Consider the following 230,686-nt stretch of genomic DNA (forward strand, 5'->3'; position numbering starts at 1 on the left):
GTGGTTTTGAATGATGTGGAAGCGCGGGTAAAAGGTACTGTCTATTACCTCGCTGGCAACAATGTTTCTGGCCCCACCTCCCGCAAGTGGGCTTATCCAAGAGGCTTCTCGGCACTTTCCGTGCCTATGGTGAACCAAACGACAGGTCAAACCCATAACATCAAACTCCGTGCCCAACGTCAGACTTGGTGTGGCTGGGGTGAAATGAACAATGGCGTCTACTGTTCACCGGATGCAAGCAAAGGCGGCTTAAAAGTTTGGTTTGATGCCAACGACAACGCTGCTGCGCCTGCTGGCTTGTATCAAGCCGATTTCTCCCTCGCAGCAAAAGGCTGGCATGATCACAGCTACAACGCTGACATTGCGCTGAAAGCCAATATCCTTGTCGGCAGTGATTCAGCGTTGGAAGGCACCGTCACTGCATTTTCTGCTGCAACGACTATTCGCTATGACAGCACGGTCAACGGCTCGGTCTATTACTTGCCTGAAGGTAACGTTCAAAGTAATGTAAGCGGCAGGGTTTGGAGCGGACACTTCAACACCTGGACATCACTGGACGTACCTGCCATCAACAAAAACACCAAAGAATCGGCCACTGTTACACTGCGCGCATCCCGTTATGTTGGCTGTGGCTGGAGCGTGATGAACAATGGTGTTTATTGCTCCAATGGTGCAAATTACGGGCAGCTACGAGTCTCTTACCATCCAGAAGACAATGCCACTCTTCCTGTCGGTGATTATGAAACCTTGTTTAACATCCGCGCACGCGGTTGGCACTCTGACTTTAATAAGCTGCTGAGCTTCAAGCTTGATGTAGAGAAAGGTGCTCAGTGAAAACGTCACTGATTTTTCTGGCACTGGCTGGAATCCTGATTTTCTTCGCTATCAGGCTGCTTGAGCCTGCCGCGCCCGATGAAAGTGTCGCCATTGTCGTTGAAGATTCGGGGGCCTCTATCCCCGACTCTTCGCGTGTTTCGATACCAGCAGACAAAGCAGGGCCGACCATTTCTGCTGCTGTCTCTTCAACACAAAGCAATGAAGCAGCCAGCATTCACATTATGGCCCCGGAATCCGACTCCGTGGATGAATATTTGGCAGACGTTGCGACCCTTCCACCAGCGAGCAACAGCGACGAACCAGCGCCAAAAGAAGAAACCACCCCAGTGTTTTTTGATGCAGAGATAACCCTTTGGCAGCCTGTATCTTCTGCCAAGTCTGTGTTTGAAAACTATGGGGCAGTCGTGTCGCTCAGTGAAGAGCACTTTATCGAGTTTGATGAGTCCTTACTTGAAACACTGGAGGTTGGGCAGCGCTTTACCTTGCCCAAGTTGGGAGAAAGCCGTCAGCAGGTAATCGTCACGCAACAGGAATATTGGGAACATGGCGCCACCAACTGGGTATTCTTTGATAACAAAGGCCAACCTGCCGGCAGCCTGACAAAGACTCAAGATGGCGTTGAAGGTATTTTTCAAATGCCTGATGGTGTTTACCACCTTCTCACCCGAAACGGCGTAGGCTGGATCGCTGACGAAGCCACGCTTATCAGCGCGAGCGAGCAAGCTTTCACGCGATTGGATGCCAACTAATACCAATCACAGTAGGCAGCTGATCAGAAATAGCGCAGGAAAAATGCTCGGGAACAAGGCGAAAAATTTCGATAAGTAGTTACTCTACAATCAAATTTTTCAGCGCAGTTATCGAGCATTTTAACAAGCTAGTATGAGCAGACATTTACTACGATTTGTATAAAAACAAAAACGCCCCAGCACAAGCCGAGGCGTTTTTTCTTTCGGGCAAAGTTAGAACCAGCGTTCCAGCGAGGACTTATCTAGCTGTTTAAATGCGCGGTTCAGGGTTTGAGCCAGCTCTTTGTAGCGTGGGCGGCTTTTCATTGGCTGCACGGCCCCACCTTCGCTGACAATCTTCTCATGCAATTCGCGATACCAACCCGCCAGCGCAGGAGGCAGTTGTGTTTCGCGGCGTTTCCCCAACCACCACATACCTTGTAGCGGCAAACTCAGTGCAAACAAAGCCATGATCATGGCTTGCGGCAAACCTGAGTAGTTATTGAAGGCCATTTGCATCAAAACGCTGATGACGGCAACAGCAGGCATCACTTTAATCGCAAACTGGGTTGCACGGATTACTCGGTTTTCCGGGAACATCGGTGCCAGCTCTTTTCGAACCGGCCATTCCGTCATGTACTTCTGACCATCACGGAACGCGTTCCACATTGATTTATTACTCATATGGCGCATACCTCTCAAGCGATGTCTCTGTATCATCGGCTAAAAACTTGCTGCAATCTTTAAAACAAAGTTGATAAACATTAATTCAAATCAATTAATACTCAAAAATTTTTGTTATCTGGCGCAAGTATCGCTAGACTTAGCCGACCTAAATCAATTGTTGCTCGGATTTGATTATCTCGCAACCACTGAAACGCCAAATGGATGACCGGCAGCGCAACAAATCACCAAAGATGGTGGGCCTGTAGGACAATCTGTCTGGCGTTTTTCGTTGCGTACCCGGATATGTTGACCGGTGTGGCAAAAAACTGTTTCAAAAAATGAAGCAATCACACCATGAAGCTCAAACCATGTTGAGTCACAAGGTTCTATACGCGAAATCTTCACGAATCAGTCACTGATGTGACAGATAAGCGGCATAGCCAGTCATGTGACCAAACGTAGGTTGGGCGCGGCACAGTGGGTATCTATCAAAGGACTGATGAGCGATGTATCTATTCCGCGACAAATTTTGCTAAAAGTTTTTCTGGGACGGTTAGTGTGATGTTAATCAACTATCCTTCTCCGATTAGTAAACACCATCTACTTTACACGAATAGGTAGTCTCAAATGTCTAAGCTGGTTCTTGTTCTTAACTGCGGCAGCTCTTCGCTGAAATTCGCAATCATCGACGCACAATCAGGTGATGAGCACCTGTCAGGTCTGGCAGAATGTCTGCACCTGCCAGAAGCACGCATTAAGTGGAAATTGGACGGCAAACACGAAGCTCAACTGGGCGAAGGTGCTGCGCACAAAGAAGCACTGAGCTTCATCGTTGAAACCATTCTGGCTTCTAAACCAGAACTGGCTGAAAACCTTGGCGCAATCGGTCACCGTGTTGTTCACGGCGGCGAGCAGTTCACTAAGTCTGCACTGATCTGTGATTCAGTACTTAAAGGTATCGAAGACGCAGCAAGCTTCGCACCTCTGCACAACCCTGCGCATCTGGTAGGTATTGAAGCGGCGAAAGCAGCATTCCCTACCCTGAAAAACGTCGCGGTATTCGACACTGCGTTCCACCAGACCATGCCTGAAGAAGCGTTCCTGTACGCACTGCCATACAAGCTCTACAAAGAGCACGGTATCCGTCGTTACGGCATGCACGGTACTTCTCACTACTTCATCGCTCAAGAAGCAGCTGCACAGCTTGATAAGCCAGTTGAAGAACTGAACATCATCAACTGTCATCTGGGTAACGGCGCATCTGTGTGTGCAATCAAGAACGGTAAATCTGTAGATACCTCTATGGGTATGACTCCTCTTGAAGGTCTGGTAATGGGTACCCGCTCTGGTGACCTGGATCCAGCAATCATCTTCCACCTGCACGATGCACTGGGTTACAGCGTTGAGCAAATCAACAGCATGCTGACCAAAGAGTCTGGCCTGATGGGTCTGACCGAAGTGACTTCTGACTGCCGTTTCGTTGAAGACAACTACGGTGCGAAAGAAGAAGCAACTCGCGCAATGGACGTCTTCTGTCACCGTCTGGCGAAATACGTAGCTAGCTACACTGCATGCCTTGACGGCCGTCTGGACGCGATCGTGTTCACTGGCGGTATCGGCGAGAACTCTGGCCCAATCCGTGAGCTGGTTCTGAACCGTCTTGCTCTGCTGGGTGTTGAAGTTGACCAAGAGCGCAACCTGAAAGCTCGTTTTGGCGGCGAAGGCGTTATCACTACTGATAGCAGCCGTGTTCCAGCGATGGTTATCTCTACCAATGAAGAGCTGGTTATCGCACAAGACACTGCACGTCTGGCTGAAATCTAATCGCCATTTGATGCAAACATACGGCTGATCAATGTGGTCAGCCGTTTCAATTTGGCAAAATTATCTGACTATCTGCCAAACTGAATTATTAACAAAACCCGTGTATGTGGGTTTTGGTCCCTACATAGTAAAGAGGAATCAAGCGTGTCCCGTACTATTATGCTCATTCCAATCGGCACAGGTGTCGGTCTGACCAGCGTTAGCCTGGGTGTACTGCGTGCGATGGAACAAAAGGGCCTTCGCGTCTCATTTTTCAAGCCTATCGCTCAGCCTCGCCATGGCGATAACCAGCCTGACCTTACAACAACCATCATCGAAGCAAACAGCGACATGAAAGTGGCAGAGCCACTGACCATGGCAAACGCTGAAGCGCTGATCCGTACCGATCAGACTGACGTGCTGATGGAAGAAATCATCGCCCGCTTCAAAGAAGCGACTGCTGAAGCAGAAGTCGCGCTGATTGAAGGTCTGGTACCTACCCGTAACCATCCGTTTGCGAACCAGGTTAACTACGAAATCGCAAAAACGCTGGATGCGGAAATCGTGTTCATCACCACTCCAGGTACTGACAACCCTGCGCAACTGAAAGAGCGCATTGAAGTTGCAGTATCTAACTTCGGTGGTAGCAAGAACTCAAACATTGCAGGCGTTGTGATCAACAAACACGGCGCACCGGTTGATGAGCAAGGTCGTACCCGTCCTGATCTGTCTGACATCTTCGACGACAACAATGCGGCGAAAGGCAGCAATGTTGAAGTGATGGAGATCTTCAACTCCAGCCCAATCCGCGTTCTGGGTTGTGTGCCTTGGAGCATCGACCTGATTGCAACACGTGCTAGCGATCTGGCGAAGCACCTGAATGCTGAAATCATCAACGAAGGTGAAATTAACACTCGCCGCATCAAGGGCATCACTTTCTGTGCGCGTTCAATCCCTAACATGGTTGAACACTTCCGCGCAGGTTCTCTGCTGGTGACTTCTGCTGACCGTCCTGACGTTATCGTTGCAGCGTGTCTGGCAGCGATGAATGGCCTGGAAATCGGTGCTCTGCTGCTGACTGGCGGCTACAGCATCCCAGAACAACTGAACGGTCTGTGCGAACGCGCATTCCAAGCTGGCCTGCCAGTGTTCACCACTGCGGGTAACACCTGGCAGACGTCTCTGAACCTGCAAAGCTTCAGTCTCGAAGTTCCAGCTGACGATAAAGAGCGTGTAGAGTTCGTTCAAAACCACGTTGCTGCACACGTTGACGGCAACTGGATTGAGTCTCTGTCTGAAGGCGCTGCACGTGTACGTCGCCTTAGCCCACCAGCATTCCGTTACCAGCTGACTGAGCTGGCTCGTAAAGCGGCTAAGCGTATCGTTCTGCCAGAAGGTGACGAGCCACGCACCGTCAAAGCAGCGGCCATCTGTGCTGAGCGTAAAATTGCGGAATGTGTGCTGCTGGGTAACCCAGAAGAAATCAAGCGTGTTGCTGACCAACAAGGCGTGGTTCTGGGCTCTGGCGTCACCATCATCGACCCTGAAGCAGTGCGTGAGCAGTACGTTGCACGTCTGGTTGAACTGCGTAAGAGCAAAGGCATGACCGAAGTGGTTGCGCGTGAGCAACTGGAAGACACCGTAGTACTGGGTACTATGATGTTGGAAGCGAACGAAGTACACGGTCTGGTATCTGGTGCGGTTCACACAACCGCAAACACCATCCGTCCACCGCTGCAAATCATCAAGACTGCGCCAAGTGCGTCTCTGGTATCTTCTGTGTTCTTCATGCTGCTGCCTGACCAGGTGTTGGTATACGGTGACTGTGCGATCAACCCAGATCCAAATGCAGAGCAACTGGCTGAAATCGCTATCCAGTCTGCAGATTCTGCAGCGGCATTCGGCATTGAACCTCGCGTAGCAATGATCTCGTACTCTACCGGTACCTCTGGTCAGGGTGCAGACGTTGAGAAAGTACGCGAAGCAACACTGATTGCTCAGCAGAAACGTCCTGATCTGATGATCGACGGTCCTCTGCAGTACGACGCCGCTATCATGGAAAACGTGGCAGCTTCTAAAGCGCCAAACTCTCCAGTAGCAGGTAAAGCGACCGTATTCGTATTCCCAGACCTGAACACTGGTAACACCACTTACAAAGCGGTACAGCGTTCAGCGGATCTGGTTTCAATCGGTCCAATGCTTCAAGGTATGCGTAAGCCTGTTAACGACCTGTCTCGTGGCGCACTGGTAGACGACATCGTTTACACCGTTGCACTGACTGCGATTCAGGCAAAACAAGCGGAAGATGCAGAAGCCGTAGCTGAATAAGCTCTCTGACTTCTGGAAGAAAAGCCGACGCAATCGCGTCGGCTTTTTTATGTTCACTTGAGAGCAAACGGGGTTATCCGGTTTTCTTCTTCAGTGCCTTAAGATGCTCTTCTGCTGTCAGGAAGTCGAACTGATTGATTGACTCCTGCAGACGCTTGAACTCATCGAGCTGGTTGCACCAATGTGGAAGGTCTTTTGACAGCGAAGACATCTTATCCTGCACGCCTATATCAAACTCTTGTAGGCTTGTCTGTAAAGCATTTATTTGTTCAATCAGATACGCATCTAATGGCTTAATTTCTTCTTGGACGGCTGGCTCATCTTCCACTGACGCTGAGCTTAAAGCGATTTCATCAAATTTATCAATAGCAGCCGTGATCAGGTTTTTCAGTTCATTCACATCCGCTTCAGTGACAGCTTCGCCCGAGTTGTATTTGTCCTCAAGTCCGGAAGCTATCTTGGCGATTTCATCGGCACCAATATTACTTCCCGCCCCTTTACATGAATGGGCTAATATCGCTTTTTCGCTGTTGTCTGCATCAGACAGTAACTGCTCCATCGCCGTTTTCTGAGAGGTCAGGAAAAGCGACAAGATTTTAAGATATTTGGCTTTATTGCCGCCCAGTCGCTGTACCCCTTCGCCGAGATTAATACCTGGTACGTTATCGACCATAAGGTCAAACATTGTGTCATCGTATTCCATGTTGACTCTCCTTCGGGTCCGTTCAGCATCTGCAGATTCCTGCTCTGCATCTGACTCCCCTTTGGGTTCCAGTGGTTCGGCGGCGGTCTCTTCCCCTTCCGTCGTCGCATTGGTATTTGCATTTGCCTCTGCGTTTACTTCCGTGGTGTGCTGTGTTTTTTCTGGCTCTGGCTCTGGCTCTGGCTCTGGCTCTGGCTCTGGCTCTGGCTCTGGCTCTGGCTCTGGCTCTGGCTCTGGCTCTGGCTCTGGCTCTGGCTCTGGCTCTGGCTCTGGCTCTGCAAGTGATGAAACCACAACCTGTTCAGTCGGCGCCTCAGATTTCTTCTCTTCGTGTTCATCTTTTGTGAGCCATTCAATTAGCTTTGTGTGAAGCAATTCAAAGTTAATCGGTTTTGCTAGGTGCTCATTCATACCAGCCTCACGACAGGCAGCTACATCGTGGGCGTCGGTATTCGCCGTCATGGCAAGTATTGGCAAGGACTTCATGTCGAGTTCCTGACGAATAGTCCGGGTAGCCGTTACCCCATCCACTACTGGCATTTGCATGTCCATCAAGATGATATCGATATGATGCTCTTTCACCATGTCGATAGCTTCCGCGCCATTATCTGCAACCAACACGCTCACTGGCAGAGCTTCCATAGCGCCCAGCGCGACTTCCTGATTGATGAGGTTATCTTCAACCAGTAGCACCACCTTATCCATAATGGCGACTTCTTCTTCCGGGATGTCTTCCAGCTCTAGCTCTGGTAGTTCAGAACGCCCATTTTTAATGGGTTTGATCGTGCGCGCTTCTTCGGTTAAGGCACGCATGAATTTAGATGGGAGTACCGGCGTGGTGGTCCAATTGAAGGCAAAGTTTGGTCTGGTATCCGGGATATCCAGACAATGTTTTTTCCCGCACAGAAGCAGCACAGATTGCTCCCGCGACAGGCTGTTAAAAATGGTCGAAATACTGGACTTCATATCCGCCGTGACTGAATCCCAATCTACCACCACGTGCTCGTAGGCACCTCGTTCGATACTGTGTTTACTGTGTTCGATGTCAGCCACATCACGGCATTGACTGACATTCGCGCCTGCAAAAACCAAAGGCTCCTTGATGTTGTTTCGAAGGGTGGCATTTGGCGACACAATCAATACGCTCTTGGCGGTCAACGCCCTTGCCCAAGCGCCGCCAAGTCTCGACGTTTCACGAAGGCCTGACTGACACGGTAAGGTGAACGAGAAAACACTGCCGTCACCCAGCCTACTATCCGCCTGAAGCTCCCCCCCCATGAGCGAAACCAATTCGCGTGCAAGGGTTAGCCCAAGGCCTCGACCGCCATGCTCGCGCGACGTTGATGTATCTGACTGAGAAAAAGGCTGAAATAGCGAGTCCAGTTCTTTGCGGCGGATACCGATGCCGGTGTCACGGATGGTAAAGCGGATTTTTACGTCAGATTCACGGCAGGACTCTAGAGTAACAGAGAGCGTCACCTCTCCCTCCTCAGTGAACTTGACCGCATTGTCCCCAATCGCCATCAGTACTTGAGTCAAACGCACCGAATCGGCATCGATTATTTTGGGTATTGCCATATCGAGGTTGACGCAGAACAACACATCTTTTTCCTGTGCACGCTCGCCTAATGCATCGGCAACGGGCGTAAGAATAGTTTCCAGGTTGCACTCGACCCATTCGATATGGAGGTTTCCGGCTTTGACATTGGTGAAATCAAGTACGTCATTTACCGCATCAAGCAATGAATTCGCTGAGCTGATCACCCTTTTGATATAGCGCTGCTGCTTTCCTTCAAGACCGCTGTCCATCGCAAGTTGGGACATTCCTAGAATCGCATTCAGAGGCGTTCTGAGCTCATGGGACATGTTAGATAGGAAGTCTCTCTTAGCCTGATGTGCCACGCGCGCTGAACGTTTAGCAATAGAAAGATCTTTCTCTGTTTGCCGGATTAGCTGGCGTTGCTCTTTAATTTGCGCCTGAAGGCTTTTGATGGTGATAGCCCCACGGACCACAGCCACCAAGAGCATGAGGATAATGCCCGTAAGAAGGGGCAGTAGGCTGACGCCATCCCCTGCTGGTGGCAGAGAAGTTGAAGACAAGTAGCCATGCTCTTCCTCTGCCCTCAGTGATATTGGCAGCAGTGTTAAAACCGCCACAATGACGGCCCGGTATTGTGTTCTGCTCACCACATTGCCCGCCTTTGAGATAATTCCTGAGAAAAGCTTTCCGCTGAGCGTGTCTACGCCCAATAAACTGCTTTTGATCATAGGTTTTAGTCTGCTCGTATTTGGCGCGAAACAGGTGCTTTTACTTTCACACCTTCGCGCTCTGTAACTGCATGTCTCAATTAAAATAATGCGACTCACAATTGGAACATTATTAAGAGTAGACCTAGGATTGAATTAGTGGAAAGTGATTCAGGAACCCTTTAATGGTGTCACCGGAAAACAACTCAAAGAAGCGCGCAACCATATTGGTCGTCGATGATACTCCAGAGAACCTTGTATTCGTGAGTGAAATGCTCAAAGAGGATTACGAGGTAAAAGCGGCAACCAACGGTCAAACAGCCCTTGCCATCGTTGAAAAATTTCCCATCGACTTAATTTTGTTGGATGTCGTCATGCCGGGCATGGACGGCTACGAAGTGTGTCGTCAAATCAAGGGCAAGAAAGGCGGAAGTGATATTCCGGTTATCTTTCTGACTTCTAAGTCAAAAGCCGAAGATCAGGAATTTGGCTTTTCTGTTGGCGCGGCAGACTACATCAAAAAGCCTCTCAGCCCGCCCATCACTATGGCTCGCATACGCATCCATTTAGAGAACAAAGCGTCTAAAGATTTTTTGCATGATCAAAATGAATTTCTGGAAGCGGAAGTTCAGCGTCGGGTTAAAGAACTCAGTGTCATTCAGGATGTTACCATCAATGCACTCGCAAGCTTGGCGGAGACACGCGACCAGGAAACCGGTAACCACATTGTTCGTACCCAGTACTATGTAAAAATCCTTGCAGACCAGCTCTATCTACGTGGTAAATATCCTGACATAGTAACGCCCGAATACGTCACTATGGTGTTCAAAACAGCGCCACTTCATGACATCGGTAAAGTCGGTATCCCAGACGCAATCTTGCTGAAACCGGGCAAACTGACGGCCGATGAATTCGAGATCATGAAAACTCACGCCAAACTTGGCTACGACGCGATAGTGAAGGCGGAGGAAGAAGTAGACGCTCATTATCCATTCCTGAGCGCAGCGAAAGAAATCGCCTATGGTCACCATGAAAAGTGGGACGGCTCAGGCTATCCTCAGGGTTTGGCGGGCGAAGACATTCCGCTAAGTGCCCGATTAATGGCGGTTGCTGATGTGTTTGATGCTTTGGTTAGTAAGCGGATTTACAAATCAGCGATGACCAATGACCAGGCGTTTGACATTATCCGGGAAGGCAGAGGTTCGCATTTCGACCCTCTGTTGGTCGATATTATGTTTGAAATGCAATCAGACTTTATAAAGATCGCAGAGACTTACAGAGACTGATTGTTTAGGTTTTTCAGCCTACCGCCAACCAAACACCCACGCCCATCATCAATGAGCCCGCGATGCGGTTCATCATACGTACGTTACCGCTTTTTTGCAGGAAATGACGTAGTGTGCGACCACCCGACGCATAAAGTAACAGGCAACCAAACTCCGTCAGTAAGATGATTCCAATAAGCACTGATAGCTGAGGCGTTAAGGCGAGTGAAGGGTTAATAAACGGTGGTAACAGCGAAATCATAAACGCCCAGCCTTTCGGGTTGGCAACGGCGGTGACGAAGCCTTGCATCGCTAGCGTAAGCGGAGACGTTTCTGAGTTTGAATTGAAGTCCTGAGGAATCGCCATTTTCCCTTTAGATAGCCACATCTGAACGCCAAGGTAAAACAGATAAGCGCCACCCAAGTACTTCAGAATCGCAAAAAGCTCTGGGTAATTGAGCATGATCGCCGCCACGCCAGCAACGGATGCCAGCGAGACCAAGCCCACACCAATTAACTCACCCCACATCATATGCATGCTGCGGCGCACACCAATACTCATGCCCAAGGTCATTGCCAAAGTCATGCACATACCCGGCGTTACCGATACAAAAAAGAACGTGGGAATAAACACTGCCAACATGGCGATATCAACTGCAGATGCCACTTCATCTCCGGACAATACAAGCATAAAAAAGCGTAGTAGAAACTGGAGAGGTTACAGCGTCAAGCAAGAGTTATCTAATTAAGCCAAAAATCAACATGACTGAAGGAGCTAGAAGAGATAGACAGCTCCTGAGTTGGTGGCACTATTATCCGTGGGATCACCGTTGATGTCTAAGGCAGAAGAAGATTCAAGATCGGCACTAATCGCGATACGCGAGCCATCTTCACTCAAGGCGATAGATGCTCCGAAATTATCTTCATCATCTGTGGCGGTTCCTTTGAGGTAATGGCTGAAAGTCCACACTGAATTATCATAGCGATAGACGGCAGCCGAGCCGGTATTTGTGTTCGAGTTATCGGTTTGTTCCCCGTCTATACCAATAGCGTTTGAGTCATCCCCTGCCGATGCGATGACAAGCGTTCCCCCATCACCGCTTAACGCCACCGATTCTCCAAAACGGTCAAAACTGTCTGCGTTTTCCATTTTAATGAATGCTTCTTGCATCCAGCTTCCGGCACTATATCTAAACACGTAAGCAGCGCCGGAGTTACTTGATGCATTGTTGGACTGGTCTCCATTGACACCAGAACCATCAGAATCTTCATAAAACGATGTCGCAACCAGCACTGTTCCGTCTTGATTAAGATCGACTAAATTACCAAACCTGTCACCATTTCCGGTGTTAGACGCTTTAATATAAGATTCCTGCTGCCACCCTAATGCCAAGTCGTAACGAAAAACATAAACGGCTCCCGCGTTAACAGCATCGTTATTTGACTGGTCCCCATCAATGCCAATGGTGTCGGAGTCTTCTGACCATGCTCCTGATGCAAGGGTGTTTCCATCACCACTTATCGCTAAACCAAAACAAAAGGTGTCATTTGCCTCGGTATTAGACGCCTTGATGTAAGCGTCTTGAGCCCAATCACTGCCATCAAACCGAAAAACATAAACAGCTCCCGAATTTGAAGCCAAATTATTGGAGCCATCACCATCAATGCCTATCGCATTTGAGTCTTCATTTCTTGCACATACTGCCAACGTATTCCCATCCTCACTCAGTTGGCCAGCATTCCCAAACGCATCCCTCGAGCCTGAGTTGGATGGCTTGATGTAAGCTTGCTGGTTCCAAGTACCAGCTGAATACCGAAAGACATAAACTGCGCCATTGCCATCTCCACCATTGTCAGAAGCATCGCTGTTGATACTATTCGTTGAAGAATCTTCGCCTGGGGCGGTGACTGACAGGGTGTTTCCATCAGCGCTAAGCGAAACGCTCTTACCAAAGTTGTCTCCGCTATCCAGTATCGAGGGTTTGATATACGCTTGTTTTGACCAGACACCGCCTTGTCGTCGATAGACATACACAGCACCAGAACTGGCTGATGAGTTATCCGCTTCATCTCCATTGACGCCGGTTGCATTTGAGCTCTCATTGGCCGCACCGACCACGAGCGTATTGCCATCCTCACTCAGTGCAATTGATGACCCATACTCGTCCAGACTTTCTGCGTTTGATGCTTTGATGTAGCCAATAAGCTGATTTGCTACTGTGTTTACAATAGAAATTTCGTTCGAGTCTTTCTGTAATCCATCTCGGGAGGCTCTTATAAAATAATCACCTTGAACAGCGCTCAGGGCTCCACCAATATCGACATTCAGGCTCAGTGCATTGGTGACAGATGCAAGTTCCAAACATCCTTGGCTCTGAGAGGGATCTTTCTGACATATGGAGTAGGAAATGGGAGACTCGTTATTTTCTCCTGCAGCATCCCACTCAAATTCCACCCTACCAATGTAAGCAGTTGGGGAAGAAGAATTGGCTGGAGAAACCGAGATAATATTAAAGGCACTTAAAGATGATGAACTTACTTCATCCTTGGGCGTGCTTCTCTCTTGCCATAGCACTAATTCGGGACAACCCGTCAACACAGGTACAGCCATAAAAAAGACTATTTTAAGATAAATATACATATCACTCTCTGTTCTGATTCTTTTTCTCCAAGCGCAATATAGAGCTCCCTCATTGGTATTGGTGTAAAATACTTGTGCTCAAGAAGTATTTCTTTTTGCAATAGAATATCTTAGAAGAGGTAGACTGCTCCTGAGCCTGAAGCGCCATTAACACCAGCATTACCATTGATGTTTATTGACGTCGCATCTTCACCTTGAGCGCCCACTGCTATCGAAGAACCATCCTGACTGATTGATATCCCACTCGCACCAAATCCATCAAAATTTTCTGTATTCGTTGATTTAAGATAATGGACGTACTCCCAATTTGAATCACGATACTGGTATAGATGCACAGCCCCTGAGTTTTTTTGAGAACTATCAATAGCCTCACCGTTCATTCCAATGGAGCCAGAATCATCTTGAGAAAAGATAGCAAGCGTATTCCCGTCACCACTTACGTTTACATTGCTCAACTGGTCATTATTCGCCGGAGAATTCAATTTAATAAATGCCTCTTGAACCCAGGCACCTGAATCGAAGCGAAATAGATATACTGCACCAGTATTCGTAGACAGGTTATTTGATTGCGTTCCATTTACTCCTATACCATCAGAATCTTCCTTCGGTGCCGACACAGCCAACATATTTCCTGTATCGTCTAGCGATACAGCATGACCAAACTCATCAGTGTTACCTGAATTTGACGCTTTAATATAAGCTTGTTGGCTCCAACTTCCTGCACTGTAACGAAACACATAAGCTGCGCCATTGTCATTGCCACTGTCACCTTGCGAACCATCAATTCCCGTCGCATCAGAATCTTCAAACTTTGCCCCGGCGGCTATCGTGTTGCCATCACCACTCACAGAGACTGAGCTACAAAATCGATCTTCAGCCCCCGTATTTGATGCTTTTATGTAAGCATCTTGACTCCACCCACCATTGCTGAATCTGAAAACATGCATAGCACCAGAGTTTGTGCTGCCCGTGGCATTATCGTCACCATTGATACCCGTCGCGTTGGAATCATCCCCGAGGGAACATACAACCACCACGTTGCCGTCATTGCTCATAGAAACGCCACCCCCTAAGAAATACTGATACCTTGGGGCTGAAGCTTTGATATAGGCTTCCTGGACCCAGTAGCCAGAATCAAAGCGGAATATATACACAGCCCCGGATCGTGCCCTGGAATTATTAGTGTCATCACCATTTACGCCTGAAGCGTTTGAGTCTTCATTAGGCGCTGTGACCACCAAAGTATTGCCATCACTGCTAAGGGCAATAGCTCGACCAAACTCATCCTCATTGTTAACAACATTGGGTTTGATATAAGCTTCCTTTATCCAAGTACTGTTTGATTTTCGATACAAATAAACAGCACCTGAGTTAGAACTTGAGTTATTCGACTCATCTCCATTAATGCCTGACCAATTCGAATCTTCCTGCTTCGCACCGACGGCGAGTGTCCCCCCATCATCACTCAATGCAACCGCTACACCATAGATATCATTCTCCCCAGCATTTGAGGCCTTAAAGTACCCGATAAGCTGATTGATCACGTCACTTTCCAGTGAAAGCTCATTCGAAGCAAGGTATTCGCTCCCGGCTTGTGCGAGAACAAAGTAAACATTATCTGCGGCTTTAAGTGCACCACCTACATCAACATATGAACTGAATTCATTGTTGACACTAATCAGCGGTGAGCAATTCTGAGGTTGAGTTGTATCCTTTTGACATACGGTATAGGTCACGGAAGTACTGGTATCTTTCGTCGCAACTTCCCACAGAAAAAGGGCACGCCCAACATTCGCATCTGGTGATGAAGTATTACCCGAGGAGACTGACACGAGGTTGAATGCTTCCAGTACGCTGACATCTGAATCGCTAACGGCAGAATCGTCCGAATCCAATAAAACTAAAAAAGGACAACCCGTCAGCACAAATACTGTCAGCAGTGCCCCCACACGCAAAAGCATGAACAGAAAAGTAGCTAGAAAAAAGCGAGGGCGGATCAAAATGGTCAGACGCATTCCCAAAAACTAAAGAAACGATATTCAAGCTTATTACTCTAAATGTAGACCCAGCATAAAAACACATGACTCATATTTAAATCAAAAACCTCAAACTGAGATAGTAGTATGGGATACTCCATAGCTAAACTATGGTCTTGCTGATACACAGTAAAAAGCCTCCTTTGCAGGAGGCTTTCAGTTTTACGCAAACACCAAATCTTAGCCGTAAACCAAATCCGGTAACCAAGTCGCCAGTGACGGCCAGTAAGCCAACATCATCAATACCAGAATCTGGATGGCAATAAACGGCATCACACCGCGGTAGATATCCATGGTTGAAATGGAGTCCGGTGCCACACCCCGCAGATAGAACAGCGAGAAGCCAAACGGTGGTGTCAGGAATGACGTCTGTAGATTCAGCGCGATCATGATGCCAAGCCAAACCGGGTCAACACCCATGGTCAGAAGTATTGGCGCAACAATCGGGATGACAACAAAGGTAATTTCGATGAAATCAAGAAAGAAGCCCAGCAGGAACAACACCAGCATAACTAAAAGCATCGCGCCAAACACACCACCCGGCAGGCTGGTGAGGAAGTCGCGAACAATATCGTCACCGCCAAAACCACGGAATACCAGCGCAAACAGCGACGCGCCAATCAAGATCATAAAGACCATGGCAGTCACTTCTGTGGTGGTACGCATGACTTCCTTGAGGATAGCGATGTTAAACATGCGCTTGCTGGCCGCAAGGATGATTGCACCTACGGAACCCACAGAGGCCGCTTCTGTTGGTGTGGCAACCCCTGTCAGAATTGAGCCAAGAACCAATACAATCAGCAGTACAGGCGGGATCAGTACGGTCAAAACCTGAACAAGCAACTCTTTGCTTACCTTGCGTTCTTCAGCTGGGATCGGCGGAACACGATGCGGTTGGAAAATCGCAACACCAATCAGGTACACAATGTACAGTCCCACCAATACAAAGCCAGGGATCAGCGCACCGAGGAATAGGTCACCGACAGTAACACTCTCTGGAGAGTAAATACCCTGATCAAGCTGCGCCTGCTGGTACGCCGAAGATATCACATCCCCCAGCAGCACGAGCACGATGGATGGCGGAATGATCTGCCCTAGCGTACCTGAGGCACAAATCGTTCCCGTCGCGATACGTGGGCAATAACCACGCTTCATCATCGAAGGCAGAGACAGCAAGCCCATGGTTACCACGGTCGCGCCAACAATACCGGTACTCGCCGCCAGCAGCATCCCTACGATAGTTACTGAGATACCCAAACCACCCGCTAATCCGCCAAACACCTGCCCCATGGTATCGAGCAAATCTTCTGCGATTTTAGATTTCTCCAGCATCACACCCATAAAGATGAACAGCGGGATAGCAACTAACAATTCGTTAGATAAGGTGCCAGAGATCCGGTTAGGGATTGCCTCAAGGAAGGCTGGGTCAAAAGCATCGGTCACAGTGCCGATGAAAGCAAACAATAATGCCGAGCCACCCAGTGAAAACGCCACTGGATAACCTATCAGCAATACACCAAAGGTAAACAAGAAAAGGACCAGTGCGAGGAACTCGGTCATAGTGCGTGCTCCTCATCGTGGTCTTCTAATTGTTTGGCCAAGTCTTGGTGGCCTGTTAGTGTCAGTAAAGCTCTCAATGATTCTGCAATACCTTGAATAATCACCAACGCAGGCATCAACAAAATACTGGTTTTAAAGATATAGCGCGCATCAACACCACCTGCCTCCTGAGAACCTTCCATAATGGCCCACGAAGCAGAGACGTAATCCCACGCGATATAAAAGATAAACAAGCAGGTTGGGAGTAGTAAAAAGAGAAAACCAAAAAGGTCTACCAAGGCTTTTTTCTTTTCACTCATCGGGCGATAGAAAATATCCACGCGCACGTGAGCACCTTTCAGCAGCGCGTAAGCTGCCCCAAGCATAATCACGTAATTATGAAAATAGAGAACGGACTCCTGCATAAACACTGAGCCCGTGTTAAACACATAACGCATCACAACCACCACAAAGGTGATAAGCACAATTGCCAACACGAACCAGGAAACGAAGCGACCCGTCCAATCACTGAATCGATTGATCCCTTTGATCAGGGAAATCAGAAAAGGAGAAGCGGTTTCCATACAACAACTCTTACTTTTTGTTTTTATGAGGGTATTGAAAAAGGCAGCGCCCCGGGCGCTGCCTGTTCAACATTATTGCGGATTACGGGCGTTCAGCATGGCTTGCTCAGAAATGGCATGCCAGTCAATTGCCTGATCTCGGAATGATTTGTAAGAGTCGTAAACCTTCTTACTGATTTCATCCACTTCTGCCTGCTCAGCAACCACTTCATCAGCTACTGCTTGCAGTTGAGTCAGTACTTCTTGTGGGTAAGGACGAAGCTCTACTTTGTGCTCGTTCACCAAGCTTTCCAGCGCTGCGTTGTTGCGCGCAGTGAATTCAGCCAGCATGTCGGCATTCGCTACACGTGTTGCCGCCAGAACGATAGATTGCAGATCTTTAGGCAGCTTCTCAAATGCTTGCTTGTTGATCAGCGCTTCTAGCGTTGTACCTGGCTCGTGCCACCCAGGGTAGTAGTAGTATTTCGCCGCTTTGTGCAAACCAAATGCCAAATCGTTGTATGGACCTACCCACTCAGTCGCATCAATCGCGCCAGATTGCAGAGATGGGAAGATTTCGCCGCCCGGCAGCAGTACAGGCGTACCGCCTACACGCTTCAGCACTTCACCACCCAGACCAGGGATGCGCATTTTCAGACCCTCAAGGTCAGTGATTTGATTGATTTCTTTGTTGAACCAACCGCCCATTTGCACACCAGTGTTACCCGCTGGCATTGGGATGACACCAAACGGTTCATAAGCTTCCGCCCAGAGTTCCAGGCCGCCGCCATTGTAGATCCAGCCGTTCATTTCCTGCGCCGTCAGACCAAAAGGGACTGCTGCAAAAAACTGGCCTGCTGGTGCTTTACCTTTCCAGTAGTAGCCAGCGCCATGACCCATTTCGGCAGTACCACGAGATACTGCATCAAACACATCCAGTGCACCCACCAGTTCGCCGGCACCGTACACTTTCACTTCCAGGCGACCGTCACTCATTTCAGTGATCAGCTCTGCAAGGTTGTTTGCGCCCGTTCCCAAACCAGGGAAGTTCTTCGGCCAGGTGGTGACCATTTTCCAGGTTACTTTTTCTTGCGCAGCGGGTGCAGCTTCAGCTGCCGCTTCCTGCTTTTGCTCACCACAGCCGGCCATGAACACACTGAGTGCTACTGCGGCGGTGGCGAGGAACGAACGACGTTTCAACATGATTTCAGTCTCCTTGCTCGAAATGGCGGTAACAACAGGCAACGCGGAAAGTTGCAAAAGATAGGTGCAGGCTGCCTGTTCAATCCGTGGCAATCTCACTAACTATGCAGTTAATAAGATGTTGCAATAACTTTACTCATTATGCGCCTAGGCAAGTAGCTTCATCACAAGGTAGTTTGAAGTCGGTCAAACAATGATCAGGTTTTATTTAACCTTCTGATAGATAACTCCCTATGTAGCCTCCTAATTGCCTGCTAGCACTTACTGTTTCTGGGGATTTCACCTTGTTTAAAATGCACTAAAAAGCCCCTATTCTCAGGGGCTCAATTTTGTTAACTGAAAGCTTGTTTCAAACTCTGCACACGTCGGAAGATAAGCCAATCGATGCATAAAATTGCAACCACTGACAAGCCAGCGAGCGGAAACAACAGACAGATCGCAATCAGGGTTGTCGCTCCGACCACCCAAAAACCATTTCCTGCCGCAACGGGTGGCGCACCCAGTTTGCGTGAACCGTTCGGACGACGCTTCCACCACATGACACCACCTGTGATAGATATAGCGATAAAGACAAGACAGAAAAATACATTCAGCACTTTATTGATGATGCTGATATCCCCCTGATGTAACGCAATACCTGCTGCCATCGCTTTTGCCATCCAGTTGTAGTCTGCAAAGGTAATATCTGCCAGCACTTCACCACTGTATTGGTCTATATGCATGGTCCTGTCTTGCGTTGGGTCGGTAATATCCCCACTCATGGTGTTAGCCGACAAGGTGTAAACCCCAGTATCAGACTTCGGAAACTTCATCTTATAGTGGGTAAAACCCACTTCCTTTGCCTTGATTACAACTTGGTCGATGCTCACCGCCGCAGAGTACTTACGTTCCACACTTGGTTCAGATGCGCCATGGCCACCGTGATGGGAGGTTGGTACCGGCGTTTGCTCAAGATTCCAAGGCATTTCCTCTTCAGAGCCATGATTAAGCATCTTGTGGGTAATCACTGATTCTGGCGCGTTCTTAGAACGTTCCGCTGGGAAGCTTCCCCAAGGCTGAACAATTTTTCCGCCCCAGATACCTGCCCAGGCAAGACCAGACAATACAAACAGCAGTAATACTACAGAGAACACGCCACCTAGATTGGCATGCAAGTCCCGCATGAAAATGCGGGAACCGCTGTCGGTTCGAATCTTAAGAAAACCGGCTCGGCTTGCCGCGTCTTTCGGCCACCAGAGGTAAATCCCTGACACCAGAAGCAGAATCATAAAACTCGCTGCCGTCTCAATCAGCCGGTCACCTAAATCGCCAATCAACAAAGTGCCATGGATATCGTTCGCCAGCTCATACCAACTATCGCTGCGGTCGATTGTCCCCGTGACTTCTGCTGTATACGGGTTCACTAAGGCAAAACGGGTTTCACGGCTTGGCAATTGAATGGAAAAACGGCTGACAGTGTCTGCCGTGCGCGCTGGAATAAATTGCGTCACCGTTGCTTCTGGAAAGGCCTGATTAACCGCATTGAGCTGTTCAGAAGGTTGCATCACTTGACCGCTGGCCTGAACCGCTAGCAAATCTCCATAGCGGGCTGATTCAATCTCATCATCAAACAGCATGACAAGACCAGTAACGCTCAGCATCAACATAAAGGGAATAACGAAAAGTCCGGCATAGAAGTGCCATCGCCAAGCAGTGAAATATCGCGCTTTTTGGGCAGGCGCAGCCGCTGTTTTGCTCTCACTAACCATGGTTAGTTTTCCTTTCTCATAAGCAAACACACCGCAAAACACGCAGTGCATTTTTATAGATGACTTTACTCAGTGGGCTTAGCGCCCTATTTATTTTTGTTCTAGAACACTCCAGCTGTATGTGAGCTCGGAGATCATGAGAGTGAGAAAGGTGGGGCACGGGCTATGGGAGATTCAAACCTTACCCTTTGAGCCAATAAAGAGTAATGCTGATTCCCCACGAACTTGACGTGAGTATGCGTGTCTGTCGTGGTGAGTGTAAGGTGATGACTAAAAGAGAGATGGCTGAACGGACAAGGCTTTCCATGGTGCTTTCCTTCACCGCTGGTTTCTTCCCCTTCAACCTGAACCAGCTTAAAGCCATTAACAGTACAGAGTGTTTCCCAGACGCCAGCATTGCTGCCATGGGCATTTATCACAGGCATCAGTGAGACCAGCACCCAACTTAAGGCGCTTGCCAACAACATCATTCGTTTAAATGACGCCCTCACATACCCATCCCGTCTGTGAATACAAACGACGCAATATATATCACTAGGTGTATTGATGCAGTGAGCCAGTACAAAAAGGGAGCGATTGATGTGAGGTATGTTAAAAAACAGGTTACACGCCCGCAAAGATTGGGTATTCCTAGCAGCTCAAGCCACTCTCAAATCCCTTATCAATCGCTAAGCCGTTAAATACACGTTTAGACGTCTAGCCGTAAAAATATCTATTGACTTATTTTGAGACAATAAATAGCATCAAACACCAGATAGCCACAAAAACCCCATAAAAATCGCTATCTTTCTCACCTTTTATTAACACGATTTTTGTCCAGGAAGGCCTATGATCGAAATAAAACAGGTTAACAAGGAGTTCAAACAGGGTGATCTCACGATTCATGCCCTGCGCGATATTGACCTCCAGATTCCTCAGGGCAGAATTTTTGGTGTTATTGGTGCATCAGGTGCCGGTAAAAGTACACTGATCCGCATCGTCAACCTCCTGGAACGCCCAACCTCCGGGAAAGTCGTCGTCGACGGCGTTGAGCTCACCGCTCTGTCTCAATCAGAACTGACCCGCGAACGCCAGAAAATCGGCATGATTTTCCAGCACTTTAACCTTCTTTCCTCACGCACTGTCTTTGACAATGTGGCACTTCCTCTGGAATTAGCAGGTAAAGACAAACAACATATTCAACACAAAGTGACTGAGCTGCTGGATTTGGTCGGCCTAAATGATAAACACCAGAGCTATCCCTCTAACCTCAGCGGCGGTCAAAAGCAGCGCGTGGCTATTGCGCGCGCGTTGGCGAGCGATCCAAAAGTTCTACTGTGTGACGAAGCCACCAGCGCATTGGATCCGGCGACGACCCACTCCATCCTGAACCTATTGCAGACCATTAACCAGAAGCTGGGTTTGACCATTTTGTTGATCACCCACGAAATGGACGTAGTGAAGCGCATCTGTCACGAAGTGGCGATCATTGGTGGTGGTGAGTTGGTAGAAAAAGGCCCAGTAGGTAATATCTTCGCTCATCCTAAAACAGAGCTGGCGCGCACCTTTATCCGTGCAACGCTGGATCTTTCCATTCCACAGGATTACGAGGAGCGACTGCAACCTCAGAGTGATGGTCATTTACCGCCACTGGTTCGCCTTGAGTTTACTGGCGCCAGTGTCGATGCCCCGCTTATCAGCCAGGTATCGCGAAAGTTCAATATCGACATCAGCATCCTGAGTTCTGACATGGACTATGCAGGCGGCGTGAAATTTGGCCTTATGCTGGCTGAATTCTTTGGCGACGAAGAGAACGTCAACCACGCGTTGACTTACCTAAAAGATCACAACATCAACATCGAGGTGCTGGGCTATGTCGCTTAATATCGCAGCTGTTTCAAGCTGGTTTGCTGAAAACGAACGCCTTGTTGGCCTGTTGATTGATGCTTTGGGCCAGACCCTGACCATGGTCTTTGTCTCCGGTGCGATTGGTTTCCTGTTTGGTATTCCTTTAGGTGTGTTACTGCACCTCACCAAGCCCCGCGGCCTGTTGGAAAACGCGGCACTGAATAAATCCATTGGCATCATCGTCAATATTGGCCGCTCAATCCCCTTCATCATTTTGCTGGTAGCCATCATCCCATTCACTCGCTTCATCATGGGAACGTCCATCGGTACAGGTGCAGCGATTGTTCCCCTCACTGTCGGTGCGATTCCGTTTATCGCCCGTCTGGTTGAAGGTGCATTGCTGGAAGTGCCGTCAGGCTTGGTCGAGGCGGCTCAGGCGATGGGCGCAACACCACTACAAATTATCCGCAAAGTCCTACTGCCAGAAGCGCTGCCGGGCATATTGAACGGCGCAACCATTACCTTAGTAACGCTGGTGAGCTACTCCGCCATGGCAGGTGCCGTTGGCGGCGGCGGACTGGGTGATGTGGGTATCCGATACGGCTACCAACGATTTGACGGTACCGTCATGTTGATCACCGTGGTGATGCTGGTGATATTGGTACAAATGATTCAGTCAGCCGGCGACTATTTCGTGAAGCGGGTTGATCACAGATAAAAAAACGGATGGTGACATCATCCGGATAAATGGAAATTCTATTTTTAGGGAGATACATAATGACTTTTACACTCAAGAAAATTGCTGCAGCTGTTGGCCTTGCTTCTACTCTGGTTCTGACCGGTTGTGGTCAGGAAGAGACTGTTGATCTGACGAAAGTAAAAATCGGTGTTATCGCCGGTGCTGAAGAGCAAGTAGCAGAAGTCGCAGCAAAAGTAGCGAAAGAGAAATACGGCCTGGATGTTGAACTGGTGACTTTCTCTGACTACGTCACGCCAAACGCCGCGCTGGATGAAGGCTCTATCGATGCAAACGCATTCCAGCACAAGCCATACCTCGACCAGCAAATTTCTGACCGCGGTTACAAGTTCGAAATCGCCGGTAACACCCTGGTTTACCCAATCGCGGGTTACTCAACCAAAGTGACTTCCGTTGAGCAATTGGAAAACGGCGCGCAGATCGCTGTACCAAACGACCCAACCAACCTTGGCCGCTCACTGCTGCTGCTTGAGCAACAAGGTCTGATTGAAGTGAAAGACGAAGCGGGCCTGAAAGCAACGGTTCTGGATATCACGGCGAACCCTAAAAACCTGAAAATCGTAGAACTGGAAGCTGCTCAACTGCCACGCTCTCTGGAAGATGTTTCACTGGCAATCATCAACACCACCTTCGCTAGCGAAATCAACCTGTCACCAGAGAAAGACGGCATCTTCGTGGAAGACAAAGAGTCTCCATACGTGAACCTGATTGTTGCCCGTGCGAACAACGTGACTGCGCAAAACGTTCAGCAGTTCGTACAGTCTTACCAGACTGACGAAGTGTACAACGCAGCATCTGAAATCTTTGATGGCGGCGCAGTCAAAGGCTGGTAATCGCCGTTAGTTCGAGTAAAAATTGCTCCCCCATCAAGCCCGTGTTCATCACGGGCTTTTTTCTGTCTCGGACAACCTGATACACTGCGTTTCCACAACGGATGACTTTGAGCGAACATGGACTTTCTCTCTACCATTGGCCTTTTCATTGGCTCCTTGATTGCCAATACCCTCGCCTCTTTGGCTGGCGGCGGTGCAGGGCTTTTGCAACTTCCCCTATTGTTATTTCTTGGCCTCGGCTTTTCTGTTGCACTGGCAACCCACAAAGTGGCCTCTGTGGCGCTTGGGCTTGGCGCGGCGCTCAAGCATTGGCGTAGTGGCAACCTCAACCCTAAACTCACTCTTTACGTGACATTGGCTGGCGCTGCCGGGGTGATCGGTGGTGCCAATCTCATTCTTTTTGTTCCGGGTCCTTTAGCCGAAGGGTTGCTGGGTGGGTTCATCATCTTGCTGGGTGTTTACTCACGGATGCGCAAAACACTCGGGCAGGAAGCAGAGCCCAAACACCGCGATACGATGGGCATGGTTCTAGGTTGCTTAGGACTCAGCGCGATCGGCTTGCTGAACGGTTCCCTCACCGCGGGCACAGGTCTGTTCGTCACACTGTTTTTGGTTCGCTGGTTTGGCTTCGATTACAAGCAGGCTGTCGCACTGACTTTGGTGAGCGTAGGCATATTCTGGAACGGATTGGGTGCAGCAACACTGGCAATTGCCGGCGCGGAGATTTACTGGCCGTGGATCCCTGCACTCCTGGTGGGTTCTATTTTAGGTGGTTACCTCGGTGCGTACCTCGCCGACAAATACAGCAACAAGATGATAAAAATTGCGTTTGAGCTGCTGACCTTTGCAGTAGGTATCAAGCTTTTGTGGGGCGTGTTATGAACAAAGTCAATATCGAGATTTATTACTGCCGCCAGTGCAACTGGATGTTGCGCGCTACCTGGATGTCTCAGGAGTTGCTTTCCACCTTTAGCGAGGAAGTGGATAGTTTAACCCTGCACCCCGACACAGGTGGCAGGTTTGAAATTCACTGCAATGGCGAATTGATTTGGGAGCGCAAGCGAGACGGCGGTTTTCCTGAAGCCAAAGTGCTGAAACAACGCGTTCGAGATGTGTTCGATCCAGACCGAGATCTGGGGCACGTCGACCATTAACCTGCGCTTCTGACGGGTATGCCAGCTGACATTTTAGTCGGCCAGCATACCGTACATCACAATGCTGTTGTAGCTGACCACGCCCAGCACTTCACCACCGTCAATCACTGGCGCACGGCTGATACCAAATCGTTCAAACAGACGGGCACAGTATTTAACGTTCATGTCCGGTGCCACATGAAGAGCGGGCTTGGTCATGATTTCGTAGACGTTTACCCGCTCCGGCGAGCGATTTTGTGACAGCACTTTTTTGGCAATGTCATTCATCAATACCAGACCAAATTCATCGTCTTCATCGCGCTTTTTCACGATGAGTGCTTTCACTTCCTTATCACGCGCAATGCGGATCGCTTCGGCAACCGTCGTCAGCCCATCAATTAGCGCATAGTCGTCTTTCATAACATCGCAGACTCTTTTGGTCACTTTCATAACTCATCCTCAATCTTGCTGCTCAATTCCTGCACTTGATGCGCCACCCCAACGGCATCTTCTACGTCTAGCTGCACCGCAATGCCTGTCCCTGATGACGCATCAAACTCCCCCACCTCATTGATCGTTTCAAGAATGGAGCGAGCTAAATGTTCTTCTACCAAAAACAATAAGACATCCCGCTGAACATCGAGGGTTAATCCGAAGAAGGTTTTCTTTTTTGTTAATCCTTCCCCTCGCGCATTGTTAATCACTGTCGCACCTGTGGCTCCTGCCGTTCTGGCGGCGTCCAAAACCGCATCGGTTTTGGAGTCCTCAATGAAGGCTACAATCAGTTTGAATCGCATTATGATTCCCTCGTATTTTCTTCGGTGGTGCCGCGTTTCGCCGCCCACTCTGTTAACTGCGCGTATCCCATGACAGTGATCATCGGGAACAGACTGGCAAAGGCAATCAAGCCAAAACCATCAATTAAAGGGCTTCTGCCTGGAACCGTCGAAGCCAGTCCCAAGCCAAGTGCGGTAACCAAAGGCACAGTCACCGTCGACGTCGTCACACCGCCAGAGTCATAAGCCAGCGGCACAATAAATTTCGGGGCATAGAAGGTTTGAATCACCACCACCACGTATCCGGCAATGATGTAGTAATGAATCGGGTCGCCCGCGACAATGCGATAACAGCCAAGGGAAATGCCTATCGCTACCCCAATAGCCACAGAGAAACGTAAACCATTCACACTGATTGCCCCACCAGAGACCTGCTCCGCTTTGATAGCAACAGCAATCAATGAGGGCTCAGCAACTGTGGTACTAAAACCAATGGCTGCGGCAAAGATGTAAACCCAGTAATAGTGCTGCCAGGAGAAGTTCTCGGGAATGCTTTCCCCCTCTCCGAACAGGAAGGCGGGTGCCGTCAGCTGAACGGCCATCGATTCACCCAATGGGAAGAGTGCCATCTCCAACCCCATTAAGAACAACGATAAACCAAGAATGACGTAGATAAACCCAAAGATGATTTTCTTCAAATTCACAACCGGTTTTCGCAGCACGGCAAACTGAAAACCGAAAATGATGCAGACAATCGGAATCACATCCCGAATGGTCGAGAGTAAGGTGTCGATAAAGGTCGGAATGAGCGTAGACAATACATTCATGTCGCCACCATCCCGTACACCATGACGAAAATCATTGGCGAGAGCGACGCAAACGCTATCAGACCAAAGCCATCCACCATGGGGTTGCGTCCTTTAATCACAGTCGCAAGACCAATACCTAGTGCCGTTACCAAAGGCACAGTGATGGTCGATGTCGTCACGCCACCTGAGTCATAGGCAATGCCAATGATGTAGCGCGGCGCGAATGCCGTCATGATCACCACCAGAATGTAGCCACCGATGATGATGCGATGAATGGGCCAGCCTTTAAGAATACGTAGCACACCAAGCACAATGGCAAAGCCTACTGAGAGTGCGACCGTGATACGAAGTCCATTGGCATAGGAGGATTGCGCGTCTTCGGTCATCGCAATCATGCCGCCTTCCGCGGCAACTTCAGCCGCTTCAGCAGCCACTGCCGTCAAAGCGGGTTCGGCGATCGTGGTGCCAAACCCCAGCAAGAAAGCAAACACCACCAGCCAGAAAACACTACCTTTTCTCGCCAGTGAGTGCGCCATAGATTCGCCGATGGGGAACAACCCCATTTCCAGACCGAAAACAAAGAAAGTCAGCCCCATCACGACCAACACCAGTCCAATCAAGATAGAGAGTGAATCCGGCAAAGGCTGCTGTAGAACAATGATTTGAAAAAAGCCGATCACAAGAATGATAGGAAGCAGATCCTTCAAGCTTCCAAGCATTGAGGTCAGCAATGCGGTAAGTCCCTTCACACACTCTCCAGAGAAAACGTCCCGACCCAAAGGTCCGGCACGATAAAAGCGCCAATTGATAAAATTGCGGTAAGGAGTTATACCCAAACAACCCTGAGCCAGTGTATAGAAACTTACCAATCCACAATGTCTATAGGGTGATAAAGCTAACAAGGTTTTTGTGAATTTCAGCATCGTGATCGTCATCAGGCTGATCAATTAACCATTTGAATGCATACTCAATCTATAACTTTTGGTTCTGGAAAGAAGATTGCGCTTTATGAAAATTCTCATCACTGGCGGGACTGGCCTTATCGGGCGGGCGCTCATCGATAAACTGGAAGACCATGAAATCACCGTTTTAACGCGTTCTGCTCAAAAAGCAGCGTCACTGTTGCCTGGCCGTGTTCAATGCATCGAATCTCTTGATACGCTGGATAGCTTTGATGACATAGACGCCATTATCAACTTGGCAGGAGAGCCCATCGTCGATAAACGCTGGTCGGAAAAACAGAAAGGACTTATTTGCTCCAGTCGCTGGGGCATAACAGAACAAATCGTAAAGAAAATCCTTGAATCCGACTCTCCACCGCACACCTTTATCAGTGGTTCTGCTGTTGGCTATTACAGCGACCAGGGAGACAAAGAAATCGACGAGTCACTCATCGTCGACTCCAAGGATTTCGCTCACCTGGTTTGTTCAAACTGGGAAAAAATTGCCAGACGCGCATCAGCAACAGGCTCGACGCGAGTCTGTATTCTTCGAACTGGTGTCGTTCTTAGTCCAACAGGCGGAGCACTCAAAAAGATGTTGCTGCCTTATAAGTTGGGGCTCGGTGGTCCCATTGGAAAAGGGCAACAGTTCTTTCCATGGATTCATATCGACGACATGACTAACGGTATCGTGCATTTACTCAACATTGAAGATTTGAAAGGAGACTTCAACTTCACTGCACCGACACCGGTAGCCAATAAAGAATTCAGCTCGGCGTTGGCAGCCGCCCTTCAGCGCCCACACTTTCTTTTCACTCCAGAGATAGCCATAAAGCTGGCATTGGGCGAGGCATCTCAACTCTTGCTAGACAGCCAAAGAGTGATACCAGCAGCCCTCCAGGAAAGCGGGTTTAACTTCTCCTACCAAACACTACAACCTGCATTGGAGAATTTGGTGCAATAACGATGAAAAAAGAGCACGCATGAAGCGTGCTCTTTTCGGTCGCTAAAACCATCAACGCTTCAACGGTTCTAACAAACCACGAAGCATCCAGGCCACTGTCAGGAAGACCAGTCCGACAGCCAATGTCGGCAAGCTCAGCCAGACCTCTGGGTGCAAACGAACGGGCAGCTCAACACCCCACTTCAATAGGCCAGCCATCGCAAGCTCTGCACCGCCGACGGCCATACAACCGGACACCAATGCCATAATGCCATATTCCGCCCAAAGCGTGGTGTTGATACGTTTTTTACTCGCCCCCAGCGTCCGATACAGCATGATTTCACGCTGGCGCTCTGCAAGGGTAATTCGAAGCAGTGTCAGCAGGAGCAATAAACCACTGGCTACCGCCAACCCCGCCAATACTGACAGCGACAGGCTCACTTGTTTTAGGATCACCTGAATTCTTCCACTCATGGTGCGCAAATCCAGCAGTGTCACTGTCTGGTAGTCACGTCCAAGCTGATTGAGGATATCGCTCTGACTATCTTCAAGTCGGAAACTGACCAACCAGTTTGCAGGTAAGTTCTCCACTAAAGCAGGGTCAAAGATGAAGTAGAAATTGGGCTTCATGTTGCGCCATTCCACATCACGAATCGAGTTTACTTCCGCCGTAAATTCCTGACTGTTGACGTTAAACGTCAGCTCATCACCAAGGCGAAGTCCCAACCTTTCTGCAATGCCAGATTCAACTGAAACTCCACCATCGCTTGGCCATGAGCCTTCCAACACTTCATTATGGGTTGGCAAGGTGTCGCGCCAGGTGAAATTGAGCTCACGACGAAGCGCTTCATCCCGCTGTTCCCTATCTGGCGTCAGCTCAGCATAACGTTGCCCATTCAGACCAACCAAACGACCTCGGATAATCGGATAGGCTTCCGAACGTTCCAGATTGTTCGCGTCCAGCCTACCGACGTAATCATCCAGTTCACTTTTCGCGATATTCAACGCGAACACGTTTGGTGCATTTTGTGGCAAGGTTTGCTGCCAATCATCGAGTAAATCAGTACGAAGCAACCAGATAATCGAAAGCAGCATGAATGACGTTGCCAGCGCGCCAAGCTGCGCGCCACTTGATGCCGGATTTCGTGTTATTCGACTGAGCGCCAGTTTGAATGCAGGCTGTTTTACGCGTTTCTGCGCGACTTTCAGTACCATTACGCCAATCGCCGCCAGAAGGCTGAGCATCACCACTAAGGCCGCCAATACAAACCAAAGCAAGCGGTTATCGTATGACCATGCCACCAGCGCAAGGATGGGCACTACCGCTAGCAACCAGCTCCAGGGGTTCTTCCGAGCGCGCACTGCGCTTTGTTCCTGCAACACACTCATGGCAGGCGCTTCAATCAATCGAATCAGTGGAATACCCAATGCAGGAAGTGCCACTAACAAAGCCACCGTAGGGCCGAGTACCCAAGGCAGATAACCATAGCTCGGCAAGGGTGACGGCAGCACATCTGCCAGCGGCAACCGCAGCAGATATTCAAGCGCTGCACCGAATCCCAAGCCAAGCATAGTTGCCATCAACATCAGCATCAGAAGCTGTCTGCCGAGCCAACGTCTCACCCAACTACGCTGGGCACCAAGGCTTTTCACCATGGCAAGCGTCTGGGTACGGCTATCCACATAGTGCTGACAAGTCAGGAGTAAGGTCGCCGCTGCCATAATGATGACCAACACTACAGTCAAAGAGAGGTAGCCGCGACTCCTATCCAGCATATCGCCCGTGCGATCCCCGGTGTTTTCATCGATCCAACGTTGTCCGTCGATCGGTGTATAAGCGGTCTTTACTGCTTCAAGGTCACTGCTGTCACCGCGGAAGAAGTAACGGTAACCCACCCGGCTTCCCGGACGGACGACACCAGCTGCGGAGACGTCACTGTGGTGCATCATCGCCGCTGGCATTTGGCTGAACGGATTAAAGGACAGCTCAGGCTCAGAAATGATTTTACCGCTGACTGTCAGGGTTAAATCACCAACATCAACTTTGTCGCCCACGCCCACATCAAGTAGCGTGAACAGACGTTCTTCCAGCCAAAGTTCACCGGGTTTGACGCTGTCTTGCATCGCATCCGCACTTTCCAGTTCCAAAGCACCACGAAGCGGGTAGTTGCTCTCTACTGCTTTCACGCTGATGAGCTGCATTTCATTGTCACTGAATGCCATGGTGCCAAAACGTGTTTGGTCAGAACGCTCAACATCAATACTGTCAAAGTTTTGCAGGGTTTGCGGTGCCAGAGGCTGATTAGTTCTCAGCACCAAATCAGCAGCCAGCATGGAACGGCCTTGTTGGGTGAGAACAGATTCAATGCGACCTGCCAATGCAGACAATGCAAACACACAGGCTATGATCAGCGCTAATGCCGCAACGACAGGCCAAAGTTGTCCGTGGAACAATTCGCGCCAAGCCCAGCGCCAAACAAGACTTTTCCTCATGCTGCCCCCGCCAATTCGCCTGCGTTAAGGTGCAAAGTACGGTGGCATTTCTCTGCCAATGCCGGGTCATGAGTCACAAGGATCAGGGTGGTGCCGTGGTCACGGTTGAGTGAGAAAAGCAGGTCGATAACCGTTGCTGCGGTGTGCTGGTCGAGATTACCTGTCGGTTCATCTGCGAACAGAACATTTGGGCGGGTCATAAAGGCGCGGGCAATCGCTACGCGTTGTTGCTCACCACCAGAAAGCTGCGAAGGTAAGTGGGTTTCACGCCCTTTTAGTCCGACCGATGCAAGAAGCTCCAGCGCCCTTTCTTCATCTTCATCATCACCGCGAATGGTACAAGGAAGAAGCACATTCTCCAGCGCGGTCAGGGAGGGTACCAGCAGGAAACTTTGGAAAACGAAACCGATAGACTCGGCCCGAAGGGCTGCTCTCGCATCATCATCAAGCTGGCTTAAAGGCTTGCCCAGAAGCTCAATTTCGCCGGCCGACGGTGTATCTAATCCTGCAAGCAATGTCATAAGAGTAGATTTACCTGCGCCGGAAACCCCAACTAAAGCAATACTTTCGCCCTGCTCGACCTGAAGGGAAACATCCTGCAGAATGGTCAGAGACTGTGCATTCGTCGTCACTGTTTTAGAGACGTTACTGGCCCTGATCACTGGAGTTGTCATGATTCGCATCCTTTCTTTTTGTCTTTTGATTATCAGTCATAGCGCCGCGGCGCAGACGCTTCTTGTACTCGGCGATAGCCTGAGCGCTGGCTACCAGATGGCGATAGAGAAAAGCTGGCCTAGCCTGATTGAGCCTAAGCTGACGGAAACCAGCAAGATCACTTCCGTCGTTAATGCCAGCATTTCTGGCGATACTTCTGGGAACAGTCTCGACAGACTGCCAGCCCTGCTGGAACAGCATTCACCTGACTATGTGCTGATTGAACTGGGTGCTAACGATGGACTGCGAGGATTTCCACCTAAGCAGATACGCAATAACCTGTCCAAATTGATCAGTTTAAGCCAGGAAAATGGCGCGCAGGTGATGTTAATGCAGATCCAGATCCCACCTAACTATGGTCAAAGATACAGCAAGGCTTTTGCTGATATCTATCCGGAATTAAGTAAAGAAATGCAAATTCCACTCATTCCGTTCTTCATGGAGAAGGTGGTTTTGACCGAAGGCTGGATGATGTCAGATGGTCTGCACCCTAAAGACATCGCGCAGCCTTGGATTGCACAATTCATGGCAGAACAGATGCTGCCACACATCAAAGAGCAAGGATAAAACAAGAATGAAAAACGCAGTATTGATGACCGGATGTTCGACCGGCATCGGCTATGTCTGTGCCCACGCCCTCGCAAAGCAAGGGTTTGATGTGATTGCGTCATGCCGCAAATTAGAAGATGTTGAGCGCCTGAAAGAAGAAGGGCTTACCTGCATTCACCTTGACCTTGCCGACAACGACAGCATTCTCAATGCAGTGGAAAAAGTCAGGACAATGACTGACGGAAAGTTGATGGGGCTTTTTAACAATGGCGCGTATGGCCAACCTGGCGCATTGGAAGACTTGCCCACCGACGCATTGAGAAAGCAGTTTGAAACCAACTTCTTTGGCTGGCACACGCTAACCCAAGCTGTGATCCCTATGATGATGGCGAACGGTAAAGGCCGCATTGTTCAAAACAGCTCTGTGCTGGGTTTTGTCGCACTGAAATTCCGCGGGGCGTACAACGCCAGTAAATTTGCCGTTGAAGGTTGGACAGATACCCTACGTTTGGAACTCGCAGGCACACCAGTAAGAATCAGCTTAATCGAACCAGGCCCAATCGAAACAAGTTTCCGCGCCAATGCACTGGAAGCGTTTTACCGGTTCATTGATATCGAAAACAGCCGATTCAGAAGCGATTATCTCGCCCAGCAAGATCGCATGGAAAGCGAAAACTCGACTAACAAATACACCCTGCCGTCGGAGTCGATCATTGCGCCATTGATCCACGCGCTAACCGCGGAAGATCCTAAAGTCCGTTATCGTGTGACCAAGCCGACACATTACATGGCCTGGTGTAAGCGCCTACTTCCTTCAAAAGCTCTCGATAAAATTCTTGCAAAGGGCGTTTAACACCCCAAGTCATGCGGACACCACTCACAAAAAGTTACACACCGGGCATTTTCTGCCCGGTTACTCCAAGAAACGTGACATCAAAACTTTATTTTTGCATTCATCTTTCTGTCATAAACCTGCGTTAATCTCTCACCTGTACCGTGAAACACCTGCCCCCAACTTCCACTTCGATGTGATACGTGTCGGATCAGGCCGTGAACGGGGATACAAAAAAAGAACAAATACCCCAAAAGGAGCCGGACTATGTCCTTAAGTCAATTGAACTGGCTCTGTTTGAGTGTAACGCTGGCAATATTGCTTGTGTTTTAAGTCAGCGTTTCACATCGACGAGCGCAAAAGAATGAAGGCCACCGGGATTCCGGTGGCCTTTTTCGTTGCCATGTCAGGCAACGTCCAATCAGTGATTTGATCCAGCAATAATCAATATTTATCGGCGCTTTACCGGATAATGCCTTGAATTTTCATGTTGTCCCCCCCACCTTTACAGCAAAGAACTTATAACGCTCAGGCGACACTATGCAACCAAATTATATTGTTGAACTTAACGAGCAGAACTTTCAGCAAATCCTGGAAGGCTCCGTTGAAACTCCTGTCCTGATCCACTTCTGGGCTCAAATGAGTCCAGAGAGCACCGAGATTGTTCCTGCGCTGGAAAAACTGGCGCACGAATATGCAGGCGCATTTACGCTGGCATTGCTCAACTGCGAGCAACAGCAAATGCTGGCTTCACAGTTTGGCGTACGTGCTTTGCCAACTATCGCCCTTTTCAGCAACGGCCAGCCTGTTGACGGCATTGCCGGGCCACAGACTGAGGATACCGTGCGTGAAATGCTGGTTCGTCACCTGCCGAGCCAAGACGAAATGACTTTCAAACAGGCACTGGCGTTGATTGCAGAAGGCAATCACGCCGAGGCACTGCCGCTTTTGAAATCTGTGGAAGCCGCGCTGGGTGAAACTGGCGCTCATAAGCTGGCACTGGCAGAGTGTTATGTGGAAGCACAGCAATTCGACGAAGCAGAGGAGCTTCTCGGGAAAGTATTGATGCAAGATCAAGATGCACAATACAAAGCGCTGATGGCCAAAGTGGAACTACATAAACAAGCAGCAGACACACCAGAGATTCGTGAGCTGCAAGCGGCATTTGAAGCAGATCCGGACAACAAAGATCTGGCCTTTGAACTGGCTATCCAATTTAGTCAGGTTAATCGTCAGGAAGAGGCGCTTGAGCTTTTGCTGGGCATTCTTCGCAAGGACATGAACTTTGGCGACGCTAAGAAGACCATGATGGACATTCTGGCAGCGCTTGGTCAAGGCAACGAAATTGCCAGCCGTTACCGCCGACAGTTATATTCGCTACTCTACTGATTTCCCATTTTAAAAAGCGCTCCGGCGCTTTTTTATTTCCCATCAGCCGAGGACAAAGCTTCGATGATTGGACAACAGGCGCTGTCGTTACCCGGGCAGGTGCTCGCCAATGATTTCAATGACTTTTTCATGGCCTGAAGCTCTTTTATTTTGTCGTCTATCTCTGCGATTTTCTCCAACGCCTTTTGCTTTACATCCGCGCTTCGACGGTTAGGGTTTCGCGACATATCCAACAAGGTCTGGCACTCTTCCAAGCTAAATCCCACCAAGCGCGAACGGCGAATCATTTGCAACTCATTAATGTGCTTTTGACCATAGGCCCGATAACCATTCTCCAGACGTGCAGGCTCGCTGATGATCCCTTTTTGTTCGTAGAAACGAATCGTCTTTGGTGTCAGCCCTGTCGCCTTGGCAATTTCATTGATTTTCATGCCGCACTCCCCGTCTAAAACTCACGCTTGACCTTACAGTTGATGGAAGGTTTATTCTACGGAATTATGAACAGTCCATACCTGAGACTGCAAGTAAATTTATAGGTATCGATATGACAGATACAGAACTGAACACTCAAGAGGAAGGCAAAGAAGCCGCCACATTTATCACGCTCCCCTTGTCAGGACTTAACTGCATGGGTTGTGCACGTAAAGTGAAAAGTGCCGTTGAGTCTATCGAGGGCGTGTCTGCAGTAGAAGTAGACAAAACCTCCCTGACGATCAACGCAGATGCGCCTTTAAGTGCCGTCATCAGTGCAGTTGAATCACTGGGTTATCAGGCGGGAGAGACCACGGCACTTCCTTTGGCAGGGCTAAGCTGTGGACGCTGTGTTGCCAAACTGAAAGCCGCTTTTGAAGCTTCACCAAAGGTTTTTCTTGCTGATGTGAGTAAGACCGAAGCCACCATCAACAGCGCGCTGACACGGGAAGAATTGACAGCCATCGTTAATGCTACGGGTTATCAGGTCGCTAAAGCCCAGAGCAAAACCACACACGCACCAGAAATCACAGCAGCGCCAGAAGTTGCGCTCGATGATACTCCTTCCGAACCGCCGTTGAGTTCAAATTCAGCTTCCCTGCAATTTATTCTTTCCGGCATGACCTGCGCGAGCTGTGTGTCATCCGTAGAAGGCGCGATAAAAGGCGTAACCGGTGTAATGGCGGTCAACGTAAACTTGGCTGAGCGCACTGCGTTAGTGTCCGGAGAAGCCGACGCCGACGTCATCATCAAAGCGGTAGAAGCCGCAGGCTATGGCGCAGAAGTAAGCGAAAGCGAAGAGACTCGCCGTGAGCATCAGGCAGCCATGCATGCCGCACAACTTGCAGAACACAAACGCAACACTTGGTTATCTCTGGGCTTAGGTGCACCACTGATGGCATGGGGACTGCTCGGCGGTTCAATGACCATTGAAAGCACCACTAGCCAGATCGGCTGGGGCATCATCGGCCTTCTGACCTTCGCACTTCTGTGCACCGCGGGTAAACATTTCTTCGTGAATGCTGTGAAAGCGGCACGCCATCATCGCGCGACCATGGATACCCTAGTCGCCTTGGGTACGGGATCTGCCTGGCTTTACTCTGTTGCCGTGGTGTTTGCGCCAGACCTTTTCCCTGCACAAGCGCGTCATGTGTACTTCGAAGCTACAGCCATGATTCTGGGCTTGGTGACGCTCGGTCATGCTATTGAAGCCAAAGCGCGGGCCTCGACATCTAAAGCGCTGGATCACTTACTCGACCTACAACCACCAACCGCACTGGTCGTTGAAAACGGTCAGGAGCGAGAAGTTCCACTGGCAGCCGTGCAAGCAGGCATGATGCTCAGGGTGAAACCCGGCTCAAAAATTCCGGTTGATGGTGTGGTTGAAGACGGCGAAAGCTATGTCGATGAATCCATGCTGACTGGCGAGCCGCTTGCCGTACGCAAAACCTCAGGTGAAACGCTGCATGCCGGTACCGTGAACCAAAACGGTAGTCTGCTGTTTAAAGCCACCGGCATCGGTAGCGACACCATGCTGTCACGCATTATTCAGTTGGTGCGTCAGGCACAAAGCAGCAAACCGGCGCTGGCACGCATGGCGGATTCTATCTCGGCCATATTTGTTCCGACCGTTATGATCATTGCCATTCTGACAGCGCTTGGCTGGTACAACTTTGGCCCTGATCCGAAGCTCAGCTTTATGCTGGTCACCGCGACCAATGTGCTGATCATCGCCTGTCCTTGTGCGCTTGGTTTGGCAACGCCAATGTCTGTCACAACTGGCGTTGGTCGTGCAGCAGAACTTGGTGTGCTCATTCGTGATGCAGAGGCATTGCAACATGCAGCGTCGGTCGACACTGTGGTACTGGATAAAACCGGTACGCTGACCGAAGGTAAGCCGCAAGTGACGTCGATTATTAGCCTTACATTGCCAGAAGAGGAGTTGTTACGTATCGCGGCAAGCCTTGAACAGGGCTCTGAACACCCACTGGCAAAAGCTGTGCTGGATGCAGCAAAAGGTAAAGACATTGCCCTTGCATCAGTATCGAGCTTTGAAGGTATTCCAGGAAAAGGTCTGAGTGCCAACATTGATGGCGACACTTATTTTCTGGGTAACGCCCGCCTGATGGCTGAAAAAGGCATTGCGGTGGAAGACGGCCAGGCTGCAGCCAAGCAACAAGCAGAACGCGGGGAAACCGCTGTATATCTGGCAACACGCACTGAGCTTCTTGGTCTTATTGGTATCAGCGACCCATTGCGTTCAGATTCTGCCAGCGCAGTAAAACGTCTAAAGGCTTTGGGCTATGAGGTGGTGATGCTCACCGGTGATCACCCGGATACGGCCAAGGCCATTGCCAAACTGGCCGGGATTGAGAATGTGATTGCAGGGGTTTTGCCAGACGGTAAAGCGGATGTAGTCACTCGCCTGCAAAGCGAAGGCAAGAAAGTCGCCATGATTGGTGATGGCATCAATGATGCGCCAGCACTAGCTAAAGCCCAAGTTGGGATTGCCATAGGCAGTGGCAGTGATGTAGCCATTGAAAGCGCCCAGATGACGCTGATGCGTCACTCAATCGATGCCGCCACTGATGGGCTAACACTGTCCAAAGCAACCCTTCGCAATATGAAGGAAAATCTCTTTGGTGCATTTGTTTACAATTCTCTGGGTATTCCGATTGCTGCGGGTGTGTTATATCCCCTCACCGGCGCACTGCTGAGTCCAGTTGTTGCAGGCGCGGCCATGGCTTTATCGTCGATTACTGTCGTGAGTAATGCCAACCGACTGCGCTGGTTTAAACCACCTCAAGGAGGAAACCATGTTGGTTAATCTTGTTGGGTTTGGACTGATCGGAGCCATCATCTGGTGGTTCTGGCTGGCGGAAAAGAAAAATTAAACGCCGTCTAATTTTACGCTGTTTGCGACTACGCAACAGGCATTCGCCCCGGGTTGGTTTCATCGCCCGGGGATAACATCAAGGAGAAAATGATGAAATCTAAACTTGCTGCACTGTCGTTTGCGCTGCTATCCACCAGCGTGTTTGCTGCTTCTGGTATGACTTACAAATCTCCGTATTGTGGTTGCTGTAAAGAGTGGGTAAAGCACATGGAAGATAACGGCTTTGAAATGAAGTCCGAAGAACATGTGAACATGAACCCAATTAAGATGAAGCTTGGTATTAAGCCAGAGCTCGCTTCGTGCCACACCACTGTTATCGACGGTTACCTGTTTGAAGGGCACATCCCAGCAAGCGATGTAAAAGCCTTCCTGGAGCAAAAACCAAAGCTGGCCGGTCTTGCAGTACCAGGGATGCCAGTGGGTTCACCGGGCATGGAATATGGCGACCAGAAAGACCCATATGATGTCGTTGGCTTCTCGAAAAGCGGTATGACAGTCGTCTTTAACAGCCACAACAAAGACTGACAATTGATGGTGAAGCCTCCATACTGGAATTTCAACAGTATGGAGGCTTCATGTACCGCATTACTACCCTGCTTTTCTCGCTGCTTTTTAGCGCATTATCTTTTGCTGCCCCTCAAGTCTGGCAAGCGCAAAAAGGCGACCTTTCCTTTACTATCATGGGCTCTGTACACGCTGGCAAGCCGGAGTTCTACCCTCTTCCCGAGGTCATGATCAGTAGATTCGAATCTGCCGATGGTCTTATCGTAGAAGCCGATATCATCAACGATAAATCTATTTCCATTCCCAAAGGAAAGTCTTCAGCCTCGTACCTGACAAACGCCCAGAAAGAGACTCTCGAGCAAATTGCAGCAGAGACTGGTACACCATCAAACGTACTGCTTAACCTTCCTCCGTGGCAGGCAGCCATGGCGCTCCAGCTTTACCAAATCAATCAGTTGGAACTCCAACAACTGCTGGGCATTGACCTGTATTTCCTCTCTCGAAGCCAGAAGCATTCTGTACCAGTGATCCCACTGGAAACCGTACAACAGCAAGTCGACTTGCTGGCCAATGCAGATAAGGATGGTTTGGAGCTACTGACAGACACTCTGGATTACTGGGAACTCTCCAAAGAGTTTATGCCCTGTCTGATTGATGCCTGGCAGTATGGTGACGGTGCGAAAATGGAAGAAATGGTAACGGTCATGAGCGGCGCAGGAGAGTTCGAACGTCAACTGATTGATGAGCGTAACCACAACTGGCTGGAAGCCCTCACTGACAAATCGCGGTTTGAAAAAGGGAGTTACGTGATGGTTGTCGGTGCATTGCACCTTTATGGCAAAGAAGGTGTGCTGACACTGCTGGAAAAAGCCGGTTTCGACGTAAAACTCTTAACGCAGGGTGAAAAGGTTGATTGCGAAATCCCGGCGATTCCATGAGCGGCTAAATCAGCCGCTCACCAGTACCTGAGTCACAATCATTGAGACCAGAAACAACAGAATAAACCAGATGACAATAGATTTTCTCATACCCTTTTCCTTACTGCGGTAAAGCCAGAATCTCGGGGGGTAGTTTACCGCAAACTGGAGATGGTACAGAGTGCGGATAGGTGTTTGTTACAATTGCACCCCAACAAAGGGAAAATAGCCTTAGTTGCTACAACATTTCCTGGATGATTCAAAATGGTCAAAACGAAAAAGCCCCGCATTGCTGCGAGGCTTCGAAGAGTGGTCGGTGAAGAGGGATTCGAACCCCCGACCCTCTGGTCCCAAACCAGATGCGCTACCAAACTGCGCTATTCACCGAATATATGTTTTGTATCTTGAGATTCCCTTATTAGAGGGTGACCCTCTGGTCCTCTATTCTCAAGAGCCGGATGCGCCATCAAGATGCGCTATTCGCCGACAATATTGCTCAAGCTTATCGCTCGAGTCTTGAAAAGTGGTCGGTGAAGAGGGATTCGAACCCCCGACCCTCTGGTCCCAAACCAGATGCGCTACCAAACTGCGCTATTCACCGAACATATATTTTATATCTTGAGATTCCGTTGTTAGAGGGTGACCCTCTGGTCCGCTATTCTCAAGAGCCGGATGCGCCATCAAATTGCGCTATTTACCGACGATATTACTCAAGCGTGTTGCTCAAGATTTGAAAGAGTGGTCGGTGAAGAGGGATTCGAACCCCCGACCCTCTGGTCCCAAACCAGATGCGCTACCAAACTGCGCTATTCACCGACAATGCTGATTCGCTGTGCGTCTCAGAGGTTGGTTATATTACTCATCCACGCTTAAGACACAAGTGTTTTATCAGGATTTTTGCGTGGTACGAACCGTTCGCTCAAAGGATCACCAATCCAGAATAAATTGCGACAACACACACACTTGAATTGTCACGTGCCACTAACACGAGCTTCACTTGATCTGGATCATCGTTGATTCTTTCACCAATTGGCAACCTAGTCTTAACTTTCACAGACATAGGAAATACAAAAATGGAATTCTGGTTAGACCTACTTTTCGGCAACGCAATTGGCCTCTCCTCAATGATTGTCATTTTTGTTGCCTTGGGCATGATTAGCTTCATGGCAGGGTTCTTTGTCTACAAAGCGATGAAAGAGCCAGAAACACAATAATTCCCTTAAACCAGTTAAATGTAGACTTGGTTGCTTACGCCGAAGGCAGCAACGCACTTCGGCTTCTTTTTATTCATAACGCGAAGCAGCACTCGTTGCTTCGCGTTTTTATTGCTCAATGTTGGTCGACAAACACCAAACTAGCGATTTCATTCATCATAATAATCAGAGTATTAAATGCCACTAACACTTCCTACGAGACCTCCGAATTGTTTGCCGTTATACTCAAACCATGCTCCAACAACCCGTAACGACTATGAACGGCAACAACGAGTTCGACTTATTTCGGGAGATGATGGCAGATGTCGCGCCTATCAAGCACGATACGGTCGATAACTCCCAACAATCACATAAACCGACTGAAGCTCAGCTGGCACGTCAGCTTGCAGCTCAAAGCCTCTCTGAGGGTGATCCTGAGTATCTTTCCATTGATTACGCCAAGATGCTCAAGCCTGACGATATCGTGGCTTTCAAGCGCCCTGGTGTTCAGGATGGCGTATTTCGAAAACTCCGTCTGGGTAAATATGACATTCATGCCCGACTGGACCTGCACAAATACACCCTGAAAGATGCCAGAGATGAAATCCTGCGCTTTCTGAAACAATGCCAACGCATGGACATTCGCTCGGTGATCATTGTGCACGGAAAAGGCGAACGCTCTAACCCTCCCGCCATGATGAAAAGCTATGTCTGCCAGTGGCTGGAACAGATCACTGACGTGCAATGTTTCCACTCCGCCCAGCGTCATCAAGGTGGTACCGGCGCAGTCTATGTGATGATTAAAAAGAGTCAGGAAAAGAAACTGGAGACGCGGGAGCGACATCTTAACCGTCGGAGTTAATCTTCTATCTCATCAACGAAAACAGGAGCCGATGGCTCCTGTTTTTTGTCTCAACGATACCTATAGGGTGACAACGACCCGAACCGCAAGGCCTATCAACACGATGCCGCACAGGCGATCAATCAGCACGGCTTTTTGCTTCAGTTTTTCCAGCATACGTGGAGAAGAAAGCACCAATGTCACTATGGTGTACCAAAGGCCATCAATCACAAAAGGGGTCAGCACAATCACTGCACGGCTGAACGTATCAGTGCCAATCGCTACAAACTGACTGAACAATGCGAGAAAGAAAAGTGCTAGCTTCGGGTTAAGAACTGAAATCATGGCACCATCGCGCGCTGCTTCCCACAGAGTGGTTTTCTCGCCTTTTTCCAACTTGGCTGCCACACCACCTTTAGCACGCAGGGATTTAATACCTAGCCAAGCGAGATACGCGGCACCCGCATAGGCGATAGCAGTAAAAAGCGTTGGAGACTCTTTGAGGATAACAGCCAGACCAAGGAGGGTTAACAGGGCGTAGAAGCCAACACCTAATGCATGTGACCACGCAGCAACAATGCCATGTAAACGACCACCAGCCAGGCTGTGTCGCATCATCACCACGAGACTAGGCCCAGGGGAAACTGCCCCCAAAATACACACCAGTGCCAGACCCAGCCATACGGAAATTGTCACTTAGCGCCTCCTTTCACGCCCATCAGGCTATTTAAACGAATGATCTGTTCATTCGTCAGTTCAATCATACAGTTGAGGTATCCCTGCCCACTGCCAGAGCCGGAGGCATAACTTGCCTCTACCATTTTGCACTGGTTTTCGCGCCAGTACTGGAACCCTTCCATTGCGCTCGTGATCATAGGTAGCGCATCAGATGCCGATGATACTTCATCCAGCTTCGTAAAATGTGCTCTGAGCGCAGTTTCGGTTTTATTCAATGCATCCTGTGCCACCTTCCAGTGATTATCCAGGCAGGCAGTGACTTCAACGTTTGTCTCAGATGCTTTGTAGCATGCCATCAATGCAGAATGTTCTTTTCCAGCAAAGGCCGTCAGAGGTAAACCCAACATAATGAATACCCACCAACTCTTGCGCATGAACTACCCCTCCTTGCCGATCGCGGCAAATTTTCCTTGTGTCAGTGAGAGTAAATCTGAGGGAGAAAGTTCAATTTCAAGGCCGCGTTTGCCCGCGCTGACATAAATGGTTTCAAAGGCTTGAGCCGTATCATCCAAAAGCGTCGGTAAACACCTTTTTTGCCCAAGCGGGCTAATGCCACCGACCACATAACCTGTCGTCTTTTCTGCGATGGTTGGGTTCGCCATTTCGGCTTTCTTTGCGCCTGCCGCTTTCGCCGCTGCTTTTAAGTCCAACTGGCCGGAAACCGGCACAATCGCAACAGCCAGCTTTTTCGGGTCACCGTTCATTGCAAAAAGCAGGGTTTTAAAGACACGTGCCGGGTCTTGCCCCATCACACTTGCCGCTTCTAACCCGAAGTTGGTGTTGTTCGGATCATGATCGTAACTGTGAACATGAAAATGAATCCCCGATTTTTCCGCCAGTGTAATTGCCGGTGTCATATCCTTTCTCTCTGTGTTTGCTTAGACTGAAAACCTTGCTGAATTCAGGGCTACTATCCCGCTGATAATGACACAAAAAAAGGCACTGTCACCAGTGCCTTTTTATCTCTATCGCGAGTTTCCTCGCGAGGGAATAGTGTGATTACTTGTAAGTAATTTCGCCGTTTGGCACGTACTTGTTCACATCAATTGGCGAGTTTTTCTCCAGGTAATCCTTCAGTACTTCTGCATCCACAAAACCGGTGTTCACGTTGCCAGGATGGTCAGTCAGTTTCGGGTAACCATCACCGCCAGCTGCGTTGTAGCTAGGTACGGTAAAGCGGTAAGTTTTGTTTGCATCCAGCGGCTCACCGCCAATCACAACATCACTCACGCCATCAGGTGACACTGTCATTGAGATGCCGTAGAACTGCGCGTAAGCACCTGAGTCAACTGGCTTGGTTGCCACTTCCTTCAAATAATCAAGCACTTCTGCACCGCTCATGTCGGTGTAAGTCACCATGTTCGCAAATGGCTGAACGGTCAGCACATCTTTGTAGGTCACATCACCTTCTTCGATTGACGCACGCACACCACCGGAGTTCATTACCGAGAAATCAGCTTTCGCACGGTCTTTGTGCGCTGCTGCAATCAAACGACCCAGATTAGTTTGCTGGAAGCGAACCACGTTACGCTCACCTTGCAGATGACCATTGGTTTCTGCAATTTTCACGTTCAATTGTTCCTGACCTTTGTCCTGATAAGGTTTCAGGAAGTCATACAGCGCTTTGTCCTTAGGAATTTCGTTCTGGATGAAGACTCGTTTCTTCTCACCGTTAACCTTGATTTTCTTCTTCAGGTTCACTGGGATAAGGTCGTAAGACACCAGGTTCAGTTCACCGTTGCGGAATTCAAAGTCCGCTTTACCCACGTACTTGCCCCACTCATGCGCCTGAACAATCCAGGTGCCGTTTTGGTTGTCTGGCTTACACTCGTCGCCCGGCTTGAAAGACTTGTTGTACATGTTCGGGCCTTCCATACAAACAGGCTCTTGTGAGTGACCACCCACAATCATGTCCAGCGAGCCTTCATTCAGGTAGCGAGCCAGTGCCACATCACCGGGAGCATTGATACCACGCCGGCCATCTTCATAGTGGCCCATGTGCGTTGCAGCGATGATGACGTCAGGGTTCTCGGTTTCTTCCAGTTCAGCAATCAGCTTTTTCGCTTCTTCTTTCGGGTCACGGAAGTCCAACTCACCGATAAACTCTGGGTTGCCGATTTTCGCGGTGTCTTCTGTTGTCAGACCAATAACCGCAATACGCAAGCCGTTGCGCTCAAACATTTGGTAAGCCTGATATTTACGCTCGCCAGTAGCTTTGTCATAGATGTTTGCTGACAACATTGGGAAATCAGCCCACTCCATTTGCTGCTCAAGCACATCCAGCGGGTTATCGAATTCATGGTTACCCAAAGCCATCGCGTCATAACCGATCATGGTCATGCCTTTGAAGTCAGGTTCTGCATCTTGCAGATCAGACTCAGGAACACCGGTATTGATATCACCACCAGACAGAAGCAGCACTGCTGCACCTTGAGCTTCGGCTTCATCGCGTAAGTTGTCGATCAGCGTTTTACGCGCAGCCATGCCATACTCGCCGTGGCGGTTGTGCCAGAAGCGACCGTGGTTATCGTTAGTATGAAGAATGGTCACTTTATAAGTGGTATCTGGTTGCCAACCTGGTACAACTTCGGTTGTTTCAGTGGTGGTTGAACAGCCTGCCACTGAGGCAAGTAACGCAGTACTAATGGCTAGTTTTAAAGAGAGGCGTTCTTTCATTGTGATACCTATATTCGTTATTACTGCGAAGCGAAAGCCGCGCCGAATTGATGTCAGCGCAAACACAAAACCGCTTTTTTCACAGGGTAGTTTAAATAGTTCGTTTGGGTATCAAAGATAGGTGGAGGCAAAGTGACGCATGGATCACCGAATAACACCTCAACTGCAGACAAATCGACCACAATTGAGGTGTATAACGACTCAGAAACGTGTCTTAAGCTTTCTGCTTCGTAATATCGCGAATGCCGCCGATACGGCCAGTAAAAAGCAGTAATACGACTGACTCACAACACTCAATGGAGACAGCTCAAAAATAGAGCCAAGCAGCAACGCTTGCGCACCGTATGGCAAAACGCCCTGAACCACACAGGAAAAAATATCCAGTAAGCTAGCGCTGCGTTTTGGTTCAACATCATGCTGGGTAGCCAGCTCTTTTGCCACGCCACCCGCTACGATAATTGCAACGGTGTTGTTCGCGGTACAAAGGTTCGTCATGCTGACCAGCGCAGCAATACCCGCTTCACTTGCACGAGGAGAGCCTTTGTCAGTCTCTTTGTCCGCACGGGACAGGATCAGTTTGCTCAGTTTATCTGTTACAAACGCCAAGCCGCCCTGCTGACGCATCAGCTCGGCCAAACCACCAATCAGCAGCGATAGCAGAAAGATCTCCTGCATGTTGCCAAAGCCTTTGTAGATGTCCTGACTGAATGCCATCACGCTGTAATCTGCCGTCTGCGCCATACCAACAATACCCGCAAACAAGATACCGATGGTCAGAACAACAAACACATTCATGCCATAAACAGCCAACACAAGAATGGTCAGGTAAGGCAACACTGCCAGCCAATCGATTTCACCGGCAACCGGTGCTTGGGTCACTTCATTGGCAAAGAAGAAAATCACCAGCGCCACCAGAGCTGCAGGTACCGCAATTTTCACGTTCTCACGAAACTTGTCTTTCATGTGACAGCCCTGAGAGCGCGTCGCTGCGATTGTGGTATCTGAAATAATAGAAAGGTTGTCACCAAACATCGCACCGCTCAGCACTACACCTGCCATCAGAGCCGCATCGATACCTGTCGTATTAGCAATGCCTAAAGCCACAGGCGCGACCGCAGCGATGGTGCCCATTGAGGTACCCATTGCTGTTGCGATAAATGCAGAAATCAAAAACAGGCCCGGCAAAATAAAGCTGGAAGGAAGAATGGCCAGACCTAAATTGACGGTAGCATCCACACCGCCAGTTGCTTTTGCTACCGCAGAGAAAGCGCCAGCCAAAAGGTAAATCAGACACATCGCAGTAATATCGCGATGGGAGACGCCTTCAATAAATTGACCAATTGCGTTATTGAGCTTTTCTTTGCTCATCAGCACTGCCAGCATGATGGCTGGCAATACCGCAATCGGTGCCGGAAGTTGGTAAAAGGCGAATTCGATATTCTGGGTCGAAAAGTAAATGCCCGTACCTATAAACAGGCACAGGAAAAGCCCAAAGGGCAAAAGTGCTAACGCCGATGGCGCGATATTGATTTTCTTCTGTGTCATGTTGTGTTGCATATTTTTTGTGAAGTGAAACGCAGGGTAATCTTAAAGCGAAAGAGCGTCAACAAATAGACGTCTAAACGTCCAGGCTAATTTGTAACAGCTGAGATACCCTTTCCCTAGCCTTCACCGACAGCGCGATTATTCTAACCTTCTTAACCCTGTCATCACTGCTGAAGCAAGCTCACATTCTCTTAGCTTAAGACAGTAAAAAACTACGCATTTCCCCTAAAGCAACCTCTCGTCAGGCCGATACGGAATGTTGTGCGAAAAATAAAAAATCTCAGCACAACCCACCTCTATTTATCAAAGAGTTCGATGCAAGGAATGTAACATGACGCTGACTCTCAAGCAGAAGCTGATAGGCACCTGCCTCGTCGCCGTGGTGGCGATGGCAACTATCCTGTCTTTCTTGGCTGCTAACCAATTATCAACCCAAACTCATCAAGGCTTAGAAAACCGAGTAGAAAGCATGTCTCAAGTTGCTCGCGTAGGCTTTGCCAACTGGCTGGAAGCCCACGATGTAGCGATGCAAGGCTATGTGGAAACGCTGCCCCATAATGATGAAATTAATGCACTGGCGATGCTTCAGATTTCCGGTAACTTTTCGATGACTTTCTTCGCTCAGACCAACGGTTCACTGGCACTCGCAAACGGTGCCAGCGTTGATATCGATCCGCGACAGCGTCCTTGGTACATCGAAGCGATGCGTGAAAACAAAACAATCTTTACTGCCCCGTATCGCGACGCCCTGACCGGCGAAACCATGGTGACGCTGGCGACTCCTGTCTATCAAAACGGGAAACTCAAAGGCGTGCTAGGTGGCGATATCAGCCTCCAAAAGATTGTCGGCGACCTGTCTCAATTCAATTTTGGAAAAAATGCCTTCGGGATGCTGTTCGCAGCAGATGGCACCTTGATTGCTCATAACAATGCCTCACTGAACGGTAAACCGCTAACTCAGTATAACCCTGCACTGAACCAATCTGCCGTGCGCGAAGCTATGGTTGAGAGAAGCCTGCTCAATAGCCCTCTCAATGGTACGGAAAAGGCTTATTTCTTTACTGAGCTGCCGGAAGCCAATTGGATTATTGGTATTGAAGTGGATATGGACACGGAGCTTTCATCACATAACTCAGCAGTCATGACCCTGGTTCTGACAAGCTTTGCTGTCACACTCGCCGTACTGGCACTGTCAGCATGGCTGGTGAACGCACTTTTCCGCGACCTCATCCGTGTGTCAAAGGCCATGGAAGAGATTGCCAGCGGCGATGCAAACCTCACCCAGCGCCTGACACCACACAGCAACGATGAAGTCGGCCAACTGGCGCATAACTTCAACACCTTCGTTGCCAACATGCACACCATGGTGACGCACCTGAAGAGTGTCGGTGAATCGCTCTCTGAACAGGCAACCCACGCCGCCGAGCAAGCAAGTATCCGCAGCACCCGCATCCGCGGTCAGCAGGATGAGATCAATATGGTGGCAACGGCGATTAACCAAATGGCCGCGGCAACCCAAGAGATCGCAGGCAGCGCAGAAAACACCGCTGAGCTTTCCAAGCAAGCTGTAGGCTGCTCAGAGGAAGGCGCCACGCAGGTGAACCAAAGCCAGCAATCCATCGGTAACCTGTCTACGGAAGTGGAATCTGCCACCAGCGTGATAGCGGAGCTGGACTCCCACACTCAGAGCATCAACTCTATTCTTTCCACCATTCAGGATATTGCCGAGCAAACCAACCTGCTGGCGCTGAATGCGGCGATTGAAGCAGCACGTGCCGGTGAACAAGGCCGAGGCTTTGCCGTGGTTGCCGACGAAGTCCGCGTATTGAGCCAACGTACACACAACTCGACCCGCGAAATTCAGGCGACGATTGAAACGCTGCAAAACACTACTCAGTCAGCAGTGAAAATCATGGAAGACAGTCGTCATCTGGCGACGACCAGCGTGGAAGACGCTAACTTTGCGACCAACAGTTTATCGCAAATCACCACTTCGGTATCGACAATTAGCGACATGGCGACACAGATTGCTTCTGCTGCTGAAGAGCAATCTTTGGTGACCGCAGAAATCACACGCAACACGGAAGCGGTGCGCAATGCATCGGATGAGTTGGCTGACGAAGCCAATCATGCAACAGAACAGGCGACGGCGCTTTCGAGCCTGTCTCGTCAGCTCAATGACGAACTGGCCAGATTCAGGTTATAACGTTCGGACATCAAATCCCAGACACGAAAAAGCCGGAGCATGCGCCGGCTTTCTTTTATCTCTCTGACATTCAATCCTTAACGGATGTTCAGATCGTCGAAGCTTTTCACCAGATCGTCCAGTGCTTTCATTTGCTTCAGGAACGGCTCCAGTTTGTCCAAAGGCAGTGCTGACGGGCCATCACAACGTGCGTTGTCTGGATCCGGGTGCGCTTCAATGAACAGGCCCGCAATCTTGGTACCCAGACCAGCGCGCGCCAAATCAACGGTTTGCTCACGACGACCGCCAGATGCAGCGCCCAGAGGATCGCGGCATTGCAGTGAGTGAGTCACGTCAAAGATGATTGGGCTGCCATTGCTCGCCTTCTTCATCACGTCAAAGCCCAGCATGTCGACAACGAGGTTGTCATAACCCATGCATGAGCCACGCTCACAGAGGATGATGTTTTCGTTGCCACACTCAGCGAACTTATCAACGATGTTTCCTACCTGACCAGGGCTCATGAACTGAGGTTTTTTCACGTTGATCACTGCGCCGGTTTTCGCCATTGCTTCAACCAGATCGGTTTGGCGAGCAAGGAACGCAGGAAGCTGGATAACGTCAACCACTTCAGACACTGGCTGCGCCTGCGCTTCAGTATGAACGTCAGTGATAATTTTCACGCCAAAGGTGTCTTTCAGCTCATGGAAAATCTTCATGCCTTCTTCCAGACCTGGGCCACGGTAAGAATGCACAGAAGAGCGGTTTGCTTTGTCAAAAGACGCCTTAAACACGTATGGAATGCCCAGCTTCTGGGTCACTTCTACATAGTGCTCACAGATCTGCATCGCCAGATCGCGAGATTCCAACACATTCATCCCGGCAAAAAGAACAAATGGCTTGTCGTTAGCAACTTGAATATCGCCAATCTGAACCGTTTTTTGTGTTGTCATGGTGACTTCCTGATTAGTGGAAAATAGGAGCTTCTGCAGTCAACACTTTGACCTGCAGTTTCAGGAGCTCAGCCGCCGGATCATCCGGGCACTGAGCGATAAAGTATTCATAGTCTTCCGCGGCGACCCAGTCGCATTTCAATTGCTGGAAAATATAACCACGGTCGCGGATTTCATAAGGATCATCCGGACTAAATGTCAGCGCAAGTTCACTGCAGCGAAGTGCCATCGCGTAGTTTTCTTCACGAAGCAGTGCACTTTTGATCACCGCCAGCCAGCGGCCAATCAAAGTCGGGTTGTCCGAGACCTCAAGATGTTCTTCTTCAAGCTGAGCCGTTGGGCCTTCTTTGCCCACTAGCCAGCCGCGTAATACACGTTCAGACAGAAACTCGCCATCAAACGGGTTGATGTATTGCGGCTCGCGGTGTAACCAATCTACTTTCAAAACAAGTTGGGTCGGAAAGCCGACTGGCTCAACCGGTAAATCGAGGCGATCTGCGAAAAACACGAAGATTGCGCCCAGACTCACTGGAATGCCTTTGCGACGCTCCAGCACTTTATCTAAAAAAGCATTTTCAGACGAAAAGTACTGTTCGAAATCGCCTTTGAAGCCCCATTCTTTGTAGAACAGACGCAGCAGACCTTCCAGCCTCAATTCATCGTTAGCTTCTCCAGCCAACAGATGTTCAGCGTCCTTTGCCAGCCGTTCGAGCTCTGCCCGAACCCAATGCATGGATGTCGCCGGATCAATAGCAGCATTCAGTGCAAGCGCACCTTCTACCAAAGTAAGCTCGTCTAATTCCTGGTCAGTAAAACCGATCATTTTTACCCCAACAGCTGTGGTGTTTTGGTGATAGCCAAATTAGCGGCGGCAAATACCCAACCTAAAGCACCAAAGAAAGCAAAGAGTCGGAACATGGTTCCCTGACTGTATTTCATGGCAACAAAAGCAAGAGCGATGTATGCCAGAACACACGTCAGCTTTTCAGTCATCCACATCCCTTGAGGCGTGAATGGATAGAAACCGGTGACAAAAATCAGTGCCACACCGGTTCCCAGCAAAATGGTATCAATCACGTGAGGGACGACCTTCACCCATTTTTTCTCAAGCATTTTGCTGTCCATCATGCGCCATGCAAAACGGATGATAAACAGGATCACGCTCAGGGCGATAAACATCAGGTGAGTATGCTTCAATGCAACGTACATAATTCCGTAGGTCTCTCTTTTTGATTTATTGTTTTGGGTTTTAGCGAATAAAACGCCCTAAGGTAACACGATCCAGCCCAGCATAATCGTGCTGCGTCTCAACATCACTGAATCCTGCTTCAGAAAAAATCGTGCGAACCGCTTCGCCCTGATCGTAGCCATGCTCGATAAGCAGCCAGCCATTATCTGTCAGATACTCAGGGCTCTGCTGACAGATAACACGGATATCCGCTAAACCGTGGTCATCCGCAATCAATGCAGACTTCGGTTCAAAGCGAACGTCACCTTGTGAAAGGTGCGGGTCTTCCGGGTCAATATACGGAGGGTTGCTGACAATCATGGCAAAGCGATGCTCAGGTATATTGCCAAACCAGCTGCTTTGCATAAATTGGGCATTGGTGATGCCGTTTTCAACCTTGTTGCGCTCAGCCAGTGCAACCGCCTCATCACGAAGGTCAACACCGGTCACGGCCATGTCTTTGCGCTCACTGGCAATCGCCAACGCAATCGCGCCCGTACCTGTGCCCAAATCCAACACAGAGCCTTCACCTTGTGGCAAGCGCTCCAATGCCAGCTCTACCAAGCTTTCGGTATCCGGTCTTGGGATCAGAGTGCTGGGCTCCACGCTCAGACGTAGCGACCAGAAATCACGGTAGCCAATGATGTAAGCAACAGGCTCGCCGACTTTGCGACGCTCGAGCAGTGCGTTAAAAACAGTTTCCTCTTCGTCGCTCAGCGCTTTGTCTGACCAGGTGTAGAGATAACTGCTTGGCTTACCGAGGACATGACAGAGCAGCACAGAGGCATCAATACGCGGAGAAGGGCTTTGATGCTCTGCTAACAAAAGCGCTGCATCACGCAGCGCATTTTCAATGCTGATTGGCATTAGTGTTGCTCAGCCAGCGCCGCCAGTTGGTCTGCCTGGAACTCTTGGATGATTGGCTGGATCAGTGAATCCAGATCGCCTTCCATCACTTCGTCCAAACGGTAAACCGTCAGGTTGATACGGTGGTCAGACACTCGGCCTTGCGGGTAGTTGTAGGTACGGATACGGTCTGAACGGTCACCGGAACCCAGCAAGTTACGGCGGGTGCTCGCCTGTTCAGCTGCACGTTTTTCTTCTTCTGCTTTGATCAAACGTGCCGCCAAAACAGCCATCGCTTTGGCTTTGTTCTTGTGCTGTGAACGCTCGTCCTGACATTCCACCACGGTGCCCGTTGGCAAGTGGGTAATACGGATTGCCGAGTCAGTGGTGTTAACGTGCTGACCACCCGCTCCTGATGAACGGAAGGTATCGATTTTCAGATCAGCCGGATTAATTTCCGGGATTTCTGCTTCTGGAATTTCCGGCAAGATAGCAACAGTACACGCTGAGGTGTGAACACGGCCTTGAGATTCAGTAGCAGGAACACGCTGAACGCGGTGACCGCCTGACTCAAACTTCATCACACCGTAAGCACCTTCACCGCTGACTTTGGCAATCATTTCTTTGTAACCGCCATGCTCACCGTGGTTGGCGTTAACCACTTCAACACGCCAGCCTTTCTTCTCAGCAAAGCGGCTGTAGCTGCGGAACAAGTCACCGGCAAAAATTGCTGCTTCATCACCGCCCGCACCCGCGCGGATCTCAAGGAAGCAGTTACGCTCATCGTTAGGATCTTTTGGCAGCAACAGTACCTGAAGCTCATCGCTTAGGCGTTCAATTTCCGCCTTTGCTGCTTTTACTTCTTCCTGCGCCATTTCGCGCATTTCAGGATCGTCTTCGTTCGCCATTTCCCGCGCCGCTTCCAGATCTTCTTCCGCTTGTTTGTAGGAAGTGAAGCATTTGGTCACTTCTTCAAGCTGGCTGTACTCTTTCGACAGTGAACGGAAACGGTCCTGATCGGAGATAACTCCCGGATCGCCAAGCAAATGTTGCACTTCTTCATAGCGCTCACTGAGTGCTTCCAGTTTCGCGATGATCGATGATTTCATAGTGGGTCTTTAAACTATTTCAGGGGATCCAGACCTAAGCTCTGACGTAGCGTTTCCAGTGTACGCTCGTCGCCATTTCTGGCAGCTTCCTGCATGGCCTGAGTAGGGGCATGGATCAGTTTATTGGTTAATTTATTGCTCAGCTCGGCGACCACTTTCTGTGGGTCGGCGCCACTGGCGAGGGCTTGTAAGCTCTTGCTAAGCAATTCATCTTTCAGTGCTTCCGAATGAGCACGGTATTGTTTGATGCTGTCCACCGCTCCGCGGGAACGCATCCATGTCATAAAGCCTTCGCTTTCTTCATCAACAATCGCTTCAGCCTGAATCGCGGCCGCTTTTCGCTGCTCACGGTTGCGCTCAACAATAGAATGTAAATCGTCGACGGTGTAGAGGTAAGCATCGTTCAGCTCACCGACTTCTTCTTCAATATCACGCGGCACGGCAATATCAATAAACAGCATTGGCTGATGACGACGCGCTTTGATAGCTTTTTCCACCATGCCTTTACCGATGATTGGCAATGGCGCAGCAGTTGAGCTGATCACGATATCCGCTTTGTGCATGTGCTCTGGAATCTCTTCCAGAGAAATAATCTCCGCACCAAACGCCTCAGCGAACGGTTTGGCACGCTCGCGGGTGCGGTTGGCAACAATAATGTTTTTACAGTCGTGCTCGAAAAGATGCTTGGCAACCAATTCGATGGTTTCACCTGCTCCCACCAGCAATGCGGTAGAGGTTTCGAGTGACTCGAAAATCTGACGCGCCAGCGAACAGGCAGCAAAAGCCACTGATACCGCATTTCCGCCGATATCTGTTTCCGTGCGAACGCGCTTAGCCACGGTAAAGGTTTTGTGGAACAAACGCTCCAGCGAGCCGGTTACTGAATTTTGCTCAACAGATTCGGCGTAAGCCTGTTTAACCTGCCCCAAGATCTGAGGCTCACCCAATACCAGCGAATCAAGGCCACTCGCCACTCGCATTAAATGCTGCGCCGCCGCTTGGTCATGGTGGGTATAAAGACAGGGAAGCAAAGCTTCGCTGTCGAGTTGATGGAAGTCCTGAAGCCAGTCCACGACAACACCAGGGCTTGGCTGGTCAACTTCACAGTAGATTTCAGTGCGGTTGCAGGTAGACACAATCACCCCACTCTGCACTACCTGCTTTTCTTTCAGCTGGTGCAATGCATCGCGAAGTTGTTGCGGAGAAAAAGCGACTTTCTCACGCAGGTCGACCGCAGCGGTCTTGTGATTGATTCCGAGAACTAACAAGCTCATTAAGCAGGTTTACCGACAGCACCAGATGAAATCCGAGCCGTGGATTTTACTTTATGGGCCCGTCGAATAAAAGATAACATTAGTTCCCTCTTCTCGCTAACAAGCAGAAGTGTGACTTTTCCGCTTTCGTAACAACATATTCGTCCATTTTTTCAACAAGTAACAAATTGCATTATGTGGCTTTGTCCAAGTGGTGTGATATCTACATCGTATTGGAGAGATTTTTACCTCTGCCGCAGATATACCCAAACAACCTGAAGATGCAGGATTCAGCGAGATTGACTGGCGTTGTGATCGCGGCGTTCCTTTGCCGGTGTAGTCACCTCCATCAAAAAGGAACAACAAAGAGCACGGCGTCAGTCAACTCGCCCAAAGGGAGGCCCTCAATGCGCCCACTTCTTCGTTAAATTCCACGGAAATAGAACCACTATTCCTCGTAGAATTTACCTCGAATTGAACGCATTGATGATCTCTGAATGCGAGCATCTTCAGGTTGTTTGGGTATATAATCAGACCACTTCTTTCTCAACAGAGAAAACCGAAAACGGAGTTTGCCTATGTTCAGACGTCATCGCGTCTTGGTTGTATTTTTCCTCGCCCTATTGGGATTGACCGGATGTTCTACCCAACCTATTCCACAAACCGAGTGGCAAACTCATCAAAAAGCATTGGCAGAAATTACTGACTTCACGGCGAAAGGCAAAGTAGCGCTGATTAGTCCAGAACAGCGCGTTTCTGCCAATTTTGTTTGGGAGCAAAAAGATGACGAACTTTCACTCCGCCTGACCAACTTCCTCGGTACTACCCTGTTTAAACTGGATGCCACCCCCGATATTGCGGTTTTGGTCGATGGCGACGGTGAACGTTATGTCGGTAGAAACGCCGCAAGTCTTTTACAGCAACTGACAGGCATTGCCCTGCCCGTTGACGAGATGATGCAGTGGGTCAAAGGGCTGCCTGCAGAACAAAACGAGTATACGCTTGGCGCAGATAACCGTTTGGCATTCCTGAGTGAAGACAAAGCCGATACCAATCAGGCTGGCTGGCAGTTGGAATACACGGGCTACGATGCTGATACCAACAACCTACTGCCATCAAAAATCAAAATGAATCAGCACCAGCAAAAAGTGAATCTGGTGATTTCTGAATGGGTTTTACCTCAATGACACAAACCACTTCTGTTTGGCCAGCGCCGGCCAAACTAAACCTTTTCCTGTATATCACGGGTCAGCGCGATAATGGCTATCACGATCTGCAAACCCTTTTTCAGTTTCTAGATTACGGCGACACGCTTTCCATTACCCTCAATGACAGTGGCGAAGTCACCCTGTCACCGGAAATTGAAGGCGTCCCGGTTGAAGAAAATCTGATCTACCGCGCAGCGATGGCAATCAAAGAAAAAACCGGATGTACCTTGGGCGCGCACATTCACGTCGAAAAAGTGTTGCCAATGGGCGGTGGTTTAGGTGGTGGTTCCTCCAATGCTGCCACCACATTAGTCGCCCTCAATCACCTCTGGGAAACCGAGCTTTCTGTAAATGAATTGGCCGATATGGGGCTCGCACTGGGCGCGGACGTTCCTGTATTTGTGCGCGGTACCACAGCCTTTGCAGAAGGGGTTGGAGAATTGCTCCAACCTGCCGAAGCAGAAGAGAAGTGGTACCTGGTAGCCAAGCCTGAGGTGAGCATTGCCACCGCAAAAATTTTTGGTCACCCCTCACTGACTCGCAATACACCAAAGCGCACACTAAATGCGCTGTTGGCGGCAAATTACGAAAACGATTGCGAAAAGATAGTCAGAGAGTTGTTTCCAGAGGTTGATAAGGCTATTTCGTGGCTGCTAGAATACGCGCCGTCGAGACTGACCGGGACCGGCGCCTGCGTTTTCGCAGAATTCGAAAACGAAGAGGACGCGCGAGCCACCTTAAACAAATTGCCCGACTGGCTCACTGGCTTTGTCGCACGTAGTGTGAATACCTCACCACTGCTATCGACACTGAAAGTACAATGAGACAGACAACACTCAATGGATGCAACCCCGAGGTTTTCCACCGTGCCTGATATGAAGCTGTTTGCTGGTAATGCAACGCCTGTACTCGCCCAACGCATTGCGAATCGCCTATATATGTCACTAGGTGACGCTACTGTTAGTCGTTTTTCTGACGGTGAAGTGTGTGTACAAATCAATGAAAACGTACGGGGTAGCGACGTATTCGTTATCCAGTCGACTTGTGCGCCTACCAATGACAACCTGATGGAATTGGTTGTGATGATCGACGCACTGCGTCGCGCATCAGCTGGCCGAATCACTGCAGTTATCCCTTACTTCGGCTACGCTCGCCAAGACCGCCGTGTGCGTTCTGCGCGTGTGCCAATCACTGCAAAAGTTATCGCAGACTTCCTGTCTAACGTAGGTGTTGACCGCGTTCTGACTGTTGACCTGCACGCAGAGCAAATCCAAGGCTTCTTCGACGTACCAGTAGACAACATCTTCGGTACGCCGGTACTTCTGGAAGACATGCTGGCGAAGAAACTGGAAGATCCAGTCGTTGTTTCTCCAGACATCGGTGGCGTTGTACGTGCACGTGCAACTGCAAAACTGCTGGATGACACTGACATCGCGATCATCGACAAACGTCGCCCACGTGCGAACGTTTCTCAGGTTATGCACCTCATCGGTGACGTTGAAGGCCGTGACTGCATCATCGTTGACGACATGATCGACACCGGTGGTACTCTGTGTAAAGCAGCAGAAGCACTGAAAAACCGTGGCGCGAAGCGTGTCTTCGCTTACGCAACTCACGCAGTGTTCTCTGGCAACGCGCCTCAAAACATCAAAGAATCTGTGATTGACGAAGTGATCGTCACTGACTCAATCCCTCTGAGCGCAGAAATGCAAGCGACCGGTAAAGTTTCACAGCTGACTCTGTCAGGCATGTTGGCTGAAGCAATCCGCCGCATCAGCAATGAAGAATCTATCTCTGCAATGTTCGATTCTTAATCGCTCTCTTTTGCAGATGAAACGCCTCGCTTTCGCGGGGCGTTTTTGTATCAAAATATAATACTTGGAGAAGGCTCGAAGAATATAGATAACTAGAAACGACACCTTGTCAGCCTTGTATAAAATCCCATTGAAGTTTACATATGGAGATGTCAAACAATGATATACACAAGGAATGCGTTGGTTGCCCTACTTCCCATTTTTCTCGCTGCCTGTGGTGGCGGCGGCGGCGGAGATAACAATACCAATACTGGTACAGATATTGTCTCTCTGGCCCCTACCAGTAGCAGCACATATGCAACCTCTGGATATAACACCAAAGAACTCGAATTTAACTCCACCATTATCGTAGATAGCGAGACCGGTATTGTTGTTGGCGGCTCTAAAGTCTCAAGTTACTTCAATACAAGAAACTACATGGGTCTGAATGTCGACCAAGGCGATGAGGTGACCATCAAAGCAAGCGGTGAAAACATTAACTTGATGGAAAGTTGGGACAGTTACGACGGCTACCACTATCAATACATGCTACCCAACGATGCCAGCAGTTATGAATTTAGATTTACACGGGAAGGAACACTGGTTGCAGAAGCAACGTTAGGTTCTTTACCACATGAGATTGATGCAACTCCAACCGTCAATGGCGAAGATATTTTTATCGCTTTTTCTCGCTTGAGCGATCATAAGTATTTCAATCTAGGTGAATCTCTAGAATGTCGAGAATTCGGCAATGGCCAATATTCTGTACTTGATAACCCGGGTAAAGAAGAGGCCCTGACAGATGACTATCAAGGTTCAGTAACGGCACTGTTCAACGAAGACTTGGCAACACTGCAAACAAACTACGAGACCTGCAAGGTCGAGGTTACCCTTGCTGCTACCCCGAAAACCTTGAATCTGACAAAATCACATCGCAATATTTTCATCGAGGCTGCCAGTATCTTGTTTGTTGACGTCACACTGTTTTAATGTCTCATACCTACTGTTAACCGAGCCAACTGTGTTTTGCCGATTAGTTCGACTCCCCTTGAAACCTCATCTTCGTTTGAGTAGATAACCCTCTTGGTGATAGGATAAGCCGCTTTTGGCATCGGCGGTTTACCCTTGTGCATAAAACTGTCTACACAGAATAATGAGAATCTCACCGTGAGCGATAAAATTCGTCTTTTAGTGGGTCTGGCAAATCCAGGGCCGGAATATGCAAAAACCCGTCATAATGCGGGTGCCTGGGTGGTTGAAGAATTAGCGCGCATTCATAACGTGTCGCTGAAAGAAGACAAAAAATACTTCGGTTTGACTGCCAGAATCAGTGTGGGTGGCGAAGACCTGCGTCTACTCGTCCCAACCACATTTATGAATCTGTCAGGCAAGTCGGTCGCTGCACTGGCGAAATTCTTCCAAATTAAACCAGAAGAGATCATGGTGGCTCATGACGAGCTGGATTTGCCACCAGGTGTTGCCAAATTTAAGAAAGGTGGCGGTCACGGTGGCCATAATGGTCTTCGCGACATCATCAGCAAAATGGGCAACAACAAAGAATTCTATCGTCTTCGTATCGGGATCGGGCATCCTGGGCATAAAGACAAAGTGGCAGGTTTTGTGCTGACTAAAGCACCTGCCAACGAACAAAGCAAAATCGAGCAAGCCGTTGACGAAGCCGTTCGCTGCATCGACATTTTGCTGAAAGAAGATCTGGCCAAGGCGCAAAATCGCCTGCATACATTTAAGGCTCAGTAAGCGTCAGCTGACTGAGCTTTCACTGTTTATACAACGAAAGGTTACCATCTCATGGGTTTTAAATGCGGTATCGTTGGTCTGCCAAATGTCGGTAAATCAACTCTGTTCAACGCTCTGACCAAAGCAGGTATTGAAGCGGCTAACTTCCCGTTCTGTACCATCGAACCAAACACTGGCGTGGTACCAGTGCCAGATCTGCGCTTGGACGCACTGGCTAAAATCGTAAACCCACAACGTATCCTGCCAACCACCATGGAATTCGTAGACATCGCAGGTCTGGTTGCAGGTGCTTCTAAAGGTGAAGGTCTGGGTAACAAGTTCCTGGCTAACATCCGTGAAACCGACGCGATTGGCCACGTTGTTCGTTGTTTTGAAAATGACAACATCATCCACGTTGCGGGTAAAGTGAACCCAGCTGACGATATCGATGTTATCAACACCGAACTGGCACTGTCTGACATGGAAGCGTGTGAACGCGCTATCCAGCGCCAAGCGAAGAAAGCGAAAGGCGGTGACCGCGATGCGAAATTCGAAATCGCGGTACTGGAAAAGCTACTTCCAGTGTTGGAAGAAGGCAAAATGCTGCGCTCAGTTGAGCTGACCAAAGAAGAACACGCAGCGGTTGACTACCTGAACTTCCTGACCATGAAGCCAACTATGTACATCGCAAACGTGAATGATGATGGTTTCGAAAACAACCCTTACCTGGACATCGTTCGTGAGATCGCTGAAGCAGAAGGTGCAACCGTTGTTGCAGTTTGTGCAGAAATCGAAGGCGAACTGTCTGAGCTGGACGCTGACGAAGCGGCTGTGTTCCTGGAAGAAATGGGTCTTGAAGAACCTGGTCTGAACCGCGTGATCCGCGCAGGTTACGATCTACTGACGCTACAAACCTACTTCACCGCTGGCGTGAAAGAAGTACGCGCTTGGACTATTCCTGTCGGTGCAACTGCGCCACAAGCTGCGGGTAAGATCCACACTGACTTCGAAAAAGGCTTTATCCGTGCAGAAATCATCGGTTACGACGATTACATCGAAAACAACGGTGAAGCTGGCGCGAAAGTAGCGGGTAAATGGCGCTTGGAAGGTAAAGATTACATCGTTAAAGACGGCGATGTTATCCACTTCCGCTTTAACGTGTAATTAGAAACACAATCTCCTATTGAAAAAGCTGGCTTCTGCCAGCTTTTTTATTTTCCGAAGTTAAGGACTTGCAACGCTTTCAAGCTTGAGTTGTTAGAATTTCAACCTTCCTGCTCACTTTCACACCGAACTCACCAAATGGGTAAAAAAAGCCAAGAAAAAAGGTTGACGTTGTCAGCCCTTCTTCGCATAATGCGCCCCGCACTCAGGGGGAGACCCCAGAAAGTAAAGATGGCTACGTAGCTCAGTTGGTTAGAGCACATCACTCATAATGATGGGGTCACAGGTTCGAATCCCGTCGTAGCCACCACCTTCTTTTCAGTGCAAATATGCGATGGTGGCGGAATTGGTAGACGCGCTAGCTTCAGGTGTTAGTGTCCTTACGGACGTGAGAGTTCAAGTCTCTCCCTTCGCACCAAATCTTTGCTAAGGCAGAGTAACTGTTGGGGTATCGCCAAGCGGTAAGGCAGCGGCTTTTGATGCCGCCATTCCCTGGTTCGAATCCAGGTACCCCAGCCATATTTCAGGTTGGCTACGTAGCTCAGTTGGTTAGAGCACATCACTCATAATGATGGGGTCACAGGTTCGAATCCCGTCGTAGCCACCACTAATATTGAAGGTCTTGAGACTTTCAGCCAGATAAGAGAAACTACCGATTCTCAGAAAGCGAAGGCTTTCAGTCTGGGAAAACAAAATTTGCGATGGTGGCGGAATTGGTAGACGCGCTAGCTTCAGGTGTTAGTGTCCTTACGGACGTGAGAGTTCAAGTCTCTCCCTTCGCACCAAATACCTTGCTCGAAAGAGAGTCAGACAAGGCTAAAAACTGACAACAATTCGGATTGCGATGGTGGCGGAATTGGTAGACGCGCTAGCTTCAGGTGTTAGTGTCCTTACGGACGTGAGAGTTCAAGTCTCTCCCTTCGCACCAAACCTTTGCTGAAAAGCATAAAAACAATTGGGGTATCGCCAAGCGGTAAGGCAGCGGCTTTTGATGCCGCCATTCCCTGGTTCGAATCCAGGTACCCCAGCCATATTTAAAAGCTCGCTTCTAGCGGGCTTTTCTCGTTTTTAAACCTTAAGAATTTCTCCCCAAACCTTACGTGGTTGAAAGCCGCTGCAATCCCTGTACGCTTGAAGTATTCGGAACAAGGAATTAGCAGTCATGGCGTCGTTCGAAAATCCTATCAAGCATCAAGTCTATCTTTCATTACCGGAAGACATGTATTCCCCCCTCGCGCCACGCCGCGTGGAGTCGCCTTCTCTTTTAGCCCTTAACAAAGCGTTACTTGATGAATATGGCTTGTCGAGCAACTGGTTTGAGGATGCCAAAGGCATTCACTTTCTTGCAGGCAATGGCGACTATGACGATGAAAGCCCTGTTACGATGGCTTATGCGGGTCACCAATTTGGGCACTACTCGCCACTGCTTGGGGACGGCCGCGCGCATATGCTCGGGCAACTTCAAAACGCAGAAGGCGAATACGTTGATGTACAACTGAAAGGTTCCGGCAGAACCCCTTACTCGCGAGGTGGAGATGGAAGAGCAACAGTTGGCGCTGTAGTACGCGAATACCTCATCAGCGAAGCCATGGCAGGGCTTGGTATACCAACCACCCGCACCCTTGCCATTCTGGGTACTGGCGAATCCGTGATGCGCGATTACCAAATGGTGCCGGGCGGTATTCAGGTTCGCACAGGTACCAGTCACATTCGCGTAGGCTCTTTTCAATATGCTTATGCCACGATGGGTAAAGATGGCGTCCAAGCGCTTGCCGATCACCTTATCGAACATCACTTCGCGGAAGTGGCCAGTCGTGAAGATAAATACCCAGCCTTACTTGAAGCCGTTGCCGTTCGGCAAGCACAGCTGATTTCTCAATGGATGCTGGTTGGTTTTATCCATGGCGTCATGAACACCGACAATATGTCTTTGGTTGGCGAAACCATCGACTTTGGTCCTTGTGCCTTTATGGATGAATTCAAAGCCAAGAAAGTATTCAGCTCAATTGATCGCGATGGCCGATACGCTTGGGATCAGCAAGCCAATATCGGCTACTGGAACCTGTCACGCTTTGCCGAAACTTTATTGCCGCTGTTTGCTGACGACTCGGATGAGGCGGTGAAGATTGCGGAAGACAAACTTCAGACCTATATCGTCACCTTCCAGGAGCTGTTCCAAAAAGGATTAATGGCTAAGCTCGCGATCACCGCCAATTCAAAAGAGGCTGATGCCTTTGTTAATCAAGCACTGCCAACGCTGGAATCCGAGCGCATAGACTTCACACTGTTCTTTGATGCGCTGACACGTGTTGCCAATGGAGAGGAAGAAACTGAACTGCTTTCCCTGTTCGATAATCAGGAAAAAGGTCAGGTTTGGATAAGTGAATGGAATTCACTTAAAGATGATAGTGAATCAGCACTAAAGGCAATGCGAGAAGCCAACCCTGCATTAATTGCCCGAAACCATCAGGTGGAAAAAGCGATTGAAGGTGCAATGGAAAGGAACGACTTTGCGCTATTCCACCGATTGTCAGAAGCACTGAAAACACCCTACACCGTCAGCGAAGAAAACCGTGATTTACAAACGCCACCAGCACCGGAAGAACGTGTACTAAGGACTTTCTGCGGCACATAGTCTTAGCTCAACAAGTAGATTTAGCGACATGACTGACGCTGGACGCTAGACGCTAGATAAATGGCGATAGACAAGACAGTTTATCGCCATTCAGGTAATTCAAAGGCCCATAGCGTACTTGAGAACCTGTTGCTTAACCGGCCCACTGTTTTCTGCCAGCTTCAAACCCACATTGCGAAGTAGTTTAAGCGGCGCTATTTCGTTGCTGAACCCACCATAGAACACATCCATACCGGTTTGCATGATGAGGTTATCCGGTTTACGTTTGCGCTCGTAACCTGCCAATACGTCTTCATTCAGCCACTCTACACCTGCATCGGCGACTACATCCAGTAAAGCATCCACGTCTTTAAAGCCGAGGTTTACACCCTGCCCTGCGAGCGGATTGATAGTGTGGGCAGCGTCTCCCAATATCACCACATTCTTGTTGAAGTAGCGCTGGGCATGCCGACGCGTTAATGGAAAAGCGCCTTGTTGGATGACTTCAATATCACCCAGCTCTTGCGGGAAGTGCGCAAGGATCTCTTCCCTTAACGCCTCTGGAGACATGGTACACAAAGCTTTTATTCGTGATGGATTGTCATACCACACCAGTGAGCCTTGATGCCCGGGCAGCGGCAGGAAAGACCTTGGACCATCCGGGGTGAACCATTGCCAGGTAATATCTTGCTGTGGCAGCTCAGTTTTAACATTCACCAACATACAATGCTGACGGTAATCCCATGCAGTTACACCAATTTTGGCGTAATCACGTACACGGGAATTCGCCCCATCCGCACCGACCAGCCAACGGCCATGAAGCAAAGTGCCGTCTTCCAATTCAACGACGTGCCCTTCGGAGTCGGCAAGCATAGCGACAATATTGCCCGGGCAAAGTACTTCCAGATTCTCTTGCGCCAAGCAAGCATTCCAAAGCGCGAGTTGCAGGATACGGTTTTCCACAATGAAACCGAGCTCTGCTAAATCCATGCTATCTGCACTGAAGCGGATACGGCACTCAGGATGCTCCCAGGTTTCCAGACGTCGATAGGGGCAAAGACGCATGTCCAGCACGTCATCCCAAACTTTTAGGGATTTGAGCAAAGAGACAGAGGCAGGAGAAATCGCAGACACACGGAGATCCATCGGCTGCTCAGGAGAAAAGGCTTTTGGCTCGCTTCGCTCAACCATGGCCACACGTTTACCCTGCTTAGCAAGGCCCAATGCCGTGGCAGCACCGACCATGCCACCGCCAACGACGATAATATCGAATTGTTTCATAACACAATCTCTAAAATTCCTGCGCCCATTCTAGCGCCACCTCACTTAAATGCGACTCCTGCAGGCGCCGCTCATCCCTAAATCCACTAAAAAATTTGGGGAGAACGTGATCTGGTCACAGATTGACTAAAGCAGTACAATACGCGGCTTATCAACGGTTGGGGCTATTTTTCGTTGCCTCAAGCCGAACAAAGAACCATGATTTTCGGTTGGGATTTCCGCGGCGAACAGCCAGCGATGATTAAGTGATTCCCAGCCGGAACACGTAAAACATCAACATGAGCAATGAGTTACATGGCTAAGAAACTGCTGATCAAAACCTGGGGCTGCCAGATGAACGAATACGATTCATCAAAAATGGCGGATCTGCTCAATGCGGCCGGTGGCTACGAGCTGACCGAGGAGCCGGAAGAGGCAGATGTACTGCTTCTGAATACCTGTTCTATCCGTGAAAAGGCTCAGGAAAAAGTGTTCCACCAGCTGGGTCGCTGGAAAAACCTGAAAGATCAGAAGCCAGGTCTGGTGATCGGCGTAGGCGGCTGTGTAGCTACTCAGGAAGGTGATCACATTCGTGAACGCGCACCTTATGTTGACGTTATTTTTGGTCCGCAAACCCTGCACCGTCTACCTGAGATGATCAAAAAATCTCAGCAGGACGAAGCACCGGTCATGGATATCTCTTTCCCTGAGATTGAGAAATTCGACCGCTTGCCAGAGCCGCGTGCAGAAGGCCCAACGGCATTCGTTTCAATCATGGAAGGCTGCTCTAAGTACTGTACCTTCTGCGTGGTGCCTTACACCCGTGGTGAAGAAGTCAGCCGTCCACTGGACGACGTGCTTTACGAAATCGCACAGCTTGCTGAGCAAGGTGTTCGTGAAGTAAACCTGCTGGGTCAGAACGTTAACGCTTACCGTGGTGAAATGCACGATGGCGAAATCTGCTCATTTGCAGAACTGCTGCGTTATGTGGCGGCGATCGACGGTATCGACCGTATTCGCTACACCACCAGCCACCCAATTGAATTTACTGACGACATCATCGAAGTGTACGAAGACACCCCAGAAGTAGTGAGCTTCCTGCACCTGCCAGTTCAGAGCGGTTCAGACCGTATTCTGACCATGATGAAACGTCCGCATACAGCAATCGAGTACAAGTCGAAGATCCGTAAACTGCGTGCAGCGCGTCCAGGCATCGCAATCAGCTCTGACTTCATCGTAGGTTTCCCAGGTGAAACTGACGCTGATTTCGAAGCGACCATGAAGCTTATCCGTGACGTGAACTTCGACATGAGCTTTAGCTTTGTTTACTCACCTCGTCCAGGCACGCCTGCTGCAGACATGCCTGACGACACGCCAGAGCAAACCAAGAAAGAACGTCTGTATGAACTGCAACAGCAGATCAACGCACAGGCGATGATCTACTCTCGCCAGATGCTGGATTCTGAGCAGCGTATTCTGGTTGAAGGTCCATCGAAGAAGAATCTGATGGAGCTACGTGGCCGTACTGAAAACAACCGCGTGGTTAACTTCGAAGGTTCTGTCGATTTGATCGGTCAGTTCGTTGATGTAAAAATCACCGAAGTACTGCCAAACTCACTGCGCGGTGAGCTGGTTCGTACTGAAAAGGACATGAATCTGCGTATGGCGGTTTCGCCTGCAGAGATGATGGCAAAAACACGCAAAGAAGATGATCTTGGCGTAGGCGTGTATACTCCGTAAATATACGGAGGCCAATAAAGCCATCCCAAGCCTCGCAGAAGCGAGGGTAATCACCTGTTATCGGCGTCCTATACAGACGCCGATAACCATTGCGAGGAAGCATTGAACAAAGTCATTACTTTAGAAGTATCACTGGAACCAGCTGATAATTCGCGCCTGGCCAGCCTCTGCGGCCCTTACGATGACAACATCAAACAGCTCGAACGCCGTTTAGGTGTGGAAATCAATCACCGAAATCATCAATTCTCCGTGGTCGGCCAACCTCACACCGCCACTGCCGCTATCGATATCCTCAAACGACTTTACGTTGAAACCGCACCGGTAAAAGGCAATTTCGTTGACCTCGAGCCAGAGCAGGTACATCTGGCGATCAAAGAAAGTGGTGTGCTGGAACAAAACATCGAGTCGTCGATCCCTTACGGCAAAGAGATCAACATCAAAACCAAGAAAGGCGTGATCAAACCGCGTACACCTAATCAGGCGCAATATATTGCCAACATGGTGACGCATGACATCACCTTCGGTATTGGTCCTGCCGGTACAGGTAAAACTTACTTAGCGGTTGCTGCAGCAGTTGATGCGCTTGAGCGTCAGGAAATCCGTCGTATTTTGCTTACCCGCCCTGCGGTTGAAGCCGGTGAGAAACTGGGCTTCCTGCCAGGCGATCTGAGCCAGAAAGTCGATCCTTACCTGCGCCCGCTCTACGATGCCCTGTTTGAAATGCTGGGTTTTGAACGCGTAGAGAAGTTAATTGAACGCAACGTCATTGAAGTCGCGCCGTTAGCATACATGCGTGGCCGTACGCTCAATGACGCCTTCATCATTCTTGATGAGAGCCAGAACACCACCGTGGAGCAGATGAAGATGTTCCTGACACGTATCGGCTTTAACAGCCGTGCAGTGATCACCGGTGACGTGACGCAGATTGACCTGCCACGTAATGCGAAATCTGGCCTCCGTCATGCGATAGAAGTGTTAGCAGATGTGAACGAAATCAGCTTTAACTTCTTCCAAGCGGATGATGTGGTTCGTCACCCTGTCGTTGCACGTATCGTGCAAGCCTATGATGCATGGGAAGCGGAAGACGCCCGTGCCCGTAAACAAGCGGAAGAGCGACGTCGCCAGGAACGCGAAGCAGCATTAAATGCCGCACCGCCTTCAGAAGAGAAGCAACCGTAAATGCAATATTTTGTCGACCTTCAAATTGCGACACAAAACACCGAGAGTCTGCCCACTGAACAGCAGTTTCAGCATTGGTTTGAGCAAGCCGTCAAATCTTTCCAAGAGCAGGCGGAAGTGACTATCCGTCTTGTGGACGAGTTTGAGAGCCAGTCTCTTAACCGCGACTATCGCGGAAAAGACAAGCCGACCAATGTGCTGTCTTTCCCGTTCGAGGCGCCTCCGGGCGTGGAGTTGGATCTGCTGGGCGACCTGATTATCTGTCGTCAAGTCGTCGAAAAAGAAGCGGAAGAACAGAATAAAGACCTACTTGCCCACTGGGCGCACATGGTTGTACACGGCAGTCTCCATCTGCTAGGTTATGACCATATAGATGATGAAGAAGCCGAAGAGATGGAGTCTCTCGAGATTTCTATCATGAACGCACTGGGTTTCGACAACCCTTATGCGGCGGACTTCATCTAATATCAACGTTGTAAAAATAGAGACAATGAACGAAGACAACTCACAAAGCTCTGAAGGTCCGAGTAGAAAGACCTTCTTCGAACGTTTAGGACAGATCTTTCAGGGTGAGCCTAAAGATCGTCAGGAACTGGTAGATGTATTCCGTGATTCGGAACAGAACGATCTGATCGATCACGATACACGGGATATGCTCGAAGGCGTTATGCAGATTTCTGAAATGCGCATCCGAGACATCATGATTCCGCGTTCGCAGATGGTGACCATCGAGCGCTCACAACCTCTCGAAGAAATCATCACCATCATCAACGACGCCCAGCATTCACGCTACCCGGTGATCAGCGATGATAAAGACCACGTTGAAGGCATCCTGCTGGCAAAAGACTTGCTGCGTTACCTGATGCCGGACAGCGAACCGTTCGACATCGACAAAGTGATCCGCCCAGCCGTGGTTGTGCCGGAAAGCAAACGTGTTGACCGACTGCTGAAAGAATTCCAGGAAGAACGCTACCACATGTCGATTGTTGTCGACGAGTTTGGTGGTGTATCCGGCGTGGTGACCATCGAAGATATTCTTGAGGAGATCGTCGGCGACATCGAAGACGAATACGACGACGAAGAAGAGCAGGAAATCCGCCAGCTCAGCAAGCACACCTTCGCGGTGAAGGCACTGACCACACTGGAAGATTTCAATGAGAAGTTCGGTTCTCAGTTTAGCGATGACGACATCGACACCATCGGTGGCCTTGTGATGACCAGCTTTGGTCACCTGCCAGGACGTGGTGAAGAAGTGGACATTGAGAACTTCCACTTCAAGGTGACGGCAGCTGACAGTCGACGCATCATCCAATTGCAGGTTACTATTCCAGATACTACTGCAGAGGAAACGGCATAAACGTCAAATGCTAAACATCGAAACATTTAAGCGGCCCCAAGTATTCATGCGGATCTTCGGGGCCGCTTTTTCAGGTGCACTCGCCACCCTCGCCTTCGCGCCTTACTCCTTCTGGCCAGCCATGCTGGTCTCTCTGGTGGCACTTCTACTTCTTATTCATGGACAATCTCCGAAGCGTGCCGGCTACATCGGATTTTTCTGGGGTCTGGGTCAATTCGGCACCGGCGTCGGCTGGGTTTACGTCGTTATCGAGAAATTCGGTGGGCTGCCTACCGCAATTGGACTGGCCTTGATTGGTCTGTTGGTTGCTTACCTCGCACTGTTCCCTGCGCTTTTTTCCTATATCCTGCGCCGTGTTCAACTGCCGCTGGCACTTTCCTATTTGCTACTGGCACCATCTCTCTGGCTGTTGGTTGACTGGTTCCGTGGCTGGTTCCTGACGGGTTTCCCATGGCTTTGGCCGGGTTACAGTCAGATTGAAGGGCCATTAGCCTCCTTTGCGCCCATGTTCGGCGTGCAAGGTATTACGCTCGCACTGCTTATCATTTCAGGCTCAATCGCCATCACACTGATAAACCGAAAAGCGTCTGCGCTTCTTCCGGCATTGGTTGTTGGCGCAGTTGCAACCGGTGCCTCTTTTGTACCTTGGGTTCAGGAAACGGGAGAGAGTGTGGATGTGGCAATGGTTCAGGGTAATGTGCCCCAAGAGCTAAAGTGGCTGCCGAGCCAGCGTTGGCCTACCCTGCTGGCGTATCAGGACATGACACGCCAGAACTGGGATGCAGACATTGTGATTTGGCCGGAAGCGGCGATACCCGCTCTGGAGCGGGATTTACCGGATTTCCTCGCGCGTTTGGATGCCGCTGCCATCAATAATGACACAGCACTAGTCACAGGCGTTCTGGATATCAACTCAGACGGGCAGGCCTACAACAATGTCATTACCCTTGGTGACAACGGGGAAGGCGGTTACAGCTACCCCTCTTCACAACGTTACAGCAAACACCACCTGTTGGTGTTTGGTGAGTTTGTGCCGTTTGAAGATATCCTACGCCCTCTAGCGCCGCTGTTTAATCTCCCCATGTCATCTTTCAGTCGAGGTGATTACACTCAGTCAAACATTGACGCCAAAGGCTACCAGCTTGCACCCGCGATTTGCTATGAAATCGCCTTTAGCGATCAGGTTAGGCATAGCCTCACGGAAGAGTCGGATTTCATTCTAACTCTTTCCAATGACACCTGGTTTGGTACCTCAATCGGCCCCCATCAGCATTTAGAAATCGCCCGTATGCGCGCGCTGGAAAATGGCAAGCCGGTTCTGCGAGCGACCAATACCGGTCTGACCGCTGCTATTGGCTACAAAGGGGAAATTATCGACCAAATCCCGCAGTTCGAAAAGGTAGTGCTGAGAACTGATGTGCCGACGACGGCAGGCCAGACACCTTACACCCGCTTCGGAGACTGGCCTCTCTATGCATGGATTGTTCTGTCAGGGTTGGCACTGGTTCTGTTAAATCGAGGTCAAAAATCCGCAGTTAGGACCCAGTCGCAACAATAAGAGCGAACAAGCGCTATAAAATCATGTCTTAATCAGCCAGAGGGAATTATCTCTCTGGCTTTTTTAATGATTGATTTAGTTTGATATGGAGAGTCTTATGCGCGCCTTGGCCAGAATTGCGTCTTCCGTTGTTATCCTTTTAGCATCAGTCTTTGCTCCACTTTCCCATGCAGAGCCAGATGCCGAACTCTTTGCTGACACCCGTGCTGCATTGGCGAACTTTCATCGCTTCGAACAGGTAAAACCTTTCTTTGAAAAAGCTTATGGATACGCAGTATTTCCATCGGTAGGCAAAGGTGGCTTCTGGATTGGCGGCGCATATGGCAATGGACTGGTTTACCAAGGCAATCAAACGGTTGCCGAAGCCGAGTTGATTCAGGTGTCGGTAGGACTGACCTTCGGTGGGCAGGCATTCAGCGAGATACTTTTCTTTGAAGACAAAGAAACCTTCGACAGTTTTATGTCGGGCAGCTTTGAGCTCGGAGCGCAGGCTTCTGCCACCGCTTTAACTGAAGGCGCAGCAGCACATGTCGGCACGACAGGCACCTCAGCGAGTGCCGGAAGTGCCCAATCCAAAGCCTATTACATCAATGGCATTGCCATTTTCACCCAAGCTAAGGGCGGCTTAATGATCGAAGCTGCATTGGCCGGACAAAAATTCAATATCGAGCCGCTGGGGAATTAAGACAAATCGATCCTGGGTTCTAGGACCTAGGTCCTAAAAAATTTGAAGGGTAAACAAGCCAGTGTTCAAGCCTCTTTGCCCATCAGCTCTCAGCGTCAGAGTCGACTATGCAGGAAACGGCTTACGACTGAATTCTTTACTGCCACATTTAATGCATGGCGTCAGCACATCCACATGGGTGTGCTCAGTCTGATTGCCACATTTCTCACAAATTAAGATACCGAGCCCAACCACTTCACCGGCGTTATAAACACCATGATGCTGAATGTCCTGAAGCACCTCGCGCCACTCCAGTTGAGTTTTATCTGTGATTTCCGCAAGCTGTTCCCACAATGTGTTGGCAATCAGGTCACGAAACAGCTGACCATCATCTTTGTTCTCTTCCGGCTCGTTGTAACGCGCACCAAATTCCTGCACATCACGTTTGAAATAAGCTTCGATAAGGGCAAGCTCATCTTTGGTCATGTCTGACGCCGCTTTCACGTACTTTTCAGACAAATCCAGCCAACGTTGTAACTCTTCAGGGCTGTGCTTTAGTGCTTCGCTGATCCGTTCGACCAGCACCTTGTACTCCGCTTTTTGCTCTGACATAGGCCACCTCTGCATTCAACTGTTGTTGCGCCTTCTACCTTTAGTTATTCTATGTCGATTATTTTGGTTCATTTTATACCTATCTCACAAATTCCCGGATGTCATCGATGCAAGAACAATACCGTCCACAGGACATCGAGCCTAAAGTTCAGGCCGATTGGGACAAGAACAAAACCTTCGTAGTTCAAGAAGACCCAAGCAAAGAAAAGTTTTATTGCCTTTCCATGTTCCCGTACCCAAGCGGTCGACTACACATGGGTCACGTGCGTAACTACACCATCGGTGACGTCATCTCTCGCTACCAGCGTTTGCAAGGCAAGAATGTGATGCAACCTATCGGTTGGGACGCGTTCGGTCTGCCTGCAGAAAACGCGGCCGTGAAGAACAAGACTGCGCCAGCACCTTGGACATACGAAAATATTGAGTACATGAAGAACCAGCTAAAAATGCTGGGCTTCGGCTACGACTGGGAACGTGAATTCGCGACCTGTACGCCTGAATACTACCGTTGGGAGCAAGAGTTCTTCACCAAGCTTTACGAGAAAGGCTTGGTGTACAAGAAGATGTCTACGGTTAACTGGGACCCTGTAGACCAAACGGTTCTGGCAAACGAACAAGTTGTAGATGGACGCGGTTGGCGTTCAGGTGCAATCGTTGAGCAGAAAGAGATCCCGCAGTGGTTCATCAAAATCACTGAATATGCTCAAGAGCTAATCGACGATCTGGATAACCTGGATGGCTGGCCTGAAATGGTCAAAACCATGCAGCGTAACTGGATTGGTCGCTCTGAAGGTGTTGAACTTAAATTTGAAGTAAAAGGTCAAGCTGACCTTGAAGTTTACACAACACGTCCAGACACGCTAATGGGTGTGACTTATGTAGGTATCGCAGCAGGCCACCCTCTTGCGACAATCGCCGCTGAGACCAACCCAGAGCTTGCAGCATTCATCGAAGAGTGTAAGAACACCAAAGTAGCAGAAGCTGAACTGGCGACAATGGAGAAGAAAGGTATGGCTACTGGCCTTACTGCTATTCACCCATTGAACGGCCGCGAAGTACCTGTTTACGTAGCAAACTTCGTATTGATGGACTACGGTACAGGCGCTGTTATGGCAGTACCTGCACACGACCAGCGCGACTTCGAGTTTGCAACCAAGTACGGCTTGAACATTGAGCCAGTGATCCTGGCAGAAGATGGCAATGCACCAGACATTTCTGAAGCTGCACACACCGAGAAAGGCGCTTTGTTCAACTCGGGTGAGTTCGACGGTCTGAGCTTCGAGCAAGCGTTCGATGCGATTGCAGAGAAGCTGGAATCAGAAGGAAAAGGTCACAAGACAGTGAACTTCCGTCTGCGTGATTGGGGTGTATCTCGTCAACGTTACTGGGGTGCACCAATCCCAATGGTAACCACTGAAGACGGTGAAGTGCATCCAGTGCCAGCTGACCAACTGCCAGTCATCCTGCCAGAAGACGTGGTAATGGACGGCGTAACCAGCCCAATCAAAGCAGACAAGACGTGGGCAGAAACCACCTACAATGGTCAACCAGCACTTCGCGAAACCGACACCTTCGATACCTTTATGGAATCAAGCTGGTACTACGCGCGTTACTGTTCGCCAAAAGCAGACGAAATTCTCGACTCAGAAGCAGCAAACTACTGGCTACCTGTTGACCAGTACATTGGTGGTATCGAGCACGCAGTAATGCACCTGCTTTACTCTCGTTTCTTCCATAAACTGCTGCGCGATGCGGGCTACGTTACATCTGACGAGCCATTTAAGCGCCTGCTGTGTCAAGGCATGGTACTGGCTGATGCTTTCTCTTACGAAAACGAGAAAGGCGGCATTGAGTGGGTTTCTCCAACTGAAGTAACCGTTAGCCGTGACGAAAAGGGCCGCATCACTAAGGCTGTCGATAGCGAAGGCCACGACCTTGTTCACTCAGGCATGACCAAAATGTCTAAGTCGAAGAACAACGGTATCGACCCACAAGAGATGGTTGATAAGTACGGTGCTGACACCGTGCGTCTGTTCATGATGTTTGCATCACCAGCAGACATGACCCTTGAGTGGCAAGAGTCTGGCGTTGAAGGTGCTAACCGCTTCCTGAAACGTGTTTGGAAACTGGTATTCGAACACACTTCGAAAGGTGAAGTGGCTGCGCTGGATGCATCAGCACTGAACGCTGATCAGAAAGCACTGCGTCGTGAAGTTCACAAGACTATCGCGAAAGTGGGCGATGACATCGGCCGCCGTCAGACCTTCAACACCGCGATCGCTGCGATCATGGAACTGATGAACCGTCTGACCAAAGCACCTCAAGACACTGATGCTGACCGCGCTATTCTGGATGAAGCAGTGAAAGCGATTGTTGCGATGCTTTACCCAATCACTCCGCACATCAGCACTGAGCTGTGGGCTGCACTGGGTCAAACTGACATCGACAATACGGTATGGCCGGTTGCTGACCAAGACGCCATGGTGGAAGACGAGAAGCTGATCATCGTTCAGGTGAATGGCAAGCTTCGCGCGAAAATCACCGTTGCAGCAGACGCAGCTAAAGAATCAGTAGAATCGATGGCGCTAAACGACGAACACGTTGTGAAGCACACCGAGGGTAAAACCGTACGCAAAGTGATTTACGTACCGGGCAAACTGGTTAACATCGTTGCTAACTAACACAGGGAGTATTCGGTGAAATCGATCTTTCGCTCTCTCCGAACCCTGCTAGTCGTGGTGGCCGCTTTGGCCACCGCTTCTTGCGGATTCCATCTTCGTGGCAGCTACAACCTGCCAGACGAAATCCAGAAACTGTCAGTCACCAGTTTCGATAAATACGGCAAACTCACCCGTGAAATGAAGACTCAACTCCGTCTTCATGACATTGATGTCATCCCGCCAGCCCAAACCATTTCTAACCTGCACCTGAAAGGCGAAAGCTATGGTGAAAGCACCTTGTCGCTTTACCAGAACAGCCGCGTAGCGGAAAAGCAATTTGCTTATACCGTCAGCTACTCAGTGACAGTGCCGGAAAAAGGCAGCTACAACTTCTCGACATCTCTTAGCCGCACCTACCTTGATAACCCATTGACCGCCTTGGCGAAGTCAGTGGAAGAGGAAATGCTGGCGCAGGAAATGCGCGTTGAAGCAACCAAACAGATCATGCGACAGCTTGCCCGTCTGAATGCGCACATCGAAGCCTTCGAGCGCAAAGAAGCGGAAGAAAAAGCACTGCGTGAACTGTATCAGGGTGTGGACGAAGAAAAGTCCTCAATGACCATCGAAACCCGTTTCGATGGCAAAGATGACGAAACCCGCGGAAAGCCTCTGTCGAGCTTCACCACCAGCGGTGAAGAAAGCACAGAATGAGGATCTACCCAGAGCAACTGACACAGCGTCTTGATCAGGGGCTGTGTCAGACCTATCTCATCTTCGGCAACGAGCCGCTGCTGAAAGAAGAATCCAAGCAAAGCATCATTGATGTCGCCCAAAAACAGGGCTTCGATGAGAAGCATCGCTTCGTCATTGATAACCAGCTCAACTGGCAGGATGTTTATGACGTTTGTCAGGCACTGAGCCTGTTCGCCAGCCGACAAACCATCTTTCTGGCACTGCCTGAAAACCCGCTGACCACGGCTCAAGCCAATGCACTGAAAGAACTGCAGCCTATGCTGCATCAGGATTTGGTTTTGATCCTCGATGGCCCTCGCCTGAACAAAAAACAGGAATCAGCCAAGTGGTTCACCAGTTTCCAGGCAAACGGTTTGTATGTGCCATGCAACACACCTGATGGCAGACAGCTGCCACGATTCATAGAGAATCGCTGTCACAGTCTGGGACTGCATCCGGATCACGAGTCTGTGATGCTTCTGGCACAATGGCATGAAGGTAACCTTCTGGCACTGTCGCAAAGCCTGATGAAGCTTCAACTGCTCTATCCAGACGGTGAACTGACACTGCCAAGGCTTCAGGATGCCTTATCACGTCACAACCACTACACGCCATTCCAGCTCACCGACGCACTGATTGAAGGCAGAGCCAAGCGCGCTGTTCGTATCGTTCGTCAGCTTGAAGCAGAAGGCGTGGAAATCACCATTTTGCTGCGGGTTATCCAAAAAGAGTTAATCCAGCTATGTAAAATGCAGGAGTACGGCGCGTCTGGTATGGGTCTCAGCAAAATCTTTGACCATTTCCGGGTCTGGCAAACACGCCGCCCAGCCATGACTGCGGCGCTTCACCGTTTGACGTTGCCAACGCTGATGCACCTTCTGCAAAGCCTTGCAGCCATCGAAGTGATGGTAAAAACCGACTTCGACAGCCAACCTTGGCCAGCACTTTCAGCGTTTTGTCTTGAGATGTGTGGTCATCCGCTTCCGCTGTCACCTGTCAACTGACAGTCAAACCGCGACACCGCTGTATTCTATTCATCTCAGCCAGTGGTATAATTTTTAGATTCGTCTTAGGGGCTGTTGATCTTTGGTGATGGTTTTTGCAGCAGTTTGTGGGGATTTTATGCAAGGCAGAGGTTTCGATGTGTAGCTAGCCTGCATGAGAAGCCGATAACGCAGCAGAAATTCCCCACAAACGCTGCCCGAAGGGTTCGACTGCGCGTCCCGTACCCTAAGCGTTTTATGCTTTGTTGAGGTGTCTTTGCTTAGAATGACTAGGCGGCACACACCTCGCCGCGCCTAAAACGCTTAGGGCGAGAACAAAATTTAACCACCAAAGGTCAACAGACCCTATAAAAAGGACTGTCCTGCACTTTTTTGCAGAACACTGCACCAAACACCGATAAGGGGAAAACATTGCTTCCGGAACAACTTCAAGACTTTGTTGTCGATAAAGCAGATGATATGAAAGCCGCAGACATCGTGACGCTCGATGTCCGCGAAAAGAGCAGCATTACCGATTTCATGGTGCTATGCACCGGTAACTCAAAACGCCATGTCTCTTCCATTGCAGAGCACGTCGCTGATGAAGCGCGCGCAGCTAACGTTGATACCTTGGGTATGGAAGGTGAAAACGAAGGCGAATGGGTGGTACTGGATCTCGGTGATGTGATGCTTCATATCATGCAAGATGAACAACGTCAGTTGTACCAGCTAGAAAAGCTGTGGAACTGATGCAATGAAGTTACAACTGATTGCGGTCGGTACAAAGATGCCGAAATGGGTTGAGGAAGGCTACAAAGAATACAGTCGCCGCTTCCCAAAAGACATGCCACTGGAACTGGTAGAAATCCCAGCAGGTAAGCGCGGCAAAAATGCCGACATTCCGCGCATTCTGCAAAAAGAAGGGGAAGCCATGTTGGCCGCCGTTCCAAAGGGTAACCGCATCGTGACGCTGGATATTCCGGGCAAGCGCTGGGACACAGAACAACTGGCAGGTCAGCTGGAGAGCTGGAAGCTGGATGCTCGTGACGTGTCTATTCTGATTGGAGGCCCTGAAGGCCTGTCGCCGGCTTGTAAAGCGGCTGCTGACCAAAGCTGGTCATTGTCTCCGTTGACACTTCCTCACCCGCTGGTACGTGTGGTGATGGCTGAAAGTCTCTACCGCGCCTGGAGCATCACAGCAAATCACCCTTATCACCGGGAATAATTCATGAAGCACAAGCGTAGTCCTATACGCGATCATCAGGCCGAGTCTTCCCTCTTTTTCCGCCGGGCCGTTGTGGCTTTCGGTGGCATTCTCGTTCTCGTCGGCGTCCTGCTTCTTAACCTGTATAACATTCAGGTGGAAGATCATGATGATTACATCACCCGCTCCAATGACAACCGCATCAAAGTCGTTCCTGTTGCGCCAAACCGAGGGTTGGTTTACGACCGCAATGGCAAATTGCTCGCGGAAAACCGCCCTGTTTATGCATTGGAAATTACACCCGAGCAGGTGAAAGATATTCCCGGTACCATCGCCAGCTTGCAGGAATTACTCCCGATTTCTGAAAACGAAATCCGGGCATTTGAGCGTGACAAGAAACGCACCCGCCGTTTCAACGCCGTCACCCTGAAAAACCAGATGACGGAAGAGGAAGTGGCCATTTTCTCTGCCAATCAGCACAAGTTCCCCGGCGTAGAGATTAAGGGCTACCTCAAGCGTTACTACCCCTATGGTGACGCGTTAACCCATGTCTTGGGCTACGTGGCGAAAATCAACGATAAAGACATAAACCGTCTTGATCGTGAAGGAGTGCTAAACAACTACAAAGCGACCCGTGATATCGGCAAACTCGGCATTGAAAGATTTTATGAATCGGAGTTGCACGGCACCGCTGGGTATCAGGAAGTCGAAGTCAACAGCCGTGGACGTATTATCCGCACGCTGAAGTACGTGCCACCAGAGCCGGGGAAAGATCTGGTATTGAACCTGGATGTCGATCTGCAACTGTACATCCGATCTATACTCGGCGATCGCCGTGGCGCAGTTGTGGTGCTCGATCCGAAAGACTCTTCAGTGCTAGCGATGGTTTCCACGCCAAGTTATGACCCGAATCTGTTCGTTCACGGTATCTCCGGCAAAAATTACCGCAAATTGCTCAATGACAAAAACCGTCCGTTGGTGAATCGCGCCACCTTGGGTATCTATCCACCCGCATCGACGGTCAAGCCTTTCATTGCTGTTGCGGCACTGGAAGAAAAAGCCATCACGCTGAACACCACGCGAAACGACCCGGGTTACTGGCGCTTGCCGAACTCAACCTCACGTCCTTTCCGTGACTGGCTCGCATGGGGTCATGGTCGGGTGAATATCGTTCAATCGATTGAAGAGTCGGTGGATACTTTCTTCTATCAAATTGCCTATGACTTGGGCATCGATAAGCTATCTACTTGGATGAGCCGCTTTGGTTTCGGTGATTACACCGGTATCGACATCCATGAAGAAAGCAAAGCCAACATGCCAACCCGCGAATGGAAAATGGCACGTCATCGCCAGCCTTGGTACAAGGGTGACACCATTCCCGTCGGTATTGGCCAAGGTTATTGGACAGCGACCCCGATGCAAATAGCGAAAGCGACCTCAGTGTTGGTCAACCGTGGTGAAGTCAATCCGCCTCATTTGCTCCAGCGCATGGAGAACGAAGGCGTCATGGAAGTGGCACCATTTTCTCCGTACCCACCGATTGTTAACGTGGATGAGAAATACTGGGATGCAGCCTTAGAAGGCATGCGTCTAGTCAACCACGGCAAGAAAGGGACGGCTCGCCGCGCTTTTGCTAACGCTGAGTATGTGACTGGCGGTAAGTCAGGCACAGCGCAGGTCTTTGGTTTGGGTGAAGACGAAGAATACAATGCGGATGAAATCGCTGAACACCTTCGTGACCACGCGCTCTATACCGGCTTCGCACCATTTGATGATCCAGAAGTGATTGTCTCTATGGTGTTGGAAAACGCAGGTGGCGGTTCAAGTAACGGCGCTCCTATCGCCCGTCGTATCTTCGACCATATGCTGGTTGATGGCTACAAAGACAAAAAGAACGCAGATAAGAAGGAGGAGCAAGTCCAATGAGCTTGTTTGCATCAACTGGTCAGAAGAAGACTGTGTTTGAGCGGTTGCACATAGACTTGCCTCTTTTGCTCGGCATCCTTGCACTGATGGGATTTGGCCTGATGGTGATGTGGAGTGCCAGTGGCCAGAGCGTTGCTATGATGGAACGTCAGGTCTTCCGGATCTTTCTTTCGCTGGGCGTGATGTTTGTGCTCGCCCAAATCTCTCCCCGACATTACGAGTTTTGGGCTCCCTATCTGTATGTGACGGGGATTCTGATGCTCATTGCCGTGCTTTTGTTTGGTGAAACTGCCAAAGGCGCGCAGCGTTGGCTGGATTTAGGGGTTGTCACCTTCCAGCCATCAGAATTAATCAAACTTGCCGTACCATTAATGGTGGCACGCTTTATCGGTAAAGAGCCTCTACCACCGCGTTTTCAAACCCTGATTATTGGTTTGGTGATGGTCTTTGTTCCCACCATTCTCATTGCCAAACAGCCAGATTTAGGAACCTCAATCTTGATTGCGGCATCAGGTATTTTTGTTCTGTTTCTGTCCGGCATCAGTTGGCGAATCATCTTAGGAGCCGGTACTTTGGTAGCCGCGTTCATCCCAGTGCTTTGGTTCTTCCTGATGCGCGAATACCAACGTGTCCGCGTTCGCACCCTGTTTGATCCAGAATCCGACCCATTGGGCGCGGGTTACCACATCATTCAATCAAAAATTGCCATTGGTTCCGGGGGCATTGCCGGTAAAGGGTGGCTTCAAGGCACACAATCTCAGTTGGAGTTCCTGCCAGAGCGCCATACCGACTTTATCTTCGCCGTTATTGCTGAAGAATGGGGAATGATTGGTGTCGCATGCTTGCTGGCGCTTTACCTTTTCATCATCGGCCGTGGCCTGTTAATTGCCAGCCGCGCGCAAACAGCATTTGGGCGTATGATGGCAGGCAGTATTGTGCTTAGCTTCTTTGTATATGTTTTCGTTAACATCGGGATGGTAAGCGGGATCTTACCCGTTGTTGGTGTTCCCCTGCCCCTTGTCAGTTATGGCGGCACCTCAATGGTGACTTTGATGGCAGGTTTCGGCATCTTAATGTCTATCCATACTCATAGAAAAATGCTTTCTAAGGCTCTGTAATGAAAAAAATATTGGTGATTACTGCTCTCGTACTTTCCGGCTGTGCCACGCAAAGCGATGACCGCTACAGTCTGGAGCACGATAAAGCGCCGGAAGCGATTCCAACGCTGGATCATGTCGAGGATGCACAACCACGATACGAACCTTACAGCCGAGCCGGTAACAAGGACTACACCGTCCTTGGTGAGAGTTATAAGGTGATCAAAGACCCTGAGGATTACACTGGGGAGGGCATTGCATCTTGGTATGGCAAGAAGTTCCACGGCCATAAAACGTCAAATGGCGAGATTTACGACATGTTCTCCATGTCCGCTGCCCACAAAACGCTGCCACTGCCTAGCTATGTAGAAGTAGAAAACACCGCTAATGGCAAAAAAGCCATTGTCCGCGTCAATGACCGTGGTCCTTTCCATGAAGGGCGCATTATTGACCTGAGCTATGCAGCGGCATCCAAGCTGGACATTCTGAAAACCGGGACGGCACCTGTAAAAGTGACGCTACTCAAGGTTGATAAACCTCAAGACAATAATGAGTGGCAAGGTGCACGCCTAAACCGCTATTTTGTACAACTGGTCGCGATATCCAGTCAGGACAAAGCGAAGCAGGCTGCTGACACTTTCCAAAAGCAGTTTGAACTGCCAACGAATATCCACCAATCAGGCAGCGTTTATCGTGTGCGTTTAGGGCCATTTTACGACTACGACCAGACACAAAAAGCCGCATTGCTTGCCAGAGAACAGCAAATAAATGAGGCATTCGTCGTTGTTGAGCCAATTACCGATGAACCGGGCAAGAATTCGGGTGTCAGTAATTAGGGTCTGTTGGCCTGAAAGTTTCAATTTAGTAAGTTGTTGTAACCCTGTCTGACACTACACGGGCTATCTGTTATAGTGTGGACAAGTTTTTTGACTGAAGAAATACCAAGTAAGTACCTAAATCTATGAAAAAATCACCCTCATTGTTGCGCTCTTTAGTCTTATCGACTGCTGTCTTTTCTTCTGCTGCAGCCGTTGCAGCCCCAACCGTCGTCCCGGATGCGCCTCAAATCGCGGCAAAAGGGTACGTACTGATGGATTACAACTCGGGTAAGATTCTGGCGGAAAACAACGCCTACGAACGTCTTAACCCGGCCAGCCTGACCAAGATGATGACCAGCTATGTGATTGGTCAGGAAGTTGAACGCGGCAACATCAGCCTTGATGATGATGTCGTTATCAGCAAGAACGCCTGGGCGAAAAACTTCCCTGGCAGCTCGAAGATGTTCATTGAAGTCGGTACCACGGTAAAAGTGGAAGACCTGAATCGCGGCATCATCATCCAGTCTGGTAATGATGCTTGTGTGGCAATGGCTGAGCACATTGCAGGTTCTGAAGACTCGTTTGTCGATCTGATGAATGGCTGGGCGAAAACGCTGGGTATGAATGACACCCAGTTTTCGAACTCCCATGGCCTAGATGATGATGACCTCTACACAACGCCTTATGACATGGCGCTGTTGGGTCAGGCATTGATCCGAGACGTGCCGGACGAGTACCGCATTTACAACGAGAAGTCTTACACCTACAACGGCATTACCCAGTACAACCGTAATGGCCTGCTATGGGACAAGAGCATGAACGTGGACGGCATCAAAACCGGCCACACTGACAAAGCAGGCTACAGCCTGGTGAGTTCAGCAACCGAAGGTGACATGCGCCTGGTTGCGGTTGTTATGGGCACCAACAGTGCAAACGCACGTAAGGCTGAAAGCAAGAAACTGCTGAACTACGGCTTCCGTTTCTTTGAAACCGTCGCACCACACAAAGCGAACGAAACCTTTGTGACCGAGAAAGTGTGGATGGGCGACACCGACCAAGTTGCTCTGGGCGTTTCTGAAGACACCTACGTCACCCTGCCACGCGGTAAGGCAAAAGACTTAGAAGCAAGCTTTGTGCTTGAGAAAACACTGGAAGCACCAATCGCGAAAGGCGATGTTGTTGGTAAGCTTTACTACCAGGTTGACGGCGAAGACATCGCGGAATACCCATTGGTAGCATTGAATGATGTGCAGGAAGGTGGCTTGTTCAGCCGTCTGATGGACTACATCATCATGTTCTTCAAGAACTTGTTCTAAGACTCAAGTCATGTCTTTCAAGGGCAGCCAATGGCTGCCCTTTTTATTTCCCTTCTCGGCCCCATATATACTCAAGCGACCTGACGATGCTAGCTTAATCCGGCACCTTAAGGTTGTTTCGATACAAGAAAAAGCCACCAACTTGTTTTCTCAACACAGGACGATTACTATTCGTCTCCAACAAATTGCGTGATCATCTGCACATATATTTTGGGTAAACAGAGAAACTCTGTGACCAATTCTGGAGTTATAAATGCAAGAGCAACCAAAACTAAAAGACCTGCTGGAATTCCCGTGTAAGTTTACTTACAAGGTCATGGGATACGCGAAGCCAGAGCTGACAGATCTGGTTTTGGAAGTGATCCAGCGCCACGCACCGGGCGATTACAGCCCAAGCGTTAAGCCAAGCGGCAAAGGCACTTACAACGCAGTTTCAGTCACCATTACGGCCACTTCTATCGAACAAGTTGAAACGCTGTACAAGGAACTGGGTGACATTGAAATCGTGCGTATGGTTCTGTAATCCTCTATTAGACTAAAGAACCACAATACCCATACGATTAGGCGGCTGTTATTTCAGCCGTCTGTCATTATAATGTCGTGACTGAGACAGCTATCCCCATCATATTCAATTCCGGCAGGTATACATTGCAGCAGAACCGCCTCATTATCAGACAACTCGGATTGCGTCCTTACGAACCAACGTGGAAAGACATGCATGCTTTCACTGACGAACGTAACGCCGATACAACTGACGAAATCTGGCTGGTAGAGCACGAACCTGTGTTTACCCAAGGACAGGCGGGAAAAGCTGAACACTTGTTAGCAACGGGGGATATCCCGGTAGTTCAGAGTGATCGTGGTGGTCAGGTGACTTATCATGGCCTAGGCCAGCAGGTGGCTTACTTCCTGATCGATCTGAAACGCAAAAAGCTGGGTGTGCGAGAGCTGGTTACTTCGATTGAGAACATTGTGATCGACACGCTCGCTCATTACGGTATTGAATCCCGTGCGCGTCCTGATGCGCCGGGCGTGTATGTGGGTAACGACAAAATTTGCTCGCTGGGTCTTCGTATCCGCCGAGGCTGCTCTTTCCATGGGCTGGCGCTTAACGTCAATATGGACTTGTCACCTTTCCTTCGTATCAACCCGTGCGGTTATGAAGGCATGGCAATGACACAAACCGTCGATTTAGGGGGCCCGGCTTCACTGACCGAGCTATACCCTGTGTTAGTAGAGAAACTGACTTCGCATCTGGGCTATGATCAGGTCGAGTCCCTAACAGAAAGCAATCAACTATGAGCAAACCGATCCAGATGGAACGCGGTGTCAAGTACCGCGACGCAGACAAAATGGCGCTCATCCCGGTCAAGAACATGCCGACCGAACAAAAAGAGATGCTGCGCAAACCTGAGTGGATGAAGATCAAGCTGCCTGCGGACAGCAAGCGTATCCAAGACATTAAGTCTGCGCTTCGCAAGAACAATCTGCATTCGGTATGCGAAGAAGCCTCCTGCCCTAACCTGGCGGAATGTTTCAACCACGGCACCGCGACCTTCATGATTCTGGGTGCCATTTGTACCCGTCGCTGTCCGTTCTGCGATGTGGCACACGGCCGTCCAAACCAGCCTGATGAAAATGAGCCAGCGAAACTGGCAAAAACCATCAGCGACATGAAGCTGAAATACGTGGTTGTGACTTCAGTAGACCGCGATGATCTTCGTGATGGTGGTGCGAAACACTTTGCTGACTGTACCCGCGAAATCCGTGCGCTGAACCCAGAGATTCGTATCGAAACCCTGGTACCTGACTTCCGTGGACGCATGGACACTGCGCTGGAATTGCTGAAAGACAATCCACCAGATGTGTTTAACCACAATCTGGAAACCGCACCACGCCTTTACCGTAAAGCACGTCCGGGTGCGAACTACAAATGGTCTCTGGAACTGCTGAAGAAATTCGGCGAGATGCATCCAAACGTCCCAACCAAATCCGGTCTGATGATGGGTCTTGGCGAAACCAAAGAGGAGATCATCGAAGTGCTAAAAGATCTGCGTGCACACGGTGTGACCATGCTGACACTTGGCCAATATCTGGCACCAAGCCGTCACCACCTTCCGGTTGAGCGTTATGTGCCGCCTGAAGAGTTTGATGAGCTGAAAGAGATTGCGCTGGAGCTGGGCTTTACTCACGCAGCATGTGGTCCGTTCGTACGCTCTTCTTACCATGCTGACCTGCAAGCGCAGGGCGTGGAAATCAAGTAAGCGCTCACGCAAATTTAAAGACGAAAACGCCGAGCATTGCTCGGCGTTTTTTGTTTCTGGTCGTTAAAGTCTGTTTCTGTTCTGTAGAGGGATAGTGTTGTGGTGCTTTAAATGGATTTGGGGCAAGAGTGAATTTGCACCTTAGCTCGAAGTAATCTAATTCTGATAACCTTAGATTGGGGAAAGTGAAGTAGATGGGCTTGTTGTTCGAGAGCATTGGCTGCTAACGCAGCCGATGAATTGCTATTGCCAACGGCTCATATTGGCTATGTGTTTGACTCTAGATCGTTTTCCTGAAGTAACTCTTCAGAAGGTAAAGTCATTGGATTGTGATAATCCAACTCTAGGAGTTTGATATGAAAGTTCGAAAAACGCTGAAAATGAACAACCCAATCAGAAACTTTATACTTTCCGCTCCAAGAGTCCTCAAAGCAAGGATCGCCGATGTGAGCATGCCATAGCTGATACTTATTGGCTTTCTCGATTAATGCTTCTCGGTCTGGGTAATGTTCAGGAACTCGGTTTGAAGGAGATACTTTACCAACCCAGCCATGTAAGCCATTCTCTTCAACGTGGTCGATAAAATCATCAATTTTTTCTAGTGTGTTATCTGAGAAACGCTCAGAGTAATACTTTAAAAAAGTAGAACCAAAATCTACTGTACCTCTTTTCTTGTTGCTTTGGCCCACGCTCTACGCTGCTCCCTATCTAGTCCAGTTGGCACTCGGAAAGATTTTTCTTGAGCCAATACTACCAATTTATTGATTTTTTTACGATCAATAACTTGAGTAGTTTCTGCTACGTAGCTCGCTGTGGCTGCCATGACACTTGCCTCTCAACTAATAGGGTACTTAAAAGCCTATGACGTAATATTACTCTACAACCTTGCACTAATCAATTTCCGAGTATTTTTTGCGAACTTGGGTGCGCTATGTACACAGAATCGATGATCAACATAATTCGAGTGATACTGGAAATCCCAGCGTAACTCACGGTTCAAAATTAGGAAGTCCATCGAAGAATCTTGATCTGAGACTGATTGGCTTTTTATTTGCCAACATGAAATGGCGCATTTTCGAGTTATACAGAGTACAAAGTCGACGGCATCAATCTTTCTCCCTCCACCATTTCCCTTCAGTCCTTTGTAACACCGATTCCACACCACATGGATTTCCATTTTGGAAAAATATGCTTCTCGATTGTTCAATAGTGGAAAACCGGATTCGCGCTTAGAATAAACCCAAATTAAAGTAGGGTCTTTCCCATGAGCAAGCATCTGACTGAACTTCAAGAACGTTTCTACCAAATCATCAACAACCCAACCCTGTCGCCAAAGCAGAAAAATCAAGGGCTGGCGTTGGAAGCAGAAGCAAGCCTGCCTTACATGGATATCTCTGACGATATCGAGCAGGCGATGAAAGACGGCGTTATCTGTGACATGTTTGAAGGTCACGCACCATTCAAACCACGCTACGTACTGCCAGACTACGCAAAATTCCTGTCTCAGGGTTCTGAGTACCTGGAGCTGTCTCCAGCAGAGAACCTGGATGATGCGCTGAACATGCTGAACATCATCTACCACCACGTACCATCAGTGACCAATATTCCGGTTTACGTGGGTCAGTTGGATGACGTGCTGATGCCTTACGTGGGCGATCTGTCAGACGAAGAGATCTACCAAAAAATGAAGCGTTTCTGGATCATGCTGGACCGCACCCTGCCAGACGCATTCATGCACGCAAACATCGGCCCTGCAGACAACATTATCTGTCGCACTATCCTGCGCGTGGATGCTGAGCTGAAGCAAATCGCACCAAACCTGACGTTCATGTACGACCCTGCGGTGACTTCTGACGATCTGCTGAGTCAAGCGACCTCAAACATCGTTGAGTGCAGCAAGCCGCACATCGCGAACTATCCAATGCACGCTGCGGCATACGGTGACAAGCGTTTCGGTATCGTGAGCTGCTACAACTCGCTGCCACTGGCTGGCGGTTCTAACATCCTGGTACGTATGAACCTGAAGCACGCGGCTGAGAAAGCGGAAAGTGCTGAAGACTTCCTGAACGCAGTATTGCCAACCTATAGCAAGCTGATGATCGAACTGATGGATATTCGCAGCAGCTTCCTGCACGAGTCTTCAAACTACTTTAAACACTTCCTGGCAACAGAAGGTCTGATTGAAGAAGGCCGTTTTGCCCCAATGTTCGGTATTTACGGCATGGCGGAAGCCGTCAACATCCTGATGGAAAAAGACGGACAGTCACTGAAGTACGGTCACGATATCGCGGCAAACGAACTGGGCCACGCTATCTCTGCAAAACTGGCTGAGATTGTTGAAGCAAGCCCTGTGAAGTATGGCCTGAACGGTAAAGCGGTACTGCACTCACAAGGTGGTATCAGCATCGATAAAGACGTAACCCCGGGTGTTCGTATTCCTTACGGTACTGAACCAGACCCAGTGACTTACGTGCACGCAACCGCTGGTCACCATAAATACTACACCTCGGGTATCAGTGACATTCTGACCATCGACGAGACAGTAAAATCAAACCCAGAAGCCATGTTCAACCTGTGTAAGGGTGCAATCAACATGGGCTACCGCGAATTCACCGCGAACGTTGCATCAAACGATCTGGTACGCGTAACGGGTTACATGATCAAACTGTCTGACATCGCGAAATACGACGATGAAGGTTCGCGTAAGAACACCACGTGGCTAGGCGCAGAAGCGGCTTGCAACACAGGTATTCTTGACCGCGCACCTCGTGTGGTGAGCTTCGAGACCACGCCTGTTTACAAGTAATCCTAGGTAGCTAGCGAACTCACCGGAGAATGTCAGTGAAACCGAGTAAGACAAACGCATTGGTCAGCCGGATCCTGACATTCTCTTGCGTCGATGGACCGGGCAACCGCCTGGTCATTTTTTTGCAGGGCTGTAATTTCGACTGCATTACCTGCCACAACCCGCATACTATCAATCACTGCACCGATTGCGGCGATTGTGTCGCACCCTGCCCTGCTTCAGCCCTGTCATTCAGTGCTGAAGGCAAGGTGGTTTGGGATGATGAAAAGTGTACCCATTGCGATCTTTGCATCGACGTGTGCCCTCATAAATCCAATCCAAAAATTGTCAGCTACAGCTTGGACGATATGCTGGCCTTGGTTCGCCAACACCACTTTTTCCTGAACGGCATTACCGTGTCAGGCGGTGAAGCGACCCTGCAACTGCCGTTCATCATCGAGTTGTTCAAAGCCGTAAAAGCCGATCCTGCGTTGTCGCACCTGACATGTTTTATCGACAGCAACGGTTCATTATCCCGTGCAGGATGGGAACGTGTTGCTCCTTACCTTGATGGCGCAATGATTGATTTAAAATCTTGGCAATCCGAGACGCACCGCTGGCTCATTGGCCGCGATAAACACCGCGTGATTGATACTATCGACTTGCTGGCTGAAATGGGAAAACTGCACGAAGTGCGTTTGCTTCATATTCCGGGGAAAAGTGACTTGGATACGGAAGTGGATGCCGTCGGCGAATATCTCAATAAACTGCCAGAATCAGTTCAAATCCGCCTTAATGCGTTTCAGCACCATGGCGTAATGGGTCAGGCATTAGAGTGGGAAAAATGCAGCGAAGCGGAAATGGAACGCTTCCACGATTTGCTGTTCGCCCGCATTCAGCGACCGATGCTGAAACCGACCATTTATACTTAACTCTCGGCAATAAGATGGCTGTGCAGCCAACGACACGCAGGGTTATTCAGGCTCACTGTATTCCAAACAAGACTGTATGCCACCTGCCCGTAATCAAACGGCAGAGGTTTCGCCACCAGCCCTTTTGCCTGCAAAGCGGTTTCCGCCCAACGTTTAGAGCAGGTAAACAAATAGTTTGAGTGGTGACAGGTGGATGCTGCCGACCCAAAGTCCGCCACGCGCATGGCTATCTGGCGCGCACCATGGTGCTGAGTCAGGGTTTGTTCGAAATACGGCTCTGACAAATCTTTATCAATCACGTTGATATGGCGACAACTCAGGTAGCCATCAACGTCTAACTCCACACTTGCCAACGGATGGTTTGGGTTCATCAAACACACCATTTCATCCTCCAGAATCGTCTGCCAGACTAGGCTCTTGCTGAGCGTCGGTGGCTGACTGACATCGTGAGGAAGTACGAGAAAATCCAGTTTCCCACTCAGCAGCGCTTCGAAACTGAATTGCTCCTTGGTGGAGATACTTAGCTGCGCGCTGGCACCCAGTTTTTGGGAAATATCACATAGCGTGGGCGCGAAAAGCTCAAACGTACTTTCCCGCATGGCGAGTGACAGACTGCCGCCAAACCTCTCCGGTGCGAATTCACCCTGCTCAAAGATACCGCTGATATTGGAAAGCACATTATGGATAGCAGGACCAATGCTGAGCGCGTATTGCGTCGGCATCAGTTGGTTGCCGCGACGGAAAAAGAGTTCGTCATTCAGATCGGATTTGAGCTGCCCCAATGCCTTACTGACACTTGATGGCGTCACGCAAAGGATCTCTGCCGTTTGTGTCACGCTGTGCGTCATTAGAAGCACATGCATCACTGTGAGGTTTTTCATGCTGATGCGGGAGAGCGTGGTGTAATCCATGGCGGTCTTTTTCGATCGTAAAGGTTGGCGAGAGATTACCTTCAAAGAGATTGGCAGAAAAGAAAAAGGCACGCCTGAGCGTGCCTTTCAATATTCATTCGGTGCGCGGTTTAAGCGCGTGGCAGGTAGTCTGCTTTACCGACCCACTTGTAGGTGGTCAACTCTTCTAAGCCCATCGGGCCACGTGCGTGCAGTTTCTGAGTAGATACCGCAACCTCTGCACCCAGACCGAACTGTGCGCCGTCTGTGAAGCGCGTTGATGCATTCACGTATACCGCCGCAGAACCTGCGCCATTGATAAAGGCTTCTGCTGCGGCCAGATCGTTAGTCAGGATCGCATCTGAGTGGCTCGCATTGTGGTCACGCATGTGTTTGAGCGCTGCGTGCACATCGGCGACCACAGCCACGCCCAGCGTGTAACTCAGCCATTCGGTGTCGAAATCACCTTCCGTTACCTCCTGCAGATCTGCAACGCCGCCCAGTAATGGCAGCGATGCTTTATCAGCAACGATTTTCAGCTTGTTGTCATTGAACAGTGGCGTCAGTTTTTGCAGCACGTCAGCAGCAACCGCTTCGTGTACCAGTAAGGTATCCAGCGCATTACACGCAGAAGGACGTTGAACCTTGGAATTAATGATCACATCCAGCGAGCGCTCGAGATCCGCAGTTTTGTCTACGAACAGGTGACTGATGCCGAAGCCGCCAATGATCACAGGAATCGTGCTGTTTTCCTTACACATCTTATGAAGGCCAGCACCGCCTCTAGGGATGATCATATCAACATACTCATCCAGGCGAAGCAGCTCACCCACAAGCTCGCGATCTGGCTTTTCAATGTACTGCACAGAAGAGGCTGGCAAATCGGCTTTTTCCAGCGCCGTCTGAATCACTTTCACCAGCTCAACGTTTGAGTGGAAGGTTTCACGACCACCACGCAAAATACTTGCATTACCGGTTTTCAGACACAAAGAAGCGATATCAATGGTCACGTTCGGGCGCGCTTCATAGATCACGCCAATCACGCCAATGGGTTCACGGCGACGGCTTAGTGTCATGCCGTTTTCCAGCACTTTGCAGTCAATCTCGCTGCCGACGGGATCAGACAGCGAAATCACGTTGCGGACGTCAGCAGCAATACCCGCCAGACGCGCTTCGTTCAGCAAAAGACGATCCAGCATTGCGTCGGGCAATCCCGCTTCGCGTCCCGCGTCGATGTCTTTTGCATTCGCAGCAAGGATAGTTGCTGCGTTCGCTTCCAATTCGTCAGCAATGACTGCCAGCGCTTTGTTCTTTTGCGCTGTTGGTGCCGTTGCCAGTGCGTAAGCAGCGTCTTTCGCTGCACGTCCCATTTGTTGAAGACTCATTTCAGCCTCTATTGCTCTTCCTGAATAACCGCGGCTTCTGCCACAGTTTGATTAATCGATAACGACCAAGTCGTCGCAGTGTACCGCGACCGCGCCGTGAGCGTATCCCAGAATATCTTGAATATCCTGACTATGTCGACCCGCGATCGCGCTGAGATCTTTGCTTGAGTAGCGACAAATACCGCGCGCCAACTGCTTACCTTTCTGGTTACAGATGCGTGCTACTGAGCCTCGGTCAAAATGACCTTCTACGCCAGTAATGCCTTTTGATAACAGGCTACTGTGACGCTCAACCACTGCTTTCGCGGCGCCGTCGTCAATAATGATGTTACCCGCAGGAGGAGGCCCAGCCAGAATCCAGCGTTTGCGGCTTTCCAAAGGTGATTCCAATGGAAGGAAGCGCGTACCCGCTTCTTTGCCATCCACCAAATGTTGAATGACTTCCGGACGACTGCCTGCTGCGATCGTCACTTCAATACCGGCACGGCGAGCAACATCTGCTGCCTGCAGTTTGGTTGCCATACCACCTGTACCTAACCCACTGACACTGCCGCCAGCCAGCTTGTGCAGGGTTTCATCAATGGTATGCACTTCACGGATAAGCTCTGCATCAGGATTGCTGCGTGGATCAGCAGTGAATAGACCCGGTTGGTCAGTCAGCAACAAAAGCTTGTCTGCTTCAGCCAAAATCGCGACCAGCGCTGACAGGTTATCATTGTCGCCGACTTTGATTTCTGCCGTCGCAACCGCATCGTTTTCATTCACCACAGGCACAATGTTGTTCGCGAGTAGCGCTTGCAACATGTCGCGTGCATTGAGGTAACGCTCGCGGTCATCCAAATCAGCACGGGTCAGCAGCATTTGACCAATGTTAATGCCATAAATGGCAAACATGCTTTCCCATTCCTGAATAAGGCGGCTTTGACCTACCGCAGCCAGCATTTGCTTGTTGGCAATGGTCGACGCAAGTTCGGGATAATTAAGGTGTTCACGACCCGCTGCAATCGCACCAGAGGTGACAACAATGACTTTGTGTCCCTGACGGATAAGCATGGCGCATTGACGCACCAATTCAACCAGGTGTGCGCGGTCAATTTTCTTGGAGCCGCCGGTCAGTACACTGGTACCGAGTTTGACGACAATGGTCTGGCGATCAGAACTATCGCCAGCACCAGAATAGACAGATGAAACGTTTTCTTGGCCTGACATGACATTGACAACATAAAAGCGATTAAGCCCTTCTTTTATCAATCCCAGACCAAGATAACAAGTGATTAAAGCAACTCAATCACATAATTCATCAAAAGGAGAGGTTTAGGCTGCAGAACCCAGCTTAGGCTGCTTGAGTGAAGGCTTGGCAGTGATTTCCAATCCCAGTTCACCTTCGACAAATCCAGTTATTTTTGAATAAAACGCATCTAGCGATGCTTTCACTTCGGAAGAGGACTTGTTTGGTACATTCTCCTCTTTCCATTCGCCTTCACTATCGAACTTACCGAAGGTGTAGGCGTATTCAAAACCGCCGTCATTAGGTGAAATTTCCATCCACCAGCCCCAGAATTCTCTGCATTCTGGCGATTTTTTAGCATTGACACAGGCGGACAGACAGTCAAAGAAGTAGGTGTCCTCTGAGCATTTATTTTGGCGCAGGTAAGGCCCCAACTGAGCGAAACGCGTCAGCAGACGCCCATGAGAAAGCGTTTTGGTTTCATCGGTCATAGCAAGCTCCCATAATACGAGAAAAAGTCCGTTTCAACACGACTGCATATAGGCAAAAAGAGAGGCTGATTAGCGCGAAGCCCCTGTTTTTATTATGTGTATTTTCACCAGCAGTTCATGTCTGTATAACACGCTACGATCAATATATCGTCCCATCGAGCAATGCTTTGAGCATTTAATAAACGCCCCACGCCGTTAAGAAGATCTAGATCACAAGGTATCTCTAAACCATTTCACAGCCTCGGTCATAATTCTGTGATATCCGTCATGCAGTGGCTTATTGGGAAGTGTCTTAGCTTTACCACCGTAGCTGTAAAGCGCGGCCAGTTGATTGTCAGTATCTGGGCAGACAGGGTCTCCTTCAAGACTCATTGCCAGTACCGGCACCTTAGTTTTCCGCCCTGTCAGTAACCCCTGATTTTTCAGAGACAGCGCCTGAAGTTGGGTGAGAAAAGAGGCTGAAGCCTGTGATTTCCCCATACGCGAAGCAATGGTATCCAAATACATAGGAGGAATAGCCTTAAGACGCTGCATGTCACTCAACATCGAATGCAGAACACCACCGATTGAGACACAGGACTTAATGCGATTTTGCTCAACAAATGCCATACGAACCGCAGCGTTACCGCCAAAACGTACACCCATACAGCCAACACGATGATGATCAACCCAAGGTACTGAGGCGAGCTCACTCAGCATCGCCTGATGCAGTTTGCTGGTATCTTCGCTTAAAGACCAATGGCTGCTACGACCCACTGACGGCATGTCCAATGTCAGCATGGCGATATTCGCCGGAGCAAAGTAGGTTTCGAATAAGCGCCAAAGGTCTGTTTGCAGCGCATCTAAACCACCGCTGATGATCACGGTAGGCAAAGGTTCATTGGTATGGGGAAGGTACAGGAAGCCTTCGAGGGGTTTACCGTCAACGTTAGTGACAACGTTTTTGATTTTGTATGGGGACTTTTCAATCGCTGAATGAAATGCTTTGTTCGCTAGCACTTCTGCCTGCAAAGACAGATGATCGCCTTTTAAATGCGGATAGGCTGCAATACTAAAATGGGTGCAAGCACGTAGCCAATGCTCAGCCGCTTCAACTTTGTTTCCCTGCTCTTCACAGTCCTGCGCCAGCTTTTGGTGCTTCATACCCCCCTGTGTCCATTCATAAGACCAATTGCCGGGACGATAGCCAACAACGGTATCCAAAAAGGTCTCATTGCTTCGATTGTTATCAGAACCCGCAATACGCGCCAGAGTGGCTTCCATATCAATAGGGTCAACACCTTGCCAAGTCCACTGTGGACGACGGAGTGTGCGGTACCAGCTGTTATCGCTGTCTCCATCCAATGCATTGTGTACACCATTTGGCGACTGATTGACCGAGCCAACAATGGTCGATGTTTCTCTGGCGTGCTTATGCTGTTTGAAGAGTTTTACTGAAAGGTTTTCGGATTCGGTTTCGCTCACGGAACCTCTCCCTGTTTAGATATCTGAACTGACACTATTGTATACCCAAAAATGCTCAAAACCATGACCTCACCTGAATGATAGGCGCCTAAATTTGGTCATAAAAAAAGCCCCTTAAAGGGGCTTTTCAAGTTCTTTAGCAATTATCGCTTTGAGATTGGCTCAACGAAAGTTACGCCCATATCCCAAGGTTGCTCAATCCAGCAATCCTGAGGGATGTCTACCACGTAGTCGTCTACCAAGTGCTTACCTGCAGGCTTCGCACAAACAGTCACAAATTTCGCTTTAGGGTACATTTCACGAATCACTTCTGCAGTACCACCAGTATCAACCAGATCGTCCACTACCAGGAAGCCTTCACCGTCACCGTCTGCTTTCTTCAGAACACGCATATCACGCTGGTGATCGTGATCGTAGCTAGAAATGCAAACTGTATCCACATGACGAATACCCAGCTCACGCGCCAAAATCGCTGAAGGAACCAGACCACCGCGGCTGACCGCGATAATACCTTTCCACTGATCTGCCGGTAGCAGTTTTTCAGCTAGTTGACGGGTGTACATTTGCATGTTGTCCCAGGTAATAACAAACTTGTTGCTCATTTAGAAAACCTCAGGCGTTAGACGCCAATTTAACTCAGTAAAACGATTGCGGCGTATTGTGTCTTACATAACGAATTTCAGCAAGAACAGGGCAGCAAGAACCCAAATACTGATAGGCACATCACGTCCTTTACCGCTGAACGCTTTGATAGCACAGTAAGAGATAAAGCCCAGACCAATGCCGTGAGCAATTGAATAGGTCAACGGCATCAGCAAGCACACAACCACAACAGGTGCCGCTTCAGTCAGGTCACGCCAGTTAACGCTTACCAGACCTGACATCATAAGAATAGCAACGTAGAACAGCGCACCTGCTGTCGCATACGCCGGAACCATTCCAGCCAATGGCGAGAAGAACAGTGCCAGCAAGAACATGATACCTACTGTCACTGCTGTTAGACCGGTACGACCACCCGCTGCAACACCTGACACGCTTTCAATGTAAGACGTCGTATTCGATGTACCCAGTACGGCACCTACGGTAGTTGCCGTACTGTCAGCCAACAGCGCACGGTTTAGACGCGGCAGTTTGCCATCTTTATCCAAAAGCTCAGCTTTTTGCGCCACACCGACCAAAGTGCCTGCTGTATCAAACAGGTCAACAAATAGGAAAGCGAACACGATAGAAATAAGACCGACTTCCAGCGCACCAGCAAAATCTAGCTGCATGAAGGTTGGTGCAATGCTTGGTGGCGCAGACATGATGCCGCCGTATTGGATTTCACCAAACAGTACACCCAGTGCAGTCACAATAAGAATCGCGATCATTACCGCGCCTTTAACACCACGGTTAACCAGGCCAATGGTTAGGAAGAAACCCAACGCCGCCATCGCAGGACCAAATGAAGAAAGGTCCCCCATGGAAACCAGCGTGGCTGGATGGTCTACGACAATGCCTGAGTTTTGCAATGCAATCAGTGCCAGGAACATACCGATACCCGCTGAGATGCCGGTACGCAGCGACAGCGGAATAGAGTGGATAATCCACTCTCGCACCTTAAATAGGCTCAACGCGACAAAACACACGCCCGACAGGAATACCGCAGCCAGTGCAACCTGCCATGAGTAGCCCATTTGGAAAACAACGGTATAAGTGAAGAAGGCGTTAAGACCCATCCCTGGTGCCTGAGCGACAGGATAGTTTGCTACCAACCCCATAATGAAACAGCCAATCGCCGCCGCCAGACAGGTTGCAACGAAGACTGCACCACGATCCATGCCTGTTTCAGACAGAATCGCAGGGTTTACAAAAATGATGTAAGCCATTGTCAGGAATGTAGTCAGTCCTGCAATAACCTCGGTTTTGATATCTGTACCTTGCTCTTTCAGTTTAAAAAGACGCTCAAGCATGGCTTTCGGTTCCTTGGAAAGTAAGAATTTGGCAAAAGTTGACGCAAACGTTTTCCACAAACGTTTGCGTGAAAATTTGACGCGAATATTACCCGCCACATCACAAAATTTCCAGCGTGAATAACTGTTTAAAAATCTTGATTGCTGACGAATTAAACGACATTTCGCGTTAGTGACGACTCGCCACTCTTCGCTCATCATGTTAGAAGGAAATACAGCTTAATAAATGTACTGATTTGAAATCTGAGAGATATATAAAGAGGTGACTCAACAGAATGAGAGGTGCTCGATATTTCACCAGTGAGTAGATAAAAAAACGCCACTTTAAAAGTGGCGCCAGATAAAAATGAAGTTTCCAAACTGCGGAAACAAAGTATCTGTTAGAGCGGGGTATTACAGTAGAGGGCCTCAGCCCTCAGGGGGAACAAGCAAGCTTATTTGCGTTTGTATCCGAATGTCGCCGGATACCGAAAATTCGTGGTGTATACGGAACCACGGTTCCAGTATTGACACGCTGAACTACCTTTCATCAGCTTATTACCTCAAAAAAATTCGAAAAGAATGCAGCTTCGTTAAAAGCTCGGTTCCGTGGAGACGAATAAATTTCGGGCTTATCCATAAACAAATGAAAGCGCATGGCCATGTCCCGGGCGAAGAGCCCAATCCAAGGGACGGTGAGATAATAGACCTTTCGTAATTTTATTACAACTACAAAAGCGATATTGATCACGTTTTATTTATCAACCCCCCTAATGACGTAATTTTATTACACTTGATTTCAAGCGTTATTGAGAAAAGTGTTATGACATCCAGCTATTTAACCTCAACCGCTTGAATACAGCGAAGCTTGCTGAAAAAGTAGACACTACAACCAAAAATGAGACAACACAGAAAGGACTCGCTCTCAGGAAGTTGTTATCAGCTAGCCAGAGACGAATCGCTGAAGAACGGCACTTGCTGCTGTTGCACACTCAGCCATAACAATAGGAATGTACTTTGATGCTTGTTGACGCTATTCGTAATATCAAAATCCGCCACCGCGTTTTCATCCTCGTCGCTATAACACTTAGCGCCATGGTTATACCCATCTACCTTTTCGCCAGCCACAACTACCAAACGTTAATGGAATATAAAAAGGATGAAACCAAGGTTCTTGTAGACAGTGGACACTCTTTGATTCAACACCATTACAGTCGCTACAAAAATGGCGAGGTGACTGAGCAAGAAGCTAAGCAATCTGCGCTGGACGCCATTGCTGCGCTGCGATATGACCAGAACAACTATTTCTGGATCAATGACAGTAAACCCGCCATGGTCCTCCACCCTATCAAACCGCAGTTGAACGGAAAGGACCTCAGCCAGTTTGAAGACAAAGCGGGCAACCGTCTGTTTGTGGAAATGGCAACGACGGCAAAACGCTCTGGTGCGGGGTTCGTCGATTACTTTTGGAGTAAACCCGGCTCAGAGATACCAGTACAAAAAACGTCTTACGTAAAACTTTTCGAACCTTGGGGCTGGATTCTGGGAACAGGCATTTATGTCGACGATGTAAAGACCACTTTTATTGGCGAGCTTAAGTTCCTGGTCACCTGTGTTGCCGTTATTCTCGGAATCGTTCTGCTTATCAGCGCTGCTATCGGGCAATCTATCGTCGCACCGAGTGCCCAAACCGCCAAGGCTCTAAAAGACATCTCCAGCGGGGATGGAGATCTGTCGCATAGACTCTCATCTTCTGGTCGCGATGAGTTGAGTCAGATAGCTCGTTTCTTTAACCGCTTCATCGATCAAATTCGCGGCATTGTTGGAGAGATAAACCCTGTGTCTGACACACTGGCAAAATCCGCCGACGAAATGGCGCGCCTTTCGGAGAATTCTGAAAGATTAGCGAACCAGCAAAGCGCAGAAATCGATAGCATTTCGGCGGCGGTTAATGAACTGCTAGCCAGCAATCAAGAGATTGCATCTTCTGCTTCACATGCTGCAGAGGAAGCGAAACTGACGGCGGAAGAATGTCACCAAGGACAGAAGGTTGTAAACAATATGCATCATCAGATGCAGGGGATGGTTGATAGCCTACAAAGTGCAGCCAACGAAGCAAACATGCTGGCAGATGACTCCAAAAATGTCGGTCAGGTATTGGATGTGATTCGTGCCATCGCTGAACAAACCAATCTACTCGCGCTGAATGCGGCGATTGAAGCAGCAAGAGCTGGCGATCAAGGGCGGGGATTTGCAGTCGTTGCCGATGAGGTGAGAACGCTCGCTATTCGCACTCAACAAAGTACGGATGAAATCGAAAACATCATCACCTCTTTACAAAACCGCGCTTCATCCCTGAATACCGAGCTTGGTAAGACCCAGAACCTGTCTGAGGCCACCGCTGAGCACAACCAACTTACCTTACAAGCGCTAACGGCCATTGACGATAAGGTGGGAGACATCACAGGCGTAACACAGTCGATTGCCTCTGCATGTAGCCAAACAGCTGCTGCTACAGAGGAGATCAACGTTAATTTACACAACCTCGTTAGCAAAGGACGGGAAACCGTTGAGCAAAGCCGTGACCTGACCGAACAGAGTCTTGCTCTGTCAGCAGTCGGCGTTCAGCTGAAAAGTGCCATCGGTCAGTTCAAGATGTAAGCTATCGCTCGCCATTCAGAGATATGCTTTTAACAAAGCATACTTTTACGTTACAAATTCTGTTAATTTGACGGCATGCCCCAGTAGCATGCCGTTTTTTCATATGGAAATGGTATGTTATTTGAGTAGGGAAGCCATCTTGGCTTTGTGAAGCGCCTTTTTATTTCGAGTTTTCTGGAGAAAGCCTGTGTCAGAAATCAGCCAACTATCACCACAACCTGTGTGGCAATTTTTCGATAAGATCTGTTCTATCCCTCACCCATCCAAGCATGAAGAGCAACTGGCACAGTACATTGTTGACTGGGCGACCAGTGAAGGCCTTTCTGTCACCCGTGATGATATCGGCAACGTGATCATCAGAAAGCCAGCCACGGCGGGTATGGAAAACCGTAAAGGTGTGGTGCTACAAGCACATATCGACATGGTGCCGCAGAAAAACGAAAACACCGACCATGATTTCACGACCGATCCTATCCGTCCTTACATAGACGGGGAATGGGTTACCGCCGATGGCACCACTCTGGGCGCAGACAACGGCATGGGTATGGCGACATGTCTTGCAGTCCTTGCATCTAAAGACATTGAACATGGCCCACTGGAAGTTCTTCTGACCATTGATGAAGAAGCGGGTATGACCGGCGCGTTCGGTCTGAAGGCAGGTTGGTTGGAAGGTGAGATCCTCCTGAATACCGACTCTGAGCAAGAAGGCGAGATCTACATGGGTTGCGCAGGTGGCGTAGATGCTTCTTTGGCATTCTCTCTGGAGCGCGAAACCCTGGGCGGCGGCTACGTCGGTAAAAAGCTTCAGATTAAAGGACTAAAAGGTGGTCACTCCGGTGTTGATATTCACACCGGCCGTGCAAATGCCAACAAGCTGTTAGGCCGATTTCTCGCAGGTCACGCGAACGAATTGGGCCTTCGCCTGCTTTCAGTTCGCGGCGGTACACTTCGCAATGCCATCCCACGCGAAGCTTTTGCAGATGTTGCAGTCCCAGCTGCCAACGAAGAAAAGCTGGCGAACCTGTTCAGTCATTTTGAATCTCTGTTGAAGGAAGAACTGGGCGCTGTAGAGACCTCCATCGCACTATCAGTTCTTGATGCCGAGCTCTCCGAGCAAGCTCTGAAGCCTTCAGTACAAAACCGTATTATCGCCACCATCAATGCCTGTCCAAACGGTGTGATTCGCATGAGCGACGACATTCCTGGTGTGGTTGAAACCTCGCTTAACCTTGGCGTGATTACGACTGAAGACGATAAGATGACCCTACTCTGCCTGATCCGCTCATTGGCAGACAGTGGCCGAAGCTATGTAGAAAGCATGTTGAAATCCACCGGTGAACTGGCTGGGGCCAAAGTGGCTTTCTCTGGCGCGTACCCAGGTTGGAAGCCCGACCCAGAATCAGAAATCATGCATGTTTTCAGAAAAACCTATGAATATATCTATGGTCGTGCTCCTGACATCATGGTGATCCATGCGGGTCTTGAGTGTGGCTTGTTCAAGGAGCCGTATCCAAACATGGATATGATCTCCTTCGGCCCAACTATCAAGTTCCCGCACTCACCAGATGAGAAAGTGGAAATTGCAACAGTAGGGCTTTTCTGGGAGCAAATGTTGGCAATGCTAAAAGCCATCCCTGAAAAAGCTTAAACAAAAAAGAGCGCCAATCGGCGCTCTTTTCAATTCATTGCTCTTTCTAAACCATCACCACTCAAAGCTGAGTTGGGAAGGCTGATTTTTCTCTTCGGACTTCAACCCCACGGAAAGGCCAATAAGCCGAACTCCCCTTCCCTGCTGTCGCGACAACGCCTCGCGCAGCAACTCAGGAAACATTGCATTGTCATAACGCCACTGCCGATGCTCTACAGTAGTCTGCTGAAAGTCTGAGAACTTGAGCTTGATGCCCTGTCGGACAATTTCCATATTGGGGGAGACACGTTTAAGTCGGGTTTCCATCTCTTCAAAAAGAGAAGCCATGACGTCCAGACACTCTTCTTCAGTCTGAATATCCTGAGGCAAGGTCCGCTCAACGCCAACAGACTTTCTAACTCGCTCGGTCTCAACACTTCGTTCATCAATGCCATGACAACGCTTCCAGAGAGATAGTCCGAACTTACCAAAACGCTTAAGCAAAGCATTCTTATCAAACTGTTGAACGTCTTCGCCTTTATACAAACCCATCTCGTGAAGCTTCGCCAGCGTGACTTTGCCAACCCCCGGAATTTTCTCAAGCGCCAGAGACTTAACAAATACATCTACTTCATTGGGTGTCACAATATACATTCCATCAGGCTTGTTAAGATCGGACGCCACCTTAGCAACAAACTTCACAGGCGCTATCCCTGCTGAAGCAGTCAAGCCGAGTTCCTCGCGGATTGCACGACGGATATCATCAGCAATCATGGTCGCGGAGCCGCGGAAAAGTGAGCATTCACTGACATCCAGGTAGGCTTCATCTAGCGAGAGAGGTTCTATTTTGTCAGTATAGCGTTCGAAGATAGCGCGAATTTGGCGGGAAACACTTTTGTATTTATTCATGTCACCACGAATTACCGTCAGGTTTGGGCATAACTTCAAGGCATGTCCAGTTGCCATCGCGGAGCGAACGCCAAACTTCCGGGCGATATAGTTACAGGTCGATATCACTCCGCGGCGCTTTTCAGAGCCACCAATAGCAAGCGGTATGTCGCGTAGCGCGGGGTTATCACGCATTTCCACTGCAGCGTAAAAACAATCCATGTCGACGTGGATTATCTTTCTCATAAACTCATTCGCTCAAACCAAACACTGTTTATATACACAGTAATGTAGCCATATGTCAATCTAACAATTCACAATACCTATGATGGAAAAAAGAAGCCTTTGTTTTCAGAAGTCATAAAAAAACCGCCTCTCGGCGGTTTTTTTAATTTAGATGATTTGGTTCTTTTTCCATTCTTCAGTCTTCGCTGCCCGAGCTTCACGCTTCTTGCGCGCATCACATGGTTCAGGGCAATCACATTCTTTCTCTATACCCACTGCGCCCAAACCACCACAGCTTCCGCTGATCGTTTTGCGCTGAATAATGAAGCCAATAGACATACCAGTAATAACCAGAATGAATACCGCGAAGGTTATCAGATAAACAGACATCTTATTACCTTTAACGTGTTAGATATGGTTTGAACGCATCCGATGCGACTTCGTTAAATCCATTATCCGTCTTTACGATGAAAAATGCAGGAATATTTTCCTTGTTTGCTAAAGCAACGGCCGCATCTGGGCCCATCACCATAAAGGCAGTGGATAGGCCATCCGCCGTCATACAAGACTTATCAAGCACAGTTACCGACACCAGACGGTGGTTGATTGGCTTGGCAGTTGCCGGGTTGATCGTGTGCGAGTAGCGAACACCATTTTCTTCAAAGTAGTTTCGATAATCACCTGATGTGGCAATTGCCATGTCGCCCGGTGCAATGATTTCCTGTACGGTTTGCTGCTCTGATGTAGGCTTTTCAATCGCGATACGCCATGGTTGCCCTTCAGCGTTCTTACCTTTCAGTTGAAGCTCACCACCGATCTCAACTAAGTAGTTATCAATGCCCAGTGACGCCAGATAGTTTGCGACTACATCAACACCAAAACCTTTAGCAATCGATGACAAATCGACATACAGACCCGGGTTGGTTTTGATCAGGTTGTTACCATCAACAGAGAGGAACTCAATCCCTGTCATTGCGCGGCGTTCTGCAATCTGCTCGTCAGTTGGAACGCGGTCAGGACGACCTTCAGGACCAAAACCCCAAAGATTAACCAATGGACCAACCGTAACATCAAGAGCGCCATCAGACAGGGTGTTCAACCGAATCGCCTCTTCTACCACTTTTGCCGTATCTTTCGACACAGTAAATGGTTCGCTACCTGTTTGCTGGTTAAACAAACTCAGTTCAGAATCCTTGCGGTACGTAGACATCTGGTCGTTGACCAACTCAAGACGCGCATCAATCTCTGCCTGAATATCATTGGATGCAGGAGCATTACCATCAGCAAGGTATTTCACCGAGTAGTAGGTACCCATGGTCGAGCCAGTAAGGTGTGTTTGCTGAGGTGCTTGCTCGCAGCCGGACAAAACCAGTAACGCACTGATCATGAGACCGACTGACAACAGGAATTTTTTCATTACATCATCCAGTTGTTAAAAAGAAGGATCAGAAAGAATCACTTTTGACTATGGAGAGCTTGAAAAGCCTTTCAGATAACAATGATTCTGTCTGATTAGATGCAAAATGGCTGACCCAAAGGCCAGCCATTATCTCTTTCAGACTGTGTGGTGATTAACCACCGAAGTCATCCAGCAGGATGTTCTCGTCTTCAACACCCAGGTCTTTCAGCATGCCGATCACAGCAGCGTTCATCATTGGAGGACCACACATGTAGTACTCACAATCTTCTGGCGCTTCATGATCTTTCAGATAGTTCTCGAACAGCACGTTGTGGATGAAGCCAGTGTAGCCATCCCAGTTATCTTCTGGCATAGGATCAGACAGAGCGCAGTGCCAAACGAAGTTTTCGTTTTCTGCTGCCAATCCATCGAAATCTTCTACGTAGAACATTTCACGCTTAGAACGCGCACCGTACCAGAAAGACATCTTACGGCTAGACTTCAAACGCTTGAGCTGATCGAAGATGTGTGAACGCATTGGTGCCATACCTGCACCACCACCCACAAATACCATTTCTGCATCAGTGTCTTTCGCGAAGAACTCACCGAACGGACCAGAGATCGTACACTTATCGCCTTCTTTCAAAGACCAGATGTACGAAGACATGATGCCTGGTGGTACGTCTGGGTTGTTAGGTGGCGGCGTCGCAATACGCACGTTCAGCATGATGATGCCAAACTCTTCTGGGTAGTTAGCCATTGAGTATGCACGAATGGTTTCTTCGTTAACCTTGGACTCGTAACGGAACAGGTTAAACTTCTCCCAGTCTTCGCGATACTCTTCGGGAATATCGTAATCTGCGTACTTAACGTGGTGAGCAGGCGCTTCGATTTGGATGTAACCACCCGCACGGAACGGTACTGACTCGCCGTCTGGAATTTGTAGCTTCAGCTCTTTGATGAAGGTTGCTTTGTTATCGTTAGAGATAACAGAACATTCCCACTTCTTCACGCCGAAGATTTCTTCAGGGAGCTCGATGTCCATGTCAGTTTTCATTGCCACCTGACAGGCCAAACGCTCACCTTCACGTGCTTCACCCTTGCTAATGTGGTCAAGTTCAGTAGGCAGAATATCACCACCACCTGATTTCACTTTCACACGGCACTGGCCACATGAGCCACCACCACCACAAGCTGATGATACGAATACACCTGCACCCGCCAGCGCGCTCAGAAGCTTACCGCCCGGCTGCGTGGTGATTGCAAGGCTTGGATCGCCGTTTACAGCGATCGTGATGTCACCTGATGGTACCAGCTTGGACTTGGCGAAAAGAATCACCAGTACCAGTGCCAGTACGATTAGAGTAAACATCACTACACCAAGAATAATGTCCATTGACTATTCCTTAATTCGCGGTTTACCCGACTTACAGTTGAACACCGGAGAAAGACATAAAGCCTAACGCCATCAGACCTACAGTGATAAAGGTAATACCCAGACCACGAAGTGCAGGTGGTACGTCAGAGTACTTCATCTTTTCACGGATACCTGCCAGCGCAACAATCGCCAGCATCCAGCCCACACCTGAGCCGAAACCGTAAACTACGGACTCCATGAAGTTGTAGTCACGTTGAACCATGAAAGATACGCCACCGAAGATTGCACAGTTCACTGTGATCAGCGGTAGGAAGATACCCAGTGCGTTGTAAAGCGGCGGGAAGAAGCGGTCCAGAACCATTTCTAGGATCTGTACCAGTGCCGCGATAACGCCGATGAAAGTGATGAAGTTCAGGAAGCTAAGATCCACGCCTTCAACAATCGCACCGTTTTTCAGTACCAGGTTGTAAATCAGGTTGTTAACCGGAACGGCCACAGACAGTACTACGATTACCGCAACACCCAGACCGAAAGAGGTTTTAACTTTCTTGGATACTGCCAGGAAAGTACACATACCCAGGAAGAAAGACAGTGCTAGGTTTTCGATGAAAATCGAACGAACCAGCAGGCTAATGTAATGTTCCATTACGTCCTTACTCCTTCGCTTCTACTTGTTCAGGTTTGAAGTAACGCACAACCCAGATCAGGAAGCCGATCAGGAAGAACGCTGATGGGGCCAGAAGCATCAGACCGTTTGGCTGGTACCAACCGCCTTCTGAGGTCAGAGGCAGGATTGATACGCCGAACAGCTTGCCTGAGCCCAGCAGTTCGCGGAAGAAACCAACAGAGATCAGTACGAAACCATAACCCAGGCCGTTACCGATACCGTCGATGAATGATGGCAGTGGCGGCGACTTCATCGCGTAAGCTTCTGCACGACCCATAACGATACAGTTGGTGATGATCAGGCCGACGAATACAGACAACTGCTTAGAGATGTCGTAAACATATGCTTTCAGGATCTGGTCTACCACGATTACCAGCGATGCGATGATCGCCATCTGAACGATGATACGTACAGAGTTTGGAATGTGGTTGCGGATAAGCGAGACGAACAGGTTAGAGAATGCCGTTACGAATACTACCGCAATGGTCATTACAAACGCCGTTTCCAGCTTGGTGGTAACTGCCAGTGCAGAACACACACCCAGTACCTGAAGGGCAATTGGGTTGTTGTCTAGTACCGGAGACCAAAGATTCTTTTTCAGTTCTTTAGAATCAGCCATTGATCAGCTCTCCCTGTTGAACTTTCTTCAGGAATGGGCCAAAGCCGTTGTCACCAAACCAGAAGTCAAAGGTGTGCTGCACACCGTTTGAAGTCAGAGTTGCACCTGACAGACCGTCTACACCGTAAACGTCTCCAGGTTGAGCACCGCCTTTAACAACTTTCAGCGCCGGAATGCCTTTGTCGTCAAACAGCAGTTTGCCTTCGAACTGTGCACGCCAGCGAGGGTTTTCAACTTCGCCACCCAGACCCGGAGTTTCACCGTGCTGGTAGTAAGCGATGTCAGAAACGGTCTTGCCGTCTGTGCTCAGTGCAACGAAGGCATACATCATGCCCCACAGACCACTGCCATGTACTGGCACGATCAGACGCTCAGTTTGACCCGCATCGTCTTTCACCAAGTAAACCTTGGCGATGTCAGATAGACGGCCAATCTTGGCGATATCTTTGTCTGCGGTCAGTTTAACTGACTGAGATGGGTCGGACGCTGCAATGCGTTGGTCAAAAGCCTTCGCTTCTTCAACGGTACCAACAAGGTCGCCTGTCTTCAGGTCAACCAGACGTGGTTCGATGAACTTATCAAAGGTTCCAGTGATGTTGCCGTTCGCATCGATACCAGCAACAGAAAGGATGTTGCGCTGTACGTCCAGCACGGCATTTTTCTCTTGCAAAGGGCGCAGAGAAACAGCCGCGAAAGAAACCACAACTGAACACACCAGGCTCAGCGCGATAACTACGGTCAGCGTTTTTTTAATGCTATCGTTATTGCTTGACACGAGCCAGTCTCCGTTTGATGTTGCCCTGGATTACCAGGTTGTCGAACAGTGGCGCAAACAGATTCGCGAACAGGATAGCCAGCATCATACCTTCTGGGTACGCTGGGTTAACCACACGAATCATTACTGCCATCGCACCGATCAGGATGCCGTACCACCATTTTGCTTTGTTGGTGAACGACGCGGAAACCGGGTCAGTTGCCATGAACATCATACCGAACGCGAAACCACCCAGAACCAGATGCCAATGCCATGGCATGCTGAACATTGGGTTAGTGTCAGAACCGATGATGTTAAACAGCGTTGCTGTTGCTACCAGACCAATAAAGGTACCCAGAATGATGCGCCAGGATGCAATTCGCATCGCTACGATCATCGCACCACCAATGAAGATTGCCAGCGTTGACACTTCACCGATAGAGCCAGGGATGTTACCAATGAATGCATCCATCCAAGAGGTTGCTTGGCCAGTGATGTTATTTACCAGCGCGCCTTGACCGCCTTGAGCCCACTGGCTCAGCGCTGTCGCACCTGAGTAACCGTCAGCTGCAGTCCAAACCAGGTCACCTGATATCTGTGCAGGGTATGCAAAGAACAGGAACGCACGGCCAGCCAGAGCAGGGTTCAGGAAGTTACGACCAGTACCACCGAAGATTTCTTTTGCTACAACAACACCGAAGGTAATACCCAGTGCTGCTTGCCAAAGAGGAAGTGTAGGTGGAACAATCAAAGCAAACAGGATAGATGTTACGAAGAAGCCTTCGTTAACTTCATGTTTACGGACCATACAGAACAGTACTTCCCAGAAACCACCAACGATGAATACCGTTGCGTAGATTGGCAGGAAGTATGTCGCACCAAGCAGCATCATGCTGCCCCAGCCTGCTTCAGCAGAAAGCGTGCCGCCCAGCATTTCAGTTAGCCAGTAGTGCCAGTTGCCGTCGATAACTGCTGCCAGTTGCTCGCCGCTGTACATTGAGTTCAGCGCCATGATGGCTTGGTTACCAGCGTTGTACATACCAAAGAACATGGCAGGGAATACGGCCATCCACACCATGATCATGATACGTTTCAGGTCGATGCTGTCACGAACGTGTGCACCACGTTTGGTCACAAGGCCCGGGGTATAAAGAACAGTTGCTACTGCTTCGTACAGTGCGAACCATTTCTCATGTTTGCCACCCGGCTCGAAGTGATGCTCGATATCTTCAAGATAATTCTTCAGGCTCATTGCTTACCCTTCCTTCTCAATTTGATCCAGGCACTCGCGGAGCATAGGGCCAAAATCGTACTTGCCAGGGCAAACAAAAGTACACAGAGCAAGATCTTCAGGATCCAGTTCTAGTGCGCCCAGCTGAGACATGCTGTCCAGGTCACCTGCACAGATATCACGCAGCAGCAGAGTCGGCTCGATGTCCAGAGGCATCACACGCTCATAGTTGCCGATTGGCACCATCGAGCGCTCACTACCGTTTGTGGTAGTGGTCATGTTGAACAGCTGGCCTTTAAAGAACTGGCTTAAATATGCGCGGGTAACGGAGAACTTGTTCTTACCTGGAGTAATCCAGCCAAACAGTTCTTTTTCACGACCTTCACGAAGCGCACTCACCTGAAGGTGATAGCGACCGAGGTAACCGTGAACACCACCAGCGTTCGTACCACTTAGTACGGAGCCAGAAATGAGACGGATTTCACCAGGCATCAACTCATTGTCAGTGATGTCTGAAACTGAAGCACCGACTTGAGTGCGGATGAGACGAGGGTTGTTAACAACCGGCCCAGCCAGTGAAACGACGCGATCAGTATAAACTTCACCCGTTAGGAAAAGCTTACCGAAAGCGATAACGTCTTGATAGTTCAGGTGCCATACCTGCACGTCCATACCAACAGGGCGAAGGAAGTGAATGTGAGTACCAACCAGACCTGCTGGGTGAGGACCATTAAACACTTGCTCTTCTACATTGGATTGGTTACTGCGCGGCAGGCTGGATTCGCCTTTACACACAAACACCTTGCCGTCAGTCAGGCGTGAAACCACGTCCAGACCTGCTACAAACGCGTCTTGCTGCTCATTAATGACCAGCTCTGGGTTAGCAGCCAGAGGGTTTGAGTCCATTGCTGTTACAAATACAGCTGCTGGACTTGCGTCAACCGCTGGTGTTTTGCTGAATGGGCGGGTACGGAACGCGGTCCACATACCAGATTCAACAAGTTGGTCTACGACCACTTGACGATCCAGGCCTGCGATATCAGACGCTTCGTATTTGTTGAAAGTGACTTGCTCGTTGCCTTCTACTTCGATGACAACAGACTGAAGAACACGTTTTGCACCGCGGTTGACTTCAACCACAGTACCAGCTGCAGGAGCAGTAAATTTAACGCCTAAGTTCTTTTTGTCTTCAAAAAGAACCTGACCTTTTTTCACTACATCCCCAACACGAACATGCATCGTTGGACGCATGCCAACGTACTCTTCGCCAAGCAAGGCGACTTTTTTGATGGCTGGGCCATCATTTATCACCTGAGCTGGAGTCCCGGCAATTGGGATATCCAGACCCTTTTTTATTGTAATCATACGCACTTGCACTACATTAACGGGAAAAAAATTCTGTTATTGCGCAGTTTAATACACGACTTTCCACTGTCTAGCTGAGCGATTCATAAGCTCACCTTCGCAACTTCCTCATCACCAACCCGCAACAATTCAAGGCATGGGGTCAGTTTTCAAGCGGTGGATTCTATCATCAACCAAAGTCGCTATTCCACGGCAATCACCGTGATACACCCTGAATTTTCGGCAACTGAACAAACTATGCTCAATTGTAAGCGATAAGTATGAGCCGGTGCACAATTTGTGGCGCAAACGTGATGTGGATTAATTGTTCCAAAACCAACATCTCGCACATAGACCTGTCTTTATTCTGAACAGGTTAATACACCCATGTTTTTTAACATTTGCTCATGTTTCGGGACGATTTCTATCCTGACCTTGACACTTGGAATCCAGTAGTGGTTTTCATCGCCGCACTAAAAGGGCTGTTTGAAACAGCCCTTACTTGTTGGTCTATTCTGCGTCTAAAACCTAACCACCGTGACATGGCGGAGAGACGGGTGCTTGACCATTTAATTCGCGCCACTCTTCTTCAGTATAAGTATGAATTGCAAGTGCATGAATATCATTTTGCAATTCTTCACTCAGGGTCTGGTTTACCGCACGGTGCCTAGCGATAAGGCGTTGCCCTTCAAACTGTTCACTGACCACCGTCACTTTAAAGTGACTTTCTGAACCTTCAGGGACGTTGTGCATGTAACTTTCGTTTTTTACATCCAAATGCACCGGTGAAAATGCGGTGTTGAGCTTGTGCTCGATTTTTTGCTGAACTTTCATTCTTCCCTCTGACTTTAGACGCAAATTTCAAAATAGGTCGTGTCTACGAACTTTTTGTCTTCAAAAGTTAAAAATTTACGGGTATGTATACCCAAACGACCTGAAGATGCTCGCATTCAGGCTGTTTGGGTATATACAACAACCCAAAATTGCTTGGGTCTAGACCTATTCTCTCTCCATCCCAAGCCGTTTCGTTATATTATCTGCGACAATATACTCGATTATCTCTAGCTGATACACGCCATGAAAACCACGTTAGACATTGCTGGAAAGACGTTTGCACTCCACCGTTATCCTATTCAGAAGAATGAAACCCTGCAGGCATGGGATGCAGCAGATGAATACCTGATCGAGGAACTTGAGAACAGTGTGTTACCAGACAACGCACACATCTTGATTTTCAATGATGGTTTCGGGGTATTGAGCTGCTGGGCAATTCAGAAAGGATATCGTGTCACCATGGTGAGCGACTCCCATTTAGCCCAGTTAAGCGTCGAGCAGAACATCAAGAATAATAACCTTGAAGGCATCGATATCATTTCATCGTTGGCGCCCCTGCCGACGGATACCGATATCATCGTAATTAAGCTGCCAAAATATATCCGTTTTCTGGTTTGGCAACTCCAGCAGATTTCACATTCTGCGCGGATGAACGTTCAAGTATTAGCAGGTGCAAAAGCCAAAGACATTCACACATCAACACTCAAGCTGTTTGAAAAACACCTTGGTAGTACCCATACCTCACTGGCAAAGAAAAAAGCCCGATTGATTTTCTGTCATAAAGAAAAGCAGCTTGAGTCGGCGCCTGCTGAAACGACGTCTTTTGACGTTGCCGATTACAAAATGACACTGCAAAACCATGCCAATGTGTTTTCTTCAGAAAGTCTGGATATTGCTGCCTATTTGATGCTCGAGCACATACCAAGTGATGAAAGCATTAAGCACATCATCGATTTGGGTTGTGGAAATGGAGTCCTTTCTGTTGAGGCTGCGCGTCGTAACCCTCACGCAAAAGTGACAGCTGTGGACGAAAGTCACATGGCGGTGGCTTCAGCATCCGCAAACCTGCTTAATCATGGTATTACAGCAGAACGTATAGAATGTCGGGTAAATAACTGTCTGGAAGGTTTCCCTTCAAACAGTGCCGATATGGTGCTTTGCAACCCGCCATTCCATCAACTGAATACCGTGACAGACCACATTGCCTGGCAAATGTTTTGTGACGCCAGACAGGTTCTTGAACCCAAGGGACGTATTGTAGTGATTGGTAACCGTCACCTCGGCTATCATGCTAAATTGAAACGTCTTTTTGGCAATGCGCAAGTCATTGCTTCTAACCGTAAGTTTGTTATTGTCGAAGCTTATAAACAGCCTGACTCTAAAGGGATTCGTTAACTCATGAAAAAACTTCTGCTTGTTTCCGGACTGATACTGGGCCTGAGTGCTTGCTCGTCACCCCGCGAACCTCAGATGACGATTGCTCCTCAACCAGCCATCTCATCCGTGCCAGTTGCGCAAAGTAAACCTGTTACGGTGGAAAGCCGCGACCTGCGCACCGCACAATTTGTTGCTGTTGTTGACAATGGCCGTAAGAACGTTCAACCAATCCAAGCGACTTCTAACGTTCGCGTCGTATTGGAAGATGCCCTTATCCGCCAGCTGAATTCCCAGGGCTACAAAGTCGTTGCAGACAGTAAAGGCAAGCTGCGCATGGACCTGCTTGATGCTTTGGTGAAAGTAGAACACAGCGTTTTCTCTCACACGATGAACACCAATGTTCAAATTCAATTGGTTGCCGATAATGGCCAGAATAAGTTCGTAAAACGCTATACGGGTAAGTCGACCACAGAAGGTTCCACCAGCGCGTCGGTTGAAGACATGGAAATGGCACTGAATAGCCTACTAGAAGCCGTACTTCAGGACATTGCTCGTGACCAGCAGCTGATGACATTCATGAATGAGAACTTCTAATGAAAGCCGTATTTAAAACAGCATTAGTCGCTGCAACACTGTTTGCAGCCAACGCGATGGCAGCGAATCCCGTTGTCAGCGTTGAAACCAGCGTGGGTGACTTCAAACTTGAGCTTTACCCGGAAAAAGCCCCCAAAAGCGTTGAGAACTTCCTCAAGTACGTTGAGGATGGAAGCTATGTAGGCACCCAGTTCCACCGTGTCATTCCTGGTTTTGTTGCTCAGGGCGGTGGCTATGATGCTTCGTTTAAACCACGTCCAAACACTTATGGCGAAGTGGTGAACGAATCTAAGAATGGACTGGGTAACGAACGCGGAACGATTGCGATGGCAAGACGCCAGGCTCCGGATTCAGCAACCCGTCAGTTCTACATTAACCTTCAAAACAACAGTAATTTAGACGGAAACAGCTATAAATATGGTTACACCGTTTTCGGTAAAGTCATTGAAGGCTTTAATACTGTTGAGAAGATGGCAAAGGTTAAAACCGTCACAATCCCTGAAACTCGCATGCGTGATGTTCCTCAACAACCTATACTTATCGAGAAGATTCTCATTACCAATTAGTAACAGGTTGAAAGGGAATGCTAAAACTCGTTGCAGACAATCCCGAACAAAAAAATGATGAGCTCGCCGGAGAACATGTTCGACAACATGCTCCGGCGTTTGCTACAGACGTCATTCGCTACATTCTGCAGCAATCTCGTTATGAAGATCTTAAAGTATCCTGCCGCAACCAGTTTTTGGAATGGTGGCAACTATCTATATCCGGTGGTCCACCGGAAGACGATTATGAGTCCGTTTACTGGTATTTACTCTATCTGATCGAATCCCGCCGAGAAGATGAATTACGTGGCAACAGATTTGTGAACCAACGTCTCAAAGAATGCGCTTGTTATCTGATCAATAAGGGAAAATTGCCCCGATTTGCGCGTGGCATTCGTCCTTGAAGCACGGTAGCATGGACCTACCCTATGCACATTACAAGGACGTACATCCATGTCCCCATCTTCTCACCCAACCTGGCGAGAAACGCTAAACAGCTACCTTGACCGCAGGCTTCTTTGGGTTTTCATGTTGGGCTGCGCAAGTGGCTTTCCTTGGCTTCTTATTGGCTCAAACATGTCTGGCTGGCTCAAGGATGCAGGCCTTACCAGAACAGCCATCGGCTTATTCGGTTCTATTTTCGCGGTTTATGCAATCAACTGGATGTGGGCGCCACTAATTGACCGAGTGAAACTTCCTTTACTTCACCGCACTTTAGGTCAACGCCGAAGCTGGATTCTTCTGATGCAGGTCATCATGCTGATCTGTACACTTTTTATCGCCACCACTGACCCATCTTTCAACCTTTGGTTGACCTCAGTACTCGCCTTCACAATTGCGCTGGCTTCTGCCACTCAGGATATCGCTGTCGATGCATTTCGTATTGACAGCTTTGGTGAGCATGAAAAGTCCAAAATGCCTCAGGCGGCGGCAATGGCAGTCATTGGTTGGTGGACAGGCTACAGCCTCCCTGGCTATTTCGCTTTCATCAATGCCGATTCGATTGGCTGGAATGGCGTTTACTATGGCATGGCAGCCTTCATTGGGCTTCTCATCTTTTTCACCCTGCTCGTTGGTGAGCCAGACTCTCAACGTGATAAATTGCAAGCCGAAGCTGAATCCCGTTACGCCAAACGTTTGAACCAAGGCGAGAGCAGCATCCTGGTATGGTTTTCCGTAACCATCGTTGAGCCATTTGCAGAATTCTTCCGACGCAATGGCGTTAAAGTCGCACTCACTCTCCTCCTCTTTGTCTTCTTGTTCAAGATCGGTGAAGCCTTTCTAGGTCGCATGTCGATTGTGTTTTATAAAGAAGTCGGTTTCAGCAATGAACAAATTGGCCATTACTCTAAACTGATTGGGTGGGGAGCCACAGTCGTATTTACCTTGATTGGTAGTGCTATTAATGTGCGTTTCGGGGTTGTGAAAGGGCTTTTGATTGGTGGTATTGCTATGGCCGCCAGTAATCTGATGTTTGCCCTGATGGCGCACGTAGGAGCGAATGAAAACCTCTTCCTCGCGACCATCATCGTAGATAACTTTACCAGCGCGTTCGCAACGATTGCGTTTGTGTCTTTCCTAACATTCCTGACAGGGCGGGCCTTCTCTGCAACGCAGTATGCTTTGCTGGCTTCCCTAGGAAACCTGGGCAGGACAACCCTCTCATCATTCAGTGGTTCGCTTGTCGATTGGATTGAGCAGTTTGAATGGATTCACAACATTAGCTGGCTTGATCCTTGGTCCTTCTTCTTCATTCTCACCACTATCATGGTTATCCCAAGTCTTGCGATGATTGTGGGACTCAGACAACACTTTAAGAAACTACAAGACATGCAGAAAACCGCTTAATCTGCGTTTAATCCGCGACAAATGTCGCGGATTATCCTCTTCACTTCTGTTTAAACCGCTCATCCGGTCATCTTTTGAAACACCAATCTCAAATGTAATCCATTTCAACGGGATCTTAATCACATTTAGCAAACGATTGCGATTTCATTGCATTTTCTTTTTTGAGCTTTCCCATAGAATGGCGCCCGTTACGGCGGAGGTCCAACCAATAGGTGTCTTTGCCATATATTTTCTGACGGTGTAAAGAGAACAAAAGATGCGTAAATCAGTAGTAGCACTTAGCGTTCTGGCAGCAGCTGCGGCTGTTCCAGCTCAAGCGGAATACCTATACGGCTTTGGTGGCATGTACGCAGACTACCAAGTATGGAACCAAGGTTTTGGTAACGATAACGACAACTTTGGCGGTGACATTTCTGATCGTAACCAAGCAGTGATTGGTATTGAAGGCGGTGCAGGTTTCACTTGGGGTCAAATCTACGGCTTCTACGACTACGAAGGTGTTGATCGTGGTACCGGTGACCGTGGCGCATCAACTAAAGGTACTATCCACTACAACCTGACTGACTCTGGTGTAAGCCTTTATGCACAAGTGTACAACACTGACTCAGATGCAGGCTTCCACGAGCAAAACCGTGTGATCGGTCTAGGCTACACTGGTCTGAAAGGCGATGGTTGGGCATTTACTCCATTCATCGGTGTGCATGAAATAAACACTAATGGCATCAGTGGTGCCAACGGTGGCATGGCCGGTTGGGTTGGTTTCTACAATACCAACATCGGTAGCCAAAACTTCACTTTCTCTACTTGGGGTGAATACGAGTTTGGCCGTCAAGACGCATACGCAGCTGTTCAAGGTGACGACTGGGGTCTTAACGGTTCTGTAAACGCGATGTGGAACATCACTCAAAACTGGTCAACGGGTGTTCTTTACCGCTACACAGTGAACAAACTAGCACGCGAAGATTACCAAGATCTGATGATCTACCGCGTACAGTACAACTTCTAATTTAAAGAAGTAATACGAATTCAAAAGGCAGCCAATGGCTGCCTTTTTGCTTTTCAGCGTTCGGCTCTTTTATCAACAATGGTATGCTTTCATACAGTTAAACAATAAGGATGAAGCATGCGTTTTACGCTTGTCGGTGCCGGTGCGGTCGGCACGTTATGGGGATTAAAACTTCTTGAAGCTGGTCATCAGGTTCATTTTGTCACCCGCAAAGAAGAGTCTGACATAACACTGGGATTCGAACATCAGAGCCCACTGGTTTTTCCCTGCAACCAACCCATTCGAATTGAAGAAAGTGACTGTGTTCTGGTTTGCGTCAAAGCCTTCCAGGTGCTGGATGCCATCCATCTTATACAGCCTTATCTCCATCCAGATACCCCGGTAGTATTGATGCACAACGGCATGGGTACGGCTGATGCTGTTCTTCAAACACTGGACACAAACCCGCTCGTGCTTGCCACTACCTCCAATGGCGCTTTAAAACTTTCTCCATCGATATTACGACATACCGGCCTTGGAGAAACACGCCTGGGTGGTGCCAATGTCAGTGGAAAACAGTGTGACTTTCTTGCTGAGGTTTTCAACCATGCTCTACCCAGCACCCAATGGGAAAAGGATATTCAGGCAGCGCTTTGGCAGAAACTGGCCGTCAATTGTATGATCAATCCTATGACTGCACTGCGTCAGTGTCAGAATGGCGAGTTGCTTTCTGATAGCTTGCGAGAGCGCCTCAAGACGTTAAGCGAAGAGATCACTTTGGTCATGCAAGCCGAAGGATTAAACGTGACATCGGGTGACGTCTTACAACACGCGTTACAGGTCGCGAAAGCCACTGCAGAAAACCACTCTTCGATGAACCGGGACGTACATTTCAAACGCCGTTCCGAAATAGACTTTATTACTGGCTACTTGATCAGCCGAGCAGATTCATACGATATAGCGGTACCGGAAAACCGGGCGCTGTATCAAGCCATCAAGAATTTGGAGCAATCCTATGACCACGCCTAGCGTATTGGTGTGCCTTACCCAAGGCACAGAAGAAATGGAAGCCGTCACTGTGATTGACGTTATGGTACGTGCTGGATTTAACGTCACCACTGCAAGTGCTGCAGAAGATGGTGAGCTCACTTTGACTTGCTCACGTGGTGTAAAACTGACAGCAGACATTCCACTGGTCAAAGTTGCGGATGAAGAATTTGACTGCATTGTTGTGCCGGGCGGTGTTGAAGGCGCAAAAGCACTAGGTGAAAGTGCATTGGTTGTTGAAATGATTAAGCAGCAGCAATGTGACCAGAAATGGGTAGCAGCAATCTGTGCAGCACCTGCTTTGGTCATTGAGAAGAACCAGCTGTTCCCTGACGCCTATAAAACCTGCCACCCTGCATTTATCGACCGTATCCCGGCAGATAAGCAGAACAGCCGTCGAGTTTTCACTGACCACGACCACAAACTGCTCACCAGCCAAGGGCCGGGTACTGCGTTGGAGTTTGCTATTGAGATTGTGTACTTACTGGCAGGCAAAGACAAAGCCCGCGAGGTCGTAGAGCCAATGGTGATTATTCCCAACCTCCACTACGAAAAGAAATTCGCTTAATCCTGCATTGGGTATACCCCAAACAAAAAAACCGACCTCGAAAGGTCGGTTTTTTGTTTCTAAGTCTTGTCGCTGCGCTTTCTCAGATCAGCCTTACGGACGGTATACCTTCACGTTCGCGTAGCCATTTTCTTGCAGGTAGAGGGCCTGCAGTCGGCTCATCACGCCACGATCACAGTAGAGCAGATACGTTTTGCTCTGGTCCAGATCACCGAACTTGGTCGCCAGTCTGAAGAACGGAATGTGAACCACTTCCGCGCCATCAATTTCCAACGGCTTTTCATCTTCTTCTTCAGGGCTACGGATATCCAGCACCACGGCGCCGTTAGCAATTTCATCCACAAGCTCAACGTCTGGCGCTTTTTCTTTACTCAGCTTGCCGATATCACGGATATCAATGATTCGCGCGTCGTAAACCACTTTATCCAAAATGCTAAAATCGAAGCTTGCTTCTTCCGCTTCCAGCTTAGCTCTCTCGGCCTTGATGGTTGGATTGCGTGAAATCACACCACAGTACTCCGGCATGGTCTTGGCGAAATCTTCAGTACCAATCTCGCGAGCCAGATTAATGATGTCTTCTTTGTCCCAGTTGATCAAAGGACGCAGGACCAGTGTGTCAGACACATTGTCGATCATACGTAAGTTGGTCAGCGTCTGGCTCGATACTTGCCCTAAAGCTTCACCGGTCACCAATGCCTGGATGCCAAACTTTTCCGCTACCATGGAAGCCGCTCGCACAAACATGCGCTTAAGCACGACACCCATTTGGCCGTCATCAACTTTCTCAAGGATCTCCGCGACGACAGGTTCAAAATCAATGGAAATGAACTTCACTTTGGCAGAAGAACCAAACTTCTCCCACAAGTAGTGGGCGGTCTGTTGAACGCCAATCTCGTGTGCTGCGCCACCAAGATTAAAGAAGCAATAGTGAACTTTGCTACCACGCTTGATGTGCAGATAGCTGGAAACGCCGGAGTCGAAACCGCCAGATATCAGGCTTAACACATCTTCCTGTGTACCCAGTGGGAAGCCACCCTGTCCTTTAAAGCGCTCGCGAACCACATTGACGTTTTCTTTGTCTACTTCCAGATGCACAACCATGTCAGGTTTTTTCAGCTGAACACGGGCAGATTCAACATCTTGGTTCAAACCACCACCCACATAACGCTCTACATCGATAGACGTGAAGTCATGATTGCCACGACGCTTGGCACGCACGCAGAACGACTTGCCTTCCAACTGATGTGCTACCGTTGCTGATACAATTTCATAGATGTTATGCAGATCAGTAAACGGTGTTTGCTCAACTTCCAGCACATGGTGAATACCCGGCGTGTTGGTCAGCACACTGAGTGCAATATCGCGCTCAGCATCGTTTTTTAGCGAAACCTCGATATGGTCGCGACGGTTGAACACCGCCATAGCGTCTGACTTTCGCTTAAGAATATTTCGGATGTTAGTTTCCAGAATTTTCGTGAAGCGTTTCCGTACAGATTCACTTTTGACCATCACCTCAGGGTGAATTTTTACGATAAATTTCATAACAGGTTTCGCTACGGCTTTAACAAAGGCGCGGATTATACCTCAAGCATAACGTATTCGAAATAACCACACTGAAGTGAGTACAAAAACAAAAAAGGCAGCGTCAATATGCTGCCCTCTATAAAGACTTCCAACGATCAGTTTTCCTGAATAGGCTCAACCGGTGCACTCGTCGACAATTCGTCCGATTCGCGCGGTTTACCTTGCATGATGGCAATCTCAACACGGCGGTTTTGAGCACGACCTTCCGGTGTATCATTGGGCACGCGCGGTGAGGAACCCGCCAAACCTTCAACCCGCATTCTCATTGGGTCGAATCCGTCGACTTTTTCCATTTCCTGCGCGACTGATACCGCACGCTGAGCTGACAAATCCCAGTTAGAACGGTAAAGCTCAGAATCCAGAGGCGAATTGTCAGTATGGCCGGAAACACGAATCACACCAGGGACATCTTTCACCAAATCGGCTATCTGGCGAACCAAAGGACGAAACTTCGGCTGTAGGAAAGCAGAGCCAGCCGGGAACGCGCCGTTTTCACGAATGCGGATAATCAGTTGCTGGCCAAGATTTTCCACTTCAACCGCGCCTTCTTCCACTTCACGCTCAAGGGCCTGAACCACCATTTGGGCAGTACTCGACATCTGTTCGGTGTCTTGTTCCTGCTCCTGCATTGAGGCTTCGCTTGCCGTAGAGCCTCCATCCAGTTTCGCTGAATCACGCTGGGAGCCACCCGCACGGTCTGATTCTCCATCTTGAAAGTCGAGCGTGCGCTGCGTCATATCGATGGTTTGCTGCATGATAACTTCAATTGGCGTTGGTTCTGGACGGCCCGGACGGAACTCTTGTGCAATCACACTGGTACCTTTCGGGATGTCTTTTACCTCAAGCAGGTTTTGTACACCGAAAGCGAATTTCATCGAGCCAGCGATCTGCTTGAACTTCAGTACATCCATTTCCGAGAAGGACAACAGAAGTACGAAGAAACACATAAGCAGTGACATTAAGTCAGCGAAGGTCCCCATCCAAGCGGGTAGCCCGGGGGGGGGACATTTGCATTCATCATCCATACCCGACTCCTTATCCGTCTACGTCAACAGTGCGTTTCTTCTCGTTGAGGTAGTTTTTCAGGTAGCCGTCAATAACACGCGGGTTCTGACCATCCTGTATTGCCAATAAACCATCCATGATAAGACGGCGGTTCATCTTCTCCTGGTCTTTACGCAGGCGAAGCTTTGCAGCAATAGGAATCGCGATCATGTTGGCGAGCATCGCGCCGTAGAGTGTTGTCAAAAGTGCTACCGCCATCGCAGGACCGATCGCCTTTGGGTCATCCATGTTTGAAAGCATGGCTACCAGACCGATCAGTGTACCGATCATCCCCATGGCCGGGGCAACGTCAGCAAGTGCACTGTAGAACTGTGCCCCACTATCGTGTCGTTCATCGGTCATTACAATGTCTTTTTGGAGCGTCATTTTTACGACTTCAGCATCATGGCCATCTACCAGCATGTCGACGCCTTTTTTCATGAAGGAATTGGTCACTTCCATTTCTTCAAGTGCCAGAAAGCCGCCTTTACGAGCCGCATCCGCCATCTCTACGATTTTGGCAATCAGGTCTTCCGGATCATCGGCTTTGAACATGAAAGCCTTGCCTGCGATTTTAAATGCCCCGAAAAACTGACCCATGGTGTAGTTCATCAACACAACAAACAGACTGCCACCGAATACGATTAACGTTGAAGGAACGTCTACGAACATACTAATGGTGCCACCAAGCAACATCGCCATAACGATGAAGGCAAAGGCGCCCAAAATACCTAGAAGTGTCGCCAGATCCACGGAACGATCCCCTTAATTTTTACTAGCCAGAAAGAGTTGTGACGTATTCCCAAGCGACCTGAAATTACAGGTTATTAAATCGCTTGAGTATGACTGAATTCGCTGTCTGCCCTTCCGTTAACGGCAGATGTAGCGATAGATTTAGCGCATACCTTAAATTTTATACCCATCTCATCTCAAGATGCAGATTTTACTCTCAAGATTAAGCTCAATGTCTACTTCTGAATATAGGAAGTCGGACATACAATTGAGAGACAAATTTTTGCCGCTGATGAAAACACACGCAAAATTCAGGCCGTATTCGCGCTAAACCCCATAAAATCTCCCCGGCAGCGCAGATTTTCACTCAAGCGTTTGACCCCCAACAGACGCTGGGTTAACTTCTCCGCCATTCTGATACATCTGGATTTATCATGGCTGCTAAGAAACCTGAAAACATGACCTTTGAAGAAACCCTCAAAGAGTTGGACACGATTGTTAATGGCCTTGAAAGTGGTGATTTGCCACTGGATGCAGCATTGAAGCAATTTGAACGCGGGATCTCTCTGGCCCGTCAGGGACAAAAAACTCTCTCTGATGCAGAGCAACGTGTCGAGATCCTGCTCGCGCAAGACGACAACGCCCCTTTGGAAAAATTTGAAGACACGCGCGATGAGTGATACCGCTTTAACGTCCACCCTCATTCATTACCAAAATCGCAGCAACGCGCAGCTTACACATTGGCTTGATAGCCTGGGGCATGACGATCAGCCTTTGATTCAGGCGATGAAGCATGGCGCTTTGCTGGGTGGTAAACGCGTTCGTCCTTACCTGACATACGTGACAGGTAAGCTGTTTGGCGTCTCTGAAGAAGCGCTGGATACTCCCGCGGCCGCCATAGAGTGTATTCACGCTTATTCCCTTATCCACGACGATTTACCGGCAATGGATGATGACGCTTTACGTCGAGGTCAACCAACCTGTCACGTCGCCTTTGATGAGGCCAGCGCCATTCTTGCGGGCGACGCACTGCAAACATTGGCTTTTACCATTCTCGCAGAAGGTGATCTTTCGTCAGAAGGTGACGCGTACCGTATCCAGATGGTCAAAGAACTGGCAGCTGCATCCGGTGCAGCAGGCATGTGTCTTGGTCAGGCGCTGGATCTCGCAGCGGAAGGAAAGAAAGTCGATCTCGAAGTACTCGAAACGATTCACCGCAATAAAACAGGTGCTCTTATCCGTTGCGCGGTCCGCTTGGGTGCGTTGGCGGCAGGCGAAAAAGGTGTAACATACCTTTCACAACTGGACACATTTTCCAACGCCATTGGCCTTGCGTTTCAGGTGCAGGATGACATTCTAGACATCATCAGCGACACCGAAACCCTTGGAAAACCACAAGGTTCCGATCTCGAAGCGGAAAAAAGCACCTACCCGGCCTTGCTGGGACTGGAGGGCGCACAGCAGAAAGCTGAGCTTCTTTATAAAGAAGCACTACAAGCCCTGCAAGCGATCCCCTACAATACAGAGCAATTGGAACTGTTCGCCCGGTATATCATCGAGCGCAAGAATTAAAACAAATAGCGCCATAAAACGAATATATGACTCTCGATATTTCTAAATACCCAACGCTCGCGCTTGCAGAAACACCTGACGAGCTCAGAACGCTGCCACGTGACGTTCTGCCGAAGTTGTGCGACGAGCTCAGAACGTATCTGCTCAACTCCGTGAGCCATTCAAGCGGCCACTTTGCATCAGGTCTCGGTGCTGTTGAGCTGACCGTGGCGCTTCACTATGTCTACAATACCCCTTTTGATCACCTGATCTGGGATGTTGGTCATCAGGCATACCCACACAAGATTCTGACAGGTCGCCGTGAGCGCCTGACGACTATCCGCCAAAAAGACGGTTTACACCCTTTCCCATGGCGTGAAGAAAGCGAGTATGACGTGCTTTCTGTCGGCCATAGCTCTACCTCCATCAGTGCTGCTTTGGGGCTGGCCATTGCCGCCGCCAAAGAAGGTCGTGATCGCAAAGTAGTCTCCGTGATTGGTGACGGCGCAATCACCGCAGGTATGGCGTTTGAAGCCATGAACCATGCAGGTGACGTTCACGCAGACATGCTGGTGATTCTGAACGACAATGAAATGTCGATTTCAGAAAACGTCGGTGCGCTCAATAATCACCTGGCGCAACTGCTTTCGGGCAATTTCTACACCTCGATCCGTGAAGGCGGTAAGAAAGTGCTGTCCGGTGCACCACCAATTAAAGAGCTGGTTCGCCGCGCGGAAGAACATCTGAAAGGCATGGTTGTGCCAGGCACTCTGTTTGAAGAGCTGGGTTTCAACTACATAGGCCCAGTTGACGGTCACGATGTGGAAGAGCTGGTCAAAACCATCAAGAATATGCGAAACCTCAAAGGCCCGCAGTTCCTGCATGTAATGACTAAAAAAGGCAAAGGTTACGAGCCTGCGGAGAAAGATCCGATTGGCTATCACGCTGTGCCTAAGTTCAACCCGGCAGAAAATACCCTGCCGAAAGCCAAATCATCCGGCCCGACCTTCTCCAAGATCTTTGGCGACTGGCTGTGTGATATGGCGGCGGAAGACGAAAAGCTTCTGGCAATCACTCCCGCCATGCGCGAAGGCTCGGGCATGGTGCAATTCTCTAAAGAATTCCCAGACCGTTATTTCGATGTAGCGATCGCAGAGCAGCATGCGGTTACCCTTGGTACAGGTATGGCGATTGGTGGCTACAACCCTGTGGTTGCTATTTACTCTACCTTCCTACAGCGCGGCTATGACCAATTAATTCACGACGTGGCAATCATGGATTTGCCTGTCATGTTCGCTATCGATCGTGGTGGCCTGGTTGGCGCAGACGGCCAAACTCACCAAGGTGCGTTTGATCTTAGCTTCATGCGTTGTATTCCAAACATGGTGATCATGGCACCAAGTGACGAAAACGAGTGTCGTCAAATGCTTTACACGGGCCATACCCATAACGGCCCAAGTGCTGTTCGTTATCCTCGTGGCACAGGTTGCGGCGCGACCGTTGAAAAAGCCATGAGCGCATTGCCGATCGGTAAAGGTGTGGTTCGCCGTCAAGGTGAAAAGATTGCTATTCTGAACTTCGGCACCATGATGCCTTACGCCCTGCAAGCAGCAGAAAACCTGAATGCTACCGTTGCAGATATGCGTTTCGTGAAGCCATTGGATGAAGCCCTTATCGACGAGCTTGTTGCATCACATGATGTGCTGGTCACTGTCGAAGAGAATGCCATTTCCGGTGGTGCTGGATCAGGCGTCATCGAATATCTGATGAAGTCCCGCCAAATTACGCCAGTACTACAAATTGGCCTGCCGGATAAATTCATCCACCAAGGAACCCAGCAAGAGCTGCATGAGGAACTCGAGATCGACGGTAAAGGCATTGAAGCGCAGATCCGACGTTATCTGGGTGAGTAACTGTAAAAAGATATACTAAAAACGGCGCATTCAGCGCCGTTTTCTATTCCTTAAAGCCACAGATTAACTGAGCAAATACGTGTAACCCATCCAAAGTGTCACCATCGACATCAAGCCCGCCACAATATCATCAAGCATAATGCCAAATCCGCCATGGACTTGTTTATCGAGCCAACTGATAGGCCAAGGTTTTACCATGTCAAAAAACCGGAAAATGATAAATCCGGCCAAAACAACCTGCCAGTCAGTCACGGGGACGAGGAACATAGTGATCCAAAAACCAACAAATTCGTCCCAGACAATGCTGCCATGATCATGAACGCCCATGTCACCTGACGTTCGGCCACAAAGATAAACACCAATCAATGAACCCAACACAATGGCGACAGCCAGCACGATCGGAGAAAAGCTGACTAATAGATAATAAAAAGGTACCGCTGCCAGCGTTCCCATAGTGCCGGGTACAATGGGGGAAAGACCGGAGCCAAAACCTGTCGCCAGCAAATGAACAGGATTGGAAAGACGAATTTTACTAATTGGATTATCCATACATCACTCGGAGAAATGATCCCAACCACTCAGGGACCAATCGACAGGCTTACCATGCCATTGCACTGTTACGCCCTCACCATGGCGAATTTGACCAATACAGGTCACTGCGGTGTTGGTGTGTGCAAAAGCTGCATCCACCGCGCCACGGTGACTCTCGGGTACAGTAAAACAAAGCTCATACTCTTCGCCACTGGTTAGCGCAATTTTCGCTGCCGCTTCTTCGCCATCGGCAAATACAATCAACTCATCAGATACTGGCAAAGTGTCCGCATTGATAACAGCGGAGACATTGCTCGCTTTCAATATATGCTTAAGGTCAGCGACAAGACCATCAGAGATGTCCAGCGCGGAAGAGGCAATTTCACGAAGTGCCTGCCCCGCCAGTACCCGAGGCTCAGAGTAATAGTGACGATTCAGCAGGGTATTTTCTGTCTCATTCTTGGGGGCGTTACCATTCAAGATAAGATCCAATCCTGCAGCGCTGTCGCCAAGATTCCCCGTCACATATAGCCAATCCCCTGCTTTCGCAGTATCACGACGAATGGCTTTACCGGCTGGAACAAAGCCTTGAAGCGTAATGGTAATGCTCAATGAGCCTTTGGTCGTATCACCACCAACCAGTTGAACTTGATAGTACTCAGCAAGCTTGTAAAAGCCTTCACAGAACGCTGAAAGCCAAGTTTCATTTGGTTCAGGGAGTGTCAGAGCAAGAGAACACCATGCAGGCATAGCGCCCATGGCAGCAAGATCACTTAAGTTGGAAGCCAACGCTTTGTGCGCGACTTTTACAGGATCAGCATCGAGGAGAAAGTGGGTTCCTGCTACCAAAGTATCGGTCGTGACAACCAGTTGGCAGTTTTCCGGCACAGTGATGACGGCAGCATCATCCCCTATGCCCAAGTCCACATCGCGGCGCGTGACTGGCTGCGATTTAAAGTAACGGTTTATCAGGTCGAATTCGTTACCGGCCATTGTTCCATCCCTAAGAAAAAGGCCAGCGTGGCTGGCCTTTGAAGTCTTAACTCGATATTACTTTTTACGCAGCGTCGGTACCGCTTTATCCAGCACACCGTTCACGAATTTGTGGCTGTCTTCTGCGCCGAAACGCTTCGCCAGCTCAATCGCTTCGTTAATAACTACTTTGTAAGGAACGTCTTCGCGTTTGCACAGTTCATACATAGCCAGACGAAGAAGTGCGTGTTCCATTTCGTCCAGATCCTGGATTGGACGAGACAGGTAAGGACGCATTTTGCTATCCATTTCCTGGTAGTTCAGAACGACACCCGCCAGCAGATCACGGAAATAATCTACGTCAGTTTCTGGTTGGCGCAGACGTGGTTCTTCTGCTTGATGCTCTTCTTCTTCATAGTTGTCCGCTGCCAGGAATTGAGCTTCGATATCAGCTACGTTACCTTGCGTCAGTTGCCATGAGTAGATTGCTTGTAGTGCAAAATGGCGCGCGTTGCGCCGTGCGGCTGGTTTCACAGTAACCCCCGATTAGGATTCGATTTGGGACAGTAAGTTAACCATTTCAAGCGCGCTTAGTGCAGCCTCTGCCCCTTTATTACCAGCCTTGGTACCCGCGCGTTCGATGGCTTGTTCAATGGTGTCTACGGTCAGCACGCCGAATGCAACAGGAGTATCAAACTCCAGTGCTACCTGTGCCAGACCTTTGTTACATTCTCCGGCCACATAGTCAAAGTGTGGCGTACCGCCTCGGATCACTGATCCCAGCGCGATAATAGCGTCGTAACGACCGCTTTTTGCAACACGTTGTGCCACCAAGGGCAGCTCGTATGCGCCTGGGCAACGTACTACAGTAATATTGTCTTCACTTACTTGGCCCTGACGCTTCAGCGCATCAATAGCACCATCCAGCAGGCTTTCGTTAATAAAGCTGTTGAAACGGGAGATAACGATAGCAACTTGAGCATTTGGTGCTGCGAATGCACCTTCGATTACCTTCATGGGCCTTCCTATGACTTATTTATCCGGATTGAGAAACCGCGGGATTCTATCACACTTTTCTGCAAAGCCGCCAGCGCTTATGCCGCTTGGGAATTTGCATCGAATCCGGCCTGTTTCGGAATAAAAAAACGCAGCTTGAGCTGCGTTTTCTTTATCAGCGTCTTTTTAGATTAGTCGACGACGTACTCCACAACTTTAAGGCCAAAGCCTGAAAGTGCATGGTAGCGTTTATTGGTTGAAGACAACAAACGCATATCTGTCACGCCCAAGTCTGCCAAGATTTGCGAGCCTACACCAACACGACGGCTGGTGCCCTGCCACTTAGCGGCTGCCGGCTTCTCGCCTTTGTCCTGCGCTTCAAAGGTACGTACTTTGTTAATGATGGACTGGGAAGATTCTTCTTTGCCCAGAATCACCAATACACCGCCATCAGCATTGATACGTTTCATCGCATCACTCAATGACCAGCTACGCTCGGCTGAACGATCAGAATGCAGTAAATCGGTAAAGGTGTCTTGGAGGTGAACACGTACCAGCGTTGGCTGATTACTCACTTCCCCTTTACGCAGGGCATAATGCACCTGGCTGTCGATGGTGTCACGGTAAGTGATCAGATCAAACTCACCATATTCCGTCGGCAGTTTACACTCTGCGACCCGCTCAATGGTGGTTTCATTGTTGTTACGGTATTCGATCAGATCAGCGATAGTGCCGAGCTTGATACCATGCTTCTCGCCGAACGTTTCCAGATCCGGACGGCGCGCCATGGTGCCATCTTCATTAAGAATTTCAACAATCACACCTGCAGGAGAAAAACCAGCAAGACGCGCTAAATCACAGCCTGCTTCAGTGTGACCTGCCCGAGTCAGTACACCACCATCCTGAGCCATCAAAGGAAAGATATGTCCCGGCTGAACCAAATCTGCAGCAACTGCATTCGGTGCAACCGCCGCTTCGACAGTACGTGCTCGATCAGCAGCAGAAATACCCGTTGTCACGCCTTCTGCTGCTTCAATAGAAACGGTAAAGGCAGTCGAAAACTGAGCATTGTTGTCGCTGACCATCAATGGCAAACCAAGGCGTTGGCAACGATCTTTAGTCATGGTAAGACAAATCAGGCCACGGCCATACATCGCCATGAAGTTGATAGCTTCTGGCGTGATTTTTTCTGCTGCGATGATGAGGTCGCCTTCATTCTCTCGATCTTCATCGTCCATCAGGATAACCATTCTGCCCTGACGGATGTCTTCAATAATCTCTGCTGCGCTGCTGATTGGCATGGTTCTGTCCCTGTTCTTACCGGCAATCCGGTTCTGTTATCTCAAAAAACCCGACTCTGCGAGCTTTGCCATGGTCAAACCGCCTGCACCACTTTGCTGCGCTGCACGGTCGCCCATCATTAATCGTTCAAGGTAGCGGGCAATCACATCTACTTCGATGTTGACTTGGTATCCGACAGTGAAATCTTCGATCGTCGTTTCCAGAGCGGTATGAGGAACGATGGTGAGTTTGAATCGATTGCCATCCACCGCGTTGATCGTCAGACTGATACCATCAATCGTCACCGAGCCTTTCTCTGCCAAGTATTTGGCAAGCTCTGCGGGTGCTTCGAGCCAAAACTCAATCGCACGTCCTGTTTGAGTGCGTGAAACAACAGTTGCTATGCTGTCGACGTGGCCGGAAACCATATGACCGCCAAAACGCGTTGTTGGCAGCATAGCCTTTTCCAGATTCACTTTCTGACCCGCTTTGTAAGTTGCAAAAGCAGTACGGTTCAGTGTCTCACCCGATAGATCCGCAACATAACCGTTTCCAGTCATCGCGACCACGGTCAAACAAACACCGTTGGTAGCGATACTATCACCCAGTTTTACGTCCGATAAATCCAGCTTCCCACTTTCCACAGTCAGCGAAATGTCACCGCCTTTCGGGGTGATTTTCTGGATGTGACCGACCGCTTCGATAATTCCTGTAAACATATTCTTTCGCTTTAATTTCTATTCTGGCTGAGGCTTTTGCATGCGAAGACGCACGTCATTGCCGATGCAGGTCACGTCAGTCAGCTCAAAGGCAGGCACCTCACTCATACAGGTTATTCCCTGTAGGTTGACCAACCCACGGCTATCGTTGCCCATCAGTTTAGGCGCCTGATAAACAATCAGCTCGTCTACCAAGCCTGCATTCAACAAACTGCCCGCCAGCGTGGCACCCGCCTCAACCCAGATATGATTGATACCATTTGCCGTGAGAGCACGCATGGTGTTGTTAAGGTCAAGCTGTCCTGCCTCTTTGGCAACGGTGAGTACTTTTACAGCTTCAATTTCTGAGTCGGTTTGGGAAGCCGTGACAACGATAACTTCGCCTTCCAAGGAGAAAAGATGCGCCTCTTTCGCCACCTTTCTATGTGTATCAAGAATCACTCGGATCGGCTGACGCAGATTGTCTTGCGAATACTCTGCTTTTACAGCGGTAGGCAATTGCTCCCAGCGAACGTTAAGAGATGGATTGTCATCCAATACTGTCTGGCTGGTTGAAAGAATTGCACCTGCTTGAGCGCGGAAAACCTGCACATCGGCGCGAGCTTCATCCCCGGTGATCCATTTACTCTGACCATTTGCCAGTGCCGTGCGACCGTCAAGACTGGAGGCAAGCTTTAACTGTACAAACGGCAAACCGGTTTTCATCACTTTGATAAAACCTGGATTCAGCGCTTCAGCTTGCGCCTGCATTAAACCGACATCAACCTGAATACCTGCATCACGCATACGCTGTATACCGCGCCCTGCCACTTTTGGGTTTGGGTCTACCATGGCACAAACAACACGGCTAACGCCCGCAGCAATCAATGCATCAGCACAAGGAGGAGTACGTCCGTAATGGGAGCATGGCTCAAGGGTAACGTAGACGGTGGCACCTTTAGCTTTGTCACCCGCAATGCGCAACGCGTGCACTTCTGCGTGCGGCTCACCGGCACGAAAGTGAAAACCCTCGCCAGTAATATCATCACCCTGAGTGATCACACAGCCAACGTTAGGGTTAGGAGCGGTGGTGTAGATGCCACGTTTCGCCAGGTCGATGGCACGCAGCATCATTTGAGAGTCAAAAATTGAAAACATGTATCCGCTTATTTTTCCAGGCGAGCGATTTCTTCACCGAAGTCTCGGATATCTTCAAAGCTGTGATACACAGACGCAAAGCGAATGTAAGCGACTTTATCGAGTTCTTTCAGTGCATCCATCACCAAATTACCCACCAACGTCGAAGACACTTCACGTTCACCCGTTGCACGAATCGTTGATTTGATGGTGTTAATGGATTTTTCGATATCGTCTGTGCTCACCGGGCGCTTTTCGAGAGCTCGCTGAATACCGCCACGCAATTTATCTTCGTTAAATGGCTCTCTATTGCCATTGGTTTTGATGATACGCGGCATCACCAGCTCTGCAGTTTCAAACGTGGTATAACGTTCGTTACACGCCAAACACTGGCGACGACGACGCACCTGATGGCCGTCTGCGACCAGTCGTGAATCAATGACTTTGGTGTCATTCGCACCACAAAATGGACAGTGCATCTCGCCTCCTTAAACAATTGGTGAACAGTGTAACCGATTTGCAGACCTGAGAAAGCGTGAAAGTGGTGAAAACAGGCACAAAAAAAGCACCCGAAGGTGCTTTTTTCAATCAGATAGCGTCTTATGCGTAAACTGGCAGACGTTTACAGATTTCCAGTACCTTAGCTTTCGTTGCTTCGATAACTTCTGCATTGTCGATGTTATCCAGAACATCACACATCCAGTTTGCCAACTCTTTCGCATCATCCTGGGTGAAACCACGACGAGTGATTGCTGGCGTACCAACACGAATACCAGATGTCACAAACGGGCTACGTGGGTCATTTGGCACACTGTTTTTGTTCACAGTGATATTTGCTGCACCCAGCGCTGCGTCTGCGTCTTTACCTGTGATGTTCTTATCGATTAGGTCAACAAGGAGCAGGTGGTTTTCAGTGCTGTCAGAAACGATTTTGTAACCACGCTCCTGGAATTGGCCAACCATAGCTTTTGCGTTGTCTACAACGCGCTGCTGATAAGCTTTGAACTCAGGCTCCATGGCTTCTTTGAAAGCGACCGCTTTTGCCGCGATAACGTGCATTAAAGGACCACCCTGACCACCTGGGAATACTGCTGAGTTCAGCTTCTTGTACATATCTTCGCCTGCATTAGACAGGATCAGACCGCCACGAGGTCCCGCCAGCGTTTTGTGGGTAGTAGTGGTCACAACGTGTGCGTGTGGGATTGGCGTTGGGTATACACCTGCCGCAATCAGACCCGCTACGTGTGCCATATCTACGAACAGATAAGCGCCTACTTTGTCTGCGATTTCACGCATACGTGCCCAATCAACGATTTGGGAGTAAGCAGAGAAACCACCGATGATCATCTTAGGCTTGTGCTCAAGCGCCAGTGCTTCCATCTCGTCGTAGTTAATTTGGCCAGCCTCGTCGATACCGTAAGGGATGACGTTGTAGTGCTTACCAGAAAAGTTTACAGGAGAACCGTGAGTCAGGTGACCACCATGAGCCAGGCTCATGCCCAGAACCGTGTCGCCTGGGTTCAGCAGCGCCATGTACACTGCACTGTTTGCTTGAGAACCTGAGTGTGGCTGAACATTCGAGTACTCTGCACCGAACAGCTCACATGCGCGATCGATTGCTAACGCTTCTGCTTTGTCTACGTACTCACAGCCGCCGTAGTAGCGTTTGCCTGGGTAGCCTTCCGCGTATTTGTTAGTCAGTTGGGAACCTTGCGCTTCCATAACGCGAGGGCTGGTGTAGTTTTCTGACGCGATGAGCTCGATGTGCTCTTCCTGACGTGCAGTTTCTTCCTGGATCGCGGCAAACAGCTCCGCATCGTAATCAGCGATGTTCATGTCACGCTTTAGCATCTGTATCTCCTGACTCAGATAGTTCCCTGGGTACCAAGTTGACCGGATAACTCGCTTGAGCAAATCATCGGGTCAACCTGGTTTGGGTTGATTAACACCAAATTAAAAACGCCAGTATCCATGCGGACGCAAACGTTTTCGTCATTGCTTTCCTATTGGCTGCGATTCTACAAAATTTGTTGCGCAACAGGTAGTAGGAATCACATTTTTTTTGCCTGAGTGAACATGGTCTTTTCTCATTCCAATCATGAATTGAATTCACATTGACCAATGTCACAGTCTGTAAACCACAGATCTTTACACTCCGTAAGCCATTGCTGACACGAGCGCTTGCACGTGTTTACCCTGCCTCTTTCCTCCCTTATGCAATCTCATTAAGATGCCCTGCTTTTCGTCCATTTACTGTGAAAAGCGACACTGGGAAAGTTTCCAAAGAGAATCAAACATCCCAACTTTGTGTGAGTACATTCTTGCGTCGTGAATCCCTTCAAAAACGACACAATTTTAGGAGTTATTGCGTTGAGTTATCAGCCCAAACATTCACAGTTCGAAGATATGATTGCGGTCCTGTCCGGTGCGTTCATTGTGGCGCAAGGGGTGTATTTCCTTCAGCAGGCAGGTTTGCTTACTGGCGGTACGACAGGTTTGGCACTTTTGATCACCCAGTTTACAGACCTCTCTTTCGGCACCCTTTATTTTCTGATGAACGTGCCTTTCTACCTGATGGGATGGCAACGTTTTGGTACTCAGTTTGCTCTTCGAAGTGTCTTTGCCGGTGGAATGGTTTCATTAATCGTCGACCACATCTCTCACGTGTTTACCATTGGTTGGCTGCAGCCGCTTTACTGCGGATTAATCGGTGGCCTGTTGATGGGTGTGGGCATGCTGATGATCTTCCGCCATAACGCAAGCCTAGGTGGCTTCAATGTGCTGGCGCTTTACTGTCAGGACAAGTTCGGTATCCGTGCAGGCAATGTACAGATGGCGATTGATGTTGCCATCCTGCTGGCCTCGTTCTTCTTCGTTTCGCCGTGGCTACTTGCCTGCTCGGTCGTCGGTGCATTTGTTCTGAACTTAGTGCTGACCATGAACCACAGACCAGACCGCTACGTGGTTTGCTATTGAGTTCCCCCTAGCGGCGTAATGAAAACGAAAAAGCCTCCCAATTGGGAGGCTTTGAAACTTGTATGAGTGGCGATTAGATCGCTTCTTCGTCTTCTTCACCGGTACGGATACGCACAACGCGCTGAACGTCAGTGACGAATATTTTACCATCACCGATCTTGCCGGTCTGTGCCGTTTGCACGATGGTTTCAACGCACTGGTCTGCGGCATCATCCGCAACCACAATTTCCAGTTTTACTTTTGGCAGAAAGTCCACCATGTATTCCGCACCGCGGTACAGTTCTGTGTGGCCTTTCTGACGTCCAAAGCCTTTGACTTCAGATACGGTCATGCCCGTGATGCCTACTTCTGCAAGTGCTTCACGCACATCGTCAAGCTTGAACGGCTTGATAATCGCTTCAATTTTTTTCATCTCGCATTCCCTTAAATTCTGGATTAAGCAAACAGCTCAATACCTTAATTGTAACCTTACACCATCCTGTTGGCGCGGCTTTCCTTAACAAAATCCCGGATTAAACCAGAGACTTTTTCCATGTCGTGGTTTTAGTTTCTCCACAGGCAAACGGTGGCTCGTAGCCGGAATTGGTCAGCAGCGCCTGCATAGGTTTACGTCCGATCACCGCGCCGCAGTCCACTTTCAACTCGCAAGTGACGGTAGCGGCATAAGCTTCCAACGCATTCAATAGGTTTTTGCCAATGCCCTGAAGGCGGCTAGCCTGATCCACTTCAAGCAGTGTCAGCGTGGCGTCTTCTACCATGATGCCGTTATGGCGCTTTTCGTGTTGAAGCACGGCGACAGCAACAGGATCACCCTCTTTTTCTGCCACAAGCATAGGGATCTCTTGAGTGGATTGAGGATCGTTCAATTTTGCCAATGAGGGAAAACGGCGTTGCAGGGATTCCGGAACCTGTCCGGAAGGAATGAGCGTAAAGCTGATCGCACTGTCCATTGCATTTCTCTCCATAAAATTGCCGAAACACTTTACCCTTTAGCTAATACTGGATGCAATCGGATAAAAAAGCCGCTACCCGAAGGTAGCGGCTCGTGTCACAAGTTTGCTGTTTCAAACACGAGGTTTGATTAACCCAATTTGACGCGTGCGTTGCGGAACATACGCATCCAAGGGCTGTCCTCACCCCAGTTGTCTGGGTGCCATGAGTTAGCAACAGTGCGGAATACGCGTTCTGGGTGCGGCATCATAATGGTCACACGACCGTCACGAGTGGTGAGGCCAGTGATACCGTTAGGTGAACCATTCGGGTTCGCTGGGTAATCCTGAGTCACGTTGCCAAAGTTATCCAAGTAACGCAGTGCCACGGTACCTGATTGCTCAATCGCTGCAAGATGCTCTGCATCACGCACTTCCATACGGCCTTCGCCATGAGAAACCGCGATAGGCATGTGAGAGCCCGCCATACCACTCAGGAACAGAGATGGGTTCTCCTGAACCTGAACTAGGCTAAAGCGCGCTTCAAAACGCTCAGATTCGTTGCGAACGAAACGCGGCCACAAGTCTGCGCCCGGGATCAAATCGTGCAAGTTAGACAGCATCTGACAGCCGTTACACACGCCCAGTGCGAACGAGTCACCTCGGTGGAAGAAACGCTCGAACTGGTCACGCGCCTGATCATTGAACAGAATTGATTTCGCCCAACCTTCACCCGCGCCCAACACGTCACCGTATGAGAAGCCGCCACAAGCTACTAAACCGTTGAACTCTTCCAGCGAGATATTGCCTGCCAGCATGTCACTCATGTGAACGTCTTTAGCATCAAAGCCAGCGCGGTCAAACGCCGCTGCCATTTCAACGTGGGAGTTCACGCCCTGCTCACGCAAAATTGCCATTTGAGGACGCGCGCCCGTTGCGATAAACGGTGCCGCCACATCTTCCTGAACATCGAAAGTCAGGTTCGCTGACAGACCTGGGTCAGTAACGTCTTTCTTCGCATCAAACTCTTGCTGAGCACCGTTTGGATTATCACGCATTGCCTGCATTTGATAAGTGGTTTCCGCCCAAATGGTACGAAGCTCTGTGCGGTTCTGATCCAGCACCAGTTCGTTACCATTCCAGATACGGACAGCATCGTCTTCTGTCAGGGTACCAATCACATGGCTACAGGTTTCCAGACCGTGTGCAGAAAGCGTCGACAGCACTGAATCCAGATCTTCGGTGCGAACCTGAACCACAGCGCCCAGTTCTTCGTTGAACAGCGCTGCCAGCTCGTCGCTGCACTCGCCTTCAGCAGATAGGGTGTTGATATCCACCTCCACACCTACATGACCAGCAAACGCCATTTCCGCCAGTGTCACGTAAAGACCACCGTCACCACGATCGTGGTAAGCCAGCAGTTTCTCATCGCGAACCAGTGTTTGCATTGCGTTAAAGAAGCCTTTCAGCAGCTCTGGGCTGTCAACATCAGCAGGTTTGTCACCCAACTGCTTGTAAACCTGCGCCAGCGCAGTCGCACCCATGCGGTTTTGGCCTTGGCCAAGGTCGACCAGCACCAGTGCACTGTCGCCTTTGTCTGTGCGGAGTTGAGGCGTTACTGTCTTGCGTACGTCTTCAACACGGCCGAATGCGGTAATGATAAGAGACAGTGGCGAGGTGTTTTCTTTCTGCTCGCCATTCTCGTCCCATCGGGTCTTCATAGACATTGAGTCTTTACCCACAGGGATGGTCAAATCCAGCGTTGGACATAACTCTTCACCCACCGCTTTCACTGCTTCATAAAGGCCAGCATCTTCACCTGGGTGGCCTGCGGCAGCCATCCAGTTTGCAGACAGCTTTATGCGCTTCAGGTCACCGATGTCAGAACAAGCAATGTTAGTCAGGGATTCAGCGACTGCCAGACGCGCAGACGCAGCAAAGTCCAGCAGTGCAACTGGCGTGCGCTCACCCATCGACATGGCTTCACCGTGGTAAGTGTCGTAGCTTGCTGCCGTTACCGCACAGTTCGCCACAGGCACCTGCCAAGGGCCGACCATTTGGTCACGCGCAACCAAACCGGTTACTGTGCGGTCACCGATGGTGATAAGGAAAGTTTTCTCTGCCACTGAAGGCAAACGCAGCACACGCTGGGTGGCTTCTTCAATGTTGATGCTGTCACGGGCAATTGTCTGACCTTCCACTTTCAAAGAGGTCACGTCACGGTGCATTTTCGGTGGCTTGCCAAGCAGAATATCCATTGGCATGTCAATAGGTGTATTATCGAAGTGGCTGTCTTCCAGCGTCAGGTGACGCTCTTCAGTTGCCTCACCGACGACCGCATAAGGCGCACGTTCGCGTTTACAAATCGCATCAAACACGTCCATGTTTTCTGGCGCAACCGCCATCACATAGCGCTCTTGAGATTCGTTACACCAGATTGCCAATGGGCTCATGCCTGGTTCATCATTTGGTACATCGCGCAGTTGGAATTTACCGCCGCGCTCACCGTCATCCACCAGCTCAGGTAGGGCATTAGAAATGCCACCCGCGCCCACATCGTGAATAAACGCAATTGGGTTTTGCTCGCCAAGCTGCCAACAACGGTCAATCACTTCCTGACAACGGCGTTCCATTTCTGGGTTCTCACGTTGAACAGAAGCGAAATCCAGATCTTCGGTCGACTGGCCAGAGGCCATTGAAGACGCAGCACCACCACCCAGACCAATGTTCATAGCAGGACCGCCCAGAACAATCAGTTTCGCGCCAACTGGGATTTCTTTCTTCTGCACATGCTGATCACGGATGTTACCCATGCCGCCTGCAATCATGATTGGCTTGTGGTAACCACGCACTTCTTCACCGTTGTGTGAGGTCACCTTTTCCTCGTAAGTACGGAAGTAACCCAGCAGGTTCGGACGGCCGAATTCGTTGTTAAATGCGGCACCACCCAGAGGGCCTTCCAGCATGATATCCAGCGCGTTAACAATGCGGTTTGGCTTACCGAAGTCAGTTTCCCAAGGTTGTTCAAAACCAGGGATACGAAGGTTAGATACTGTAAAACCAACCAAGCCCGCTTTTGGCTTACCACCGATACCGGTAGCGCCCTCATCACGGATTTCGCCGCCAGAACCCGTTGATGCACCAGGCCATGGAGAAATAGCAGTTGGGTGGTTATGGGTTTCCACTTTCATCAGGATGTGCGCTTCTTCCTGATGGTAGTCATATTGGCGAGACTCAGGGTTCGGGAAGAATCGACCCACATTAGAGCCCGTCATAACAGCTGCGTTATCTTTATATGCAGACAACACATATTCACTGTTGTGCTCAAAGGTGTTCTTGATCATCTTGAACAAGCTCTTGTCCTGTTCAACACCATCGATGGTCCAGTCTGCGTTAAAAATCTTATGACGACAGTGCTCAGAGTTTGCCTGTGCAAACATCATCAGTTCGATATCGTTAGGGTTACGACCCAGTTTGGTAAAGCTTTCTACCAAATAGTCAATTTCGTCTTCCGCCAACGCCAGACCCAACTCAACGTTGGCTTTTTCCAGCGCTTCGCGTCCACCACCCAAGACATCGACCGCCGTCATTGGAGCAGGCGTTGCCGCTTGGAACAATGCAGAAGCTTCATCGAGTTGGCCAAATACCACTTCCATCATGCGATCGTGAAGCAGACCAGCCAGTACTTTTTGCTGCGCTTCAGATAGCTCGCCAGACAGCTCAACATAGTAAGCAGTGCCACGCTCAAGGCGTTTGACTTGAGCTAAGCCACAGTTACGGGCGATGTCAGTAGCTTTAGAAGACCAAGGGGAAATGGTGCCGGGGCGTGGTGTAACAAGGAAGAGGGTTCCTGTAGGTGCATGCTCTGCGATGGTTGGACCATAAGTGAGCAGGCGATCCAGTTTTTGCTTCTCGTCCTCACTTAAAGGCGCGCTGAGATCAGCAAAATGAATATACTCAGCATAGAGGCTGGTCACAGGCAAGTCGTTTGCTTCGCAGCTTTCCAGCAGTTTTTGGACTCGAAATTCGGACAGAGCGGGGGAACCACGCAAAATTTCCATGTGCGTACGTCTCTCGGTTAGCGGTGAATTAAAGTAATATTGACCTAACCCCATGATTTACATTGCGCAAATGAGATGGGAAAGCCATGTCGATACCACTTCTAAAGGCTTCGGGGCGGTATTATAGGGGAAAAAAGTGAGCGACGTAACACTTGACGCAACCGTTTGCGCAACTTTTTTTGACTGACGTTTATTGTCACTATTCTGAGGATTGCCCAAGTAACGGTTGCGGCTTAACTTTCCGCATACGGCCAGCTTTGATATAACAGTCGTCAAACTTTAGAGGTAGGTATAACTTTTTGAACTCGAATGCGGTAAAACGAACCTATCAACTACTCACTGGCTTTTTTCTGATGCTGTTCCTCGCAGGCTGCGAGTGGAAGTATGATGACAGAACAGCGCTGGAAAAAATTCGCGATCGCGGCGTATTGCGCGTTGGTACACTGAACAACCAGCTTTCTTATTACATCGGTCCCGACGGCCCAACCGGCCTCGACTATGAACTTGCCGCTCAATTTGCACAAAGCCTAGGCGTTAAACTTGAGATGCAACCAGCTTACACACTGTCTGGTCTGTTTCCTGCTGTTGAACGTGGCGATGTCGACATCATTGCTGCGGGCTTAACCATCACCAAGGACCGTCTAGAGCATTTTCGTCCTGGGCCCGCTTATTACTATGTCAGTCAGCAGTTGGTATATAAGAACGGTCACTGGCGTCCACGTAATCTGACAGAACTGAATAAAGATGGCGCACGCGTTGCGGTGGTTGAAGGCTCCAGCCATGCTCTTACCCTTCAGGCAATTCAACGCGAATACCCAGAGCTTATCTGGGAGAGCGTAAAAGACACCGACGACGATGAGCTCCTAAAACAAGTGGCTGACGGCAAGCTGGATTTCACTATCGCAGACTCGGTGGATATTGCGCTGGTTCAGCGCACCCACCCAACCATCACGGTTGCACTAGAGCTGACCGAGGATGAACCTGTTGCCTGGTTTATGAAGAAGACACAGGATGACAGCGTTTATGCCCTGATGATCGAGTTCTTCGGCAAGAAGACCCAAAGTGGTGAATTAGCAGCACTCGAAGAGAAATATTTTGGCCATGTCGGCAGCTTCGACTTTGTCGATACACGCGCCTTCCTGCGTGCAATCGAATCCAAATTGCCTGAATGGGAGCCATTATTTAAGAAATACGCCGATGAGTTTGACTGGCGTTTACTGGCTGCCCTTTCTTATCAAGAGTCTCATTGGAATCCCCGCGCCGTTTCACCGACCGGTGTGCGTGGCATGATGATGCTGACACTACCAACAGCAAAATCAGTCGGCGTGAAGAACCGATTGGATCCTGAGCAAAGCATCCGCGGTGGTGCTGAATACTTGCGTAAGATGCTGCATCGCGTGCCTGATAGTGTCAACGAGCACGAGAAAATCTGGTTCGCGCTGGCCTCTTACAACATTGGCTTTGGTCACATGATGGATGCTCGACGCCTGACCAAGGCGCAAGGTGGAAACCCCGATTCTTGGGCTGATGTGAAACAGCGTTTGCCACTCCTAGCTAAGCGTCAGTACTACAAGCAAACCCGTTATGGTTATGCGCGAGGTTATGAAGCGCTAAGCTACGTAGAAAATATACGTCGTTACTACCAGAGTATTGTCGGCTATGAGCAGGATAAAGCAGAGGCTATAACCAGTGATGTCGCTGACGACCTTGAGGGCTTGCAAACTATCAAAGTAGAAGACGTGCCAGGCGAAGGGGTCAGTGAAGTGATTGATACCTTAGAAGCCATACCTGTGGCCGATGATGCTGAGAACAAAGACAAAGCACTAGAAACTCAAGAAGAAGATAGTGAGAAAAACTAGTTTGAATCTGTCATCCTGCTTTCATAAAGGACGACTATAAATACAAATAAGCGCAGCCGGGCTGCGCTTATTTTTTCAAAAGGAATAACGATGTTTGCAAAAAAACGAAAGGTACAGGCTAACTTTGCCCGTAACTCCAGTGCGGCGTCGAACCGTCGCAAGCGTCAACGTAATGTGGCACTGAAGAAGGTGCTATGGCGCCAACGCACTTTCGCTATTCGCGAATTCGCTATGATGGACGAGAGTTTCTAATTATCTTCAGAAGGGTTTTGCGCTGCTTTACGCGCTTCTTTTTCCGCTTTCTTCTCTGAGCGACGACGGCGGAAAAATGCCTGTAACTGCTCGCGACACTCCTCTTCTAACACGCCTCCCTGATACTGGACACGATGGTTAACACCTTCATAGCTCAGCAAATTCATGACACTTCCCGCCGCACCGGTCTTATAATCCGGTGCCCCAAATACTACCCTGCCAATCCTACTGTGCACCATGGCGGACGCACACATTGGACAAGGCTCCAAAGTGACATAAAGCACTGCATCTAATAGGCGGTAGTTTTGCAATACTTTACCTGCCTGGCGCAGTGCCATCATCTCCGCATGTGCCGTGGCATCATGCTGGCCGATCAAGCGGTTCCAGCCTTCTCCAATGACGACACCATCATGCACGACAACTGCACCGACGGGAACTTCGCCTTCGGATTCTGCTTTGCCTGCCAGCTCCATCGCCCGGCGCATAAACTGCTGATCTAATTCACTCTCTGTCACTTTGTGCCTTTACTTCAATCTTGCTCTGCGGCGGAGTATATCACTCCATGCCACCTAATCCTTAGCCTGATTCGCCAGCTTTGCCGCCAGAAAATCCACCAACAATTTAACGCGAAGGGGCTGCAAACGACGGTGGGGGAACAGCGCCCAAATCCCCTCTTCCAAATCCTCATAAGCATTGAGCACCTTGACTACCTCACCGCTTTCAAGCGCTTCCTGCAGATAATAGTCAGGGAGCTGAATCAAACCATTGCCTCGAATAGCTGCGTCCAATAATGCTATGCCGCTATTACACCGCAAGTTACCGCGAATACGGACAGATCGCTCCTTGCCCTCCTCTCTAAAACGCCAATAGTCATGTTGCCCACGCAGGCAGTTGTGTTGTGCCAGTTCAGAAAGGGTATGAGGGGTGCCAAATTTGGAAAGGTAATCCGGAGAACCACAGACAATAAGACGACGTGTGGCAAGACGCTTGCATACCATGGATGAGTCCACTAAGCGTCCTAGCCTTAACGCCACATCACAGGAAGAATCAACCAGATCTAACGTCGCGTTAGTCAGATCTATCTCTACCTGGATCTCTGGGTACACGTCCATAAAATCCAGGATCAACGGCATCACCACTTTTTCCCCATAAGTCACAGGCGCTGTCAGCTTAATGTGTCCATTCGGCGTCTCGTGCAACTGCGTTACTGCACTCTCCGCCTCTTTCAAGCCATCAGCCAGCAGCCGACAATGCTGATAGTAAATATCACCCTCTTCTGTCGTAGAAACCTTCCGCGTGGTTCGAAATAGAAGGCGGGTATTGAGTCGTTCCTCAAGCAATGCCACCTGACGGCTCACATGCGCCGTTGATGCCCCCAACCGCTTTGATGCTTTGGTAAAGCTGGCTGTTTCAACCACTGCCAAAAACTCTGAAACCCCTTGCCAGTCTGACATTATTTCTCACCAGTAAAAGTTAATTGCAATCCAAGTGGATTATCACACGAATAGAAATAAATAGACTATCACTCAAATTCAGCGTGTCACAAAAGTGAACTCGCTCCACCAAGATATATCGCCTAGGGTTAGACGTTAAGGGGCTAACCCTTTACTAATGAGGATGCTTTCAATGGCAGAACAATTTATCAAATCACGCGCAGCAATTGCCTGGGAAGCTGGCAAACCACTTAGCATTGAAGAAGTGGATGTCATGCTGCCAAAAGCGGGCGAAGTGTTGGTACGTATTATCGCTACCGGTGTATGTCATACTGACGCATTTACCCTTTCAGGTGATGATCCAGAAGGCATATTCCCAGCAATTCTGGGCCATGAAGGTGGCGGTATTGTTGAACAAGTGGGTGAAGGTGTCACCAGCGTAGCGGTTGGCGACCATGTTATTCCTCTCTACACCCCAGAATGTGGCGAATGTAAGTTCTGTAAATCAGGTAAAACCAACCTGTGTCAGAAAATCCGTGAGACTCAAGGCAAAGGCCTGATGCCAGACGGCACCACCCGCTTTTACAAAGATGGTCAGCCAATCTACCACTACATGGGCTGCTCAACTTTCTCCGAGTACACAGTGTTGCCTGAGATTTCTCTGGCCAAAGTGAACAAAGATGCGCCGCTCGAGGAAGTATGTCTTCTCGGCTGTGGTGTGACCACCGGTATGGGCGCAGTGCTCAACACCGCTAAGGTCCAAAAAGGCGACACTGTGGCTGTGTTTGGTCTGGGTGGCATCGGTCTTTCAGCCATCATTGGTGCAGCAATGGCAGGTGCAAGCCGCATCATTGGTGTCGACATCAATGAGAGCAAGTTCGAGCTGGCTCAAAAGCTGGGTGCGACTGAGTGCATCAACCCAAGCAAGTACGACAAACCGATTCAGGATGTCATTGTTGAACTGACCGACGGCGGTGTGGATTATTCATTCGAATGTATCGGTAACGTCAACGTCATGCGTTCAGCGCTCGAGTGCTGCCACAAAGGCTGGGGTGAGTCTGTCATCATCGGTGTTGCCGGTGCTGGTCAGGAAATCTCTACTCGTCCATTCCAACTGGTTACCGGTCGCGTATGGCGCGGTTCGGCATTCGGTGGTGTTAAAGGCCGCTCAGAGCTACCAGAGATCGTAGAGCGTTACATGGCAGGTGAATTCGCTTTGGATGACTTCATCACCCACACCATGGGTCTTGAAGGCATCAACGAAGCATTTGACCTCATGCACGAAGGTAAAAGCATCCGTACTGTTATTCACTACGACAAGTAAGCGTAGTTAAGTTAAAACCCCACGCAGGCGGCAGCGTAACCGCCTGCTTTGGAGTCCTAAATGAGTCTTGAAAATATCAGCAGCAACCGCAGTTTTGGCGGCTGGCATAAGCAGTACACTCACACCTCGCGAACTGTTCATAGCAATATGCGTTTCGCCATTTTCTTGCCACCTCAAGCGTCAGAATCAAATCGTGTGCCGGTACTCTACTGGTTGTCAGGACTGACCTGCAGTGACGAAAACTTTATGCAGAAAGCCGGCGCACATCGCGTCGCTGCTGAGCTGGGTATTGCTATCGTTGCCCCTGACACCAGCCCACGTGGCGACAACATTCCTGACGACCCGGAAGGTGCCTACGATTTTGGTATCGGTGCAGGCTTCTATCTGAATGCTACCGAAGCACCATGGAACCGTTTCTACCATATGTACGATTACGTGGTGAAAGAACTCCCTGCCGTTATTGAAGCACACTTTCCAGTCAGCGATGTGAAGGCCATTTCCGGCCATAGCATGGGTGGTCACGGTGCACTGACCATTGCGTTGAAAAACAGTGATGACTACCGTTCAGTCTCTGCCTTCAGCCCAATAGTAAATCCCGCTGCTGTGCCTTGGGGCGAGAAAGCTTTTAGTAATTATTTAGGTGAAGATCGCAAGACCTGGCTGGAATACGACAGCTGCGCGTTAATCAAAAAAGCCGAGAAACACTTACCGATGCTGATTGATCAAGGTGATGGCGACCAGTTCCTGCATGAGCAACTGAAACCCGGTAACCTGCTTCAAGCTGCAGAAGAAGCGGGTTATCCGCTGGAGCTTCGTATGCAGGAAGGCTATGACCACAGCTACTACTTCATCTCGAGCTTTATTGAAGATCACCTACGGTTTCATGGAGAGCATTTGAAGTAACGCTTCAAACAACAAAAAACCCGGCCGAAGCCGGGTTTTTCTATTCTTACTGCGCCTGATCAGAAGCCCAGAGGAATGTTGAAACTGAAGAACACAATCAGCAAGGTTGTCCATACGGTCAGGAACGCTGCTGAGTATGGCACCATCATCGCAATCACGTCGCCAAACGTCAGATCAGATTTGTACTTACGCATGAAGGCCAGAATAACACCTGCATAGGTCATCATTGGCGTGATGATGTTAGTCGACGAATCTGCTACGCGGTATGCGGCCGCCACCAGATCAGGTGTCATATTCGGGTTAACCTGATACAGCATAGGAACGAAAATAGGTCCCAGCAGCATCCACTTCGACGTCAAACCACCGACGAACAGGTTGATCAGTGCAGTCGTAAGAATGAAGCCGATGATGAGCAGGATTGGGAAGTTTTCCAGACCCAGTGAAGACAAGGTGGTCGCACCTAGGTAAGTGATGTAAACACCCAAGCCTGAGTAGCTCAGTACCGCCAGGAAGTTATGGCTGAAGAAAGTCAGAACCAAAACATAACCAAAGGTGTTCATCTGCTTCACCATGGCATTCACTACGTCTTGTAGAGACTTGAACTTGCCCGTGCTGTAACCAAAGCAAATACCCGTTACCGCAAACACCATCGCAATCAATAGGATCACGTTGTTCATGTAAGGAGTGACTGTGCGGCCAGCCTCATTGGTGTATGGCGCAAGTGGACCCATTGCCAGCGCAACAATCGCAGCCAGAGAGGCAATCAGGCCGAGACCTGCAGCGCGCAGACCCTTTTGCTCGCTTTCGCTGACAGAGAAGTCGCTTTGGTCCAGATCTTCCGGTAGCGTGTACTCCATCTTTTCCAGGCGAGGTGCGACAAAACGCTTTGTGACCCAAGCCCCCAGGATCGCCAGCAAGAAGGTAGAAACAAAGATGAAGAAATAGTGCATGGTCGCAGGGTTCAGCACTTCACCTGCTGAGGTCTCGAAAGGTACACCTTGAGATTCTGCAAACACGCGTGCATTCAGACCAATAATAACGTCAACTGGGGTTGCAGGAATCAGGTTTGCACTGAAGCCCGCCGAAACACCTGCAAACGCAGCAGCCATACCGATCAGTGGATTTTTACCCACACCTGCATACAACATGCCCGCCAAAGGGATCAGCACCAGGTAACCAGCGTCGGTTGCGATCGAGCTCATGATACCCAGGAATACCAGCAGCATCGGCAGCCACTTCTCATTCAGGCGAAGGCCAACACGCTTAATCACTGCACCCAGAAGGCCAGAGTTCTCAGCAATGCCGACACCTAGCATCACCACAAGGATCACACCCAGTACGCCATGACCGAACGATAGCCAGTTTTTCAGGATCGCATTGTCAAACATCCAGCGAACGTTTTCTGTTGCCAGCATGCTCTTCACAGTGTGGCTGACAGGATTACCATCTGCCCCTGTGGTTTGGAATTCCATTCCGCCGATCAAACCTGTAATGGCCAATACCGCCACAAAAAGGAACATAAAAATGATCACAGGATCGGGGATTTTTTTACCTACGCGTTCAATAAACGCAATCGCGCCATTCTGTTGCAGCGCTCCTTGTGAAGCTTGACTCATTTCATACCACCTTTTCGATGAGTTCTAACCTTGATTGACCATTCGCCAAAACGGGCATGTGATGAAATCAGGTATATCTGTTACTTTTGCCGCAAGAACTTAGCAGATGCCACTTTTAGAGTAAAATTCCAATAAATAAGATATAAAAGGCAAAAATACCAAATAAATATTGAAAATCAAGATTTATGACAGATTTAAGACAGCACTGCAGATAATAGTGTGAGATAACGCAAACATCCCAGAAGATACATCTTTTATACAAAATCTCAAAAATCCACTAATGTATAGATGCATGTTTTGATAATGTTGCATTAATGTAGCATGTATTATTAGAGAAGAATTCAAACGCAAGAAAAAGCCCTGCACTGTGACAGGGCTTGGATAACAACGGTTTGCTGTTACATCTGGTAGGTGTAAGGCGCTTGGATGCCCAGTGGGATGCCCAGAGCCCAGTAAGCCAGAAGGAAGATCGACCAACCGATCAGCATCGCAATAGAGTAAGGCATCATCATGGACGCCAATGTACCTATACCAGTGCCCTTCACATAACGTTGGCAGTAAACCACGACCAGTGGGAAGAACACCATCAGTGGAGAAATGATGTTAGATACCGAGTCACCCACGCGGTAAGCCGCCTGAGACAGCTCAGGAGAAATCCCCAGCGCCATCAGCATTGGTACTAGGATTGGACCAATCAGCGCCCATTTCGCCGACGCTGAACCGATCAGCAGGTTCACACACGCAGTTAACAGAATCATACCGATGATGGTCAACTGACCCGGCATGTTCAGCGCTTTCAGGAATGCCGCGCCTTCCAATGCCAGCAAAGTGCCGATGTTCGACTGGCTGAATGCTGCCAGGAACTGCGCGCAGAAGAATGACATCACCAAATATGCGCCCATGGTCGCCATGGTATCGCTCATTGCTTTAATGATATCGCCTTGCGTTTTGAAGGTACCTGCAACGCGACCATAAACCACACCTGGAATCACAAATAGGATAAAGATCAGCGGTACGATAGATTTCATCAGCGGCGCAGAGAACGCAGTCAGTTCACCTTCAGGTGAACGCAGTGCTGACGTTTCAGGGATAAGCGCAACCACCAGCAGCACGATACCTGCCAGCATTGCAAAACATGCGCGGTTGAACGCTTTACTTTCAATAGCGGTGAAGCTGCCCAGATCCGGTGCTTTTTCTGCATCTTCATCAATGGGCAATTTGTTCAGGCGCGGTTCGATGATTTTCTCAGTCACATACCAGCCGATAGCCACAATCAGGAATGAAGAGAGGCCTGTGAAATAGAGGTTCGCCAGTGGGTTCACCACGTAGTCTTTATCCAGAACCTGAGCAGCAGATTGGGTAAAGCCTGCCAACAGTGGGTCAATACCCGCTGGAATGAAGTTGGCAGAGAAACCGCCCGACACACCGGCAAACGCCGCAGCTATACCCACCAGCGGGTGACGACCAGCAGCATGGAAGATAATACCGCCCAAAGGAATAACCAGAACATAACCCGCATCAGCTGCAGTGTGCGACACAATCGCTACCAGAATCAGCGCTGGCGTCAGCAGCTTCTTAGGTGTCACGTTCAGCATTTTTTTCAGGCCAGTGGTGATAAAGCCAGATGCATCCGCGACGCCCACACCCAGCATTGCCACCAGCACAATCCCCATAGGTGCAAAGCTGGTGAAAGTAGTCACCATGTTCGCTAGGAAGCTTGCAAGTGCTTCGCCAGTAAGAAGGTTATTAATTTCTACAGCCTGGCCGGTAACAGGGTGAGTCAGGCCGAAATCAACCTGAGAAAGAACGGCGGACAGGCCCCATACAGTCAAAAGTCCATAAAAGAACAGAAGCGCAGGATCAGGAATTTTGTTACCTGCCCTTTCAATCCAGTTCAGGAACTTTTCCATACCGCCGCTTGGCGCGTCCGGAGTATTGCTCATGGCATGATTACTCATTTAAAGCTCCGAGTTTTTGCAGTGTGTGTTTGCATCGTAAGGAGCGGATTCTTTGATGAATTCGCAACGACGTCATCATTATTCAACAGCACAAAATACACATACAAAGCCAAATTAATAGTGACTAATCTCAATTAAAATTACGGTTTAAGCACATAAATTCAATTTGCACACAAGCAATATACACAAAGCAAACAAAGACAATCCAAATGAACAACAACCACAATAAAATGGCTACGTTTGGCGTGAAATGGTGAGTATCAGCCACCCAGAAGATGAGTGACGTATCGCTGATGAGAGAGCACGAAAAACGAAGACAATTAAAACCGCAAGTACGATTTATACCGGCTAAGCAAAGCGCGTAGCCATCAACTTTCATATGGCCACTCGGTCGAGTGAATTAACAAGCGAAAAAATCAGGAAACCAAATACGTATAAACCGGTTAATTTCTGGTACTAATTATTGATATTCGCATTAATCGAGCATAACCCTGAATCACTTGGGAAAAATCAACAGAAAAAGTAATTACGATAAAAAGGCATGGCGCAAGAACCAACGAAAATACCAAAATTGCTCGGCACAGACTTAATTAGTGGCCTAATGATCGCTTTTTAAGTTCTGGTTGTTGCCACTCCACTAAATTGGTTTTAGAGCCATTGCCAGCTAGTGAAAGATCCGTGTGGGTAAACGGTGCAACCACGTTTCAGCAACGCTGAGCCAAATAATGAGAAATAGAACTCAGTTGGTAGTGAAAGCACGGAGTGTCGATTCAGGCACTAAAAAGGACGTTAATTCCAACGCTAACCGCTCGAATTAACGCTTCCTAACAACACACAGATTTTTAGGTGGCATTTATGAAACTATGGAATACCTTAGCTTTAGGCTGTCTCTTGTTACTTCCAATGTTAGCCAACTCGCAACTCCCAGAGGACAACTTTGGCGGGAGGGACTGGTATACACCCAGTACAATCGTAACAAATGGTGAAGTTGGTGCCTGTACTAACGAAAGCGGCCAACTTTATATGTGGGGAAATACGAACAAAGGTTCTGTATCTCTCTCACCTGTTCCTGGTAATGAAGCAAGAAACAATAGCCATAACTACCCGTACGCGTTAAGTCTGTGGAATAAGATCAGTTATATCGATCTAAGCCAGCGTTTGGGCGCTTTTATAGATGAAAGTGGGGATGCTTATTTTTGGTCCTCTGATGGCTACGGCTATTACAGAGGGCAACCTTTTGTAGACAACCCAACATTTGTTTTGTCCAACGTTTCCCACTTGAGTGTTGGTAAAGAGCACATTGTCTTCGTAAAAAATGACGGTACCGTATGGAGTGTCGGATTCAATAAATTTGGCAATTTTGGTACTGGCTCGACTAACTCGCAATTCTCCGCAATCCCAGTAAAAATGAAAGGTATCAATAATGTTGTCAGGGCCGCAGCATTCGGCAGTATTGTTGGAGCCGATAACAATTATAATCTGTTGAGTCGCCTCGGTACCTTACTGTTGAAAAGTGACGGAACAGTCTGGGTTTCTGGCGCTGGCGGTACACTAGTCCCCAATCACTTCAACTATTCCCCCACCCAAATCGAGACACTAACAAATATCGTATCTATCCAAACGACACGCTATGGCGCTTATTCCCTTGATGCTCATGGTGATGTATATGCATGGGGAGCCAAATACTATGGCAGCCTGGGATTAGGTATCTACCAAGCAGAGACAGGTTATATCCACAAACCACGAAAAATCACTTTCCCAGAAGAAGCAACGGACGTTGTTGCCATCGAATCAAACCCATCCGATACCAATGCCTATGCTATCGATTCAGACAAAAACCTGTGGGCGTGGGGCTATCACAGATTTGCTCACGCATTTGGTGTCGCCGAGACAGATACTGCCATGACACCTATCATTTCTGCTAAACATGTTGATGATGTCATCGCGGGAAATAATGGTAGAAGCTTCCTAATCAGGAGTAATAGTTATCCCTCTGACTCCAGGTTATGGTGGACAGGATATAACTTCACTCGTTCGCTGGTATTGAGCAAAGATATTTCTCCACTCTATATCGCAGGCAAGACCCCTTCTACTCCAAATCAACCGGTATCTTCTGGTGTATGGGCGGTTAGTCGAGAAAATGTGTGTAACTTGTATTTCAGACATAGTGGCTTCAACCCTGCCAATGTGTATTAAACACACTACGTCACATTGAGAAATGATATCGAAGACTGGGTACTGCTTAAATCAGGGGGCAGATAATCCATGATGCGAAGTTTTTTCTCCTCTATTTCGAGGATAGAGGCTTAAATTGCTTACTGAAGTTTGCTCCATGTTGAAGTTGATTTAAATTCATATTGAAAAGCCCTGATGGTCATATCAGACACATCAGGGCTTTTAAAAAGAGGGTTAAACCTCAGAGTTTACCTTAACTCATTCCCACTCGATGGTTGCAGGTGGCTTACCAGATACGTCGTAAACCACGCGGCTGATACCATCTACTTCGTTAATGATACGGTTTGAAACGCGACCCAGGAAGTCATATGGCAGGTGTGCCCAGTGTGCGGTCATGAAGTCGATGGTTTCTACTGCACGCAGTGAGACAACCCAATCGTATTTACGTCCGTCACCCATTACGCCGACAGAGCGTACTGGCAGGAACACAGTAAATGCCTGAGAAACCTTGTTGTAAAGGTCTGCTTTGTGCAGCTCTTCGATGAAGATAGCATCCGCACGGCGCAGCAGATCACAGTACTCTTTCTTCACTTCGCCAAGTACACGTACACCCAGACCTGGACCTGGGAACGGGTGGCGGTAAAGCATGTTATACGGCAGACCCAGCTCAAGGCCAATCTTACGCACTTCGTCTTTGAACAGCTCTTTCAGCGGCTCAACCAGACCCATTTCCATGTCATCCGGCAGACCACCTACGTTGTGGTGAGATTTGATAACGTGCGCTTTACCGGTCTTAGAGGCAGCAGACTCGATCACATCAGGATAGATAGTGCCTTGCGCCAGCCATTTCGCGTTCTTCAGTTTCTTCGATTCTTCATCGAATACGTCTACGAACACGTGACCAATCTTCTTACGTTTTGCTTCTGGATCAGCAATGCCTTCCAGCGCAGACAGGAAGCGCTCTTCCGCATCAACATGAACAATGTTCAAGCCGAAGTGATCACCGAACATTTCCATAACCTGCTCAGCTTCGTTCAAGCGCAGCAGACCGTTGTCTACGAATACACAGGTCAGCTTGTCACCGATCGCGCGGTGGATAAGCATAGCAACAACAGAAGAGTCCACGCCGCCTGACAGGCCAAGAATCACTTCGTCATTACCCACTTGTTCTTTGATGCGTGCAATCGCATCTTCGATGATAGATGCTGGCGTCCATAGCTTCTCACAGCCACAGATATCCATCACGAAACGCTCAAGCATGCGGTGACCCCGACGGGTGTGAGTCACTTCAGGGTGGAACTGAACGCCATAGAAGCGCTTCTCTTCGTTTGCCATTGCTGCGAATGGACAAGTGTCAGTCGATGCGACTTTCACAAAGTCAGCCGGAATTTCTACCACTTTGTCGCCGTGGCTCATCCATACATCCAGAACGCCTTTGCCCGCTTCGTTAATGGCATCTTCGATACCTTCAAATAGGCTACCTGGGTTATCCAGCGTCACTTTCGCGTAACCAAACTCTCGCTCGTTTGAGCCTGAAACTTTACCGCCAAGCTGCTCAGACATGGTTTGCATGCCGTAGCACACGCCCAGTACTGGAACGCCCGCGTTAAACACATATTCAGGCGCACGTGGTGAACCGTCTTCGGTCACGCTCTCCGGGCCACCAGAAAGAATGATGCCATTCGGGTTGAAGTCACGGATATCCTGCTCTTCAACATCCCAGCCCCAAAGCTCACAGTAAACACCGATTTCACGGATACGACGTGCAATCAACTGGGTGTACTGAGATCCAAAGTCGAGGATCAGAATACGTTGGTCATGAATATTTTGGGTCATTTCAGCTTGTCTCAAAAAGTCATCAATACAGGGGACTTTCGCCCCCATGCTATAAATTTCGGCTTTAAATTACGGGCACGAATTACTGGCCAGTACGATAGTTTGGTGCTTCTTTAGTGATGGTCACATCGTGTGCATGCGATTCAGTGATACCAGCACCTGTGATGCGAACGAACTCTGCTTTGGTGCGCAGGTCTTCAACAGTCGCTGAGCCAGTCAGACCCATGCACGAGCGCAGGCCACCCATTTGCTGGTGAATGATTTCTTTCAGACGACCTTTATATGCCACGCGACCTTCAATACCTTCAGGTACCAGTTTGTCTGCTGCGTTATCGCTCTGGAAGTAACGGTCAGAAGAACCTTTAGACATCGCACCCAGCGAGCCCATACCACGGTAAGATTTGTAAGCTCGGCCTTGGTATAGCTCTACTTCACCTGGAGATTCTTCTGTACCTGCCAGCATAGAACCAACCATCACACAAGATGCGCCTGCAACCAGTGCTTTACACAAGTCACCAGAGAAGCGGATACCGCCATCAGCGATACATGGCACGCCATACTGCTCTGCCACTTCTACTGCATCTGAAATCGCAGTGATTTGCGGAACACCCACACCGGTAACAATACGGGTTGTACAGATTGAGCCTGGGCCAATACCCACTTTCACTGCATCTACACCCGCTTCAATCAGGGCTTTTGCACCTGCGCCAGTCGCGACGTTACCGCCAATGATTTGTAATTCAGGGAATTTTTCACGGGTTTCACGGATGCGTTGAAGTACGCCTTCAGAGTGACCGTGAGAAGAGTCGATAAGCAGTACGTCAACGCCTGCTTCAACCAGTGCAGCAACACGTTCTTCGTTACCTGCACCTGCGCCAACCGCAGCACCAACACGCAGACGGCCTTGCTCGTCTTTACATGCGTTTGGTTTACGCTCAGCTTTTTGGAAATCTTTTGCAGTGATCATGCCCGCGATATGGTGGTCGTCATTCACCACCAGGATTTTTTCTACGCGGTGCTTTTGCATCAGCTTTTGAACTTCTTCAGGGCTTGCGCCCTCTTTCACTGTCGCCAGACGCTCTTTCGGTGTCATAGCTTCTGACACTTTCAGGCTCAGGTCAGTCACGAAACGAACATCGCGACCAGTGATGATACCTACCAGCTCATTGGCTTCAGTAACAACTGGGAAACCGGCAAAGCCGTGAGTATCAGTCAGTGCTTTTACATCAGCAATGGTTTGATCAGGCGTCACAGTGACAGGATTTGAAACCACACCGGCTTCAAAGATCTTCACCAAACGAACTTGTTCCGCCTGTTGCTCAATAGACATGTTTTTGTGGATAAAACCGATGCCACCTTCCTGAGCAAGCGCAATTGCGAGGCGCGCTTCGGTCACTGTGTCCATCGCCGCTGAGATCAGTGGGATGTTCAGAGAGATTTTTTTCGTCAGTTGAGTGCGCAAGTCGGCAGTGTTCGGAAGAACTGTGGAGTGTGCTGGAACTAGCAGTACATCGTCAAAAGTAAGGGCTTCTTTAGCTATTCGTAACATTGCAATATCTCACGCCAAAATAATATGAGGGAGTTCAAAATATTGCCGCCGCATTATACTGACGGCGCAAACGTTTGGCTACAGATTTTTACGAAAACGTTTGGCTTTCAGATTTCGCCTCTTTAACATGGCTTCATCTTGCTGAAAACAAAGACGCATTCCGCTATGAATCTCACCAACAACAATATCTATACCGTCTCCAGATTAAACGCTGAAGTGCGTTTGCTGCTCGAAAACGAAATGGGGATTGTTTGGCTGGTTGGCGAGATTTCAAATCTCACCATGGCAACATCTGGTCACTGGTATTTCACCCTGAAAGACCGTCAGGCTCAGGTGAAATGCGCCATGTTCAAAGGCAATAACCGACGTGTGACTTTTAAACCAGCCAACGGTAATCAGGTGTTGGTGCGTGCAAGGCTTTCTCTGTATGAGCCCCGCGGTGACTACCAAATCATTGTCGAAAGCATGCAGCCTGAAGGTGACGGCCTGCTTCAACAGCAATTTGAAAAATTGAAAATGCAGCTTTCTGCAGAAGGTCTGTTTGCTGCCAGTCTGAAAAAAACACTCCCAGAACAACCCAAGCGGGTTGGCGTGATCACTTCCAGCACTGGCGCGGCGCTGCATGATATTTTGCATGTCCTGAAACGCCGCGATCCCAGCTTGCCTGTGGTGATTTATCCCACCCAAGTTCAGGGCAAAGATGCTGCGATTCAAATCGCACAGACTATTGGGCGTGCCAACAGCCGTAATGAATGTGATGTGCTGATCATCGGTCGTGGCGGTGGTTCGTTAGAAGACTTATGGTGCTTCAACGAAGAAATTGTTGCCCGTACCATTGCCGCCAGCTCCATCCCGATCGTCAGTGCAGTTGGCCATGAAGTTGATGTTACCATCGCGGATTTCGTAGCTGATGTCCGCGCCCCTACCCCGTCAGCTGCAGCAGAGCTTGTCAGCCGTGATACCTCTGTACGTGATCAACAACTCTTGCAGCGTACTGATCGCCTAGCACACGCATTCAGCCGTCATTTGAGCCGCTCTCAGGAATGGCTGACTCGCTTGCAACATCGATTGGCGATGCAACACCCCAAAGCGCAGCTTCAGCAACAATCACAGCAGTTTGATGAGCTTGAAAGGCGTCTTCACCAATCCATGCGCTATACACTCCAAACGGAAGCGCAGCGCCTGGATAGAGCTTCGCAAAAGCTTGAGCGTTACTCACCCGCGAACCAAATTCCAGGCCAGAAAGCACAACTAGGCTATGTGGAGCAGCGTCTTATCGAGGCCATGCGCCGCCAACTCCGACAACATCAGCATGCACTGGCACTGCAGATGGAAACATTGGATGCGGTGAGCCCGCTGGCAACACTTGCACGCGGTTATTCAATCACCCGGAACGATAAAGGCGAAGTCATTCGTTCAGCATCGTCGCTTAAGTCTGGCGATCAGATCAGGTCAACATTTGGAGATGGAGAGATTCAATCTACCGTGAACTAGAAAGGATCGTTAACCAAAAAGGTGAAACGGTATCTCAGGACACCGTTTTTTGTTCTTCAAAAACGATTCTCGCGCTCGATTTCGATTTCAGCTCGTTGCAGCTATTGCAGAAATAGCTGGTCGCTCCACAAGCCTGAAGCTTTTCCAGCAGCTCGTCGCAAGTGGCACAAAAAGCCTGTTTTACAAAACTTTTCTCACAGGATTCACAACGGTAAGTGCCGTTGTCCCACACCAAGTCACGTTCGCAATCAGGGCAATGATTTCCCATTAAGGTTTCCTTCGCTTTTCACTTCGCAGTTTTTTGGTCAAAGGATGCACAATGATCCTTTTGCCGTTATTCTAATCCTTAGATGCTGGCAAAACGAGCAGCCTAGCGCTGGATCCTATAAAGATCGTCAGATCGCAGCGATTATGGGATCCGATCAGCGATCACCCCCTAAAAAAATATTTATCAATACAACCCCCGAAAGCATAAGTTACATGTTCTGTATATGGATTTATGAAAGGATAAAATCTCGCAGAATCATTTAAAAACTATTAGTTTCGATATTTTATAAATTATAGATGCCATAGTAGCCGCGTAATAATTCGCCTTTCCTTCCTAGAACGATATCTCACGCCTAATTGCTTAATTTTTGTGACAAAGATCATCAAAACTCTGCCCTTCGACGGTCAGATCAGACTGATTTAGCGCTCAATCAGCCCCAGTTGATAGCTCTTATTAAGGCCAAGAGTTCAAATTACAGGCAGGAAATACGGAAAGATGACACTTTTGTCTAAATTACATGAGCTGTCATTCAATCTTCATGTATCCGGGTAAAATCCGTTTATTACGGGCGTAAAAAAGCCGACCTGCAGGTCGGCTCTTGGTATTCAGTAGAAAATTACTTCTTGCCGCGAGTTTTCACCATGTCCATCAGACGCTTACGTTGACGTGCCTGAGAAATGGTTAGCTTCTCTTTCTTACCTTCAAACGGGTTCTCGCTGTTCTGGAACTGAATACGGATAGGTGTACCCATGATTTCCAGAGACTTACGGTAGTAGTTCATCAGGTAACGCTTGTACGAATCAGGCAGCTCTTTTACTAGGTTTCCGTGAATCACGAAAATTGGTGGATTGTAACCACCTGCGTGTGCATATTTCAGTTTCACACGACGGCCACGGATCATCGGTGGTTGGTGATCATCCTGAGCCATGCCCATGATGCGGGTAAGCATCGCGGTGCTGACTCGCTTGGTCGCAGACTCATACGCTTCCTGAATCGACTCAAATAGATGACCCACACCTGTACCGTGCAATGCAGAGATAAAGTGAATACGGGCAAAATCAACAAAGCCAAGACGACGGTCAAGCTCTGACTTCACACGTTCTTTCACGTCGCTGTCCAGACCGTCCCACTTATTTACAGCAATGACGATCGAGCGACCTGCATTCAACGCGAAACCCAGCAGACTCAAATCCTGATCCGAAATGTTCTCACGCGCATCAATCACAAGCAGCACAACGTTCGAATCTTCAATTGCCTTCAGAGTCTGGATAACGGAGAACTTCTCTACTTTCTCGTTAACACGCTTACGGCGACGAACACCTGCGGTATCAATAATCACGTATTCACGACCATCACGTTCCATTGGAATATAGATGGAGTCACGCGTTGTACCCGGCATGTCGTAAACCACGACGCGGTCTTCGCCAAGGATACGGTTAGTCAGGGTCGATTTACCGACATTTGGACGACCGATGATACCGAATTTGATTGGCAAGTTACGCAGGCGCTCCAATGCAGATTCTGCATCTTCTTCGGTCAGATCTTTATCTTCGTCTTCGGCATCTTGTTCGCCAGTCAGATCGACCAAACCTTCTTGGTCTTCACCTTCTTCGCTCGCCAGCTCTTCTGCGAACGGCTTCAGTGCGCGGTCGATCAAGCCAAGTACACCACGACCATGTGCGGCTGCAATCTGGTACATGTCTGGCATGCCTAACTGCCAAAACTCCGCACTTGCTGCGTCTGCATCAATGCCATCAACTTTGTTGACGACAAGGAAGGTTTTCTTTTCACGGCTGCGCAGGTGATGCGCAATCGCTTCATCAGCAACGGTCAGACCCGCACGGCCATCAACCATAAACAGCACAACATCGGCTTCTTCAATCGCTGCCAGTGACTGCTCAGCCATCTTGGTTTCTACACCTTCTTCGGTACCGTCGATACCACCGGTGTCTACCACGATGAACTCATGCTCACCCAGCATAGCTTTTCCGTACTTACGATCCCTGGTCAAACCCGGAAAATCGGCAACGAGCGCATCGCGCGTCCTTGTTAGCCGGTTAAAGAGTGTCGACTTCCCCACATTAGGACGCCCCACCAGGGCTACTACAGGAATCATACTGACCTCTTAAAATCTCAAATTCATTAATAACAGCGGCTCCTGACCGGTCAAGATCAGGAGCCGAATAATTGATAAGCAACTGTATTTACAATATTTGCTTTTTACTTATTGTGCCGTCACGGGTAATGACGATATAGCCTTCATCAACATTCAATGGGCTCACCGCAAATCCGCTATCGTCTAGCTGTTGTTGCGCCACGAACTCACCGGAGTTCGGGTCCATCCAATGCAGATAGCCCTCTGCATCGCCAACGACAACATAGCCGGAGATAGCAACCGGTGCCGTCAACTGACGGTATTCCAAATCGCGATTCTGCCAAAGCTCTGTACCACTGCGCGCATCAACTGCCACAACGTGATCTTGGTCGGTGATAAGGAACAGGTAACTGCCCACGACCAAAAAGTCAGTCGATGAACTGTACGTGCGTTTCCAAGCTGGGCGACCTGAACGCAGGTCAATCGCAACCAGTTGGCCATTATAACCCACAGCATAGAGCAGCGCGCCGTCAATCACAGGCGTCGCATCGACATCCACCAAACGGTCGATTTCTGTCGCCCCTTTCGGGCTCGCAATCGGCTGTTGCCAGATAATATTGCCGTTCTCAACGAATGCAGCGCCCAGACGGCCGTTTGCCATCCCCCAGAACACACCACCAGATGTTGATACCGGCGAACTATCACCACGCAACGTCAGGTTTGGTACATCACTGGAAGTACGCCAGCGCTCTTCACCGGTTTCAGCATCAAATGCAGCCAGTTCACCGCGACTGGTATTAACGATCACCAGACTTTCGTCAGCCAGTGGCTTGGAAAGGATCTCGCCACCCGCGTTGGCGCGCCAAACCGTTTCACCGGTTTCTTCATCCAGCGCAATCAACACACCGGTTTCTGTACCCAAATACACCTTACTGTAAGATGCCGTCAAGCCACCTGAAATCAGTGCCGGTGCATCTTCACCAAGATCAACACTCCAAAGGGTTGAACCGGTTTCGGTATCCATGGCTTTAACCACGCCTTCGCGGTCAGCTGCAAACACTTTGCCATAGGCCTGCACAGGAACCAGATTGCTGAAATAATTTCCAACACCGTTTCCAACACTCGACTTCCAAACCTGAGTTGGAGTGAATTCGCTCTCAACCACTGGCACGGGTGCCATCTGGATGGAATCTTCCTCACCAGCACAACCAATCAGCAATGTTCCCAATAAGGCTACTGCACCAACACGTTTCCATCCCATACGCATCATACTCAGACCTTATTGAGACAGGTTGTCCAGTTTCATCTGAACAACTGGGTTGGTCGCTGCTGCAATGGAAGCGGCATAAGCAGAACGCGCTGCGGCTGTATCGCCTTTACGCAGCTGGATATCGCCGCGAAGCTCTTCAACCTGTGCTTTCCAGCTTTCTGCTGTCACGCTGTTAAGTTGTGACAGAGCAGCATCAACATTGCCAAGCTCTGCTTCAACACGTGCCAAACGAACTGTCGCCAGTGTTTTTAGCGTTTCGTCTTTTGAGGACTGCACTTTACGCAGTTGCTCTGCCGCTTTGGTCAGATCGCCTGCATCAACAAACGACTTCGCCAATTGCAGCTCAAGCAAGGTGGCGTAAGAGCCTTCATTATCACCGATGAAAGCTGTCGCTTTCTCTTCCGCCTGCGCATCACCTGCAACCAGTGCGCTTACTACTTGTGTATACGCTTCTGATGCCTGCTCACGGCTGGTTTCCATTTCCGATTGGTAATAACGCCATCCATAAAGGCCGCCCAAACCGATTACTGCGCCGAGGACAACGGCTTTGCCGTTATCCCGCCACCACTTTTTAATCGCTTCGACTTGTTGTTCTTCTGTGGTGTAGACGTCCACGTTTTGTCCTCTCTTAAACTCGTTGAGCCAGTTTATCGGCTACTTCATCCTGAGAAATGGTCAGCTGTTCGCCGCCTTTAAGATCTTTGAAGGTTACTTGGTTGTTAGCGACTTCATCTTCGCCAAGTACCAGAGCCACCGACGCACCCACTTTGTCAGCACGTTTGAATTGCTTCTTAAAGTTACCGCCGCCAAAGTGGGTCATCACGCGCAGACCGGGAACCTGCTCACGCAGTTTCTCAGCCAGTTGCATGCCCGCTACCAGCGTGCCTTCGCCTGCAGTGACCATGTATACGTCAACCGCAGCTCGGGTGTCATCAAGTTCCAGCGTTTCCATCAGAAGCACCAGACGCTCAACGCCCATTGCAAAACCGACTGCCGGGGTAGCTTTACCGCCCAGTTGCTCAACCAGACCGTCGTAACGGCCACCGCCACAAACTGTACCTTGAGAGCCTAGGCTTTCAGTGATCCACTCGAAAACGGTACGGTTGTAATAGTCCAAGCCACGAACCAATTTCTCGTTTACCGTGTATTGGATGCCTGCTGCGTCCAACAGTTCACAAAGACCTGCAAAATGTTGTTTTGATTCTTCATCCAGATACTCCGAAAGCTTCGGTGCATCGGTCAATACCGCTTGGATATCTGCATTCTTGGTATCCAGAACTCGCAGTGGATTGGTATGCATGCGGCGTTTGCAATCTTCATCCAAGATCGCTTCATGCTGCATCAAGAATTCCACTAGCGCTTCACGATAATTCGCACGTGCTTCCAACGAACCGATCGAGTTCAGTTCCAAACGAACATGCTCGTGAATACCCAGCTTACGCCAAAGGCGTGCGGTCATCATGATAAGTTCTGCGTCTACGTCAGGACCATTCAGGCCAAACACTTCCACACCAAACTGGTGGAACTGACGGTAACGGCCTTTCTGTGGGCGCTCGTGACGGAACATAGGACCAACATACCACAGGCGTTGCTCCTGATTGTACAGCAGACCGTTTTCGATACCGGCGCGAACACAGCCCGCCGTGCCTTCAGGACGCAAAGTCAGACTGTCACCGTTGCGGTCCTCGAAGGTGTACATTTCTTTCTCAACCACATCGGTCACTTCACCAATCGCGCGGCTGAACAGATGAGTCATTTCCACGATCGGCATGCGCACTTCGCTGTAACCGTATGCGCTGATAACGTCTTTAACAGTGCCTTCCACTTTTTGCCAAAGTGGAGACTGTGTTGGTAGGCAGTCGTTCATGCCTCTGATTGCTTGAATAGTTTTTGCCACGTTAACTCTCGTAACCGATCTGTTTGTTCTCGCTAAGTGAGCGCGCTGCGCTTACTCTTGTGTGTTCACGTCAATGCGGTTGTTTTCATCCAGCATTGCCGCTTTCGCCCGGATCTTCGCTTCCAGCTGATCGATCAGGTTGTCGTTCTCAAAACGTTCTTTCTGGCGTTTGCCATCATCGTAATATGCGCTGCGCTTGTTACCACCAGCAACGCCAATATGCGAAACTTCAGCTTCACCTGGGCCGTTAACCACACAGCCAATCACTGATACATCCATAGGGACAACAACGTCTTCCAGACGCTGTTCCAGTGCGTTTACCGTGCCAATCACATCAAACTCCTGACGGGAGCAGGTAGGACAGGCAATAAAATTCACGCCGCGTGAACGGATACGCAGCGATTTTAAAATATCGAAACCGACTTTGATTTCTTCTACTGGATCAGCTGCCAATGAGATACGCAGGGTATCACCAATGCCTTCGCTTAGCAGCATGCCAAGGCCAACTGCAGATTTCACTGAACCTGCACGTGCACCACCAGCCTCGGTAATGCCAAGGTGCAAAGGTTGATCAATGCGTTTTGCCAGTTGCCGGTAAGATTCAACGGCCAGGAATACATCAGACGCCTTCACACTCACTTTGAACTGATCAAAGTTGAGGCGATCCAGAATATCAACATGGCGCATCGCCGACTCCACCAGTGCTTCCGGTGTTGGCTCGCCATATTTTTCCTGAAGATCACGCTCCAGCGAACCGCCGTTTACGCCAATGCGGATTGGAATGTTCTTGTCACGCGCCGCGTCAACCACAGAGCGGATACGTTGTTCGTTACCAATGTTGCCTGGGTTGATACGAAGGCAATCAACGCCGTATTCAGCCACCTTGAGGGCAATACGGTAGTCAAAGTGAATATCAGCAACCAGTGGGATGGAGCTCTGCTGCTTGATCAGCTTGAACGCTTCAGCGGCATCCATAGTCGGCACAGAAACACGCACAATGTCTGCACCGACTTTTTCCAGTGCTTTGATCTGCGCAACCGTCGCTTCCACGTCGGTTGTGCGGGTATTCGTCATTGATTGAACTGCGATCGGAGCGCCATCGCCGATTGGCACATCGCCCACATAAATACGCGTAGATGGACGACGTTTAATAGGAGATTCGGTATGCATTAGGTGTACTCTGGATTACTTCGGAAGGCTCAAACGCGCTACCCGTCCTGATGGGTAGCCACTCAGATCAACGTTCTCGCCATTAAAGGCAAGACTCACAGCGGCTGGCGCACCTAGTACCAACTTGAAAGGTGCATCACCGGATAATTCAACGGTTTCACCCGCTGATTTTATCCCCGTTAACAAGCGTTTACCACTGGCATCGCGAATATCTACCCAGCAATCGCCACTGAATGACATAGATAGTGTAGGTGTGGTAACAACAGGTGTCGATACCGTTTCTTCAGCCTGCTCAGGCACATCAACCGCCGGAGCAGTCTCAGCCACTTCCTGTGATTCCTGCGATGCCGTTTGTTGCTCGACATCTTGATTTTCAGAGACTTCTGGCGAAGTCTCTATCACAGCAGCTTCTTCTGCTGGGCTATTCGTTTCTTCCATATCAGCCAGTAATGGCGCGATACTTTCTGTCACGTCCTGAACTTGCTGACTTTCGCTGCCTTCGCTGAGGTTGTTGGCTGCTGGCGTTTCTTCTGTCATTGATGCAAGCAGACTACTACCTTCGGGTAACGAGAGTAATGGATCGTTTTGTTGGTTTTGCCACCACCAAAACGCGGTCAATCCGACCGCAACAGCCAGAATGACCCAGGTCAGACCCATTACACGGCTGTCATGTTTGTCACGGCGGGTTTTGCGAGAGAAGCTCTGCATCTTCTGCACATTGTCTTCCGCTTCAGGTGCGGGTTTAAACGTATGCAAGAGTTCGTCAGCATTTACGCCGACCAGCTTAGCGTAAGAACGAATATAACCACGTGTAAACGTGGTTATCTGTTCTTCATCACAGCAATTTTCTTCTAAATCTTGAATGACGGAAACACGAAGTCTCAGGCGGTCAGCCACATCCTGATCGGACAGCCCCATCGCCTCTCGGGCCTGTCGCAATACCGTTCCCGGATGTGTCGACTCAACCTCAAACAGCTGTTCTTCGTTTTGTTCAGTATTCATTCGTTATGTACTGTCTATATTCTTTTGATTCGGGAAACTTGTTGGCCAAAAGGTTTTCGTAACGTTCCGCTTCCTTTGCCCTTCCAGCTTTGTTTTCCAGGTCAGTCATTATTAACAGCGTTGCTGGCTTATAGCCATAGCGTTTGTGAAAATGGAAAAGACGTATCCTCGCTTCATTCAGCTCGTCGTCTTCCACTTCTATACGGGCGAGTTTGATAGAAGATAAAGGCCTGTTCGGCTCATGGTCAATGGCTTTGGCGAACCATACCTTAGCGTTATCCCTCTCACCTTCTTTCAATGCGCAGAGTGCGGCATTTTCATAACTGCCGGATAACTTGTAATAATATGGCTGCTCGATCGCCCTCGCAAACGCCCGTTGAGCTTCGTCATAACGTTCCTGTCGACATAAAAAGACGCCGTAGTTGTTCTGAACGTCACCATTTTCTGGTGAATGACGTAACGCTGTCTTGTATTGCTGTTCCGCTTGGTCATATTCGCCAACTTCCTGAAGGTAGTAGGCGAACGTAATAAGAGAGCGATAGTAAGTCGGCGCAAATTGCACCGCAGTTTCAAGATTTTGTCTAGCTCGCTGCCATTGTCCGGCCTTTAAATAGGCAAGACCAAGCGAAATTCTGGATTCAGCTGCGTCAATGCTATCAAACTTCGCAGAATTTTGCTTCTCCGTTACTGTGACACAACCAGCTAATAATCCCATCAATAACAGAGCGCTAAGCGTCCTTGCCATTATCCCATCCTAATCAGTCTGACAAATCAGACTGATTTAACTGGGATTTGCTCCTCAACGTTCAGTCTGCTTTGCGTGCGTTTGGTGCGGTCGATAACATCACCGACAAGCTGACCACAAGCCGCATCAATATCATCACCACGGGTTTTACGAACGATAACCGTGTAGTCATATTGCATCAGTGTTTTCTGGAAACGGTCAATGCGAGAGTTACTCGGTTTTTTATATGGTGACCCAGGATAAGGGTTAAAAGGAATCAGGTTTATCTTAGCAGGCGTATCTTTTAACAGCTCTGCGAGTTGACGCGCATGCTCCATATCATCGTTAACGTGGTCCAGAAGAATATATTCTACGGTGACACGTCCACGGTTCGCATTTGAAGAAGCGATATAGCGGCGCACAGAAGCCAAAAACGTTTCAATATCATAACGATCATTTATCGGCATGATCTGGCTGCGAAGATCATCTGTCGGCGCATGAAGAGAGATTGCCAGCGCAACATCAATCTTGCCTGCCATCTGATCCAGACCAGAAACCACACCTGAGGTAGATACGGTTACACGACGCTTTGACAGGCCATATGCCAAGTCATCTAGCATCAGATTAAGTGCAGGGATCAAGTTTTTCATGTTCAGAAGTGGCTCACCCATTCCCATCATGACCACATTGGTAATTGGGCGGCGGCCAGTTTCTTTTTCCACACCAATTTCTTTCGCCGCACGCCAAACCTGTCCGATAATCTCAGACACTTTCAGGTTGCGGTTAAAGCCTTGCTGGGCAGTAGAGCAGAATTTACAGTCGAGCGCACAGCCGACCTGTGAAGACACACACAAGGTCGCGCGATCGTCTTCTGGAATATATACGGTTTCAACGTCCTGATTGCCAACACGCATGGCCCACTTGATGGTGCCATCAGAAGAATATTGAGCCGTACTGACTACTGGTGCGCGGATTTCACAACGCGCGTTGAGTTTTTCACGAAGCTTTTTGTTGATGTTGTTCATCTGATCAAAATCATCAACACCAAAATGATACATCCACTTCATGATCTGATCGGCACGGAATGCCTTTTCGCCTAATTCTTCGGCGAAAAACGCGCGTAGCGCCTGTCGATCGAAATCCAGCAGATTGATTTTCTCTGTTGCCATCAGATTGCCTCGTGAACAAATAAAAACAGGTATAGCCTTAAATCAAGGCGCGAAATTGTACAGCCTTTGTGATCGGGATTCCACCTGTTACTTATAAGCTTATTCTAGTGTGTAAACGTGCCAGAAACGAAAAAGGAGAGCATTAGCTCTCCTTTTGTCTTATCTATGAACCGATTACAGAGTACGGGAACAAATCTCATCACCGGCGAAAAAGTAAGCAATTTCTCGCTCTGCTGAAGCCGTGCTGTCAGAACCGTGCACTGAGTTAAAACGCATGCTCTCAGCAAAGTCCGCACGCAACGTGCCACACGCAGCTTCTTCTGGGTTTGTTTTACCCATCAGTTCGCGGTATCGCGTAATTGCATTTTCGCCTTCCAGAACCTGAACAGTGACTGGGCCAGAAGTCATGAACTCGACCAAGCCATCGTAAAATGGCTTGCCTTCGTGCTCGGCGTAAAATCCTTGCGCCTGCTCCTTGGTCAGGTGAAGCATTTTTGCTGCGACAATTTGCAGACCAGCCGCTTCAATACGCTGATAGATCGCGCCAATCAGATTGCGTTTTACTGCGTCGGGCTTAACGATTGAAAAAGTGCGCTCAATAGTCATTCTATCTTCCTTTTATATTTCTTCAGATATCAGATTTAAGCTCTGTTATCTGTTTGTATTTACAAAAGTAGCCTAACAGAGCGCAATGCAAGACCCCACCCTTGCATTGCGGAAGCGTTAACTGTGTTGTTAAAACACTTATATTTTGTAGTCTTTATTCGGCAGATTCGTTCATCAGAATGCGCGCAAGGGTTTTTACGCCCATACCTGTCGCGCCTACAGACCACTTGTCACTTGGTGTTTTACGGTAAGTGCCAGAGCAATCAAGGTGGACCCAGCCTTCTTTGTAATTGTCGACGAAGTAAGACAGGAATGCCGCTGCCGTACTTGCACCTGGTGAATACTGACCGCCACCCACGTTTGCTAAATCTGCAAAGTTGGAAGGCAGCATCTGACGGTGGAATTCAGCCAGTGGTAGTTGCCACATGCCTTCGTTTTCCGCTTCTGCTGCTGACAAACAGCGTTGAGAGAGCGCCCTGTCAAAACTAAACAGCGCATGATAGTCATTACCTAACGCAGCTTTGGCTGCACCGGTCAAAGTAGCGCAATCAATGGTCAAAGTAGGATTGAACTTATTCGCATAAAGCAGGCCATCTGCCATCACTAATCGGCCTTCTGCGTCTGAGTTCAGTACTTCAACAGTCACACCGTTTTTGTACGTGATAATGTCGCCCAGTTTATAGGCGTTGCTGGAAATCATGTTCTCCGCGCAGCAAAGAATCAGCTTCACACGCTTATTTAATCCCTGCGCAACCGCCAGACCCAAGCCCCCTGTGGCCATCGCTGCACCGCCCATGTCGGCCTTCATTGAATCCATGAATGCCGACTGTTTGATGCTGTAGCCACCTGAGTCGAAGGTAATACCTTTACCGATAATACAGGCGAACACTTCTGCGTCTTTGTCACCGGTTGGGTTGTAATCGAGCTGCAGCATTGCAGGTTTTCGGGCTGAACCACGGCCTACGGTGTGAGTCCCCACCCAACCTTGTTCAAGTAGGTCTGCACCGGAAACAATTTTGTAGCTCACATGCTCTGGGTTTGGCGCTTGGGATTTAATGAACTCACCGGCTCGTACTGCCAGTTGTTGAGGGCCTACTTCTTCGGCGGTTTCATTGATAATCTGGCGAACCCAATCAGTGGCCGCCATGCGGTCATTCAGCACTTTCTGATCAGCATCTTTCAACTCTACATCAAAAGCAAAACCTGGCTTAGGACCACGCAGGCCTTGGTAAAATGACCATGCAGTTTCCAAATCCCAGCGGTCACCAACCAGAGATACTTTGCGAATACCCTGCATATCCAGCTTACGAGCGGCTTGCTGAACGGGCGTGAGTTTGTCTTCACCTGAGGCGTGAACAACTGCACCCTCCTGATTGAAAGAAACCAGTGCGTTCGCACCCCATGCCTCATTGGCGGCTTCGTGTGATAGCGTGATACGCATTTTGTCAGTCATGCTGAACTCCTTTTTCCTTTCGCCGCGCGCATCGTTGCGGAGCGTAAAATTAGGGCTGATTTTTTCTTTTAGAATACGCCATATTTATGACGTTTTATCAGATAAAACAAAGCGGGCCTCATGCCCGCTCGATTAGTCTCAATCTGCCTGCTTTACTGGCGTAAAACAAGGTCTTTAATCCATTTCTTCCATCCAGCACAGGATGATTGCCTCTAGGATCTTCTCATTAGAGCGGTTTGGGTCGTCTGAGAAGTCTTCAAGCTCCGTCACCCAACGATGCAGGTCAGTAAAACGCACCGTTTTCGGATCAGTATCAGGGAATTGTTCTACCAGCTCAATCGCGATATCACGCGAATCGGTCCATGTCAGGCTCATAGTTTTTGCTCCCTTATCAGATTAGTGATTTTCTGCAGCGTGGTTAAGGGTATAACGTGGAATTTCTACCACCAGATCTTCATCAGTCACTTTTGCCTGACAGCCCAGGCGTGATTCAGGCTCCAAACCCCATGCTTTATCAAGCATGTCGTCTTCCAGCTCATCGCTTTCATCCAGAGAATCAAATCCTTCCCGGATCACAACGTGGCAGGTCGTACAAGCGCACGACTTTTCACAGGCATGTTCAATCGCAATACCGTTACGCAGTGCAACATCAAGCACGGTGTCACCAGTTTTTGCTTCCAACACCGCGCCTTCTGGGCAGAGGTCCTGGTGTGGTAGAACAACAATCTTTGGCATGTTTAAACCTCGTCAATGGAATGGCCAGCCAGTGCTTCACGGATGGATTTGTCCATACGACGTGACGCAAATTCCTGGCTCGCTTTATCTGTATCTTTGATTCCTTGCTCAATGGCAGCGGCATCATCACCGTTACGCAACGCAATCAGCGCTTCAATCGCTTTCACCAGCGTTTGCTGCTCTTCGTCAGACAGCAGCGCTTCGCCGTCTGCTTGCATCGCAACCAGCAGGCCTTCAATCACGCGGTCTGCTTCAACGCGTTGCTCCGCCAGATAACGGGCATCTTTGTCGTCCTGCGCATGGGTAAACGACGATTTGATCATATCGGCAATTTCGGTGTCACTCAGTCCGTAAGACGGCTTCACCTGGATTGACGCCTGCACTTCGGTGCTCTTTTCCATTGCAGTCACGGATAGCAGGCCATCGGCATCAACCTGATAGGTCACGCGAATGTGCGCCGCACCTGCAGCCATTGGTGGAATGCCTTTCAGGGTGAAATCCGCCAGTGAACGGCAGTCATCCACCATTTCGCGCTCGCCCTGAACCACGTGCACTTTCATGCCCGTTTGGCCATCTTTAAATGTGGTGAACTCTTGTGCGCGCGCGACAGGGATAGTGGTATTGCGAGGAATGATTTTCTCTACCAGACCGCCCATGGTTTCAATACCCAAAGACAGTGGGATCACGTCCAGCAGCAGCATTTCACCATCTGGCTTATTACCTACCAGAATGTCTGCCTGAGTGGCAGCACCAATGGCAACCACTTTATCTGGGTCAATATCGGTCAGTGGCGTACGGCCGAAGAATTCCCCAACTTTTTCGCGAACCAGTGGTACACGGGTAGAACCACCTACCATCACTACTTCCAGAACTTCTTCAGCAGAAACACCAGCATCTTTCAGTGCGCGGCGACAAGACAATAGAGTTTTCTTTACTAGAGCGCCAATCAGATCGTCGAACTGTTCGCGGCTCAGTGTGCCTTTCCAGCCAAGCACATCGATATCTGCGGCATCGCTTGCGCTCAAAGCAACTTTTGCGCTGTTAGCGGCATTCATCAAGCGCGCACGGTCATCACCGGAAAGCGCACCAAATACCGCCTGCTCGGAGATCCAATCCGCTACCAGATGGTCAAAATCATCACCGCCCAGCGCTGAATCACCGCCCGTAGACAGCACTTCGAACACGCCTTTTGAGAGACGAAGAATAGAGATATCAAACGTACCGCCGCCAAGATCGTAAACAGCGATAACACCTTCCTGCCCGGAGTCCAAACCATAAGCAATCGCTGCTGCAGTTGGTTCATTCAAGAGACGAAGTACCTTCAGGCCAGCAAATTTAGCGGCATCTTTGGTCCCTGCACGCTGAGCATCGTCAAAGTAAGCAGGAACCGTGATAACCACCCCTTCCAACTCGCCACCCAGCGCTTCTTCTGCACGTGCATTGACGGCTCGAAGGATATCCGCAGAAACTTCAATGGGGTTTTTCTTGCCTGCACGGGTGTTGATCAGTGGTAAACCATTGTCAGATGCAGAAAGTTCATAAGGAAGGTTGGGATAGCGCGATTGAACGTCCGCCAATGAGCGGCCCATCATACGTTTGACGGAAGAAACCGTGTTTGCGCTGTCGGTTTCTGACATCGCTTTTGCTGCATACCCCACCGTTACGTCATCACCGTAGTGAACCACAGAAGGGATCAGCGCTCGACCATCAAGGTCATTAAGGGTGCTCGCGGTGCCGCTTCGGACTGAAGCCACGAGGGTGTTGGTAGTCCCTAGGTCAATACCCACCGCAAGTTTGTGTTCATGCGGTGCAGCACTCTGACCAGGTTCTGCAATTTGTAACAGTGCCATGTTGGTTCCTGTAGCCTGATCAGCGCGCTGTATTAACCCAGCAGCCGATCTTCGATTCGTTCGATTTCTTGCTTGAGTTTGACCAAGAACTTCAGCTTGCGGACACTTGTTGCCGCATCCTGCCATTGCCCGCCATTTAGTTGTTCTTTCAATTCGGCCAGCAAAGCTATATGAAGTTTCTCAACGCCTTGTTCAAAGTCAAACAACAATACATCCGGCTCATCGCTGTCTGCAATCTCTTCCAGCTCTTCGCGCAGTTCCATTTGCTGCATCAAGAACTCAGGATCTTGCATGGTCTGCTGCTCATCGCGCAGTTCTGCGCCATTGAGAGAGAGAAGGTATTCCGCACGGCGCACCGGGTCGATTAGCGTTTGATAAGCATCGTTGATTTGCGCAGCTTTCTGCACGGCAAGCAGGCGATCCTGCTCAGATGCAGTGGCAAATTTATCCGGATGGAAACGTCGTTGGAGTTCGCGAAACTGCGAAGAAAGAGAGCCACCATCCAGATCGAACTGCGATGATAGCCCAAATAGTTCGAAATGATTCATATCATCTCACGAGTTAAACGTTAAAGCTTTCGCCACAACCACACTCGCTGCTTACGTTAGGGTTATTAAACTGGAAGCCCTCGTTGAGGCCTTCCTTAGTGAAATCAAGCTCGGTGCCATCTAAGTACAGAAGACTTTTACTGTCAACGATCACTTTGACGCCATATTGCTCAAAGTCGAACACTTGATCTTCTTCGTTGAGTTCGTCAACGAATTCCAGTACATAAGCCATTCCTGAACAGCCTGACGTACGAACACCCAAGCGAAGGCCGATACCTTTTCCGCGGTTTTCCAAGAAGGTGCGGACGCGTAATGCCGCCGCGTCAGTCATAGTAATGGCCATATGTACAACAACCCTTTAAATCGTATTAAGCTTCGTGTTTTTTCTTATAGTCGCTTACTGCTGCTTTGATAGCATCTTCCGCGAGAATTGAGCAGTGAACCTTCACAGGAGGAAGCTCAAGCTCTTCTGCAATTTCAGCATTTTTGATTGCAGCAGCTTCGTCCAGAGATTTGCCTTTTACCCACTCAGTAACCAGTGAGCTTGATGCAATCGCTGAACCGCAGCCGTAGGTTTTGAACTTCGCATCTTCTATGATGCCTTGTTCATTTACCTTGATTTGTAGCTTCATCACGTCACCACACGCTGGTGCGCCAACCATGCCGCTACCTATGTTTGGATCGTTTTTGTCAAAAGCACCCACGTTACGTGGATTTTCATAATGATCGATTACTTTTTCGCTGTAAGCCATGATCTTATCCTCAAAACCCTGAGACCGCTTAGTGGTGTGCCCACTCAACAGTGCTTAAATCAATACCTTCTTTGTACATGTCCCACAGTGGTGACATTTCACGCAGCTTGGTAACCGCTTTACGTACTTGCTCAACCGCATAGTCGACTTCTTCTTCAGTAGTGAAGCGGCCGAACGAGAAACGGATAGAGCTGTGTGCCAGTTCGTCATCAAGACCCAGTGCACGAAGTACATACGAAGGTTCCAGACTTGCAGATGTACATGCAGAGCCAGAAGAAACCGCCAGATCTTTCAGCGCCATCAGCAAAGATTCACCTTCAACGAAAGCAAAGCTGACGTTCAGGTTTGCTGCAACACGCTGCTCAAGGTCGCCGTTTACATAAACCGCTTCCAGATCTTTAACGCCTTCATAGAATCGGTCACGCAATGCCAGAGAATGCGCCGTGTCCTTCTCAAGTTCTTCTTTCGCGATACGGAAAGCTTCACCCATACCCACGATTTGGTGAGTTGGCAATGTACCAGAGCGGAAACCGCGCTCATGACCGCCACCGTGCATTTGTGCTTCAAGGCGGATACGTGGCTTACGACGAACGTACAGAGCACCTATACCTTTCGGGCCGTACGCTTTGTGCGCGCTCATTGAAATCAGATCAACTTTGATTTCTTGAGTGTCCAGCGGCAGTTTACCGACAGATTGAGCCGCATCAACATGGAAGACCACCTTGCGTTCACGACACAATTCGCCGATTGCTGCGATGTCTTGGACCACGCCGATTTCGTTATTTACGTGCATGATAGAAACAAGGATGGTGTCTTCGCGGATGGCGTCAGCCAACTTGTTCATATCGATAATGCCGTTAGACTCTGGCTCAAGGTAAGTCACCTCAAAACCTTCACGCTCCAGCTGTCGGCATGGATCCAGTACAGCTTTGTGCTCAGTTTTGCAGGTGATGATGTGCTTGCCTTTCTTACCATAGAAATGCGCAACACCTTTGATTGCCAGGTTGTCAGATTCCGTCGCACCGGAAGTGAACACGATCTCGCGTGGGTCAGCGTTCAAGTAGTTGGCAATATTTTCGCGGGCAGTGTCGACTGCTTCTTCCGCCTGCCAGCCAAAACGGTGTGAACGGGATGCAGGGTTACCAAAACAACCATCAAGGGTCAAGTACTGCATCATTTTCTCGGCAACACGCGGATCCACTGGGCATGTCGCTGAATAATCAAAATAGATTGGCAATTTCATTTGTGTCTCCAAGTACTCCGGCACTACTAATTACGAGCGAAAATTCACACCCAAAGTGGTGGCTGGCTTTTCACTGCCACTGGAGTTTAAACCATGTCTAACAATTGTTGAGGACTCAAGTGAGGAGTCCTGACGATCCGCGACATGCTTGACTTCGTTGTCTTGCATCAGTTCGCCGAGCGTAATGTCATTCAAAAAGCTGCTGATACGGGAGCTAAGGTCACGCCATAGCGTGTGCGTCAGGCAGCGTGTTCCGCCTTGGCAGTCGCCTTTGCCCTGACACTTGGTCGCATCGACCGATTCATCAACAGCGGCAATCACCATGCCGACTGCAATTTCATTTGCATTCACGCCGAGTCGATAGCCGCCACCTGGACCACGTACACTGGACACTAGGCCTGCTTTACGAAGGCGAGAGAAAAGTTGCTCCAGATATGACAGAGAGATCCCTTGACGCTCTGAAATATCAGCTAGAGGCACAGGCCCCATCTCGGAGTGCAGCGCGACATCGAGCATCGCTGTAACGGCATATCTGCCTTTCGAAGTCAGTCTCATAACATCCTACCTGTGAGCGAGTAATGCACTGAGTCTGACATACCCGACTAAAAGGGTCAAGTATTTAACCTACTAATTTAGTCAGGCTTTTAGCCGCACTTTTAAAATGGTTATTCTTGCTTATCTTTATGGTGTTTTTCAATCGAAGAGAGCACACCACGAAGAATATTAAGCTCCTGACTTTCCGGTCTTGCACGGTTAAACAAACGACGCAGTTTTGTCATGACCATGCCCGGATGAGATTTATTGATAAAACCAGTAATACCCAGAACCTGTTCAAGATGAGCGTAAAAACGTTCCAAGTCTTCAGCCAGCGGGTAAGGCTGCTCTTTCACTTCCCCTTGATATGCCTGACTGTCAAGCCAAGCCATTCGCGCTTCGTAGCAAAGAGTTTGCACCGCCATAGCTAGGTTCAGCGAGCTATATTCCGGGTTAGCAGGAATAGCGACGTGAAAATGACACGCCTGCAATTCTTCATTTGTCAGACCCGTACGCTCACGGCCAAACACGAATGCCACAGGATATTGGGCCGCTTCTTCAATGGCTTTCACGCCGCATTCGCGGGAATCCAGCATTGGCCATTCCAGTGAACGGTTACGGGCACTGGTTCCAATCACCAGGCCACAATCAGCAACGGCTTCTTCCACGGTATCAACGATACGCGCGTTGTTAGCAATATCACTGGCACCGGCAGCAAGCGCTATCGCCTGCCCGTCGACCTGACAATCAGGCGCGACCAACACCATATGTTTCAGCCCCATCACTTTCATTGCCCGAGCAGCAGAACCGATGTTGCCTGAATGCGTGGTGCCTACCAGCACAATTCGAATATTTTCTAACATTTCGCTATCACTGATTTACTTTGAGGAAGAAAAGCGGCCGGATTCTAACACAGCAGCTTTTGTTTTACCCTTTTTACAGCCAGTCATAGGAGACGAGTGAACAAAAAATAACCGCTTCCCTTTTGGTTCAGCTCTGATATACTCGCCGCCGCTTTCCGTTCTTTAACATCCGTTGGGAAATTCGTATGCATCCTATGCTAAATATTGCCATTCGCGCAGCGCGAAAGGCAGGCGACTTTATCGCTAAATCTGCTGAGAACTCTGATAACGTTGAAACGACTCAGAAAGGTTCTAATGACTTTGTCACCAACATCGACAAAGCCGCTGAGCAAATCATTATCGACGTAATCAAGAAGTCTTACCCTGAACACAACATCGTGACTGAAGAAGCCGGTGTGGTTGCAGGTAAAGACACTGATTACCAATGGATCATCGACCCACTGGATGGCACCACTAACTTCGTTAAAAACTTCCCGCACTTCTCTGTGTCTATTGCTCTGCGCATTAAAGGCCGTACTGAAGTGGCGTGTGTTTACGATCCAATCCGTAACGAGCTTTTCTCTGCTCAGCGTGGCGCAGGTGCGCAGCTGAACAGCAAGCGTATCCGTGTAGGCGTTGCAAAAGATCTGAACGGTACCGTTCTGGCAACTGGCTTCCCGTTCAAAGCAAAGCAACACTCAGAAGGCTTCATCAAAGTTGTTAGCGCACTGTTTGTAGACTGTGCCGACTTCCGCCGCACTGGTTCTGCTGCTCTTGACCTGTGTTATGTAGCCGCTGGCCGCGTAGATGGTTTCTTCGAACTGGGCCTGAAACCTTGGGATATCGCTGCCGGTGAACTGATTGCCCGTGAAGCTGGTGCCATTTGTACTGACTTCGCTGGCGGTACTGACTACGTTCAGTCAGGCAACATCGTGACCGCAAACCCGAAAGTACTGAAAGGTATTTTGGCGAAAATTCGCGACAACGCGAACGAAGCGATGAAAAAATAAGATTCGTTAGAATCAATAAAACGGCGTCCCTTGGGACGCCGTTTTTGTTTGTTGACTGCGCAGTTTAAGCTGTTAGAACCATATATCTAGTGGTATTGCTCTTCCTAGGATCTGCTTTTCCTAGGCCCTAGGACTTTTAATAAAAAAACGGAGCCAATCGGCTCCGTTTTTCGTTAAGGCATACTGTCGAATTCTTCGCCTTCTTTTTCCACCGGTGGTGGTGGAAGCAGGTGCTCGCGGGTAATACCCAATTTGAGCGCCATCGCAGAAGCGACGTAGATAGACGAGTAAGTACCGATAGTGATACCAATCAGCAATGCAGTCGCAAAGCCGTGGATCATGGCACCGCCTTGAAGGAACAGCGCGATAACTACAAACAACGTCGTACCAGATGTTATCAATGTACGGCTAAGAGTCTGGGACACTGAAGCATTAACGACCTCATCCGCATCACCTTTACGCATCTTGCGGAAGTTCTCACGAATACGGTCGTATACAACGATGGTATCGTTGAGTGAGTAACCGACAACGGTCAACAATGCTGCGACGATGGTCAGGTCGACTTCAATCTGCAGGAACGAAAAGATACCCAGCGTGATAATCACGTCGTGTGCGAGAGAAACAACCGCACCCGCAGCCAGGCGCCATTCGAATCGCAAAGAAACATACAACAGAATACAGATCAGCGATACCAGTATCGCCAGACCACCTGCTTCTGTCAGTTCGTCACCCACGTTCGGGCCAACGAACTCGATACGGCGCATTTCTACTGCCTGACCCGTACCTTCTTTAATGGCATCCAGAATCTGGTTACCCAGTAATTCACCCTGCGCATCTTCGCGTGGGCGAAGGCGAACCATCACGTCACGTGCAGTACCAAAGTTCTGAACGACCGCATCACCAAAGCCTTTTGATGCCAGTGACTCACGAATCAGCGGCAAGTTTGCTGGTTGCTCAAAACCCACTTCAATCAGCGTACCGCCGGTGAAGTCCAAACCCCAGTTCAGCCATTTAGTAGACAGGCTGAAAATAGAAGCAGCAATCATGACAACCGACAAGAAAAATGCCGGCTTCGACCAACGCATGAAGTCGATACTAAAGTCAGGCCTTAATAGTTGAAACATCTTAATGCCTCCTTAAATCGACAGCTTGTTAATGCGCTTACCGCCGTAAACCAGGTTAACCAGGCAACGGGTACCGATAATTGCAGTAAACATTGAAGTCAGAATACCGATCGACAGTGTCACAGCGAAGCCTTTCACCGCGCCTGTACCCACAGCAAACAGAATGATTGCCGTGATTAGAGTGGTGATGTTCGCATCGGCAATGGTGCTGAATGCATTCGCATAACCTTGGTGGATCGCTTGTTGAGGGTTGCGCCCCTCATTGAGTTCTTCCCGGATTCGTTCAAAGATAAGTACGTTGGCGTCAACCGCCATACCCACTGTCAGTACGATACCTGCGATACCCGGCAAGGTCATTGTCGCCCCTGGAATCATCGACATCACACCAATAATCAGGATGATGTTCACCGCCAGCGCACAGTTCGCAAAAAGACCGAATCGACGGTAGTAAACCAGCGTAAACAACATCACCGCCAGCAGACCCCAGATACAGGCTTTAATACCCATATCAATGTTCTGTTGACCCATTGATGGACCAATGGTGCGCTCTTCAACGATAGAGATTGGTGCAATCAGAGCACCTGCGCGTAGCAGCAGTGCGAGGTTATGTGCTTCAGCTTGAGAGTCGATACCCGTGATACGGAAGTTACGGCCAAGCGCAGTCTGAATCGTCGCTTGGTTGATCACTTCCTCATGTTTGGAAAGGATAATCTTGCCGTTTTCATCACGCTTACCGCTATCTTTATATTCCGCAAATACCGTCGCCATCAGCTTGCCAACATTGTTCTTACTGAACGCTGCCATTTTGCTGCCGCCGTCGCTATCGAGCGAGATGTTCACCTGCGGACGGCTGTATTCGTCGAAGCTCGAGCTCGCATCAGTGATGCTTGAACCGCCCAGAATCACACGTTTTTTAAGCACAACCGGACGACCGTCACGGGTGTATTTGATTTCGCTGCCCGGAGGAACACGGCCAGCAGCCGCAGCAACCGGATCGGCGCTGTCATCAACTTCACGGAATTCCAGGGTTGCTGTTGCACCCAGGATTTCTTTTGCACGTGCAGTGTCTTGAACACCCGGTAACTCAACTACGATACGGCTTGCGCCCTGACGTTGTACCAGTGGTTCTGCAACACCCAGTTCATTCACACGGTTACGCAGGATTGTAATGTTCTGCTCAACGGCGTAGTTACGGATTTCCTGAAGACGTTCCTCAGTGAATTTCGCAGAAACAGCAAAACGGGCACTATCGGTGCTGAACACCATATCTGGGTGCAGTCTTGCGAGTTCACTTTCTGCAGCGTCCATGTCCGCTTCGTTACGCAGCATGACTTCGATATTCTCATCACCACCGACGCGGATACCACGATAGCGGATTTTGGCTTCACGAAGTTCAGTACGGAAGGTGTCTTCCTGCTGGGTGAGGAGTTTTTCCATTGCCGCGTCCATGTCCACTTCCATAAGGAAATGCACACCACCACGGAGGTCCAGACCCAGTTTCATTGGGTTAGCACCAATTGCTTCCAGCCAATCAGGCGTTGCAGGAGCAAGGTTAAGCGCAACAATCAGACCATCATCTTTAAGTTCGCCGTTTAAGACGTCACGAGCTTCAATCTGATTATCAGTGTCGGAGAAACGAACCAGTACAGTGCCGTTTTCTAGCGCAATGGATTTATAAGAGATTTTATCTTTTTCGAGGGAAGATTTGACGGTGTCCAGTGTGGAGAGATCAACCGAGGCGCCACGCGCCCCGGTGATTTGAACCGCTGGATCTTCACCGTAGATATTGGGAAGTGCATAGAGGGCGCCGACAAAAATGACCAACACCACCATAATGTACTTCCACAAAGGATAACGGTTTAGCACTGCTAGGATCCTTTATGGCTATGGGGTTACAGCGACTGAATGGTGCCTTTTGGCAAAACTGCAGTCACAAAATCCTTTTTGATGGTCACTTCGTTGTTGTCACTCAGTGCGATAACGATGAAGTCGTTGTCATCAGCAATCTTAGTAATTTTACCCACCAGGCCGCCACCGGTCAGAACTTCATCGCCCTTGCCCATTGATGCCATCAGGTTCTTGTGCTCTTTCACACGTTTCGCCTGTGGACGGTAAATCATGAAGTAGAAAATAACGGCAAACAGGCCAAGCATGATAAATAGCTGCATACCGCCGCCTTGTGGTGCGCCTTCTGCTGCTGCATGAGCTTGAGAAATAAACATTCAGTAACGTCCTCGTATCAATATGAACATTTTCTAGATTTTCGCCTCACCAAAAGCACTCTTTTGGCGAGGCGAGAATTCTTAGTCTTCTTTCAGCGGTGGCACTTCACGGCCACGGCGTTCGTAGAATTCCTTAACAAAGGTCTCTAATCTACCTTCGTCAATAGCGTTACGCAAACTCTCCATCAGGCGCTGGTAGTAACGCAGGTTGTGGATGGTGTTGAGACGTGCGCCCAGAATTTCGTTACAGCGATCAAGATGATGCAGATATGCCTTGCTGTAGTTGCGGCAAGTGTAACAGTCGCACTCTGGATCCAGTGCAGTTGTGTCACTTTTATGCTTCGCATTACGGATCTTGATCACACCGCCGGTCACAAACAGGTGCCCATTACGCGCGTTACGCGTTGGCATGACACAGTCAAACATGTCGATACCACGGCGAACACCTTCCACCAAATCTTCCGGTTTACCTACACCCATCAGGTAACGTGGCTTATCTTCCGGCAGTTTTGGACAGGTATGTTCCAGAACGCGATGCATGTCTTCTTTTGGCTCACCCACCGCCAGACCACCGACCGCATAACCATCAAAACCAATGTTGGTCAGACCTTCTACTGACACATCACGCAGGTCTTCATAGACAGACCCTTGAACGATGCCAAATAGTGCATTTTTGTTGCCCATTTTGTCGAAATGATTACGGCTACGTTGTGCCCAACGCAGGCTCATTTCCATCGATTTCTTCGCTTCTTCGTGTGTCGCCGGGTAAGGCGTACACTCGTCGAAGATCATTACGATGTCAGAACCCAGATCGTATTGGATTTCCATCGACTTCTCTGCGTCCATGAAAATTTTGTCGCCGTTGACAGGGTTGCGGAAATGAACACCTTCTTCGGTGATTTTACGCATTGCACCCAGGCTGAATACCTGGAAACCGCCTGAATCGGTCAGGATAGGACCCTGCCAGTTCATGAAATCGTGCAAGTCACCGTGGGCACGCATGATTTCCTGACCAGGGCGCAGCCATAGGTGGAAGGTGTTACCCAGAAGAATTTGTGCGCCGGTATCAGCCACTTCTTCCGGTGTCATCCCTTTTACGGTGCCGTAAGTACCCACTGGCATAAATGCCGGGGTTTCTACAGTGCCGCGTTCAAAAACCAGACGACCACGACGCGCGCGGCCTTCTTTCTTAATCAGTTCGTATTTCACGATACCTCCGAAATGCCAGAGAAACAGTCTGGCGCTAATGTGCCTGTCGCACAGAGACAAAACTGGCTGTCGCAAATCTGCTGACAGCCAGTTGAATTTGGAGTCACCTCATCCCCAAAGGCGATGCGGTGTAAAAGCCAGCGTCTGATTATACCTCAGTCTGGCGGGTGACAAACATCGCATCTCCGTAACTGAAGAAACGATATTCATTGTTCACGGCTTCTTGATAGGCATTCATCACATGCTCATAACCTGCAAAAGAAGACACCAGCATGATCAAAGTCGATTCCGGCAAGTGGAAGTTAGTCACCAATGCGTCCACCAGCTGCCATTCGTAACCCGGATAGATGAAAATCTGGGTGTCGTTGAAGAAAGGCTTCAGTTCAGTGCCTTCATTCTTTGAATACTGAGCCGCACTTTCCAGTGAACGGACCGATGTTGTACCAACTGCAATCACGCGGTTTCCGCGCGCTTTGGTTGCCAGAACTGCATCCACCACTTCTTGCGGCACTTCAGCATATTCGGAATGCATCACGTGATCATTGATGTCATCAACACGCACTGGCTGGAAAGTACCCGCGCCAACGTGAAGGGTCACAAATGCCGTTTCTACGCCTTTCTTCTTGAGTGCAGCGAGGATGTTTTCGTCAAAGTGCAGACCTGCTGTCGGCGCAGCGACTGCACCCGGCTTTTCGTTATAAACCGTTTGGTAACGCTCTTTGTCCGACTCTTCATCAGGACGATCGATGTAAGGCGGCAACGGCATGTGACCAACCTGATTTAAGATATCAAGTACAGCTTGCTCGCCGCTGAAGTGAATTTCAAAAAGCGCATCATGACGGGCAACCATTTCTGCTTCAAACTCGTCATTTTCACCCAGGAACAACTGTGTCCCCGGCTTAGGCGGCTTGGAAGCACGAACATGTGCAAGGATCGACTTTTCATCCAGCATACGCTCCACCAGCACCTCAATCTTGCCACCGGACGCTTTGCGGCCATAAACGCGCGCAGGGATTACCCGGGTATTGTTGAACACCATCAGGTCACCTGGCTCAACAAGATCAAGGATGTCAGTAAATTGCTTATGACTCAGCTCGCCGGAATTGCCGTTCAGTTGCAGCAAACGACTCGCAGTACGATCAGCCTGCGGATAACGCGCGATCAGCGAGTCTGGAAGGTCAAAATGAAAATCGGATACTTGCATCGAAAAAGCCCCATTCTACAGCAGCCCGCTAGTATAGGCCGCTGTGCTACAATATCAAGCAGGATGGGGCTTGCCCGCTACAATCCAAGCGGGCAAATTGTGAAGAGTTATGACAGTCGGCGGCGGAAAATCAGAAGCCCCAATGAGAGCAGTGATAGCCAAGCGAAAGAGCCGCCTCCACCACTGCCACTTATTGGTGGGGTTGGAGGCGGGGTTACATCTTCTTCACCACCGTCAGAATCTTCTCCACTTCCCGGATAAACAGGAACAATTGGTGGGTTACCAACAGGATTATAGTTGACGCTTTGATCAAAAATGTCTTGCGTGAACGTCGGGGTGGGTTCAGTGTAGCCACCATCCATGTTCTGGTTTATCCAGTCGTAGTAAGTACTGATCTGTGAAAAACCATCTTCTGCTGATGGGCTGCCACAACCAAAAAACGCACTCGAAAAACTCACGATACCTACCGCACGATACCCCATGTCAGCATCGCCAGCATTATTCTTGTTTTGCCACACTAGAGGGCCACCAGAGTCTCCAGAACAAATACCGGTAGTGAAAGTCTCATTAGCACAGACATAAGCATCAGCTAAGTTTTGATCATAACCAAACTGATTCACCCAGCTGCATGAAAGGTCTCTCACACCATTCAAGTACGTTTTCCGTAAATACTGACTAGCATCACCGTTAGTACTGGTCGACCCCCAACCTGAAACATAAAGATTCTGACTAGCCGCACCATTAAACTCTGTGTCCATTTCCGATTGCTCTGTCGGCGAAAGAAGTCTTATTGGTTTAACGGTAGAAGGTAAAGCTGAGGCTAACTTTACAAGGGCTATATCAGCAGTAAACTGGAAGTCTTCGTAGTCTGGGTGCATTGTGACGGCAGAGGCCGAGATACCAACGCCAGAATATTCTCTACTTTCAAAGCCTGCAAAAATCTTAATGTCACCTGCCCTGAAACCATCAACACAATGCGCAGCGGTTAATACATAGTTGTCGGAAATAATGATACCACCGCAGGAATAAGATCCTTGGAACCGATTTCCAATAGTAAGGAATGCTTGCCAAGGCGTTGCTTCAATTGATGCGTAGTCGCCATTGATAATCCTCGGTGCTTTAGATTCTGCGAGCACGGAAGCTGAATAAGCAGATAAACTACAAAATGATACAACACCAGCCAACATCAGTCGTTTCATAAACAACCTCATCCATGAGTGATTTCTTATGAAATTGAGGTTATCGGGAAAAGAATGAAAGACAATAACTGCGGTGAAATCTTCAACAATTGCTCGGACTTTTACAAAAAAATCTCAGCAAAGAAACAAAATATAGCCTGTGTCATTATTGAACACGGTGATAATGCCCAAATATCAAGCGTGACAAAACCAGCGATAAGATAAACAGAATCCCCAGAGAACCACCTCCCCCGTTACTTTCCATAACTACGGAAGACTGGCTCGCACAGCTTCCACTCTGACAATCAGAAACCCAATCTGTATAGCTGGCAACCTGGGTAAAAACGTCTGGAACCGTCGGGGACGCACACTGCGAAGCCACACCGAAGCTCACTAAGCCTATTAGGGTTGCGCCGCCATCAGCATCGCCAGCGCGTGAGGGGTCATACCAAATCAGTGGGCCTCCGGAGTCACCGTTACAGGCGCCAACACCACTTGCCTGAGCACAAAAATATTTGGATTGATAGTCAGAGACATTGGTTAGCGTTGTCCCCCATTGTGATGCACAGGTGGCATCACTCAATGCAGAAAGCGTCGCTTTCTGAAGTGTATTGGTCGATTGGCTCCGCCCCGTGTCGGTGTAACCCCAGCCAGTTAGCTGCATATCATTGTTATTGAGGTTCCCCGTCGCATCGACGGCAGCTTGTACCGTGTCATTGGGCAACACCACGGTTGAAGCATTAGGATGGACATCGGAGGAAAGTTTTACCAAGGCAATATCGTTTTGCAGCGTATCTTTGTTGTAACTGCTGTTGGTATAAATAGAGTCGACGGAAGATTGAAAGCTGGAAAAATTTGCCCCGTTAATTTCCGCTGTTCCCGTGTAGACCGAGACAGAGTTGGCTGATGCCAGAGAAAAAGGGTCATCGTCATCGGCAGTGTCAAGGCAATGTGCCGCAGTCAAAATCCAGCGGGAAGAAATCACCACCCCACCACAAAAGTTACTCCCTATTCTCAGAAATGCCTGCCAGGGGGCATCATTGATGGAAGCATCACTCCCCCCCACCACATTAGGAGACGGCTCTGCAGCGAGCCCCTGAAAAGAGAAAAAAAGTAATAATATCGCTATGAGTTTCATGCGCATTATTATCGCCCCTATAAACAAAAAAGTGTTGTTTGGCGCTGTTGCGCCACGGTGCGTTGCTACTGCTTGAAACAACCTTGGCGTCATTCAGAATTTCCGGATGGAAGTTTGAATGTCGTCACCTAAAATCCCTGCCTTTCTAGCTACATCCGGAGTATAGCCTTACTTTTATTATGTCTTTCTGGAGGCAGAATGTTTACCGTAAATGACATGATGAGTTCGACCCCATCACCCTCTCTTCTAAGGATAAGATATCTGACGCAAAGTGCCTGATGGATTCTCTCCGTATTCGCCACGTTCCTATTGTCAGTGCTTCCGGAAAGCTTGAAGGTCTGGTGACACAGCGTGATGTCCTTGCCGCCCAGACATCCAGCCTGGAAAAAGCGGTAGGTGAAAACGAGCCGATGCAAGCGCCTCTGTCCCGATTTCTCAAGCGTTCTTTATATACGGTCTCACCATGTGCTGGGCTCAAAGAGGCTGCATTATATATGCAGAAACGAAAGATCGGCTGCTTGCCTGTCGTTGAGGACGACAGACTGGTCGGTATTATCACAGATAGCGACAAACACGTGCCACTTAAGATAGGCTAAGCCTTCCGTTTGAAGGAAAGATCCAGAGGGCGCGTGAATTATCTGGCGCATTTACACATTGCCAAACATTGCAACAGCCAGTTGATGGGAAACCTGATGGCAGATTTTGTTCGCGGGAAGCCCGACGGAAAGTTTCTGCCAGAAACCACTAAAGCCATCTATCTTCACAGGTTTGTGGATCGCTTCATCGACAGTCATGAGGCTATCAAGCCCTGCCGTGCGCTATTTCCCAAACACCTTTACCGCTTCAGTGCCATCGCCCTCGATATGTTCTGGGATCATGCACTCGTCCATCATTGGGATGCCTTCAATGACGTCCGCTTCGATGAGTTTGTCGCCCGCGCCGAAACAGACTGCCGCACAGCGACTCAGCAAGAACCCAATCCGCTGCCGGAAAGGTATCTTTTTCTCTCAGATAAAATGTGGCGGGAAGGCTGGATCCCTTCTTACGAGGACATCAACACCCTACCCTTTGCTTTAAAGCGAATGTCAGCCAGAAGCCCTCGGATGGGACCGCTGGCTGAAACTGCAGAGACCTTAGTCGCTCATCGACAAGTATTGTTGGATGCCTTTCCCTCTGTATATAGAGATGTGCTCAGCGCTGCTCGCGATTTTCACCACCAGACTTAACCGCGCCCCGCCAGTAAGTTCAATTCCGATACACAAAAAAAGCGACCCGAAGGTCGCTCAAAGCGTGGATATTGGAGCTCTGACGGCTCTTGAACAGCTAGGTTTATTGCATGTTATAAAGGCAATCGGGCCGATAGATATGGCTGGTTTATCAGCCCGATTGGGATAACGCTTTAGAACTGGTCTTCTTCGGTAGAACCTGTCAGAGCTGTTACAGAAGAGTTACCGCCTTGGATAGTGTTGGTCATCTTATCGAAGTAACCGGTACCCACTTCCTGCTGGTGAGCAACGAAGGTGTAGCCACGCTCAGCTGCTTCAAACTCAGGACGCTGTACTTTCTCCACGTAGTGGCGCATGCCTTCACCTTGCGCATAAGCATGCGCCAGATCGAACATGTTGTACCACATGTTGTGGATACCCGCGAGAGTGATGAACTGGTACTTGTAGCCCATGTCTGACAGCGCCTGCTGGAACTTCGCAATGGTTGGCGCATCCAGGTTTTTCTCCCAGTTGAACGATGGCGAACAGTTGTAAGCCAGCAGTTGATCTGGGTACTGAGCATGAATAGCTTCAGCAAACTGACGCGCTTCTTCCAGATCAGGCGTTGCCGTTTCACACCAGATAAGGTCAGCATAGGGTGCGTAAGCCAGACCACGAGAAATCGCCTGATCGATACCTGCACGAACCTTGTAGAAACCTTCTGAAGTACGCTCGCCTTCGATGAAGTCTTTATCGTAAGGGTCACAATCAGATGTCAGCAGGTCTGCAGCGTTCGCATCAGTACGCGCAATCACAAGGGTGGTGGTGCCTGCAACGTCGGCAGCAAGACGTGCTGCAACCAGTTTTTGAACGGCTTCTTGGGTAGGAACCAGCACCTTACCACCCATGTGACCACATTTCTTCACAGATGCCAGCTGGTCTTCAAAGTGAACACCCGCTGCACCCGCTTCAATCATAGAACGCATCAGCTCGTAAGCATTCAGAACACCACCGAAGCCTGCTTCTGCATCAGCAACGATTGGCAGGAAGTAATCGGTACCTTCTTCCGGTGTGCCACCTTTAGACCACTGGATTTGGTCAGCACGACGGAAAGAGTTGTTAATACGCTTAACCACTGCAGGTACAGAATCTACCGGGTACAGTGATTGGTCAGGGTACATAGAAGATGCGGTGTTGTTATCCGCAGCCACCTGCCAACCAGACAGATAAATCGCCTCAATACCCGCTTTTGCTTGCTGGACCGCCTGACCACCGGTCAGTGCACCAAGACAGTTCACGTAGCCTTTCTTCGCGCTGCCGTTAACCAGTTCCCATAGCTTGTCAGCACCGCGCTGGGCAATGGTCTGCTCCGGTACGAATGAACCACGCAGGGCAACCACTTCTTCCGCCGTGTAAGTACGTTTCACGTTCTTCCAACGCGGATTTTCAGCCCAGTCTTTTTCCAATGCTTCAATTTGCTGCTGTCTTGTCAGAGTCATTGTGCTTCCCTCTCTCAATGTTCAAGTTTGTAAAATCAGTGGTTAGTCCAGCAATTCGTATCCAGATAACGTCAAGAAATCTGCCAGCTCATCACTGGTGGTCAGCTGCTCCATCAAACTGGCCGCCTGCTGGTATTTCCCGCCGTTGAATACGGTTTCCCCTAGTTCCTGCTTCAGCACCACCATCTCTTCAGCCAAACAGGCGCGGAAGAAATCGGCGGTTACGGTCTTGCCGTTACTGAGCGGTTTTTCATGTTTAATCCATTGCCAAATAGAAGCGCGGGAGATTTCCGCCGTCGCCGCATCTTCCATCAGGCCATAGATAGGCACACATCCATTCCCCGAAATCCAAGCTTCGATGTATTGCACCGCCACGCGAATGTTGTGTCGCATGCCTTCCTCGGTGCGGTCACCTTCACACGGCTCTGTGAGCTCTTTAGCTGTGATAGGTGCGTCTTGCTCGCGCATGACATCGAGTTGGTTTTTGCGCTCGCCGAGCGCTGCATCGAATACCGCTTTCGCCGTGTCTGCCAGACCAGGGTGAGCCACCCAGGTACCATCGTGACCGTTATTGGCTTCCAGCGATTTGTCTGCATTGATCTTGTCCAGAACCCAAGCGTTCTTTTCTGGGTCTTTTGACGGAATGAACGCCGCCATGCCACCCATTGCCATCGCACCACGGTGGTGACAGGTTTTAACCAGAAGACGCGAATAGGCGTTCAGGAAGGGTTTTTCCATCGTCACCACCTGTCGATCCGGCAATACGCGGTCTGGGTGATTACGGAATGTTTTGATATAGCTGAAGATATAGTCCCAACGGCCGCAGTTCAGCGCCACAATATGGTCTTTCAGCGCGTGCAGGATTTCATCCATCTCGAACACAGCTGGCAGCGTTTCGATAAGCACGGTTGCCTTAATGGTGCCGCGGGAAAGATTGAACTCATCTTCCGCAAAGCAGAACACGTCGTTCCACCATGCAGCTTCTTGATGCGCTTGCAGTTTTGGCAGGTAGAAATATGGGCCAGAGCCGTTTTCCAGCAAGGTTTTATGATTGCGGAAGAAATACAGACCAAAGTCCAACAGCGCACCTGGAATGGGCGTACCGTTCAGTAGCACGTGCTTTTCTTTCAGGTGAAGACCACGAACACGGCAAATCAGCACTGATGGGTCATCGCCGAGGGCGTAGTGTTTGCCTGTCGCCGGGTTGTTGTAAGAAATGGTGCGATTAATCGCGTCGGTCAGGTTGCGCTGACCTTGCAGTACAGGGCCCCAAACTGGCGAGAATGAATCTTCAAAGTCCGCCATGAACACTTTTACGTTTGCATTCAGGGCATTAATTACCATTTTTCGCTCTGGCGGGCCGGTAATTTCCAGGCGGCGGTCTTGCAGATCTTCAGGAATACCGCGAATGCGCCAATCACCGTTTCGGATTTCCGCCGTGTCAGGCAGAAAGTCAGGAGTGGCACCCGCATCGAATTGCGCCTGACGTGCTTCTCGGGCTTCCAGTAGTTCTGGTACACGGTGCGCAAAGCGGGTGGCGAGTTTTAGGATGAACGAGAGCGCTTCATCAGTTAGTACATCAGATTCCATCTCAGTGATCGGCGGAACAAACGACAATTCCTTTAAAGCTTGTTGTGCTTGTGGTTCCATAAAACGCCCTCCATTTCCATTTGTAACTAAATCACAACAATATCAATTAATCCCTTACTGCTTCGATTGCTTTCTTATCGCCGAAACACCCTTCTAAACTGGCGTATTTATTTTCGCCCGTCAACATTAACGAAGGGTGTAGACTTAAGTCTTAAATCATTTAAATACATTAAAATCAACCATTTATGAAATATAGAGTTTTAACTCAAAACACTAAATTAAAACGATTCTCAGATTGTTCTTCCGTTTGTGACTTTCTCATCCCTTAGTGCGATTTTTGTAATCACTTACGAAATTAAATTACTTTTAGAGTCAACCTGTTGAATATTGAACCCACCTGTTTTAAACGTAGCAGTCAATATTGGTTTTTGCAGAAATTCTTTCTATAACAAAAGGTTAACATTAAGTTCTTTTTAAACCTGCTAACAGTCGTTCAACTTAAGTGCTTAATAATTGACGAAAAATATGTAGGGATACCGACAGAATTTAATTTCAGAAATGCAGGGGAGTTACTAAAGTGTAAATGGAGTATAATTCCGCTAACAATTTAAAAATCAGCACAATTCACCAAAGTTATTTCAAAACCTAATGAGAGCTAAAGAATCTTGAAAAACTAGAGGAAATTTCATCGTTTTATGCACTGATGCACATATGTTAACAATGGAACTTCCCCGGATTTGAGTACCAAAACGGTGCTTAAAGGAGAGTTTCAACCAGATCAGCAAGCGCTTCAAAGGTGGGTTTGCGGCTCGAAGTAGGACGCCAGACCAGCCCAATTTCACGGTAAGCCTCCCGCCCTGGTGGTTCCATCACCACCAAATCGAGATTCTCAATGAGCCCATGATTAATCGCCATTTGAGGAATGAACGTCGTGCCGAGGCCATTCGCTACCATCTGCACCAGAGTATGAAGACTAGTGGCGGTAAAAGGGTTAATTTTTTCAGTGCTTGTCAGCTGACAGGCCGAGACTGCGTGGTCCGTCAGGCAATGCTCACGCTCCAACAGAAATACCGATTCATCCGGCAAGTCAGAATAGTGGATAGGAACAGGGATCCCTTGCGCCTGGGCACTGTTTAGCACCATCTTAAACGAGTCTTTCCCCACGATACGGCTTTGCATGCCGCCGATCTCGACAGGTAGAGCCAGAATCAGCACATCCATCTCGCCGCTTTTCAGCGCCATGAGAAGATTTGCAGTGGTGTCTTCACGAAGCAGCAAATCAAGCTCGGGAAAACGCTGGTTCACTGCCTGCACCAAGTCACAGAGAAGGAAAGGAGCGATAGTAGGAATGCAGCCCACACGCAACTTGCCCTGCATCGGGCTTTCACTCACTTGTGTCAGCTCCATTAAATCTTGACTACGTGCCAAGATTTCCCGACTTCGAGACACAACATCTTCACCAATCGCCGAAAATACCAGAGTTTTGTTATCGCGCTCAATAAGCTGAGAACCAATCAGATCTTCAAGGTTTTGAATACCGGAACTTAGTGTAGACTGACTGACGAAACACTGTTTGGCCGCCTCACCGAAATGGCGCGTCTCATACAGTGTGACCAAGTAGTGGAGTTGTTTGAGAGAAGGGAATTTAGTCATCGATTTTTCCGATTACGTTAATCTATTTAATTCACTTTTTTCAATCTAGCAGTTCCATTATAGTTTGTCCCGTTCATAGATGAATCAAGGCATCAATGCCTGAAAATTAGACATTTTAGGAGCTGAGAAATGGTACTAGTAGGCCGTCAAGCCCCAGACTTCACTGCAGCAGCAGTACTGGGCAATGGTGAAATCGTAGAAAACTTCAACCTGAAAGAATTCACCAAAGGTAAGAAAGCGGTTCTTTTCTTCTACCCACTGGACTTCACTTTCGTATGTCCTTCTGAGCTGATCGCTTTCGACAAGCGTCACGCTGACTTCCAAGAGAAAGGCGTTGAAGTAATCGGCGTTTCTATCGACTCTCAGTTTTCTCACAACGCATGGCGTAACACTGCTGTTGAAGACGGCGGTATCGGCCAGGTTAAATACCCACTGGTTGCAGACGTTAAGCACGAAATCTGTAAAGCATACGACGTAGAGCACCCAGAAGCAGGCGTTGCTTTCCGTGGTTCTTTCCTGATCGACGAAGACGGTCTGGTACGTCACCAAGTTGTTAACGACCTGCCACTGGGCCGTAACATCGACGAAATGCTGCGCATGGTTGACGCACTGAACTTCCACCAGAAGAACGGTGAAGTTTGCCCAGCACAATGGGAAGAAGGCAAAGCAGGTATGGACGCATCTCCTAAAGGTGTTGCTGCGTTCCTGTCTGAGCACTCTGACGACCTGTAATATTTGGCTAACTGCTCGCGCAGTGTCCCCCTAACGCGCAAGCGTAAAGCCAAAGTCAGCGATACAAATAAAATGAGGCCCGGACCACCGGGCCCTTTTTGTATTTGAGCCCCGGCAAATCTCGGATTTATTCGCCTCTTGGTTAAGCCCGCACTTCAGCATTCCAAAGGGACTATTTAGGTCCTAGATCCTAGGGAACAAGGTCCCAGGAAATGCGAACTTAATAGGTCCTGGATCCTAGGAGACAAAGTCCTAGGTACAGCGGACTCTCGGTCATTAAATTGATTTCCGGACACGCCCAAACACAGCGCATTTTCTCGCATTACTCTAATCTATATCTTTGCTTTCCTACTTTTTCTTTTATCTCAAATCTCATCTCTGCACTTTCTAGCTCTTGCTCTTCCTAGGACCTAGGATCCTAGGCCCTGCTCTTCCTGCTCTTCCCTTTCTCTTCCCAACTTTTACCAAACTTTTACACGCCCCCATCTTCTATTCCGAAAGCAACTCATTGATGATGAAAGCTCAAATTCCAAGGAGTGTTGTATGTCTGTTTTGGTTGAAGTGTGCATTGATAGTATTGAATCTCTTCCTATCGCAGAGCGTGCGGGCGCAAAGCGTATTGAGCTATGCAGTTCGCTGGCAACAGGTGGCCTGACCGCCAGTGCGGGTTACATGAAAGCGGCGGCGCGTGTGGCGGGTATTCCGGTTTACGGCATTATTCGTCCCCGTGAAGGCGACTTCCTTTATTCGGGCGAAGATGTAGAAATCATGCTTGAAGACATTCACACCGCGAAACAGGCAGGCCTTAACGGCGTGGTGATCGGTGCGCTGCAGGCTGACGGAAAAATCGATGAGACGATTGTCGGCGACATGATCAAAGCGGCCTCGGGCATGGGCATTACTTTCCACCGTGCGATTGACCACTGCTCAGCCCCGTTTGATGCACTGGAATTTCTGATGGCGCACAAGGTAGAACGCATCCTCACCTCCGGCCTTGCCAAACGCGCGGAAGACGGCATTGAAATGCTGAAAGAGATGGCTGCCCTTACCCAAGGTCGCCTATCTATCATGCCAGGTGCAGGCGTTTCGCCAGATAATGCCAAGCGCATTGTCGATGCCACAGGCGTTACCGAAATTCACCTTTCCGGCAAAACCACCCGCCAATCTCATATGGCCTTTAAAAACGAAAACGCCACCATGGGCAACGGTGATGACTTTGCCATCACAGTCACCAATCCTGAGACAATCAAAGCCACACTCGCAGCGCTAACTCGCTAAACTCGCACTTTTCCGAACGGGGGATTGAAATGATCCTCCTTTCTTTTTTAGGGTGGCAGGACAACCCGAGGAAAAGGACGTGGCAAATGGCGAGCGAAGAACAAGACAAGCCAACGAAAAAGAAGAAAGGGAAACTCAGCAACGAAGCCTATGAGAACAAACTCGCTGAGCTACAGACGGAACTCGTCAAACTTCAGGAATGGGTCAAACTCAAAGGCCTGAAAGTGGTCGTCGTCTTCGAAGGGCGTGATGCTGCCGGTAAAGGCGGTGTAATAAAGCGCATTACCGAAAAGCTTAACCCACGTGTTTGCCGCATTGTCGCGCTGGATAAACCCACCGAGCGCGAACGCACCCAATGGTATTTCCAACGCTACGTTTCGCATCTCCCTGCTGCGGGCGAAATCGTCCTGTTTGACCGAAGCTGGTACAACCGCGCAGGTGTTGAACGCGTGATGGGCTTTTGTAGCGACGAGCAATACGACGAGTTCATGCGCACCTGCCCCGAGTTCGAGCGTATGCTGCAACGCTCCGGCATTATCCTGCTGAAATACTGGTTCTCAGTTTCCGATGAAGTGCAGGAAAAGCGTTTCAGTGAACGTATCAACACCCCGATGAAGCGCTGGAAGTTCAGCCCGATGGATTTGGAATCCCGAAGCCGCTGGAAAGAATACAGTGAAGCGAAAGACAAGATGTTCGCCTACACAGACACCAAAGAATCTCCATGGTGGGTGGTGGAAGCCGACAACAAAAAGCGGGCGCGCCTGAACTGCATTTCCCACCTGCTTTCCAGCATTCCGTATGAAGCCATCAGCTATGACACCATCGATCTGCCGGAGATCAACAAAGAAGGCTATGTGCGTGTGCCGCTGGAAAGCCAAAGCTTTGTACCGGATGTCACCGAAGAGCGATAAGCCGATCACCACACCCAAAAAGCGCAGCTGATAAAAGCTGCGCTTTTTGTCTTGAAAATACACCTTAAAGACTACCTTTCCAGACAGCGTCAAAACTTCGTAAGCCACTGTAATTACGCCATAAAAATGTCACTACTGTGCATTTACTGCCAGTTCACGATTCTGAATTGAGGGACTGCTTCAAATATCAGATTTTCTCGCTCACTCACCCGGTATTTCCCTCTATATATTCCGCCCCAAATCACAACCATCAAAAAGAATAAAGACGATGAACAAGAAACAGCTAGCCTGCCTTATCCCGGCATTGCTCGCTGGGGCAAGCAGCTCAACAGCTTTCGCCAGCACAACAAGCTCTCAAACGGTTTACTTCAACCAGAAATCCTTGCCTTCAGATACCCAAGGCTCGCTGGCTGCCAGCGTCAGCATGGCGCAGAGCGTGATCATGCCAACCATCCACGGCATTGAAGGTGATCGCCAACCGCATCTGGTCGCACTGCGTAAAGCACTGGTGATCGTAGAACCTCATGCCACTAACGAACTTAGAAACACCGAGATCGCCGTGGTGGTTAAAAACAGCCAAGGCGAAGAAGTGCACCGCACGCCCCTACTGCCGCCTTCTGCACAGCCAAAGCCTGCGGGCCAGATTGATATCGACCTCGATATTGTCGTGCCAGAAACCTACGCGCACCGCATCTCGTCACAACAGGCGATTGATGCCATCGCTTATGAATCCGGCAAGGAGGCTTTCAAAGCACTGCTGACCGAGCATGACACCCTAGAAATCGCCACCAGCAACGGTAACTTTGCCTACGACTTTATGCTGCCGGAAGGCGCAGAGCTCGACGGCAAGATCGTCACCTTCTCCTCACAGGCCGGATACAACTCACGCATTCACTACACCCACGGCTCAGACACGCTTTCTTCCGGTAACCGCTTTACCTACAACAATGTTGGCGGAAAATGGTTTGCCCAGTCTGACGCCGATTACGGCAAGCTCGCCTACAGCGACAACGCCTACACAGCTGTTTTGCCCGCAGAAGTGATTGAGCCGGGCTTCAGCATGACACTCAGCAATGGCCATCAAGAAGGTGTGGTCGAAGGCATCAAAGTTGGCGCTAACACTACACTGATTCTTAACGCCGTCGATGTAGGTCTGCTGACGCCACCCCGCGGTGAATTCCGCTTTATGGCCGATGAGAACCTGCACCGCGACTACTTCCAGTCTGTGCAGATCAGCAAGCTTATCGTGAACCCATATGCGCCCATCCATCTAGAAGAAATCATGCTGCCGGATGGCCGCCTGCTGGTCGACGTAGACCCAAGCAAAGCCGATGCTTACGGCAGTGATTCCCACTACCGCATAGCCCGTGAACTGATTTCCGCTGGCATCAACAGCGCCAACTACGGCGTGAACAGCTATGACGTGATGAATGGTTCGCAATGGAACATCAGCGCGCCTTACCACGCGGCCCAAGTGACAGTGAACAACTCAAGGGGCAACTACAGTGATGGCATTATCAATCACGGTTTGCTTGGCTCTTATGCCGGTGTGGCGTCTGTCGTCAGCTCGACTGGCAATGAATTCAGCCACGAAGTCGGCCATGAGTTCGGTGCAGGCACTCATGCAGAAGCTCACTATCTGGGCGGATTCAAAGGCTCGGTGCATAACAGCTCCACCAAGGTCAACTCCACCTGGGGCTGGGATCTGTTTAAAAACCGCTTCCTGCCGAACCTCAGTAAAGCGCGAACCAATGGCTCGTCCTGCTACGAAGGCGAATGCGCAGAACCATTCAACGGACACAGTTTCGGCTGGGGCACCATGGCAGGTGGCTGGCCGCTTCACCCGGCACGCAATGAATACACACTGCACACCCCTTACGAGCTGAACGTGTTCCAACATTTTATGGAAGGCAAAGCGAGCTTTGACCCAGCCTCCCCAACCGGATTCAGCAAATGGGATGCAGAAAGCCAGATCATGCAGCCATGGGACAACAGCATGAAGGACGATCTCGCTTTTAACGTTGTCACCATCAGCGACAACAACACCCTGAACGAGTTTGGCGCGGAAAGCCGCAAATTCCACGAACTGTTTGAGAACGCAGACGCCGTTCGCATCAACACAGGAAACGGCTACTGGGCGCGTAATTTTTACCTGCCGACAGACCAAAGCTTCGAGGGCAAAGTGGTGGTGTTCCGCTCATCAGCAGGCTACAACTCCCACATCCACTTTAACGGTGGCTCCCAGCTTCTGGTAAACGGCACTAAATACGCCTACCGCTTTGAAGCGGGTCAGTGGGGAGAAGTTGAAAAAGACATCATCGACAAAACCGTGCCGCGCATTCCTGAAAAACAGGGCGTAGCCGTGACCACACTGTTGGGTTACTACGACCCAAGCAATACGCTGCCAAGTTACATCTACCCTGCCCTGCATGGTGCGCATGGCGCCGTGTATGCCGATAACTTCACCGCCTCGTCGTGCCAGTTGGACGTGCTCACCCAACAAGGCGGCACCCAACGCTTCAACCTGCACAACCGACGCTTTAAAGAAGGCTTGATGAACCGCTTCCACGTGAATGTGGAAACCGCACTCAACCCATACCGCGCCGAGCTTTACTGCAACGACAAACTGCTTGCCGATATCGCAATTGCCGCACCGACGGTGGAGCTTAAAGCTGGCATCGTCACCACAGAGCTTGGCGAAGCGCCGACCCTGTCTGGTGTGACAGACGTGACCCTGCAACAGGGTGATAACTTTGATGCACTACAGGGCGTGAGCGCGTTTGATAAAGAAGATGGCGACATCACCGCGAACATCCACGTTTCCGGTGATGTTGATACCCAAACACCGGGCGATTACCTGCTCACCTACAAAGTTACCGACAGCGAAGGCCAGACAGCGTCAGCCACCCGCACCATCACGGTCGAAGCCAGCGCCACATGTATTGCCAGCTGGGAGAAAAACCGCGTGTATGTGGGCGGCGATAAAGTCTCGCACCACGGCGTGGTATGGTTGGCCGCCTGGTGGACGAAAGGCGAAGAGCCGGGCAACACGGGCGAATGGGGCGTTTGGAAACAAACCGACGACGAGAGCTGTGGCAGCACTAACCCAGAACCAAACCCAGAGCCAACACCCGATCCGGATCCAGAAGTGACACCGCCGCCACCGGGGGAATACCCAAGCTACAAACCGGGCGCGGCCTATCAGGAAGGTGACATTGTAAAAGGTCAGGACGGCAAGCTTTACCAATGCAAGCCATGGCCAAACTCAGGCTGGTGTTCCAACCCAAGCTACGCGCCGGGTAAAACGTCGTTCTGGCAAGATGCCTGGAACCTTCTGAAGTAAGTCTGCACGGTCTTAATTTACACAAAAAAGCGGTGGCCAATGACCACCGCTTTTCTCTTTGTTCTTATCTATATTCTTATCCGCATTCTTCTTCACCTTCTTATACGAAAGCGAAGCGCAGATTCACTCGCCTTTGCGCAGCGGATTTACCTTACCACCTGTGACCGGGTCAGATTTCCCTTCCGCTTTCATCCGCTCTGCGCGGCGGCGGCGAATTTCTTTCGGGTCAGCCACCAACGGGCGGTAGATTTCAATGCGGTCGCCGTCATGCACAGTCGCATCAAGTTTCACCAGACGACTGAACACACCGACTTTGTTCTTCTTCAGGTCGATTTCAGGGTAGGCATCCAAAATACCTGAGTGGCTGATAATTTCTTCCACCGGCGTATCTGGCGTCACAATCGCCTTAAACACGCGCTGCTCATCCGGCAACGCATACATCACTTCAATATGCAGCAACTTACCGTCACTCATAAATGTCTCTCGCCCTGTCGGTGAAAGCTTTCACCATGTTCATCGCCAACTCGTTAAAGACTTTTCCGAACGCCATTTCCACCAAACCGTTGGTGAACTCAAAATCCAGATTCAACTCGATTTTGCACGCATCTGCATCCAAAGACGTAAAATGCCAGCCACCCACCAGTTTTCGGAAAGGGCCATCAACCAGTTCCATTTTGATTTGCTGACCGTTTACCAGCAGATTGCGCGTAGTAAAGGTTTTACGGATACCGGCTTTCGACACATCTACCGATGCGGTCATCGCACTGTCATTGGCTTCCAGCACACGCGAACCGGCACACCCCGGCAAAAACGAAGGGTAAGCTTCAACATCATTAACAAGTTCAAACATCTGCTCTGCACTATACGGCACCAACGCAGAACGGGTAATACGCGGCATAGCGTCTCCTCTCAGGTCGATTCCGGCATCATATCACCAGACCGTATTTTTCCCCAAATTCCTTCAACGTGCCTCCAAACCGTACAAACGGCAACGAACAGGGACACCCAGAAACACCGCCATCGACGGTTTATGGGGCCGTGCGCCTGAAAATCCGATAAAAACTTGTTTCGCCCACCATAACCACTACGTATAATGCCGCCATTATGGTAAAGAAAAACGCAAAGAATAAGGCGGGCAGCAACACGATTGCTCAGAACCGCCAGGCTCGCCACGAATACTTCATCGAAGACGATATTGAGGTAGGACTAGAGCTACAAGGCTGGGAAGTGAAATCACTCCGTGCAGGCAAAGCCAACATCAGCGAGAGCTACGTGTTCTTCCGCAATGGTGAAGCTTTCATGTCTGGCGCGACCATCACTCCGCTGAACGTTGCTTCTACACACGTAGTGGCAGACCCAACACGCGTGCGAAAACTGCTGCTCAAGCGTCGTGAACTCGACAACTTGATCGGCAAAGTGAACCGCGAAGGTTACACGGTTATCGCGCTTTCCATGTACTGGAAACAGTCGTGGGCTAAACTTAAGATTGGTCTGGCGAAAGGTAAAAAACTTCATGACAAACGTGATGCTTCCAAAGATCGCGATTGGCAGCGCGACAAAGCGCGAATCATGAAGCACTCAACCAGATAATCGTTGACGCAGCAGCATGTTATGCTAGTATCTGCGTCCACATTCCGGGGCTGATTCAGGATTCGACAGGATCAAGAAGGCTCGTGGAGCATGCCGAGGGGCGGTTGGCCTCGTAAAAAGCCGCAAAAAAATAGTCGCAAACGACGAAAACTACGCACTAGCAGCTTAATAACCTGCTCAGAGCCTGCCCTCCCTAGCCTCCGCCTGTAGGACGGGGAATCAGGGCAGTCAAACCCAATCAGGATAGCGAGGGAAGCTTTGACCGAAGAGCTGAACCGCGAAATAGAATTTCGGTATGTCTTTTTGTAGCGTGTCTATTCGCAGCACACTGACGAGATTAAAGATAGACTAAGCATGTAGCGCCATTAGTTAGACTGATTTTGGACGCGGGTTCAACTCCCGCCAGCTCCACCAAACGTTTGGGAAAGCGCCAACTCGAAAGGGTTGGCGCTTTTTTTTGCGTCGCCCTCAACGAATTACAATCTGCTCAGTTTTATAGGCACTTCAAAATATTGATGTATGTAAAGTGTTCATTAACTCAATAGTGGTAAGCTCTTACCCAATTCGCTTCCAGAAGAACCAAATCAAATGAGTACTTATTGCGAAACCTCACAAAGAAGCACGGCTACAAGGATTGTTGATGCTGCACCTTATGCATCATCTTTAATAGAGGGCCATAGAGACTTTGGATACAATCTCAAAACGGCTCTAGCTGACATAATAGATAACTCCATATCAGCTGGCGCTTCGACGATAAAAGTTGAAGTAGACACTGTATCTGATAGTCCCTATGTAGCTATATCTGATGATGGTTGTGGAATGTCATCCGAAGAACTGTATGAAGCTATGCGTCTTGGAACCAAAAACCCAACTCATGAAAGAGCACCGAAACAACTGGGACGATTTGGGCTTGGTTTAAAAAGTGCTAGTTTTTCTCAATGTCGTTCATTAACAGTGTTAAGTAGAAAGAACGGCTTAACATCGTGCGCTCGATGGGATTTAGACCTAGTAGCGGAAAAAAATTCATGGGCCTTACAGCTAATAGATAACCCTAAGGAAGTTGTCGGATATGAACTGCTACCTAGCTCTGGTACTGTTGTTATATGGAACAAGCTAGATCGCCTTAGTGGAAATACAGAATTAGCAGCCAAAAGAACCGAGTATCTTAATGCGGAATTCTCAAAAGCAGAATATCACCTAAGACTTGTATTCCATCGTTTTTTGGAGGGGGATTTAAAAATAACGCTCAACGGACGTACAATTAAGTCTCTTGACCCCATGGCAAAAAACCACCCATCAACACAAAAAGATCCTGTTGATTCAATAGAAATTGATAATGAAATTGTTGTTATCCAAAGCTTTACGATCCCACATTATAAAAACTTGTCCCAACTAGAATGGGACGAATTAGGTGGGCCTGATGGTCATATTAAGTCTCAAGGACTATATATATACAGGGAAAACCGTTTGATAATTGCAGGCGGTTGGCAAGGGCTAGCTAAACAAACAGAACTCACAAAATTAAGCCGTATTGCAATTGATATACCAAACTCTATTGATTCTCAATGGAAAATTGATGTAAAAAAAAGTTCTGCTCAATTACCTCCTCTCGTTAGAGAAAGGCTTTCTCGATTAATAGAGAGGTTCGTTGGAACTTCAAAAAGAACTTATAAACGTCGAGGGCAAAAGCTAGTAGATGTCACAATGTATCCTTTTTGGAATAGAGTCATTACTGATGGAAATATTTATTTTAAACCAAATTTAAATCATCCTGTGATTGAGTCATATTCGGAATCTCTTCCTGCTGAGTTTAAAGAAGGTTTTGAGCGCTGTATTAGACTTATAGGCGCAGGGTTACCAATTGATGCGCTCCATGCTGAATTAGTAGGTGGTTCGGAGTCTGTATCATCTATTGATATTATAGAAAAAGATCTCAAAGAAACCATTTTTAGAATATCAAATGTATTGTTAGAAAATAATACACCTCTAGATAAGATAAAAGAGACACTACAAAGTCAACCCTTATTTCAAGAGAGTTGGGAAAGTTCTGAAATAATTATTGATAAGTACTTAAAGGAAAAAGGTTTATGAGTACAAAGATCCAAGTTTTAAATATGGTAGAGTCAGCTCTTTTTGTTTCACCTCGTAAATCTGAAGAAGAACTTAGAAAGTTTGTAACTGCAATAGCAATGGCAACTGATCCAAACCTGACTCAACAAGATATTGAGGATATTTCTCGAGAAATTGAATATAAGCAGGGAATTAAGATTGGATTAGGTGCCGTTGTAGATGGAGCTGAGTTTAAACCATGGTTAGATGATGCCAAATCAAATATTAATCCATTTTACTGGAAAAGATACGAAAAACTACTTATTAACAATGGATTACCAAGAGATGTAGTAACAGCAACTGACACCGTTACTGACAAGATACTTAGCAGATTAGGTAACCCAAATGAGCATACGCCTTGGGACCGAAGGGGTATGGTTGTCGGTCATGTACAAAGCGGAAAAACTGCAAATTATACAGGGCTAATTTGTAAAGCCGCTGATGCAGGTTATCGTCTAATCATTGTTATCGCCGGCATACATAATAATTTACGAAATCAAACTCAAGCACGAATTGATGAAGGATTTATTGGTAGAGATACAGGTAAAAATTCAGACAAAAATGGTAATGGCTCTAGGCATATTATTGGTGTTGGAAATTTTGACCAGAACAATACTCCAGTTAGTCTAACGAATACTTTAAGAGACTTTAATAAAGATACTGCATCCACTAATACTAGCGAAATTGATTCCTATCGAGTACCAGTTGTACTTGTTATCAAAAAAAATCATAGGACCCTTAAAAACCTTCTCGAGTGGCTAAAGGATAATAGTGCTCGTGGTGACAAAGAAATGATTGACCAGCCTATGTTGCTTATCGATGATGAGGCTGACAACGCATCAATTAATACACAATATAGTAATAGCTTAGTAACTACAATAAATGGACAAATAAGGGATCTATTGAAAATGTTCCATCGTAGCTGCTATGTTGGTTATACTGCCACTCCCTTTGCTAATATATTCATTGATCCTGATGAAGAGCATGAGGTTCATAAAGAAGACCTATTCCCTAAAAATTTCATCATTGGTTTAGATGCACCAACCAATTATTTTGGCCCTAAAAAGATATTCATCGATGGCTTACCTGACGATGGAGAAGCAAAATGGCTACGTTCAATAGATGACAATGAACCATTACTTCCAATAAAACATAAAATTGATCATGATATTAGTGATTTACCCTCTTCTTTATTGACGGCTATTCGATCATTTTTATTATCTAGAACAATAAGAAATTTAAGAGGACATTCTTCTTCTCATTGCTCGATGCTGGTAAATGCTAGCAGATATACCTCAATACAGGGAAAAATCAGGAATAGAATACATGAAGCGTTAGAAAGAATTCAAAATTCACTTAGATTAAATTCAAATGATGTTATAAGAGCATCTAAAGATCCCGAGATAAGCGCTCTTTACAATACATGGGTAAGTGAATACAAAGATACTGAGTTTGATTGGAGTGATATCCTAGATACTATTTTTGACTCCATTGCTTCTGCAAAAGTAGTCGAAGTAAATAGTAAAGCTAATGATCTAGACTACTCGAACTCAGGAGAAAGGGGCCAAACTGTTATAGCTGTCGGCGGGTTCTCACTTTCGAGGGGCCTGACACTCGAAGGCCTTACTATTACTTGGTTTCTCCGCAATACAATGATGTATGACACATTGATGCAAATGGGAAGATGGTTTGGGTATCGAAATGGTTATGAAGACCTCTGTAGAATATGGATGCCAGACGAAGCGATTGGATGGTACTCATTCATAGCTAACGCTTCAGAAGAGCTCCTTATTGAACTAAAAACAATGGAGCAAGCGAAATCCACACCAGAAGACTTTGGATTGTCGGTAAGAAGCCACCCTGCATCCCTTTTAGTAACCGCAAAAAATAAAATGGGCTCTGGGAAAGAAGTGGTGACATTAGTGGGCCTCTCAAACGAATTCATAGAAACATCGAGAGTACATACTAACAATGATGTAATACAATCAAACCTCGATATTGGAAAAAATCTCATAACAAGGCTGAAATCCGAAGGCTTTACAAAAAATCATACTAAATGGGGGCCTCTTTTCACCAATATACCAGTTGAGTTAGTCGACGAGTTTTTAGCTGCATGGATAAATGCGCCTGAAAGCGTTTTAACAGAAACATCACCAGTTAGAGCTTATATTGAATTACACAAGAAAGATGAACTCAAGTATTGGGACATCTTAATCCCTAGCCTCAATAAAGGTGTCAGCAATAATACTTTAGGTATAGAAATAAATCCGGTAAATCGCTCAGTTGGCCTCGATGAACTTTCTTCTGGATATATGTCATTTAGTGGAAAAAAAATGAGAATTGCTTCTCGAGGAATTGAGAAAGCTGGAGTATCAACGAGTAAATCATTATCTGCTGAAAGGAAATACGAACTAGATAATAAAAGTTCAAATTTTCCAGATAAAATCTATCGAGCAGAAAGAGATAGAGCTTTATTAATAATTCATTTTGTTAAAGCCAAAGCTCCTAAGGGAAAAGAAGATCACCAAAACTCTCATTTAATACCTGAAGATCCAGTTTTAGCTTGGGGCATAAGTCTACCAAGATCTAAAAAACCAACGGAAAAGGTAAAGTATATTGTCAACTCTCAAAGATATACCGAACTGTTCGGAAGTGATGATATTGATGAAGAAATGGAAGATACTTTAAATGAATAATACACCATGGAAGAATTTAGGGACAGGAGAAGCCAGAAGGGTTAACACTGCTAGTGACTTTGATTTTTTCTGGGTAGTACTAGAAAATAGTATGCCAGGACTGATATTGAAACTAAACTCAGAGCCTAAAAATAAGCCTACGCTACCTGAACTAAAAAACTTGTCTGTTAGCTTCAGAGTTAACTCTGGTCAATGGTCATTTGTTTTAGCATTAAAAGAGAGCGATCATATAGAATTATTTGAGATACTATGTAGAGATATTGTATCGTATTCTGAGCAGTCTGAAAGTATAAATGAAGCACTCCACAAGGCTAACCTACGAGCTAGAAGATGGCATTACCTATTACGGGTTGGTCACTCAGGTAGACTAAGTTTAGAGGAACAACAAGGTCTAGTTTGTGAATTAGCTTTTTTAAGAGCTCTTGTAGAGCACTTAGGTCCAGAGCTCGCTATTGATTCATGGAAAGGTCCTCTCGGATCATCAAAAGACTTTGAGTTCACAGGATGCTGCATTGAAGTAAAATCTCGAAAAGTAGCAGGTAAAAATGTCATATTAATATCCTCTGAAGATCAGTTATCTGACATGGAGGGAGGACAAGTATTTCTTAGCGTTTTTTCTGTTGAGTCTGCAATAGGCATAGATGGGATGACGATTCATGATCATGTAGCCACAACACAAAAACTTTTTGAAAGCTCAATAGGCTCTCTTTTAAAATGGGAGAGCTTGATTCTTTCAACTGGCTATGACGTTAACAAGGAATATGAAAATAGATGCTGGAATATTAGGTCACATCGTAGCTTTGAGGTATCGGAGCACTTCCCTCGCTTATGCCCTCCATTACCAAATGGTGTCCATAGATTAAAATATTCAATCGACTTGGAAGCTTGCTCCGATTTCGAGATAAAAGAAAGCATATATAAGATTATTAAAGAGCATTATAAAAAGTGAATGAATTGATAGATTTTCATCATCAGCTAATAGCAGACATACAGGGCGATGCCGATGCTTTAGGGCTGGTTACAGTGGAAGCATTTTTTGAAAAAGTTGGTGATTTTCTAAGCGAAGCGGGTGAAATAGACTCGGCTCATAGAGCTTTCCACAGCAGTATTTATGCAAAAGGTACGGCCCAGATTGACGGTTACGCAGGTGACCCAAGAGAAAGTGATGGGGTACTTAGCTTGATTCTGTGTGATTTTTCATTGGATCGGGAAATTCGGGCGCTAAACAAGTCTCACATTGTCAGATTATCTCAGCAGCTATCTAGATTTCTCAAAGCCAGCTTAGACCCTAATTTTAGAAATAAGTTGGAAGAAACAAGTCAAGGTTTCGCAGTCGCAGATTTAATAAGCACTACTTGGAAAAGTATAGCAAAAGTTAAGCTTATTATTATTACTAATGCTGATTGTAGAGCACGAATAGATGCTCTAAATGTAGAGGAGCTTGATGACAAGCATATCACTCTAAGCATATGGGACTTGAAACGGTTAAAGAAATTTGTAGAGCAAGGACAAGTTAGAGCTGACGCCGTAATCGACTTTAAAGAAGATTTTGGTGGTGGAATTCCTTTGTTAAAAGCGTCGGGTTCAATGCAGTCTCTCGAAAGCTATCTAGCTGTTATACCGGGTAAACAACTAGCCGAAATATATGATAGATGGGGCTCAAGATTGTTAGAGTCTAATGTCAGAAGCTTTTTACAAGTTAGGGGAAATGTGAATAAAGGGATTCGAGACACGATCCGTGACACCCCCCATATGTTTTTCTCCTACAACAATGGCATTAGTGCTACAGCTGACAATATCGAGGTTGATACAACAACTCACGGTTTGATTCTTACGAAGGCTGAAAACCTACAAATTGTAAACGGAGGGCAAACTACAGCTTCATTGCATGCCGCATATAAAAGTTATAGGGAGCAATTAGATGAAGTTTATGTTCAAATCAAATTAACTATAACTCCTAGAGATATATCTGAAGAAGTAGTACCGAAGATTTCCGAGTATGCAAATAGTCAAAACAAAGTAAATGCAGCAGATTTTTTCTCTAATCATCCTTTTCATATTAGAGTTGAGGAATTATCTCGACGTATTTTGGCACCATCTGGAGATAGTAGTTACAGAGAAACCAAATGGTTTTATGAACGAGCAAGAGGACAGTTCGCAGATGAAAGGAGCAAGAGAAGTCACTCTGAACGTAGAAAATTTGATTTGGAATTTCCACGTAAGCAATTTTTCACAAAGACTGATTTAGCTAAGTATCAAAACACTTGGAGTGGACTTCCTAACATTGTTAGTTTAGGTGCACAAAAAAACTTCTCTGAGTTCGCTAAACGCATTGGTACTAAATGGGGAAAATCAAACTTAGAGTTCAATGATGTTTGGTTTAAAAGACTCGTTGCGAAAGCTATAATTTTTCGAGAGACAGAAAAAATAGTTTCTGCCGCTGACTGGTATGAAGGTGGCTATAGAGCGAACATAGTAACTTACACAATTTCAAAGCTGGTAAAAGAAGCACAAAATATAGATATGGTGATAGACCTCGATAAGGTTTGGAAAAGTCAAACAATTTCATCTGACTTTAGAGAGGTTCTTTCTATTACCGGAGAATTAGCTCAAAAGGTAATTACTTCGCCTCCTGAAGGTATTCGCAATTATAGTGAGTGGGCAAAAAAACCTTTATGTTGGCAGAGGCTAGATGAATTAGAACTACCTAAACACAATTCCTTCTTCAGAATAATAAAAGGTAAAGAACTAGCTGAAGAAGAAGCAAAAGAAGGCAAGGCAAACTACTTATTAGATAGTACTTTGAACGATGAACTAGAAGTGGTTAAGCTAGGTTGTGAGTTCTGGAGAGCGGCTAGAAATTGGGCAAAAGAACATGGTTTTCTTACTCCAAGAGAGATAAGTGTATTGGAAGTATGTGCTGCAATGCCGTTAAAAATCCCCTCTTCAAAACAATGTAATATAGCTTTAAGCGCGTTAAAAAAGCTTCAAGATGAAGGTTTTTTCACAAAATGATGGCAGTGTATTGTTGGATTATTTCCAACAATACACATATTTTCAACGTAACAATTTTACTACTATGTCGCCAATCTTATGTGCTAGAAATGGAGGTACAGCATTTCCTACCTGAACATATTGCTGAGTTCGGTTTCCCTCAAAAATATAATTATCAGGAAATGTCTGAAGCCTTGCTGCTTCACGTACAGTCAAGCTCCTACATTGGCTAGGATCGTAGTGAATAAAGTAATGGCCGTCTTTAGATATATGACTAGTTACAGTCGTTGCGCACTTATCAGCCGCCTGAGTTCTAAATCGGTCTGCATGTGAACCCGATTTCCAATTGTCATGGTTAGGCGCTAACTCTTCTGGGAAATCTCTTGCTTTAGGCGAGGTTCCACCACTTAATTCTGTATATCCAGCGCTAAATGCATATCTCAAAAGATCACTATCCATATGACCACGGGTTTCGTGATTAAGAACTGCAGATGCTGCATTATTTGAGTACCAACGTTTCAACTCTTCAGGCAAGCTTAAGCTTATCCCAGACTTAGTCGACGTTTTTCTCTTGAGAGCCTTCTGCGGCTTTAACATTAAGAGTAAATCCGCTGGTTTTTCTATGTTGAACTTGGCTGCAAGTAAACGAGAAACAAGTTTACTGTTACTTTCAACTTCCACTTCCCATTCAAACGCATCATCTTTTCTTTTTGAGAATCCGCTTCTTAGAGGCGGTAGGTCGCCGATAGCCTGTTCTACAGTCACATTTTCGTCAGCTGGCCTCAATACATCTGGGACACGATCAACATCCTCTCTAATACCAAGGAGAATGACTCTATGCCTTGCCTGAGGCACGCCATAGTTTTCAGCTTTAATGAGAAAAGCTCTAGAGTCTTTATAAATAGGGTCTGATGGGTCTGTTGCTGGCTCTACGAGGGAATATATTCGATAACCTTGAATACCTGATTTATCAGTTACTTTTCCTGGCTCTCTTAAGTCTGCTAGGATTTTGGGAAACATCAACTCACCAGCAACTTTGGCTGACAATATTCCCCTAACGTTCTCCATCACGAACACTTCAGGTTGAGCTATCGAAATAACTTCTAGGTATTCTTTGTACAGGAAATTCCGGGTATCGTTTTCTGCTTTATAGTCTTTGATGCCTGCATTGCGAGAACGGCCAGCTAGCGAATAAGCCTGACAAGGAGGGCCACCTATGACGACTCTAGGCCCTTTATGCTTCTCGCAAAGCTCCTTGATTCGAGCGTGAATGCGTTCATTATCATCACCTAACGCTCTAGGTGCTTGAAGTGTTTCGAATTGTGCTTCTTCAGCAGCTTGTGGGTAAGCATCAAATAGATCAGAACGGCTAATTTTACCTTCAAGATACCGATGATAATCTGCAAGGGAGTCAGGGTTATCTTTCAGCTTTCTATAAAACGCTCTTGTCGTCAGTGTCTTATGCGCTGAAGCTTCTTTCTCAACGGATACCCCGATTTGAAAAGGAAAATTCCCGTTATCGTCTTTGCACGATGAGATACCCTCGCCCAAACCGCCCGGTCCAGCGAACAAATCTATAACTAAAATTTCACCTTGGTTCATTATTCAGCGCTTACTTATCTTCAATGCTGGCAATAATACCAGGCTTCATCTTGTGCACAATCACTTTAGCTTTAAGCTGTTCTTAATGGTCACACAATGAGCAAGACACAATTACAATGTGACTCATAGTCCGTGGCCTATCCCCTTCATATCAATCATCATTTCCCAATGTTTCATTCAATGGGAATCCAGCTATGAGCTGCAAGGCAGAAACAGAGGAAGTCTACAAAGGCTTCACTATCTACATCGACGAAAACCCAGATTTTTACAGAGGTGGCTTTGAGTTCTGTATTTCGACTGGAACCGAAATTGTGTCACAAGGGCTAACAGCAGATCCTGAATCAGCCCTTTCAACTGCACAAAAGTGGATAGATGAGTACCTTGTGAATACATACTTCAGTTAACGGAACTCATACACTTCCCTTCTGTATTTTTGTGTAAGGTATCAATACGCCTCACACCGAAATGCAGGGTTATGGAAGAACTGTCCGAGGCCCGCAAGCGGAACATGCGGGCGATTAAAGCCAGAGACACAAAACCGGAATTGTTGATCCGCCAAGGGCTGCATTCCAGAGGCTTTCGCTATCGTATCGCTCCCAAAGCTCTTCCCGGCAAACCCGATATCTGGCTGCCTAAGTACAACACGGCAATATTTATCAACGGTTGCTTCTGGCATCTTCACCGTTGCCACTTATCCCACATCCCTAATACCCGAAAACAGTTCTGGAACGATAAGCTCACTGGCAATGCCGCCAGAGACAAAAGGAACATGTCTGCCCTTCTGAAAGACGGGAAAAGAGTACTAGTGGTTTGGGAGTGCGCCCTCAAAGGTAAAGAACGGTTACCTGAGCCATCTGTTTTTATGCTGATTTCAACCTGGATAAAGTCCGGTGCAGTGTTTGGGGAACTCAGCGGGAAAGGATTAAAAGCCGTGAATGAGCGCGCTCAGGCGTTATGGAAGCTAAAAGCAGATTAGCCTCATCTCTCCCCCACCAGCTAGGAGTTCTCAACTCCCGCCTCCAAACTGATACAAACCAACGAATTAGCTGTGCGCAAAAACACAGATCACGGCAACGCGCTCAAAGATAAGCTAGCTTTCACAAAGTGGTAATGACAGGGATGATGTCGATGAAAGTGCTTTTTGGAAAAACCGTGTGTAAGCCGTTTTGGGTGTTTGGCTTATTTTGCTCCTCTATACTTGTTGGCTGTCAGTCAACGGGAAGCGCTAACACCCCGAAAGAGAGTGCCCCCAAAGCATATGCTCCCTCCACGCCTGCCAGTGCAGAACAAGGCTATAACGATGCGCTGAATGCTATGGTTAATCGGTTTATCCGACGCTATTACAAGTCATCACTCGATACGCTCACTCCCCTGGCTAACAACCGCGAAAGTGTTGGGCAGGCTTTTTCTCGGCTTCTCTTCAATCTGGACCCTATCGGTGTGGTGTTAACGGATGAAGAGAAAAAGGCGTTTGAGGATCGCTATCGCGATCTGTTCGTTTATCCCCTAAACCTTTCCACCAAACAGGCTCAGGACTTTTACACCGACTATCGGGAAAAGGAAAACCTCGCCATTAGCGAGATGAAAAACTGGCTGGCCGAAAACGGGGCTGAGGTTTTGAAAAATGCACCAGACAATGCGCTCAGCCTCATTTCAGCGGATAACGGCGATCTGATCGACGACAGAAGGGCAGCGTTCCTGACGTATAAGCTGGTCGCTATCAATGGGTTTACTGACAACCCGGTAGAGACGCTGCGCATTATTGAACGGCAATTGGACTACCATCAGTCGAAAACTGACCGCGTCGATTTTTCCAACATCGGGCTGTTTATTGGCGCCCTGCTTCCTCATTCAGTGACAGGTGTTCGCTATATTTCTGAAAAAGAGTATGAACAAACGACGCTTCCTCCCGTTCCGCACATTGGTGCAACGTTGGCACAAAAACCTGCGTGTTACTCCGTCACGGGGATTACCAACACATCCACCCTTAATGCGGGTTTAATGCCGCTGGACTGTATTGTCGGTGTGACGAGATCCGGGGAGTTTTCAGCACTGGGAGACAGCAACAATGCCAAGCTCCAAGAGCTTGTCACTGGAATGCGCGGTGAAATGGTCACGCTCCATGTTCTGCGCAATAACGGGAGAAACATTACCTTCCTTGATATTCCTGTCCCGTTACAGTTGGACACACTGGCGGATTTCACCTCCAGTGAAAATGGCATCCACACGCAGGGCGTTGATTTCTCCTTAATGAACGTCGACGGCAGACGTGTCGCTTACATTTGGATGGCTTACTTTTACGAAGGTATCGCTGAGGCAACCGGAGAGTTTTTAGAAGCCAATAACCCAGAGCTTGTTGTGTTTGATCTAAGAGGAAACCAAGGAGGCGCTTTGCCAGAGATGGCAGGTTTAGCGGGCCTGTTTCTTGGGGATGAAGGTTTCGGAGTCTATTACGATGCCTTTGGCAGAAGTAAGCGCGTTTCTTCCGAGACCAGCAAGGTATTCGACGGGAAAGTGTTGGTGCTAACCGATGCACAGACAAATTCCGGCGGGGAAATATTGGCGGCTGGGATTCAAAGTTCACCTGATTCGACGGTGATTGGCAAGCCAACTGCAGGTTCTCCCTTGGTGATTCAGTTCCGTTCACTTCACCATATCTATGACTTGTATGATGAGAAATTTGGATACATCAGTTATCCCGTTATGGAGTTTCGTCGGTTAGACGGCTCAAGGTTGAATGAGGGCATATTGCCTGATATTTCGTGGGAGTCTGAGTTACTTAAACAGAGCCCTTACACGCTGCCATACAGAAACAAAGCGGATTTGGAGAAAGAGCTCCGTGAAGTCATCCGTATCAGTGGTCTCTTCCAATGAATATCGGTTAAAAGGTATTTAAGGGATCGCGACCTGCTATCCCTTACCACGGATAAACTTGCTGTTATACCCACTATGGGATAAAAAAACGCTTCCTCCCCCACACAAAAATGTTTTGGTCGATGGGATCTGGACATCTCTCCTTCCAACTGGAAACCTTACCCACTGATTGTCATTATTAATCTTATGCCGTCGTCATAGTGCCGACGTTTCTGACTGGGCCATGGAGAGCCAAATGCGAATTCTTATCTGGGGACTGATGCTGTCACTGCTGTCTTTACCTGCTCTGGCAAAATGGAATGACCCTGAGTATGTCAAAAGGGCATTTAAAATCATTGCCCTCAGCAATGAGTATGACAATCAGCAGCATCCTGTCCGCAAGTGGCAAAAACCGATACGTATCTATATTGACCATCGCGTTGGTGACAAAGAGCTTCATAGCATGCTGGCCAATACCCAGATTGAAGATTTGGTGCGGGCAACAGGGCATGACATCAAGGTGGTAAATTCGCCGGAAAACGCCAACCTGCGCATGGTCTTTACCCGTCAGAGCCGCTGGCAGAACGAGACCCGCGAACTGTGGCCGACACAGGAAGATTTTCCGTTCCGCGGTGCTATCTGCATGGCGCATTTTTCTTCTTCATCTCAGGCAGAAATCAAAGAAGCACTGATTGTAATCCCGGTCGACCTCGCCCGCGAACGCGGCAAGCTGTTCGCCTGCGTGGTCGAGGAACTGACGCAGGCGATGGGCCTACCCAATGATTCTGACAAGGTCTTCCCATCCATCTTTAACGATGGCTCTAAAAACAATGTGATGACAACGCTGGATATCACCTTGCTCCGATTACTCTATTCGTCAGGTGTTAATGCAGGCATGAAGGAACAGCAAGTGATGCCGCTTTTAGATAGCTGGTTTAAGCAAAATCCGAACTGGCTGAAGCAATCGACGGATATGTACCTCAAGAGCAAATTCGTGTCTGAGTTTGGGTTGAATTAGTCCCTCTCCTAGCCGCTTCATGCCAAGAAATTGAGCAAGAAATTGCCCCTGTTTGATCTGCCTTTCGGTTTTGGTTTCGCTTCGTTGTACTGCTCTCGTTTGTTCGGTATTTAACCAAACACAAAAGCAAATCAGGGAAGAGTCAGTGGCGTATAGGGTTATAAAAATGACCGAACTTGCATCGTACGAGTTCGGCAAAGTCGAAGGTGGATTTTCGACACTGGGTGAGCGAGCATTGGAAGCCGTGTTGCCTCAAGGTGTCTCCATACAAAAGTTCCAATCCCAGCTCGCATCGGGCGAATATGTGTTACTGAGTGACGCGCCTGTCACGCCAGCTCTGAGATCCACAACCAACTCGATGGGCGATAAGATTTGGCAGGTCAACCCTGATGCTGAATCCAGCTTTTCCCCTGAAGCCAAATCTGCGCTGACTTCCCGAACAAAAGCCAAAGGTTTTACCTCTCGCTCGGGTTCTGAATCTCAAGCGCCTGCAGAAGCGCCTTACACCCCAGAACCTAAAGTGGAAGAAAAACAGGAAAAGCCTGCTCAGGATTACGAGTATCTGTTTGAAGTAGCCTGTTCCGAAGAGGTACTTGCCAGTGAAGTGGGGTGTCAGTTTGCACTGGGTAAAACACCGACGGAAGGAAGCATTGTCAGCTGGGAAACCAAACTCTCGGATACGGGCACTATTTTCTCTGCCAAAGCCACAGATGACAAACCCCGCAAGCTTATCGCTAAAGTTGCGAGTGCAGAAAAAGGCGTGAGTAACCAGCCTCCTGTAAAGCTGAAACCCAAAGGCACAGACGCCGTTCGGGAAGCGTTTATTCCGGTGATCCCAGCCCTTCAACTTGGCGACCGTTTAGGCTTTCCAACTGAAGGTTACTTCTATCATTTCCACGAAAAGAAGCTGATTCAGGAATACAAAATTCTCGGTGAAGGACGCTGGGCATTTCAGGCTACACGTTCAACATCATTTAGCCTGAACAATGAGCAAGGGCTGAATAAATACCAGGGCGCGATTCTGCTCTACTGGAAAATTGACAGCAAAGTCGTTATCGACCAGCATCTTATTTATCTCGACAGCCCGATAACGATTGAGCAACTGGGTAATGTGAATGACCAATGGCTGAGCGAGCATGGCGTGATGATAGACGTCCCGAGCCTGCTTGATGCCAAGAAGGTATCGACACCCGCTAAGAAGCCTTACAAACCGAAAACCTACAATGCGCCTGTTGACGTTGTCTACGACCACAAAGAACGTCTGTTAAACGGCTCAACACTCAAAGCCATCAACAATGAACGATTAGTAGAGAGTGGGTTGCCGGTGGTTAACCTTAAGAAGTTACCAAACAATAAGCTCACCATCGGGGTGTTCTTTGATGGGACGGGGAATAATCTAGAGAACGACAAGTACAAGGAAGGAAGAGGCAATGCTTCCCGCACCAATGTAGCAAGACTGTTTGAAGCTTATCCTGAAAAGGAAGGTGAAATCGCCAAAATCTATGTTTCAGGGGTAGGTACCCTAGACTTTGACTCTCTTGAAGAAGCGATCAAAGCGATAGACAATGACGAAGATATGGAGCTTACAGGCATGGCCACCGGATCTTGGGATTTCTTTGGTGACTCAGATGCTTTTGATAAGTGGACATCTCTCATTGGAGCATTAAGGAGTATCACAAAGTCTCTCGAAGAAATTGGACACTATGGAAATATCAATCACATAGAATTTGATGTTTTCGGGTTTAGTCGTGGAGCTGCGTTGGCTCGTCATTTCGTCAATGCTGCAAATGTCGGATTCCCTGATTACAACTCTCCTGTACCTCCCCCCAAGCCCAGTCACGGACCACGTCATCATCCTCATCGTCGTCAAAAGCAGGATCAATTTAGTGTCGATGTTGTCCCTCACCTTTTGAGCAGCGAGCACACAAGAGCAGGTAGACGGTGCCACTACTATATCGACAAATCGAGAAGTGTCAGCGTTCGTTTTGTTGGCCTATTCGATACAGTTGGGTCCTTCGGTATCCCTGGAGACAATGATGAAGATGGTTTTAATTTAGTCCTTTCACCTTCTAGTGCTGAAACTGTTTATCACATAACAGCTCACCATGAATACAGAGAGAACTTCCCATTAACCTCATTGAAGATTGATGGTGAATTGGCCGAAAACTTCTTCGAAGAGGTATATCCGGGAGCTCATGCAGATGTTGGTGGCGGTTACCCTTCTATGTCCCAATATGGAAAAAAAGGGCTACCAGAGCACCTAGATTTCCCTATTAATGATACTTACAACAGAGAATTGTTAAAAACAGCCAAGCATATCGGGTTGCAACCTAGAGATATGTATATGCTAGCCAGCCGTGAAGAAAAATTTTGGGATAAAGAAGTGCAAAAAAACTTCAAAAATCCAACGCAATATGGCCGTGTTAAAAATGTTGGAAATACCCTGTATTACTACAGGCTTCAACCAATCAACAATGGACTTCAAGGCTTGGCACAGGAAAGAATGAGGCAACAAGGTGCAATTGCTGGCATCCAATGGCAAATGAGCAACTATGAAATGCCTCAAGACTTCAATAAACATGCCGAATTCTCCTCACTTAATGCAAAACTATTGGCAATAGAGCCTGGGCAAGTCAATGCAAGCCACTGGGAAAGTGAAATAGCGCCAAATAAGCTTCTTTGGATACACAGGCCTCATGACCCTTTAATAAACCCCGGTTTCTCAAATATCAGAGCTGCACTTGCAAACGACGTTAACCGAGATTCGAAAGGGAATATGTACAGGGAGATTTTTGATAATGAGTAGAATCTTAATCAGTCTGACAATGCTTTTGGCATTAATCCCTTTTGCAGGTTGCACGGATGACAGCGTCCCTAGAGCTAAGTTTGGAAATGCAGGAAGCACAGACGGCCCCTACGGCATTAAAGAAATGGTTGTTTCTGATACATCGGGTGGATTTTCAGATTTTGCTTATGGTTCTGTAAGTAGCTATCCTGGCGCTTACGCAACCATTTCAGGTTTAGGCATACCAACTCACGTCAAGGGTTACTGGAGCAAGGACCCTGAATCAACAACAGACTCCCCAATCTATTATCGAATTGATAGTGTAATAGACAGCAAACTGGCTCTTAGAAAAATAAAAACGCTCAAGAACGCTTATAAAAACTTTGAGCATTCAGGGGCATCTGTACAAGTTGTAGTAGACAATGCTCATCTAAAAATTTTATATACTTTCAACTGCTTCAACTCTTCTGATGACTGCTCCAAAATTGAAGGGAGCGATCCAAACGGATGGATAGTGAGAAGCCCGAAAGATATTACTGATGTCGTTGTGCTCTTCTCTGGTAATGGAGAGACTTCACTTAAACCCTTCCCAAAATCCCCTTATGACAGCCGCATAATAAGAGCCGTCAACGTAGGCGAAACAGTTGTCAGCGAAGCCACTCTTCAGGATATCGATTTAGCAAACCACGAAGTCAACGACCAGATTGTATTACCTGCTACATTCTCCGTAATTTGGCGGAAGAAGCTGAATCCAGACGCTGAATATTCCCAATGGCAATTCGATAACTACAAACTCACTGGCAACCTTTCTGCACTGGATACTATGGAAGAAAGTATTCAAGCCTATCGCAACGCCATGAGCGGTTATGTCAAAACCAGCACATTTGATATCTTTGCTGAAAATGAAAATCTCTTTATCACTTATAGTGCGGCTTGCTTAACTGATACCGCCGGAGAGCGCTGCAAAGTCGCCGAAGACCCACAAAACCGCTGGCGCTACTTTGACGAACTTGGTCGTTATGCCGTTGTATTGTTTGAAGGGACAGGTGAGTCTATTAAAACTAAGTAGTTTAAATAGAGCTCCTCATAGGTAAAATGGCGGCCCTTTGAGGGCCTCGCAAGAAAAGTGCGCCTTAAATCATCCCCTTCAACCACTTCACAAAGCTCTCCGTACTCTCATCCTGCACATTGCTGATCAGGTAATACCCTGCGTTGGCTTTGATGGGCGAAAACGGTGACACCAACCTTCCCGTTTCCAGCTCATTGTCGATAAGCGCCATCCGTGCCATGGCAATGCCTACGCCCGCTTCGGCGGCAGACATGGCCATATCAGTCCGGTTGAAGAAGTGGCCGCGGTCGGTGGGTACCGAAAGCTGCATTGCCTTGGCCCAGTTTCTCCACTCCAAATCTTTCTCCGCTTTTTCCCATGGCATGGCATCGTGCAGCAAGGTGACTCCCTGCCAATGTTCGGATTTACCAGCATCGTTTTGCAGCCACTGATGACGCTCCAGGTATCTTGGGTTCATCACCGGCAGCAGGTATTCGTCCAGCAGAAGTTCGGCATTCGGGTGTTTGAAAGGATGCGGGCGATAGTCGATGGCAAGGTCAAAGTCCCGCGTGTCCGCGTTTACCAGTGCGCCTTCAGCGAAAATTTGCACCTGAATGTCCGGGTTAACGTCGTGGAAGCTTTCGAGTTTCGGTACCAGCCATTTAAACGCAAAAGAGGGCGTGAGCTTGAGGCGGATTTCCTGTTTCTTTCCGGTGTTACGCTGCAAGCTGGCGATTTCTGCATCAATTTCTGCTAAATGGAAACTCACATTTTGATGAAGCTGTTTACCCTTTTCGGTCAGACGAATACCACGGGAGTGACGTTCAAGCAGAGTGAAGCCCAGTTGCTGCTCCAGTTGCAGCAACTGTTGGCTCACCGCCCCGGTAGTCAAGTGCATGGCTTTAGCGGCACTGGTTAATGTGTTGTGCCTCCCAACTTCCGAAAAAGTATAAAGGGCACCGAGATGTTGGCTTTTGAGTGTTTGCATCTTTGCTTTTAGAAATTCTATACACAGAGATTAATTTAAATCGATTGTTAGGGTTGTGTAAACACCGCAAACTCGCCCTGTCTGATTGGGGAGAATAATTATGAAAGCATTGGTATTGGGAAGTGGCGTTGTTGGTTTGATGAGCGCCTGGTATTTACAGCAGGCAGGCTACAAAGTCACTGTTGTTGATCGCCAATCTAAAGCGGGCGAAGAAACCAGTTTCGCCAATGCAGGGCAAATTTCCTATGGTTACTCTTCCCCTTGGGCGGCCCCCGGTATTCCGCAAAAAGCCATTCGCTGGCTGATGGAAGAACACGCAGCGCTGAAGGTCAAGCCGACGCTGGATCCTCAGTTGATCAAGTGGGCGACACAAGTGCTGTCGAACTGTCAGCTTGATCGTTATCAGGTGAACAAATCCCGCATGTTGGGCATTGCTAACCACAGCCGTGAGTGTCTGCTCGCGCTTCGTGACAAGCACAACATCGAATATCAGGGCCGTCAGAAAGGCACACTGCAAATCTTCCGTAATCAGAAGCAACTCGATGCGGTAGAAAAAGACATCGCCCTTCTGGAGCAAAGCGGCACCCGCTATCAACGTATGACGGTCGAAGATTGCATCAAGCAAGAGCCGGGATTGGCGTCTGTGAGCCACAAGCTGACTGGCGGTCTCTACCTGCCGGATGACGAAACGGGCGATTGCTACCTGTTCTGCCAACAAATGACCGAGCTTGCCAAAGCGCACGGCGTGGAGTTTATGTTCGACACCGAAGTGAAGAATGTGAAACGTGAAGGCACCCGCATTGTCAGCGTGGTAACGGACAAAGGCGAGCTGGAAGCAGACGCTTATGTGGTCGCGATGGGCAGCTACTCGACCAAGTTTATGGCAGGTCTTGGTCTGAGTATTCCTGTGTACCCGGTGAAAGGTTACTCGCTCACCGTGCCAATCACTGATGAAATGCAGGCACCGACATCAACCGTGATGGACGAAACCTACAAAGTCGCCCTGACCCGCTTTGACGATCGTATCCGTGTCGCAGGCACCGCTGAGTTGGCAGGCTTCGATCCTTCTATTCCGGAAAAGCGCAAAGCGACGATTTCTATGGTGGTGAAAGATCTGTTCCCACACAGCGGCGATTTCGACAAAGCCGAGTTCTGGACAGGTTTCCGCCCGATGACGCCAGACGGCACGCCGCTGATTGGTAAAACGCCGTTCGACAATCTGTTCACCAATACCGGTCACGGAACGCTGGGCTGGACCATGGCATGTGGCTCTGGTCATCTGCTGGCGCAAATCATCTCCAAAGAGATCACCAGTAATGTCGAGGGTCTGGATTACTTCCGCTACGCGGGATAACACACCTGACTAAGAGAAGGAGCCACAAGGCTCCTTCTTTGCTTTCTTCTCCCGAGAACTATCTTTCCCTCTTTCCCCTTCCCGCTTTGTATCAAGAATAACGCGCGCGCTTTTTCCCCCCACATCTAGGCTCAATGCATCTCTTTTCAATGAGGGTTTATCATGTCAGTCATTCAACAGTTCAGCCTTGATGGTCAGGTCGCCATTGTGACCGGCGCAGCCGCGGGAATTGGTCGCCGGATAGCAGAAGTGTTTGCTGATGCAGGCGCAGAGGTGGTGGTGAGCGATTTGGATTTGGATGCTGCTAACGAAGTCGCCTGCAATATCAATACGACGGGCAGACATGCTATCGCCGCAGCCTGTAACGTCACCAAAGAAGAAGACAGAGCTGCACTGGTTGAACGTGCTGTCACGACGTTTGGCAAGGTAACTATCCTTGCCAACAATGCTGGCGGTGGCGGCCCCAAACCCTTCGACATGCCCATGGCAGATTTTGAGTGGGCGTATCAACTCAATGTATTTGCACCGTTCAGGCTGATGCAGCTTTGCGCGCCGGAGATGGAAAAAGCCGGCGGAGGCGCGGTGCTTAATATCAGTTCGATGGCTGGCGAAAACAAGAACTGGATGATGGCCTCTTATGGCTCTTCGAAAGCCGCCATCAATCATCTCACACGCAACACCGCTTTTGATTTAGGTACCAGGGGCATTCGCGTGAATGCCATTGCGCCAGGGGCTATCCGCACAGCGGCGCTGGAGAAAGTGCTCACCCCGGATAATGAAAAAGCCATGCTGAAACACACGCCCCTCGGAAGGCTCGGGAAAACCGATGATATTGCGCTCGCCGCACTGTTTCTGTGCTCACCCGCGGCAGCTTGGGTGAGTGGTCAAGTGCTGACTGTCAGCGGCGGTGGTTCACAGGAATTGAGCTGAAGAAGACGGAGATAACCCCTCCTCGCATCTCCCCTAAAAAGGGTGAGCCAAGACCGGTTGTGTCCTTCCCTTTAAAAGGGAGAAACAAGGATGGGGTTAAATAGGAGAAATCTTACTTTTCCATCTCTGCTTTCAGGTTGTCCAAACCCGCTTTATAGAGGCTGGTGATGGCTGAAATGGCTGTTGCGTCGTTGAGGTTTTCAGGCGGATCGTTGTTCGGATAGCCACGGTAGAATCCCGCCTTCCACGTCACGATACTTTTATCACCTTCTGCTTTCACTTTGATGGTGGACTGGTAATTGGTGACAGGAAGCAAGGCAGTGTTTTCTTTGGTGATCTTGTATTTGAGCATCATGGCGTCAGGGTTGTAGCGTTTGATCTCTTCCGTCACGCTCTGGTCACCCACATACACCACGCGAACCGCCCCTTTCTCGGTCGGGTTTCCTGATTCCATGACCACTTTGGTGACAGGTGGCAACCAGGAAAGGCTGTCGAATGCTCCCGCGGTTTTCCAAACTTTGTCAGCCGGCGCATTGATGGTGACAGACTCAGAGACTTTGAGCCTTGATGGGCCATGAGCATTGGCCATGGAAACGCCGACAATCCCTGCCAGCATCACAATGAAGGGAAGTAGTTTTCGTAACATCCGCTGTTCCTTCTCAAACCGTTTCGTTTCTTTATAACGACGATCAGGAAAGAACAGAATCACGCCAGTGGCAAAAGTGTTTTCTGTTTTAAGTGAATATCCTTGTATTGCCTACCCACACTGGAGCCCAAACGTAAAGGTGAGGTCCTTATCTATGAACCGCTTCCTATGAACCGCTTCGACCGCTTTATCAAACTTTGAAAACGCCACAAAAAACCAAAAAGAAAAAACTTGCATTTTATTTCTATAATTCGTCATAAATCATAAAGAAAACAGTTTGAACTTCATCGCAAACAGATTCATGAGCCACTTTAGAAATCAACTGGGTCATTCATTTAATTTAAAACTAAGAGGTGTCAATCAATTAAAGTTAAACACAGGAAATAAATTAAAAAACATAAACTTAAAACAACAATAAAAGGGCGGAAGCAAAAAAATAAAACAAACAACTAAATTAGAGTTAAATGAACTTTAAAAATATGAAATAAAAATCGAAATATATTGTCACGTTGGGAATTTAGGTTCACCCAGAAAAATCAATCAAAGGGTATATCTCAAATGAAAAAATGGGCTTTATTATTATCTTTTTTAACAACAACAAACGTACTTGCTGGTAGCGATGTCTACCTAACAAACAACTCTAGCCAGACTCTCACTATCAATATTGATCATTCCGGCTCTGACTTACTTGAACATGGAGATGAATGGTTCCAACATACTCAAACATTGGGGCCTTGGGAGACTCAACCCGTGTTGACTTTCAATCGATGGGAGGGGGTTAAAGCAGGTAAAGAATATCGCTTCACCACTGTAGTCACCAATGAATCTGGTCAGCAATCTATGTTGCACCAAGTCATGAAAGGTCATTGGAGTCACTCTTCTATTTCCTATGGTGTCAGCGCAGATGATGTGCCTTTACACATGAAGAATGACCGGAATATTCACCGTTTCCATACCTCATTGTTTCTGGACCGTCCTACAGAGCTGGCCATGAAGTCTGTTGCCACCGCCAGGTATGACGATCTTTATTACACCATCACTCCTGAGAAAATAGACGAGCCTGAAGCCCCATCTGAAGATACGTTAAAAGTCATGACGTATAACATTTGGGCTTTACCATTGATTGCCTCTCATATCGGAGACCGGTTCAATATCATCCCTGAATACGTGAAAGGCTATGATGTTGTTGCGCTGCAAGAAGTCTTTGCTAATGGGAGAGGCAGCTTCCTCCGCAAACTGGCCGCTGAATATCCTTATCAAACCCGAATGCTGAGTCAGAATAGTTCAAATATATATGATGGTGGTGTGATCATTGTCAGCCGCTACCCTATCGTGAATGAAACACAATTTGTCTTCCCTGATTGCTCGGGTACAGATTGCTTCGCAGATAAAGGGGTAAATTACGCGGAGATCATCAAAGGCGGAAAGGCCTATCATGTCTTTGCCACACATACGGCTTCTTTTGATACCGACACCGCAAGAGAATACAGGCAGCGACAGTTCCAACAAATTCGGGCTCTCGCAAATTCACTCGATATTTCTGCAAATGATACCGTCATCTACAGCGGAGACTTCAACGTGAACAAACTTAAGTTTCCCGGTGACTATCAACAGATGATCGAGAACCTCGCTGCTATCGAACCCACCTACTCGGGCTACACCGAATCAACATTTGATCCACGTATCAACAATTTTGCCGGTGAAGCGCTATCCGGTGGAGAGCACATAGAATATCTCGACTACGTCATGATCAGCAGGGAGTATGGCTCAACTACCGCGACCAATGACAACCGCGTCGATGTTCCCAGAACAACAGACGCGAGACTATGGAAACACTGGAATCTGTCTGATCACTTTCCTGTCACCGCGGTGATTCAGCAATGAAAAAAGTCGTTTTCGGCTTGGTGCCTGTCTTACTGACAGGCATCTTCATTGGGTTAGGAAGTGGCGCTGATACACCTAATGTGGCTGTCATACCGACAAAAGCTGATGTCACCAATACGCATCAAACTGAGCCTGAAATCTCTTTAACGTTGCTCGCTAAAGATAAGGTTTCCGCCTCAACAAACCTTGAGGTGAACAGTTCATTGTTCAGCGATGATTTACTCTTAGGGGATCTTAAACGCTTAAAAGGCGAGCCTCTGCAACGATCTTTACAGGCATTTTGGACTCACTGCTCTGGGAAAGAAAATTGCGACGAGCGCTTGTTACAGCTTCAACAGCATCTCTCCGCAGTTAATTATGATCTGCTCGCCACTTTCCCTATGCGAAGTGAAATTTGGAAAACAGTCCAATCCACCGTCCCACTCACCAATGACAATACGACTGAAGAAAACATCGCTATCTTCAAACACTACGGAGAGGAGACTTGGGGTGAGCACACCAATGTGATGTTGGCAGATGCATTCACTATGCTGGATTTTAAGCAGCAAACACAACAGCTAAACCATGTCCCAGCCGATACCTTTTTGTCGGAGTATCAATCTCTCCTCGATCACTGGCGTGAAGATTTAAAGGTACTGGCGCTTGAATCAGGGGTAAATCAGTATGAGCAGGGCCTTGCTCTCATTCCTATCAGTTTTACCGACGAGCAACGCAGTATGATCCAAAGTCAACTCGCAAGTTATTACCTCAAACCTAAGGAAGCAGAGCAGGTAATGGCCCGTGAGCGAGTGGTAGTAGCACAATCAGAAAAAGTAGCGCGTTATCAGGCAGCCCTTTCCTCTCTTGAAGCATCATTGGAATCAGCACGCCTTTCTACGCACTCTCATCTCGACAATGAACGTTGGGAAGAATACAAAGCAGGAGAAATCAGCGTTTTTCGGCGCAAGTTCTTTTCAACAGGCACTAATTAGAAACAATGGGGCTCCCCATTTTCTTGAGAGCCCCACATACAATATACTTCAATAGCTGAGACCCGTTACGCTCAGTAAATCCGATATCTTCAACTATTAAGCGTGTTTTTTAATAAACCCTTTGATCTTCGGCGCTATTGCCTCGCGGTAACGGCGGCCATTGAAAATACCGTAATGGCCGACGCCTTTTTGTTCGTAATGCATTTTCTTAGATTTAGGGATTTTGGGGCAGATGTCGAGCGCGGCAGCTGTTTGACCTCGGCCGGTAATGTCATCCAATTCCCCTTCAATGGTCAGAAGTGCTGTCTTTTTGATGGCAGCAAGATCGATAGGTTTGCCACGATATGTCATGGTGCCATTTGGTAGGTCATGTTCCAAAAACACCTTACGGATGGTGTCGAGGTAGTAATGGGCAGGCAAGTCCATCACGGCCAGATATTCGTTATAGAACTTGCGGTGCGCTTCTGCGTTATCGCCGTCACCTTTGACCAGATCGCCAAAAAACTTAAAGTGCTTTTGCACATGGGTATCAAGGTTCATCGACATAAAACCGGAAAGCTGAACAAACCCCGGATACACCACTTGTCCAGCACCTTCGTATTGCTCGGGCACAGTACATATCACATTGGACTCAAACCACTCTAAATCCTTGCCGCTGGCGTAGTCGTTCACTTCAGTGGGATTGATGCGGGTGTCGATAGGTCCGCCCATCAAAGTCACGGTTGCAGGCGCGGCGGGGTTCTTCTCGGCAGACATCAGCGCTGTCGCTACCATCAAGGGCACACTTGGCTGGCATACTGCAATGGCATGAGTGTCTGGCCCCAGAAGCTCTAAGAACTCGACCAAATAATCCACATAATCATCAAAATGAAACTCTCCTTCCATGAGCGGCACATCGCGGGCGTTGCGCCAGTCTGTCACGTAGACATCATGATCCGGCAGGAAGGCATCAATGGTGCCGCGCAATAGCGTTGCAAAATGGCCGGAAAGCGGCGCGACAAACAACACTTTAGGTTGATTGGGTTGCGCTTTGCTGCGGCGGAAATGCAGCAGATTACAGAAAGGCTTATTGGCAATCACATTGTATTGAATCGCGAGTTTCTCACCGTTGATGACGGTGGTATCCAACCCCCAAGCAGGTTCGTCGTAGCAATCTGTCAGACGCTCCACCAGCTCCATAGAGGCATCAAGCGTTCGGGTTACCGGCGAGGTTTTCATTGGGTTCCAGGGCGCGGCATTCACATCCCTGACAAATTTGACCCAACTGTTCAAAGGCTTGATGGCATCCATATAGGTTGCGTTGAATTGGTAAAGCATAAACCGCCCCTTAATTCTGGCTAACTACAAAGGTGATTTCATTTTTATTAGCGATAGGTTGCCGCTTATTGATCCACCACACAAATAACATACTAGCCCAGATCGAGGCGTTAACGCTTTGGCAAACTTCTATACAGACATTGGTGCAAAAATAACCCCGAAGTCACATAATCACTCACACACATATCACCAAGTCACTCTCAATACATATCGGAATATATAACTTTAAAATTGACACAATAAAAAATAATTCGTCATTTTTACCATTAAAAAATTATTAATATCTTACTAAAGCATCTAATCACAGGTTAGACCTCCATCACGAAAAAGTGGTTTTCAAACCGCTACATTGCCACCTGTATAGACAACTTATTAGCTGTATAAGCATGGTGGTATGTATGCTTTCAACCTTACTCTCCGAGCACCGCATCGCGGTGGTAGATTCCGTCTCTGACTGGAAAGACGCCATTCATCAGGTGTGCGCACCTTTGGTGAAATCTGGCGATATCGAGCCTGATTACCAGTCCGCCATTATCGACACCACAGAGTCGCTTGGCCCTTATTACGTGCTGGCACCAATGATTGCCATGCCGCATGCCCGCCCGGAACAGGGCGTGAACAATAACGCGCTTTCCCTGCTCGTCGTCCGAAATGGCGTCGAGTTCCACAGTGAAGAAAACGACCCGGTGAAACTGCTGCTTCTGTTGGCTGTAAAAGACAGCGATCAGCATATCGAGCGTTTGATGAGCTTTGGCAACATGCCAGTGTCTTTTGAGCAAACCCATATCCCAGTCGCGGTTTGCGATGGCTTTGAATTCAACCAGATTGAACACTCAAAATACGGCTACATGGAGCAGATGACAGGCAAGAAAGTACTGACCCGCGAACAAGATATTTCCGCCTTTAATCTGCGGGATTCAGAGCTGGCAGAGCTTCTCAATGTTGATGAAGGACAGGCCATGATCGAGCTTCGCGAAGTGGTCTCTTTTGATGATGGCACGCCCTTCGAATATACCATCGCCACGATTAACAGTGATTTATTTAATATTCATCAAGTTACCCTCCGTTAGCGCTTACTTTCCCACCAGCCCTTCCTGGGGGCGGGTTTACCGCACTACGTTCATTGCATTCCCACTGGAAAAACACCTGTCTCATTCCTAATCTTTCATGAGACACAAAAGTCTTATTCAGGCGGGGAAAACAATGAGATACATCTTCACACTTACCGCGTTGTTGATGTTATTGAATGGCTGCGACAGCCGTGAGCTCTCTGAAAGTGAAAAGTTGGGGGAAACACAAACACTGGCCTTAAATCTCGCTGTCTCTGGCCATGAAGGCAGTGCTAGCTCTGAAGCGGCGCTTTACTTTGCCTCCCTGATTAAGGAAAGAACGAAAGGTCAGATAACGGTTTCAACAGCCAGTAAAGCCCCCCATACCAGTGAAAGAGAACTTGTTGCCTCTGTACAAAAAGGTGAAGTAGATTTTGCGGTGATCACCAGCTCAAAGCTGTCGTATCTCTCCCCTGCGCTTGAGCTGTTTGATTTACCTTTTTTCTTCACAGAACATGACCAAATTAGGCAGGTTTACAAGAGCCCCGCAGGTCGACAGTTACTCAATAACCTTAATAAGAATGATATTGTCGGGTTGGCGTTTTGGGATGGCGGATTTAAGCACCTTGTCACTACATTCCCATTGGATAACGCATCACAATTTAAAAAGCGCCGATTTCGCGTCACTGAAAGTGCCACGATTCGTCAGCAATTCTCCGCCTGGGGCAGCCTCGCCATTCCCGTATCGGAAGAGATGGTCACATTGGCTTTCTCAAATGGAGATCTAGATGGTGAGGAACTGACACTCGGCCAACTTTCTGCAAGGCGAATCACTGGGCAAAGCCTTTATCTGACGCGACATGGTCACCAAACCCAATTGTTGATCATGTCTGAACACACCAAAAAGAAGCTATCACCTGCCCATCTTGACCTGATTGAAAGCGCCGCCAACGTTGCCACTGCCTTCCAATATGAAATCGCGCTGCGGAAAGACAGCATAGCACTGGCTAATTTGAATGAAGAAAGCATTACGCAGAGTCCCCCTAGTTCTTTGCTCGCTTGGATGAAGCAAACCTCTTCAGGTGTTTTAGAGAAAAGTCGAATGCATATCGGCACGTCTTATATCGAGCAAGTACTTCAAGGAAAGGAGAACTGGAAGCAGCCCCACCCAGATAAACTCATTGTTGGATTAGACGCTGATATGATCGGAAGTGCTGCTATTTCAGGGCTATCCATTCGCCGCGGTATCGAACTGGCTCTGGATGAAATCAACCGAAAAGGTGGGATCTTAGGCAAAGAGGTAAAATTGATCGTCCGGAACAACTCCATGGTGCCTTCCAGGGGGTTGGATAACATTGAAGTTTTTTCAAAGTTGCCGAACCTGATTGCCGTATTCGGTGGTATTAGCAGTCCAGTGGTTCTGGCAGAGCTTGATTTGCTCCATGAGCGGAAGATCTTGATGCTCGCCCCTTGGGCTGCGGCCACTCCCATAGTCAACAACGGTAACGACCCAAATTTTGTCTTTCGGGTCTCAGTCAGGGATGAGTATGCCGCTCAGTTTCTGCTTGAAGGCGCTCTGGATGTTACTGACAACATTGGGTTACTGCTCGTAAATAACGGCTGGGGAAGAAGTAACTTCGAAGGCTTAACGAAACAGATGGAGCAGCGTTCACTCGTCCCCGCTCACATTGAATGGTTTGATTGGGGCGAGAAAAACATGGAAAACAAGGTCCGTAACCTCATAGAGAAAGGCGCTGAAGCTGTCATTTTTGTCGGTAACGCGGTAGAGGGTGAAAAATTCGTCACTCACTTAGCCACACACCCTACACCACCCGTTGTTTTTTCTCATTGGGGCATTACAGGTTCAGAATTCGCCAAGCGCTCTGAGGAAGCACTGAAAGCTGTTGACCTACGTGTACTTCAAACTTTCACCTTCATAGAAAACAGTACACCTGCTGCCAGAGCCTTGGTTCAACGCTATCACCAACGCTATGGCACCAACCATGAGTCTGATATTCAAGCACCATCTGGCACGGCGCATGCCTACGACCTAATGCATATGTTGGCAATTGCCGCAGAGAAAGCGGGCACTGCCGACATGTCAGCAATTCAAAAAGAGCTGACCAAGCTGGAGCATTACGATGGACTGATGAAACCATACCGCTCTCCTTTCAGTGATGGAAAGCAAGATGCACTGACTGCAAAAGATTACCTTTTCTCATTTTATAAGGATGGGGCCCTTTACCCCCTGGAGCATGACCAGTGATGGCCAAGAAAACCAGTATTGCCAATCGTTTCTCCAGGCGACTACTGCTTCTGCTGGTTTCTTTCTTGTTCGTGCTTGTCGGCGCCACACTCGTCATGGAGATGCTCCGTGTAGAACGCCAGTTACAAAACAAACTTCACGCAGAAGCCTTTAATACGTTAAGCCTGCTCGACCTTGAACTCAAAACACAACAGCGGGCAGTTTCACGCACTGCGCAAAGCCAGCTCTCCATTAACAGCCTGATAAATATCGGTAGCGGGCAATACTATTTCCACCACGCATTAGAGGATTTGACGCTCTATACCGCCATTGAAGACGCGCTATTATTTGATTATGCCGGAAACGCACTTGATGAAAGAGAAGAAGACGTCAGATGGTACAGCCCAAGCTTGGTGACCGACACCTTAGCTTCTGGCCGTGGTTATCTGATATTTCTCAATGGCAGCTTTTATATTATTGAACCTATTAGTTATTACTATGCAGTTCAGGGTGGCATCATCGCCAAAATTAATTTGGATAACCTCACCCAAACGGCACTGGAAAACCTGGGTCACAGTTATCATCTCAATGTGCACCAAAAATGGGGATTTACCGAAGGCAACATCGACGCCCCAGGTATCAAAGTGTCCAGAAAGCCTTCTCCAAACATGCTCATCAGCGACTTTGACATTTCGATTACACTTAATGAACCCTATATTTCCATGCTTGGCGTAATCACTCCCTGGCTCACCAACTTCAGTATTCTCGCCTTGATCGCCATGCTTCCTCTTGTGCTCATTACCCGCCACTTTGGACAAAAAATGGCCACGCCCATTGTCGAACTTGCCAACGAAGTGAAAGCCGGTAAATACCCTGTAAAAACGTCGGCATCTGACGAAGAGCTCACCACGCTCGCGGAATCATTCAATCAGGCAACCCTCGAAATCAATCGAATTAACGAGCTCAATCTACAGGAAGAGCGTCAGTCGGGACAAAGTCAGTTGTTGGCGATCGTCGACACCGTGATGGATGCCATTATCACCATTGATTCGAAGGGCTATGTTGCCACCTTTAACCCAGCCGCAGAAGGATTATTTGGTTACAGAGCAAATGACGTCATAGGCAATAAAATCAACATGTTAATGCCAGAAAACTTTTCGAGAGAGCATGATACTTACTTGAGTGATTACTTATCAGGGAAGCAGGCAAAAATCATCGGTGTTGGTCGCGAAGTGGTCGCTAAGCGCAAGAATGGCACCACTTTTGCGGCAGAGCTATCAGTCAGTGAAATGCGAGTATCTGGAAGGCGAATGTTTACAGGCATCATTCGTGACATTACTTCTAGGAAAAAAGCCGATGCAATGAAAAGCGAATTTGTTGCTACCGTTAGCCATGAACTTCGCACACCTCTTACTTCTATAAGAGGCGCGCTTGGGTTAATCCTCGGTAAGTTCTCGGATGAATTACCCGCCAAAACACAGAAGATGTTGTCACTAGCTCTGAGGAATTGTGAGCGACTCACCCTGCTAATCAATGACATTTTAGACATAGAAAAGCTCGAATCCGGTCAAATGACGTACAACTTTCATCGCAACAACCTTTACAGCATCATCACACGATCAGTTGAAGACAATTTGGATTACGCTCGCCAGCACAAAGTAGGGATATCATTCCAAACCGACACAGAAAGCGCCTACATCAATGCAGACTCCACACGATTACAGCAAGTTATGGCAAATTTGCTTTCTAATGCTATTAAGTATTCCAACGTTGGTGATACTGTTGAGGTCTCTTTGAGCGTTCAAAAAGACACGTACAAAGTTGAAATCACAGATACTGGATCTGGCATCCCCAGCGAGTTCCATGAAAAAATATTCCAGCGTTTTTCTCAAGCAGATAGCTCTGATACCCGACGTGTTGGCGGTACAGGCCTTGGGTTGGCCATATCCAAATCCATCATTGATGCACATCAGGGCGAAATAAACTTCTTCTCGACACAAAATGAAGGCTCAACATTTTTCTTCACCTTACCCTTTGATACAAGTTCATTGCAGTCAAAAGACCAACAGAACGCTTTACCACTGGCTGCATTCCAAATTTTATATGTTGGAGCGAAAACCAGCTTACTGAAAGATCTTCGAAATCAGTTTTACCCCTCCTGCGAGATCTCCGGAGCAGATACGGTATCGAGAGCAAACCTAGCTTTAGGCCAGCAACCATTTGACTTAGTCATGGTTGAATATCCCCTTTCTGAGTCGCTAGACAAGCTGATGGATCAGCTTAGCCGCCGAAAAATTCCAACAGTATTTCTCACTAGAGGGTCTCAGGATATTCCTCTGTCTGAAGTGGTAATTGCCAGCCATAACATTCACGCCTTGAATATCGACAGTCTTAAATCTGAACTGCGTCTTATACTTAAGAAAACATTTCCTAGAGAGGCGATGTAATGGGTAAGCCAATTACTGTGCTTTACGTTGAAGATGATGAGGACATTCGTGATGTGGCGGAACTCGCATTAGAAGGTGACGACTTTATCCTTCTGACATGCGAATGTGGCGATGTCGCTTTGGAAAAGGCCGCGTTATCAAGCCCAGATCTTCTTTTGTTAGATGTCATGATGCCCGATATGGATGGCCCTACGACGCTCAGACATCTCAGGGAACTGCCACATTTGGAGAGGACACCAGCCATTTTTATGACCGCTAAAGTTCAACCCTCGGAAATCAAGTCCTATCACGAGTGTGGAGCTATAGGCGTTATCAGTAAACCGTTTGACCCAATGCTACTTGCAGACGAAATCAAAAAAATAATGGAAAGGCGCAGTGTATGAGACCTTCTCAAGTCAAAAAGTTTCAGGAGCAACAAACCAAGTTCGCCAAAAGCGTCTCTAAACGCACGAAGCGCATTAAAACGCTGTGGAATAAAATCCAAACGCAGAAAACCTCTGATTTTTGCGAACTGGAAGAATTGGTAATGGAAGCGCATAAACTTGCCGGCACCGCCACTACGCTGGGCTTTGTCGATCTTGGAGAATGCGGCCGTGACATTGAAGTATTACTGAAACCCCACATTGAGAACCAAACGCTGCCCATCGGTCATGAAGATATAGACCGCCTAATTTTAGGCATCGACGATATCGCCAAAATCGAACCCAAAAGCCCTGATGATTTAACATACGGTGAAGTCACACTACTTCACGAGCAAGATCGTACCAAACAACTGATATATGTGGTTGCAGAACAACCTGACGATGCCACCGAAATGGTCGAACAGCTCCAGTATATCGATTACGAAGTGGCAATGTTCGAAACAGCCACCGAACTTAAAGTCGCACTCGATCAAGAAGCACCTTCGGTACTGATTGTTGACCTCATCGACTTTGAACTCCTTGATGACATCACTAAAGTCTGGCGTAAAAACAGCGGGATACCTTTAGTTGTACTGAGCACAACAGAATGCTGGGAAAGTCGCCTGCGTGCTGCCAAAGCTGGTGCGTTTACCTTCTTCCATAAGCCTGTTGAGTATGATGATATCCTCGGTTTGCTAGATTCCCTCTGGGAGACCAACAATGCCCAATACCGGGTATTGATTGTCGAAGATGACCGAACACTTGCCGAGCACTACTCCATTGTGCTTCAAGGCGCAGGAATGAAAACCTGCATAGTAGACAGCCCAGATCATTTGCTCGATGAACTGGGTGAATTTCACCCTGATCTAGTGCTGATGGATCTGTATATGCCGAAGTGCTCAGGTGTTGAAGCGGCCAGCGTGATACGCCAACATGTTGCGCACACCAATGTGCCTATCGTCTACCTTTCCGGTGAAACCGATCTTAAGCTTCAAATGAAAGCGCTACAGGTCGGCGCGGATGATTTTCTGACTAAGCCCATTAACGACTTACACCTGACACAGGCCGTCTCCATTCGTGCCCGCCGTTTTCGTGCGCTAAGCGCCATGATGGACAGAGACAGCCTAACCGGATTACTCAATCACTCTAACCTGAAAATGGCGCTGGAACGTGAGCTTTCGCGCGCCAGACGCCATAAGTCTCCCGTCAGTTTTGTGATGATTGATATCGACCACTTCAAATCCATCAACGACAAGTACGGTCACCCTGTCGGTGACAAGGTCATCAAAGGTGTCGCGCGCTTACTCAATTACCGCTTCCGCAAAACTGATACCAGCGCCCGCTATGGTGGTGAAGAATTCGCATTGATCCTGCCCGATACGCCCGCAGATATCGCGCTTAGGCTGATTGATGAATTCCGCAGTACGTTCGCCAAAACGCCGTTTTCAAACGGCCCCGAAACATTCACTGCCACCTTGAGTGCAGGCATCGCGACATTTCCCGAGTTTGATTCTATTGAGGGTCTTATCGAAGTGGCCGACTCGTCACTCTATCTGGCAAAAGAGCGGGGAAGAAACCGTGTAGTGACCCATGTTGAGCTAGGGAACAGTGATGACTCTCAGGAAAAAAACACCGCATAACAACCTGATAGTATCTCATTAGGGTCTGTTGACCTTTGCAAGAATTTTGAGAGAAATTCGCGAAGGCTTCGCCATTTTTTCGCGCCATGCTTTGAAGAATTCAACGCACAGGGAGCGAAAAATGAAAACCTTACTTCTCAGCATGGCAATGGGCGCAGCATTCACCGCGCAGGCCGCCAACGTCGATGTTAAAATCACCAATGCCACCGATGGCATTTATTTCACCCCACTGATCGTTGCTGCTCACAGCCCGGATGCTTATCTGTTCCGCACCGGCGAAGCAGCATCTGCAGATGTCGAAGCCATGGCAGAAGGTGGCGATATTTCTGGCCTTGTTACACTGGCTGAAGGCGTTGGCGCTGCTGTAGAGGCAAACCCGGCAGAAGGCATTCTGGACCCAGGCGCATCCACTTCCACCACGCTTTATGCAAATCATGGCGATGTGCTTTCTATCGCCGCGATGTTGCTACCTTCTAACGATGCGTTTATCGGTGTAGACAGCTGGAAAATTCCAAAGAAAAAAGGCACCTATGTCATCAGAGCTAATGGTTATGACGCGGGCACAGAAGCAAATGATGAGCTGGCAGGCAGTGTTCCGACGCCCCCTTTCATCACTTTTGGTGAAGGCGGCACAGGTGTCGATACTGAAGTCGCCAATGAAACCGTTCACATTCATCCGGGTAATCTGGGAGATACTGATGCGACGGGTGGCCTGAGCGACTTCGACAGCACCAAACACCGTTGGCTCAACCCAGTTGCCATCATCACCGTCACCGTTTATTAAGGAGGGCGTGGTATGTATCGCTTTGCTCTCATTGGCGCAGCAGCGCTGGCACTGGCTGGGTGTCCCCTGCAAAAGGAATACACGGTCACCGTAGAAAACCTGACGGATGCGCAACCTATGTCTCCGGTCACGCTGCTAACCCACAGCAAAACCAACACGCTGTTTGAGGTTGGCCAACCGGTTTCTGTCGCGCTGGAAAAACTGGCGGAAGGTGGTGATAACAGCGATGTTCTTGCTTATGAAGAACTTCGCCACGTGGAAGATGCCCTCTCTGGTGCATCGCCGCTACCTCCAGGCGCATCAGAAAGCTTCAATTTGCAGCTGAATCGCAAGAAGACACGTTACCTTTCGATAGCATCTATGCTGGTCAATACCAACGATGCGATCGTCGCAGAGTCTGATATCGACCTTCGTAAACTGCGTCCGGGTCAAAGCATCACCATCACATTGCCAGTATGGGATGCCGGCACTGAAGCTAACTCTGAAAGCCAAGGTACAATTCCTGGTCCAGCAGCAGGAGGGGAAGGCTTTAACGCTGCGCGTGATGATGTAGACCGCCTTCGCATTCACCCTGGCGTGCTATCTGCTGATGACGGATTGGATGACTCAGCACTGAATTATCGACACCGCTTCCTCAACCCAGGCGCGAAAGTCACCATCAAACGCGTTTGGTAGTGCGTCACCAAAAAAGAACAAACGGGCACTGTTGAAAGTGCCCGTTTTACTTTCCGGTCTCGTAGTTATGATAAGCTGATTGGAAAGACGATATATGCGGGAGATCCAGTGCTGAGTTTTATCGAATCACAGGAAAGTGTTGTCCGTCTGCTCACTTTTTTTTCCATTTTCGGGGTGATGGCAGCTGCGGAATGGCTATTTCCCAAAAGAGTGCTGACGGTCAGTAAAGCGAAACGCTGGCTGAACAATATCGCCCTGATGATGCTCAACACCGCGGTGCTCCGTGCTATTTTTCCTCTCGCAGCGGCCGGTTTCGCAGCTTGGTGTTCCCGCCAGGGGATCGGTTTGTTCAATGTGTTTGATGCACCACTTTGGCTTTCAGTGATCCTGAGCATTGTGATGCTTGATGGCATCATCTGGTTCCAGCATAAACTCTTTCACACCGTTCCTATTCTCTGGCGTTTGCATGCGGTTCACCACGCAGACATAGATTTAGATGTTACCTCAGGTGCCCGTTTCCATCCGGTTGAGATCCTTCTTTCCATGCTGATCAAATTCGCGGCTATCGCGCTTTTGGGCGTACCTGTGGTGGCCGTCATTTTGTTTGAAGTCATCCTCAGCGGTATGGCATTGTTTAATCACAGTAACGTTGCCATTCCCTTGCCGATTGACCGCTGGCTGCGAAAAATCGTGGTGACACCGGACATGCACCGTGTGCATCACTCTGTTCACCGCAACGAAAGCGATTCGAACTTCGGTTTTAATCTTGCTATCTGGGACAGGCTGTTCAACACTTACCGCGCGCACCCCGATGAAGGCCATTACGGCATGACTATTGGTATAAAAAGCCAGCGGGAAGAAAGACACGTCGTCTGGCTAACAGGCCTTCTTGCCTTGCCATTTCGATTGTTCAAACGTGCCCCTGAGAAAAAACAACAAAATAACTCTCTCTGATTCAGGACTGGATACCCATGACCAAAGTGATTGTCACTTCGCTTAACCCTGCCAAAATTGCGGCTGTGGAAGCTGCCTTCAAAGAAGTATTTCCTAACAATGACATGACGTTTGAAGGTGTGTCTGTCTCCAGCGGTGTCGCAGATCAGCCAATGACCAGTGAGGAGACGTTGGCAGGTGCCAGAAACCGCGTCCATAACGCCAAAAAGATGGTTGATGGCAATTTCTACGTGGGTGTCGAAGCTGGGCTGGATGCACCCTATACTTTCGCCTGGATGGTCGTGGAATCCGCAGACCGCATTGGTGAATCACGCTCTGCATCCGTGCCTTTGCCACCCGCCGCACTCCAAATGTTAGAAGAAGGCAAAGAGCTGGGAGACGTGATGGATGAAATGTTCAATGAGCAGAACGTGAAGCAAAAAGGTGGGGCGATAGGCATGCTCACAGGGCACCTGCTGACGAGAAGCTCGGTCTACCATCAGGCGCTGATCCTCGCCTTAATTCCGTTTATAAATCCGGAGTTGTTTCCGACGGAAGATAACTAAAGAGAGCCTAGGTCCTGCAGACGACATTGAATAAAAAAGCGGCACTGCTAAGAGGCAGTCGCCGCACATTTTTTCCCTAGAACCTGTTTTTCCTAGGATCTTCTCTTCCTGATCTTTACTTGTCCAAAAGTTCTAGCAACCACTGCTTTTGCGCATCATCCAGTTGCTTCAATTCGTTAGAGCCACGGGTGATGGTTGCAATGCCTACGCCAAGCATCTGACTGAGTTGTCGCTGGCTCACCTCACCTTTCAACAACTCGTTGAGAATGTTGACCCGGGCAATCAGTGCGCTGCGCTCGTCAGGCGTCAGCAACATCTTTAACAGTTTAGCTTCGTCCCCGTTGTCACTTGCTCTGTGGATCAAATCCAGCACATCTTGCCAGTCAGAATACTCCGGCGTCGCTTTCATGGTCACCTCGTAGAAATCGGTACTAATAACGCCGACATTATACTCCAAGTCTCTCTGTTTCTTAGGATCTGTTGACTCAATAGCGACGATTAGACTCACTTTCTGTCAGGAACTGTAGGGGCTGACCGAGCAACTTACGGTAGTAAATGTCATACATCAGCACGTTCTGCACGTAACCACGGGTCTCACGGAACGGAATGGCTTCAATAAACGCTATCGCATCTAGGTTCCCATCAGACTTCGCCAGCCAGCGGGTGGCGCGGTGGGGGCCTGCGTTGTATCCGGCAAACGCGAGAATGCGGTTTTCATCAAACTGATCCAGCAACATGCGAAGATAGCCACTACCCAGCCGGATATTGATTCCCGGATCGTTCAGCGTGCTTTTACCCAGATAACGGAAACCCAGCTTCTTTGAGGTTTCTTTGGCGGTGGCAGGCATTAACTGCATCAAACCGCGTGCGCCAACAGGCGATACTGCGCGAGTGTAGAAGGCGCTCTCCTGGCGCGATAGGGCGAGCAGAGTCGTCAGTGGGAGCTCACGCTCTTTACTGAAGAACTCAAACCACCAGCGGTGCGCTACTGGGAAGCGGTATTCCAGATGCCCCCATAGCTTTCCGGCGATCGTTGCCTGCACAGACAGGTGATACCATTTTTGGTCAGATGCGTACGCAGCGAGGTTGGCTTTCTGATCCCTGTCTGCATTGAGGAGCATGAATTGCCATTCGCGTTTCGCAGCGGTGATTTTATCCAGCGCCAGCAGCTCATCGACGCGCTTCAAGGCTTTGTTGAAAGGTGCTAATGCTCCCGGGTTAAGCGGCGTGGTTTGATAAGGAATATCAATCGGCTTACCCAATTCGTCTGCGGCAGCAACACTGTAGAAGTTACGCTCCCCAATCATGGATTCAAATATCGCGTTGGCTTCCGCCGCTTTACCAGCTTCTTTCAGCACACGGGCTCGCCAGTATTTCCACTTCAGCGAGTCACGCTCTTTTTCAGACATGATATCAATCCAGCGGCCAACGTCTTTCCAATCCGCTTCCACTAGACTCATACGCACACGGCGTTCCAGCAGCGACTGATTCACTGTTTGCTTGAGCTGTTTGTCACGCCATGTTGCAAGGGACGCATCTTCGGTCGACATCAAACGACCAGCAAGGTAATCCGCCATCGCCTGACGTTCATGTTTGTCGTAATGCTGACCTTCAACCGTTCGTTTGAACTGTTTCACTGCTTCTTCAGAATTGCTGCGCGCA

204 protein-coding genes, 10 tRNA genes, 1 other RNA gene and 1 pseudogene (2 of these 216 only partly in view) are annotated in these 230,686 nt (G+C 48.8%); 106 read left to right on the top strand and 110 right to left on the bottom strand.

The window, feature by feature from the left end:
• Together K6Q96_RS12780 and K6Q96_RS12785 are read left to right on the top strand one after the other, a co-directional pair.
• Positions 1-834 carry the final stretch of a trypsin-like peptidase domain-containing protein gene (locus K6Q96_RS12780; RefSeq protein WP_251876241.1) on the top strand. 912 nt of this gene lie to the left of the window's left edge, so only the last 834 of its 1,746 coding nucleotides appear in the window; the start codon falls outside the window, past its left edge; it ends in the stop codon at positions 832-834.
• The gene (locus K6Q96_RS12785) at positions 831-1,586 is read left to right on the top strand and encodes a protease inhibitor BamI-like protein (RefSeq protein ID WP_251876243.1); all 756 of its coding nucleotides are present in this window, start codon (positions 831-833) and stop codon (positions 1,584-1,586) included. The genes K6Q96_RS12780 and K6Q96_RS12785 overlap by 4 nt, the downstream gene beginning before the upstream one ends.
• 213 nt (positions 1,587-1,799) lie before the next feature.
• Here the strand turns inward: K6Q96_RS12785 and yfbV are convergent, their stop codons facing one another.
• Complete coding sequence (gene yfbV, locus K6Q96_RS12790) at positions 1,800-2,249, bottom strand: terminus macrodomain insulation protein YfbV (protein WP_039850371.1); 450 nt, start codon at positions 2,247-2,249, stop codon at positions 1,800-1,802.
• 609 nt (positions 2,250-2,858) lie between these two features.
• On the opposite strand from yfbV, the gene K6Q96_RS12795 reads away from it, so the two are divergent.
• Both K6Q96_RS12795 and pta read left to right on the top strand, forming a co-directional pair.
• The gene (locus tag K6Q96_RS12795; RefSeq protein ID WP_165014979.1) at positions 2,859-4,055 is read left to right on the top strand and encodes an acetate kinase; all 1,197 of its coding nucleotides are present in this window, start codon (positions 2,859-2,861) and stop codon (positions 4,053-4,055) included.
• 159 nt (positions 4,056-4,214) lie between these two features.
• Positions 4,215-6,362, top strand: coding sequence for a phosphate acetyltransferase (gene pta, locus K6Q96_RS12800; protein WP_251879644.1), 2,148 nt, complete (start codon positions 4,215-4,217; stop codon positions 6,360-6,362).
• 73 nt (positions 6,363-6,435) lie between these two features.
• Here the strand turns inward: pta and K6Q96_RS12805 are convergent, their stop codons facing one another.
• Positions 6,436-9,333, bottom strand: a complete 2,898-nt coding sequence (locus K6Q96_RS12805) for an ATP-binding protein (protein WP_251876245.1) — start codon at positions 9,331-9,333, stop codon at positions 6,436-6,438.
• 164 nt (positions 9,334-9,497) lie between these two features.
• Between K6Q96_RS12805 and K6Q96_RS12810 the strand changes: the two genes are divergently transcribed.
• On the top strand, positions 9,498-10,598 hold the full coding sequence (locus tag K6Q96_RS12810) for a response regulator (RefSeq protein WP_251876247.1): 1,101 nt from the start codon (positions 9,498-9,500) through the stop codon (positions 10,596-10,598).
• A 13-nt stretch (positions 10,599-10,611) separates the two neighbouring features.
• Here the strand turns inward: K6Q96_RS12810 and K6Q96_RS12815 are convergent, their stop codons facing one another.
• The 8 genes from K6Q96_RS12815 to K6Q96_RS12850 form a co-directional block, all read right to left on the bottom strand.
• Positions 10,612-11,268 (bottom strand): LysE family translocator, encoded by a 657-nt coding sequence (locus K6Q96_RS12815; protein WP_434802146.1) that lies wholly within the window; start codon positions 11,266-11,268, stop codon positions 10,612-10,614.
• 84 nt (positions 11,269-11,352) lie between these two features.
• The gene (locus tag K6Q96_RS12820) at positions 11,353-13,218 is read right to left on the bottom strand and encodes an FG-GAP repeat protein (protein WP_251876249.1); all 1,866 of its coding nucleotides are present in this window, start codon (positions 13,216-13,218) and stop codon (positions 11,353-11,355) included.
• A 110-nt stretch (positions 13,219-13,328) separates the two neighbouring features.
• Positions 13,329-15,233 (bottom strand): FG-GAP repeat protein, encoded by a 1,905-nt coding sequence (locus tag K6Q96_RS12825; protein WP_251876251.1) that lies wholly within the window; start codon positions 15,231-15,233, stop codon positions 13,329-13,331.
• Positions 15,234-15,434: 201 nt separating this feature from the next.
• Positions 15,435-16,814 carry a TRAP transporter large permease gene (locus K6Q96_RS12830; protein WP_251876253.1) on the bottom strand — a complete coding sequence of 460 codons (1,380 nt, stop codon included), beginning with the start codon at positions 16,812-16,814 and terminating at the stop codon, positions 15,435-15,437.
• Complete coding sequence (locus K6Q96_RS12835; protein ID WP_251876255.1) at positions 16,811-17,377, bottom strand: TRAP transporter small permease subunit; 567 nt, start codon at positions 17,375-17,377, stop codon at positions 16,811-16,813. Before K6Q96_RS12835 ends, K6Q96_RS12830 begins: the two co-directional genes overlap by 4 nt.
• 72 nt (positions 17,378-17,449) lie before the next feature.
• A complete protein-coding gene (locus K6Q96_RS12840; protein ID WP_251876257.1) occupies positions 17,450-18,559 on the bottom strand; it encodes a TRAP transporter substrate-binding protein in 1,110 nt (369 codons plus the stop codon).
• A gap of 332 nt (positions 18,560-18,891) precedes the next feature.
• A complete protein-coding gene (locus K6Q96_RS12845) occupies positions 18,892-20,307 on the bottom strand; it encodes a PepSY-associated TM helix domain-containing protein (protein ID WP_251876259.1) in 1,416 nt (471 codons plus the stop codon).
• Positions 20,308-20,441: 134 nt separating this feature from the next.
• On the bottom strand, positions 20,442-20,777 hold the full coding sequence (locus K6Q96_RS12850; RefSeq protein WP_251876260.1) for a hypothetical protein: 336 nt from the start codon (positions 20,775-20,777) through the stop codon (positions 20,442-20,444).
• A 358-nt stretch (positions 20,778-21,135) separates the two neighbouring features.
• Between K6Q96_RS12850 and metN the strand changes: the two genes are divergently transcribed.
• The 5 genes from metN (at position 21,136) to K6Q96_RS12875 (ending at position 24,878) form a co-directional block, all read left to right on the top strand.
• Entirely contained in the window at positions 21,136-22,170 is a 1,035-nt protein-coding gene (gene metN / locus K6Q96_RS12855; RefSeq protein ID WP_251876261.1) for a methionine ABC transporter ATP-binding protein MetN, read from the top strand.
• Positions 22,160-22,852, top strand: coding sequence for a methionine ABC transporter permease (locus K6Q96_RS12860; protein ID WP_251876262.1), 693 nt, complete (start codon positions 22,160-22,162; stop codon positions 22,850-22,852). Before metN ends, K6Q96_RS12860 begins: the two co-directional genes overlap by 11 nt.
• A gap of 59 nt (positions 22,853-22,911) precedes the next feature.
• Entirely contained in the window at positions 22,912-23,724 is an 813-nt protein-coding gene (locus K6Q96_RS12865; protein ID WP_251876263.1) for a MetQ/NlpA family lipoprotein, read from the top strand.
• A gap of 117 nt (positions 23,725-23,841) precedes the next feature.
• Positions 23,842-24,606: a sulfite exporter TauE/SafE family protein gene (locus K6Q96_RS12870; RefSeq protein WP_251876264.1), complete on the top strand. Its 765-nt coding sequence runs from the start codon at positions 23,842-23,844 to the stop codon at positions 24,604-24,606.
• Positions 24,603-24,878 carry an Rdx family protein gene (locus K6Q96_RS12875; protein WP_251876265.1) on the top strand — a complete coding sequence of 92 codons (276 nt, stop codon included), beginning with the start codon at positions 24,603-24,605 and terminating at the stop codon, positions 24,876-24,878. Before K6Q96_RS12870 ends, K6Q96_RS12875 begins: the two co-directional genes overlap by 4 nt.
• Positions 24,879-24,911: 33 nt before the next feature.
• On the opposite strand, the gene K6Q96_RS12880 is transcribed toward K6Q96_RS12875, so the two are convergent.
• From K6Q96_RS12880 to K6Q96_RS12895, 4 genes are read right to left on the bottom strand one after another with little or no spacing between them, the layout of a single operon-like run.
• A complete protein-coding gene (locus K6Q96_RS12880; protein WP_039850410.1) occupies positions 24,912-25,307 on the bottom strand; it encodes a CBS domain-containing protein in 396 nt (131 codons plus the stop codon).
• Positions 25,304-25,654: a P-II family nitrogen regulator gene (locus tag K6Q96_RS12885; RefSeq protein ID WP_002541305.1), complete on the bottom strand. Its 351-nt coding sequence runs from the start codon at positions 25,652-25,654 to the stop codon at positions 25,304-25,306. The genes K6Q96_RS12880 and K6Q96_RS12885 overlap by 4 nt, the downstream gene beginning before the upstream one ends.
• A complete protein-coding gene (locus K6Q96_RS12890) occupies positions 25,654-26,460 on the bottom strand; it encodes a DUF1538 domain-containing protein (protein WP_251876266.1) in 807 nt (268 codons plus the stop codon). The genes K6Q96_RS12885 and K6Q96_RS12890 overlap by 1 nt, the downstream gene beginning before the upstream one ends.
• On the bottom strand, positions 26,457-27,191 hold the full coding sequence (locus K6Q96_RS12895; RefSeq protein ID WP_251876267.1) for a DUF1538 domain-containing protein: 735 nt from the start codon (positions 27,189-27,191) through the stop codon (positions 26,457-26,459). The genes K6Q96_RS12890 and K6Q96_RS12895 overlap by 4 nt, the downstream gene beginning before the upstream one ends.
• A 259-nt stretch (positions 27,192-27,450) precedes the next feature.
• Here K6Q96_RS12895 and K6Q96_RS12900 point away from each other — a divergent pair, with 259 nt between their 5' ends.
• Positions 27,451-28,347 carry a TIGR01777 family oxidoreductase gene (locus K6Q96_RS12900; protein WP_251876268.1) on the top strand — a complete coding sequence of 299 codons (897 nt, stop codon included), beginning with the start codon at positions 27,451-27,453 and terminating at the stop codon, positions 28,345-28,347.
• A gap of 51 nt (positions 28,348-28,398) precedes the next feature.
• Here K6Q96_RS12900 and K6Q96_RS12905 read toward each other — a convergent pair whose 3' ends face one another.
• Together K6Q96_RS12905 and K6Q96_RS12910 are read right to left on the bottom strand one after the other, a co-directional pair.
• On the bottom strand, positions 28,399-30,819 hold the full coding sequence (locus K6Q96_RS12905) for an ABC transporter permease (protein ID WP_251876270.1): 2,421 nt from the start codon (positions 30,817-30,819) through the stop codon (positions 28,399-28,401).
• Positions 30,816-31,391: pseudogene (locus tag K6Q96_RS12910) on the bottom strand (ABC transporter ATP-binding protein); the annotation flags it as partial. The pseudogene K6Q96_RS12910 and the gene K6Q96_RS12905, both read right to left, overlap by 4 nt.
• Before the next feature lie 100 nt (positions 31,392-31,491).
• Here K6Q96_RS12910 and tesA point away from each other — a divergent pair.
• The 3 genes from tesA (at position 31,492) to K6Q96_RS12925 (ending at position 34,303) form a co-directional block, all read left to right on the top strand.
• A complete protein-coding gene (tesA, locus tag K6Q96_RS12915; RefSeq protein ID WP_251876271.1) occupies positions 31,492-32,100 on the top strand; it encodes a multifunctional acyl-CoA thioesterase I/protease I/lysophospholipase L1 in 609 nt (202 codons plus the stop codon).
• Positions 32,101-32,107: 7 nt separating this feature from the next.
• On the top strand, positions 32,108-32,935 hold the full coding sequence (locus K6Q96_RS12920) for an SDR family oxidoreductase (RefSeq protein ID WP_251876272.1): 828 nt from the start codon (positions 32,108-32,110) through the stop codon (positions 32,933-32,935).
• 519 nt (positions 32,936-33,454) lie between these two features.
• Entirely contained in the window at positions 33,455-34,303 is an 849-nt protein-coding gene (locus tag K6Q96_RS12925) for a thioredoxin family protein (RefSeq protein WP_046307247.1), read from the top strand.
• Positions 34,304-34,335: 32 nt separating this feature from the next.
• On the opposite strand, the gene cueR is transcribed toward K6Q96_RS12925, so the two are convergent.
• Positions 34,336-34,734 (bottom strand): Cu(I)-responsive transcriptional regulator, encoded by a 399-nt coding sequence (gene cueR, locus K6Q96_RS12930; RefSeq protein WP_002541295.1) that lies wholly within the window; start codon positions 34,732-34,734, stop codon positions 34,336-34,338.
• 113 nt (positions 34,735-34,847) lie between these two features.
• Here cueR and K6Q96_RS12935 point away from each other — a divergent pair, with 113 nt between their 5' ends.
• From K6Q96_RS12935 to K6Q96_RS12945, 3 genes are all read left to right on the top strand, one after another.
• Positions 34,848-37,601: a cation transporter gene (locus tag K6Q96_RS12935; protein WP_251876273.1), complete on the top strand. Its 2,754-nt coding sequence runs from the start codon at positions 34,848-34,850 to the stop codon at positions 37,599-37,601.
• 159 nt (positions 37,602-37,760) lie between these two features.
• Entirely contained in the window at positions 37,761-38,195 is a 435-nt protein-coding gene (locus tag K6Q96_RS12940; protein WP_251879646.1) for a DUF411 domain-containing protein, read from the top strand.
• 50 nt (positions 38,196-38,245) lie between these two features.
• Positions 38,246-39,112 (top strand): TraB/GumN family protein, encoded by an 867-nt coding sequence (locus K6Q96_RS12945; RefSeq protein ID WP_251876274.1) that lies wholly within the window; start codon positions 38,246-38,248, stop codon positions 39,110-39,112.
• Positions 39,113-39,401: 289 nt separating this feature from the next.
• Here the strand turns inward: K6Q96_RS12945 and K6Q96_RS12950 are convergent.
• From K6Q96_RS12950 to K6Q96_RS12960, 3 genes are all read right to left on the bottom strand, one after another.
• Positions 39,402-39,478 (bottom strand) — tRNA-Pro (locus tag K6Q96_RS12950).
• A gap of 137 nt (positions 39,479-39,615) precedes the next feature.
• Positions 39,616-39,692 (bottom strand) — tRNA-Pro (locus K6Q96_RS12955).
• Positions 39,693-39,830: 138 nt separating this feature from the next.
• Positions 39,831-39,907 (bottom strand) — tRNA-Pro (locus tag K6Q96_RS12960).
• A 257-nt stretch (positions 39,908-40,164) separates the two neighbouring features.
• Here K6Q96_RS12960 and K6Q96_RS12965 point away from each other — a divergent pair.
• Positions 40,165-40,305: a DUF3149 domain-containing protein gene (locus tag K6Q96_RS12965; protein ID WP_251876275.1), complete on the top strand. Its 141-nt coding sequence runs from the start codon at positions 40,165-40,167 to the stop codon at positions 40,303-40,305.
• Positions 40,306-40,561: 256 nt separating this feature from the next.
• Entirely contained in the window at positions 40,562-41,146 is a 585-nt protein-coding gene (smrA, locus tag K6Q96_RS12970) for a DNA endonuclease SmrA (RefSeq protein WP_251879647.1), read from the top strand.
• A gap of 60 nt (positions 41,147-41,206) precedes the next feature.
• Here the strand turns inward: smrA and K6Q96_RS12975 are convergent, their stop codons facing one another.
• From K6Q96_RS12975 to K6Q96_RS12995, 5 genes are all read right to left on the bottom strand, one after another.
• Positions 41,207-41,821 (bottom strand): LysE family translocator, encoded by a 615-nt coding sequence (locus tag K6Q96_RS12975; RefSeq protein ID WP_002542392.1) that lies wholly within the window; start codon positions 41,819-41,821, stop codon positions 41,207-41,209.
• Positions 41,818-42,237 (bottom strand): lysozyme inhibitor LprI family protein, encoded by a 420-nt coding sequence (locus K6Q96_RS12980; protein WP_251876276.1) that lies wholly within the window; start codon positions 42,235-42,237, stop codon positions 41,818-41,820. The genes K6Q96_RS12975 and K6Q96_RS12980 overlap by 4 nt, the downstream gene beginning before the upstream one ends.
• 3 nt (positions 42,238-42,240) lie before the next feature.
• A complete protein-coding gene (gene ybaK, locus K6Q96_RS12985; protein ID WP_251876277.1) occupies positions 42,241-42,720 on the bottom strand; it encodes a Cys-tRNA(Pro) deacylase in 480 nt (159 codons plus the stop codon).
• Positions 42,721-42,862: 142 nt separating this feature from the next.
• Positions 42,863-44,539, bottom strand: coding sequence for a bifunctional UDP-sugar hydrolase/5'-nucleotidase UshA (gene ushA, locus K6Q96_RS12990; protein WP_251876278.1), 1,677 nt, complete (start codon positions 44,537-44,539; stop codon positions 42,863-42,865).
• A gap of 201 nt (positions 44,540-44,740) precedes the next feature.
• Entirely contained in the window at positions 44,741-46,096 is a 1,356-nt protein-coding gene (locus tag K6Q96_RS12995; protein WP_434802147.1) for a Na+/H+ antiporter NhaC family protein, read from the bottom strand.
• A gap of 319 nt (positions 46,097-46,415) precedes the next feature.
• Here K6Q96_RS12995 and K6Q96_RS13000 point away from each other — a divergent pair, with 319 nt between their 5' ends.
• Positions 46,416-48,290, top strand: coding sequence for a methyl-accepting chemotaxis protein (locus K6Q96_RS13000; protein WP_251876280.1), 1,875 nt, complete (start codon positions 46,416-46,418; stop codon positions 48,288-48,290).
• 77 nt (positions 48,291-48,367) lie between these two features.
• Here the strand turns inward: K6Q96_RS13000 and kdsA are convergent, their stop codons facing one another.
• Genes kdsA through hemA form a run of 6 tightly spaced genes read right to left on the bottom strand, consistent with a single transcriptional unit; the run spans position 48,368 to position 53,679 of the window.
• Positions 48,368-49,222 (bottom strand): 3-deoxy-8-phosphooctulonate synthase, encoded by an 855-nt coding sequence (gene kdsA / locus K6Q96_RS13005; RefSeq protein WP_251876281.1) that lies wholly within the window; start codon positions 49,220-49,222, stop codon positions 48,368-48,370.
• 13 nt (positions 49,223-49,235) lie between these two features.
• The gene (locus tag K6Q96_RS13010; RefSeq protein ID WP_251876282.1) at positions 49,236-50,045 is read right to left on the bottom strand and encodes a SirB1 family protein; all 810 of its coding nucleotides are present in this window, start codon (positions 50,043-50,045) and stop codon (positions 49,236-49,238) included.
• A 2-nt stretch (positions 50,046-50,047) separates the two neighbouring features.
• Complete coding sequence (locus K6Q96_RS13015; protein WP_251876283.1) at positions 50,048-50,431, bottom strand: SirB2 family protein; 384 nt, start codon at positions 50,429-50,431, stop codon at positions 50,048-50,050.
• A gap of 40 nt (positions 50,432-50,471) precedes the next feature.
• On the bottom strand, positions 50,472-51,317 hold the full coding sequence (prmC, locus tag K6Q96_RS13020; RefSeq protein ID WP_251876285.1) for a peptide chain release factor N(5)-glutamine methyltransferase: 846 nt from the start codon (positions 51,315-51,317) through the stop codon (positions 50,472-50,474).
• Entirely contained in the window at positions 51,317-52,405 is a 1,089-nt protein-coding gene (prfA, locus tag K6Q96_RS13025; protein ID WP_251876287.1) for a peptide chain release factor 1, read from the bottom strand. The genes prmC and prfA overlap by 1 nt, the downstream gene beginning before the upstream one ends.
• A 14-nt stretch (positions 52,406-52,419) precedes the next feature.
• Positions 52,420-53,679 (bottom strand): glutamyl-tRNA reductase, encoded by a 1,260-nt coding sequence (gene hemA / locus K6Q96_RS13030; RefSeq protein WP_251876289.1) that lies wholly within the window; start codon positions 53,677-53,679, stop codon positions 52,420-52,422.
• 557 nt (positions 53,680-54,236) lie between these two features.
• Between hemA and lolB the strand changes: the two genes are divergently transcribed.
• From lolB to K6Q96_RS13100, 14 genes are all read left to right on the top strand, one after another.
• Positions 54,237-54,845, top strand: coding sequence for a lipoprotein insertase outer membrane protein LolB (gene lolB, locus K6Q96_RS13035; protein WP_251876291.1), 609 nt, complete (start codon positions 54,237-54,239; stop codon positions 54,843-54,845).
• Positions 54,842-55,690 (top strand): 4-(cytidine 5'-diphospho)-2-C-methyl-D-erythritol kinase, encoded by an 849-nt coding sequence (gene ispE, locus K6Q96_RS13040; RefSeq protein ID WP_251876294.1) that lies wholly within the window; start codon positions 54,842-54,844, stop codon positions 55,688-55,690. The genes lolB and ispE overlap by 4 nt, the downstream gene beginning before the upstream one ends.
• Before the next feature lie 42 nt (positions 55,691-55,732).
• Positions 55,733-56,680, top strand: coding sequence for a ribose-phosphate pyrophosphokinase (locus tag K6Q96_RS13045; protein ID WP_002542407.1), 948 nt, complete (start codon positions 55,733-55,735; stop codon positions 56,678-56,680).
• 159 nt (positions 56,681-56,839) lie between these two features.
• On the top strand, positions 56,840-57,649 hold the full coding sequence (locus tag K6Q96_RS13050) for a hypothetical protein (protein WP_251876296.1): 810 nt from the start codon (positions 56,840-56,842) through the stop codon (positions 57,647-57,649).
• A 177-nt stretch (positions 57,650-57,826) separates the two neighbouring features.
• The gene (gene pth, locus K6Q96_RS13055; protein WP_251876298.1) at positions 57,827-58,417 is read left to right on the top strand and encodes an aminoacyl-tRNA hydrolase; all 591 of its coding nucleotides are present in this window, start codon (positions 57,827-57,829) and stop codon (positions 58,415-58,417) included.
• Positions 58,418-58,468: 51 nt separating this feature from the next.
• Complete coding sequence (ychF, locus tag K6Q96_RS13060; RefSeq protein WP_002542409.1) at positions 58,469-59,560, top strand: redox-regulated ATPase YchF; 1,092 nt, start codon at positions 58,469-58,471, stop codon at positions 59,558-59,560.
• Positions 59,561-59,793: 233 nt separating this feature from the next.
• Positions 59,794-59,870, top strand: a tRNA-Met gene (locus K6Q96_RS13065).
• Positions 59,871-59,891: 21 nt separating this feature from the next.
• Positions 59,892-59,978 (top strand) — tRNA-Leu (locus tag K6Q96_RS13070).
• A 26-nt stretch (positions 59,979-60,004) separates the two neighbouring features.
• Positions 60,005-60,079 (top strand) — tRNA-Gln (locus tag K6Q96_RS13075).
• An 11-nt stretch (positions 60,080-60,090) separates the two neighbouring features.
• A tRNA-Met gene (locus K6Q96_RS13080) sits at positions 60,091-60,167 on the top strand.
• Between the two features lie 91 nt (positions 60,168-60,258).
• Positions 60,259-60,345 (top strand) — tRNA-Leu (locus tag K6Q96_RS13085).
• Between the two features lie 56 nt (positions 60,346-60,401).
• A tRNA-Leu gene (locus K6Q96_RS13090) sits at positions 60,402-60,488 on the top strand.
• Positions 60,489-60,516: 28 nt separating this feature from the next.
• Positions 60,517-60,591 (top strand) — tRNA-Gln (locus K6Q96_RS13095).
• Between the two features lie 131 nt (positions 60,592-60,722).
• The gene (locus K6Q96_RS13100; protein WP_251876300.1) at positions 60,723-62,195 is read left to right on the top strand and encodes a protein adenylyltransferase SelO; all 1,473 of its coding nucleotides are present in this window, start codon (positions 60,723-60,725) and stop codon (positions 62,193-62,195) included.
• A 99-nt stretch (positions 62,196-62,294) separates the two neighbouring features.
• On the opposite strand, the gene K6Q96_RS13105 is transcribed toward K6Q96_RS13100, so the two are convergent.
• The gene (locus K6Q96_RS13105; protein WP_251876302.1) at positions 62,295-63,455 is read right to left on the bottom strand and encodes a 2-octaprenyl-3-methyl-6-methoxy-1,4-benzoquinol hydroxylase; all 1,161 of its coding nucleotides are present in this window, start codon (positions 63,453-63,455) and stop codon (positions 62,295-62,297) included.
• 294 nt (positions 63,456-63,749) lie between these two features.
• On the opposite strand from K6Q96_RS13105, the gene miaB reads away from it, so the two are divergent.
• The 6 genes from miaB (at position 63,750) to K6Q96_RS13135 (ending at position 69,953) form a co-directional block, all read left to right on the top strand.
• Entirely contained in the window at positions 63,750-65,174 is a 1,425-nt protein-coding gene (miaB, locus tag K6Q96_RS13110; RefSeq protein ID WP_251876304.1) for a tRNA (N6-isopentenyl adenosine(37)-C2)-methylthiotransferase MiaB, read from the top strand.
• Positions 65,175-65,276: 102 nt separating this feature from the next.
• The gene (locus K6Q96_RS13115) at positions 65,277-66,353 is read left to right on the top strand and encodes a PhoH family protein (protein WP_062660656.1); all 1,077 of its coding nucleotides are present in this window, start codon (positions 65,277-65,279) and stop codon (positions 66,351-66,353) included.
• Positions 66,354-66,818, top strand: a complete 465-nt coding sequence (gene ybeY / locus K6Q96_RS13120) for an rRNA maturation RNase YbeY (protein WP_251876306.1) — start codon at positions 66,354-66,356, stop codon at positions 66,816-66,818.
• Between the two features lie 25 nt (positions 66,819-66,843).
• On the top strand, positions 66,844-67,710 hold the full coding sequence (gene corC / locus K6Q96_RS13125) for a CNNM family magnesium/cobalt transport protein CorC (protein WP_046307981.1): 867 nt from the start codon (positions 66,844-66,846) through the stop codon (positions 67,708-67,710).
• 7 nt (positions 67,711-67,717) lie between these two features.
• Positions 67,718-69,268: an apolipoprotein N-acyltransferase gene (gene lnt, locus K6Q96_RS13130; protein ID WP_434802148.1), complete on the top strand. Its 1,551-nt coding sequence runs from the start codon at positions 67,718-67,720 to the stop codon at positions 69,266-69,268.
• A gap of 97 nt (positions 69,269-69,365) precedes the next feature.
• Positions 69,366-69,953 (top strand): lipid-binding SYLF domain-containing protein, encoded by a 588-nt coding sequence (locus tag K6Q96_RS13135; RefSeq protein WP_251876310.1) that lies wholly within the window; start codon positions 69,366-69,368, stop codon positions 69,951-69,953.
• 105 nt (positions 69,954-70,058) lie between these two features.
• Here K6Q96_RS13135 and K6Q96_RS13140 read toward each other — a convergent pair whose 3' ends face one another.
• The gene (locus K6Q96_RS13140; RefSeq protein ID WP_062660652.1) at positions 70,059-70,544 is read right to left on the bottom strand and encodes a zinc ribbon-containing protein; all 486 of its coding nucleotides are present in this window, start codon (positions 70,542-70,544) and stop codon (positions 70,059-70,061) included.
• 107 nt (positions 70,545-70,651) lie between these two features.
• Between K6Q96_RS13140 and leuS the strand changes: the two genes are divergently transcribed.
• From leuS to lipA, 12 genes are all read left to right on the top strand, one after another.
• Entirely contained in the window at positions 70,652-73,225 is a 2,574-nt protein-coding gene (leuS, locus tag K6Q96_RS13145) for a leucine--tRNA ligase (RefSeq protein WP_251876312.1), read from the top strand.
• 15 nt (positions 73,226-73,240) lie between these two features.
• Positions 73,241-73,915: an LPS-assembly lipoprotein LptE gene (locus K6Q96_RS13150; protein WP_251876314.1), complete on the top strand. Its 675-nt coding sequence runs from the start codon at positions 73,241-73,243 to the stop codon at positions 73,913-73,915.
• Positions 73,912-74,940, top strand: a complete 1,029-nt coding sequence (holA, locus tag K6Q96_RS13155; RefSeq protein WP_251876316.1) for a DNA polymerase III subunit delta — start codon at positions 73,912-73,914, stop codon at positions 74,938-74,940. Before K6Q96_RS13150 ends, holA begins: the two co-directional genes overlap by 4 nt.
• Before the next feature lie 411 nt (positions 74,941-75,351).
• The gene (gene rsfS / locus K6Q96_RS13160; RefSeq protein ID WP_062712797.1) at positions 75,352-75,669 is read left to right on the top strand and encodes a ribosome silencing factor; all 318 of its coding nucleotides are present in this window, start codon (positions 75,352-75,354) and stop codon (positions 75,667-75,669) included.
• A 4-nt stretch (positions 75,670-75,673) separates the two neighbouring features.
• Positions 75,674-76,144, top strand: coding sequence for a 23S rRNA (pseudouridine(1915)-N(3))-methyltransferase RlmH (rlmH, locus tag K6Q96_RS13165; protein ID WP_251876318.1), 471 nt, complete (start codon positions 75,674-75,676; stop codon positions 76,142-76,144).
• 3 nt (positions 76,145-76,147) lie between these two features.
• On the top strand, positions 76,148-78,049 hold the full coding sequence (gene mrdA, locus K6Q96_RS13170) for a penicillin-binding protein 2 (protein WP_251876320.1): 1,902 nt from the start codon (positions 76,148-76,150) through the stop codon (positions 78,047-78,049).
• Positions 78,046-79,167, top strand: coding sequence for a peptidoglycan glycosyltransferase MrdB (gene mrdB / locus K6Q96_RS13175; protein WP_251876322.1), 1,122 nt, complete (start codon positions 78,046-78,048; stop codon positions 79,165-79,167). Before mrdA ends, mrdB begins: the two co-directional genes overlap by 4 nt.
• Positions 79,167-79,982: a septal ring lytic transglycosylase RlpA family protein gene (locus tag K6Q96_RS13180; protein WP_251876324.1), complete on the top strand. Its 816-nt coding sequence runs from the start codon at positions 79,167-79,169 to the stop codon at positions 79,980-79,982. Before mrdB ends, K6Q96_RS13180 begins: the two co-directional genes overlap by 1 nt.
• A gap of 125 nt (positions 79,983-80,107) precedes the next feature.
• Positions 80,108-81,280 carry a serine hydrolase gene (locus K6Q96_RS13185; RefSeq protein ID WP_251876326.1) on the top strand — a complete coding sequence of 391 codons (1,173 nt, stop codon included), beginning with the start codon at positions 80,108-80,110 and terminating at the stop codon, positions 81,278-81,280.
• Between the two features lie 253 nt (positions 81,281-81,533).
• Positions 81,534-81,803 carry a DUF493 family protein YbeD gene (ybeD, locus tag K6Q96_RS13190; protein WP_002542316.1) on the top strand — a complete coding sequence of 90 codons (270 nt, stop codon included), beginning with the start codon at positions 81,534-81,536 and terminating at the stop codon, positions 81,801-81,803.
• Positions 81,804-81,928: 125 nt separating this feature from the next.
• Positions 81,929-82,582 carry a lipoyl(octanoyl) transferase LipB gene (gene lipB, locus K6Q96_RS13195; RefSeq protein ID WP_251876328.1) on the top strand — a complete coding sequence of 218 codons (654 nt, stop codon included), beginning with the start codon at positions 81,929-81,931 and terminating at the stop codon, positions 82,580-82,582.
• On the top strand, positions 82,579-83,544 hold the full coding sequence (lipA, locus tag K6Q96_RS13200; protein WP_046307631.1) for a lipoyl synthase: 966 nt from the start codon (positions 82,579-82,581) through the stop codon (positions 83,542-83,544). Before lipB ends, lipA begins: the two co-directional genes overlap by 4 nt.
• A 266-nt stretch (positions 83,545-83,810) precedes the next feature.
• Here lipA and K6Q96_RS13205 read toward each other — a convergent pair whose 3' ends face one another.
• Complete coding sequence (locus K6Q96_RS13205) at positions 83,811-84,233, bottom strand: hypothetical protein (RefSeq protein WP_251876330.1); 423 nt, start codon at positions 84,231-84,233, stop codon at positions 83,811-83,813.
• 575 nt (positions 84,234-84,808) lie between these two features.
• Here K6Q96_RS13205 and K6Q96_RS13210 point away from each other — a divergent pair.
• Positions 84,809-86,350, top strand: coding sequence for a YjjI family glycine radical enzyme (locus K6Q96_RS13210; RefSeq protein ID WP_251876332.1), 1,542 nt, complete (start codon positions 84,809-84,811; stop codon positions 86,348-86,350).
• Positions 86,351-86,379: 29 nt separating this feature from the next.
• Positions 86,380-87,261, top strand: coding sequence for a YjjW family glycine radical enzyme activase (locus tag K6Q96_RS13215; RefSeq protein ID WP_251876334.1), 882 nt, complete (start codon positions 86,380-86,382; stop codon positions 87,259-87,261).
• On the opposite strand, the gene K6Q96_RS13220 is transcribed toward K6Q96_RS13215, so the two are convergent.
• The 7 genes from K6Q96_RS13220 to K6Q96_RS13250 form a co-directional block, all read right to left on the bottom strand.
• The gene (locus tag K6Q96_RS13220; protein WP_251876336.1) at positions 87,258-88,172 is read right to left on the bottom strand and encodes a LysR family transcriptional regulator; all 915 of its coding nucleotides are present in this window, start codon (positions 88,170-88,172) and stop codon (positions 87,258-87,260) included. The genes K6Q96_RS13215 and K6Q96_RS13220 overlap by 4 nt on opposite strands.
• 110 nt (positions 88,173-88,282) lie before the next feature.
• Positions 88,283-89,536: a glutamate-5-semialdehyde dehydrogenase gene (locus tag K6Q96_RS13225; protein WP_251876338.1), complete on the bottom strand. Its 1,254-nt coding sequence runs from the start codon at positions 89,534-89,536 to the stop codon at positions 88,283-88,285.
• Positions 89,537-89,587: 51 nt separating this feature from the next.
• Positions 89,588-90,745 (bottom strand): glutamate 5-kinase, encoded by a 1,158-nt coding sequence (gene proB / locus K6Q96_RS13230; RefSeq protein ID WP_251876340.1) that lies wholly within the window; start codon positions 90,743-90,745, stop codon positions 89,588-89,590.
• Between the two features lie 105 nt (positions 90,746-90,850).
• On the bottom strand, positions 90,851-91,255 hold the full coding sequence (crl, locus tag K6Q96_RS13235; RefSeq protein WP_251876342.1) for a sigma factor-binding protein Crl: 405 nt from the start codon (positions 91,253-91,255) through the stop codon (positions 90,851-90,853).
• A gap of 210 nt (positions 91,256-91,465) precedes the next feature.
• Entirely contained in the window at positions 91,466-92,719 is a 1,254-nt protein-coding gene (gene frsA / locus K6Q96_RS13240; protein WP_251876344.1) for an esterase FrsA, read from the bottom strand.
• Positions 92,720-92,862: 143 nt separating this feature from the next.
• Positions 92,863-93,321 (bottom strand): xanthine phosphoribosyltransferase, encoded by a 459-nt coding sequence (gene gpt / locus K6Q96_RS13245; RefSeq protein WP_002542331.1) that lies wholly within the window; start codon positions 93,319-93,321, stop codon positions 92,863-92,865.
• Positions 93,322-93,384: 63 nt separating this feature from the next.
• Positions 93,385-94,671 (bottom strand): NCS2 family permease, encoded by a 1,287-nt coding sequence (locus K6Q96_RS13250; RefSeq protein WP_251876346.1) that lies wholly within the window; start codon positions 94,669-94,671, stop codon positions 93,385-93,387.
• 999 nt (positions 94,672-95,670) lie between these two features.
• Here K6Q96_RS13250 and K6Q96_RS13255 point away from each other — a divergent pair.
• Together K6Q96_RS13255 and K6Q96_RS13260 are read left to right on the top strand one after the other, a co-directional pair.
• On the top strand, positions 95,671-97,311 hold the full coding sequence (locus tag K6Q96_RS13255) for a methyl-accepting chemotaxis protein (protein WP_251876348.1): 1,641 nt from the start codon (positions 95,671-95,673) through the stop codon (positions 97,309-97,311).
• A 187-nt stretch (positions 97,312-97,498) separates the two neighbouring features.
• Entirely contained in the window at positions 97,499-98,959 is a 1,461-nt protein-coding gene (locus tag K6Q96_RS13260) for an aminoacyl-histidine dipeptidase (RefSeq protein WP_251876350.1), read from the top strand.
• Positions 98,960-99,013: 54 nt separating this feature from the next.
• On the opposite strand, the gene dinB is transcribed toward K6Q96_RS13260, so the two are convergent.
• The 10 genes from dinB to bolA all read right to left on the bottom strand — a co-directional run bounded on the left by dinB (position 99,014) and on the right by bolA (position 108,277).
• Positions 99,014-100,072 (bottom strand): DNA polymerase IV, encoded by a 1,059-nt coding sequence (dinB, locus tag K6Q96_RS13265; protein ID WP_251876352.1) that lies wholly within the window; start codon positions 100,070-100,072, stop codon positions 99,014-99,016.
• A gap of 147 nt (positions 100,073-100,219) precedes the next feature.
• Entirely contained in the window at positions 100,220-100,441 is a 222-nt protein-coding gene (gene nqrM, locus K6Q96_RS13270) for a (Na+)-NQR maturation NqrM (RefSeq protein WP_002537052.1), read from the bottom strand.
• Positions 100,442-100,451: 10 nt separating this feature from the next.
• Positions 100,452-101,468, bottom strand: a complete 1,017-nt coding sequence (locus K6Q96_RS13275; protein WP_251876354.1) for an FAD:protein FMN transferase — start codon at positions 101,466-101,468, stop codon at positions 100,452-100,454.
• A 154-nt stretch (positions 101,469-101,622) separates the two neighbouring features.
• Positions 101,623-102,846: an NADH:ubiquinone reductase (Na(+)-transporting) subunit F gene (nqrF, locus tag K6Q96_RS13280; RefSeq protein ID WP_002537048.1), complete on the bottom strand. Its 1,224-nt coding sequence runs from the start codon at positions 102,844-102,846 to the stop codon at positions 101,623-101,625.
• A gap of 31 nt (positions 102,847-102,877) precedes the next feature.
• Positions 102,878-103,474, bottom strand: coding sequence for an NADH:ubiquinone reductase (Na(+)-transporting) subunit E (nqrE, locus tag K6Q96_RS13285; RefSeq protein WP_002537045.1), 597 nt, complete (start codon positions 103,472-103,474; stop codon positions 102,878-102,880).
• Between the two features lie 7 nt (positions 103,475-103,481).
• Positions 103,482-104,114 carry an NADH:ubiquinone reductase (Na(+)-transporting) subunit D gene (locus K6Q96_RS13290; protein WP_062660629.1) on the bottom strand — a complete coding sequence of 211 codons (633 nt, stop codon included), beginning with the start codon at positions 104,112-104,114 and terminating at the stop codon, positions 103,482-103,484.
• A complete protein-coding gene (locus tag K6Q96_RS13295) occupies positions 104,107-104,889 on the bottom strand; it encodes a Na(+)-translocating NADH-quinone reductase subunit C (protein WP_251876357.1) in 783 nt (260 codons plus the stop codon). The genes K6Q96_RS13290 and K6Q96_RS13295 overlap by 8 nt, the downstream gene beginning before the upstream one ends.
• Positions 104,876-106,120 (bottom strand): NADH:ubiquinone reductase (Na(+)-transporting) subunit B, encoded by a 1,245-nt coding sequence (locus K6Q96_RS13300; RefSeq protein ID WP_251876359.1) that lies wholly within the window; start codon positions 106,118-106,120, stop codon positions 104,876-104,878. The genes K6Q96_RS13295 and K6Q96_RS13300 overlap by 14 nt, the downstream gene beginning before the upstream one ends.
• 3 nt (positions 106,121-106,123) lie before the next feature.
• Complete coding sequence (locus K6Q96_RS13305; RefSeq protein ID WP_251876361.1) at positions 106,124-107,464, bottom strand: Na(+)-translocating NADH-quinone reductase subunit A; 1,341 nt, start codon at positions 107,462-107,464, stop codon at positions 106,124-106,126.
• Between the two features lie 507 nt (positions 107,465-107,971).
• Positions 107,972-108,277, bottom strand: coding sequence for a transcriptional regulator BolA (gene bolA / locus K6Q96_RS13310; protein WP_251876363.1), 306 nt, complete (start codon positions 108,275-108,277; stop codon positions 107,972-107,974).
• Between the two features lie 243 nt (positions 108,278-108,520).
• Here bolA and K6Q96_RS13315 point away from each other — a divergent pair, with 243 nt between their 5' ends.
• The 8 genes from K6Q96_RS13315 (at position 108,521) to K6Q96_RS13350 (ending at position 115,241) form a co-directional block, all read left to right on the top strand.
• Positions 108,521-109,672, top strand: coding sequence for a methyltransferase (locus K6Q96_RS13315; RefSeq protein WP_251876365.1), 1,152 nt, complete (start codon positions 108,521-108,523; stop codon positions 109,670-109,672).
• Positions 109,673-109,675: 3 nt separating this feature from the next.
• The gene (locus K6Q96_RS13320; RefSeq protein WP_251876367.1) at positions 109,676-110,248 is read left to right on the top strand and encodes a YajG family lipoprotein; all 573 of its coding nucleotides are present in this window, start codon (positions 109,676-109,678) and stop codon (positions 110,246-110,248) included.
• Complete coding sequence (locus K6Q96_RS13325) at positions 110,248-110,814, top strand: peptidylprolyl isomerase (protein WP_251876369.1); 567 nt, start codon at positions 110,248-110,250, stop codon at positions 110,812-110,814. The genes K6Q96_RS13320 and K6Q96_RS13325 overlap by 1 nt, the downstream gene beginning before the upstream one ends.
• Positions 110,815-110,831: 17 nt before the next feature.
• A complete protein-coding gene (locus K6Q96_RS13330) occupies positions 110,832-111,197 on the top strand; it encodes a hypothetical protein (protein ID WP_251876371.1) in 366 nt (121 codons plus the stop codon).
• A gap of 49 nt (positions 111,198-111,246) precedes the next feature.
• Positions 111,247-112,641, top strand: a complete 1,395-nt coding sequence (locus K6Q96_RS13335) for an AmpG family muropeptide MFS transporter (protein WP_251876373.1) — start codon at positions 111,247-111,249, stop codon at positions 112,639-112,641.
• A 256-nt stretch (positions 112,642-112,897) separates the two neighbouring features.
• The gene (locus tag K6Q96_RS13340) at positions 112,898-113,647 is read left to right on the top strand and encodes an outer membrane protein OmpK (RefSeq protein ID WP_251876375.1); all 750 of its coding nucleotides are present in this window, start codon (positions 112,898-112,900) and stop codon (positions 113,645-113,647) included.
• Positions 113,648-113,764: 117 nt separating this feature from the next.
• Entirely contained in the window at positions 113,765-114,655 is an 891-nt protein-coding gene (locus tag K6Q96_RS13345) for a 2-dehydropantoate 2-reductase (RefSeq protein ID WP_251876377.1), read from the top strand.
• Complete coding sequence (locus K6Q96_RS13350) at positions 114,642-115,241, top strand: DJ-1 family glyoxalase III (RefSeq protein ID WP_251876379.1); 600 nt, start codon at positions 114,642-114,644, stop codon at positions 115,239-115,241. Before K6Q96_RS13345 ends, K6Q96_RS13350 begins: the two co-directional genes overlap by 14 nt.
• A 93-nt stretch (positions 115,242-115,334) precedes the next feature.
• On the opposite strand, the gene thiI is transcribed toward K6Q96_RS13350, so the two are convergent.
• The 3 genes from thiI to pomA all read right to left on the bottom strand — a co-directional run bounded on the left by thiI (position 115,335) and on the right by pomA (position 118,622).
• Positions 115,335-116,783 carry a tRNA uracil 4-sulfurtransferase ThiI gene (thiI, locus tag K6Q96_RS13355; protein ID WP_251876382.1) on the bottom strand — a complete coding sequence of 483 codons (1,449 nt, stop codon included), beginning with the start codon at positions 116,781-116,783 and terminating at the stop codon, positions 115,335-115,337.
• Positions 116,784-116,920: 137 nt separating this feature from the next.
• Positions 116,921-117,850, bottom strand: coding sequence for a flagellar motor protein MotB (locus K6Q96_RS13360; protein ID WP_062660612.1), 930 nt, complete (start codon positions 117,848-117,850; stop codon positions 116,921-116,923).
• A 10-nt stretch (positions 117,851-117,860) separates the two neighbouring features.
• Positions 117,861-118,622, bottom strand: a complete 762-nt coding sequence (gene pomA / locus K6Q96_RS13365) for a flagellar motor protein PomA (protein ID WP_002537012.1) — start codon at positions 118,620-118,622, stop codon at positions 117,861-117,863.
• A gap of 413 nt (positions 118,623-119,035) precedes the next feature.
• Between pomA and xseB the strand changes: the two genes are divergently transcribed.
• Genes xseB through dxs form a run of 3 tightly spaced genes read left to right on the top strand, consistent with a single transcriptional unit; the run spans position 119,036 to position 122,065 of the window.
• The gene (gene xseB / locus K6Q96_RS13370; protein WP_251876384.1) at positions 119,036-119,281 is read left to right on the top strand and encodes an exodeoxyribonuclease VII small subunit; all 246 of its coding nucleotides are present in this window, start codon (positions 119,036-119,038) and stop codon (positions 119,279-119,281) included.
• Complete coding sequence (gene ispA / locus K6Q96_RS13375) at positions 119,274-120,173, top strand: (2E,6E)-farnesyl diphosphate synthase (protein ID WP_251876386.1); 900 nt, start codon at positions 119,274-119,276, stop codon at positions 120,171-120,173. The genes xseB and ispA overlap by 8 nt, the downstream gene beginning before the upstream one ends.
• A 26-nt stretch (positions 120,174-120,199) precedes the next feature.
• Complete coding sequence (gene dxs, locus K6Q96_RS13380) at positions 120,200-122,065, top strand: 1-deoxy-D-xylulose-5-phosphate synthase (protein ID WP_251876388.1); 1,866 nt, start codon at positions 120,200-120,202, stop codon at positions 122,063-122,065.
• 63 nt (positions 122,066-122,128) lie between these two features.
• Here dxs and pgpA read toward each other — a convergent pair whose 3' ends face one another.
• The 9 genes from pgpA to glyA form a co-directional block, all read right to left on the bottom strand.
• A complete protein-coding gene (pgpA, locus tag K6Q96_RS13385) occupies positions 122,129-122,614 on the bottom strand; it encodes a phosphatidylglycerophosphatase A (RefSeq protein ID WP_251876390.1) in 486 nt (161 codons plus the stop codon).
• A 3-nt stretch (positions 122,615-122,617) separates the two neighbouring features.
• A complete protein-coding gene (thiL, locus tag K6Q96_RS13390) occupies positions 122,618-123,589 on the bottom strand; it encodes a thiamine-phosphate kinase (protein ID WP_251876392.1) in 972 nt (323 codons plus the stop codon).
• A 57-nt stretch (positions 123,590-123,646) separates the two neighbouring features.
• Positions 123,647-124,102, bottom strand: a complete 456-nt coding sequence (gene nusB, locus K6Q96_RS13395) for a transcription antitermination factor NusB (protein ID WP_002537000.1) — start codon at positions 124,100-124,102, stop codon at positions 123,647-123,649.
• 12 nt (positions 124,103-124,114) lie between these two features.
• Positions 124,115-124,585 (bottom strand): 6,7-dimethyl-8-ribityllumazine synthase, encoded by a 471-nt coding sequence (ribH, locus tag K6Q96_RS13400; protein ID WP_251876394.1) that lies wholly within the window; start codon positions 124,583-124,585, stop codon positions 124,115-124,117.
• A 170-nt stretch (positions 124,586-124,755) separates the two neighbouring features.
• Complete coding sequence (gene ribBA / locus K6Q96_RS13405) at positions 124,756-125,865, bottom strand: bifunctional 3,4-dihydroxy-2-butanone-4-phosphate synthase/GTP cyclohydrolase II (protein WP_251876396.1); 1,110 nt, start codon at positions 125,863-125,865, stop codon at positions 124,756-124,758.
• Between the two features lie 36 nt (positions 125,866-125,901).
• Positions 125,902-126,564 carry a riboflavin synthase gene (locus tag K6Q96_RS13410; protein WP_251876398.1) on the bottom strand — a complete coding sequence of 221 codons (663 nt, stop codon included), beginning with the start codon at positions 126,562-126,564 and terminating at the stop codon, positions 125,902-125,904.
• An 18-nt stretch (positions 126,565-126,582) separates the two neighbouring features.
• Positions 126,583-127,701: a bifunctional diaminohydroxyphosphoribosylaminopyrimidine deaminase/5-amino-6-(5-phosphoribosylamino)uracil reductase RibD gene (gene ribD / locus K6Q96_RS13415; RefSeq protein WP_251876400.1), complete on the bottom strand. Its 1,119-nt coding sequence runs from the start codon at positions 127,699-127,701 to the stop codon at positions 126,583-126,585.
• Positions 127,702-127,709: 8 nt separating this feature from the next.
• Positions 127,710-128,159 (bottom strand): transcriptional regulator NrdR, encoded by a 450-nt coding sequence (nrdR, locus tag K6Q96_RS13420; RefSeq protein WP_002536993.1) that lies wholly within the window; start codon positions 128,157-128,159, stop codon positions 127,710-127,712.
• 121 nt (positions 128,160-128,280) lie between these two features.
• On the bottom strand, positions 128,281-129,531 hold the full coding sequence (gene glyA, locus K6Q96_RS13425) for a serine hydroxymethyltransferase (RefSeq protein ID WP_251876402.1): 1,251 nt from the start codon (positions 129,529-129,531) through the stop codon (positions 128,281-128,283).
• A 555-nt stretch (positions 129,532-130,086) separates the two neighbouring features.
• Here glyA and K6Q96_RS13430 point away from each other — a divergent pair.
• Complete coding sequence (locus K6Q96_RS13430) at positions 130,087-130,656, top strand: DUF6198 family protein (protein ID WP_434802169.1); 570 nt, start codon at positions 130,087-130,089, stop codon at positions 130,654-130,656.
• 73 nt (positions 130,657-130,729) lie between these two features.
• On the opposite strand, the gene glnB is transcribed toward K6Q96_RS13430, so the two are convergent.
• The 3 genes from glnB to purL form a co-directional block, all read right to left on the bottom strand.
• On the bottom strand, positions 130,730-131,068 hold the full coding sequence (gene glnB, locus K6Q96_RS13435) for a nitrogen regulatory protein P-II (RefSeq protein ID WP_062660603.1): 339 nt from the start codon (positions 131,066-131,068) through the stop codon (positions 130,730-130,732).
• 100 nt (positions 131,069-131,168) lie between these two features.
• Positions 131,169-131,606 (bottom strand): GNAT family N-acetyltransferase, encoded by a 438-nt coding sequence (locus tag K6Q96_RS13440; protein ID WP_251876406.1) that lies wholly within the window; start codon positions 131,604-131,606, stop codon positions 131,169-131,171.
• A 131-nt stretch (positions 131,607-131,737) separates the two neighbouring features.
• Positions 131,738-135,646 carry a phosphoribosylformylglycinamidine synthase gene (gene purL / locus K6Q96_RS13445; protein WP_251876408.1) on the bottom strand — a complete coding sequence of 1,303 codons (3,909 nt, stop codon included), beginning with the start codon at positions 135,644-135,646 and terminating at the stop codon, positions 131,738-131,740.
• A 353-nt stretch (positions 135,647-135,999) separates the two neighbouring features.
• Between purL and mltF the strand changes: the two genes are divergently transcribed.
• Together mltF and K6Q96_RS13455 are read left to right on the top strand one after the other, a co-directional pair.
• The gene (mltF, locus tag K6Q96_RS13450) at positions 136,000-137,505 is read left to right on the top strand and encodes a membrane-bound lytic murein transglycosylase MltF (protein WP_251879648.1); all 1,506 of its coding nucleotides are present in this window, start codon (positions 136,000-136,002) and stop codon (positions 137,503-137,505) included.
• A gap of 90 nt (positions 137,506-137,595) precedes the next feature.
• On the top strand, positions 137,596-137,757 hold the full coding sequence (locus tag K6Q96_RS13455; protein WP_197475308.1) for a hypothetical protein: 162 nt from the start codon (positions 137,596-137,598) through the stop codon (positions 137,755-137,757).
• Here K6Q96_RS13455 and tadA read toward each other — a convergent pair.
• Positions 137,754-138,272: a tRNA adenosine(34) deaminase TadA gene (gene tadA / locus K6Q96_RS13460; RefSeq protein ID WP_251876410.1), complete on the bottom strand. Its 519-nt coding sequence runs from the start codon at positions 138,270-138,272 to the stop codon at positions 137,754-137,756. The genes K6Q96_RS13455 and tadA overlap by 4 nt on opposite strands.
• 54 nt (positions 138,273-138,326) lie before the next feature.
• On the bottom strand, positions 138,327-139,211 hold the full coding sequence (locus K6Q96_RS13465) for a LysR family transcriptional regulator (protein WP_251876412.1): 885 nt from the start codon (positions 139,209-139,211) through the stop codon (positions 138,327-138,329).
• A gap of 172 nt (positions 139,212-139,383) precedes the next feature.
• On the opposite strand from K6Q96_RS13465, the gene K6Q96_RS13470 reads away from it, so the two are divergent.
• Together K6Q96_RS13470 and fghA are read left to right on the top strand one after the other, a co-directional pair.
• Positions 139,384-140,514 carry an S-(hydroxymethyl)glutathione dehydrogenase/class III alcohol dehydrogenase gene (locus tag K6Q96_RS13470; RefSeq protein WP_251876414.1) on the top strand — a complete coding sequence of 377 codons (1,131 nt, stop codon included), beginning with the start codon at positions 139,384-139,386 and terminating at the stop codon, positions 140,512-140,514.
• 60 nt (positions 140,515-140,574) lie between these two features.
• Positions 140,575-141,417 carry an S-formylglutathione hydrolase gene (gene fghA, locus K6Q96_RS13475; protein WP_251876416.1) on the top strand — a complete coding sequence of 281 codons (843 nt, stop codon included), beginning with the start codon at positions 140,575-140,577 and terminating at the stop codon, positions 141,415-141,417.
• 59 nt (positions 141,418-141,476) lie between these two features.
• Here fghA and K6Q96_RS13480 read toward each other — a convergent pair whose 3' ends face one another.
• Complete coding sequence (locus K6Q96_RS13480; protein WP_251876418.1) at positions 141,477-143,033, bottom strand: AbgT family transporter; 1,557 nt, start codon at positions 143,031-143,033, stop codon at positions 141,477-141,479.
• A gap of 398 nt (positions 143,034-143,431) precedes the next feature.
• Positions 143,432-144,991 (bottom strand): AbgT family transporter, encoded by a 1,560-nt coding sequence (locus tag K6Q96_RS13485; protein WP_251876420.1) that lies wholly within the window; start codon positions 144,989-144,991, stop codon positions 143,432-143,434.
• Between the two features lie 855 nt (positions 144,992-145,846).
• On the opposite strand from K6Q96_RS13485, the gene K6Q96_RS13490 reads away from it, so the two are divergent.
• Positions 145,847-147,187, top strand: coding sequence for an RCC1 domain-containing protein (locus K6Q96_RS13490; protein WP_251876422.1), 1,341 nt, complete (start codon positions 145,847-145,849; stop codon positions 147,185-147,187).
• A 237-nt stretch (positions 147,188-147,424) separates the two neighbouring features.
• Here K6Q96_RS13490 and guaA read toward each other — a convergent pair whose 3' ends face one another.
• Together guaA and guaB are read right to left on the bottom strand one after the other, a co-directional pair.
• Positions 147,425-149,002: a glutamine-hydrolyzing GMP synthase gene (gene guaA, locus K6Q96_RS13495; protein WP_251876424.1), complete on the bottom strand. Its 1,578-nt coding sequence runs from the start codon at positions 149,000-149,002 to the stop codon at positions 147,425-147,427.
• Positions 149,003-149,084: 82 nt separating this feature from the next.
• Entirely contained in the window at positions 149,085-150,551 is a 1,467-nt protein-coding gene (gene guaB, locus K6Q96_RS13500; RefSeq protein WP_251876425.1) for an IMP dehydrogenase, read from the bottom strand.
• 165 nt (positions 150,552-150,716) lie between these two features.
• On the opposite strand from guaB, the gene xseA reads away from it, so the two are divergent.
• On the top strand, positions 150,717-152,045 hold the full coding sequence (xseA, locus tag K6Q96_RS13505) for an exodeoxyribonuclease VII large subunit (RefSeq protein ID WP_251876426.1): 1,329 nt from the start codon (positions 150,717-150,719) through the stop codon (positions 152,043-152,045).
• A gap of 34 nt (positions 152,046-152,079) precedes the next feature.
• Here the strand turns inward: xseA and K6Q96_RS13510 are convergent, their stop codons facing one another.
• The 20 genes from K6Q96_RS13510 to trmJ form a co-directional block, all read right to left on the bottom strand.
• Entirely contained in the window at positions 152,080-152,313 is a 234-nt protein-coding gene (locus K6Q96_RS13510) for a zinc ribbon domain-containing protein (RefSeq protein WP_251876427.1), read from the bottom strand.
• Positions 152,314-152,929: 616 nt separating this feature from the next.
• On the bottom strand, positions 152,930-154,429 hold the full coding sequence (gene der / locus K6Q96_RS13515; RefSeq protein WP_251876428.1) for a ribosome biogenesis GTPase Der: 1,500 nt from the start codon (positions 154,427-154,429) through the stop codon (positions 152,930-152,932).
• A gap of 88 nt (positions 154,430-154,517) precedes the next feature.
• Entirely contained in the window at positions 154,518-155,678 is a 1,161-nt protein-coding gene (bamB, locus tag K6Q96_RS13520) for an outer membrane protein assembly factor BamB (protein ID WP_251876429.1), read from the bottom strand.
• 9 nt (positions 155,679-155,687) lie between these two features.
• Positions 155,688-156,293, bottom strand: coding sequence for a YfgM family protein (locus tag K6Q96_RS13525; RefSeq protein WP_251876430.1), 606 nt, complete (start codon positions 156,291-156,293; stop codon positions 155,688-155,690).
• A gap of 13 nt (positions 156,294-156,306) precedes the next feature.
• Positions 156,307-157,575 carry a histidine--tRNA ligase gene (hisS, locus tag K6Q96_RS13530; protein ID WP_039849686.1) on the bottom strand — a complete coding sequence of 423 codons (1,269 nt, stop codon included), beginning with the start codon at positions 157,573-157,575 and terminating at the stop codon, positions 156,307-156,309.
• A 51-nt stretch (positions 157,576-157,626) separates the two neighbouring features.
• Positions 157,627-158,745 (bottom strand): flavodoxin-dependent (E)-4-hydroxy-3-methylbut-2-enyl-diphosphate synthase, encoded by a 1,119-nt coding sequence (gene ispG, locus K6Q96_RS13535; RefSeq protein ID WP_062660588.1) that lies wholly within the window; start codon positions 158,743-158,745, stop codon positions 157,627-157,629.
• A gap of 15 nt (positions 158,746-158,760) precedes the next feature.
• Complete coding sequence (gene rodZ, locus K6Q96_RS13540) at positions 158,761-159,747, bottom strand: cytoskeleton protein RodZ (protein WP_251876431.1); 987 nt, start codon at positions 159,745-159,747, stop codon at positions 158,761-158,763.
• Positions 159,737-160,492 (bottom strand): type IV pilus biogenesis/stability protein PilW, encoded by a 756-nt coding sequence (gene pilW, locus K6Q96_RS13545; protein ID WP_251876432.1) that lies wholly within the window; start codon positions 160,490-160,492, stop codon positions 159,737-159,739. The genes rodZ and pilW overlap by 11 nt, the downstream gene beginning before the upstream one ends.
• A gap of 26 nt (positions 160,493-160,518) precedes the next feature.
• Entirely contained in the window at positions 160,519-161,640 is a 1,122-nt protein-coding gene (gene rlmN / locus K6Q96_RS13550) for a dual-specificity RNA methyltransferase RlmN (protein ID WP_251876433.1), read from the bottom strand.
• A 174-nt stretch (positions 161,641-161,814) separates the two neighbouring features.
• Positions 161,815-162,246 carry a nucleoside-diphosphate kinase gene (ndk, locus tag K6Q96_RS13555; RefSeq protein ID WP_251876434.1) on the bottom strand — a complete coding sequence of 144 codons (432 nt, stop codon included), beginning with the start codon at positions 162,244-162,246 and terminating at the stop codon, positions 161,815-161,817.
• A gap of 154 nt (positions 162,247-162,400) precedes the next feature.
• The gene (pepB, locus tag K6Q96_RS13560; RefSeq protein ID WP_251876435.1) at positions 162,401-163,699 is read right to left on the bottom strand and encodes an aminopeptidase PepB; all 1,299 of its coding nucleotides are present in this window, start codon (positions 163,697-163,699) and stop codon (positions 162,401-162,403) included.
• 174 nt (positions 163,700-163,873) lie between these two features.
• Positions 163,874-164,068 carry a Fe-S cluster assembly protein IscX gene (gene iscX / locus K6Q96_RS13565; protein ID WP_192815495.1) on the bottom strand — a complete coding sequence of 65 codons (195 nt, stop codon included), beginning with the start codon at positions 164,066-164,068 and terminating at the stop codon, positions 163,874-163,876.
• A gap of 27 nt (positions 164,069-164,095) precedes the next feature.
• Positions 164,096-164,434, bottom strand: a complete 339-nt coding sequence (gene fdx, locus K6Q96_RS13570; RefSeq protein WP_251876436.1) for an ISC system 2Fe-2S type ferredoxin — start codon at positions 164,432-164,434, stop codon at positions 164,096-164,098.
• 2 nt (positions 164,435-164,436) lie between these two features.
• Positions 164,437-166,284, bottom strand: coding sequence for a Fe-S protein assembly chaperone HscA (hscA, locus tag K6Q96_RS13575; protein WP_251876437.1), 1,848 nt, complete (start codon positions 166,282-166,284; stop codon positions 164,437-164,439).
• Between the two features lie 32 nt (positions 166,285-166,316).
• Positions 166,317-166,832, bottom strand: a complete 516-nt coding sequence (gene hscB / locus K6Q96_RS13580; protein WP_251876438.1) for a co-chaperone HscB — start codon at positions 166,830-166,832, stop codon at positions 166,317-166,319.
• Positions 166,833-166,845: 13 nt separating this feature from the next.
• Positions 166,846-167,175, bottom strand: coding sequence for an iron-sulfur cluster assembly protein IscA (gene iscA, locus K6Q96_RS13585; protein ID WP_062660580.1), 330 nt, complete (start codon positions 167,173-167,175; stop codon positions 166,846-166,848).
• A gap of 25 nt (positions 167,176-167,200) precedes the next feature.
• On the bottom strand, positions 167,201-167,584 hold the full coding sequence (gene iscU / locus K6Q96_RS13590) for a Fe-S cluster assembly scaffold IscU (protein WP_251876439.1): 384 nt from the start codon (positions 167,582-167,584) through the stop codon (positions 167,201-167,203).
• Between the two features lie 28 nt (positions 167,585-167,612).
• Positions 167,613-168,827: an IscS subfamily cysteine desulfurase gene (locus K6Q96_RS13595; RefSeq protein WP_251876440.1), complete on the bottom strand. Its 1,215-nt coding sequence runs from the start codon at positions 168,825-168,827 to the stop codon at positions 167,613-167,615.
• A 30-nt stretch (positions 168,828-168,857) separates the two neighbouring features.
• Entirely contained in the window at positions 168,858-169,382 is a 525-nt protein-coding gene (gene iscR / locus K6Q96_RS13600; RefSeq protein ID WP_002536934.1) for a Fe-S cluster assembly transcriptional regulator IscR, read from the bottom strand.
• Between the two features lie 110 nt (positions 169,383-169,492).
• A complete protein-coding gene (trmJ, locus tag K6Q96_RS13605; protein WP_251876441.1) occupies positions 169,493-170,224 on the bottom strand; it encodes a tRNA (cytosine(32)/uridine(32)-2'-O)-methyltransferase TrmJ in 732 nt (243 codons plus the stop codon).
• Between the two features lie 185 nt (positions 170,225-170,409).
• On the opposite strand from trmJ, the gene suhB reads away from it, so the two are divergent.
• Positions 170,410-171,213 carry an inositol-1-monophosphatase gene (suhB, locus tag K6Q96_RS13610; protein ID WP_002536929.1) on the top strand — a complete coding sequence of 268 codons (804 nt, stop codon included), beginning with the start codon at positions 170,410-170,412 and terminating at the stop codon, positions 171,211-171,213.
• Between the two features lie 173 nt (positions 171,214-171,386).
• On the opposite strand, the gene secF is transcribed toward suhB, so the two are convergent.
• The 7 genes from secF to K6Q96_RS13645 form a co-directional block, all read right to left on the bottom strand.
• On the bottom strand, positions 171,387-172,337 hold the full coding sequence (gene secF, locus K6Q96_RS13615) for a protein translocase subunit SecF (protein ID WP_251876442.1): 951 nt from the start codon (positions 172,335-172,337) through the stop codon (positions 171,387-171,389).
• Positions 172,338-172,349: 12 nt separating this feature from the next.
• Entirely contained in the window at positions 172,350-174,203 is a 1,854-nt protein-coding gene (gene secD / locus K6Q96_RS13620) for a protein translocase subunit SecD (protein ID WP_251876443.1), read from the bottom strand.
• 26 nt (positions 174,204-174,229) lie between these two features.
• Positions 174,230-174,559 carry a preprotein translocase subunit YajC gene (yajC, locus tag K6Q96_RS13625; protein WP_251876444.1) on the bottom strand — a complete coding sequence of 110 codons (330 nt, stop codon included), beginning with the start codon at positions 174,557-174,559 and terminating at the stop codon, positions 174,230-174,232.
• Between the two features lie 81 nt (positions 174,560-174,640).
• Positions 174,641-175,768, bottom strand: coding sequence for a tRNA guanosine(34) transglycosylase Tgt (tgt, locus tag K6Q96_RS13630; RefSeq protein WP_062660575.1), 1,128 nt, complete (start codon positions 175,766-175,768; stop codon positions 174,641-174,643).
• Positions 175,769-175,916: 148 nt separating this feature from the next.
• Complete coding sequence (gene queA, locus K6Q96_RS13635) at positions 175,917-176,972, bottom strand: tRNA preQ1(34) S-adenosylmethionine ribosyltransferase-isomerase QueA (protein ID WP_251876445.1); 1,056 nt, start codon at positions 176,970-176,972, stop codon at positions 175,917-175,919.
• A 107-nt stretch (positions 176,973-177,079) separates the two neighbouring features.
• Positions 177,080-178,171 carry a S1 family peptidase gene (locus K6Q96_RS13640; protein ID WP_251876446.1) on the bottom strand — a complete coding sequence of 364 codons (1,092 nt, stop codon included), beginning with the start codon at positions 178,169-178,171 and terminating at the stop codon, positions 177,080-177,082.
• Positions 178,172-178,316: 145 nt separating this feature from the next.
• Entirely contained in the window at positions 178,317-179,294 is a 978-nt protein-coding gene (locus tag K6Q96_RS13645; protein ID WP_251876447.1) for a serine protease, read from the bottom strand.
• A gap of 272 nt (positions 179,295-179,566) precedes the next feature.
• Here K6Q96_RS13645 and K6Q96_RS13650 point away from each other — a divergent pair, with 272 nt between their 5' ends.
• Complete coding sequence (locus tag K6Q96_RS13650; RefSeq protein ID WP_251876448.1) at positions 179,567-179,884, top strand: CBS domain-containing protein; 318 nt, start codon at positions 179,567-179,569, stop codon at positions 179,882-179,884.
• Positions 179,885-179,917: 33 nt separating this feature from the next.
• Positions 179,918-180,514, top strand: a complete 597-nt coding sequence (locus K6Q96_RS13655) for an acyl carrier protein phosphodiesterase (RefSeq protein ID WP_434802149.1) — start codon at positions 179,918-179,920, stop codon at positions 180,512-180,514.
• 173 nt (positions 180,515-180,687) lie between these two features.
• Here K6Q96_RS13655 and aceA read toward each other — a convergent pair whose 3' ends face one another.
• The 3 genes from aceA to K6Q96_RS13670 form a co-directional block, all read right to left on the bottom strand.
• Positions 180,688-181,992 (bottom strand): isocitrate lyase, encoded by a 1,305-nt coding sequence (aceA, locus tag K6Q96_RS13660; RefSeq protein ID WP_062660569.1) that lies wholly within the window; start codon positions 181,990-181,992, stop codon positions 180,688-180,690.
• Positions 181,993-182,034: 42 nt separating this feature from the next.
• Positions 182,035-183,642: a malate synthase A gene (aceB, locus tag K6Q96_RS13665; RefSeq protein WP_251876450.1), complete on the bottom strand. Its 1,608-nt coding sequence runs from the start codon at positions 183,640-183,642 to the stop codon at positions 182,035-182,037.
• 696 nt (positions 183,643-184,338) lie between these two features.
• Entirely contained in the window at positions 184,339-185,235 is an 897-nt protein-coding gene (locus tag K6Q96_RS13670) for a hydrogen peroxide-inducible genes activator (RefSeq protein WP_046304055.1), read from the bottom strand.
• A 129-nt stretch (positions 185,236-185,364) separates the two neighbouring features.
• Here K6Q96_RS13670 and K6Q96_RS13675 point away from each other — a divergent pair, with 129 nt between their 5' ends.
• The 4 genes from K6Q96_RS13675 (at position 185,365) to K6Q96_RS13690 (ending at position 191,499) form a co-directional block, all read left to right on the top strand.
• Entirely contained in the window at positions 185,365-185,967 is a 603-nt protein-coding gene (locus tag K6Q96_RS13675) for a peroxiredoxin C (protein ID WP_062660567.1), read from the top strand.
• A 543-nt stretch (positions 185,968-186,510) separates the two neighbouring features.
• Positions 186,511-187,245, top strand: a complete 735-nt coding sequence (locus K6Q96_RS13680) for a copper homeostasis protein CutC (RefSeq protein ID WP_251876451.1) — start codon at positions 186,511-186,513, stop codon at positions 187,243-187,245.
• Between the two features lie 86 nt (positions 187,246-187,331).
• Entirely contained in the window at positions 187,332-188,156 is an 825-nt protein-coding gene (gene ppk2, locus K6Q96_RS13685; protein ID WP_251876452.1) for a polyphosphate kinase 2, read from the top strand.
• Between the two features lie 268 nt (positions 188,157-188,424).
• On the top strand, positions 188,425-191,499 hold the full coding sequence (locus K6Q96_RS13690) for a M66 family metalloprotease (RefSeq protein ID WP_251876453.1): 3,075 nt from the start codon (positions 188,425-188,427) through the stop codon (positions 191,497-191,499).
• A gap of 123 nt (positions 191,500-191,622) precedes the next feature.
• Here K6Q96_RS13690 and K6Q96_RS13695 read toward each other — a convergent pair whose 3' ends face one another.
• Together K6Q96_RS13695 and K6Q96_RS13700 are read right to left on the bottom strand one after the other, a co-directional pair.
• Complete coding sequence (locus tag K6Q96_RS13695) at positions 191,623-191,973, bottom strand: RnfH family protein (RefSeq protein ID WP_002536904.1); 351 nt, start codon at positions 191,971-191,973, stop codon at positions 191,623-191,625.
• Positions 191,966-192,397, bottom strand: coding sequence for an SRPBCC family protein (locus K6Q96_RS13700; RefSeq protein ID WP_002536903.1), 432 nt, complete (start codon positions 192,395-192,397; stop codon positions 191,966-191,968). The genes K6Q96_RS13695 and K6Q96_RS13700 overlap by 8 nt, the downstream gene beginning before the upstream one ends.
• Before the next feature lie 206 nt (positions 192,398-192,603).
• Between K6Q96_RS13700 and smpB the strand changes: the two genes are divergently transcribed.
• From smpB to K6Q96_RS13730, 6 genes are all read left to right on the top strand, one after another.
• On the top strand, positions 192,604-193,089 hold the full coding sequence (smpB, locus tag K6Q96_RS13705; RefSeq protein WP_002536901.1) for an SsrA-binding protein SmpB: 486 nt from the start codon (positions 192,604-192,606) through the stop codon (positions 193,087-193,089).
• Between the two features lie 46 nt (positions 193,090-193,135).
• Positions 193,136-193,503, top strand: a transfer-messenger RNA (tmRNA) gene (gene ssrA, locus K6Q96_RS13710).
• A gap of 174 nt (positions 193,504-193,677) precedes the next feature.
• A complete protein-coding gene (locus K6Q96_RS13715; protein WP_251876454.1) occupies positions 193,678-195,180 on the top strand; it encodes an ATP-binding protein in 1,503 nt (500 codons plus the stop codon).
• Positions 195,177-197,894 (top strand): Z1 domain-containing protein, encoded by a 2,718-nt coding sequence (locus K6Q96_RS13720; protein ID WP_251876455.1) that lies wholly within the window; start codon positions 195,177-195,179, stop codon positions 197,892-197,894. The genes K6Q96_RS13715 and K6Q96_RS13720 overlap by 4 nt, the downstream gene beginning before the upstream one ends.
• Positions 197,887-198,843, top strand: a complete 957-nt coding sequence (locus tag K6Q96_RS13725) for a PD-(D/E)XK motif protein (RefSeq protein WP_251876456.1) — start codon at positions 197,887-197,889, stop codon at positions 198,841-198,843. The genes K6Q96_RS13720 and K6Q96_RS13725 overlap by 8 nt, the downstream gene beginning before the upstream one ends.
• Positions 198,840-200,909: an AIPR family protein gene (locus K6Q96_RS13730; protein WP_251876457.1), complete on the top strand. Its 2,070-nt coding sequence runs from the start codon at positions 198,840-198,842 to the stop codon at positions 200,907-200,909. Before K6Q96_RS13725 ends, K6Q96_RS13730 begins: the two co-directional genes overlap by 4 nt.
• Positions 200,910-200,951: 42 nt before the next feature.
• Here the strand turns inward: K6Q96_RS13730 and K6Q96_RS13735 are convergent, their stop codons facing one another.
• The gene (locus K6Q96_RS13735) at positions 200,952-202,490 is read right to left on the bottom strand and encodes a DNA cytosine methyltransferase (RefSeq protein ID WP_251876458.1); all 1,539 of its coding nucleotides are present in this window, start codon (positions 202,488-202,490) and stop codon (positions 200,952-200,954) included.
• A gap of 194 nt (positions 202,491-202,684) precedes the next feature.
• On the opposite strand from K6Q96_RS13735, the gene K6Q96_RS13740 reads away from it, so the two are divergent.
• From K6Q96_RS13740 to K6Q96_RS13765, 6 genes are all read left to right on the top strand, one after another.
• Positions 202,685-202,894 (top strand): hypothetical protein, encoded by a 210-nt coding sequence (locus K6Q96_RS13740; RefSeq protein ID WP_251876459.1) that lies wholly within the window; start codon positions 202,685-202,687, stop codon positions 202,892-202,894.
• 71 nt (positions 202,895-202,965) lie between these two features.
• Positions 202,966-203,466, top strand: a complete 501-nt coding sequence (locus K6Q96_RS13745; RefSeq protein WP_251876460.1) for a very short patch repair endonuclease — start codon at positions 202,966-202,968, stop codon at positions 203,464-203,466.
• A gap of 152 nt (positions 203,467-203,618) precedes the next feature.
• Positions 203,619-205,364, top strand: coding sequence for a S41 family peptidase (locus tag K6Q96_RS13750; protein ID WP_251876461.1), 1,746 nt, complete (start codon positions 203,619-203,621; stop codon positions 205,362-205,364).
• A 235-nt stretch (positions 205,365-205,599) separates the two neighbouring features.
• A complete protein-coding gene (locus tag K6Q96_RS13755; RefSeq protein WP_251876462.1) occupies positions 205,600-206,361 on the top strand; it encodes a DUF2927 domain-containing protein in 762 nt (253 codons plus the stop codon).
• A 166-nt stretch (positions 206,362-206,527) separates the two neighbouring features.
• Positions 206,528-209,167, top strand: a complete 2,640-nt coding sequence (locus K6Q96_RS13760) for a DUF2235 domain-containing protein (RefSeq protein WP_251876463.1) — start codon at positions 206,528-206,530, stop codon at positions 209,165-209,167.
• Positions 209,160-210,215 (top strand): hypothetical protein, encoded by a 1,056-nt coding sequence (locus tag K6Q96_RS13765; protein WP_251876464.1) that lies wholly within the window; start codon positions 209,160-209,162, stop codon positions 210,213-210,215. The genes K6Q96_RS13760 and K6Q96_RS13765 overlap by 8 nt, the downstream gene beginning before the upstream one ends.
• A 64-nt stretch (positions 210,216-210,279) precedes the next feature.
• Here the strand turns inward: K6Q96_RS13765 and K6Q96_RS13770 are convergent, their stop codons facing one another.
• On the bottom strand, positions 210,280-211,182 hold the full coding sequence (locus tag K6Q96_RS13770) for a LysR substrate-binding domain-containing protein (protein ID WP_251876465.1): 903 nt from the start codon (positions 211,180-211,182) through the stop codon (positions 210,280-210,282).
• A gap of 100 nt (positions 211,183-211,282) precedes the next feature.
• Between K6Q96_RS13770 and K6Q96_RS13775 the strand changes: the two genes are divergently transcribed.
• Both K6Q96_RS13775 and hdhA read left to right on the top strand, forming a co-directional pair.
• Positions 211,283-212,536: a D-amino acid dehydrogenase gene (locus K6Q96_RS13775; protein ID WP_251876466.1), complete on the top strand. Its 1,254-nt coding sequence runs from the start codon at positions 211,283-211,285 to the stop codon at positions 212,534-212,536.
• Between the two features lie 162 nt (positions 212,537-212,698).
• Positions 212,699-213,466, top strand: a complete 768-nt coding sequence (hdhA, locus tag K6Q96_RS13780; RefSeq protein WP_251876467.1) for a 7-alpha-hydroxysteroid dehydrogenase — start codon at positions 212,699-212,701, stop codon at positions 213,464-213,466.
• 112 nt (positions 213,467-213,578) lie between these two features.
• On the opposite strand, the gene K6Q96_RS13785 is transcribed toward hdhA, so the two are convergent.
• A complete protein-coding gene (locus K6Q96_RS13785; protein WP_251876468.1) occupies positions 213,579-214,112 on the bottom strand; it encodes an SRPBCC family protein in 534 nt (177 codons plus the stop codon).
• Between the two features lie 558 nt (positions 214,113-214,670).
• Between K6Q96_RS13785 and K6Q96_RS13790 the strand changes: the two genes are divergently transcribed.
• Positions 214,671-215,996, top strand: coding sequence for a sphingomyelin phosphodiesterase (locus tag K6Q96_RS13790; RefSeq protein WP_251876469.1), 1,326 nt, complete (start codon positions 214,671-214,673; stop codon positions 215,994-215,996).
• On the top strand, positions 215,993-216,967 hold the full coding sequence (locus K6Q96_RS13795) for a hypothetical protein (protein ID WP_251876470.1): 975 nt from the start codon (positions 215,993-215,995) through the stop codon (positions 216,965-216,967). Before K6Q96_RS13790 ends, K6Q96_RS13795 begins: the two co-directional genes overlap by 4 nt.
• Before the next feature lie 96 nt (positions 216,968-217,063).
• Here the strand turns inward: K6Q96_RS13795 and K6Q96_RS13800 are convergent, their stop codons facing one another.
• Positions 217,064-218,284 carry a polyhydroxyalkanoate depolymerase gene (locus K6Q96_RS13800; RefSeq protein ID WP_251876471.1) on the bottom strand — a complete coding sequence of 407 codons (1,221 nt, stop codon included), beginning with the start codon at positions 218,282-218,284 and terminating at the stop codon, positions 217,064-217,066.
• Between the two features lie 398 nt (positions 218,285-218,682).
• Here K6Q96_RS13800 and K6Q96_RS13805 point away from each other — a divergent pair, with 398 nt between their 5' ends.
• The 9 genes from K6Q96_RS13805 (at position 218,683) to yjjX (ending at position 229,024) form a co-directional block, all read left to right on the top strand.
• The gene (locus K6Q96_RS13805) at positions 218,683-219,354 is read left to right on the top strand and encodes a PTS sugar transporter subunit IIA (RefSeq protein WP_251876472.1); all 672 of its coding nucleotides are present in this window, start codon (positions 218,683-218,685) and stop codon (positions 219,352-219,354) included.
• Positions 219,355-219,487: 133 nt separating this feature from the next.
• Positions 219,488-221,599, top strand: a complete 2,112-nt coding sequence (gene dctP, locus K6Q96_RS13810) for a TRAP transporter substrate-binding protein DctP (RefSeq protein ID WP_251876473.1) — start codon at positions 219,488-219,490, stop codon at positions 221,597-221,599.
• Entirely contained in the window at positions 221,599-224,025 is a 2,427-nt protein-coding gene (locus tag K6Q96_RS13815) for an ATP-binding protein (protein ID WP_251876474.1), read from the top strand. The genes dctP and K6Q96_RS13815 overlap by 1 nt, the downstream gene beginning before the upstream one ends.
• On the top strand, positions 224,025-224,408 hold the full coding sequence (locus K6Q96_RS13820; protein ID WP_251876475.1) for a response regulator: 384 nt from the start codon (positions 224,025-224,027) through the stop codon (positions 224,406-224,408). Before K6Q96_RS13815 ends, K6Q96_RS13820 begins: the two co-directional genes overlap by 1 nt.
• Positions 224,405-226,066, top strand: coding sequence for a GGDEF domain-containing response regulator (locus K6Q96_RS13825; protein ID WP_251876476.1), 1,662 nt, complete (start codon positions 224,405-224,407; stop codon positions 226,064-226,066). Before K6Q96_RS13820 ends, K6Q96_RS13825 begins: the two co-directional genes overlap by 4 nt.
• A gap of 121 nt (positions 226,067-226,187) precedes the next feature.
• A complete protein-coding gene (locus K6Q96_RS13830; protein WP_251876477.1) occupies positions 226,188-226,850 on the top strand; it encodes a spondin domain-containing protein in 663 nt (220 codons plus the stop codon).
• A gap of 12 nt (positions 226,851-226,862) precedes the next feature.
• Positions 226,863-227,525 carry a spondin domain-containing protein gene (locus K6Q96_RS13835; RefSeq protein ID WP_251876478.1) on the top strand — a complete coding sequence of 221 codons (663 nt, stop codon included), beginning with the start codon at positions 226,863-226,865 and terminating at the stop codon, positions 227,523-227,525.
• A gap of 108 nt (positions 227,526-227,633) precedes the next feature.
• A complete protein-coding gene (locus K6Q96_RS13840) occupies positions 227,634-228,479 on the top strand; it encodes a sterol desaturase family protein (RefSeq protein WP_251876479.1) in 846 nt (281 codons plus the stop codon).
• A gap of 17 nt (positions 228,480-228,496) precedes the next feature.
• Positions 228,497-229,024 (top strand): inosine/xanthosine triphosphatase, encoded by a 528-nt coding sequence (yjjX, locus tag K6Q96_RS13845; protein ID WP_251876480.1) that lies wholly within the window; start codon positions 228,497-228,499, stop codon positions 229,022-229,024.
• Positions 229,025-229,139: 115 nt separating this feature from the next.
• Here yjjX and trpR read toward each other — a convergent pair whose 3' ends face one another.
• Both trpR and sltY read right to left on the bottom strand, forming a co-directional pair.
• The gene (gene trpR, locus K6Q96_RS13850) at positions 229,140-229,433 is read right to left on the bottom strand and encodes a trp operon repressor (protein ID WP_002538922.1); all 294 of its coding nucleotides are present in this window, start codon (positions 229,431-229,433) and stop codon (positions 229,140-229,142) included.
• 76 nt (positions 229,434-229,509) lie between these two features.
• Positions 229,510-230,686: the 3' portion of a murein transglycosylase gene (gene sltY / locus K6Q96_RS13855; RefSeq protein WP_251876481.1), read on the bottom strand. The gene runs 749 nt beyond the window's last position; 1,177 of the gene's 1,926 nt are visible here — the last part of the coding sequence; its start codon lies beyond the right edge, outside the window; its stop codon occupies positions 229,510-229,512.

This window comes from Grimontia kaedaensis, from assembly GCF_023746615.1.
GTDB classification, from domain to species: Bacteria; Pseudomonadota; Gammaproteobacteria; order Enterobacterales; family Vibrionaceae; genus Enterovibrio; species Enterovibrio kaedaensis.

Bases quoted from the DNA above. Each gene is read 5' to 3' on its own strand.
- K6Q96_RS13325 (WP_251876369.1), top strand. From the start codon at position 110,248: ATGAAAGCCGTATTTAAAACAGCATTAGTCGCTGCAACACTGTTTGCA.
- K6Q96_RS13455 (WP_197475308.1), top strand. From the start codon at position 137,596: ATGTTTGCAAAAAAACGAAAGGTACAGGCTAACTTTGCCCGTAACTCC.
- der (WP_251876428.1), bottom strand. From the start codon at position 154,429: ATGATTCCTGTAGTAGCCCTGGTGGGGCGTCCTAATGTGGGGAAGTCG.
- K6Q96_RS13755 (WP_251876462.1), top strand. From the start codon at position 205,600: ATGCGAATTCTTATCTGGGGACTGATGCTGTCACTGCTGTCTTTACCT.
- K6Q96_RS13015 (WP_251876283.1), bottom strand. From the start codon at position 50,431: ATGTACGTTGCATTGAAGCATACTCACCTGATGTTTATCGCCCTGAGC.
- K6Q96_RS13275 (WP_251876354.1), bottom strand. From the start codon at position 101,468: ATGAAAAAATTCCTGTTGTCAGTCGGTCTCATGATCAGTGCGTTACTG.
- ndk (WP_251876434.1), bottom strand. From the start codon at position 162,246: ATGACTATTGAGCGCACTTTTTCAATCGTTAAGCCCGACGCAGTAAAA.
- K6Q96_RS13180 (WP_251876324.1), top strand. From the start codon at position 79,167: ATGAAAAAAATATTGGTGATTACTGCTCTCGTACTTTCCGGCTGTGCC.
- K6Q96_RS12810 (WP_251876247.1), top strand. From the start codon at position 9,498: ATGGTGTCACCGGAAAACAACTCAAAGAAGCGCGCAACCATATTGGTC.
- hscA (WP_251876437.1), bottom strand. From the start codon at position 166,284: ATGGCACTGTTACAAATTGCAGAACCTGGTCAGAGTGCTGCACCGCAT.
- K6Q96_RS12845 (WP_251876259.1), bottom strand. From the start codon at position 20,307: ATGGTTAGTGAGAGCAAAACAGCGGCTGCGCCTGCCCAAAAAGCGCGA.
- gpt (WP_002542331.1), bottom strand. From the start codon at position 93,321: ATGAGCAACAAGTTTGTTATTACCTGGGACAACATGCAAATGTACACC.
- iscA (WP_062660580.1), bottom strand. From the start codon at position 167,175: ATGGCCATTACTATGACTGACGCGGCGGCATTACGCGTCCGCACCTTC.
- aceA (WP_062660569.1), bottom strand. From the start codon at position 181,992: ATGACTCTGACAAGACAGCAGCAAATTGAAGCATTGGAAAAAGACTGG.
- ispA (WP_251876386.1), top strand. From the start codon at position 119,274: ATGAGTGATACCGCTTTAACGTCCACCCTCATTCATTACCAAAATCGC.
- K6Q96_RS13680 (WP_251876451.1), top strand. From the start codon at position 186,511: ATGTCTGTTTTGGTTGAAGTGTGCATTGATAGTATTGAATCTCTTCCT.
- trmJ (WP_251876441.1), bottom strand. From the start codon at position 170,224: ATGTTAGAAAATATTCGAATTGTGCTGGTAGGCACCACGCATTCAGGC.
- nrdR (WP_002536993.1), bottom strand. From the start codon at position 128,159: ATGCACTGTCCATTTTGTGGTGCGAATGACACCAAAGTCATTGATTCA.
- K6Q96_RS13340 (WP_251876375.1), top strand. From the start codon at position 112,898: ATGCGTAAATCAGTAGTAGCACTTAGCGTTCTGGCAGCAGCTGCGGCT.
- trpR (WP_002538922.1), bottom strand. From the start codon at position 229,433: ATGAAAGCGACGCCGGAGTATTCTGACTGGCAAGATGTGCTGGATTTG.
- K6Q96_RS12840 (WP_251876257.1), bottom strand. From the start codon at position 18,559: ATGTTGAAACGTCGTTCGTTCCTCGCCACCGCCGCAGTAGCACTCAGT.
- K6Q96_RS13490 (WP_251876422.1), top strand. From the start codon at position 145,847: ATGAAACTATGGAATACCTTAGCTTTAGGCTGTCTCTTGTTACTTCCA.
- K6Q96_RS13135 (WP_251876310.1), top strand. From the start codon at position 69,366: ATGCGCGCCTTGGCCAGAATTGCGTCTTCCGTTGTTATCCTTTTAGCA.
- K6Q96_RS13510 (WP_251876427.1), bottom strand. From the start codon at position 152,313: ATGGGAAATCATTGCCCTGATTGCGAACGTGACTTGGTGTGGGACAAC.
- yajC (WP_251876444.1), bottom strand. From the start codon at position 174,559: ATGTTTATTTCTCAAGCTCATGCAGCAGCAGAAGGCGCACCACAAGGC.
- pepB (WP_251876435.1), bottom strand. From the start codon at position 163,699: ATGACTGACAAAATGCGTATCACGCTATCACACGAAGCCGCCAATGAG.
- leuS (WP_251876312.1), top strand. From the start codon at position 70,652: ATGCAAGAACAATACCGTCCACAGGACATCGAGCCTAAAGTTCAGGCC.
- K6Q96_RS12945 (WP_251876274.1), top strand. From the start codon at position 38,246: ATGTACCGCATTACTACCCTGCTTTTCTCGCTGCTTTTTAGCGCATTA.
- hscB (WP_251876438.1), bottom strand. From the start codon at position 166,832: ATGAATCATTTCGAACTATTTGGGCTATCATCGCAGTTCGATCTGGAT.
- hdhA (WP_251876467.1), top strand. From the start codon at position 212,699: ATGTCAGTCATTCAACAGTTCAGCCTTGATGGTCAGGTCGCCATTGTG.
- ispE (WP_251876294.1), top strand. From the start codon at position 54,842: ATGACACAAACCACTTCTGTTTGGCCAGCGCCGGCCAAACTAAACCTT.
- K6Q96_RS13820 (WP_251876475.1), top strand. From the start codon at position 224,025: ATGGGTAAGCCAATTACTGTGCTTTACGTTGAAGATGATGAGGACATT.
- dctP (WP_251876473.1), top strand. From the start codon at position 219,488: ATGAGATACATCTTCACACTTACCGCGTTGTTGATGTTATTGAATGGC.
- K6Q96_RS13690 (WP_251876453.1), top strand. From the start codon at position 188,425: ATGAACAAGAAACAGCTAGCCTGCCTTATCCCGGCATTGCTCGCTGGG.
- K6Q96_RS13650 (WP_251876448.1), top strand. From the start codon at position 179,567: ATGGATTCTCTCCGTATTCGCCACGTTCCTATTGTCAGTGCTTCCGGA.
- kdsA (WP_251876281.1), bottom strand. From the start codon at position 49,222: ATGACAACACAAAAAACGGTTCAGATTGGCGATATTCAAGTTGCTAAC.
- rodZ (WP_251876431.1), bottom strand. From the start codon at position 159,747: ATGAATACTGAACAAAACGAAGAACAGCTGTTTGAGGTTGAGTCGACA.
- K6Q96_RS13815 (WP_251876474.1), top strand. From the start codon at position 221,599: ATGGCCAAGAAAACCAGTATTGCCAATCGTTTCTCCAGGCGACTACTG.
- K6Q96_RS13050 (WP_251876296.1), top strand. From the start codon at position 56,840: ATGATATACACAAGGAATGCGTTGGTTGCCCTACTTCCCATTTTTCTC.
- mrdB (WP_251876322.1), top strand. From the start codon at position 78,046: ATGAGCTTGTTTGCATCAACTGGTCAGAAGAAGACTGTGTTTGAGCGG.
- K6Q96_RS13440 (WP_251876406.1), bottom strand. From the start codon at position 131,606: ATGGACAGTGCGATCAGCTTTACGCTCATTCCTTCCGGACAGGTTCCG.
- K6Q96_RS12935 (WP_251876273.1), top strand. From the start codon at position 34,848: ATGACAGATACAGAACTGAACACTCAAGAGGAAGGCAAAGAAGCCGCC.
- ribD (WP_251876400.1), bottom strand. From the start codon at position 127,701: ATGTTTTCAATTTTTGACTCTCAAATGATGCTGCGTGCCATCGACCTG.
- K6Q96_RS13480 (WP_251876418.1), bottom strand. From the start codon at position 143,033: ATGAGTCAAGCTTCACAAGGAGCGCTGCAACAGAATGGCGCGATTGCG.
- K6Q96_RS13470 (WP_251876414.1), top strand. From the start codon at position 139,384: ATGGCAGAACAATTTATCAAATCACGCGCAGCAATTGCCTGGGAAGCT.
- glyA (WP_251876402.1), bottom strand. From the start codon at position 129,531: ATGCTAAAGCGTGACATGAACATCGCTGATTACGATGCGGAGCTGTTT.
- K6Q96_RS12835 (WP_251876255.1), bottom strand. From the start codon at position 17,377: ATGGAAACCGCTTCTCCTTTTCTGATTTCCCTGATCAAAGGGATCAAT.
- K6Q96_RS12890 (WP_251876266.1), bottom strand. From the start codon at position 26,460: ATGAATGTATTGTCTACGCTCATTCCGACCTTTATCGACACCTTACTC.
- miaB (WP_251876304.1), top strand. From the start codon at position 63,750: ATGGCTAAGAAACTGCTGATCAAAACCTGGGGCTGCCAGATGAACGAA.
- rlmH (WP_251876318.1), top strand. From the start codon at position 75,674: ATGAAGTTACAACTGATTGCGGTCGGTACAAAGATGCCGAAATGGGTT.
- K6Q96_RS12830 (WP_251876253.1), bottom strand. From the start codon at position 16,814: ATGACCGAGTTCCTCGCACTGGTCCTTTTCTTGTTTACCTTTGGTGTA.
- K6Q96_RS12995 (WP_434802147.1), bottom strand. From the start codon at position 46,096: ATGCAACACAACATGACACAGAAGAAAATCAATATCGCGCCATCGGCG.
- K6Q96_RS12815 (WP_434802146.1), bottom strand. From the start codon at position 11,268: ATGCTTGTATTGTCCGGAGATGAAGTGGCATCTGCAGTTGATATCGCC.
- K6Q96_RS13725 (WP_251876456.1), top strand. From the start codon at position 197,887: ATGAATAATACACCATGGAAGAATTTAGGGACAGGAGAAGCCAGAAGG.
- iscR (WP_002536934.1), bottom strand. From the start codon at position 169,382: ATGAGACTGACTTCGAAAGGCAGATATGCCGTTACAGCGATGCTCGAT.
- tesA (WP_251876271.1), top strand. From the start codon at position 31,492: ATGATTCGCATCCTTTCTTTTTGTCTTTTGATTATCAGTCATAGCGCC.
- K6Q96_RS12850 (WP_251876260.1), bottom strand. From the start codon at position 20,777: ATGATGTTGTTGGCAAGCGCCTTAAGTTGGGTGCTGGTCTCACTGATG.
- K6Q96_RS13640 (WP_251876446.1), bottom strand. From the start codon at position 178,171: ATGAAACGACTGATGTTGGCTGGTGTTGTATCATTTTGTAGTTTATCT.
- pta (WP_251879644.1), top strand. From the start codon at position 4,215: ATGCTCATTCCAATCGGCACAGGTGTCGGTCTGACCAGCGTTAGCCTG.
- crl (WP_251876342.1), bottom strand. From the start codon at position 91,255: ATGACCGATGAAACCAAAACGCTTTCTCATGGGCGTCTGCTGACGCGT.
- K6Q96_RS12885 (WP_002541305.1), bottom strand. From the start codon at position 25,654: ATGCGATTCAAACTGATTGTAGCCTTCATTGAGGACTCCAAAACCGAT.
- K6Q96_RS12825 (WP_251876251.1), bottom strand. From the start codon at position 15,233: ATGCGTCTGACCATTTTGATCCGCCCTCGCTTTTTTCTAGCTACTTTT.
- K6Q96_RS13330 (WP_251876371.1), top strand. From the start codon at position 110,832: ATGCTAAAACTCGTTGCAGACAATCCCGAACAAAAAAATGATGAGCTC.
- mrdA (WP_251876320.1), top strand. From the start codon at position 76,148: ATGAAGCACAAGCGTAGTCCTATACGCGATCATCAGGCCGAGTCTTCC.
- K6Q96_RS13800 (WP_251876471.1), bottom strand. From the start codon at position 218,284: ATGCTTTACCAATTCAACGCAACCTATATGGATGCCATCAAGCCTTTG.
- K6Q96_RS13675 (WP_062660567.1), top strand. From the start codon at position 185,365: ATGGTACTAGTAGGCCGTCAAGCCCCAGACTTCACTGCAGCAGCAGTA.
- K6Q96_RS13720 (WP_251876455.1), top strand. From the start codon at position 195,177: ATGAGTACAAAGATCCAAGTTTTAAATATGGTAGAGTCAGCTCTTTTT.
- K6Q96_RS12925 (WP_046307247.1), top strand. From the start codon at position 33,455: ATGCAACCAAATTATATTGTTGAACTTAACGAGCAGAACTTTCAGCAA.
- smrA (WP_251879647.1), top strand. From the start codon at position 40,562: ATGAACGGCAACAACGAGTTCGACTTATTTCGGGAGATGATGGCAGAT.
- K6Q96_RS13255 (WP_251876348.1), top strand. From the start codon at position 95,671: ATGCTTGTTGACGCTATTCGTAATATCAAAATCCGCCACCGCGTTTTC.
- pilW (WP_251876432.1), bottom strand. From the start codon at position 160,492: ATGGCAAGGACGCTTAGCGCTCTGTTATTGATGGGATTATTAGCTGGT.
- purL (WP_251876408.1), bottom strand. From the start codon at position 135,646: ATGGAAATTTTGCGTGGTTCCCCCGCTCTGTCCGAATTTCGAGTCCAA.
- K6Q96_RS13485 (WP_251876420.1), bottom strand. From the start codon at position 144,991: ATGAGTAATCATGCCATGAGCAATACTCCGGACGCGCCAAGCGGCGGT.
- bamB (WP_251876429.1), bottom strand. From the start codon at position 155,678: ATGATGCGTATGGGATGGAAACGTGTTGGTGCAGTAGCCTTATTGGGA.
- metN (WP_251876261.1), top strand. From the start codon at position 21,136: ATGATCGAAATAAAACAGGTTAACAAGGAGTTCAAACAGGGTGATCTC.
- K6Q96_RS13320 (WP_251876367.1), top strand. From the start codon at position 109,676: ATGAAAAAACTTCTGCTTGTTTCCGGACTGATACTGGGCCTGAGTGCT.
- K6Q96_RS13740 (WP_251876459.1), top strand. From the start codon at position 202,685: ATGAGCTGCAAGGCAGAAACAGAGGAAGTCTACAAAGGCTTCACTATC.
- K6Q96_RS12965 (WP_251876275.1), top strand. From the start codon at position 40,165: ATGGAATTCTGGTTAGACCTACTTTTCGGCAACGCAATTGGCCTCTCC.
- K6Q96_RS12875 (WP_251876265.1), top strand. From the start codon at position 24,603: ATGAACAAAGTCAATATCGAGATTTATTACTGCCGCCAGTGCAACTGG.
- rlmN (WP_251876433.1), bottom strand. From the start codon at position 161,640: ATGGCAACAGAGAAAATCAATCTGCTGGATTTCGATCGACAGGCGCTA.
- guaA (WP_251876424.1), bottom strand. From the start codon at position 149,002: ATGACCCAAAATATTCATGACCAACGTATTCTGATCCTCGACTTTGGA.
- K6Q96_RS13430 (WP_434802169.1), top strand. From the start codon at position 130,087: ATGATTGCGGTCCTGTCCGGTGCGTTCATTGTGGCGCAAGGGGTGTAT.
- aceB (WP_251876450.1), bottom strand. From the start codon at position 183,642: ATGGAACCACAAGCACAACAAGCTTTAAAGGAATTGTCGTTTGTTCCG.
- K6Q96_RS13695 (WP_002536904.1), bottom strand. From the start codon at position 191,973: ATGAGTGACGGTAAGTTGCTGCATATTGAAGTGATGTATGCGTTGCCG.
- K6Q96_RS12865 (WP_251876263.1), top strand. From the start codon at position 22,912: ATGACTTTTACACTCAAGAAAATTGCTGCAGCTGTTGGCCTTGCTTCT.
- K6Q96_RS13770 (WP_251876465.1), bottom strand. From the start codon at position 211,182: ATGCAAACACTCAAAAGCCAACATCTCGGTGCCCTTTATACTTTTTCG.
- K6Q96_RS13775 (WP_251876466.1), top strand. From the start codon at position 211,283: ATGAAAGCATTGGTATTGGGAAGTGGCGTTGTTGGTTTGATGAGCGCC.
- K6Q96_RS13745 (WP_251876460.1), top strand. From the start codon at position 202,966: ATGGAAGAACTGTCCGAGGCCCGCAAGCGGAACATGCGGGCGATTAAA.
- K6Q96_RS12880 (WP_039850410.1), bottom strand. From the start codon at position 25,307: ATGAAAGTGACCAAAAGAGTCTGCGATGTTATGAAAGACGACTATGCG.
- K6Q96_RS13595 (WP_251876440.1), bottom strand. From the start codon at position 168,827: ATGAAATTGCCAATCTATTTTGATTATTCAGCGACATGCCCAGTGGAT.
- dxs (WP_251876388.1), top strand. From the start codon at position 120,200: ATGACTCTCGATATTTCTAAATACCCAACGCTCGCGCTTGCAGAAACA.
- cueR (WP_002541295.1), bottom strand. From the start codon at position 34,734: ATGAAAATCAATGAAATTGCCAAGGCGACAGGGCTGACACCAAAGACG.
- dinB (WP_251876352.1), bottom strand. From the start codon at position 100,072: ATGAGAAAGATAATCCACGTCGACATGGATTGTTTTTACGCTGCAGTG.
- K6Q96_RS13835 (WP_251876478.1), top strand. From the start codon at position 226,863: ATGTATCGCTTTGCTCTCATTGGCGCAGCAGCGCTGGCACTGGCTGGG.
- yjjX (WP_251876480.1), top strand. From the start codon at position 228,497: ATGACCAAAGTGATTGTCACTTCGCTTAACCCTGCCAAAATTGCGGCT.
- ybaK (WP_251876277.1), bottom strand. From the start codon at position 42,720: ATGACACCGGCAATTACACTGGCGGAAAAATCGGGGATTCATTTTCAT.
- K6Q96_RS13360 (WP_062660612.1), bottom strand. From the start codon at position 117,850: ATGGATGATGAATGCAAATGTCCCCCCCCCGGGCTACCCGCTTGGATG.
- K6Q96_RS13315 (WP_251876365.1), top strand. From the start codon at position 108,521: ATGAAAACCACGTTAGACATTGCTGGAAAGACGTTTGCACTCCACCGT.
- suhB (WP_002536929.1), top strand. From the start codon at position 170,410: ATGCATCCTATGCTAAATATTGCCATTCGCGCAGCGCGAAAGGCAGGC.
- ppk2 (WP_251876452.1), top strand. From the start codon at position 187,332: ATGGCGAGCGAAGAACAAGACAAGCCAACGAAAAAGAAGAAAGGGAAA.
- K6Q96_RS13805 (WP_251876472.1), top strand. From the start codon at position 218,683: ATGCTTTCAACCTTACTCTCCGAGCACCGCATCGCGGTGGTAGATTCC.
- K6Q96_RS13210 (WP_251876332.1), top strand. From the start codon at position 84,809: ATGAGCAAGCATCTGACTGAACTTCAAGAACGTTTCTACCAAATCATC.
- ybeD (WP_002542316.1), top strand. From the start codon at position 81,534: ATGCAAGAGCAACCAAAACTAAAAGACCTGCTGGAATTCCCGTGTAAG.
- K6Q96_RS13350 (WP_251876379.1), top strand. From the start codon at position 114,642: ATGACCACGCCTAGCGTATTGGTGTGCCTTACCCAAGGCACAGAAGAA.
- pgpA (WP_251876390.1), bottom strand. From the start codon at position 122,614: ATGGATAATCCAATTAGTAAAATTCGTCTTTCCAATCCTGTTCATTTG.
- proB (WP_251876340.1), bottom strand. From the start codon at position 90,745: ATGTCAGGCCAAGAAAACGTTTCATCTGTCTATTCTGGTGCTGGCGAT.
- K6Q96_RS13140 (WP_062660652.1), bottom strand. From the start codon at position 70,544: ATGTCAGAGCAAAAAGCGGAGTACAAGGTGCTGGTCGAACGGATCAGC.
- xseA (WP_251876426.1), top strand. From the start codon at position 150,717: ATGAATCTCACCAACAACAATATCTATACCGTCTCCAGATTAAACGCT.
- secF (WP_251876442.1), bottom strand. From the start codon at position 172,337: ATGTTTCAACTATTAAGGCCTGACTTTAGTATCGACTTCATGCGTTGG.
- K6Q96_RS13410 (WP_251876398.1), bottom strand. From the start codon at position 126,564: ATGTTTACAGGAATTATCGAAGCGGTCGGTCACATCCAGAAAATCACC.
- K6Q96_RS13790 (WP_251876469.1), top strand. From the start codon at position 214,671: ATGAAAAAATGGGCTTTATTATTATCTTTTTTAACAACAACAAACGTA.
- K6Q96_RS13215 (WP_251876334.1), top strand. From the start codon at position 86,380: ATGTCAGTGAAACCGAGTAAGACAAACGCATTGGTCAGCCGGATCCTG.
- lolB (WP_251876291.1), top strand. From the start codon at position 54,237: ATGTTCAGACGTCATCGCGTCTTGGTTGTATTTTTCCTCGCCCTATTG.
- K6Q96_RS13100 (WP_251876300.1), top strand. From the start codon at position 60,723: ATGGCGTCGTTCGAAAATCCTATCAAGCATCAAGTCTATCTTTCATTA.
- thiL (WP_251876392.1), bottom strand. From the start codon at position 123,589: ATGGCCGGTAACGAATTCGACCTGATAAACCGTTACTTTAAATCGCAG.
- K6Q96_RS13225 (WP_251876338.1), bottom strand. From the start codon at position 89,536: ATGAGTCTTCAACAAATGGGACGTGCAGCGAAAGACGCTGCTTACGCA.
- K6Q96_RS13000 (WP_251876280.1), top strand. From the start codon at position 46,416: ATGACGCTGACTCTCAAGCAGAAGCTGATAGGCACCTGCCTCGTCGCC.
- prfA (WP_251876287.1), bottom strand. From the start codon at position 52,405: ATGAAATCATCGATCATCGCGAAACTGGAAGCACTCAGTGAGCGCTAT.
- hemA (WP_251876289.1), bottom strand. From the start codon at position 53,679: ATGAGCTTGTTAGTTCTCGGAATCAATCACAAGACCGCTGCGGTCGAC.
- ribH (WP_251876394.1), bottom strand. From the start codon at position 124,585: ATGAAGGTAATCGAAGGTGCATTCGCAGCACCAAATGCTCAAGTTGCT.
- K6Q96_RS13750 (WP_251876461.1), top strand. From the start codon at position 203,619: ATGAAAGTGCTTTTTGGAAAAACCGTGTGTAAGCCGTTTTGGGTGTTT.
- K6Q96_RS12860 (WP_251876262.1), top strand. From the start codon at position 22,160: ATGTCGCTTAATATCGCAGCTGTTTCAAGCTGGTTTGCTGAAAACGAA.
- K6Q96_RS12940 (WP_251879646.1), top strand. From the start codon at position 37,761: ATGAAATCTAAACTTGCTGCACTGTCGTTTGCGCTGCTATCCACCAGC.
- K6Q96_RS12820 (WP_251876249.1), bottom strand. From the start codon at position 13,218: ATGTATATTTATCTTAAAATAGTCTTTTTTATGGCTGTACCTGTGTTG.
- corC (WP_046307981.1), top strand. From the start codon at position 66,844: ATGAACGAAGACAACTCACAAAGCTCTGAAGGTCCGAGTAGAAAGACC.
- iscU (WP_251876439.1), bottom strand. From the start codon at position 167,584: ATGGCTTACAGCGAAAAAGTAATCGATCATTATGAAAATCCACGTAAC.
- K6Q96_RS12795 (WP_165014979.1), top strand. From the start codon at position 2,859: ATGTCTAAGCTGGTTCTTGTTCTTAACTGCGGCAGCTCTTCGCTGAAA.
- xseB (WP_251876384.1), top strand. From the start codon at position 119,036: ATGGCTGCTAAGAAACCTGAAAACATGACCTTTGAAGAAACCCTCAAA.
- K6Q96_RS13345 (WP_251876377.1), top strand. From the start codon at position 113,765: ATGCGTTTTACGCTTGTCGGTGCCGGTGCGGTCGGCACGTTATGGGGA.
- guaB (WP_251876425.1), bottom strand. From the start codon at position 150,551: ATGTTACGAATAGCTAAAGAAGCCCTTACTTTTGACGATGTACTGCTA.
- ispG (WP_062660588.1), bottom strand. From the start codon at position 158,745: ATGCATACCGAATCTCCTATTAAACGTCGTCCATCTACGCGTATTTAT.
- queA (WP_251876445.1), bottom strand. From the start codon at position 176,972: ATGCAAGTATCCGATTTTCATTTTGACCTTCCAGACTCGCTGATCGCG.
- holA (WP_251876316.1), top strand. From the start codon at position 73,912: ATGAGGATCTACCCAGAGCAACTGACACAGCGTCTTGATCAGGGGCTG.
- ychF (WP_002542409.1), top strand. From the start codon at position 58,469: ATGGGTTTTAAATGCGGTATCGTTGGTCTGCCAAATGTCGGTAAATCA.
- K6Q96_RS12805 (WP_251876245.1), bottom strand. From the start codon at position 9,333: ATGATCAAAAGCAGTTTATTGGGCGTAGACACGCTCAGCGGAAAGCTT.
- K6Q96_RS13290 (WP_062660629.1), bottom strand. From the start codon at position 104,114: ATGGCTGATTCTAAAGAACTGAAAAAGAATCTTTGGTCTCCGGTACTA.
- K6Q96_RS13715 (WP_251876454.1), top strand. From the start codon at position 193,678: ATGAGTACTTATTGCGAAACCTCACAAAGAAGCACGGCTACAAGGATT.
- K6Q96_RS13465 (WP_251876412.1), bottom strand. From the start codon at position 139,211: ATGTCAGACTGGCAAGGGGTTTCAGAGTTTTTGGCAGTGGTTGAAACA.
- K6Q96_RS13760 (WP_251876463.1), top strand. From the start codon at position 206,528: ATGACCGAACTTGCATCGTACGAGTTCGGCAAAGTCGAAGGTGGATTT.
- mltF (WP_251879648.1), top strand. From the start codon at position 136,000: ATGCTGTTCCTCGCAGGCTGCGAGTGGAAGTATGATGACAGAACAGCG.
- K6Q96_RS13735 (WP_251876458.1), bottom strand. From the start codon at position 202,490: ATGAACCAAGGTGAAATTTTAGTTATAGATTTGTTCGCTGGACCGGGC.
- ybeY (WP_251876306.1), top strand. From the start codon at position 66,354: ATGCAATATTTTGTCGACCTTCAAATTGCGACACAAAACACCGAGAGT.
- K6Q96_RS13670 (WP_046304055.1), bottom strand. From the start codon at position 185,235: ATGACTAAATTCCCTTCTCTCAAACAACTCCACTACTTGGTCACACTG.
- K6Q96_RS12900 (WP_251876268.1), top strand. From the start codon at position 27,451: ATGAAAATTCTCATCACTGGCGGGACTGGCCTTATCGGGCGGGCGCTC.
- bolA (WP_251876363.1), bottom strand. From the start codon at position 108,277: ATGAAAGTTCAGCAAAAAATCGAGCACAAGCTCAACACCGCATTTTCA.
- K6Q96_RS13785 (WP_251876468.1), bottom strand. From the start codon at position 214,112: ATGTTACGAAAACTACTTCCCTTCATTGTGATGCTGGCAGGGATTGTC.
- thiI (WP_251876382.1), bottom strand. From the start codon at position 116,783: ATGAAATTTATCGTAAAAATTCACCCTGAGGTGATGGTCAAAAGTGAA.
- lnt (WP_434802148.1), top strand. From the start codon at position 67,718: ATGCTAAACATCGAAACATTTAAGCGGCCCCAAGTATTCATGCGGATC.
- K6Q96_RS13795 (WP_251876470.1), top strand. From the start codon at position 215,993: ATGAAAAAAGTCGTTTTCGGCTTGGTGCCTGTCTTACTGACAGGCATC.
- glnB (WP_062660603.1), bottom strand. From the start codon at position 131,068: ATGAAAAAAATTGAAGCGATTATCAAGCCGTTCAAGCTTGACGATGTG.
- K6Q96_RS13305 (WP_251876361.1), bottom strand. From the start codon at position 107,464: ATGATTACAATAAAAAAGGGTCTGGATATCCCAATTGCCGGGACTCCA.
- K6Q96_RS13825 (WP_251876476.1), top strand. From the start codon at position 224,405: ATGAGACCTTCTCAAGTCAAAAAGTTTCAGGAGCAACAAACCAAGTTC.
- yfbV (WP_039850371.1), bottom strand. From the start codon at position 2,249: ATGAGTAATAAATCAATGTGGAACGCGTTCCGTGATGGTCAGAAGTAC.
- K6Q96_RS13300 (WP_251876359.1), bottom strand. From the start codon at position 106,120: ATGAGCCTGAAGAATTATCTTGAAGATATCGAGCATCACTTCGAGCCG.
- K6Q96_RS12905 (WP_251876270.1), bottom strand. From the start codon at position 30,819: ATGAGGAAAAGTCTTGTTTGGCGCTGGGCTTGGCGCGAATTGTTCCAC.
- K6Q96_RS13010 (WP_251876282.1), bottom strand. From the start codon at position 50,045: ATGATCGGTTTTACTGACCAGGAATTAGACGAGCTTACTTTGGTAGAA.
- K6Q96_RS13250 (WP_251876346.1), bottom strand. From the start codon at position 94,671: ATGCTTGAGCGTCTTTTTAAACTGAAAGAGCAAGGTACAGATATCAAA.
- K6Q96_RS13105 (WP_251876302.1), bottom strand. From the start codon at position 63,455: ATGAAACAATTCGATATTATCGTCGTTGGCGGTGGCATGGTCGGTGCT.
- nqrE (WP_002537045.1), bottom strand. From the start codon at position 103,474: ATGGAACATTACATTAGCCTGCTGGTTCGTTCGATTTTCATCGAAAAC.
- nqrF (WP_002537048.1), bottom strand. From the start codon at position 102,846: ATGGACATTATTCTTGGTGTAGTGATGTTTACTCTAATCGTACTGGCA.
- lipA (WP_046307631.1), top strand. From the start codon at position 82,579: ATGAGCAAACCGATCCAGATGGAACGCGGTGTCAAGTACCGCGACGCA.
- fghA (WP_251876416.1), top strand. From the start codon at position 140,575: ATGAGTCTTGAAAATATCAGCAGCAACCGCAGTTTTGGCGGCTGGCAT.
- K6Q96_RS13765 (WP_251876464.1), top strand. From the start codon at position 209,160: ATGAGTAGAATCTTAATCAGTCTGACAATGCTTTTGGCATTAATCCCT.
- K6Q96_RS12980 (WP_251876276.1), bottom strand. From the start codon at position 42,237: ATGCGCAAGAGTTGGTGGGTATTCATTATGTTGGGTTTACCTCTGACG.
- K6Q96_RS13335 (WP_251876373.1), top strand. From the start codon at position 111,247: ATGTCCCCATCTTCTCACCCAACCTGGCGAGAAACGCTAAACAGCTAC.
- K6Q96_RS13220 (WP_251876336.1), bottom strand. From the start codon at position 88,172: ATGGATTACACCACGCTCTCCCGCATCAGCATGAAAAACCTCACAGTG.
- prmC (WP_251876285.1), bottom strand. From the start codon at position 51,317: ATGCCAATCAGCATTGAAAATGCGCTGCGTGATGCAGCGCTTTTGTTA.
- smpB (WP_002536901.1), top strand. From the start codon at position 192,604: ATGGTAAAGAAAAACGCAAAGAATAAGGCGGGCAGCAACACGATTGCT.
- ushA (WP_251876278.1), bottom strand. From the start codon at position 44,539: ATGAAAGAACGCCTCTCTTTAAAACTAGCCATTAGTACTGCGTTACTT.
- ribBA (WP_251876396.1), bottom strand. From the start codon at position 125,865: ATGCCAATCAGCAGCGCAGCAGAGATTATTGAAGACATCCGTCAGGGC.
- K6Q96_RS12920 (WP_251876272.1), top strand. From the start codon at position 32,108: ATGAAAAACGCAGTATTGATGACCGGATGTTCGACCGGCATCGGCTAT.
- nqrM (WP_002537052.1), bottom strand. From the start codon at position 100,441: ATGTCTGTTTATCTGATAACCTTCGCGGTATTCATTCTGGTTATTACT.
- K6Q96_RS13185 (WP_251876326.1), top strand. From the start codon at position 80,108: ATGAAAAAATCACCCTCATTGTTGCGCTCTTTAGTCTTATCGACTGCT.
- K6Q96_RS13830 (WP_251876477.1), top strand. From the start codon at position 226,188: ATGAAAACCTTACTTCTCAGCATGGCAATGGGCGCAGCATTCACCGCG.
- K6Q96_RS13645 (WP_251876447.1), bottom strand. From the start codon at position 179,294: ATGCGCATGAAACTCATAGCGATATTATTACTTTTTTTCTCTTTTCAG.
- fdx (WP_251876436.1), bottom strand. From the start codon at position 164,434: ATGCCAAAGATTGTTGTTCTACCACACCAGGACCTCTGCCCAGAAGGC.
- K6Q96_RS12870 (WP_251876264.1), top strand. From the start codon at position 23,842: ATGGACTTTCTCTCTACCATTGGCCTTTTCATTGGCTCCTTGATTGCC.
- K6Q96_RS13700 (WP_002536903.1), bottom strand. From the start codon at position 192,397: ATGCCGCGTATTACCCGTTCTGCGTTGGTGCCGTATAGTGCAGAGCAG.